The sequence below is a fragment of the Faecalicoccus sp. LCP19S3_E2 genome (assembly GCF_052121255.1).
Lineage (GTDB): Bacteria > Bacillota_I > Bacilli_A > Erysipelotrichales > Erysipelotrichaceae > Faecalicoccus.
Window position 1 is genome coordinate 115,344 of record NZ_JBQKEP010000002.1, and the last position, 175,535, is coordinate 290,878.

Annotated in this window: 216 protein-coding genes, 1 tRNA gene and 1 pseudogene (1 of these 218 only partly in view); 185 read left to right on the forward strand and 33 right to left on the reverse strand. The window is 36.6% G+C overall.

Features of this window, described 5'->3' with window-relative positions; genetic code table 11:
- Positions 1-175, reverse strand: partial view of a hypothetical protein gene (locus tag ACTQX6_RS02275; RefSeq protein WP_195222517.1) — the start only. 380 nt of this gene lie to the left of the window's left edge; the window shows 175 of its 555 coding nt (coding positions 1-175); its start codon is at positions 173-175; the stop codon falls past the left edge of the window.
- A 79-nt stretch (positions 176-254) separates the two neighbouring features.
- On the opposite strand from ACTQX6_RS02275, the gene ACTQX6_RS02280 reads away from it, so the two are divergent.
- The 9 genes from ACTQX6_RS02280 to ACTQX6_RS02320 are packed head-to-tail and all read left to right on the forward strand — an operon-like array spanning position 255 to position 9,468.
- Positions 255-1,247: an FHA domain-containing protein gene (locus tag ACTQX6_RS02280; protein ID WP_441657294.1), complete on the forward strand. Its 993-nt coding sequence runs from the start codon at positions 255-257 to the stop codon at positions 1,245-1,247.
- A complete protein-coding gene (locus ACTQX6_RS02285) occupies positions 1,228-2,604 on the forward strand; it encodes a protein kinase domain-containing protein (protein ID WP_441657702.1) in 1,377 nt (458 codons plus the stop codon). The genes ACTQX6_RS02280 and ACTQX6_RS02285 overlap by 20 nt, the downstream gene beginning before the upstream one ends.
- Before the next feature lie 13 nt (positions 2,605-2,617).
- The gene (locus tag ACTQX6_RS02290) at positions 2,618-4,297 is read left to right on the forward strand and encodes a hypothetical protein (RefSeq protein WP_320863285.1); all 1,680 of its coding nucleotides are present in this window, start codon (positions 2,618-2,620) and stop codon (positions 4,295-4,297) included.
- Positions 4,275-7,703 carry an FHA domain-containing protein gene (locus ACTQX6_RS02295; RefSeq protein WP_294687330.1) on the forward strand — a complete coding sequence of 1,143 codons (3,429 nt, stop codon included), beginning with the start codon at positions 4,275-4,277 and terminating at the stop codon, positions 7,701-7,703. The genes ACTQX6_RS02290 and ACTQX6_RS02295 overlap by 23 nt, the downstream gene beginning before the upstream one ends.
- 4 nt (positions 7,704-7,707) lie before the next feature.
- The gene (locus ACTQX6_RS02300; protein ID WP_294687331.1) at positions 7,708-7,944 is read left to right on the forward strand and encodes a hypothetical protein; all 237 of its coding nucleotides are present in this window, start codon (positions 7,708-7,710) and stop codon (positions 7,942-7,944) included.
- A gap of 12 nt (positions 7,945-7,956) precedes the next feature.
- Positions 7,957-8,250 (forward strand): WXG100 family type VII secretion target, encoded by a 294-nt coding sequence (locus ACTQX6_RS02305; RefSeq protein ID WP_022789849.1) that lies wholly within the window; start codon positions 7,957-7,959, stop codon positions 8,248-8,250.
- Between the two features lie 12 nt (positions 8,251-8,262).
- On the forward strand, positions 8,263-8,553 hold the full coding sequence (locus tag ACTQX6_RS02310; protein ID WP_117446805.1) for a WXG100 family type VII secretion target: 291 nt from the start codon (positions 8,263-8,265) through the stop codon (positions 8,551-8,553).
- Positions 8,550-8,723, forward strand: a complete 174-nt coding sequence (locus ACTQX6_RS02315) for a hypothetical protein (RefSeq protein ID WP_168965489.1) — start codon at positions 8,550-8,552, stop codon at positions 8,721-8,723. The genes ACTQX6_RS02310 and ACTQX6_RS02315 overlap by 4 nt, the downstream gene beginning before the upstream one ends.
- Positions 8,713-9,468, forward strand: coding sequence for a hypothetical protein (locus tag ACTQX6_RS02320; protein ID WP_117446804.1), 756 nt, complete (start codon positions 8,713-8,715; stop codon positions 9,466-9,468). Before ACTQX6_RS02315 ends, ACTQX6_RS02320 begins: the two co-directional genes overlap by 11 nt.
- A 19-nt stretch (positions 9,469-9,487) precedes the next feature.
- On the opposite strand, the gene ACTQX6_RS02325 is transcribed toward ACTQX6_RS02320, so the two are convergent.
- The 3 genes from ACTQX6_RS02325 to ACTQX6_RS02335 form a co-directional block, all read right to left on the reverse strand.
- On the reverse strand, positions 9,488-11,023 hold the full coding sequence (locus ACTQX6_RS02325) for a recombinase family protein (RefSeq protein WP_117446803.1): 1,536 nt from the start codon (positions 11,021-11,023) through the stop codon (positions 9,488-9,490).
- Positions 11,024-11,144: 121 nt separating this feature from the next.
- Positions 11,145-12,050 carry a hypothetical protein gene (locus ACTQX6_RS02330; RefSeq protein ID WP_320870164.1) on the reverse strand — a complete coding sequence of 302 codons (906 nt, stop codon included), beginning with the start codon at positions 12,048-12,050 and terminating at the stop codon, positions 11,145-11,147.
- 10 nt (positions 12,051-12,060) lie between these two features.
- A complete protein-coding gene (locus ACTQX6_RS02335) occupies positions 12,061-12,684 on the reverse strand; it encodes a LexA family protein (RefSeq protein WP_117446801.1) in 624 nt (207 codons plus the stop codon).
- A 143-nt stretch (positions 12,685-12,827) separates the two neighbouring features.
- Between ACTQX6_RS02335 and ACTQX6_RS02340 the strand changes: the two genes are divergently transcribed.
- The 35 genes from ACTQX6_RS02340 to ACTQX6_RS02510 all read left to right on the forward strand — a co-directional run bounded on the left by ACTQX6_RS02340 (position 12,828) and on the right by ACTQX6_RS02510 (position 25,387).
- On the forward strand, positions 12,828-13,037 hold the full coding sequence (locus ACTQX6_RS02340; protein WP_117446800.1) for a helix-turn-helix domain-containing protein: 210 nt from the start codon (positions 12,828-12,830) through the stop codon (positions 13,035-13,037).
- 39 nt (positions 13,038-13,076) lie between these two features.
- On the forward strand, positions 13,077-13,226 hold the full coding sequence (locus tag ACTQX6_RS02345) for a hypothetical protein (RefSeq protein WP_181965641.1): 150 nt from the start codon (positions 13,077-13,079) through the stop codon (positions 13,224-13,226).
- A gap of 50 nt (positions 13,227-13,276) precedes the next feature.
- Positions 13,277-13,624, forward strand: coding sequence for a hypothetical protein (locus ACTQX6_RS02350; RefSeq protein ID WP_117446799.1), 348 nt, complete (start codon positions 13,277-13,279; stop codon positions 13,622-13,624).
- Entirely contained in the window at positions 13,624-13,845 is a 222-nt protein-coding gene (locus ACTQX6_RS02355; protein WP_117446798.1) for a hypothetical protein, read from the forward strand. The genes ACTQX6_RS02350 and ACTQX6_RS02355 overlap by 1 nt, the downstream gene beginning before the upstream one ends.
- On the forward strand, positions 13,842-14,060 hold the full coding sequence (locus tag ACTQX6_RS02360; protein ID WP_117446797.1) for a helix-turn-helix domain-containing protein: 219 nt from the start codon (positions 13,842-13,844) through the stop codon (positions 14,058-14,060). Before ACTQX6_RS02355 ends, ACTQX6_RS02360 begins: the two co-directional genes overlap by 4 nt.
- Positions 14,057-14,707 (forward strand): hypothetical protein, encoded by a 651-nt coding sequence (locus ACTQX6_RS02365; protein WP_441657293.1) that lies wholly within the window; start codon positions 14,057-14,059, stop codon positions 14,705-14,707. The genes ACTQX6_RS02360 and ACTQX6_RS02365 overlap by 4 nt, the downstream gene beginning before the upstream one ends.
- A 52-nt stretch (positions 14,708-14,759) precedes the next feature.
- Positions 14,760-15,005 carry a hypothetical protein gene (locus ACTQX6_RS02370; RefSeq protein WP_441657703.1) on the forward strand — a complete coding sequence of 82 codons (246 nt, stop codon included), beginning with the start codon at positions 14,760-14,762 and terminating at the stop codon, positions 15,003-15,005.
- Positions 15,006-15,015: 10 nt separating this feature from the next.
- Positions 15,016-15,534: a hypothetical protein gene (locus ACTQX6_RS02375; protein ID WP_441657291.1), complete on the forward strand. Its 519-nt coding sequence runs from the start codon at positions 15,016-15,018 to the stop codon at positions 15,532-15,534.
- A complete protein-coding gene (locus ACTQX6_RS02380) occupies positions 15,531-15,938 on the forward strand; it encodes a RusA family crossover junction endodeoxyribonuclease (protein ID WP_441657290.1) in 408 nt (135 codons plus the stop codon). The genes ACTQX6_RS02375 and ACTQX6_RS02380 overlap by 4 nt, the downstream gene beginning before the upstream one ends.
- Positions 15,939-15,951: 13 nt before the next feature.
- Entirely contained in the window at positions 15,952-16,755 is an 804-nt protein-coding gene (locus ACTQX6_RS02385; protein WP_441657289.1) for a hypothetical protein, read from the forward strand.
- A gap of 2 nt (positions 16,756-16,757) precedes the next feature.
- Positions 16,758-17,042: a hypothetical protein gene (locus ACTQX6_RS02390; RefSeq protein WP_441657288.1), complete on the forward strand. Its 285-nt coding sequence runs from the start codon at positions 16,758-16,760 to the stop codon at positions 17,040-17,042.
- Positions 17,023-17,214, forward strand: coding sequence for a hypothetical protein (locus tag ACTQX6_RS02395; protein WP_441657287.1), 192 nt, complete (start codon positions 17,023-17,025; stop codon positions 17,212-17,214). The genes ACTQX6_RS02390 and ACTQX6_RS02395 overlap by 20 nt, the downstream gene beginning before the upstream one ends.
- Positions 17,211-17,477 (forward strand): hypothetical protein, encoded by a 267-nt coding sequence (locus ACTQX6_RS02400; RefSeq protein WP_441657286.1) that lies wholly within the window; start codon positions 17,211-17,213, stop codon positions 17,475-17,477. The genes ACTQX6_RS02395 and ACTQX6_RS02400 overlap by 4 nt, the downstream gene beginning before the upstream one ends.
- Positions 17,478-17,486: 9 nt before the next feature.
- Positions 17,487-18,254 carry a DNA-methyltransferase gene (locus ACTQX6_RS02405; RefSeq protein WP_441657285.1) on the forward strand — a complete coding sequence of 256 codons (768 nt, stop codon included), beginning with the start codon at positions 17,487-17,489 and terminating at the stop codon, positions 18,252-18,254.
- Positions 18,255-18,262: 8 nt separating this feature from the next.
- Positions 18,263-18,595, forward strand: a complete 333-nt coding sequence (locus ACTQX6_RS02410) for a hypothetical protein (protein ID WP_441657284.1) — start codon at positions 18,263-18,265, stop codon at positions 18,593-18,595.
- Complete coding sequence (locus tag ACTQX6_RS02415) at positions 18,585-18,779, forward strand: hypothetical protein (RefSeq protein ID WP_441657283.1); 195 nt, start codon at positions 18,585-18,587, stop codon at positions 18,777-18,779. The genes ACTQX6_RS02410 and ACTQX6_RS02415 overlap by 11 nt, the downstream gene beginning before the upstream one ends.
- Positions 18,780-18,784: 5 nt before the next feature.
- Positions 18,785-19,138, forward strand: coding sequence for a hypothetical protein (locus ACTQX6_RS02420; RefSeq protein WP_441657282.1), 354 nt, complete (start codon positions 18,785-18,787; stop codon positions 19,136-19,138).
- Positions 19,129-19,491 (forward strand): hypothetical protein, encoded by a 363-nt coding sequence (locus tag ACTQX6_RS02425; protein WP_441657281.1) that lies wholly within the window; start codon positions 19,129-19,131, stop codon positions 19,489-19,491. Before ACTQX6_RS02420 ends, ACTQX6_RS02425 begins: the two co-directional genes overlap by 10 nt.
- Positions 19,481-20,155 carry a WDGH domain-containing protein gene (locus ACTQX6_RS02430; protein WP_441657280.1) on the forward strand — a complete coding sequence of 225 codons (675 nt, stop codon included), beginning with the start codon at positions 19,481-19,483 and terminating at the stop codon, positions 20,153-20,155. The genes ACTQX6_RS02425 and ACTQX6_RS02430 overlap by 11 nt, the downstream gene beginning before the upstream one ends.
- Positions 20,148-20,288, forward strand: a complete 141-nt coding sequence (locus tag ACTQX6_RS02435) for a hypothetical protein (protein WP_441657279.1) — start codon at positions 20,148-20,150, stop codon at positions 20,286-20,288. The genes ACTQX6_RS02430 and ACTQX6_RS02435 overlap by 8 nt, the downstream gene beginning before the upstream one ends.
- Complete coding sequence (locus tag ACTQX6_RS02440; protein WP_441657278.1) at positions 20,285-20,422, forward strand: hypothetical protein; 138 nt, start codon at positions 20,285-20,287, stop codon at positions 20,420-20,422. The genes ACTQX6_RS02435 and ACTQX6_RS02440 overlap by 4 nt, the downstream gene beginning before the upstream one ends.
- Before the next feature lie 11 nt (positions 20,423-20,433).
- Entirely contained in the window at positions 20,434-20,640 is a 207-nt protein-coding gene (locus ACTQX6_RS02445) for a DUF3310 domain-containing protein (RefSeq protein ID WP_441657277.1), read from the forward strand.
- On the forward strand, positions 20,637-20,927 hold the full coding sequence (locus ACTQX6_RS02450; protein ID WP_441657276.1) for a hypothetical protein: 291 nt from the start codon (positions 20,637-20,639) through the stop codon (positions 20,925-20,927). The genes ACTQX6_RS02445 and ACTQX6_RS02450 overlap by 4 nt, the downstream gene beginning before the upstream one ends.
- An 11-nt stretch (positions 20,928-20,938) precedes the next feature.
- Positions 20,939-21,130, forward strand: coding sequence for a hypothetical protein (locus ACTQX6_RS02455; protein ID WP_441657275.1), 192 nt, complete (start codon positions 20,939-20,941; stop codon positions 21,128-21,130).
- Entirely contained in the window at positions 21,123-21,491 is a 369-nt protein-coding gene (locus ACTQX6_RS02460) for a hypothetical protein (RefSeq protein ID WP_441657274.1), read from the forward strand. The genes ACTQX6_RS02455 and ACTQX6_RS02460 overlap by 8 nt, the downstream gene beginning before the upstream one ends.
- Positions 21,484-21,828: a DUF551 domain-containing protein gene (locus ACTQX6_RS02465; RefSeq protein ID WP_441657273.1), complete on the forward strand. Its 345-nt coding sequence runs from the start codon at positions 21,484-21,486 to the stop codon at positions 21,826-21,828. Before ACTQX6_RS02460 ends, ACTQX6_RS02465 begins: the two co-directional genes overlap by 8 nt.
- Before the next feature lie 81 nt (positions 21,829-21,909).
- Positions 21,910-22,272, forward strand: coding sequence for a hypothetical protein (locus tag ACTQX6_RS02470; RefSeq protein WP_441657272.1), 363 nt, complete (start codon positions 21,910-21,912; stop codon positions 22,270-22,272).
- A gap of 102 nt (positions 22,273-22,374) precedes the next feature.
- Positions 22,375-22,560, forward strand: coding sequence for a hypothetical protein (locus ACTQX6_RS02475; RefSeq protein ID WP_117446769.1), 186 nt, complete (start codon positions 22,375-22,377; stop codon positions 22,558-22,560).
- Positions 22,560-23,006: a single-stranded DNA-binding protein gene (locus ACTQX6_RS02480; protein WP_441657271.1), complete on the forward strand. Its 447-nt coding sequence runs from the start codon at positions 22,560-22,562 to the stop codon at positions 23,004-23,006. The genes ACTQX6_RS02475 and ACTQX6_RS02480 overlap by 1 nt, the downstream gene beginning before the upstream one ends.
- 9 nt (positions 23,007-23,015) lie before the next feature.
- Positions 23,016-23,237, forward strand: a complete 222-nt coding sequence (locus ACTQX6_RS02485; RefSeq protein WP_441657270.1) for a hypothetical protein — start codon at positions 23,016-23,018, stop codon at positions 23,235-23,237.
- A 269-nt stretch (positions 23,238-23,506) separates the two neighbouring features.
- Positions 23,507-23,830: a hypothetical protein gene (locus ACTQX6_RS02490; RefSeq protein WP_441657269.1), complete on the forward strand. Its 324-nt coding sequence runs from the start codon at positions 23,507-23,509 to the stop codon at positions 23,828-23,830.
- Entirely contained in the window at positions 23,827-24,291 is a 465-nt protein-coding gene (locus ACTQX6_RS02495; protein WP_441657268.1) for a hypothetical protein, read from the forward strand. Before ACTQX6_RS02490 ends, ACTQX6_RS02495 begins: the two co-directional genes overlap by 4 nt.
- Entirely contained in the window at positions 24,288-24,482 is a 195-nt protein-coding gene (locus tag ACTQX6_RS02500; RefSeq protein ID WP_441657267.1) for a hypothetical protein, read from the forward strand. The genes ACTQX6_RS02495 and ACTQX6_RS02500 overlap by 4 nt, the downstream gene beginning before the upstream one ends.
- Positions 24,483-24,594: 112 nt before the next feature.
- On the forward strand, positions 24,595-24,909 hold the full coding sequence (locus ACTQX6_RS02505) for a hypothetical protein (RefSeq protein WP_441657266.1): 315 nt from the start codon (positions 24,595-24,597) through the stop codon (positions 24,907-24,909).
- Positions 24,910-24,973: 64 nt separating this feature from the next.
- Positions 24,974-25,387 carry a hypothetical protein gene (locus ACTQX6_RS02510; protein WP_441657704.1) on the forward strand — a complete coding sequence of 138 codons (414 nt, stop codon included), beginning with the start codon at positions 24,974-24,976 and terminating at the stop codon, positions 25,385-25,387.
- A 149-nt stretch (positions 25,388-25,536) separates the two neighbouring features.
- Here the strand turns inward: ACTQX6_RS02510 and ACTQX6_RS02515 are convergent, their stop codons facing one another.
- The 6 genes from ACTQX6_RS02515 to ACTQX6_RS02540 all read right to left on the reverse strand — a co-directional run bounded on the left by ACTQX6_RS02515 (position 25,537) and on the right by ACTQX6_RS02540 (position 27,282).
- Positions 25,537-25,956 (reverse strand): hypothetical protein, encoded by a 420-nt coding sequence (locus ACTQX6_RS02515; protein ID WP_441657264.1) that lies wholly within the window; start codon positions 25,954-25,956, stop codon positions 25,537-25,539.
- A 43-nt stretch (positions 25,957-25,999) separates the two neighbouring features.
- Positions 26,000-26,215 carry a winged helix-turn-helix domain-containing protein gene (locus tag ACTQX6_RS02520; RefSeq protein WP_441657263.1) on the reverse strand — a complete coding sequence of 72 codons (216 nt, stop codon included), beginning with the start codon at positions 26,213-26,215 and terminating at the stop codon, positions 26,000-26,002.
- Positions 26,212-26,493 (reverse strand): hypothetical protein, encoded by a 282-nt coding sequence (locus ACTQX6_RS02525; protein ID WP_441657262.1) that lies wholly within the window; start codon positions 26,491-26,493, stop codon positions 26,212-26,214. Before ACTQX6_RS02525 ends, ACTQX6_RS02520 begins: the two co-directional genes overlap by 4 nt.
- A 121-nt stretch (positions 26,494-26,614) precedes the next feature.
- Positions 26,615-26,773, reverse strand: a complete 159-nt coding sequence (locus ACTQX6_RS02530; RefSeq protein WP_441657261.1) for a hypothetical protein — start codon at positions 26,771-26,773, stop codon at positions 26,615-26,617.
- A 106-nt stretch (positions 26,774-26,879) separates the two neighbouring features.
- The gene (locus ACTQX6_RS02535; RefSeq protein ID WP_441657260.1) at positions 26,880-27,050 is read right to left on the reverse strand and encodes a hypothetical protein; all 171 of its coding nucleotides are present in this window, start codon (positions 27,048-27,050) and stop codon (positions 26,880-26,882) included.
- 13 nt (positions 27,051-27,063) lie between these two features.
- Complete coding sequence (locus ACTQX6_RS02540; RefSeq protein WP_441657259.1) at positions 27,064-27,282, reverse strand: hypothetical protein; 219 nt, start codon at positions 27,280-27,282, stop codon at positions 27,064-27,066.
- Positions 27,283-27,909: 627 nt separating this feature from the next.
- Between ACTQX6_RS02540 and ACTQX6_RS02545 the strand changes: the two genes are divergently transcribed.
- The 24 genes from ACTQX6_RS02545 (at position 27,910) to ACTQX6_RS02660 (ending at position 45,943) form a co-directional block, all read left to right on the forward strand.
- On the forward strand, positions 27,910-28,233 hold the full coding sequence (locus tag ACTQX6_RS02545) for an HNH endonuclease signature motif containing protein (protein ID WP_441657258.1): 324 nt from the start codon (positions 27,910-27,912) through the stop codon (positions 28,231-28,233).
- Positions 28,230-28,583, forward strand: a complete 354-nt coding sequence (locus ACTQX6_RS02550; protein ID WP_117446755.1) for a P27 family phage terminase small subunit — start codon at positions 28,230-28,232, stop codon at positions 28,581-28,583. The genes ACTQX6_RS02545 and ACTQX6_RS02550 overlap by 4 nt, the downstream gene beginning before the upstream one ends.
- 49 nt (positions 28,584-28,632) lie before the next feature.
- The gene (locus tag ACTQX6_RS02555) at positions 28,633-30,216 is read left to right on the forward strand and encodes a terminase large subunit (RefSeq protein ID WP_441657572.1); all 1,584 of its coding nucleotides are present in this window, start codon (positions 28,633-28,635) and stop codon (positions 30,214-30,216) included.
- Positions 30,217-30,221: 5 nt separating this feature from the next.
- Complete coding sequence (locus ACTQX6_RS02560; RefSeq protein ID WP_441657256.1) at positions 30,222-31,436, forward strand: phage portal protein; 1,215 nt, start codon at positions 30,222-30,224, stop codon at positions 31,434-31,436.
- Positions 31,375-31,953, forward strand: a complete 579-nt coding sequence (locus ACTQX6_RS02565; RefSeq protein ID WP_147321517.1) for an HK97 family phage prohead protease — start codon at positions 31,375-31,377, stop codon at positions 31,951-31,953. Before ACTQX6_RS02560 ends, ACTQX6_RS02565 begins: the two co-directional genes overlap by 62 nt.
- A gap of 2 nt (positions 31,954-31,955) precedes the next feature.
- Positions 31,956-33,188: a phage major capsid protein gene (locus ACTQX6_RS02570; protein ID WP_441657255.1), complete on the forward strand. Its 1,233-nt coding sequence runs from the start codon at positions 31,956-31,958 to the stop codon at positions 33,186-33,188.
- 119 nt (positions 33,189-33,307) lie between these two features.
- The gene (locus ACTQX6_RS02575; protein ID WP_441657254.1) at positions 33,308-33,589 is read left to right on the forward strand and encodes a hypothetical protein; all 282 of its coding nucleotides are present in this window, start codon (positions 33,308-33,310) and stop codon (positions 33,587-33,589) included.
- A 10-nt stretch (positions 33,590-33,599) separates the two neighbouring features.
- Positions 33,600-33,878: a phage head-tail connector protein gene (locus ACTQX6_RS02580; RefSeq protein ID WP_441657253.1), complete on the forward strand. Its 279-nt coding sequence runs from the start codon at positions 33,600-33,602 to the stop codon at positions 33,876-33,878.
- 6 nt (positions 33,879-33,884) lie between these two features.
- Complete coding sequence (locus ACTQX6_RS02585; protein ID WP_117446748.1) at positions 33,885-34,220, forward strand: phage head-tail adapter protein; 336 nt, start codon at positions 33,885-33,887, stop codon at positions 34,218-34,220.
- Positions 34,211-34,540 (forward strand): hypothetical protein, encoded by a 330-nt coding sequence (locus tag ACTQX6_RS02590; RefSeq protein ID WP_441657252.1) that lies wholly within the window; start codon positions 34,211-34,213, stop codon positions 34,538-34,540. The genes ACTQX6_RS02585 and ACTQX6_RS02590 overlap by 10 nt, the downstream gene beginning before the upstream one ends.
- On the forward strand, positions 34,531-34,938 hold the full coding sequence (locus ACTQX6_RS02595) for a hypothetical protein (protein WP_441657251.1): 408 nt from the start codon (positions 34,531-34,533) through the stop codon (positions 34,936-34,938). The genes ACTQX6_RS02590 and ACTQX6_RS02595 overlap by 10 nt, the downstream gene beginning before the upstream one ends.
- A 2-nt stretch (positions 34,939-34,940) precedes the next feature.
- Positions 34,941-35,519, forward strand: a complete 579-nt coding sequence (locus ACTQX6_RS02600; RefSeq protein ID WP_441657250.1) for a major tail protein — start codon at positions 34,941-34,943, stop codon at positions 35,517-35,519.
- Between the two features lie 40 nt (positions 35,520-35,559).
- Positions 35,560-36,015 (forward strand): hypothetical protein, encoded by a 456-nt coding sequence (locus tag ACTQX6_RS02605; protein ID WP_441657249.1) that lies wholly within the window; start codon positions 35,560-35,562, stop codon positions 36,013-36,015.
- 181 nt (positions 36,016-36,196) lie between these two features.
- Complete coding sequence (locus ACTQX6_RS02610; protein ID WP_441657247.1) at positions 36,197-39,862, forward strand: phage tail tape measure protein; 3,666 nt, start codon at positions 36,197-36,199, stop codon at positions 39,860-39,862.
- Positions 39,862-40,662 carry a hypothetical protein gene (locus ACTQX6_RS02615; RefSeq protein WP_441657246.1) on the forward strand — a complete coding sequence of 267 codons (801 nt, stop codon included), beginning with the start codon at positions 39,862-39,864 and terminating at the stop codon, positions 40,660-40,662. The genes ACTQX6_RS02610 and ACTQX6_RS02615 overlap by 1 nt, the downstream gene beginning before the upstream one ends.
- A complete protein-coding gene (locus ACTQX6_RS02620; protein WP_441657245.1) occupies positions 40,659-41,777 on the forward strand; it encodes a phage tail spike protein in 1,119 nt (372 codons plus the stop codon). Before ACTQX6_RS02615 ends, ACTQX6_RS02620 begins: the two co-directional genes overlap by 4 nt.
- A gap of 4 nt (positions 41,778-41,781) precedes the next feature.
- The gene (locus ACTQX6_RS02625; RefSeq protein WP_441657244.1) at positions 41,782-42,387 is read left to right on the forward strand and encodes a hypothetical protein; all 606 of its coding nucleotides are present in this window, start codon (positions 41,782-41,784) and stop codon (positions 42,385-42,387) included.
- Positions 42,387-43,100 carry a hypothetical protein gene (locus ACTQX6_RS02630; RefSeq protein ID WP_441657243.1) on the forward strand — a complete coding sequence of 238 codons (714 nt, stop codon included), beginning with the start codon at positions 42,387-42,389 and terminating at the stop codon, positions 43,098-43,100. Before ACTQX6_RS02625 ends, ACTQX6_RS02630 begins: the two co-directional genes overlap by 1 nt.
- A gap of 9 nt (positions 43,101-43,109) precedes the next feature.
- Complete coding sequence (locus ACTQX6_RS02635) at positions 43,110-43,424, forward strand: hypothetical protein (RefSeq protein ID WP_441657242.1); 315 nt, start codon at positions 43,110-43,112, stop codon at positions 43,422-43,424.
- A complete protein-coding gene (locus tag ACTQX6_RS02640) occupies positions 43,421-43,993 on the forward strand; it encodes a hypothetical protein (protein WP_441657241.1) in 573 nt (190 codons plus the stop codon). Before ACTQX6_RS02635 ends, ACTQX6_RS02640 begins: the two co-directional genes overlap by 4 nt.
- A 10-nt stretch (positions 43,994-44,003) precedes the next feature.
- Positions 44,004-44,591, forward strand: a complete 588-nt coding sequence (locus tag ACTQX6_RS02645) for a hypothetical protein (RefSeq protein ID WP_441657240.1) — start codon at positions 44,004-44,006, stop codon at positions 44,589-44,591.
- An 11-nt stretch (positions 44,592-44,602) separates the two neighbouring features.
- Positions 44,603-45,295: a hypothetical protein gene (locus ACTQX6_RS02650; protein ID WP_441657239.1), complete on the forward strand. Its 693-nt coding sequence runs from the start codon at positions 44,603-44,605 to the stop codon at positions 45,293-45,295.
- Positions 45,296-45,303: 8 nt separating this feature from the next.
- Positions 45,304-45,693, forward strand: coding sequence for a phage baseplate protein (locus ACTQX6_RS02655; protein ID WP_441657238.1), 390 nt, complete (start codon positions 45,304-45,306; stop codon positions 45,691-45,693).
- A gap of 7 nt (positions 45,694-45,700) precedes the next feature.
- A complete protein-coding gene (locus tag ACTQX6_RS02660) occupies positions 45,701-45,943 on the forward strand; it encodes a hypothetical protein (protein WP_441657237.1) in 243 nt (80 codons plus the stop codon).
- 37 nt (positions 45,944-45,980) lie between these two features.
- Here the strand turns inward: ACTQX6_RS02660 and ACTQX6_RS02665 are convergent, their stop codons facing one another.
- Entirely contained in the window at positions 45,981-46,109 is a 129-nt protein-coding gene (locus ACTQX6_RS02665) for a hypothetical protein (protein WP_441657236.1), read from the reverse strand.
- Between the two features lie 46 nt (positions 46,110-46,155).
- Here ACTQX6_RS02665 and ACTQX6_RS02670 point away from each other — a divergent pair, with 46 nt between their 5' ends.
- The gene (locus ACTQX6_RS02670; RefSeq protein ID WP_441657235.1) at positions 46,156-46,389 is read left to right on the forward strand and encodes a hypothetical protein; all 234 of its coding nucleotides are present in this window, start codon (positions 46,156-46,158) and stop codon (positions 46,387-46,389) included.
- Positions 46,390-46,668: 279 nt separating this feature from the next.
- Here the strand turns inward: ACTQX6_RS02670 and ACTQX6_RS02675 are convergent, their stop codons facing one another.
- Positions 46,669-47,565 carry a tyrosine-type recombinase/integrase gene (locus ACTQX6_RS02675; RefSeq protein WP_441657234.1) on the reverse strand — a complete coding sequence of 299 codons (897 nt, stop codon included), beginning with the start codon at positions 47,563-47,565 and terminating at the stop codon, positions 46,669-46,671.
- Between the two features lie 44 nt (positions 47,566-47,609).
- Here ACTQX6_RS02675 and ACTQX6_RS02680 point away from each other — a divergent pair, with 44 nt between their 5' ends.
- The 7 genes from ACTQX6_RS02680 (at position 47,610) to ACTQX6_RS02710 (ending at position 52,217) form a co-directional block, all read left to right on the forward strand.
- Positions 47,610-48,353: a hypothetical protein gene (locus tag ACTQX6_RS02680; protein ID WP_441657233.1), complete on the forward strand. Its 744-nt coding sequence runs from the start codon at positions 47,610-47,612 to the stop codon at positions 48,351-48,353.
- A gap of 3 nt (positions 48,354-48,356) precedes the next feature.
- Positions 48,357-48,623 carry a phage holin family protein gene (locus tag ACTQX6_RS02685; protein WP_117447152.1) on the forward strand — a complete coding sequence of 89 codons (267 nt, stop codon included), beginning with the start codon at positions 48,357-48,359 and terminating at the stop codon, positions 48,621-48,623.
- The gene (locus tag ACTQX6_RS02690; protein WP_117446990.1) at positions 48,624-48,950 is read left to right on the forward strand and encodes a hypothetical protein; all 327 of its coding nucleotides are present in this window, start codon (positions 48,624-48,626) and stop codon (positions 48,948-48,950) included.
- Between the two features lie 108 nt (positions 48,951-49,058).
- Positions 49,059-50,123 carry a peptidoglycan recognition protein family protein gene (locus tag ACTQX6_RS02695; RefSeq protein WP_441657232.1) on the forward strand — a complete coding sequence of 355 codons (1,065 nt, stop codon included), beginning with the start codon at positions 49,059-49,061 and terminating at the stop codon, positions 50,121-50,123.
- On the forward strand, positions 50,120-50,782 hold the full coding sequence (locus ACTQX6_RS02700) for a CHAP domain-containing protein (RefSeq protein WP_441657231.1): 663 nt from the start codon (positions 50,120-50,122) through the stop codon (positions 50,780-50,782). The genes ACTQX6_RS02695 and ACTQX6_RS02700 overlap by 4 nt, the downstream gene beginning before the upstream one ends.
- A gap of 757 nt (positions 50,783-51,539) precedes the next feature.
- The gene (locus ACTQX6_RS02705; protein ID WP_441657230.1) at positions 51,540-51,806 is read left to right on the forward strand and encodes a hypothetical protein; all 267 of its coding nucleotides are present in this window, start codon (positions 51,540-51,542) and stop codon (positions 51,804-51,806) included.
- 132 nt (positions 51,807-51,938) lie between these two features.
- On the forward strand, positions 51,939-52,217 hold the full coding sequence (locus ACTQX6_RS02710; protein WP_022789845.1) for a DUF4176 domain-containing protein: 279 nt from the start codon (positions 51,939-51,941) through the stop codon (positions 52,215-52,217).
- On the opposite strand, the gene ACTQX6_RS02715 is transcribed toward ACTQX6_RS02710, so the two are convergent.
- Both ACTQX6_RS02715 and ACTQX6_RS02720 read right to left on the reverse strand, forming a co-directional pair.
- Entirely contained in the window at positions 52,211-53,131 is a 921-nt protein-coding gene (locus ACTQX6_RS02715; RefSeq protein ID WP_117447146.1) for a hypothetical protein, read from the reverse strand. The genes ACTQX6_RS02710 and ACTQX6_RS02715 overlap by 7 nt on opposite strands.
- The gene (locus ACTQX6_RS02720) at positions 53,121-54,158 is read right to left on the reverse strand and encodes a peptidylprolyl isomerase (RefSeq protein WP_117447145.1); all 1,038 of its coding nucleotides are present in this window, start codon (positions 54,156-54,158) and stop codon (positions 53,121-53,123) included. Before ACTQX6_RS02720 ends, ACTQX6_RS02715 begins: the two co-directional genes overlap by 11 nt.
- A gap of 131 nt (positions 54,159-54,289) precedes the next feature.
- Here ACTQX6_RS02720 and sufC point away from each other — a divergent pair, with 131 nt between their 5' ends.
- From sufC to ACTQX6_RS02760, 8 genes are read left to right on the forward strand one after another with little or no spacing between them, the layout of a single operon-like run.
- Entirely contained in the window at positions 54,290-55,105 is an 816-nt protein-coding gene (sufC, locus tag ACTQX6_RS02725) for a Fe-S cluster assembly ATPase SufC (protein ID WP_117447144.1), read from the forward strand.
- Between the two features lie 2 nt (positions 55,106-55,107).
- Positions 55,108-55,908 carry a SufD family Fe-S cluster assembly protein gene (locus tag ACTQX6_RS02730; RefSeq protein ID WP_117447143.1) on the forward strand — a complete coding sequence of 267 codons (801 nt, stop codon included), beginning with the start codon at positions 55,108-55,110 and terminating at the stop codon, positions 55,906-55,908.
- On the forward strand, positions 55,886-57,127 hold the full coding sequence (locus tag ACTQX6_RS02735; RefSeq protein ID WP_117447142.1) for an aminotransferase class V-fold PLP-dependent enzyme: 1,242 nt from the start codon (positions 55,886-55,888) through the stop codon (positions 57,125-57,127). The genes ACTQX6_RS02730 and ACTQX6_RS02735 overlap by 23 nt, the downstream gene beginning before the upstream one ends.
- A gap of 13 nt (positions 57,128-57,140) precedes the next feature.
- Entirely contained in the window at positions 57,141-57,578 is a 438-nt protein-coding gene (gene sufU, locus ACTQX6_RS02740) for a Fe-S cluster assembly sulfur transfer protein SufU (RefSeq protein WP_117447141.1), read from the forward strand.
- Positions 57,578-58,981, forward strand: a complete 1,404-nt coding sequence (gene sufB, locus ACTQX6_RS02745; RefSeq protein WP_117447140.1) for a Fe-S cluster assembly protein SufB — start codon at positions 57,578-57,580, stop codon at positions 58,979-58,981. Before sufU ends, sufB begins: the two co-directional genes overlap by 1 nt.
- Positions 58,974-59,477, forward strand: coding sequence for a 5-formyltetrahydrofolate cyclo-ligase (locus ACTQX6_RS02750; protein WP_168965475.1), 504 nt, complete (start codon positions 58,974-58,976; stop codon positions 59,475-59,477). Before sufB ends, ACTQX6_RS02750 begins: the two co-directional genes overlap by 8 nt.
- A complete protein-coding gene (locus ACTQX6_RS02755; protein WP_117447138.1) occupies positions 59,474-60,109 on the forward strand; it encodes a GDSL-type esterase/lipase family protein in 636 nt (211 codons plus the stop codon). The genes ACTQX6_RS02750 and ACTQX6_RS02755 overlap by 4 nt, the downstream gene beginning before the upstream one ends.
- Positions 60,106-61,155 (forward strand): hypothetical protein, encoded by a 1,050-nt coding sequence (locus ACTQX6_RS02760; RefSeq protein WP_272001249.1) that lies wholly within the window; start codon positions 60,106-60,108, stop codon positions 61,153-61,155. Before ACTQX6_RS02755 ends, ACTQX6_RS02760 begins: the two co-directional genes overlap by 4 nt.
- Here ACTQX6_RS02760 and ACTQX6_RS02765 read toward each other — a convergent pair.
- Together ACTQX6_RS02765 and ACTQX6_RS02770 are read right to left on the reverse strand one after the other, a co-directional pair.
- Complete coding sequence (locus tag ACTQX6_RS02765; RefSeq protein ID WP_022789834.1) at positions 61,152-61,622, reverse strand: HD domain-containing protein; 471 nt, start codon at positions 61,620-61,622, stop codon at positions 61,152-61,154. The genes ACTQX6_RS02760 and ACTQX6_RS02765 overlap by 4 nt on opposite strands.
- 63 nt (positions 61,623-61,685) lie before the next feature.
- Entirely contained in the window at positions 61,686-61,901 is a 216-nt protein-coding gene (locus ACTQX6_RS02770) for a cold-shock protein (protein WP_022789833.1), read from the reverse strand.
- A gap of 278 nt (positions 61,902-62,179) precedes the next feature.
- Here ACTQX6_RS02770 and ACTQX6_RS02775 point away from each other — a divergent pair, with 278 nt between their 5' ends.
- The 7 genes from ACTQX6_RS02775 (at position 62,180) to ACTQX6_RS02805 (ending at position 69,595) form a co-directional block, all read left to right on the forward strand.
- Complete coding sequence (locus ACTQX6_RS02775) at positions 62,180-63,622, forward strand: leucine-rich repeat domain-containing protein (protein WP_117447136.1); 1,443 nt, start codon at positions 62,180-62,182, stop codon at positions 63,620-63,622.
- A 162-nt stretch (positions 63,623-63,784) separates the two neighbouring features.
- The gene (locus ACTQX6_RS02780) at positions 63,785-63,964 is read left to right on the forward strand and encodes a hypothetical protein (RefSeq protein ID WP_117447135.1); all 180 of its coding nucleotides are present in this window, start codon (positions 63,785-63,787) and stop codon (positions 63,962-63,964) included.
- Positions 63,948-65,543 carry an ABC1 kinase family protein gene (locus ACTQX6_RS02785; RefSeq protein ID WP_117447134.1) on the forward strand — a complete coding sequence of 532 codons (1,596 nt, stop codon included), beginning with the start codon at positions 63,948-63,950 and terminating at the stop codon, positions 65,541-65,543. Before ACTQX6_RS02780 ends, ACTQX6_RS02785 begins: the two co-directional genes overlap by 17 nt.
- A 12-nt stretch (positions 65,544-65,555) precedes the next feature.
- Positions 65,556-66,047, forward strand: coding sequence for a signal peptidase II (lspA, locus tag ACTQX6_RS02790; protein WP_117447133.1), 492 nt, complete (start codon positions 65,556-65,558; stop codon positions 66,045-66,047).
- Positions 66,035-66,952, forward strand: coding sequence for an RluA family pseudouridine synthase (locus ACTQX6_RS02795; protein WP_117447132.1), 918 nt, complete (start codon positions 66,035-66,037; stop codon positions 66,950-66,952). The genes lspA and ACTQX6_RS02795 overlap by 13 nt, the downstream gene beginning before the upstream one ends.
- The gene (locus tag ACTQX6_RS02800; RefSeq protein ID WP_022789827.1) at positions 66,949-67,458 is read left to right on the forward strand and encodes a deoxycytidylate deaminase; all 510 of its coding nucleotides are present in this window, start codon (positions 66,949-66,951) and stop codon (positions 67,456-67,458) included. Before ACTQX6_RS02795 ends, ACTQX6_RS02800 begins: the two co-directional genes overlap by 4 nt.
- A gap of 313 nt (positions 67,459-67,771) precedes the next feature.
- The gene (locus ACTQX6_RS02805) at positions 67,772-69,595 is read left to right on the forward strand and encodes a vWA domain-containing protein (RefSeq protein WP_441657229.1); all 1,824 of its coding nucleotides are present in this window, start codon (positions 67,772-67,774) and stop codon (positions 69,593-69,595) included.
- Positions 69,596-69,714: 119 nt separating this feature from the next.
- Here the strand turns inward: ACTQX6_RS02805 and ACTQX6_RS02810 are convergent, their stop codons facing one another.
- Together ACTQX6_RS02810 and rnhC are read right to left on the reverse strand one after the other, a co-directional pair.
- Entirely contained in the window at positions 69,715-70,287 is a 573-nt protein-coding gene (locus tag ACTQX6_RS02810; protein WP_117447130.1) for a hypothetical protein, read from the reverse strand.
- A gap of 83 nt (positions 70,288-70,370) precedes the next feature.
- Positions 70,371-71,222 (reverse strand): ribonuclease HIII, encoded by an 852-nt coding sequence (gene rnhC / locus ACTQX6_RS02815; RefSeq protein WP_117447129.1) that lies wholly within the window; start codon positions 71,220-71,222, stop codon positions 70,371-70,373.
- Positions 71,223-71,386: 164 nt separating this feature from the next.
- Here rnhC and ACTQX6_RS02820 point away from each other — a divergent pair, with 164 nt between their 5' ends.
- The 16 genes from ACTQX6_RS02820 (at position 71,387) to ACTQX6_RS02895 (ending at position 84,924) form a co-directional block, all read left to right on the forward strand.
- On the forward strand, positions 71,387-71,815 hold the full coding sequence (locus ACTQX6_RS02820; RefSeq protein ID WP_441657228.1) for a hypothetical protein: 429 nt from the start codon (positions 71,387-71,389) through the stop codon (positions 71,813-71,815).
- A 318-nt stretch (positions 71,816-72,133) separates the two neighbouring features.
- Positions 72,134-72,310 carry a hypothetical protein gene (locus ACTQX6_RS02825; RefSeq protein WP_181965685.1) on the forward strand — a complete coding sequence of 59 codons (177 nt, stop codon included), beginning with the start codon at positions 72,134-72,136 and terminating at the stop codon, positions 72,308-72,310.
- Positions 72,311-72,502: 192 nt separating this feature from the next.
- Complete coding sequence (locus ACTQX6_RS02830) at positions 72,503-73,027, forward strand: CvpA family protein (protein WP_117447229.1); 525 nt, start codon at positions 72,503-72,505, stop codon at positions 73,025-73,027.
- A 4-nt stretch (positions 73,028-73,031) separates the two neighbouring features.
- Entirely contained in the window at positions 73,032-75,350 is a 2,319-nt protein-coding gene (locus ACTQX6_RS02835; protein ID WP_117447228.1) for an endonuclease MutS2, read from the forward strand.
- Positions 75,351-75,367: 17 nt separating this feature from the next.
- Entirely contained in the window at positions 75,368-77,134 is a 1,767-nt protein-coding gene (gene uvrC / locus ACTQX6_RS02840; protein ID WP_117447227.1) for an excinuclease ABC subunit UvrC, read from the forward strand.
- A 25-nt stretch (positions 77,135-77,159) separates the two neighbouring features.
- Complete coding sequence (locus ACTQX6_RS02845; protein ID WP_294687477.1) at positions 77,160-78,194, forward strand: M15 family metallopeptidase; 1,035 nt, start codon at positions 77,160-77,162, stop codon at positions 78,192-78,194.
- Positions 78,195-78,199: 5 nt separating this feature from the next.
- Positions 78,200-78,673, forward strand: coding sequence for a metallophosphoesterase (locus tag ACTQX6_RS02850; RefSeq protein WP_022789818.1), 474 nt, complete (start codon positions 78,200-78,202; stop codon positions 78,671-78,673).
- 67 nt (positions 78,674-78,740) lie between these two features.
- On the forward strand, positions 78,741-79,265 hold the full coding sequence (locus ACTQX6_RS02855) for a hypothetical protein (protein ID WP_117447225.1): 525 nt from the start codon (positions 78,741-78,743) through the stop codon (positions 79,263-79,265).
- 2 nt (positions 79,266-79,267) lie between these two features.
- Complete coding sequence (locus tag ACTQX6_RS02860) at positions 79,268-79,609, forward strand: hypothetical protein (RefSeq protein ID WP_117447224.1); 342 nt, start codon at positions 79,268-79,270, stop codon at positions 79,607-79,609.
- A gap of 55 nt (positions 79,610-79,664) precedes the next feature.
- Positions 79,665-80,600 carry a type I phosphomannose isomerase catalytic subunit gene (locus tag ACTQX6_RS02865; protein ID WP_117447223.1) on the forward strand — a complete coding sequence of 312 codons (936 nt, stop codon included), beginning with the start codon at positions 79,665-79,667 and terminating at the stop codon, positions 80,598-80,600.
- A gap of 146 nt (positions 80,601-80,746) precedes the next feature.
- Entirely contained in the window at positions 80,747-81,172 is a 426-nt protein-coding gene (locus tag ACTQX6_RS02870; protein ID WP_117447222.1) for a PTS sugar transporter subunit IIA, read from the forward strand.
- A gap of 33 nt (positions 81,173-81,205) precedes the next feature.
- Entirely contained in the window at positions 81,206-81,697 is a 492-nt protein-coding gene (locus ACTQX6_RS02875) for a PTS sugar transporter subunit IIB (RefSeq protein WP_022789813.1), read from the forward strand.
- Positions 81,698-81,740: 43 nt separating this feature from the next.
- A complete protein-coding gene (locus tag ACTQX6_RS02880; protein ID WP_117447221.1) occupies positions 81,741-82,580 on the forward strand; it encodes a PTS sugar transporter subunit IIC in 840 nt (279 codons plus the stop codon).
- Between the two features lie 2 nt (positions 82,581-82,582).
- Complete coding sequence (locus ACTQX6_RS02885) at positions 82,583-83,425, forward strand: PTS system mannose/fructose/sorbose family transporter subunit IID (protein WP_117447220.1); 843 nt, start codon at positions 82,583-82,585, stop codon at positions 83,423-83,425.
- A 79-nt stretch (positions 83,426-83,504) separates the two neighbouring features.
- Entirely contained in the window at positions 83,505-83,813 is a 309-nt protein-coding gene (locus ACTQX6_RS02890; protein ID WP_117447219.1) for a hypothetical protein, read from the forward strand.
- Positions 83,814-83,934: 121 nt separating this feature from the next.
- Positions 83,935-84,924, forward strand: a complete 990-nt coding sequence (locus ACTQX6_RS02895) for an IS30 family transposase (protein WP_117446916.1) — start codon at positions 83,935-83,937, stop codon at positions 84,922-84,924.
- 35 nt (positions 84,925-84,959) lie between these two features.
- On the opposite strand, the gene ACTQX6_RS02900 is transcribed toward ACTQX6_RS02895, so the two are convergent.
- Positions 84,960-85,919, reverse strand: a complete 960-nt coding sequence (locus tag ACTQX6_RS02900) for a beta-1,6-N-acetylglucosaminyltransferase (protein WP_117447218.1) — start codon at positions 85,917-85,919, stop codon at positions 84,960-84,962.
- A gap of 110 nt (positions 85,920-86,029) precedes the next feature.
- Between ACTQX6_RS02900 and ACTQX6_RS02905 the strand changes: the two genes are divergently transcribed.
- The 3 genes from ACTQX6_RS02905 to ACTQX6_RS02915 are packed head-to-tail and all read left to right on the forward strand — an operon-like array spanning position 86,030 to position 89,064.
- Positions 86,030-86,584, forward strand: coding sequence for a glucose-6-phosphate isomerase family protein (locus ACTQX6_RS02905; protein WP_117447217.1), 555 nt, complete (start codon positions 86,030-86,032; stop codon positions 86,582-86,584).
- Position 86,585: 1 nt separating this feature from the next.
- Positions 86,586-88,325, forward strand: a complete 1,740-nt coding sequence (locus tag ACTQX6_RS02910) for a class I mannose-6-phosphate isomerase (protein ID WP_117447216.1) — start codon at positions 86,586-86,588, stop codon at positions 88,323-88,325.
- Positions 88,326-88,335: 10 nt separating this feature from the next.
- Positions 88,336-89,064 (forward strand): GntR family transcriptional regulator, encoded by a 729-nt coding sequence (locus ACTQX6_RS02915; protein ID WP_117447215.1) that lies wholly within the window; start codon positions 88,336-88,338, stop codon positions 89,062-89,064.
- A 15-nt stretch (positions 89,065-89,079) separates the two neighbouring features.
- On the opposite strand, the gene ACTQX6_RS02920 is transcribed toward ACTQX6_RS02915, so the two are convergent.
- Positions 89,080-89,520, reverse strand: coding sequence for a DUF3284 domain-containing protein (locus tag ACTQX6_RS02920; protein ID WP_181965684.1), 441 nt, complete (start codon positions 89,518-89,520; stop codon positions 89,080-89,082).
- 210 nt (positions 89,521-89,730) lie between these two features.
- On the opposite strand from ACTQX6_RS02920, the gene ACTQX6_RS02925 reads away from it, so the two are divergent.
- Positions 89,731-90,717, forward strand: coding sequence for a nucleoside hydrolase (locus tag ACTQX6_RS02925; protein WP_259295370.1), 987 nt, complete (start codon positions 89,731-89,733; stop codon positions 90,715-90,717).
- Positions 90,714-91,283 (forward strand): ECF transporter S component, encoded by a 570-nt coding sequence (locus ACTQX6_RS02930; RefSeq protein ID WP_117447212.1) that lies wholly within the window; start codon positions 90,714-90,716, stop codon positions 91,281-91,283. Before ACTQX6_RS02925 ends, ACTQX6_RS02930 begins: the two co-directional genes overlap by 4 nt.
- Positions 91,284-91,434: 151 nt before the next feature.
- Here the strand turns inward: ACTQX6_RS02930 and ACTQX6_RS02935 are convergent, their stop codons facing one another.
- On the reverse strand, positions 91,435-91,944 hold the full coding sequence (locus tag ACTQX6_RS02935) for an ISL3 family transposase (RefSeq protein WP_434313047.1): 510 nt from the start codon (positions 91,942-91,944) through the stop codon (positions 91,435-91,437).
- Between ACTQX6_RS02935 and ACTQX6_RS02940 the strand changes: the two genes are divergently transcribed.
- The 6 genes from ACTQX6_RS02940 (at position 91,844) to ACTQX6_RS02965 (ending at position 94,158) form a co-directional block, all read left to right on the forward strand.
- On the forward strand, positions 91,844-92,152 hold the full coding sequence (locus tag ACTQX6_RS02940) for a hypothetical protein (protein ID WP_147321527.1): 309 nt from the start codon (positions 91,844-91,846) through the stop codon (positions 92,150-92,152). The genes ACTQX6_RS02935 and ACTQX6_RS02940 overlap by 101 nt on opposite strands.
- Positions 92,153-92,218: 66 nt before the next feature.
- Positions 92,219-92,491 carry a type II toxin-antitoxin system RelB/DinJ family antitoxin gene (locus ACTQX6_RS02945; protein ID WP_259295366.1) on the forward strand — a complete coding sequence of 91 codons (273 nt, stop codon included), beginning with the start codon at positions 92,219-92,221 and terminating at the stop codon, positions 92,489-92,491.
- Positions 92,492-92,817: 326 nt separating this feature from the next.
- Positions 92,818-93,030, forward strand: a complete 213-nt coding sequence (locus ACTQX6_RS02950) for a hypothetical protein (RefSeq protein WP_117447194.1) — start codon at positions 92,818-92,820, stop codon at positions 93,028-93,030.
- Between the two features lie 15 nt (positions 93,031-93,045).
- Positions 93,046-93,255, forward strand: coding sequence for a hypothetical protein (locus ACTQX6_RS02955; protein WP_117447193.1), 210 nt, complete (start codon positions 93,046-93,048; stop codon positions 93,253-93,255).
- Between the two features lie 63 nt (positions 93,256-93,318).
- Positions 93,319-93,654, forward strand: coding sequence for a hypothetical protein (locus tag ACTQX6_RS02960; protein WP_117447192.1), 336 nt, complete (start codon positions 93,319-93,321; stop codon positions 93,652-93,654).
- Positions 93,655-93,675: 21 nt separating this feature from the next.
- Complete coding sequence (locus ACTQX6_RS02965; protein WP_117447191.1) at positions 93,676-94,158, forward strand: hypothetical protein; 483 nt, start codon at positions 93,676-93,678, stop codon at positions 94,156-94,158.
- 55 nt (positions 94,159-94,213) lie between these two features.
- Here ACTQX6_RS02965 and ACTQX6_RS02970 read toward each other — a convergent pair whose 3' ends face one another.
- Positions 94,214-94,582: a hypothetical protein gene (locus tag ACTQX6_RS02970; RefSeq protein ID WP_272003358.1), complete on the reverse strand. Its 369-nt coding sequence runs from the start codon at positions 94,580-94,582 to the stop codon at positions 94,214-94,216.
- 2 nt (positions 94,583-94,584) lie between these two features.
- On the opposite strand from ACTQX6_RS02970, the gene ACTQX6_RS02975 reads away from it, so the two are divergent.
- Positions 94,585-94,746, forward strand: coding sequence for a hypothetical protein (locus ACTQX6_RS02975; protein ID WP_368859618.1), 162 nt, complete (start codon positions 94,585-94,587; stop codon positions 94,744-94,746).
- A gap of 41 nt (positions 94,747-94,787) precedes the next feature.
- On the opposite strand, the gene ACTQX6_RS02980 is transcribed toward ACTQX6_RS02975, so the two are convergent.
- A tRNA-Arg gene (locus ACTQX6_RS02980) sits at positions 94,788-94,864 on the reverse strand.
- A gap of 56 nt (positions 94,865-94,920) precedes the next feature.
- On the opposite strand from ACTQX6_RS02980, the gene ACTQX6_RS02985 reads away from it, so the two are divergent.
- Positions 94,921-95,709: an InlB B-repeat-containing protein gene (locus tag ACTQX6_RS02985; protein ID WP_117447188.1), complete on the forward strand. Its 789-nt coding sequence runs from the start codon at positions 94,921-94,923 to the stop codon at positions 95,707-95,709.
- 111 nt (positions 95,710-95,820) lie between these two features.
- On the opposite strand, the gene ACTQX6_RS02990 is transcribed toward ACTQX6_RS02985, so the two are convergent.
- Entirely contained in the window at positions 95,821-96,396 is a 576-nt protein-coding gene (locus tag ACTQX6_RS02990; protein ID WP_117447187.1) for a TetR/AcrR family transcriptional regulator, read from the reverse strand.
- Between the two features lie 182 nt (positions 96,397-96,578).
- Here ACTQX6_RS02990 and ACTQX6_RS02995 point away from each other — a divergent pair, with 182 nt between their 5' ends.
- The 9 genes from ACTQX6_RS02995 (at position 96,579) to ACTQX6_RS03035 (ending at position 113,348) form a co-directional block, all read left to right on the forward strand.
- On the forward strand, positions 96,579-98,498 hold the full coding sequence (locus tag ACTQX6_RS02995; RefSeq protein ID WP_117447186.1) for an oxidoreductase: 1,920 nt from the start codon (positions 96,579-96,581) through the stop codon (positions 98,496-98,498).
- A gap of 12 nt (positions 98,499-98,510) precedes the next feature.
- Positions 98,511-100,418: a beta-glucoside-specific PTS transporter subunit IIABC gene (locus ACTQX6_RS03000; protein WP_117447185.1), complete on the forward strand. Its 1,908-nt coding sequence runs from the start codon at positions 98,511-98,513 to the stop codon at positions 100,416-100,418.
- Between the two features lie 25 nt (positions 100,419-100,443).
- Complete coding sequence (locus ACTQX6_RS03005; RefSeq protein WP_117447184.1) at positions 100,444-101,901, forward strand: glycoside hydrolase family 1 protein; 1,458 nt, start codon at positions 100,444-100,446, stop codon at positions 101,899-101,901.
- Positions 101,902-102,148: 247 nt separating this feature from the next.
- The gene (locus ACTQX6_RS03010; protein ID WP_441657227.1) at positions 102,149-108,802 is read left to right on the forward strand and encodes a Spy0128 family protein; all 6,654 of its coding nucleotides are present in this window, start codon (positions 102,149-102,151) and stop codon (positions 108,800-108,802) included.
- 167 nt (positions 108,803-108,969) lie between these two features.
- The gene (locus ACTQX6_RS03015; RefSeq protein WP_320863019.1) at positions 108,970-110,451 is read left to right on the forward strand and encodes an LCP family protein; all 1,482 of its coding nucleotides are present in this window, start codon (positions 108,970-108,972) and stop codon (positions 110,449-110,451) included.
- 19 nt (positions 110,452-110,470) lie between these two features.
- Complete coding sequence (locus tag ACTQX6_RS03020; RefSeq protein ID WP_168965025.1) at positions 110,471-111,163, forward strand: YveK family protein; 693 nt, start codon at positions 110,471-110,473, stop codon at positions 111,161-111,163.
- A gap of 6 nt (positions 111,164-111,169) precedes the next feature.
- Positions 111,170-111,958, forward strand: coding sequence for a tyrosine-protein phosphatase (locus ACTQX6_RS03025; protein ID WP_117447179.1), 789 nt, complete (start codon positions 111,170-111,172; stop codon positions 111,956-111,958).
- Complete coding sequence (locus ACTQX6_RS03030; protein ID WP_259295365.1) at positions 111,955-112,626, forward strand: CpsD/CapB family tyrosine-protein kinase; 672 nt, start codon at positions 111,955-111,957, stop codon at positions 112,624-112,626. Before ACTQX6_RS03025 ends, ACTQX6_RS03030 begins: the two co-directional genes overlap by 4 nt.
- Before the next feature lie 17 nt (positions 112,627-112,643).
- The gene (locus tag ACTQX6_RS03035; RefSeq protein WP_147321526.1) at positions 112,644-113,348 is read left to right on the forward strand and encodes an immunoglobulin-like domain-containing protein; all 705 of its coding nucleotides are present in this window, start codon (positions 112,644-112,646) and stop codon (positions 113,346-113,348) included.
- Positions 113,349-113,697: 349 nt separating this feature from the next.
- On the opposite strand, the gene ACTQX6_RS03040 is transcribed toward ACTQX6_RS03035, so the two are convergent.
- On the reverse strand, positions 113,698-114,165 hold the full coding sequence (locus tag ACTQX6_RS03040; protein ID WP_117447176.1) for a PTS sugar transporter subunit IIA: 468 nt from the start codon (positions 114,163-114,165) through the stop codon (positions 113,698-113,700).
- Between the two features lie 216 nt (positions 114,166-114,381).
- Here ACTQX6_RS03040 and ACTQX6_RS03045 point away from each other — a divergent pair, with 216 nt between their 5' ends.
- The 26 genes from ACTQX6_RS03045 (at position 114,382) to ACTQX6_RS03170 (ending at position 140,900) form a co-directional block, all read left to right on the forward strand.
- On the forward strand, positions 114,382-115,098 hold the full coding sequence (locus tag ACTQX6_RS03045; RefSeq protein ID WP_117447175.1) for a ribulose-phosphate 3-epimerase: 717 nt from the start codon (positions 114,382-114,384) through the stop codon (positions 115,096-115,098).
- Between the two features lie 7 nt (positions 115,099-115,105).
- Positions 115,106-115,741 (forward strand): YitT family protein, encoded by a 636-nt coding sequence (locus ACTQX6_RS03050; RefSeq protein ID WP_168965023.1) that lies wholly within the window; start codon positions 115,106-115,108, stop codon positions 115,739-115,741.
- Between the two features lie 39 nt (positions 115,742-115,780).
- Positions 115,781-117,172: a Sapep family Mn(2+)-dependent dipeptidase gene (locus ACTQX6_RS03055; protein ID WP_117446075.1), complete on the forward strand. Its 1,392-nt coding sequence runs from the start codon at positions 115,781-115,783 to the stop codon at positions 117,170-117,172.
- Between the two features lie 70 nt (positions 117,173-117,242).
- Positions 117,243-118,850, forward strand: a complete 1,608-nt coding sequence (locus tag ACTQX6_RS03060; RefSeq protein WP_117446076.1) for a PTS transporter subunit EIIC — start codon at positions 117,243-117,245, stop codon at positions 118,848-118,850.
- A gap of 58 nt (positions 118,851-118,908) precedes the next feature.
- Positions 118,909-119,427: a hypothetical protein gene (locus tag ACTQX6_RS03065; protein WP_117446077.1), complete on the forward strand. Its 519-nt coding sequence runs from the start codon at positions 118,909-118,911 to the stop codon at positions 119,425-119,427.
- Between the two features lie 2 nt (positions 119,428-119,429).
- The gene (locus ACTQX6_RS03070; protein WP_168965020.1) at positions 119,430-119,876 is read left to right on the forward strand and encodes a heme-binding protein; all 447 of its coding nucleotides are present in this window, start codon (positions 119,430-119,432) and stop codon (positions 119,874-119,876) included.
- Positions 119,877-119,879: 3 nt separating this feature from the next.
- A complete protein-coding gene (locus tag ACTQX6_RS03075) occupies positions 119,880-121,025 on the forward strand; it encodes an iron-containing alcohol dehydrogenase (protein ID WP_117446079.1) in 1,146 nt (381 codons plus the stop codon).
- Positions 121,018-121,791: a Cof-type HAD-IIB family hydrolase gene (locus ACTQX6_RS03080; RefSeq protein WP_117446080.1), complete on the forward strand. Its 774-nt coding sequence runs from the start codon at positions 121,018-121,020 to the stop codon at positions 121,789-121,791. The genes ACTQX6_RS03075 and ACTQX6_RS03080 overlap by 8 nt, the downstream gene beginning before the upstream one ends.
- A gap of 94 nt (positions 121,792-121,885) precedes the next feature.
- A complete protein-coding gene (locus ACTQX6_RS03085; RefSeq protein WP_304002486.1) occupies positions 121,886-123,427 on the forward strand; it encodes a BglG family transcription antiterminator in 1,542 nt (513 codons plus the stop codon).
- Between the two features lie 418 nt (positions 123,428-123,845).
- Positions 123,846-124,367, forward strand: coding sequence for a transcription termination/antitermination NusG family protein (locus ACTQX6_RS03090; protein ID WP_168965016.1), 522 nt, complete (start codon positions 123,846-123,848; stop codon positions 124,365-124,367).
- A gap of 112 nt (positions 124,368-124,479) precedes the next feature.
- Positions 124,480-125,847, forward strand: coding sequence for a sugar transferase (locus tag ACTQX6_RS03095; RefSeq protein WP_304002489.1), 1,368 nt, complete (start codon positions 124,480-124,482; stop codon positions 125,845-125,847).
- A 24-nt stretch (positions 125,848-125,871) separates the two neighbouring features.
- Entirely contained in the window at positions 125,872-126,339 is a 468-nt protein-coding gene (pssD, locus tag ACTQX6_RS03100) for a PssD/Cps14F family polysaccharide biosynthesis glycosyltransferase (RefSeq protein WP_304002492.1), read from the forward strand.
- A gap of 12 nt (positions 126,340-126,351) precedes the next feature.
- Positions 126,352-126,858 (forward strand): glycosyltransferase, encoded by a 507-nt coding sequence (locus tag ACTQX6_RS03105; RefSeq protein ID WP_272002702.1) that lies wholly within the window; start codon positions 126,352-126,354, stop codon positions 126,856-126,858.
- A gap of 3 nt (positions 126,859-126,861) precedes the next feature.
- On the forward strand, positions 126,862-127,596 hold the full coding sequence (locus ACTQX6_RS03110) for a glycosyltransferase family 32 protein (RefSeq protein WP_168965013.1): 735 nt from the start codon (positions 126,862-126,864) through the stop codon (positions 127,594-127,596).
- Positions 127,593-128,543: a glycosyltransferase family 2 protein gene (locus ACTQX6_RS03115; protein WP_168965012.1), complete on the forward strand. Its 951-nt coding sequence runs from the start codon at positions 127,593-127,595 to the stop codon at positions 128,541-128,543. The genes ACTQX6_RS03110 and ACTQX6_RS03115 overlap by 4 nt, the downstream gene beginning before the upstream one ends.
- Positions 128,540-129,835, forward strand: a complete 1,296-nt coding sequence (locus ACTQX6_RS03120) for a hypothetical protein (protein WP_304002495.1) — start codon at positions 128,540-128,542, stop codon at positions 129,833-129,835. The genes ACTQX6_RS03115 and ACTQX6_RS03120 overlap by 4 nt, the downstream gene beginning before the upstream one ends.
- Complete coding sequence (locus ACTQX6_RS03125; protein ID WP_272002709.1) at positions 129,825-130,628, forward strand: glycosyltransferase family 32 protein; 804 nt, start codon at positions 129,825-129,827, stop codon at positions 130,626-130,628. The genes ACTQX6_RS03120 and ACTQX6_RS03125 overlap by 11 nt, the downstream gene beginning before the upstream one ends.
- Positions 130,629-130,716: 88 nt before the next feature.
- The gene (locus ACTQX6_RS03130) at positions 130,717-131,370 is read left to right on the forward strand and encodes a DUF1919 domain-containing protein (protein WP_272002712.1); all 654 of its coding nucleotides are present in this window, start codon (positions 130,717-130,719) and stop codon (positions 131,368-131,370) included.
- A gap of 316 nt (positions 131,371-131,686) precedes the next feature.
- The gene (locus ACTQX6_RS03135) at positions 131,687-133,105 is read left to right on the forward strand and encodes a lipopolysaccharide biosynthesis protein (RefSeq protein ID WP_168965008.1); all 1,419 of its coding nucleotides are present in this window, start codon (positions 131,687-131,689) and stop codon (positions 133,103-133,105) included.
- 7 nt (positions 133,106-133,112) lie between these two features.
- Complete coding sequence (locus ACTQX6_RS03140) at positions 133,113-134,228, forward strand: polysaccharide pyruvyl transferase family protein (RefSeq protein WP_304002499.1); 1,116 nt, start codon at positions 133,113-133,115, stop codon at positions 134,226-134,228.
- Between the two features lie 40 nt (positions 134,229-134,268).
- Positions 134,269-136,020 (forward strand): thiamine pyrophosphate-binding protein, encoded by a 1,752-nt coding sequence (locus ACTQX6_RS03145; RefSeq protein ID WP_272002719.1) that lies wholly within the window; start codon positions 134,269-134,271, stop codon positions 136,018-136,020.
- A gap of 7 nt (positions 136,021-136,027) precedes the next feature.
- Positions 136,028-137,146, forward strand: coding sequence for an NAD-dependent epimerase/dehydratase family protein (locus ACTQX6_RS03150; protein WP_304002502.1), 1,119 nt, complete (start codon positions 136,028-136,030; stop codon positions 137,144-137,146).
- Between the two features lie 726 nt (positions 137,147-137,872).
- Positions 137,873-138,760, forward strand: coding sequence for an IS1595 family transposase (locus tag ACTQX6_RS03155; protein ID WP_304002505.1), 888 nt, complete (start codon positions 137,873-137,875; stop codon positions 138,758-138,760).
- A 265-nt stretch (positions 138,761-139,025) separates the two neighbouring features.
- Positions 139,026-139,355, forward strand: a complete 330-nt coding sequence (locus ACTQX6_RS03160) for a hypothetical protein (protein WP_168965003.1) — start codon at positions 139,026-139,028, stop codon at positions 139,353-139,355.
- A 16-nt stretch (positions 139,356-139,371) separates the two neighbouring features.
- Entirely contained in the window at positions 139,372-139,845 is a 474-nt protein-coding gene (locus ACTQX6_RS03165) for a winged helix-turn-helix domain-containing protein (protein ID WP_168965002.1), read from the forward strand.
- Positions 139,846-139,937: 92 nt separating this feature from the next.
- Positions 139,938-140,900 (forward strand): sugar phosphate nucleotidyltransferase, encoded by a 963-nt coding sequence (locus ACTQX6_RS03170; RefSeq protein ID WP_304002509.1) that lies wholly within the window; start codon positions 139,938-139,940, stop codon positions 140,898-140,900.
- Between the two features lie 61 nt (positions 140,901-140,961).
- Here ACTQX6_RS03170 and ACTQX6_RS03175 read toward each other — a convergent pair whose 3' ends face one another.
- On the reverse strand, positions 140,962-141,717 hold the full coding sequence (locus ACTQX6_RS03175; RefSeq protein WP_168965000.1) for a MurR/RpiR family transcriptional regulator: 756 nt from the start codon (positions 141,715-141,717) through the stop codon (positions 140,962-140,964).
- 257 nt (positions 141,718-141,974) lie between these two features.
- Here ACTQX6_RS03175 and ACTQX6_RS03180 point away from each other — a divergent pair, with 257 nt between their 5' ends.
- The 12 genes from ACTQX6_RS03180 (at position 141,975) to ACTQX6_RS03235 (ending at position 152,115) form a co-directional block, all read left to right on the forward strand.
- The gene (locus ACTQX6_RS03180; protein ID WP_272002736.1) at positions 141,975-142,775 is read left to right on the forward strand and encodes a sorbitol-6-phosphate dehydrogenase subunit; all 801 of its coding nucleotides are present in this window, start codon (positions 141,975-141,977) and stop codon (positions 142,773-142,775) included.
- 4 nt (positions 142,776-142,779) lie between these two features.
- Positions 142,780-143,187, forward strand: coding sequence for a PTS sugar transporter subunit IIA (locus tag ACTQX6_RS03185; protein WP_304002514.1), 408 nt, complete (start codon positions 142,780-142,782; stop codon positions 143,185-143,187).
- 2 nt (positions 143,188-143,189) lie between these two features.
- Complete coding sequence (locus ACTQX6_RS03190; RefSeq protein ID WP_168964998.1) at positions 143,190-143,684, forward strand: PTS system mannose/fructose/N-acetylgalactosamine-transporter subunit IIB; 495 nt, start codon at positions 143,190-143,192, stop codon at positions 143,682-143,684.
- 4 nt (positions 143,685-143,688) lie between these two features.
- A complete protein-coding gene (locus ACTQX6_RS03195; protein ID WP_168964997.1) occupies positions 143,689-144,444 on the forward strand; it encodes a PTS mannose/fructose/sorbose/N-acetylgalactosamine transporter subunit IIC in 756 nt (251 codons plus the stop codon).
- Between the two features lie 2 nt (positions 144,445-144,446).
- On the forward strand, positions 144,447-145,280 hold the full coding sequence (locus tag ACTQX6_RS03200) for a PTS system mannose/fructose/sorbose family transporter subunit IID (protein WP_168964996.1): 834 nt from the start codon (positions 144,447-144,449) through the stop codon (positions 145,278-145,280).
- Positions 145,267-146,445 (forward strand): mannitol dehydrogenase, encoded by a 1,179-nt coding sequence (locus ACTQX6_RS03205; protein WP_168964995.1) that lies wholly within the window; start codon positions 145,267-145,269, stop codon positions 146,443-146,445. Before ACTQX6_RS03200 ends, ACTQX6_RS03205 begins: the two co-directional genes overlap by 14 nt.
- Before the next feature lie 10 nt (positions 146,446-146,455).
- Positions 146,456-147,451 carry a dihydroxyacetone kinase subunit DhaK gene (locus ACTQX6_RS03210; RefSeq protein WP_294687895.1) on the forward strand — a complete coding sequence of 332 codons (996 nt, stop codon included), beginning with the start codon at positions 146,456-146,458 and terminating at the stop codon, positions 147,449-147,451.
- Between the two features lie 14 nt (positions 147,452-147,465).
- Positions 147,466-148,098, forward strand: coding sequence for a 3-hexulose-6-phosphate synthase (hxlA, locus tag ACTQX6_RS03215; protein ID WP_168964993.1), 633 nt, complete (start codon positions 147,466-147,468; stop codon positions 148,096-148,098).
- Entirely contained in the window at positions 148,098-148,664 is a 567-nt protein-coding gene (gene hxlB / locus ACTQX6_RS03220) for a 6-phospho-3-hexuloisomerase (RefSeq protein ID WP_168964992.1), read from the forward strand. The genes hxlA and hxlB overlap by 1 nt, the downstream gene beginning before the upstream one ends.
- A gap of 66 nt (positions 148,665-148,730) precedes the next feature.
- Positions 148,731-149,375, forward strand: coding sequence for a dihydroxyacetone kinase subunit DhaL (dhaL, locus tag ACTQX6_RS03225; protein ID WP_272002749.1), 645 nt, complete (start codon positions 148,731-148,733; stop codon positions 149,373-149,375).
- A 28-nt stretch (positions 149,376-149,403) separates the two neighbouring features.
- A complete protein-coding gene (locus tag ACTQX6_RS03230; RefSeq protein ID WP_272002752.1) occupies positions 149,404-150,078 on the forward strand; it encodes a hypothetical protein in 675 nt (224 codons plus the stop codon).
- A gap of 276 nt (positions 150,079-150,354) precedes the next feature.
- A complete protein-coding gene (locus tag ACTQX6_RS03235; protein WP_294687902.1) occupies positions 150,355-152,115 on the forward strand; it encodes a DUF885 domain-containing protein in 1,761 nt (586 codons plus the stop codon).
- Positions 152,116-152,199: 84 nt separating this feature from the next.
- Here ACTQX6_RS03235 and ACTQX6_RS03240 read toward each other — a convergent pair whose 3' ends face one another.
- Both ACTQX6_RS03240 and ACTQX6_RS03245 read right to left on the reverse strand, forming a co-directional pair.
- Complete coding sequence (locus ACTQX6_RS03240) at positions 152,200-152,823, reverse strand: LemA family protein (RefSeq protein ID WP_117446101.1); 624 nt, start codon at positions 152,821-152,823, stop codon at positions 152,200-152,202.
- Positions 152,824-152,843: 20 nt separating this feature from the next.
- Entirely contained in the window at positions 152,844-153,863 is a 1,020-nt protein-coding gene (locus ACTQX6_RS03245; RefSeq protein ID WP_294687906.1) for a TPM domain-containing protein, read from the reverse strand.
- 135 nt (positions 153,864-153,998) lie between these two features.
- Between ACTQX6_RS03245 and ACTQX6_RS03250 the strand changes: the two genes are divergently transcribed.
- The 6 genes from ACTQX6_RS03250 (at position 153,999) to ACTQX6_RS03275 (ending at position 161,069) form a co-directional block, all read left to right on the forward strand.
- A complete protein-coding gene (locus ACTQX6_RS03250; protein WP_278909108.1) occupies positions 153,999-154,724 on the forward strand; it encodes a hypothetical protein in 726 nt (241 codons plus the stop codon).
- Positions 154,721-155,998, forward strand: coding sequence for a trigger factor (tig, locus tag ACTQX6_RS03255; protein ID WP_294687910.1), 1,278 nt, complete (start codon positions 154,721-154,723; stop codon positions 155,996-155,998). The genes ACTQX6_RS03250 and tig overlap by 4 nt, the downstream gene beginning before the upstream one ends.
- A gap of 65 nt (positions 155,999-156,063) precedes the next feature.
- Entirely contained in the window at positions 156,064-158,367 is a 2,304-nt protein-coding gene (gene lon / locus ACTQX6_RS03260) for an endopeptidase La (RefSeq protein WP_117446105.1), read from the forward strand.
- Position 158,368: 1 nt separating this feature from the next.
- Positions 158,369-158,941: a ribosome biogenesis GTP-binding protein YihA/YsxC gene (yihA, locus tag ACTQX6_RS03265; protein ID WP_117446106.1), complete on the forward strand. Its 573-nt coding sequence runs from the start codon at positions 158,369-158,371 to the stop codon at positions 158,939-158,941.
- A gap of 221 nt (positions 158,942-159,162) precedes the next feature.
- A complete protein-coding gene (locus ACTQX6_RS03270) occupies positions 159,163-160,572 on the forward strand; it encodes an amidophosphoribosyltransferase (RefSeq protein ID WP_441657226.1) in 1,410 nt (469 codons plus the stop codon).
- Between the two features lie 2 nt (positions 160,573-160,574).
- Positions 160,575-161,069 (forward strand): nitroreductase family protein, encoded by a 495-nt coding sequence (locus ACTQX6_RS03275; protein ID WP_272002771.1) that lies wholly within the window; start codon positions 160,575-160,577, stop codon positions 161,067-161,069.
- Between the two features lie 57 nt (positions 161,070-161,126).
- On the opposite strand, the gene ACTQX6_RS03280 is transcribed toward ACTQX6_RS03275, so the two are convergent.
- Positions 161,127-161,639 carry a DUF1836 domain-containing protein gene (locus ACTQX6_RS03280; protein ID WP_294687915.1) on the reverse strand — a complete coding sequence of 171 codons (513 nt, stop codon included), beginning with the start codon at positions 161,637-161,639 and terminating at the stop codon, positions 161,127-161,129.
- Positions 161,640-161,757: 118 nt separating this feature from the next.
- On the opposite strand from ACTQX6_RS03280, the gene ACTQX6_RS03285 reads away from it, so the two are divergent.
- The gene (locus ACTQX6_RS03285; protein WP_117446110.1) at positions 161,758-162,603 is read left to right on the forward strand and encodes a DegV family protein; all 846 of its coding nucleotides are present in this window, start codon (positions 161,758-161,760) and stop codon (positions 162,601-162,603) included.
- A 23-nt stretch (positions 162,604-162,626) separates the two neighbouring features.
- Here ACTQX6_RS03285 and ACTQX6_RS03290 read toward each other — a convergent pair whose 3' ends face one another.
- Together ACTQX6_RS03290 and ACTQX6_RS03295 are read right to left on the reverse strand one after the other, a co-directional pair.
- Complete coding sequence (locus ACTQX6_RS03290; protein ID WP_294687918.1) at positions 162,627-164,561, reverse strand: NAD(+) synthase; 1,935 nt, start codon at positions 164,559-164,561, stop codon at positions 162,627-162,629.
- A gap of 60 nt (positions 164,562-164,621) precedes the next feature.
- Positions 164,622-165,215, reverse strand: coding sequence for a LexA family protein (locus tag ACTQX6_RS03295; RefSeq protein WP_195222131.1), 594 nt, complete (start codon positions 165,213-165,215; stop codon positions 164,622-164,624).
- A gap of 132 nt (positions 165,216-165,347) precedes the next feature.
- Here ACTQX6_RS03295 and ACTQX6_RS03300 point away from each other — a divergent pair, with 132 nt between their 5' ends.
- The 8 genes from ACTQX6_RS03300 to ACTQX6_RS03335 all read left to right on the forward strand — a co-directional run bounded on the left by ACTQX6_RS03300 (position 165,348) and on the right by ACTQX6_RS03335 (position 170,354).
- Positions 165,348-166,610 carry a Y-family DNA polymerase gene (locus ACTQX6_RS03300; protein ID WP_294687923.1) on the forward strand — a complete coding sequence of 421 codons (1,263 nt, stop codon included), beginning with the start codon at positions 165,348-165,350 and terminating at the stop codon, positions 166,608-166,610.
- A complete protein-coding gene (locus tag ACTQX6_RS03305; RefSeq protein WP_294687926.1) occupies positions 166,607-166,918 on the forward strand; it encodes a YolD-like family protein in 312 nt (103 codons plus the stop codon). The genes ACTQX6_RS03300 and ACTQX6_RS03305 overlap by 4 nt, the downstream gene beginning before the upstream one ends.
- A gap of 106 nt (positions 166,919-167,024) precedes the next feature.
- Positions 167,025-168,146, forward strand: coding sequence for a cation diffusion facilitator family transporter (locus ACTQX6_RS03310; RefSeq protein ID WP_294687929.1), 1,122 nt, complete (start codon positions 167,025-167,027; stop codon positions 168,144-168,146).
- On the forward strand, positions 168,143-168,574 hold the full coding sequence (locus ACTQX6_RS03315) for a MarR family winged helix-turn-helix transcriptional regulator (RefSeq protein ID WP_294687931.1): 432 nt from the start codon (positions 168,143-168,145) through the stop codon (positions 168,572-168,574). The genes ACTQX6_RS03310 and ACTQX6_RS03315 overlap by 4 nt, the downstream gene beginning before the upstream one ends.
- Before the next feature lie 18 nt (positions 168,575-168,592).
- The gene (locus ACTQX6_RS03320; RefSeq protein ID WP_303970816.1) at positions 168,593-169,135 is read left to right on the forward strand and encodes a glutathione peroxidase; all 543 of its coding nucleotides are present in this window, start codon (positions 168,593-168,595) and stop codon (positions 169,133-169,135) included.
- Positions 169,132-169,500 carry a hypothetical protein gene (locus ACTQX6_RS03325; protein ID WP_303970817.1) on the forward strand — a complete coding sequence of 123 codons (369 nt, stop codon included), beginning with the start codon at positions 169,132-169,134 and terminating at the stop codon, positions 169,498-169,500. Before ACTQX6_RS03320 ends, ACTQX6_RS03325 begins: the two co-directional genes overlap by 4 nt.
- 39 nt (positions 169,501-169,539) lie before the next feature.
- Positions 169,540-170,034, forward strand: a complete 495-nt coding sequence (locus tag ACTQX6_RS03330) for a GNAT family N-acetyltransferase (protein ID WP_303970819.1) — start codon at positions 169,540-169,542, stop codon at positions 170,032-170,034.
- A gap of 2 nt (positions 170,035-170,036) precedes the next feature.
- On the forward strand, positions 170,037-170,354 hold the full coding sequence (locus ACTQX6_RS03335) for a rhodanese-like domain-containing protein (protein ID WP_117446119.1): 318 nt from the start codon (positions 170,037-170,039) through the stop codon (positions 170,352-170,354).
- 5 nt (positions 170,355-170,359) lie between these two features.
- On the opposite strand, the pseudogene ACTQX6_RS03340 reads toward ACTQX6_RS03335, so the two are convergent.
- Positions 170,360-170,991 (reverse strand): annotated as a pseudogene (locus tag ACTQX6_RS03340) (YczE/YyaS/YitT family protein).
- Between the two features lie 111 nt (positions 170,992-171,102).
- Between ACTQX6_RS03340 and ACTQX6_RS03345 the strand changes: the two are divergent.
- Positions 171,103-171,432, forward strand: coding sequence for a hypothetical protein (locus ACTQX6_RS03345; protein WP_117446122.1), 330 nt, complete (start codon positions 171,103-171,105; stop codon positions 171,430-171,432).
- A 301-nt stretch (positions 171,433-171,733) separates the two neighbouring features.
- On the forward strand, positions 171,734-172,291 hold the full coding sequence (locus ACTQX6_RS03350) for an ECF transporter S component (RefSeq protein ID WP_320863078.1): 558 nt from the start codon (positions 171,734-171,736) through the stop codon (positions 172,289-172,291).
- Between the two features lie 70 nt (positions 172,292-172,361).
- Here the strand turns inward: ACTQX6_RS03350 and typA are convergent, their stop codons facing one another.
- The gene (typA, locus tag ACTQX6_RS03355) at positions 172,362-174,191 is read right to left on the reverse strand and encodes a translational GTPase TypA (protein ID WP_195222135.1); all 1,830 of its coding nucleotides are present in this window, start codon (positions 174,189-174,191) and stop codon (positions 172,362-172,364) included.
- Between the two features lie 102 nt (positions 174,192-174,293).
- On the opposite strand from typA, the gene ACTQX6_RS03360 reads away from it, so the two are divergent.
- A complete protein-coding gene (locus ACTQX6_RS03360; RefSeq protein WP_195222136.1) occupies positions 174,294-175,034 on the forward strand; it encodes an esterase family protein in 741 nt (246 codons plus the stop codon).
- Positions 175,035-175,535: the final 501 nt, after the last annotated feature.

Genomic DNA, 175,535 nt, shown 5'->3' on the forward strand with positions numbered 1-175,535 from the left:
AAAATCCCCAGGCACTGCTGATCGCCCATAAAAAAAGATAGAGTGGATGATGCATCGCATTTCCAATATGACTTTGATTGTCATAAAAGACATCGATCCAAAACCAGGGAAGGATGTTCAAAATAGGATTTAGAACCCAAATATGGATAAAAAACAGGTATTTTTTAAATTTCATAAAAAAATTTTAACTTTTTTTAATAGTTTTATCAAAATTTATCGTATCTAATAGTGAGGTTTTCAAAAAAGGAGGTTTTATGAACCAATGGATTCAAGTTTTATCTCAGGACTCCTCCATTTTAAAGGTTGCCTTAAAAGACCCTTCTAAAATGGATTTGACAGTCTTTGAAAAAATGGCTGGTGATGATTATTGTCTTCGCTGTGTTTTGGATGATCGACAAAAAGGTGTGATTGCGTATTCGGTAGAAAATTTGATCAACTTAAAAGATTTTCTGGAACGAGTGACTTTTGAGAAAAAAGAGGGATATTTCTTTTTAAAGAAGTTATTCGAATGTGCGATCAGTGTCAATCGCAACAAACCTGTCTTATTCGATCCTTCTTTTGTGTTTGTTTCCCCTTATGGAGATACCTTCTATTTTCTTGTCGTTCCTTTAGTTCTGGATGAATGGATGTTTCAAAAAACGCAGGTCGTATCATGGGTCCAGTATTTGATAGAGCACTTTAAAACAACAACGGCTTATGAAATCTTAGGATTTATGATTCGATTTTGTCAAAGTGAAGAATTTTCCTTACCAAATTTGATTTCCGGTCTGGAGAATGTGAAACGAAATTATTATCCGTTAAAGCGTTGGACATTCTTCAAAGAAAGAGAAAGCTTTCGCTTAAAGGAGCCGGTCTCTACTTTGTATTATGCAAAGATGCGCTTTGTACCAGATACACAGACTTTACCTCTTGAAAACAAGACACAGTTGATTGGTCAAGTCAATATGACAAAAGCGTATTTAGAAGAAAAAGAGACGGGAAGAAAATACGATCTTCAAACAGAAAGTGTACTGATTGGACGTTTAGTATCCTGCGACATACGATTACCCGATGAATCAATTTCCTTAAAACATGCCCTGATACTTTGCGAAAATGAACGTTACTACATCAAAGATCTAAAAAGCTTAAACAAGACCTTTCTCAATGATAAACAAGTGGTTCGCAAGATGCGTCTGCATGACGGAATGAAGCTTACATTGGGAAGCGTAGATTTTATTTTTAGACAAGATGAAGATGGAAAGATATAAGATCATAAGGACTTTATCCTCCTCTTTCTGTACGACCTGTGCTTTGGTAGAAGACCAATGGACAGGCAAACGCTATTTCACCAAAACGTTGTTTCTTTCAAACGCAACGAAAATTCATATTCATCAGTTTCGAACGGAAATCCATGTTTTATCTTTGATGGATGATCCCTATATACCGCATCTGATCGATGTGATAGAAGAGGCAGATCAAATCATGATCATTGAAACGTGGATCCCGGGAAAAACATGGATGAAGATGACGGAAGAGAAAAGACAGTTTCGATTGAAAAAACGATGGATCTTAGAACTCATGCACCTTTTAGAAAACCTCCATGCTCATGGGTTTCTTTATATGGATCTCAAGCTCGAAAACGTGATGGTGTATCAAGATCATGTATTTCTCATTGATTTTAATGCCTGCTTACCAATCGGTTCTGTGCAAGTGTATATGTCTTCGCCATCGAATCAGACACCCGAGTCGCTTACACAAAAAAGAAAGGAGGTTTCTACGGATATCTATGCACTTGGAGTCATGCTCAAACCTTTTTACAAGCTTCCCTTGTATCGGTTGTGGTGTCTTAAATGCACTAGAAAGGATGCGAAAAAGCGATTTCGGACGATGCGATTGGCAAGATTTTACTTTTTACTGGCGGGTCATATTCGAAAAGGTGTGTGTTTATTACTTTTTATTCTGTCTGTTTTCTTTTATAACATACTCTTTTTTCAAAGTGTTCCACCAGATTTGATCCACGATTATCAGCTTCAACAACATCAAATACAAGGAGGAATTCAGGAAAAGACACAGAGGCTTTTATCCGAATGGATCGTGCAGAATCGATTGCGTAAAGAGGTATTATCGAACGAAGAGAACGCTAGCTTTTTTCTGGAACAGTCTATCTTTTCCAGAAGTCAGTCGATCGTATCGTATTTGTTAGAGAACATACCAGAGTCCATACAAAAGAAAATGCCATTACAAATACAATTGGCGCATTGGATCACGCAACAAGAGCCTGGTTATGATGCTTCTTTATTGATTAGAAGTTTACAGGCGATCCAGGAAGAAAAGGATATCTTCAACAAGGGATTACACATGTTGGTCGTGGAGCAGCTTTTATTGGAAAAGGAAATCATTTTAGACAAAGAAGGACGTGTGCTTTTAGAAAACATTCATAGAAGCTGGACAATCAACGAAATACAGGAAAACAAAGAACTATTTAAAGAAGTCGCATGCATTCATGCCGAGTATTTGTTGTTTTTGCGATCCAGAGAAATTCAGACGAGTAGTCTTCCGCAGACTTTTATAGAAAGCTTTCAGGAGGAAGAAACATTTATGAAGCTATTTGAACTTTTCAATTAGAAGGGATGTGAGTATGAAGCGATGGTTTTTATGGATTAATATCGTATGGTTGTTTTTGCCGATGACGGTATATGCGTGGGAGCATCCACCGGATGCGATACAAGTTTATTATCAGAAGAAACCGGTTTTAGAACATGTAGAGTATGATGAAGCTGATTCATTTGAAATCATAAGCGATGATTCAAAAATACAAGTTCTTATAGATGAGCATGATGTGCCAATCGTGTGGGAAGAACATAAGGGAAGTGTTCCTTTCTCAAAACAAGCGCATCATGTCCAGATTGTAAGGGAGAAAACGATCGTAAAGGAGTTTTGGATTCAGGAACCAAAGCCTATTTATGCCCATGCACAATTCGTTTCGACAACAGAAGGGCAATGGAGCTTACAGGTTACTTTTAATGCACCAATTGTCGATGAAATTTATATGCTGGTACAAAAAGAGGAGCAGGTAATTGATGAAATCACCTGTCAGAATCAAAAGGAGATCTCGTATAAGCTGCAGAATGGAGTATTCAAGGTGTACTTATATGATCGTCAAAATCCAAATCATGCTTTAAAGATCAATGATCAGGATACGTTTACTTTTCATTTCTCAGAGACAGAGCCGGAAATTCAAGCGGAAGTCAAAGAGATTCCCGATTCAAGAGATAAGGAGCTTTTGATTCACTGGCCGGAGTTTGTCAAAGAAAAAAGTGTGATCGTAGATCACATGGTTGTAGAAGCAGATGATCGATTGATTTTAAAGGCAACAGAAGGACAGCAAAAGACAGTATCGGTTGTGTTAAAGGCGACAGATCTCTTTGGTCGAACAGCGCTTAAACCAGTCGATGTATTACTGGATGCCAAGCCGCCTGTTTTGACATTATTTCATGGCCAGCAGCCTATGATGGCCAATCAGTTGTATATCCTTCATGAGAAAAAAGAATTTACCTTTTTTTGGGATGAGCCGATTGAACAACAATTAGATATTTATGTGAATGATCAAAAAATCCCATTGGGGCAATTGAATACGATCTGGCAGTCTTTAAAAAACCAGGATCGTTTAAAGTTGGTTTGTCAGGGAAAAGATCTGCAGGGAAATATTTCTTCGTATTTGTATGAACTTCAATATCAAACCCAAATCGAAAGCTTGCTTTTACAAGCTTCTACTGTGCCAAAAAAGCCGGAAAAAGTTGTCCAGGTACAGACAAAGGATCCTTATTTTGGATCGTATCTGGATTCACGAAGTATTTGGAGAACTTGGAAAAAGAACGAGGATCAAAAAATTATTCTGGAGAAAAAAGAAATTCGTTTGCAGGATCGAACAAAACCCATGATGCGCTTTATGGCAGAAAATGGAGGATCACTGACTCATTTACAAAAAGGAGATGTTCTTCGTTTAACATTATTGAATACAGAATCGTATTCAGACGATCATTTTACCGATATTCAGATCAATGGCAAAAAAATGGATGCAGATCAGATACACAAAGATGCCTTGCACAATGAATACGTTTTGATCACTTTAAAGGACAAAGAAACAAAAATTGTAGCCAGTGCAGAAGATAAAAGTGGCAATACCGCAGAGATCCAACAAACTTTTACGCTTGAAAAGACAAAGTTTTATGGGTATTGGCTGCTTGTGATTCCTGGACTTTTAGGCATCTTTGGCTTGTTTTGGAAAGTGAAGCATGGAAAAACTAAAGGTTCTTAAGGAAGAACAGCTTTTCATTTATACATTGCAGGAGGGCTTAAAAGTTGAAGGAGTTGTTTTTCCAAAGAGAAAAGGACAATGGTATTTGGTTGCGAATCAACAACGAATGTTGTTGAAAGAAGAAGGTATCGTATGGAACCAGATTACCTTTGCCCTATATCGTTTACCAAGTTGCTGGTCAGTAAAAAAGTTACAGAAGCACAATGTCATAGGACGAGATCCAACTTGTTCGATCGTTATAGAAGATGAGACAATTTCATCCTTTCACTTTCAAATAACCAACGATTACCTGGAAGATTTACAGAGTACAAACGGCACGTATTGTAACGGTAAAAGAATCCGGAAACAAAAACTAAACGCTTTAGATCATTTATGGTTTGGAACCAAAGAAGCCTATTACTTACCGGGTTATTTGGTTTTAGGGGTTTTACAGGAACAGAAAAATGTCGTGTTTGACAAGATTCCTGAACTTCCCAAGGTTCAAGCCATTTCACAAACCGTCAAAACAGTACAACAAGTATCTTTTTTGTTACAGTCACCGCAGCCGTTAATGCCCATTCCCAAAGGGCACTGGTTTCAATCGATGGGCTCCTCTTTGTTGATATTGATTTCCGGTTTGGTCAGTGCCGGCGTTGTATGGATCAGTTCACCGCAACAAAGCTTTTCGGTGGTATCGCTAATGATCAATGCGGTATCTATGGGATTGGCCTTTGGTGCCTTTGGCTTGTGGAATCGAAAGATGACAGTTCGTGAAAAGAAAAAGGAAAATCAAGCTTTGATTGATCAATATTCGCTGTATTGTAAACGCAGTCAAAACGAGATGGAAAGGATGCAAAAGGAATATCAGAACGCTGTTTTACAATGGGTAGAGCAGTATCAGTTGCAGCTTTTAAACTTTCAAAGAGAGGCAAAAAGGGATTATCGCTTGTGGATTGGTTATCAGAAATGTGAATGGATCCAACTTCAGTTTAGAAAACCAAATTATCTGCAGGAGCAGGACCGTTTGTTTCAACAACAAGAAACCTTAATACACTCTATCAAAACCTATGAAGATACGCCGGTGTTTTTAGAACAGGGACAACAGATTCATCTTCCCAAAGTAGCTTTTTCATGGATCGAGTCTTTATTTCTGGAATGGTTACTGGTTGCTTATCAAGCTCATCGAAAATGGGTGTGGGTCGATGCATCTATGTCTAAAGAGCATCCTTTTTTCAATCATGAAGCTTGTATTAAGGATACAAAAAAACTTTTGATTCAAACGAAGGAAGAATGGCTTAGCTTCATACAGGATTTAGATCATAGCTATGAATATACCTTTATGATCAATGAAGCGTTTGCTTTGGAATCTCTTCCTTCAGAAGAAACCTGCATTTGTTTTGATGCGGCTGGCCCTATGCTGCAAATGGCGGATTTTTGCCAGCCTGGTGACCTATTTAGAAAACTCATGTTTCTTCATCAGGAAAAACGATGGGATCAAGATCAGGAATGTAAAGCTCTTTTTGGTCAGGATATCTGGCATTTCTCTTTAGATTCGTGTCGTCAAAATCGTGTGAACTTAAAAGTATGTCTGGGTTTTGAAGAAAAAGGGACATTCCTGTACTTAGATTTGCAGGAATCTAAACAAGGGCCACATGGATTTCTGGCTGGTAAAACCGGCAGTGGAAAAAGTGAAATGTTACGAAATATTCTTTTACAGCTGGTCATACAGAATTCCCCTAAATTATTTCAATATATTCTGATTGATTTTAAAGGTGGAGCCTTTGGACAGTATTTTATGCACTTTCCTCATTGTCAGGGTATGTTGACTAATCTTGAAAAGGATCAAATGGAACGCTTTGATCAAAGTCTTCAGGCTTTTTTGGAAAAAAGACAAAAGATCCTTCAGCAATTTAGCCAGGAACATCCAGACCAAACAGCACATATCGATGCTTATAACGCTTATCACATCAAAGATCCTTTGGCGCATGTATTTTTGATTGTCGATGAATTGGCACAGCTCAAACAAAGCTTTCCGGATTTCTTGATGAAAATCAAAGAAATCGCCCGTATCGGAAGGTCTTTGGGTGTGCATTGTATTCTTTCTACACAAAAGCCATTAGGTGTAATGGATGATCAAATTTGGGCTAATGTGGACTTTAAGATCTGTATGAGTGTCGCAACCACTGCCGATTCTTATGAAGTTTTGCACTCCGATCATGCTTATGCCTTAAAACGACCGGGAGATTTCATTCTTCAAGATCAACAGGCTCATCAACGTATGGGTAAAGCATGGTATCTGCAAAAAGAAATCTATTTACATCCCAATGGATATTGTGAAGTTGATGAGAATGGAAAGATCGTGCAAAGCTATCACCAGGAAAAGACAACTTTGTTTCATTTTTTATCGCAACAAATAAACAAAGATGAAAGTGCAAAGGAATGGATCATACATCCGTTTGATCAAAGTGTTTTCAAATCGCAACAATTGGCATTGATCGATGAGCCGTCTATACAACAAGTCAGGGATTGGACGCCTCAACCGGGACAATGTTCGTGTATCTATTGTACTTCCTATCAAAAAAGAAAAGAACTGATTCAAAGCATTGTCGGCTGGACGACCTTGCCGGTCTATGGTTTGGAAATCGAAGAAGATGGCTTGGATGCCTGCTTGTCTGAAAAAGAATTTGGAAGAATAAAATCGATACGAAAACCATGTGTGTGGTTAGTAGATTACACAAACCTGAAACAGAAAGATTTGGATGTACTTAAAAGTGATAACGTCATTTTATTTCTATTTATAAGAACATGGGATAGACGATTAAAAGAATGGTTTTTGATTCAGTCGAACCGCATTTGTTACGACTTTAGTGATATCGAAGACTTGCGAGAATTCTTTGGATGTTTTATTCGAGCAGATCTGAGCATGCGCTCACATAAAGGATATATCTTTAGAAAGCAGAGCTTATATCCAATCTTATTTCAAAAAAGGGAAGGAGTACTAAAACCGAAACGAAAGGAAAAGGCTTATATACTTCATCATCAAAATCATGTCTTGCGTTTGGGGTGGAATTCAAAATCTCATCAGGAAGTTTTCTGGAAGCAAAAGCATCCTTTATTGATTTGTTATGTACAACGATCAATGGCCCAAACGATTGCCGATATGCTGGAAAGATGGCAAACACAAAAAGCTTTGCATGTCAGAGAAGACTTTTTAGAGGAAGCAGATATTTATGTTTTACATGCCATTTACAATGCGGATCAGTTTCAAACACCGGAATATCTTTCGAAGATCTATGATCTAGATGTGTGCTGGATCGGACAGGGAATACAAGATTATTTGTATGTTCTAAAACGTTCGTTGCCACAAGATCATTCATCCTATGGCGTGTATTGGACAGAACAGGAGGTGTATTCATTTAATCGATAACAGTATGCAGGATATATTCATTCATATCAAGATTTTTACACAATCAAAATTTCATCATGTCTGGATTCGTGATACGTATGTCATTGAGGACTTTATTCAAGATATAGAAAAGTCGTGGCCTTTGGAAAGAACGACATTTTCTCATTTTTTCTATCATACCGAATCAGGACGTATTTTAAATTCCGGAAAAACATTTAGAGAAAATGCCGTGATCTCCGGCGATCATTTTATCTTATTTTAAGCAGGAGGATTTATGCAAATAACAGTTAATTATCAGGAATTGGCACAGGGTGCCCATTATCTGGAACAAAAATCAAATGATTATCAACAAGTAATCAATCAGATCTATGCTCGTATGCAACAGATGCAAAGTGTATGGCAGGGGCAGGATCATCAGGCGTTTATTGCGCAGCTGGAGCAGTTTCGACCACAGCTGCAGAAGATTGTCGCCATCATTGAAACTTATGCGCATTTTTTGTTGTATTGCGCCAATGAATATCAAAAGCTTCAACAGGAGCGTATCGCAAGAGCCAGAAATTTAGTGTAAAAGGAGGAAACTATGGCAAATATTCAAATATCTTCACAGGAGGTTTTTCAATATTCCGCACAATTAAAAGGAATGAACACGCAGGTGCAACAAATCTTTGAGGAAATCAAAAACAAAGTTCAACAATTAGAGTCTATATGGCAGTCACCCACCTCTAACAAGCTGATGGAGCAGTTTCATTCCTTAGATCCGGTATTTCGCTCCTATGTGCAATCCTTGGATCAGTATGCCCAATATCTGCAACAGACAGCACAGGCGTATCAGGAAAATGAACAAATGCTGTCGCAAGGCGTACAAGTATGATGGAGATGGTAGCCTATTATCAGGAATTATCATCCTATATCACTACGATCTGCAGTGAGGTCGCAAGCTGCTGCCAGGCAGAGGAAGCTATTCATCTTCAAAACGGACTGCAGGCATTGCAGGCACAGATTCAAAGACAGCTGATGGAAGTGAAGCTGCATGCCCATTGATACAGCTGTTTATCGAAGAATCGCAAATGGTTTGGCATCCAGAAGAAAATATGCATCCTTTCCGGGAAAACTTCCTTTAAAAAAGGAGCACGATCGTATTCAAAATACACTGGATAGCTATATTGATTATTTTCGAAAAAGTGCAAACGCCTATGAGAATACCGAGAATCATTTAATGTATAAAAGTGGACAGAGCTTTTCTTACTTAAAGGATGGAACATTTCGCTTCTATCACCAGGAGGATTGGAATGCGTTAGCACAGCTGACCAAGAAAGAAAAAAATACGCATCTATCGATAGGTGCCGAATATAGCTTTAAAGAGGTCGGAGCTGTTTATCGCGATGAGCTTTTAGATGCCGGTATTCAGGCACATTTAGGAAATATTCAGGCTAAAGGATCGTGTGAGCTGGTATTGTGGAAGGAGGAAGAATTTGATCCCAGACTGGAACTGAGTCTGCAGGCACAGGCTTCTCTTTTATCCTTGCAGGGACAGGCTAAAATCGGTACGAATAATATGTACTTGCAGGCAAGAGGCAATGTGGATGTTGGAAGTGTCTATGCACAGGCTACCTGCATATTTAATAAAGAAGAACAAAATTTGGAAGCTTCCATCGGAGCAGCTGCCGTACAAGGAGAGGGAAGTATCGCTTTTCATCTTTTTGGTGCGAAAGTAACCGTAAGTGCGCAGGGATCCTTAGGCAGTGCCGAAGCCAACCTAACGTATCGTCACGTAAATAAAGAATGATTGTTCCAATGCTCATATACTACTTTAAAATAATCTCAATATTCACATTTTTAGAGTGTGTAACAGCACCATGTCTAGGAGCACTAGAATCTCTTTCATGTTTTTCATAATAGATTACTTTGATAAACTTTTTAAGAAATGTATTCTTTGATTTTGCAGAAATATTAGGATTTTGTAACATATCTATTGCCTCATTCAGAGTAGCATATTTTTCTTTCCACTCGTTCCTATTTGGCATAGTACTTCCTATTTTATTTATAGATGTTTCAATACCTTTTTTCTCAATTTCTAATTTATTAATCCTTTCAATGAATTTTTCTTTTGTATATGTTCCGTCTTCCAAAAATTCGTAAATTCTTTCTTTTTTCTGATCTATTTTATCAAGGCTTTTCTTTAAGTCTGATATCATGTTTTTTTTAGTTTGTATTTGTTCCTCATCGGTTTTGTTAAGCTTAATTTTAAAATCTTCTAAATTGCTTTTTAATGCTTCAATAATAGCATTATCAACTACAGTAGCATTTGTTGACATATTTCTACAATGTCTAATACCACTGCAATCATAACGAGGAACATTTCTGCCTTTTTCTCCTTGATATCTCATCATACGTCCACAAAGTTTGCATCTTAATAGTCCGGCATAAGGACTTTTAAGTTCCTTACTCATATTCACTTTTACAGATTTTGATACCATTAACTTTTTAACAGAATCAAACATTTCTTTTGATATGATAGGTTCGTGTGTATCGTGAACAATAAGTGGTTTTTCTTGACGAACACGTACTTTTTTTAATTTTCCATCAACAATACGCTTTTCAACTTTATGTCTATTCCATACAGTACAACCAATATATACCTCATTTGAAAGTATTCGCTTAATAGTTCGTTCATGCCAGTATTTAGCCATAAATGGTTTAACACCCAAATCATCTAACATTAATCCGATTGCATGAGCGGAGTAACCTTCTAATATCTTCTCATAAATGAATTTTACATAAGGTGCTGTTTCAGGATCAGGAACAAGATACTGCCTTCTTTTGCCTTCTTTTACTTTTTTATATCCAAAAGGAGTACGAGTAGGGAGATAATTGCCTTCTAATACAGATTGTAATGTGCCACGCTGCATAATTGTTTTCATGTAGTCTAAATAGTCTGATCCTGCCATCAGTTCAGACTTTACCGATTTATAATCATACTCATTAGATAAATCAAAAGTCTTTTTTGGTGTGACGATTAGAGTATTAGTATATTTAAAGTTCTGTAGAATGGTTCCACAGTCAATCAAGTCACCACGAGATAAACGTTGACAGTCTACTACTAATACACCTTTTATAGTATTTGATTGCATGAGTTCAAATAAACGTTTTATTTCAGGTCTGTCTTCAATCGTTTCTCCTGATACTACTTCTCGATATATACATTCTTCCGGTATCTTTTGATCTAGCATGGCCGATGCATAGTTCTGTAGAATTCGTTCATGTTTAGCCAAGACCTGTTCCACTGTTTCATTTGGATCATCAGAACGTGACTTTCTAAGATACATTAAATATTTATCCATAAGTACCCATCCTTTCTATTTTATGGTAAAATGGGTACAGAAAAAGAGTGCGAAACTTTTTCTGTATCGGTGTATTGCGAGTACACCATATCCGACACTTTGCGAGGGTGTCGGTTTTTTATTATTCTAAAGAAATATAACAACGTTTTAGAGTTAAATACTGTCCATCTTTTACAGTAATATACATATTGTTTTCAAATACATTATTTAGAATTCTAGAATTTCCTGTTGAATCAGAAGATAAATCAAGATAAGCTGATTCTCCTTTTTCTGCTATTACGTTATATTCGCCTGCCGGAATATCTACACCAACTTTATACATTCCTTCTCCCCAATATGTTCTTGGTTGTTGTGTTGGTTGAGAACTTTGTTCTTCTTCTGAAATTTCTTCTTCGTTTTCTTCTGTTATAGATGTACAGTAAGCTCCGTAAGTTGTTGAATAATCTGTTGATGCTAAATAATCTTCATTGTTTTCAAATTCAGAAGGCCGTATCCAAATCGAAAAGTTACAATATTCTCCGGTTTCTATGTAATCAACAGACATCATATAATGATCTTGAACCGCAGAACCATACGCTTCTGTTTGATCTATTCTTGTGCAGTTATCATACATATTAAATGCATTGTCAGATAAAGTATCATGGTCGAACTCGTCATCAGACATACCAATTATGGTTCCAGCAACATTTGCAACACGCTCACCTATAACGGTGTCTGCTTCGCCAAATCCATGAACACGTATATATTCAACAACATTATTATCATCAAAAAAAGCTTCAACTACTGTGGTATCATCAACACGCAATTCGCTATATTCATCTGTAGCTACACTAGAAAAGCTTTTTTCACTATATCCATCTATAAGCTCTGATAGGTAAGCATTTAATAAAGTTTCAAACTCGTCTAAAGTTACACTAAAATTTGTATAGTCATCATTCACTTTAAAACTTATCTTTTCATCATTGTTTGAAGTAGAACAACCAACAAATAGAATTAAAGTTAAAAGACAGGCTATAATTTTCTTCATAATCTATCTCCTAATATTTCTTAAAAGTTGCTATCAACTTTCCTATAATTCTAAAGCACTGTGATTCATCGGCTAAATCTATCTCGATTGGTTCATATTTATCATTTGCACTTTCTAATATAATTAGACCATTATTTAATTGTCTATATATTTTGCATACATATTCATCACCAATGCAAAAAGAACCGATATCACCATTTGAAAGAACATTTGTCTTTTCAAAAACCAATACATCACCATCATTGATTGATTTACCAATCATGGAATCTCCACTAGCTACATTTGCGAAATATTCACGACCTTTCTTTATATATCTATCTGGAATGGCTATGTAATCTTCGATGTAATCATCTATGAATAAACCATTCCCACAACAAATTTGAGAGTAGGTAGCTATCTGATGTATATTTCCTAAAGAATGAAATTTAGATTCAGTTTCTTCCCAATCCATCAAATAAGCAACACTCACATTTAAAGCGGTAGCTAATCTATATATAATCTTTTGAGATATTGGTCTTCCCATTTCTATCTTATTTATAGAAACTCTTGAACTATATCCCATTTTTTTAGCTAGCTCTTCTTGGGTTAAACCTAATTCTAATCTTCTTTGTTTAACTTTATCACCAAGTTTCATTAGATGTATTCCTCCTAATCTAAGTATATTCTTTTTGTAATCATAAGTAAACAAAAATATTAAATTTATGTTGACAAATAAGATTACACAAATTATACTTAAGCTGTAATCAAAAATGATTACAATGAGAAAGGGGCGAATAAATGACAAATGTTGAAATGTTAGATTCCAAAATTAAGGAAAGTGGTCTTACAATTACATTCATTGCTGCTAAATTAGGTATCTCTCGCCAAACATTCTATAAAAAGAAAAATGGTGATTGGCCATTTAATCAGTATGAAATAGAAAAACTGTGTAATGTATTGAATATCACTTCTTTAAAAGACAAAGAATCTATTTTTTTTAGCCATTAAGTAATCAAAAATGATTACAAAACTAGAAAGGAGTTGAAGATGCCAGTAACAGTAATACCTAGCAAAGATCCTCCTGAAGTATTCAGGAAAAGACTACAAGATGCGGTTAGAGAATTCTATATCGCAATAGAAAAGGAAAAAGCAGAAAAAGAAAAAGCGCCTCCTGCCGACCAAAGCGATAGCGCTTAATAGTGGATAACCTAAAATATCCACTCCTATTTTAACACAAAGGAGAAGAAATGATAAACGAAAAAGCAAAAGAACAAATTGAAAAACAGTTAGAAAGTTACGACAGAATGTTTGACCAAGTTCAAGATTGCGAAGAAGAGTTTGAACTTGAAGATAAACCTAGTCGAGAACATAAATATTTTCCGCAATTCAAAATCTCATATTGTTTATCACTTGGATCTTTATACAGCATTCAACGTGATGAAGGAGAAAACAAAGCCATGCAGCACGCAGAGGAAAATTTAGAAGATGTAATGCATGACTTAAAAGAAGGACTAAACGCTAAGAATTATAAATATTACTTTGATTGTCTAGGCTTTGCGTGGGCCTGTAAGGATTACAAGGAAGGGGAAGACTGATGGCAACAAGGAAAAAAGAAATAGAGCTAGATGTTCCTAACTTCCAAATTATACCATCAGGAAGATTGCAGAGAATCAATAGAAAAGAAAAGGAACTTAAAGCCTTAGAAGAAAAGCTAAATACAAGAAGAAAATATACAAACGCTTTCTTATTGATGAGTGTCGCATTGATAGCTTTCTTGATTGGGATTTCGGTCAGATTGGTGGTGTCGGCTCTATGACTCAGGCAACGAAATTGCTTGAATACTTAAAAGAACACGGAGCTATCACTGAAAAACAAGCTCTAAGCTATCTAAAGATCAAAAGATTATCTGCAAGAATTCATGATTTAAGAGAATTGGGTTATGAAATCGAAACAGTTTATAAGACAGGTGAGAACGAATACGGAAAACATAGATATGTAGATAAATACAGATTGAAGGGAGAATACAAATGAATGATTACATCTTGATTGCACAGGCAAACAAGGGAATCAAGACAATGAACGTTAAGGGGAATGAATATGCCACTGTAGATGAAAGAGTAAATGCCTACAGAAAAGTCTATCCAAAAGGAACTATAGTAACGGACATTGTTTCTTTAGAAAATGGTGTTGTTGTCATGAAATCCACAGTATATGACGAAGAAAAAAATATATTGGCAACTGGATATGCATCTGAACGAGAAGGATCAAGTTTAGTCAATAAAACAAACTATATCGAAAATTGTGAAACTTCTTCGGTTGGTAGAGCTTTAGGAATGTGCGGATTTGGAATTGATACAGGAATAAGAAGTGCAGAAGAAATTGAAAATGCACTTTTGAAACAAGAACAAGATAACGAAGAATTGAAAGAACTGTCAATTAAATATGTTAATTTGAGAACACGTTTAACAGATTTAGGATGTGATTTCAGAAATCCAAGTACAAATAAATGGATTATTAAAAATGCAAAAGTTCCTACACAAGACAACAGATATCTCAATGCAGCACAGATGCAAAAGCTATTAGATTGCTATTCACAAATGATTGAAAAGAAGGAGAAAGAAATTGTACAAGACCAAGAGGGCGAAAGCAACGGACATACCGAAGAAAGTCAAGGATAAGGTATGGGAACGTGACCATGAAAGATGCATCTATTGTGGCTCACGTTGTGCCATGCCAAACGCACACGCTTTATTATCTCGTGAACAAGGTGGCCTTGGAGTAGAAAAGAATGTTGTCACTTTGTGTATGCACTGTCATAGAATGTACGATCAAGGATCAAATGAGCAGAAGAAAGCATACGCTTTGAAATTAGGAAGACCATTTATTGACGACTTTATTAAAGCCTATTTAGAGAGTATCTACGGAGAAATTTCAATAGATGAAATAAAGTATCGCCCTCTATGGCAAACACGCTAGGAGACGTTCTATGAAGGTTATAGGAACGCTAGCTAGTAATAAAACAGACACACAAGGTTCTATTTCATTCTATTTTGATCCATATACTTCAGGACAAAGAAATTTAATTAAATTACAAAAATTGGAAGAAGGAGAAGAATATCTCATTACGATTGAGAGCAAAAAAGCGGTACGAACACATCGTCAGAATTCATATTTGTGGGCCTTGATTGGTGAAATGTGCAGAAACCCTAATGCACCACGTCATGACGAGTGGGAGCTTTATTGTTGGTTGTTACATGAAGCTAATGTAAGTTCTAATGTTTTGTTAATTCGTGAAGATGCATTGGATTTCGCAAAGCGTAATTTTAGAGCAGTGGATACATTGCAATATCGTCACGAGAAAAAAGGAACTTATATTGTGGCTAGATGCTTTGATGGTACTTCTAAATTTACCACAAAAGAAATGTCAGCTTTAATTGATAAGACTTTAGAAATTGCAGAAGAACTAGGAATAGATACCACGTTATACAAGGAGGTTTTACAGTGAATGTTTATTTTGAAATACCCGGAGAACCGGCAGGAAAAGGAAGACCGCGTTTCACAAGAAATGGTCATACCTATACACCGAAAGAAACAGTCAGTTATGAAAATTTAGTGAAGATTTTATTTAGACAAAACTTTCCTCAAGTAATACCTTCTGAGAATCGTTTAAAAGTGGTTATAGATGCGTATTTTACCATTCCTAAGTCCTACTCTAAGAAAAAGAAAGAGCTTGCCTATGATGCTTTAATAAGTCCTACAAAGAAGCCTGATTGTGACAATATAGCCAAGATCATACTGGATGCTTTAAACGGAATTGCATACAAGGATGATAAACAAGTAGTGAAATTACAAGTCAATAAATACTACTCAGAACAGCCTTGTGTGATTGTACAAATTAAGGATTTTTAGAGGTGGTAAAGAAGTGGGAGGTTATGTAAAGCTATACAGAAAAATAAAGAATACGTCTGTTTGGTGTGACAGCGACAAGCTAAAATTATGGATTTATTGCATAACAGAAGCAACGCATGAAAGCCGAACTATATTAGTTGGAAACCAAAAAATAGAGTTAAAAAGAGGTCAATTTACAACAGGCAGATACAAGTTAGAAGACGATTTTAACAAGGGTGTGAAGCCAAAAAAAAGGGTGGATGGTTCTACTTTATTTCGTTGGTTAAAATTGTTTGAAGAATGTGGAATGTTGCACATCAAAAGTACTAATAAATATTCGATTGTTACTGTTGTTAATTGGGATAAGTACCAAATAGATGAACAACAGACGAACAACAAATGCACATCAGTTGAACAACAGTTGAACAACAGTTGCACACAATACAAGAATGTAAAGAATGTAAAGAATATAAAAAAAGAAATATATAAAGAAAAAAAAGAAACTTACGTTTCTATTGTTGAGAGTTATACCAAAAGTGAAGAACTAAGAAATGCTTTATTAGAATTTGTAGAAATGCGTAAGAAGATGAAAGGATTTACACCTAGAGCTTTACATCTAGCATTAAAGAATTTAGACAAACTTGCACTAGATGATTTAACAAAGATTGATATTGTGAATCAAACTATTGAGCATGGCTGGAAAACATTTTATCCGTTAAAAGACAATAAGCGAGTGGAAGATGTGCCAAGTTGGTATGCAGATACCGCAAAGACAGAAGCAGATGAAGATTTAAAAGAAAGAATAGCTAATTTGCAAGAAAAACTTGGAAAGGATTGAACATGATTAAGTTAGAACATAATTTTTACATTGAATCTGATGGAACACAATTTATTCTTAGAAGAAATTGTGAAGCCGAAAAGAAAGACACAAAAGAAAAGTATATCCGTGTAGACTCAATCGGTTATTACAGTGATTTGAGTTTAGCTTTGCAAGGATATGTAAGACAAATCCTGTTAGAAGACGTGCAGAAAGAAACTTTGACGCTCAACGAAGTTAAAGACAAGTTAGACCAAATTTACACATACATTAGAGGTGTTTATAAACGTGAAATTAGACAGGGATAGTTACGAAAAAGCGATTCAAACCATTGAATCAGAACTACCTTTTGCAAGTAACGACATAGAGATTATTAAATCCTATGTCACAAAACTTGAAAGGGAAAATAAAGGCTTAAAAACAAGTCTTGATAACAAGACATACGATTTAGCACATTACAAAGGATTTTTGACTAAATGAAAGCAATTAATTTATCAAGCGGTAAAGAATACGAAGTATATTTACCCGATCAATACATAAATCAAGTTATGACTGCCGACTATTGGACGGAGATTGACGGAAAGACATTACTTTTAGTCGAACTAAATGAACCTGTGCAGGAAGGTCATGAATACAGACATTACAAAATTGGTGAAAAGATTTATCAAGGTATTTGGACAAACAGTCATGACGAATTAGTACAGATGTACAGGGAAACAGTGGAACAAATTAGATTGTTTTAGGAGGAACAAATGGAGCATGAAAAGAAAATAAAAATCGAGTTATATAACGACCATTTTGAAAATGCTAAAAGATATCAAATTCCAAGAGCACAGTTGATTATTGCAGATATCCCGTACAACATTGGAAAAAACGCATATGGTAGCCGTTCCGATTGGTACATTGATGGTGATAACAAAAATGGAGAATCTGATAAAGCAGGAAAAGAGTTCTTTGATACGGATAAAGATTTCAAGATTTATAACTTCTTTCAATTTTGCACAAGACTATTGAAGAAGGAGCCAAAAGAACGAGGAAAAGCGCCATGTATGATTATGTTCTGCTCATGGCAACAATTAAATGAAATTACAGAGTATGCAAAGCAATTTGGATTTAATCATACAATGCCTTTATTTTTTATCAAAAGTAGTTCAAGCCAAGTATTGAAAGCCAATATGAGAATATGTGGAGCCACAGAAACGGCATTAGTTATTTATCGAGATAAACTACCAAAATTTAATAATAACGGTCATATGATTCTTGATTGGTTTAAATGGGATAGAGGGGGCAATTATCCAAAGATACATCCCACACAGAAGCCAGTACCAGTATTGAAAGAGTTAATAGAAATATTTACAGACCCTTATGATGTGGTTATTGATCCGGTAGCAGGAAGTGCAAGCACATTAAGAGCTTGTGCAGAATTAAATCGTAATTGCTACGGATTTGAAATTAAGAAGAATTTTTATAATTTAGCAAAGCAAAAAATGTTAAAAGAGGTACAACCTCAATTATTCTAGGAGGACTTATGAAACACCTAAAGAAGACCCGTGGGGTGATGAACTTGTTGACTAAAGAAGAATGTAATGAAGCTTTAGAAAATATATCTAACCTCGAATTACAAGAGTATGAAGGTTTGTTTGGAAGAATAAAGTATGTTGGCGATATTAGATTTTGTGATTATAGGGTTTTGAGACGACTAATCAGAGAGCACTTTGAAAAAGAAACACCGTTAAAAGTTGATACTGGAATGTTTGCTTCTATTCTTTGTCATAAATGCGGTGCGAAAGTTAATAAACTTGATAATTATTGTTCTAATTGCGGTCAAAAATTAGATTGGAGCGATTTTGATGTTAACTAAAGAACAGTGCTCAGAAGCATTATGCGATTTGTATAACAGAATTTATGGAGAAACATATTCTTACGAAAAAGAATTTGATATTTTATCTGAATTGATTGAAGAACATTTCAAGGACAAAAAGACATTAGAGGAAAGATTTAAAGATTACAAAGGAGAAACGATCAAAGACGATCCGTGGGAGTGATGAACTTGTTGACTAGAAAAGATTATGAAAAAGCATTAAATGGTTTACGTGAATTAGAGAAAGAAGACAATTCGAAAAAGTTGAGTATAAAAAACGTTCCGCAATTAAAAGCAGATACGCTTAATGAACTAATCGAAGAACACTTTGACAATCCACCTCTTACGCTAGATGAATTGTATGAATTTGTAAAACAAGATACGGATTATCATTATTTGCCTGTATGGGACAATAAATTTGGCGGTCAATGGTTTGTTTTAGAGAATATAAATGGTAATAAACTTAAATTCAAAGGATATGATCACCCAATCGAATTTGAAGAGGGCAGGTATTACCGAAAGGAAGTGCAAGAATGCAATTAACAGAAAACGAATGTTCAGAAGCACTAACAAGATTATTAAGACCGTATTTTGCGAAAGTTGATGTACAGAATGTATATCACAGTATTAATAAAGGTCATTCGATTGAAAAGGATTCAAATTTACTTACTTTGTTGATTCAGGAATATTTTGATAATCCACCTTTGGAGTTTGAAGAACTGAAAGAGGGAATGCTTGTTTACGATAAGAACATAAAATCGTGGATTGAAATTGATAAAACATTTGAAGATATCGAGAAATATGTATCTTGTTGGTCTATTGGTTGGCCTTACGAAAAAAGGTTTCCATATGAACCAAACCGCTTTTACAGAAAGGAAGTTAAAGATGTTGACTAAAGAACAATGTAAAAAAGCATTAAATGATTACGAATTAATTAAAGAATTTATGGAAGATTTGCCTTCTGGTTTAGATGGAATTGAATTGAGTTGTGATTCAGATGAATTGTATGACATCCTAAATTCACTAATCGAAGAACATTTTGAAATACTTGATAAATTAAAAACAGGCGATTTATCAGATGGATACCATACATATAACGAGTTATATCATCATAGAGCAGTGTTATTCAGTGTGATTGTCAATCAAAATAAAGACATTGCATGGAAGTCTAAAAAGCACCATGACGGAACAATGTATGACGGTATGTTTATTGTTGGAATAGATACACCGCAAGGACAATATAGCTATCACTATGACATCGAGCCATATTGGAATATGTTTGACTGTAAAGAACTTGATAATGCGCCTGTATGGGATGGTCATGAACCAAAAGATATTGATAGATTGAGAAGTATTGACAACAATCCACCTTTGGGATTTGAAGAACTAAAAAAAGGCATGTGGATTTGGGATAACACAAGAAAAGAATGGATGAAGGTTGAAACCACAAGAGAAACGTACACAAAATTTATTGAATGTTGGGCTATTGGTTGGGACTTATTAAAGAACTTTGAATACCATGAAGAACGATTTTACAGAAAGGAAGTACAAAATGACTAAAGATTTTGTCATGAAAACTTTAGCAAGATGGATAAATGCAAAATATGAACTTTGGAATTATGAAGTTGTATATTTGGAAAACGAAAAAAAAGAAATAACTATTCGATTTAAAGAAAAGGAAGTACAGGAATGAGTAAGAAAAAGAAAGTATATGAATGTGAAAAGTGTGGAGAAACTATTTCCAAAGCTGATTATTACGAGAATGATGGTTTGTGTTGGTACTGTTATGAAGAAGAACATATGGAAGAATTTATTGAAGATTGGTAGGAGGTACAGGAATGACAGACAACATAAATCATCCTAATCACTACACACAAGGAAAATACGAACCAATCGAAGTAATAGCAGATTGGAAACTGAACTTTAACTTAGGAAACGTCATTAAATACATAGCACGTTGCGAATACAAAGGAAACAAGCTACAGGATTTGAAGAAAGCACAGATATATTTGAATCATGAGATTGAGAGGTTGAAGAAACTATGAAAGCAGAAGAAATGTTTAGATGTTTAGGATATGAAAAGACAAGCAAAAAAGACAGTGAAAGCATCATCTATGAAAAAGTTGAAACTTATTTTTCAGATTTTGATGATAAAGACACAATAAAAAAATCAACATATATACATTACATATCGTTTGATTTAAATTACAACACTGTGAATTCAAGCGTACAAAATCGTGATAGTTTTGATGGTGAACTTGCAACCCCAATAAATGCGATGGAAATGTTGGCAGTAGTGAAACAGTGTAAAGAAATCGGGTGGTTAGAATAGCGGCAGAACAGATGTTTAAAAAACTAGGATTTACGAAAATAGAAAATCGCTATTTCATCCGCTACAGGAATAAGAGTAAAGAAAGCGGTTTTGCTTTTATGAAAATGGAGAAATCGGTGATTATGTCAAAAAAAGGAATTTATAGCGATGAGATAAAGCCGTTTGTTCAGCAATTAAAAGATTTGGGGTGGTTAGATGATTGATAAAGAAACAAAAGAGAAAATGCTCAAGTATGCAGATAGATTGTATGAATTGGAACAGTTAGACGTTGTTAAAGAGTTTACCGATATTCTACATAAAGTGGTTGGTTTTCAAAATGAAAAGCCTAAAAAGGAGTATTACAAATCATCTAGTAAGTACGATTACTTCATTGTATATCCATATGAAGAATTCACATTGATTAGTAATAAGTATGGCTTTCGACAACGTGGGTACGATATTTTCTATAAAGTAATCGACAAAAAATATGAAGGATTCTTTTGTCTTTCGTTATGCAACAAAAGCAAAGAAGAAATTATAGAAACGATAGAGCAAGCAATTATAGAGGATAACAAAGATGATTGATGAGAAGAAATTGATTGAATCCGTTAAAGCGTATAAAGAACTTGGATTAGGCAGAAATCTACATTCGATTGCAGATACGATTATTGAAATAATAGAAAGTCAACCAAAAGCAAACGAATGGATTCCAGTTAAAGATAGATTGCCAGAAAATGATGAATGCGTATTAGTTTCTTACCGAAGCATAATGAAATGGGATAAAAAAATTTATGTAGACCAAATTGCCATCAGAAGAGAAGACGGATGGAACTGGTGGGATGGGTTTGAAACAGAAGTAAAAAACGAGATAGTTGCATGGCAACCATTACCCGAAACATATGAGGCAAAAGAAAATGAATGATATTTGCGTAACAGTAATGGTGGTCGTATTTATATTGGCTATGGCTTATATGGTTACACACACGAAATAAGGAGAAACAGAATGACGAATTTAGAATATTATAAAGATTATATATATGAAATACAGAAAGATTTATTTGATAAGGGACTATGTATATCGGACAGTATTGGCGTAGCAATTTGTAATGTGTGTAAAAAGCAAACAGGATTAAGTGCGTTCATGCCTATGGTACTAGATTGGCTTTTAGAAGAACACAAAGAACCTATCAAATTAAAGAAATGGGAATATGATTTATTGAAATGCTATCAAGAAACAAAAGATGATGGCGAATTTGTGGACCATTATACTTTGAAAGAAATGCAGTATAAAGGGCATTTCCAAGATGTTGGTTACAATTTGACAATTGAAGAAATCTTAAATAATTGTGAGGTTATTGAAAAGTAAATGCGAGGTGCAAGATGAATAAATGGATAGAAACATTGTCTGTGATGAAAGAATTAAGAAGTATTTTTTCAATCAATATTGAGAGGAGCGTGGGATTAATATATGGCATTAACAGTTAGTGAATCAAAATTAAAACAAGCATTAGAACAACAAAAAAAAGCGTATGAACTAGGAAAGTTCTGTTTGAAGTACAACATAGATAAAGTTGTGCTTCATGCACTGGCGCACGATGAGCACATGAAAGAAGAAAAAAGACGTGAAGCTATTGTAGCAGGGAGGTATGAGTAGTGAACTCAGTAAATCTAGTAGGAAGACTTTGTAGGGAAGTAGAATTAAGAAAAACACAGAACGGAAATAGCGTTGTGCAGTTTACTTTAGCAGTCAATCGTATTGCAAAAACGCAAGGACAACCGGATGCAGATTTTATAAATTGTGTTGCTTGGAATAAAGCTGCGGACAATATGGCACAGTATTTGCATAAAGGATCTTTGATTGGAATCACAGGAAACTTGCAAACAAGAAGCTATGAAAACAATCAAGGACAGAGAGTCTATTTAACGGAAGTGATCTGTAATAACGTACAGTTTCTAGAGCCTAAGAGTGATACAGTAAGCCAAAATTCATATGGGCAACCAAACGTCTATGGAACGCAACAAAAGTCAGCTATGGCACCGAAATATGACTATATGCAAGGCGATACTTTAGACATAAATGATTCAGACTTACCATTTTAGGAGATTTACATGACAGATGAAAAATTTTATGAAGCAAAAAAACTTAAAGAACAATTAAGTGAGTTGCATAGTATGTTAATGGATTTAAAAGGTGCAAACTCAGGGAAGATTGAGTTGAGTCATCAATATGAAAGGTCAAATTTAGATTTATCAGAGGTAACTATTGCAGCTTTTATCAATGGAGTTGAAAAAGCTATTGAAGAAAAGAAAGAAGAATTTGAAAGAATATGATCTATAAAAAAAGATTAAAAAGAAAAGTATATTTCGTAGATGATTCAGAATACGAAGATTTATATCTTGATAATGAATTACACAGAATATGCACAAAGAAGCGATATAAGAAAGTTAGCATAAAGAAATATGAAAAACAAGATTTTAAAAGTTTTTATAGCATTCATGATATACATTATTTATTTCTTTATCATGTATAGCATTGCAGAAGTTTTTGATATAAAAACGGCAATGATAGGATGTTAATCAGATTATTGAAGGGAGTTTAAATGAGTACAAAAGAAGAATGTGAGAAAGCATTAGATCATTTCGAAAAATGTTATTGGGATCAAGATAATTCATATGGTGCTATGAATGGAGTTAGAAAAGATTTAGACATTTTAAACAAACTTATTCATGAACACTTTTACAATCCACCTTTGAAGTTTGAGGAACTCAAAGAAGGTATGTTTGTTTGGGATAAAAAACAAAATACATGGATTGAAATATCTGAAATTAGTGAATATCAAAATATTAAATTTTACATGATTGGATGGGAATGTAAGGAAACTATATTATATGAACCTAATCGATTTTACTGGAGAAAGATATGAGATACAGACATAAAAAAATGGGTGTCATTTTTGAAAATTTAGGATGGGTTAAATTTATTGATAAAAAACAATACGTTCTAAAAGTTATTAAACATCCAGACAATCCTAACAAGTCTTTAAATGCATTGTTACAATCGGCATTTTTGATCGGAAGCATTATTTTTGTTGAAGAGAATTCACTCAGAAAATATTATACAAGATTGAGGATATCGGAGTACAAGAAAGGAGACATTTTATTTAAAAAATACGGAGATGTATATGTTTATTGGGGGATGGAAACTCAATTATTTAGAAATGAAATTAAAAGAAAATACGTGTTAAAAGTTAGTTGTTCCGAAAATGGAATTCCAGGAGAACTAAAATATTTTGAACCGGAAGATATAGATTCTTGTGATATTGATCAAATTGAAGAACCTTATGGAAGGGTAAAAATCACAAAAAGTTTTGGAGGTATAAAATGAAATATAGAGTAGTATCAATAAGACCTGTTGGAGATATCGTAGTAGATGAAATAGAAGCTGAATCTGTCGAAGATGCAAGATATAAGTTTTACATGGATAATCCAAACTCAGACATCTCTAAAATTGAAGAAAAAGTTTTAGATCCTGGTAATCCTGAAAGTGAAAGAAAAGTTTTTGAAGAAAAACGATGATAGAAGTTTTATTTAAATTATTTTTATTACTGGTATTTGTGGTACTGTTCATCGCTTTAGGAGTTTTACTTCTAACGGTGACAGTTATCACAATCTACGAAAAGGAGAAAAAATGATTGAAGAATTAGAAAAAGTTTTAAAGGAAGAATTGAAAGGGAAATCAAGAGATTACGTTTTAAAAGTTTTTGCAAATGTTATAGCTCAAACGATTTCAATTCAAAGAGGCTACGAAAGTTTTCACATGGATCAAGAAAAGTTTACTCAAACTTTAGTTATGATTCAGGGAGAAAGTTTTTTAGGTGATAACAAAAGAAGTTTAAAGAAACAAGAAAGTTTAAACGAAGCTTCTCGCATAATTTCAATCTGTGGAAAAATTTTTGCAGATAAAGCGGTTATAGAAAAAGTTTTAAAAGAGAACATGAACTAAAATAAGTTTTTCAAAAAAAGTTTTTCGCACTAGAAAGGAAGATATGAATTTATACACAGAAACTATGGTTGATGAGTTATGGCATAAACTGGAATCTTATAAAATTTTGGAGAAGAAAAGAAAAGTTTTCCAAGAAAAAATAAGTTTTTACCAAGATCAAATAAAAAGTTTTTATACCGCAAAGGGAGTAAGCTTTGATGGAATTCACATAGAGAACCCAACCGGACAAGATAAGATTTTAAATGATATTATTTCTAAGCAACAGTCATATGAGGCTCAATATATGTTAAATGAGTGTCATATTAAGGCTTTAGAAACTATTAGGGATCTATGCAGTGGAGAAGTAAAAGAAATGATACAGAAAAAGTTTTTCGAGGGAAAGACATGGGATTGGATGCAATATGAAGGGTTTTATAAAAGTTCCCATGCGATACGCTATCAGATTAGAAAAGAGCTTGCTAAACTAGTTGAGCATTAAAAAAGAGCCTGTGAAGGCTCAAAAGAAAGGAGAGGGTCTGCATAAACCCTAATTTGATTATAAAAGTTTTCTTGTCTGAAAAGTTTTCAAACTCAAAAAATGGTAAAATATAAATGTAAAAAAAGAGCCGTCATGGCTCTTTAACTGGTTTAGAATGGTAACAAATCCAAACATTCTGTTTTAGTAACTTTTCCGTTTTTATAGTAATGAATTACTGATAAGTTTTCATCAGCTACAGCAATTTTTGATTTCGATGCAGCGCTTTTATAAATTACAAATAAATCATTTTCATATCTGATAAAACCTGTATAAATTTGATTTGAAACTAAACTTTTTAGAATCGCTTGTTTTGTATCAGATTGGATATATTTATTCAATTCACGCTCTATTTTTACATCCATAACCGGTACAAAATCACGATCCAAAGTTTTTAACTTCATGCGATTTTCTAACGTGTCATAAAAGGAAAAGCCTTTTTTTGAAACTTGGAATCCTTCAAGAACTTTTTCAAAAGTTTTTAAAGTTTCTTCTGATGGTGTATTGCCATCTAAAAATAAAGTTTTGTTCATGCACCTATTCGATGCATGAACTGTAAAGTTTTTGAATTTAATGTTATAACACATAAGTTCCACCTCCGTTGCCTTTTTTTCTAAAAACTAAGCCTTCAAACTTTAACAAGTTATAAGCCTGTCTAACTGTAATTCTTGAAACGTTGTACATTTCACAAGCTTCACGATCAGATGGCAATTGATCACCGCTAACAAGTTCTTTATTCATGATTTTATCTTTTATTGATTTGTAAAATTGCATATAAAGTGATGTGTTCATAGTGCGCCTCCAAAGCAGTCAACAAAGTCTTTGTAATCGTATAAAGAATCTAAGCTATCTGAACTAAAAGATTCTAAAGTGTATGAATCAGGATTATAAGCTATAAATTCATCATCTATAGCATAGTGTTCTGATTCAAAGGCAAGTTCTAAAATCTCTTGCATTTCAAAGTTTTTTAAGCATTCTTTAATGCCTTCATGATCGTTTTTATAAATGCTATATTCAGTCATTTTTGATACTTTAAGCCATTCATTCCATTTATTTACAAGTTCGTTCATTTTTGTTCACCTCGATAATATTTGATAATTTGATACATTCCTAAAATTCCAAGCAAAGGGAGAAGAAAGTTCATCCCTTTGCAAAATTCTAAAATTATAAGATCAATCATGTTACTTCCTCCTATTCGTAATCTGAAAAGCTTCTTTCACCAGTAAACGCATATAATACATCTAATAATGTGTTATCGTTATAACCGTTGATATCGGTTACGATTTGCAACGTTTGTTCACTAACTCCTAAGCTTTCTAAAATATCCCAATGTCTATTAATTTGTTCCATCTTGTTATCCTCCTAAGTTCCTGTGCTCACCATTTACAAGGACTTGCAACCTTTAATCGGATCTAGAATTGATTAGTTGGTTTACAGGTAAGGGCTTGCGCCCTTGTTAGCAGTCAACGAATACATCTCTACAGTATTCATCAGCACCACAAGCTACATCTAACTGATAATTGATTTCTTCAATCACTTCATTAGATTCAACTTGTTCGCTTTGACCGGCTTTAAAACCAATAAATCCAGTAAGTATTAATGCTACAATGATTAATGTTTTTTTCATTTCTTTGTACCTCCTAAAGTCCTAAGTAATCGATCAAGTCTTTGATATAAGACCAATCGCTAAAGCTTTCTTCTTTTAGTAAATCTTTTGAGATGTAAACTATCTTTGATTCACCAAGATAAGCGCTTATGCAATCAATGCGCCAACTCTTATTTGTGTGATCGTAGATGATGTACTTTGTTCTATGTTCTACATCTACTTTTCCTTTATGGCTTTCATAAATCTTTTTCATCTTTGTACCTCCTGAAATGTTATGTCATTAGATCAGCATACAAACAAGGTAAACAAACAGGCCAACAGATCATCCTTTTTCAAATGTTATAACCTTAGATGTTATATCATCTAATAATACATAGATAAGCTATATAAAAACATAGCGAGCCATGATATAAATTTAAGATAGTTTGCAAAGGCTAACCTTGATGGATCAAGCGACAGATCAGACCCCCCATCGAAAATTTTTTCTTTTCCCGTGGGGAACGGCGTGGGGAGTTTTTTTAAACCCGAAATGGTTTTCTAAAAAGGGGTATATACTCGCTTTAAAAACTAGTCAAAAACGATATTAAATGGGCATAAAAATAGCTTATAATTCTGTGGCTTATTTGACCTATTTCAAATAATAATTAAATAAAATAATTTAAAATTTAATTTATTTTGGAAATTTTTCACAAATAATCTGTGATATGTTGTATATGCGAAGATAGGAAATCTTCGTGGTTGCTCATGGCTCATCTTGGGAAATGGAGGGAAAACCTCCATTTTTTATATGTGCATACATCAGTTAATTTCATCAGTCACATAAGGTCATTCAGTTTACGGCATCAATATTCTTATCCTCCTCACTGATGTATGCAGATATATGAAATATTATGGAAATCAAGGTGCAAGAAACTACGCTAGGAAATTCTATAGTTCCAAAGCATGGACAACAAAATCAAAAGCTTACAGAAAGTCGCATCCACTATGTGAAAGATGTTTAAAACGTGGTATATACACAAAATCAACGTGCGTACACCATAAAGAACATATTTCTAAGGATAACTACAATGATATGTCTATATTGTTAGGCGATGACAACTTGGAAGCGTTATGTGATGACTGTCATGCTAAAGAACATTCTAAGCGTACATATTATGAGTTCAACGAAGATGGATCAATGGTGTTAGGAGATGATGATGAGTGAAAAAGGATGAGTATAAAAAAACAATAATTGAAGATATGAAAGCTTTGTGTATTTATCAACCGCAATATGATATATTGATCGATACTTTAGCACAAACTTGCGAATTCAGAGATAAGAACATGGAAGAATGGAAAAAGGCCGGAGGGCAAATGGTTATACCATATACAAACAAAGGCGGCGCTACCAATCCATTAAAGACACCATATTACATGAACAACTTACAGTTTAATGAGCAAATCCTAAAATACTGTAAGGAATTATGTATCAGTCCTTCAGGGATGAACAAGCTAGGTCATCCTAATGATGAAGGCAAAGACGATTTCGAGGAATTCATGGATGAAATATCTTGATCTTTACAAGAGAGAGATAGCAGAAGGACACGCAGTCATAGGAAAATGGATGAAGCTTAATATTGAATTCATTGAAAATGGATTAAATGAAAAGAAGTTCTTCTATGACGAAAAGAAAGCAGATAAAGCGATATTGTTTATTGAGAGGTTTTGCCACCATGTGGAAGGTAAGACCTCTTTAATTGTATTAGAACCATGGCAAAAGTACTTCTTGGCCTGTGTCTTTGGTATTGTAAACGATAAAGGCAAAAGACAGTTTCGAGAAGTTGTATTAGTTATGGGAAGAAAGCAAGGTAAGTCTATATTAGCAGCAGCCATACAGGTTAAATTTGCTTTTACGGAAAAGGATGCCGGTATGCAGATTTACAACCTTGCTCCTAAGTTGGAACAAGCAAACATTATCTTTAACGTGGCAACCAACATGATTGAATCGGTCAAAAGCTTGTACAAGCGTACACGCAAACGAAGAACAGATATGTACTTCCCTTTATGGAACGCTAAAATGAAGCCTATTGCCTTCAACTCTAAAAAATCAGATGGATTTAACCCTAGTATGGTTACATTCGATGAGTTTGCAGCATGGGAAGGTGATAAGGGAATCGCCATGTATGATGTTATGCTTTCCGCAGAAGGAGCAAGAGATGAGCCTTTGAACTTAGCCTGTAGTACTGCAAACTACATTGACGATGGTTTGTATGATGAACTTATGGCTCGCTCAACTTCTGTTTTGTTGGGAACATCCAATGAAACAAAGTTACTTCCATTTATCTATATGATTGATGATGAAAAGAAATGGAACGACTTAACGGAACTTCAAAAAGCCATGCCAAATCTAGGTGTGAGCGTGTCATACGACTTCATACAAGAGGAAATTCGCAAAGCGGAATCTTCTCATTCCTACAAGCTAGAATTCCTTACAAAATACTGTAATTTAAAGCAGAACACTATTTCCGCATGGCTTAGTCAATCAGAAATCAAGCGTACTTTGTGCGATAAATTAAATCCTGAAGATTTTAGAAGAACCTTTGGAGTTGGCGGCATTGACTTGTCACAGACAACCGACTTGACCGCTGCATCAATAGTAGTAAAACGTGATGGAATCGATTATGTATTCTGTCATTTTTTTATGCCTGCTAACAAGGTAGATGAGTTGGCACAACGTGACAATATCCGATATAGAAACTTCATTGAATTAGGTTACTTGAGTTTAAGTGGTCAGAACTTTGTTGATTATCACGATGTCATGAACTGGTTCTTAATGATGAAGAAAGAGTATCAGATTTACTGTTGCGTGATTGGATATGACCGTTATTCTTCACAGTATTTAGTGGACGAGATGGAGAAGAAAGGATTCTTAATGGATGATGTCATTCAGGGAACGAACCTTACTCCTATCATTGATGAGTTTGGTGGACTACTGAGAGATGGTTTAGTAAAGACTGGTACAAACGGATTGCTACAAAGCCATTTTGCTTCTGTTGCTTTGAAAAAAGCCTATAACGATAATCGAGTAAGACCTGAGAAAGTAGATCCTAAAAAACACATTGACGGTTTCGTTTCGGTGATTGATGCGTTTACAGTACGTCAGAAATATTATGAAAAGTTCAAGTATCGTTTAGAAAATAGGAGGTGATGCAGATGGGATTGTTTGATTTTTTATTCGGAAAGAAAAGACCAAAAGCGGATATGAAGCCAATCTTTTTCCCTCTAAGTGGTTATTCTCCTGTTTATACATCGACAGATGGAGCAATATATGAACTTGCATTATGCAAGGCAGTTATCCATAGGATAGCTTCTGAGAGTTCTAAGGGAAAGCCGGCTTTAACAAAGCAAAATAAAAAGATTGAATTTATCGTTTCTAAAGATCCAAACGAATTCATGACAACAAGCCAATTCTTTTATAGGTTAGCTACGATATACGAAATAGAAAACAATGCATTTATTGTGCCAATTGAAAATGAGTTTGGACATATTACAGGTATATATCCTGTATGTCCTAGCCAAGCAGTCATGAAAGAATTAAATGGTGTTGTTTATATCGTATATACATTTGCAGATGGTCATGAAAAAGCCATTGAATATAACCGATGCGGTCATTTAAAGAAAATGCAATATAAAAATGACTTCTTCGGTGATTCAAACCGTGCGTTTAATCCTACAGCAGATTTGGTAAAAGCGCAGGAAACAGGAACGCAACAAGCTATCCAAAATGGCTCGAATCTACGATTTATCGGTAAGTTAAACTCTGAAATCGTGGATGAAGAAGACATGAAAGAGCAACAACAAGCTATATCAACAATGAACCTCAGTGGAAATAACACTGGGGTTTTCTTGTATGACAACCGTTTTGAAAGCATGGAACAAATCAAAGCGCAAGCGGTTTTGTTGGATGCCGATCAAAAGAAAGCGATTGAGAACTCAGTATTCAACTATTGGGGAGTAAATGAACACATTCTACAGAACAATTACAACGAAGACGAATGGAACGCATTTTACGAATCGAAAATTGAAGCGTTTTTCATTCAATGTGGAGAAGTTCTAACAAGAATGTTTTACTCACGTGATCAACGAGAAAGAGGAAACGAGATTCTTTTAACTTCTGATCGATTACAGTACGCATCGAACACAACAAAAATACAAGTTGCCAAAGAAGGTTTTGATCGTGGATGGTTTGGAATAAATCAAGCTTTGGAAATTTTAAATATGCCACCAGTCGAGGATGGAGATAAACGCTACATCCGTGCAGAATATCTGAACATTACCGACAACGTGGGAAAGGGGGTGACGGACGGTGCCACAGGAAATGCAAACAAGAATGATGACAATGGAAGTGGAGAAGACGGAGGACAGTAATTATACAGTCCGAGGCTATGCCACAACGTTTAATCCTTATGTGTTGTTTGAAGATGAAAACGGAAAAGTCTATGAGCAAATCCATAGAGAAGCTTTCAAAAACGCAAAGATGAACGATGTCATCATGCAGTATGACCATAACGGAACGATTTTCGCTAGGCAGTCTAACGGTACTTTAGAATTAAGTATTGATGAACATGGTTTGTTTATTAAAGCGGATTTATCAAAAACAGAATCATCTAGACAGTTATATGAGCAAATAAAGACCGGTATGATCACAAAAATGTCATGGGCCTTTTTCATTGCCCCTGAAGGTCGAACCTATGACCGAAATACAAGAACAATCCATATCAACAATGTCCGTGAGGTGTTGGACGTAAGTGCAGTATCTAGACCGGCTAACGATTCCACAGAGATTTCCGCACGGTCTTTTTTGAATGGATTGAAAGAACAAGACCAAGAAGCCAAAGAGCTAAAGAGAAAGAAATTAAATCTGTTATTAAAATTAGGAGGTTAGTTATGAACATCGAAGAAATGACTTTAGAACAGATTGCTACACGTAAAGCAGAAATCAAAGAACTTTCCAAGAGAGATGATGCAGATATTGATGCATTGTCCGAGGAAGTTGATAAACTGAACGAACGTGAAGCACAATTGAAAGCCGATAAGAAAAAGGCAGAAAAACGAGCAAACTTGCAAAACATGGTTATTGAAGGGGCCGGTAATGACGTTAAACCTAACGAAACAAATTTAGATTCAATGGAATACCGTACTGCTTTCATGAATTATGTTGTAAAAGGTACTCGTTCTGATTTATTGCAGTATGTACAGCGTGATGATGCGGCAGGACAGTCCAGTGATCTAGGAGTAATGATTCCTCAGACTGTTGTACAGAAAATCATCAAAGACTTAGAAAAGGTATATGGTCAGTTATATTCTCGTGTACGCAAAACAAACATTCAGGGTGGTGTGAAGTACCCTATTGGTTCTTTCTCAGCTACGTTTAAACGTATCACTGAAACAACGAAATCAGATCGTCAGAAAGGCGGTTCTATCACAGGTTCCGTTACTTTTGAATACAAGATTGGTGAAATTCGTCTAGCACGTACAATCTTACAGTCTGTATTGAGCGTACCGGCATTTGAGGCAGAATTGGCTAAGGTTATCGTTCAGGCTTATGTCAAAGCTATGGATCATGAAATCATGTTAGGTAACGAAGAAAGTAATGAAATGCAAGGTATCTTAACAGAAGCTAATAAATCCGGTGGCCGAATCCCTAAAGCAAACATCATTGAATTCACTGCGGAAGAAGTTGCCGATTGGAAACAATGGCAGAAAAAATTGTTTGCTGAGATTCCTTTGAGCATGAGAGGTTTAAGACCTGAATTTGTTATGACACCGGGCACTTGGGAAGCAAACATCAAGACATTGGCAGATGATAACAACCGTCCTGTTTATATGGAAACCTTCAACCCTGTTGACGGTGCTGAAATTGCACGATTCAAAGGACGTGATGTTGTATTCGTTGAAGAAGATATTTTGAAAAACTTTGATGATGCTACTAACGGTGAATACTTTGCTATGTTGTGGGTACCGGAAGAAGCTTATGCAATCAATACAAACATGGAATTTAGCGTGGCACGTTATATGGATCATGAAGCAAATCAGATGGTAACTAAGGCATTGGTTATCAATGATGGTAAACCGTTAGATACGAAGTATATCTATTTGTTAAAAAAAAAAGTAGTGTAAGCGAAGGAGCTATCGAAGATAACGCAAACATCGCAAGTAATCTATCGTCTGTAGAACCTACAACCGATTGTTATGGTAAACAATCTAGTGAACTTGGAACAGTATCATTTGAAAACGGTATGTTGACAGGTACGTTAAAAAAGGTAACTGGATATACCGGCTTCAATGGTAGCGAAACATCGGAACAAAGCGGATACTATTTGCCATTCATTTATAATGGCGGACAGGAAGCTAAGATGTATGTGAAGAGTTCTTCTAAGCAAGTTGTTATTGATAAAGCACCAACAGTAAATGTTGTTTTCTTAGGAGCTACAAAAGCCACTGCACAGAAAGCCATTTTAAGCATTGTTGTTGGCGATCAGACAACCAAAGTCAATATGAACGGAATCACGTTTGAGTAGGCAATTTTCTATGGATAAAATCTTAGAAAAAGTAAAGATAGCCTTACGAATCAAAAACTCTACTGCTTACGATGATGAAATTGAAACCTATATCAGAGCCTGTTTATATGATTTAGACAGGCTCAATATTGCTTATGAACCGGATGATCCTGAGGATGAGATTATGACGTGCATTATTTGTTACGTAAAATCGAAATTTGGTTCAGGCAATGAATCGTATAAGGAATCAATGAAAGCAGCGTACAGGGATTTAAGAATGGCTATTTTCTTAGATAAAAGTCATAGGTGATAAATTATGGCATATGAATACACAAGAGAAAATGACCTGTACGAAAGTACGTGTTTTTTGATTGGAAAAGAAACTGAGATTGATGAAAACGGTGTTGTACAAGATGGAAAAGAAACAGAAACCGAAGTGTTTTGTAAGGTTGGCGGTGTATATGAAAAAGAATTTTTCGATGCTTACCAATCCGGTATCAAAGCACAGTTTAAACTAGTCATATTTAAAGATGATTATCATGGTGAGTTGTTAGTCCGTTTTGAAGATACGATATACAGTGTTTATCGAAAGTATCCATCGGGAGATGATATTGAACTGTATCTAAGAGAGGATGTCGGAGAATGGGATTAAGACAAGAAATTGTAAATCAAATGACATCTATATTAGGTGCAAAGAAGTTCATTTACGGCGGTTATAAGTCGAAACCGACCATACCTTATGGGAACTACGCAAGACAGGAATCAACTAACTTATTTGCAGACAATAAAACCTATCAAAAAATCAATGTTTATATCCTTAGAGTTGTTACCGATTCTAAGGATTTTTCATTAGAGGAAAAAGTCGAAAATATGTTTGATTCTTTGGAAATTCCGTATGAAGTTATAACGGATGAAGATATCAAGTCTGAGAAAGCATACTGCGTTGAATGGATGTTTTCACTATGCGAATAGGAAATACAGATAACGTTGTAGTCAGTATGGAAGAACTACCGGAAGCGATACAAGCCATACTAGAAGAATTCTCCACAGAAACACGTATGAACGTGTCTGAGGCTGTATCGGAAGTCGGTAAAGAATCACGAAAGATTATTTCTCAAGAAGCTCCTCAAGGGCGAAGAAAGAAATATTACAAATCCATACGAACACGAACCGAAGAAGAAGCTTTTGGACGAACGGTGACAATCTTTGCGGCAAACCATGAATATTCCTTAACCCACCTATTAGAAAAAGGTCACAAGTTATGGAATAGACCAAGCAGACCTACAAGAGCGTTCAAGCACTGGAAAACCGGTGAACAACACGCTATTGATGAGCTACCAAAACGAATTATGAATAAAATAGGAGGCTAAACATGGCAGATACTAACAAGGTACGTTATGGCTTTAAAAACGTATATTACTCTGTTTTGACCGAAACAGAAGGAGAAGTAACATTTGCTACACCTAAAGCTTGGAAAGGTGCTAAATCTTTAACTTTAGACCCTGAAGGCGATACACAGACTTTCTATGCTGATGATATGGCATATTTCACACAGTCAACAAACAACGGATATTCAGGAACATTGGAAATGGCTTATTTACCTGATGATGTTTTAAAAGATATCTTTGGATACATTGAAACACAAGATGGAATGTTGGCCGAAGATGCTAACGTAGCGCCTAAGTCCGTAGCTTTATTATGTGAATTCAACGGAGACCAAAAAGCAGTACGTCACGTATTTTACAAAATTGTATTTGGTCGTCCAGGAACAGAAGCTAACACTCAAGAAGATACGATTGAACCTGACACACAATCTATCGATATTACTTGTGTGCCTATTGCAGATGGTGAACATAACTGGATCAAAGCTAAATGTCCATCTACATCTGCGAAGTATGCGGCATTCTTTGAAACCACACCAACTTTACCTGTACAACAGGCAGAAGAATAAGAGAGGATTTTCCTCTCTTATCTTTTTTTAGGAGGATTAAATGATTTCACAAATTACCATAGATGGAAAAGAGTACAAAACAACTTTGAAAGGTGTTTCTGCTCGATTATACCGTGAGCAGTTTAGATCCGATTTATTAGTTGACATGAACAATGCGCAAAAGAATCTAGTGCAAGCGATTGCGGAAAACATGGAATCAAAAAAGTTCGCACAAGGTGAAATTGGAGATTTGATGTTAAGCGCAATTGGTGAAACGTTTCTAACACAGTTAGCATGGGCCTGTATTGCAGGCGAACTATTATTAACTAATAAACCGGTTCCGACATACGTAGCACTTACAGACAATATTGAAGATTACGTTGGATTTATTCAACAATGTTGTTTGCTTTATGATTCTGCTATTTTCTCATCTCAACCAACTGTTGAATCGGAAGATACAGAAGAACCGAAAAAAAAAGTGAAACGAACTACGCAAAAATCGTTATCGCAGGCATAAATTGTGGATTAACAATGGACGAAATTGACCGAAGCGATATCGGTTTTTTATTTGATCTAATCACAACGAAAAACAATATATATCTAGAACAGATAAAGAAAAAAGAAAGCGACAAAAAACCAAAAGTAAAAGTAAGATGGGCCACGCAAGATGATTTTGACAGATTGTAAGGAGGTGTCAAATGTCCTATAACATAAAAGGTATCACAGTAAAGATTAACGGTGATGCTTCAAACCTCCAAAGAGAAATCAACAAAATTAAAGCAGAAACATCCGGCTTAGATAAGCAGATGTCAACGCTTAAAAAGTCCATGAAAGGACTTGATGGAAAAGACTTTAAGTCAATGGCACAGTATCAACAACTTGTGTCAACAAAGATGCAAAGTCTAACCAAACAGGCAAACCAATATCAAAAGACATTGGATGCCATGCCTAAATCTTATGGCGCATGGAACAAACAAATCTCTACTTTGACTGCTCGAAATAAAGAACTTGAAACCAATATCAAAAATGGTACAGGTTCTATTATTGGTCAAACGCAAGAATTAAAGTCCAATCAGGCGGTATTAAAGAGTTTAGGTACGGATTGGGATGCTTACGATCAAAAGTTACAAGCAACTAGAACAAGCTTATTAACTACACAAAACAATCTCAAAGCATTAGGTAATGAATTTCTAACGACTAATTCCAATGTATTACAAGCTGTTACTAGTTTAGATAATGCATCGGTAGCGTTAGATAAATTTTCTAATTCTACAAAGTATATTTCATTGGGAAGTGCGGCCGCTATTGCCGGTGCAACAATGGCTGCTATTTCCTTTGAAGATGCATGGACAGGTGTATTGAAGACTACCGAAGGTACACCGGCACAATTAGAAGCTATCAACAACGGTATTAAAGAGTTAGCTACATCAACTTCCAGTTCATATGAGAGTATCGCTCACTATGCAGAATTAGCAGGACAATTAGGTGTCGCTACAGATGCCATCGTAGGATTTACCGAAACTGTAACCATGTTAGGAGATACAACAAACTTAGTTGGTGATGCAGCAGCGCAACAAATTGCTAAATTTGCCAATATCATGATCGGTACAGAAGGACAAACAAACGAGTATTTCTCACGATTAGGTTCTTCTGTCGTTGATTTAGGTAACAACTTTGCTACAACCGAAGCAGACATTATGAATATGTCAATGCGTTTAGCTACCGCAGGACGTCAAGTTGGATTTACTTCTCAAGACGTATTGGGTTTAGCGACTGCATTAAGTTCTGTTGGTATCGAGGCGGCCGCCGGTGGTGGTTCTATGTCCAAAATGTTAAAGAACGTAGAATACGCAGTGGCTACAAACTCTGAAGCTTTACAGGCATTTGCCGATGTATCGGGAATGAGCGCAGAGCAATTCATCCAATTATGGGGCGAAGATGCTCCTACTGCATTTGGTAAATTGTTAGAAGGTATCGGAAAATCAGAAAACATAACCAAGACATTGGATGACTTAGGAATTACAGAAGTTCGTATGTCTAATGCGATGGGGGCATTGGCACAGAATACTGATTTGTACTGGAACGCAATTAGTAAAGCTAACAGTGCTTTTGAGCAAAACCATGCTATGGCGGCAGAAGCCGAGAAACGATATGGAACATTAAAATCTACTTTAGTTCAGACATGGGAAGCTATTAAACAGGCGGCTGATGAGTTAGGACAGTCCTTTGCTCCTAAATTAGAAGCAGTTGCTAATGTCATTAAAGATGTAGTTGAGTGGTTTACGAACTTAGACGATTCTGCAAAAGACATGATAGCTAACTTATTGCTTGTCGGTGCTGCACTTAGTCCAACTAGTAAAGCTTTAAGCAAATTATCAAAAGGCGGTAGTGGACTAATTCAATTCTTTACAAAAGGTAGAGTTAGTATAGCTGATTTTGCAAAGAGCGCCGGATTATTAAGTAAAGAATCTGATGTAGCCTCCATGAGCATAACAGGCTTAGCTAAATCGGCTGCAAAGTCAGGTGCTCCTATGGCTACACTGTCAAAAGGCGCAAGTTCATTATTGGCATCAATAGGGCCATTAGCGGTAGGTTTAGGTGGTACATCCGTAGCATTAGGTGCTGTATCTGTTGCCTTGTACACTGCAATTTCAAGGTCTGAACAAGCCAAAGATGCGTTTGATGAACAACTAGCATCAGAAGATGCAATGTATGCCACTACATTGAAATTGATTGAGGGAATGGACGAATATAATCAATCCATTCAAAACCATTTAGACACTGCGGATGACTATTTAAGTTCATTCAAAGAACAGTCAAAAGAAGCAGATATGTTGGTTGATCGAATAGGTCAGTTGACTTCTCAAGAACAGCTGAACGGAATTCAGAAAGAATTACTGTTAGAATCAATCGACAAATTGAATCAAATTTACCCTGAACTTGGACTTTACTACGATGAAAATTCAGGTAAGTTACGAGATAACACAGGAAATATATATGACAATAATGATGCTTTAAAGAAACGAATCTCTACACTTCAAGAAGAAGCAAAAGCGGAAGCCTATGCAAATGCTATCAAGGAAACTACACAAGCTTTAATCGAACAACAACTTCAATATGAACAAACTTCTGCAAGTATTGAAGATACTCGAAAAAAGATGAAAGAATTGTGGGATCAATCTAACAATGGCGAAAACTTAGACTTCTCACAATGGGATGCATTACAAGAAAAAATCCAAGAACTCATGCCTGAATACGAAGGCATGTTAGAGAAGATCAAAGAAACTCAAACCGAGTTGATGAACTCTGCCAATAAATTTGAAACGGGCGGATTAGAAGTAATTGGTGAATCTTTAAAAAATACATTCCAAACAACCGCAGATTCTTTCACGCAGTTAGGTATTCAAATCCCACAGAATATTAAAGATGGAATCATGGCCGGTTCTTATAGTTATAGAGAAGCAAGTCAATTTACTGCTAGTATGTTGACCTTCCAAGAGGCTATGAACAATGGTATGTGGGCCGGTCAAGCTATACCGACTAATTTAGTAAATGGATTGATTGCCGGTGCACCTAGTATTCAAGCTGCAACAATGTATATTGATAACTTAATGAAGTTCAGTAATGTGTTAGTTAATGCCGGATATACAGGTGGTCAAATTCCGCAAGAAATCGCACAAGCGGTAGCAAGTGGTAAGATGTCTGTTAGTGATGCTACTAATGTCATGATGTCAGGTAGTGATGAGAAGATACAGGAAGCAATCACTAAATTAAAACAAGATGCTAGTAAAGGAAGTAAAGAAACTGGAGATGCAATGGGCGATGGTAAATCCAATGCAGCAACCGCCGCAGGTGGATTAGGGAAATCCGGACGTGATGCATTTACTCCTTATATGAGCGATATGAAAAAATCCGCATCGGATATGAAGTCTAGCGTTATGGCTGATATAGATGCGGCCACAAAATATGCTAAAGAACATCCGATTGTTGTAGAAAGAAAAACAGTCAATACAGAGGAAAGTGGAGAAAGAAGCGCATCGGCTGTATTGAAAATGGCAAGTTTCAATCCGTTCAATAGTTTCAATATGAGAGATGATATGTTCATCCCTAGTATTCAAGATCCATCTACATATCAAAGCGTATTAAGCCAAGCTATGCAAAGAACAAGGATTATATCAAATGAATCAGGAATAATAAGCCAATTATCTTCTAAGTTAGATAGTTTCATAAGCGCTTTTAAAAACGCTCAATTTGTTGTAACGATGAACCCTATTGAGTTAGATGGTGATGTTTTAACCGATAAGGTTACACAAATCATGACAATTAGAGAAATGCTAGATAATTTTGGAAAGGGTGGTGGATAATGTTTGCTTTTAAATTCAACAAGACAAATAGTAATCCAGTGCTTGTAAAAGAATTATTTAGATTGTTCAAGGTATCTACTAGGCCGGCTATTCCTCCGGCCGAAGAAATTGTAAATGAAATATCACTAGGAAATGGTACTAAATTGTATGAACATACAGGCATCTATTCAGACAGAAAAATAGAATTGAACTGCAATTTTGTATCTGAGAATAAAAACAATTGGATTGATTATCTAAGTGAAATTCAAAGAGCACTTTTAGGAGATACCGGAACATTAGAATTGACGGATGATGAATCGCATTATTGGAATGTCAAAAGTGTAACGATAGACAGTATCGATAGAATTATCGGTAAATGTGGTGAGTTTGATATCACTTTTGTGTGTGAGCCATACAGATATCTAAAGGCTTATACTACTCCTTTGCAATTCGATATTTCAACATCAGGAAAGACCGTTGAAATATATAACGATAAGGAAGGAACAAAACCAATGTTTAGATTTTTCAAGAATACGGATGAAGATGTAACAATATCGATTGTAAAGGAAGATAAGTTGTTTGAAATCAGTCATGCATTCCAAGATTGGATAACAAGCAAAGATGTAACTTACATTGATTTAGACGTAGAGAATATGCAACTTGTTAAACATTTTGAAGATGGAACGTATGATTATTTTGACGATGACGTAAGTGGTGCTTATGCAGATGTCCAAATTGAGCAAGGAGTAAACCAATATAGAATTACAACATCAAGCGACACAATAAAAACATATTTATATAGAAGGATGAGAGAGCTATGAAACAGATTGGAGTATTTCTTCATCCTGAAAGATCCACTAACGACTATATGCTATCAAGCAATGGTACGGTCATCTTTCATCCTTTGTCGGCTTATGTTGAATTCAAAAGGAACTCTATTTGGTATTTAAAGATTGAATTTCCTATAGCGGATTTGCACGGAAAGGAACTACCAAATGAAGCTATATTTAAAGTCGATTTGACGTATGCCAAAGATCAATTTTTTAGAATGATTTATAAAGAAATTGATAAGAAAAAGAACACATATACTTGTTATTGTAATCATGTTTTCTTTGATTCCCAAAAGGAAGTTATTGTATTTGACAAGCGTTCCATAAATACAAATTGGAGTGGCGCTATCAATACGGCAAACACGATAATAAGCGAGTGTTCTCCTAGAAATCCATATCATGTGTATGGAGAAATAAACGGACAAACAACAACCGCTTATTGGGAAGATTACAATCTTATTCAATGTTTGTTTGGTACAGAAGATAATACCTTGATCAATAGATGGGAAGATGATGTTAAACAATATCATCCAACCGCTATGTTTGATAATTTTAATTGCTATTTTGGAGATGGGGAAAAATATCCTGATGCAATGAAGCCTAAAAATATTTACTTTTCCACATCATCAGAAATTGAAGATGATTCCTTGACGGAAACAATGGAAAACACAGTTACAGGGATTATTCCTAAAGCGTACAATGGATATATGTTACCTAATCACGAAATAGTAAAAAGCTCTAAATATGACCAATACAAAATACATCGTATTGAGTTTAGAAAATATGATGATATCAAGCTAAAGGAAGATGCATCGGAAGATGAAAAAGATACTGCATATGACACATTAGAGCAAGTCTATACGGCTTTGAGAGAAGCAGCAAACAAAGACCTTGCATTAGAAGATGTACCGGAAAAGACATATAAATTAAAACCTGTTGATTTGCCACAATATAAAAACCAAAGAAAAATCATTAAACCTAATGATTACATTGTATTAGTGGACGAAAAAACAGGTGTGTCTGAAACAAAATTTTATATTGAATCATACAAATTTGACTTGATAAAAGAAACAACTGATTCCATTGAGGTATCTGAATTGAGGTGATGATATGGCTACTATTTTTTCAAGATTGAATATAAGCTTAACAGACCAACCTATTACACCTGAGTTATCAATGGTTCAATATGACAGTGGCCGAGGCTTAGACATCATGTTGACAAACGATGTAATACCGGATGATCCAGGAGAAGAAAGCCAAACATTGAGTGCTAACTTATATGCAGTTAAGCCTAGTGGTATGGAATTAGTGATTCCTTCTTTGTCTGTCATTCATTACGCTACGTCAGGATCATACGAAGTTAAATTTGCAAGCCAAGAACATTTCTTGAGTTTGCTAAATGAAGTTGGAACGGTGGAATGCCAAGTTGCCTTGAGAGATTCCGCAGATATCGTTACAACTTTTTCTTTTTACATTCATGTAATGAAGAACTTATCAAGAGAGATTGCAGAAGAAGCACAAATGATAGGCCGAGTATCAGCTTTAGAATTGCAAGCTAAATCACTGATTAGCGGTGATGCAGATGCAATGGCAGAAGTTCCAACAACAGAGTTAAGCACTGATGGAAAGACACTAGAAGAAAGAATAACGGATTTAGAAACTGAAATAAGAACTTATTTGTCCGGTGATACGGAAATTATGATTGAGGTGAGCTGATGAGAACTGTATATGTATCGTTAGAAAAAACAAATAGTTTTAATATCGGGCACCAATATGAACACAAAGCTACATTGGTTCAGTTCATGAATTTAGAATATCAAGGGAGCTTATATATTCGATTGGAAATAAATGATTATAAAAACATGGTTCCATTGACTGCCGATTCTTTTCTAGTTGGTAAGCCTTTAACATTTCATTCAGGTGTTGTAAAAGGGCAGTTATATTCAATGACTGCTGATGGCGATTATGAACAATTGTCTAAGGTATTCAATATGATTATCGATGAATCTATTGGATATCAAGATCCTTCTGATTATCCTGTTGATCCAAACGTTGAATTGATATATGAAGAGCTCAAAACATTGAAAACAGAGTGTACAACTGCACGTGATCAATGCAATACTGCATATCAACAATGTGATCAAGTTACCAATGCCTGTGTTAGTGCTACTCAATTATGTAATGAAGCAGTGAATAACATTGGAGATTCTATTTCTAATGCTAATGCTGCCACGCAATCTTGTAATCAGGCTACAAATACAGCCAATCAAAAGATACAGGAAATGAATGATATTTTAGACAGTTTCAGTGGATTAGATATAGATAATTTATCGCAACAAATTAATAGTTTCCAAGAAACAGTTAATCAGTTAAAAGCGGATTTAGAATCTATCTCCAATGGCACTGAAGATGTGATGGTTGAGCAATAGGAGGGGCATATGTTATATAATTTAGAATTTGAAGTGAATGGTCAGGCTTTAAAATGGTTGAACTCTGATTCCAAACTTGTTAAGGGGTCACGTAAATTCATAAAGTGTGTATTCACAGCCTCTGATGAGTTAAATGAATACAGAAAAATAGCACGATTTAAAGCGAGAAATAAAGAAGAATATATGCCAATCCTAGATGGAGAATGTATTGTACCTGACAATATCGCAAATTACAGAACATTTAACGTGTCTGTAATTAGTATGAAAGGGGAACAATACATACCAACCAATGAAGTTACTATCCGACAGGAGGTGACATCGTGAATTTAGAAGATGCTATTAGAGCTACCGAGTTATCGGAAGAAACAGTCTATTGCGAGATTGATCCTGAAACTCGTGAAATAAGTGTGCCGGAAACGTATAAAATCATCGGCGTTGAATCAGATGAGGATGTAGAAAGAGTGTGGTTTAAGTGCCCTAAAGTTGTAGGTGACAACATAGACTTATCCACGCTTTTTATTTATGTCAATTTTGAAAGTGCATCCGGCGAAAAGGATCGTTACTATTGTAATGATATGTCTGTGGATGGCGATTATATCACGTTTAGTTGGCTAATAAGTCGCAAATGCGCAAAGGCCAAAGGAATGGTGAGATTTATTGTCTGTGCGAAAAAATCACAGGAGGATGATGTTACAAACGAATGGAATACTACAGTAGCAGAAGCAGAAGTGTTAGAAGGTCTAGAACCGGATGAATCATTTGAGGAAACTTATCCGGATATAATTAATCAAATTTTGGAAGAAATAGAGAAAATCAAAGCTATGGGCGGTGCAGGTGCATCGTCTTTTTATTTAAGAGAAGACGGCCATTTGATACAGGTCATTGAGGACTAAGGAGGTAAACATGGCAAGAGAAGTTGACTTAGGATGCATTGTTCCATCGATCGGAGCAAATGGTAACTGGTACATGGGAGATGTCGATTTGGGTAAACCTAGTCAAGGCGTACAAGGCCCTGCCGGTGCCAAAGGAGATACAGGAGAACAAGGACCACAAGGACCTAAAGGCGATGATGGAACAGGTGTGAATATCAAAGGATCTGTCACATCAGAAACAGAATTACCAGGAACAGGCGTAGCCGGTGATGCCTATTTGGATGGCAACGGAAACTTATGGGTTTATGTCGGTTCAGGTGGCGACAGTACAAATGGATTATTCAAAAATGCTGGAAATATCAAAGGCCCTAAAGGAGATAAAGGTGATCAAGGCGAACAAGGGCCTCAAGGAGAAAAAGGCGAGAAAGGTGATCAAGGACTTCAGGGGCCTAAAGGTGAAACTGGATCTACAGGTGCTCCAGGTCAGCAAGGTCCTAAAGGAGATCAGGGTGAGCAAGGTCCACAAGGTCCACAGGGGCCAGCTGGCAAGGATGGAATTACTCCAGAATTTAGCCTTGAAGAAGGTCATTTGTACGTCACATATCCTGAATCTGAGTAGGAGGTGTGCACATGGCTGATAGACGTGTAGACCTCGGAAGTGTAATTGGCCCACAGGGACCAAAGGGTGATAAAGGCGATAAAGGTGATACCGGCGCACAGGGACCTCAAGGCGCTACAGGTGCAAAAGGCTCAGATGGCGTATCGGTTACATCTGTCAAGCAAACAACTACGTCCAGTGCAGATGGTGGATCTAATGTCATGACGGTTACTTTATCAGATGGCTCAAGTTCTACTTTTACAGTCAAAAACGGTTCTAAAGGATCTACGGGATCACAAGGTCCACAAGGAGAAAAAGGCGCAACTGGATCTCAAGGACCTCAAGGAGAACAAGGCATTCAGGGACCGCAAGGACCACAGGGCGAAAAAGGAGACAAGGGAGCCACCGGTGCTAAAGGTGCAACCGGGCCTGCCGGTACTACGCCAACGATTGGAAGTAATGGAAATTGGTATTTGGGAAGTGTAGATACCGGAAAGCCTAGTCGTGGAGCTACAGGGCCACAAGGTCCTAAGGGTGACACTGGAGAAAGAGGGCCACAAGGAATTCAGGGTGAAAGAGGCCCTACAGGACCTCAACCTTCTCTTTCAAACAGTCTTACTTCTACGAGCACTACTACGGCTTTAACTGCTGCACAAGGTAAGGCTTTGAATGACAAAATCAACAATATATTAAATGGTTCCGAGGGAGCCATGATTCAACAATAGGAGGTATTATGGCTTTATTTAGTTTTAAATCAAAAGGATCAGTTAAAAGGTTAGTCGACCTGGTATATCCGGTCGGCTCTATTTATATGAGCACAAATAGTACAAATCCAAGTACTTTATTTGGGGGTACTTGGCAACCATACGCTCAGGGTCGTTGTTTGATTGGCGCAGGTGAGGGAGATGACGGTACTACAAGTATGTCATTTGCGCCTGATTCAAAAGGTGGATCTTACATTCATAAAATTAGAACAATAAGTAATAGTTATGGCCTTGATGCTGGTCCAATAGGTTATAGTGGAAAGATTCTGTTTTCTGATATTGCTTCTAATTTAGAGAATCATAACATCAATTTACTAAGCCCCTACATAACCGTGTCTGTGTGGCAAAGAATAGCATAGATTATGTATGTCTTTTACTGCTAATTCATCCGGAGGAAAATATAAAACATCTATTACAGAGCAAAATTTGAGCGGAAACGTAACTATATCACGTCAAACTAATGCGTATGGTTCTCACGCAAAATGGGAGCAGTTCACCCCTAGTGGATGGGCAGTCGATGCATTAAGAGATACTGGAGATCCTGTTAATCAACCATTTAATAACTTACAACCCTACATAGTAACAAATGTATGGAGAAGAACAGCCTAAGCTGTACGTCTCCATATGTTAACCCCAATCACAGGATTTAAAATACTAAAGCTCTTAAATCCTGTATGTGAATGTACCCCATAATGTGTACCTGCATAATTGCCAATAGTGCCGGCACTTGTATCACCAATCTCACTTTGATCGAGCGTTTTATTGTATTTTCCATACTCACCTCCGGCCGTAAAAGACATACTTACACTTTTGATAAATGTATGTCTTTTACTGCCGGATCTGAACTTGGAAAATATAATCTTCCAGGTGTACCAAAGCATAAGCATCAGCAAGATTGGCCTAACTTTATTGCAGCTTATCCGGGAACAGGAAGTTCTAAAGGCTTTGTATATGACGGAAATTATAAAAAAACAGACACTACAGAAACTGGAGAAGATAAAGTCTCAATTATTCAACCTTCTATAGTTACTTATATTTGGATGCGTGTATCTTAAACGGTGCGTCTCCAAATATATACAGTTGTATATGGAGTTATAAGGCTAATTTCATTCAATGCATCAGATGTACCAAAATGTTTTGTGGATGACATAGCGCTAGTTCCCCCTGAAAAGGAATATCCATTTGCACTGCTTGGGTCATCATAGTCGAACGAATTATCCCTTAGTCGTCCCATATAAAAATGATTGTTATCGTATCCTACCGGTGAATGATGATAGTGAGTTAAATCAACTTTATATTTTCCTCCAGTAGAATCAGGCGCAAAAGACATACATTTAGTGTTGGTAGTAATCAGCTAAAAGCTCAACACATTTACGCTTTAATTCCATTTGTGGATGGACATATAAGTTCATAGTAATTGATACATTACTATGCCCAAGTATTTGCGATAGGCTCTTATAATCGCATCCACATTCTATGCATCGTGTGGCAAATGTATGGCGCAACGAATGGAATTTATGATGTGGTAATTCCAAATCTTTCAAGATGTTGTTGTAGAAGGTACGGTATTTGTTTGGTTCAATGTGTTGCGTTCGTCCGGTAATGATATATTCATCCGGTTCACCTTTTAAAAGGACTGCATATTGCATGATCCATTTATTTAAAGGTATGGACCGTGTGCTTGCTCTTGATTTAGGCGGTGTGATTCTTAAACGTGATCCTTCTTCTTTGGTGTACAGTCTTACCATTGTTTTATCAATATGGAGTATTTGTGTATCGAAGTTGATGTCAGACCATTTGAGAGCACACAACTCACCGATGCGGATGCCTGTGTGGATGGCTAATAATATTCCGAAATGTTTGTTATTGATCTCTGATTGGAGGTAGTTTATCAATGTTATCTGATCCGATTTATCGTAAATCTCAACCTCCGTAGGAGGACAGTAAGGTAACTGGATCTCAATCTTTTGATCCAATGATAATTTAAGGACTGTAATTATATCCTTAACATAGCTTTGAGCGATTCCACCTTTGCCGTCAACTCGTCCATGATCTAGTTGATCTAACACAAATTCTTGTAGGATATCGTTATTAAGATGTTCTACTTCAATATTTCCGATATTAGGAACTATCTGATTATAGACGATGTTGTAATAAACGGTATATGTGGATTCTTTTTTGTAGATTTTTTGATCTACTAACCAATTTTTTAAATGATGTTCATAAAGCATGAGAGCACTTCCTTTCATGCTTTTTATTTTAGGAGGAAAAACTCATGAGTGAAGAAATTAAAAAAGAAACAGAAGTGATGGAAGAGCCAATTGAATTAGAAGAGCCAGTGAAGGAAATGAAGATTGGGGAAGTTGACATCACTTTATGTAATGAATTATTACAATTGATCAATGATGAATTGAATTTGACTTTTACAACTGATTCCGGAATGGATGCCATTAAAACTGCATTTGAATCATGTGTATCTATCGAGTATGCAAAAAAGACATATGAAGGATATCAAATTGTTAAAGAACTACAGTACAAGTTAGATAACAAAAAACAAGATATTTATCATATCGTACTTGTCAAAGCGGAAGAAGAAGCAGAACTAACAGAAGATCAGAATTTTGCTTTGAATTTGGCCGTAATGAATATGAGTGATACCAATGCTTTAAAGTGTATCTCTATTTTCCCAACGTGGGAATCTTATATTGGTAAAAAGTTATCTGAAGGAATTCGCGTGCAGCATAAAGGTGAACTTTGGAAAGTCCGTCAGGACATTGCCACTGTACTAGAAAATCAGGCACCATCCATTGAAACTGCTGCACTCTATGAACGCATCGATGAAGAACACGAAGGAACTTTAGAAGATCCAATTCCATATGCTAAAACAATGACAGTACATAACGGTAAATACTACGTTGAAGATGGAATTATTTACAAGTGCGTTAGAGATAGCGGACAGCCATTGTATGCAACCTGTGCTTCTTTAGTTGGAAATTATTTTGAAAAAGTGGAGGGATAACGTATGGATTTTTCAACATTGACTGAATATTTTGTTTTGGTAGTTATGGTAGCTTGCCTGATTATTGGATACATCCTAAAGACAAGTTTTGATTTTGTACCGAATAAATACATCCCAACAATTTTGGCGATTGTAGGCGCTGTATTGAATGGTGTTGTTAGCGGTCCGTCCGTTGAATCGATCGTATACGGGGCACTGATGGGATTAGCTAGTACAGGACTTCACCAAGCGTTTACACGCTTTGTCGAGGGTACTAAAGAGGCAGAGTAAATGGATCAGATGTATAGCGATGTAGTCATTGCGATAGTAACCGCTTTATGTGGCTACATCGTTTGGCTTTTAAAAGATATAAGAAAAACCGCAAGAGCTAAAGATGAACGAGAGGAAAAAGAAAAACAAGCAAACCGTAAAGGTACTAGATGTTTACTCAGACAACAAATTATCGATTATCACGATAAATATATTGAACGAGGTGAAATAAGCCCTCACGGTTATGAAAATTTGCTTGAGATGGCAGAAGCATATGAGGCGCTTGGCGGTAATGGAAAAGTAAAGAAGATGGCGCTTGAACTAAAAGAGTTGCCAATTCGAGAATAGGAGGAAAAGTCATGAAAGAAGTAGAAGTTGTAACCGGAATCGTAGAAGAACCGGAACTTACACCGGAAATGGAAGAAGAGCTTTCTAACGGAAAAGGAGATGACGAAGATGCATAGTCCTTTAACAAATAAAATCATGTTAGCTAGTCCATACAACTATACAGTTGGCAGACAGGGATATAAGGTTTGTAAAATCACCCCTCATCATATGGCTGGGGTATTAACCGCTGAACAGTGTGCAGCAACTTTCCAAAATCCGAATCGTGGTGCTAGTGCCAATTATTGTATTGGTTATGATGGCGGTATCGTGTGCAACGTAGATGAAGTTAACCGTGCATGGACATCATCTAATGGTGTAAACGATTGTCAAGCTATCACGATTGAGGTATCAAACAGTCAAACCGGTGGTAATTGGCCAATCAGTGAAGCAAGTTGGAACAGCTTAGTCAATCTGTGTGTAGATATCTGCAAACGTTATGGATTTAGACTGACTTTCGATGGTACTCCTAATGGATCTTTGACGATGCATAAGATGTTTTGGGCAACGTCTTGTCCTGGACCATACTTAGAGAGCAAAATGCCTGAATTGGCGGCTACAGTCAATGCTAGATTGGATGGCGGTAGTGCTCCAAGTCCTACACCTACTCCAAGTACAGAAAAGTATGGTGTTGGAACGCAGTGCTGCACGAACACTTTGGCTACATCCAGCGCAGGCGGAAAAGTCTATAAAGGTGACTGGGAAGGTACTATTACTAAAGTGGTATCCGGTGCTCCATACCCTTATTTATTAAATAATGGTACAGGTTGGACAAATGATACGGGTATTGATACTGATCCTCATGTACCAGGTCAGACTGGAGCAGACCAAATCTTGACTGTTGGCTCTGTAGTAACATCAGTGGCTATGTCTTTATTAGCTAACGGTGGTACTCGTACTATCAACGGTGATGAGTGTGTAAACGTACCGGCATTAGGAGGATGGTTCCCGACTAAATTCCTTAGCGAATACGATGCATCCGATGGAGCAAAAGATAACTACTTAGCTAATGACAAAGCGAAAGTCTATGTGGATCAATGCACGGTGGAAGCAATTAATATCCCTTATAACTTAGCGCAGATTCACGGTATTTGGGTGTCTGCTACGCCATTAACGGAGCTTGTCAACGGTAAGTGATAACCGAGCGAAGAAATGAAGAAAATCTAGGGGATTGGTACTCTGTTTCCAATCCCTATTTTCAAAGGGGATATGGTTTACCTAATTGTACTTGCTACGCATGGGGTAGATTGTCAGAGATTTGTAACGCTCCTGTTACATTCTACGGAGGCAATGCCATCATGTGGGCGAATCGTCCTGAGATGAAACAGATACCATCTCCTAAAATAGGAAGCTGTATCATTTATTCAGGCGGTATCACCGATTCATTAGGTCGCTTGTGCGGTCATATAGGCGTAGTCGAACATTGTTATGATGATGGTTCGATTGACGTATCCATGAGCTCGTTTGGCGGTTATATGTGGCGATTATACAGGTTAAACCCTAGTGATAGTTACCACATTCCCGATTCCTACGGATTAACATTTGTAGGATTTTTTATGTATGATGGTGTACAGGCAATCTATGATCAGGAAGCACGTATCCAACAGGAGAAAAAAGAAAAGGCAGAACAAGAATTGCAAAAGTCCGTGGAACTTAGATCCATCCAACCTGTTGATGATTTATTGATACCTAAAGAAATAGAACAAAATAAGGTATATATAAATAGTATAGATGCGCTGCCAATGATGATATGTATTGGTCTGTTGCTTTTTAAGAAGCTGCTTAATTTTTGTTAGTTGAATTATAAAACTATTTTTGTTAGCTGTAGGGAGAGCAAAAGCTCTCCCATTTTTTTATTTTTAGGTCTTGATTTTTTTTTGGATTACGTAATAATTACGATGTAACAACCATGTGAAGAAGGGTGTCAACCTGCATGGAGCGTGGCTAAGAAAGGCTTTTGTCTAATGAATGATAGTTTATTAGGTAGGATGTTGTGTATGCGGTAACGTATATACAGGATGAGGAAACCTCAAACCTTAACCATGCGTGCATGATCTGAAATATGCAAAGGAACTGTCCTTGTCGTGTCTGCAATAGAAAGTCGTGAAAACACGTCCTCTCCTAAAAGTTATGCATAGGGATATGTTATAACCGCTTTAGGAAACATCCAACAAAGACATTGCGTGTGATGTTCAGAAATGAACTATAAGACAAGTAACAGGTACAAGTAGCCCATAGCGCATTTAGAGAAACAACGATTAATTTCTATTTGGAAAGCTTAATGAAATTATACATTCTGAAAGACGGGTGAAAGTTGGGAGTATTATTCTCCTCGTTGGTTCAAAGGGTAAGAAGCTTACAAGTCGCTCTTGTAAGCTCAGACTTATCTGCAACGTGTCTGAATATGCACGATCAGAAATCATGTATGAGGAAACTCAGTTATATTATTTATAGATGTTGGTTTTCATCTATCCCTCTTTTACGTAGCCGCTAAAAAGCGGTTTTTTTATTATGTATAAGTGCTATAATCCTATATGAAAGGTAGGATAAAAAATGAAAAATAAATATTTTGTAGATCGAATGACCTACACACTGCACGATAGTCCAATCGAAGGACAAAAAGAATATTGGGAAAATGATATTGATCCAATAGTTATGCAGACGGACGATTTAAAAGAAGCTATAAAAGCGTATGATGAAGAAATAGAAAACTACAAAAATAATATTGTAGAAGTTCTCCTTTGCATGAATTATGAAGGGAATATAATCCCTTTAGAAACTTATAGCAATTTAGATGAAAATATCATGATTAGAGTTTAAGAGTCGAAAAAGCGGCTCTTTTTATATACCTGAGCAATGACATAACCGTGAATGGGAGTTTGGAAGCAAGTTGGGCTTTATTGCAGGGTTAGGCTTTAAAATCAAGGTGAGCTACTAGAAAGGAGGAAAGGTTTGAAAGAGTTATTACCTATCGGAACGGTTGTTACGTTACATCAGGGAACAAAAAAGCTCATGATCATAGGACGAATCCAAAGAGAAAAAACAACCGGAAAAATCTATGATTATGCGGCTTGTCTCTGGCCGGAAGGCAGTATTGATACTCAGCATTTTTATTTATTCAATACGGAAGATGTACATATTTTATATCATATTGGTTTACAAAGCGTTGAAGAATTTCGCTTTCGAAGCATATTGGATGAACAAATAAAAAAATTAGAGGAAGATCATTGATCTTCCTCTGCCAATTCTGGGTGATTGATCAGATATTCCGGATTGCTGGTGCGCAAGGCATCAAAAATATCTTGATCATGGATTTCTAAATTGTGCTTTTTCATATAGTAAACATTACATTCCTTGGCAATATCACTGCTGGCTTTTGATACAAGAGCTTCCTGTATTTTTGCCCGGTTTTCATCGTAATCATTGCTTGTAAGGATCGCAACATAATAGGCATCGCTGGAATCGTTATCATCGCTCATAACTTCATCGATCACACCGGTTTCCTTGGCGGAATATAAAGTATTGATGACATAAGTTGGAATGGAATCTTTTAAAAGGGTAGAAACTACGATCTCTTCATTTCCGTAAGTGGCACTTTCACTGGCGTATTGATCAAATACTGTTTGTGCATCTGTTCCATCCTTGAGTGCCTGTAAAGCGTTATTGGCATCATCCTTATTGTCACACATCAAAATCTTGGCGACGCTTGGCTTGTATTCTTTTTTAATGGCTTTGGCATTGTCTTCAAAATACTTATCCAATAGTTTTTCCTGCTGGATCGTTGGGATGATGACTTTTTCAATATAGTCATCTTTATCCTTATAGCCGGCATCGATCAAGCTTTGTTCAAATTCTTTGCTTCCGGATGTATTTGTTTCATACTGCTCTTCTGCCTGTTTTTTAATATCATCTCCACGGCCGATTTCTTCATCCATGATTGCCTGTTCAATCAAAGTGACCGCCATGGTGGAACCATTTGATTTTTTGATCAGTTCATATTCTGTCCCACGTGTAACCGATACATCACCGACCTGGAATAGTACATCACCGGCATTGCTGATCTGAGCCGTTGCACCGGAGCAGGCTGTCAACATCAACAAAGAACAGCCGGCAAATACAGCCGCTTTTTTTAAATTACTCTTCATTGCTGCTTCCTCCTGTCTGATCGTTGATATAGTCTTCAATGCGTTTTTGTACATCTTCATCTTTGAACTCGATATCCAGATCTTTTGCGTTTTCCTCTACGATCTTAACACTTAATCCCTGGTTGGCTGTTAAGAAAGCCGATAAGATGTTATTGGAAACAGTCTCGTTTTTAGAATCCCAGATGTTTTGAATATCCGTTTCATCTACATGTACCTTATATAAATATTTCAGCCCAGAGCTTGAATCTGTGACTTCGATCCAGTCACTTGTCTGATCTTTTTCCAGATTTAAAGCAGCCTGAATGACTTGTGCATTCAATGTGCTGTATTGGCTGTTGACAGAATTTGCATCGACATAGCCATAAAAGCCATCATCCGAAGCCGTAGCTGTGTCTTCTGAATAAGCGGTTGCCGCATCCGCAAAAGAACCGCTGGATAAAGCTGAGTCGATATTGTCTTTTTTCTTTTGTTCATCTTCAGTTAAGGCTGTCAGATCCTGTACCTGCATCGAGATGATCGAAATCGTTCGTGGCTTTTTCTCCTGCAGGGCCGGTGTCACTTCATCGAAATGATCTTCAATGTAATCGCGCTGCATCTTGGCTTCCTTTACGGTCATCAAACAATAATCATATAGCTGATCTATACCATTATAGCCAAAAGAAGCCAGTTCAGTTTCAATCTGTGATTCGCTATTTTGAGAAGAGCTGGAAGAAGCGTTTTGTTCGATCGTTTTTTCCAGATCTTTTGCCTTTTCATCTAAATCATCTGTGGTTTTTACACTTTGATCCACTACCTGGTTATGATACAAGTTATAAAGCAGCGCTGTATCAAACGGAGCCGACTGATCATAGATGTCATTGGCGGTGATATCTTTTTTATCGATACTGGCAACGACCTGGTTGCCATCACTACCGGATTTTGCACTGACATTGTACTTATTTTCATCATATATAAAATAGGAAACAAAAGCAATGATGATCACTGCAATCACAACTACAAACCAGTTGTTTCTAAGGAATTCAGACATTGTAATCCTCCTTTAAAAATCTTTCTCAATTATAGCCAATATCGATTGAAAAAGCAATGAATCTTCATAATCGTCTGAATTGAGATTTATAACCTTTTTTGTTACTATAGTACCGGAAAAGAGGAATAGATATGACAGAACTCGTTATTAAAGACTTACATGTATCTGTAGAAGATAAAGAAATATTAAAAGGACTGAATCTGACGATTCGCTCCGGGGAGCGTCATGCTCTGATGGGACCAAACGGAAATGGTAAAAGTACACTGTTGGCTGCTATCATGGGAAATCCAAAATATACAGTAACCCAAGGTTCTATTGAACTTGATGGGCAGGATGTTTTGGCGATGGAAGTGGATGAAAGAAGCAAAGCCGGTTTGTTTTTAGGGATGCAGTATCCCAGTGAAATCAGCGGTGTGACCAATTCAGATTTCCTGCGCTCCTGTATCAATGCTCGTCAGGAAAAGCCAATCAGTTTATTTAAGTTCATCAAGGAGATGGATAAAGCCATTCAGCAGCTGGAAATGAAACCGGATCTGGCACATCGTTTCTTAAACGATGGTTTTTCCGGTGGGGAAAAGAAACGAAATGAGATCGTACAGATGATGATGTTAAAGCCATCCATTGCCATGCTGGATGAAATCGATTCTGGTTTGGATGTGGATGCGTTAAAGATCGTAAGTGAAGCCATCAATCAATGCCAGAAAGAAACAGATATGGGGCTTTTGGTCGTATCTCACTATGCTCGCTTTTACGAATATCTGCATCCGACTCATGCGCATGTCTTAGTCGATGGACAAATCGTTGTATCGGGTGATCAAGAGCTGATTGATAAGATTGACAAAGAAGGATATGAATGGCTGGAAACCGAATACCATGTATCCGCCAGAAAGGAAGAAACAAAAAAACGACCTACCAGTATCGGACTTTGCGGAGCTAAAAGAGGATAATTATGGAAAAGGTTTACGAAAAGGAATTTAACGAAACGATTTATTTTGATCAGGATGAAAAGGCCACGATCACGATTCAGAAAACCGGTTCGTTACTAATGGTCCTTCGCAAAGGAATTTCCAGTTTAAAGCTGCATCTAAAGCTGGAAGCCGACAGTCAATCTAAGATCCTTTTATATAATCAGAGTGCCTCGACACTTTCTGTTGATCTGGAAGTAGAGGTCAAAAAAGATGCCAAGAGTGAAATTGGCTTTCTGGATATGGAAGAAAGTGACGTAACGTTTAAACAAAAGGCGTTTTTAAAAGAATCTGGCGCTGATATTAAGTTGATGAGTGCTCAATTGGGACAGGCGGACACTACAAAATTAAACGATATTGAAATTCTTCATGAAGCGTCACATACATTTGGTTATATGGAAAATTTCTCTGTACTTTTCGATCGTGCGCATTATGAAATGGTGGCCAATGGTAATATTCAAAAGGGATGTTACGGATCACAATCGCATCAGACAACACGTGTCTTGACATTGGGAAAAGATCATAAAGCGCAGGTCATACCGTTGTTGTTGATCGATGAAAACGACGTCAAGGCATCTCATGCTCAAACGATCGGACAACCGGATGAAGAACAGTTATACTATCTAAAATCACGCGGACTTTCGCAGCGTCAGGCAATGGGCCTTTTAAGCGTTGGATATCTGCTGCCGATTCTGGAGCTGGTCAGTGATGAAGCAACCAAAGAAAAGATGCGTGAAGAAATGGAAAGCAAGGTGGGATTATATGGACACGGAAAGAATTCGTAAAGATTTTCCCATTCTGTCCAGGACGATGTCGGGTAAACCATTAGTCTATCTGGATAATGGAGCAACGACATTAAAGCCGCAGCCGGTGATTGATGCGGTTGTCAATTATTATACGTATTTAGGAGCCAATGCTCATCGTGGCGATTATGAGATGAGTGCTCAGGTCGATGCGGCCTATGAAGGTTGTCGAAAGAAGGTTGCGGATTATTTACACGCTGCTTCTTCCAAAGAGATCATCTTTAATTCCGGCAGTTCTGAAGGGTTAAACCAGGTAGCCCTGATGGTTTGTCAGCAGCTGTTGAAGCCTGGTGATGTGATCTTAAGTGATGAAAGTGAGCATGCCAGCAGTATTCTGCCGTGGATGCAGGCTGCAAAACAAAAGGGATGTAAGATCGAATATATTCCTTTAGATGAAGAAGGCAAGATCACGGTTGAAAACTTTAAAAAGGCCGTTCATGAAAATGTAAAAGTTGTTTGTCTGGCACAAGTATCGAACGTTTTGGGCTTTGAAGCACCCGTCAGGGAAATTGCGAAAATTGCTCATCAAAATGATATGCTTGTTGTAGTCGATGGTGCCCAGAGCACACCGCATATTGATATCGATGTACAAGATTTGGATGTCGATTTCTTTGTGTTCAGTGCGCATAAAATGTGTGGACCGACCGGTGTCGGGGTACTCTATGGCAAAAAAGCTTTGTTGGATAAACTGGAGCCTATTTATTATGGTGGTGAAAGCAATGCCCGCTTTAACAGCTGTGGTGATTTGATTTTAAAGGAAACACCTTTAAAATATGAAAGCGGAACACAGCCCATTGAAGGGGTACTAGGCTTAGGGGCTGCCATTGATTATATTCAGGCTATCGGCAAAGAAGTGATCCATGCTTACGAACTGGAATTAAAATCGTATTTTGTGCAGAAGGTTAAAGAACTGAAAACGATTCATCTTTATAACGAAAACGCACAAAGTGGAATCTGTACCTTTAACGTTTTTGATCAGGGACAGATGATTCCGGCTCAGGATGTGGCCAGCTTTTTGAACACCAAAGGAATTGCGGTACGCTCCGGTACACATTGTGCCAAGATGTTAGTGGATGTATTAAAGGTCAGCGGTACTTGCCGTGCCAGCTTTTACTTTTATAACACAAAAGAAGAAATCGATCAGTTGGTTGCCGCTTTACAGGAAGCGACATTAGAAAACTGTATCAATATATTTTTTTAGAGGAGGATGAAACATGAGTGAGATCGATCCGAATTTGTTAAGAGATATTATCATGGATCATTACCAATATCCCAGAAATCATGAACTGACAAAAGAAGAAGGATATCATTCTCGTCATATGGCCAGTGATTCTTGTATCGATGATATTACCGTACAAGCAAAATTTGATGGCGATCGCATTGAAGATGTGCGTTTTGATGGGGAAGCCTGCACGATTTCTACAGCCAGCACAAGCATTATGAGTGAACTGGTCAAAGGAAAGACAAAAGAAGAAGCCATGGAGATCATTCAGAATTATTTTGCCATGGTTGATCAGAAAGAGTATGATGAAGATCTTTTGGAAGAAGCCGTTGCGTTTCAAAATGTAGGTAAGCAGGCCAATCGTATCAATTGTGCAACGATTGGCTGGAAAGCATTGCGTGATATGATCAAAGAAAGTGAAGGTCAATAATGCCAGAAGAAAAAGAGTTAAATTTATCCAATGAATATGAATATGGCTTTCATGATGAAGATACCAGTGTATTCAAGACACAAAAAGGATTAAGTGAAGAGGTCGTTCGTACGATCTCCAAAATCAAGAAGGAACCTGAATGGATGTTGGAACTTCGCTTGAAGGCATACCATTCTTTCGTGGAACAAAAGAATCCAAAATGGGGACCGGATTTAAGCCAAATTGATTTTAATGACTATACGTACTACATCAAACCCAGTGAAAAACAGGAACAATCCTGGGATGAAGTACCGGATACGATTCGTAATACCTTTGATAAACTGGGGATTCCGGAAGCGGAACAAAAGTTTTTGGCCGGTGTCAGCACCCAGTATGAAAGTGAAGTCGTATATCACAATATGTTGGAAGAGGTAGAGGAAAAAGGTGTATTGTTCTTTGATACCGATACCGCATTGCGTGAATGTCCGGAGCTTTTCAAAAAGTACTTTGGAAAGATCGTTCCTTATACTGACAATAAATATGCGGCTTTAAATACAGCTGTATGGTCTGGTGGTTCTTTCATCTATGTGCCAAAGGGAGTATCCTTAGATAAGCCGCTACAGTCTTATTTCCGAATCAACTCGATGAGTATGGGACAGTTTGAACGCACCTTGATTATCGTGGATGAAGGTGCGGATGTTCATTATGTGGAAGGTTGTACAGCACCGATCTATTCGAAAGATTCTTTACATGCCGCTGTTGTTGAGATCTTTGTACATAAAAATGCCAAGTGTCGATACAGCACGGTACAAAACTGGTCCAACAATATCATCAACCTTGTGACCAAACGTGCCAAGGTATTTGAAAACGGACATATGGAATGGATCGATGGAAATATCGGTTCGCATATCAATATGAAGTATCCGGCTTGTATTTTGGCAGAACCTTATGCCAAAGGTACGACAGTTTCAATTGCCGTTGGCAGCAAAGGACAGAAGCAGGATGCCGGCAGCAAGATGATTCATCTGGCTCCACATACGACCAGTACGATCATTTCAAAATCTGTGGCTCGCCAGGGTGGAGAAGTGAATTATCGCGGCTGGGTCAAACATTCCAAAAACGCGCAGTATGCCAAAAGCAAAGTGGAATGTGACACCCTTATTTTAGATAAACTGTCGCGCAGTGATACGATTCCTTTAAACTTTTCTCAAAATGATACTTCACAGATCGAGCATGAGGCTACAGTCTCTAATATTTCGGAAGAACAGCTTTTCTATTTGATGAGTCGTGGACTTTCCCGGGCGCAGGCTACGGAAATGATCGTCATGGGATTCTTAGAACCATTCACCCGAGAATTACCGATGGAATATGCGGTCGAACTCAATCAGATGTTAAAGCTGGATATGAGTGATTCCATTGGGTAGAAAAGAATGTATTGAAAGACGAAAAAGTCTTTCCTGGAAACAAAGAGAAAAGAAAGAAAAGGCAATAGTCGAAAAGCTCTTGCCTTTTTTAAAAGGAAATATTGCCGCTTATGTACCGATCAAGGGAGAAGTAAACATATTTGATATCTGCTTAGAAAGTGGTACTGTCTATTTACCGAAAATGATTGAAAATTATGAATTGGAATTTATACCATATACAGGAGATCTGGTACAAGGTTCTTTTCAGACCCAAGAGCCTGTAGGAAAAGCCTGTGATCCCAATGATCTAGATGTGATCATCGTACCTATGGTCAGCTTTTGCGGATTGCATCGAAAAGGGTATGGAAAAGGGTATTATGATCGCTATCTGCAAAAGACAAACGCATTGAAGATCGGGGTAGCCTTTGATGTACAGGAAGAAGAATTTGAATCGCAGCCACATGATATAGATATGGATATTTTGATTACAGAATCAAAGCTTTGGAGGAAAGAATGATGCGAATCTTATTTTATGGAGACAGCAATACATGGGGATATAATGCGCAGACAGGGATGCGCTATGCGAATCGTTTTACCAAACAGATTCAAAAAGCATTTCCGGAAGATGAAATTCTGGAAGAAGGACTCTGCGGCCGCACACTTTGTCACAGTGATCCTTACAGTCTGGAAGAAAGAAACGGATCTAAAACCATTTCCATGGTCTTAAAAACACATGAACCTTTAGATCTGGTCGTCATTCTTTTGGGAACCAACGATGCCAAAAGAGTCTATGGAACCAATGCCTTAACTTCTCTGGAAAAGGGAATGGATCTCTTTATGCATGAAGCTATGGACCCGGATAACTTTAAACGTTCTATTCAAACACCTCGTTTCTTAATGGTAACGCCACCGAAGCTGCATAAAGAATATGCTTCCTGTATGCGTACAAGAATTCATTTTGGACAGGAGGGGTATGAAATGTTAGAACAGTCTGCCATGCCTTTAAAAAAGATGGCCGATAAATGGCAATGTGATTTTTTAGACTTGGAGGACATACGAGCCGGTAAACTGGATGCCATTCATTTGGATGAAGAAGGGCATTGTCAGGTTGCCGAAAAGCTGATCAAAAAGTTAGGAGAATATCGATGAGTGCACGAAAAAACGCAATAGAGTTCTGGAAAGAATTTGAAAAAGTGGAACATTCCATTCGAGATTTATTAAATCGTGAAAACTATGAAGAATGTATGAAACTGGTGGAGCCACTCGATAGCTATGCCTATGAAAGCTTTGGCTGCCATTTCTTTGTGGATAATGCGTATGGTGATTATGAGCTGACATGGGATACCGGCCCCAACAAGACGACACAGTATCTGGCGGCCATGGTTTGTCAAATGGCTCCGAAAGCCATCAAAAAATCGTGGATCTTAAATGCCTGTTTGCCGCCTTTATCACAAAAAGCCATCCAGGCACAGGTGCAGATCAAAGATCAAATTTATACTTTAACCGATTTCATGTTGTTTTATACGGCAGATGAAACACAACAGTCCTGGCATTGCGAAGTGTATTGCCCTGGTTTTTCTTTGATCACGAATACCGAAAATAAAAAAGAGATGTCCATGTATTTGTTGGAACTGGCTTTAGGTCAGTGTGCTTATGAAGCCTATATCGGCAGCGTTGACTTTTTGGATGCCCCTAAAATGGATGAATCGTTTTGTAACTTGGTGGATGCTTATGAGAAATTGATGGATCATGTCGAAACAAAGGGTTGGAAGACATACCAGTCACCGTTAGAGATTTACAGTGTTTTTCAACCGATACAAGATTTTGCCCATGATGCATTGCGCAAGGATATGAAATTTATTTTTACGACCCATCCTTTACTGATCGAAGAAACGTTGGAGGAGCAAACTGATGTGCTCAAAGATCTGGAGGTCAAGCAGGGCGAATTTGATTATATCTACTATAACAATCTTTTCAATACTCGTGAGGATGCATTATTTCGTCAGGAGCTTTCAAAACAGTTTGATCAGGCCTTCCAAAAGAGCGAGTGTGCCCGCGTGATCGGAGGCGCTATCGGTAAAAGCTATTCGTATATCGATTGCATCGTTTTTGATGTTCATCGTTTTCAAAGCACTCTAGACCAAATAAAAAAGCAGCTGGATTCAAAAGTAAAGCTGCATGTTCAAAAGTTTTAGTTATTGATATCGGCCAGTGCATCAATCAGTCGCTGGCGTGCGATGCCGGTCAATGGTTTGTTGGGATCTTCCAGAAAACGAGCCAGAATATCGGCATCTTTTAATAATTCGCATAAAGGAGAGTCAAAAATCTCCTTTTTGGAATGTTGGGCAATCGCAAAACAAATATCATCAACCTCATACACCTTAAACTCCTTGGCTTGGGTTAAATATTGGTGGGCGTGCAGACTGGAAAGTCTTGCGTGTTCACTATGAGCACAATTGTCGATATATTGTGCATAATCATGAAATAAAGCGGCAATTTTAGCCTTTTCCAAAGCACTGCTTCTGGAGATTGCCAATAAGGTGATACAAGAATCTACCATGGCGGTATGAGTCAAAGCTGCAATCCGTAAAGGTTCGTTGTTGATCTTGGCAAACTGTTCATATACATAGGCTTTTGCCTTTTCATATCGTTGTAGTTCCATGTTTCTATTATACACTATTGAAAACATAAAAAAAACGCACCGTGTGCGCTTTTTTAGACAAGACTATTCAGCGTTGTCTTCTGCAACAGTTACATTACTGGCTTGTTTTCCACGGTCGCTTTCGATGATGTCGTAAGTAACTGTCTGACCCTCGTCAAGAGTTTTAAATCCTTCAGCGTTGATTGATGAGTAATGAACGAAAACGTCTTTTCCATCTTCACCGGTGATGAATCCATACCCTTTTTCGGCATTAAACCATTTTACTTTACCTGTGTTCATGAATACCTCCTGAATCACTATCTTCTGTTGTTAACTGGGGTATGCCGTATTCATACTCGCAATCACTCAAGACGATATTGTGATTAACCGGTTCCATTGTAACACTCTTAGACCAATTTGTCCATTTTTAAAGGGGACAACGGCTTTTGTACAAGGCTGGATACAATGGATTTATGAATGTAAAAATTCGGTAAGGAAAGTGGATTTTCTTTGTTTTTGATAGCACATCTTCTTTGTTTTGTTGTATTATTAAAGTGACAGATTGAGAGGGTTTTAGTATGTTGATCAAGGATGATGTATTACGACAAGTAACCGCACGTACTTTGCGTGTAAAAGAAGAAGATTTAACACCGGAAGTTATGTTAGAGCTGACCCATCTGGAAGCGCCGGATTATGAAATAAAAAGCCTGGAAGGACTGGAATATGCCGAAAATCTCGTTGTACTCAATGTTTCTAATAACCTGCTGGAAGAGTTGGATCCGATCCGTGACTTGAGAAACCTGGAGGTTTTGGATGTATCTCGAAATCAGCTTCGTGATCTGCAGGCTCTGCACGGTTTTCGACAGTTAAAGCGATTAAATTTGAGTCGAAATAAATTATATACCATGGATATAAGCAGTATTGCGGCCATGATCGATCTGGAATACTTGAATTTGGAACGAGCCAAAGTAGATAGTCTGGAGTATTTGGAACGCTGTAAGAAGCTGGAAGAAGTATATATCAATACCGAAAACGGGCCGTTTAGTTTTGCGATCTTAGGTTCTTTGAAAAAGTTGAAAAAACTGCATATGGCCGGTATGCGTCTATTCAATATTCAGGATCTTTCCTACTTGGAAAATATTGAAGAATTGGATCTATCTACAAATTTGATGAGCGATATTTCACCATTGATGCTGATGAAAAATTTAAAGCGATTGAACTTGTCCAATTGTCCATATATTCATAATTACGATGTTTTAAAGGAATTCCCGAATTTGACATCGATCAATATTGCGTTTAATAAAGCCGATGATTTTGGTTTCTTAAAAGATTTGATTCATTGTGAATCTTTACATCTGCAGCAGACAGGTTTTACAGATCTGACACTTTTAAATAAAATGAAAGGTTTAAAACGCCTGAATGTTTCTAAAAACGAGATCAGGAACATGGATCGCTTTAAAGCCGTAGAAGAGTTGGAAATCTTTAAAGCACAATTCTGTCAGCTGGAAAACATCAAATTTTTAAGAAAAGCTACTAAGCTTGTTTATCTGGATCTTTATACAAATCGAATCAAGGATATCTCCATATTGAAAAATATGAAGAACATGGTCAACTTAAATGTGGGACGAAATGAGATCAAAGACATCACATGTCTAAAAGACATGAAGCAGCTGCAGATCTTATCGCTTGAAAATAACGATGTCAAAGATTTGACACCATTAAAGGATCTTGAGGATTTGTGTAATGTCGATCTCTACAACAATGTGATTTCCAATCTAAAACCATTAGAGCATTTAGGCTTCATCTCCTATTTGCGACTGGATCACAATGCGATTACGGATCTTACACCACTTGCTCATTTGAAGTTCTTGCGATCTTTGACGCTAAAGGCCAATTACATCACAGATGTCACACCACTAAAAGATTTACAGTTATTAGAGGCCTTGCGTTTGGATGATAATCCAATCGAAGATACCAGCGTTCTGGAAAGTATGGAATTTTATAATAAGTTTACGGACTAGGGAAATCCCCTGGTCTTTTTTTGTCAATATTACGAAAAAGAAAGGTTTTGTTTAAAAAAAGTTAAGAAATATAAGGTATTCTATAAATGTCTTAGTCATGGATTCTTATACATTTGTAAAAACGAATATAAAATATGTTAAAATAAAAATGAGGTATTAATAATGAAGATACAGGATCCAAACTGGGAAAAATTACTTATTGAAAATTTTGATTTCAGCAGTAAATGTTTAAAAAATGCGATTGGTCAATCTGTAAAGTGGATGTGCTCATGGCTGCATACGGAAACCGTAACCAATATGCCGTTACATCGAAAGAAGGATACGCATGAAAAGCACGAGTAAGATTTCAACACGCGCACGTTTCATGCAGATTTTGCGTATCTTACGAAAGTATCAGATTCGCAAGGGAATGGATCCTGTTAAATTTCGAAGGATATTGGAAGATTTAGGACCCACATTTGTCAAGATTGGGCAGATCATGTCCACCAGGCAGGACATGTTTTCGGAGCGCTACTGCAAAGAGTTGATGAAGCTGCGTTCTCGGGTTACGCCGATGTCCTTTGATACGGTCAAGGAACAAATCGAGAAGTCGTATCATAAACCTATGTCGGAAGTGTTTTCCTCGTTTGAACCGATTCCGTTAGGTTCTGCCTCGATAGCTCAGGTTCATGAGGCTACCTTACGCGATGGTACACGTGTTGTGGCTAAGGTACAACGTCCATACATTTATGAATGGATGGAACGTGATGTCGGCTTGTTAAGAAAGGCAATTCGTGTCTTAAATTTAAGCGATATCGTCAGCAGTGTTGTGGATCTAAATATAGTGATCGATGAATTCTGGACGGCAGCTAAACAGGAAATGGATTTTACCAATGAAGCTGCCTTTGCCAAACGATTTCGCAAGACATACGAGGATTGTAACTTTATTGATGCACCGCAGATCATCGATGCGTTTACGACAAAAGAAGTCCTGGTCATGGAGTACATCGACGGGTATGAGATCAACGATGTGCATACTTTAGAAAAAGAAGGGTATGATGTTAAGGAAATTGCAGATAAATTAGCGTATAATTATATTTCGCAGATCATCGAGCATGGTTTTTTTCATGCCGATCCGCACTCTGGAAATATTCGAATCCGTCAGGATAAGATTGTCTGGATCGATTTTGGCATGATGGGAATCTTGGAAAATCGGGATCGTCAGATTATGAAACAAGCTATTCGTGCTTTAGCTTTAGGTGATGTTGCCAATGTAGTGGATTCCATTCTTGCGATCGGTATTGTACAAAAGGAAATTGATTACATTGCGTTTACCAATGCGATCGAATCGTTCATGGCGCAATATATGAGTGAGTCTTTTGCGGATATGGATCTGGCAAAAATGGTGCAGGATATCTTTACCATCTGTCATCAGTTTCGTATTGGACTACCCAAAGGAATCTCCATGCTTGCCCGCAGTATGATGACGATGAATGGAACTTTGATCGATCTGGATCCAACTACCAGTATGGCAAAGATCGTCAGTCAGCATAAGGCGACGTTAACGCAGATCGATCCTTCAAAAGAGATTCAGAAAACGATCAAGCGTAGCATAGAAGGACTTAGCCGGAGTCTGGATCTTCCTGTGCAGACCAGTGATGTGCTCAAGTTGATTCAGCATGGTCAGATCAAAGTGAATTTGAATTTGATGGGCAGTGATGCACCGATTGCCAAAATTGATCGTATGGTCAATCGACTGATTGTCTGTATCTTGATTGCGGCTTTATTAGTGGGATCCTGCCTGATCTGTACCACGGATATGGAACCGCATATCATGGGTATTCCGGCTATTGGATTTTTTATGTTACTGATTGCTTTGGTCATGAGCATTTGGCTGTTTATCAAAATGTTTTTCTTACACCGAAAGAATAAAGCGTTTTAAAGGAAGGAAATCATGAAAAATAAAATTATTTCAATCTGTGTTTCACTGGTGATCGTCTTTTTGACATTAGGATTGGATCAGTGGACAAAATGGGCAATTACTAAAACATTTGCGCTGCATGAACGAATGGAGATCATTTCTCATTTCTTTTCGTTGACTTATGTACAAAATACCGGAGCCGGCTTCAGTCTTTTCGAAGATTTTGGTATTCTGTTTTTTGCCCTGTTGACGATTGCGGCTCTTGTGATAATCATCTACATGTTTATTCGCAGTAGTGATGTTCGCGCTCAGTTATGCCTGGCTCTTGTGTTTTCCGGTGCTTTAGGGAATTTTATCGATCGCCTGCGGTTTGGCTATGTGCGTGACTTTTTGAGTTTTCGTATATTCGGCTGGGATTTCCCCGTTTTCAATATTGCGGATATATGTATTACTGTAGGCTTTGGTTGTTTGATCGCATGCATGATTTATGATGAAGTACAGGAGAGAAAACGATGGAGAACATAGTTTATACAATTGATGAAAAGAATCAGGGATGTCGTCTTGATAAATTTGTTTCCACCACGATGGAATTGTCAAGGAAACGTGTCAGGGACCTTTTAGATCAAAACTATATTCAAGTGAATGGAAAAGTCGAGAAGGCAAGCTATTCTCTTCAAATACAAGATCAGGTATCCATCACTTTACCACCGTTACAGGAAGTGACAATAGAGCCGGAAGCGATGAATCTGGATATTCTTTATGAGGATTCGGATCTTTTGGTGATCAATAAGCCCAAAGGATTGGTCGTACATCCGGCTCCCGGACATACATCCAATACTTTGGTCAACGGCTTACTCTATCATTGCAAGGATCTTAGCGGAATCAACGGAGAAATGCGCCCTGGTATCGTGCATCGAATCGATAAGGATACCAGTGGCCTTTTGATCGTTTGTAAAAACGATAAAGCTCATCAGGCTATTTCTCAACAGCTATCCGATAAGACGTGTCACAGAGATTATCTTGCGATCGTACATCATCCTTTTTCGCATTCTCATGGTACGATCAATGCACCGATCGGACGGGATGAAAAGGACAGACAGAAAATGGCGGTGACAGCCAAAAACTCCAAAGATGCTGTTACGCATTTTACGGTATTGAAAAACTTTAAGGATTTTGCGTATATTCGCTGTTCTTTAGAGACAGGAAGGACACACCAGATTCGTGTACATATGCAGTATATTGGACATCCGATTGCCGGTGATCCAAAATATAGTTATAAAAAGACATTGGATACCAACGGACAGCTCTTGCATGCCTGCCATATCGAATTTATACATCCGACTACAAAGGAAAAGATGGCCTTTGATGCACCGTTAGATCCAACATTCAAAGAAATTTTAGGACGTTTAGAAAGGGAAGAATCTGTATGAAACGATCAAATGTATTAAGCTGGGATCAATATTTTATGGCCATGGCACATTTGAGTGCCAAACGAAGCAAAGATCCTAACACACAAGTGGGAGCTTGTATTGTCAATGCACAAAAACGAGTTGTTGGCTTAGGCTACAACGGCTTTCCCAAAGGCTGTGACGACGATGAATTTCCATGGGAAAGAGATGGCGAATTTTTAAAGACAAAATATCCGTATGTAGTGCATGCCGAACTGAATGCGATCTTAAACAGCATTCAAGATTTAAATGGCTGTACGATCTATGTTTCGTTATTTCCATGTAATGAATGTGCCAAAGCCATCATTCAATCCGGTATTCGTTGTGTTGTCTATGAGAGTGATAAATACAATGGAACGGATGAAAACATTGCGAGTAAAAGGATGTTTCGTGATGCCGGTGTAGAACTGGTACAGTTAACCTATGAAACAAGTGTAGATGTTCAAGTTAATCGATCGATGACAGAAGCAAAAGATGCCGCAGACTAGTTTGCGGTATTTTTTTTTGGATTCCAAAATTAGATGGAAGTTGCATCAATTAAACATTCATATAACGTGAGAAGAATCCTTTCTCATGTTTTTATTTAGGCTTCTCCAGGTCGATCTTTCTTCTCTGATTTGACAAATAAATGATTAAAGTTACATAAATCTATATACAAATATCAATGCAAAGGAAGGGCTCGACTTTTTATGTGGCAATAAGTGTTGTAAATTAGTTTAAACTTTGATAGAAAAAAGTTATTGACTTATAATGAAGGGGAGGGTTATGATTCAGTTATGTACGGAGAAAGAGGTTAGAAATATGAAAAAGTACGTTAAATTATTTTTCACTCTGATGGTTTGTTTTACATTGAGTTTCTCTTTGTATTCCGCCGTATCGGCTCAGGAAAAGCCGACTGTTACGGATGATTCCGAAACCGTTGTCGAGGAAATCCCGGAAGATCCGACATTAACGGATGAACCAGAAGAAACTACAGAAATCACAACACCAGAGGAAACAGAACCTTCTACAGAAGAGACAACTGCCCTTTCTGAAGAAGAAAACAATAACGAGGAGGAAGCGACGACTGAAGAGGAAGAGTCTTCTGATCCCAAAACGAACACAGGAACACCGGTTCCAGGTATTGGAAATGTAAAGTATGCGATTTCTAAATCAAAAACCGCAATACAGCTGGACGAAAACTTTGAAACAAAAGTAACTTTGTCTTTACCTGCTGGTGAAGAAAAACTTGCCACGGATATTGTGTTTGTGTTAGACAAATCTACCAGTGCTGAAATAGAAGCACAGGCTTTAAATATGCTAACCGATTTACAAAACACAGCACAAACTACAGGTGCGGATATTAATGTCGGTGTAGTGATTTTTAATCAACAAGCCAATACAACCGGGTTCCATGATTTAGCTACCGATTATTCTGTGATTGAATCCGAAATCAAACAAGATATTTCTTCAGGAACGAATACACATGCTGGTTTGTTGGCGGCAGAACAGATGTTAAGTGGTGATACTGCTGTTGCCGATAGTCGTAAATATATGATTTTTGTCAGTGACGGAATTACTTATATGTACAACGAAACACCTACTGCCATTGGATTAGAAAATGCAGATAAAACGAATGTTTTCGCAGGGCCGGATAACTGGGCCACAAAATATGGTTCAAATGCAGCACCTTCAGAAGGCTGGAACCAGTATTTAGGCAATGTGGCAGCGCAGTATGAAGCAGATGGCGGTGCCTATGAACATGCTTATGGGGTTGCGTATGATACGACTACATACATTTCCTATGATGAAAAAGTAAATCATGCGATGTCTGTGGATGTGGCTCTTTTGAAAACCTATCAGACATACCAAGCTTTGGCAAGCAAATATCATTGTTATGCGATGACTGCCGGTACTTCTTCCGGCGGGGAATATACATGGGGACCAAGCTTTATGAATTTCTTAGCCAACGGCGAAACGTATAGCTTTGATTCTATTAAAAATGATATTTATTATCTAGTTGATGCCGGTTCTACTGTAACGGATTATATTGGCTATACAGAAGATTATAACTTTGACTTTATCAATGACGCGGAAGCTCTATCATTAAAAGTGGGTGACCAAACTTATCAAGCGGTTGAAACGGCAGAAAATACGTATTCTTTTGCCGAGGGTAATTATGTTGTAGCTTATGAACCAGGCGATATGGCCAATGGTGAGATGTTTACATTGACCACAAATGTTCCAATTTCTCAATTTGAACCTGTTCAGTTGACTTATACATTAAAATTGACAAATCCAAAAACAGAACCAGGAACATATGGACAATACGATGCCAATGGAAGCTTGGGATATGAAGGCTTATATACAAATAATTCTGCCATTTTGTATCCGGTAGATACGAATGGACAGAAAGGAGAACCTGAAGAATTCCAGAAACCAACCGTTTCTTATACAGTGGAAGCGGAACCGGAAAAACCAACAACAGATGAAGAAACTCCAACCAAACCAGATAAAAAAGATCCAGAAAAGAATAAGGGAGCTGATACAGCTGCCCAAACTAATATCGGATTGATGTTATCACTGGCAAGCATGGCTGTTACGGGGGCTTTCATACTCGTCATTCTCAATAAGAAAAGAGCATAGATTATAGATTATCGATTTGAAATATCTAAATGAATCTCAAAAAGAAGGAAATCAAGGTGTGATTTCCTTCTTTTATTATCTATCACGTATAAGAAACGAATAATATATCTATGCTTCTATTAGGATATATTTTCTATGGAAACTACGAAATCAGTGAATAGATAATACTTTAATTGAATCGTTTCCCCTGGTAAAGTGAGTTGTCCTTTTTGAAGTGGAAAATTTCTTAATAGGGCAGCCGTCAGTTTGTAACTTTGAGGGTTTTGATGTTGGTCCTGTCCCTGGATCTCAAAGCGTGAAAAATCATTATTATGGGATAATTGTGCATTATAGAGAACTACAGTTTGCGGAGCGTTCAAGTAGAAAAGATCAAGAGCTGGCAAGACTCCTTTCGTGAAACCAACCCAAGTTCCTACTAGGATCACGCATATACATAAGGAAGAATGAAATACTTTTTTAACTTTTGTATAGGCGATATCTTTTTGAATTTGGATGATCTTAACAAAGGTGCTGACAATAAACAGTATGGCAACAGGTAGTGCCGCTCCTATTGCTAAAAAGTGAAATAGAATCTCTGTATCAATTTCCTGCGGTAGCGATTTTCTCAAAAAGAAACCAAATATGCAGAATATCACATAATAAACACAAATGAAGGTAGCTGTTCTTTTTAATAGGGATGGTTTAGGCTTCATAATTTTCTCCATTTTTTTATGCTTTAATTGTATCAAAACAAAAATGAAGCCAGGTTAAAACTCTGTTAAATGATAAGCAGGTATTAAAGGGTTAAAGCTTTTTCGGTATTCTTAAAGTGTAATTTCGCAACTTTATAGAGTTGGTCTTTACCAAATCTGTTTACAAATTCTCTGGCGCATTGATCTACCTTGGTACCGGCACCTTTTTCAAATCGAAAATCATATTTTGTTTCCATCGCATCCCATGTTTCTAAAAAGGCATTACGGGCCAATATACTGGCACAGGCTACAGAAAGATATTTATTTTCAGCTTTGGTTTCAAAATGAATGTTTGAAATGACCTCTTTTTCGTTTTTTAAATAACGATAGTAACTGTTTTTTTGTACGAACTGATCAATGATTATAAAATCTGGTAGAGTATATCCTTTATGCACTAGATTGACATAGGCTTGATTATGCAGGCGACACTTGAGATCAACCATATTATGAATTTGATGCACTTCGTTGTACTTTGCGTTTTGTACGATCAATATCGAATGTGGGCAAACAGCTTTGATTTCGGGGGCCAGCCTACGAATTTGGTCATCCTTGATTTGTTTGGAATCTTGTATTTTTAAAGAAGATAGTTTTTGTGCTGCTTCTTTTGAAACGATACAGGCAGCTACCACAACCGGGCCAAAATAGTCACCGGTTCCTACTTCATCGCTTCCTGCCTGGGGATACGTATTTTTCTCAGATTCTGTTTCTTCCATCCAGGAGAGGTCCTGTCCCTGAAACACAACTTTACCGCTGGTATAAGCTGTAATGGTCATAGAATCGGTTTTAATTTGATAATAGGTATAATCTGGTTTCGTTTCTTTTACGATATGAGAGGATAGCTTTTGTCTTAAATCCAGTATTTCCTGTTTTGTCATTTTTTTTGTAAGAGATGCCATAAAATCACCATCATGAGTATATCATAGATTTCTTTATTTATAAAAAGATTCCTATTTAGAAAAAAATTCAACTTTTTTTCATAGTTTTTTGAATTTTTATCGTAACTAATAATAGGAAGGTTTCTAAATTCTATCTATGTGTAACGAAAGAGAGGTGAAAAACGATGGAAGAAAGAAAAGCTTGGGAAGCTTTGTTGAAGGATCCTCAACGATCCTATGATGCCCAGTGCAAGAAGATCCTGTCTTTAAAAAAGACCTTAGCTTATCTCTATAAAGAGTGCTTATCCGAATACAGGGATCTTTCCTTAAAAGAGATTTATGACCGGCTGGATACGGATCCAACATCGAATAAAGTGGTCAGCCAAAATGTAGAGGATCTCAAGATGCCTGACAGTAAGGTTTGCTATGACCTGCTGTTTAAGCTTGCCCATCCAAAGGATCCAAAAAGAAGACTCTGGATCGATATGGAACCGCAGGGAATCGACCCGGGAAAAGATGTCCTGTATCATCGAGGGTTCTACTATGTCTGCCGACTGATCGACGGACAAAGAAACGATTTACAGGGGATGCATATGCGGATATGCACAAAGTGATTTCTTTTTGGATCTGTTTGAGGCATCCTAGGTACAAAGATAACAAACTCTACCGATATTATGTAGAGGAGAATCGAATAACGGGAAAGGGCAAAACAAAACGAAGAGGTAAGGATACGATGGAAGTATTGATCCTGTATCCCCGGAGACGATATCGATACGATTTCTACTGAAGAGATCCTAAAGCGCCCCAGGGATGTGATGGAGTTCATATAGCTGATCTTTCTGTCAAACAGGAAGGCGGAGCAGATCCTGGAAATCCTAGAGAAGAAATATGATACACTATTAGAAAAAGAGGAAGAGAAGGAGGTCAGAAAGATGTGTACGTTTAGTGAGGCGTTGATCGAGAAAAGCGAACTGAGAGGAAAGGCAAATAGTGTTCTACAATTGGTCAAAAATCATATTGCATCCAATATTGAGCAGGCAATGGATATGTTGTCAGTGGAACCATCTTCAAGAGAAGATATCATGAAGATTTTAGAACAGAAGCTGTAATGTGACTTTTTATAGATGCTGTTTCATCTAACTAAACCACACTTAACAAAGATAAAATTGTGTTTATCTATTGAATAGAACAAAGCTTAGGGAATCTATATGGGTAAACCCATAAATTCTTTGATGCATTTAGACTTGCAGGATGCAAGTCTTTTTATGTTAGGGATTTGTCAAATGTGATAGAATGATTCTATGGTTTTAGATACAAGTTATTTTGATATTTACAATGTTGTTTTGATAGGGCTTGCCTTATTGATTTTGTTCTTTGCGTATCGCAAAGGCTTTGTTCGTCAATTATTGGATGTCCTGACTTATTTTGGAAGCTTTATACTTGCGATATTGTTGAGTCCGATCATGGCACAGAGATTTCCTTTGTTGGGGCATATTTCTCATTCGGAGATCTTGGCGGCCTTAGATGCTTTGACGATGCATATCGCAAATATTGGCGTATGGTTTTTGTTGTTGTTTTTGGGTCTGCGCATTGTATATCGGATTTTGGTGATCTTATTTCACAAAAAGAAAAAGACGAAGCTTTCGCTCATCAATCATATGCTGGGGTTGGGCTTAGGCATCATCAAAGTCTTGTTGTTGGCGATGACACTATCTCTGGTTTTACGGTTTCCGTTGATTCAATATGGCGATGTATTTGTAGAACATTCTGTTTTATCGTTTACGCAACCGATGATGGAGCGTTTATTCACGTATTGGGAAGGATGAGAACATGCGAAAGGATTTAAGAGCTTATAGAAATGAATTGAATCAGGCAATTGATTTTGATCGTGTATTGGATCAATTTGCGGCTCATACCTCTTTTTCTTTGAGCCGATTACAAATTCAAAACGCCTTGCCGCTACAGGATCGGTATCAGATACAGGAACAGTTAGATTTGGTGCGTGAATCCATCGGATTGTTTCAATCGGGAAGTACACTATCCTTACACGGCTGTCATGATATAGAGCCTGCTGTCAAAAAAGCGGTACGGCAGATGGTCCTGACTCCTCAGGAACTGTTGGAAATTGCTTCTTTTTTAATGGCCTGTCAAAGAGTACAGAATACGCTTCGTGATGAATCGTATGAAAAGCTTGTCGCTTACAGTGAGACCATGCAGACTTGTAAGCCATTGATGACCAAGATTCAGGATTGTATTGATATGTCCGGCTCTGTCAAAGACGATGCTTCTGCTTTGTTGGTACAAAAGCATCAGCAATTAGTGCATGCCAGACAAGCATTGATTAGTCGTTCGCGCGATTTTGTTAAGAAAAACGCATCCAAACTGATGGAAGCTTTGACGACAACCATTGCCGGACGAACCTGTGTCCTTGTGAAGGCTGGTGAAAAGAATGCCTTTGGCGGTATGATCCACGGTCAGTCACAAAGTGGCCTTGCGTTCTATGTAGAGCCATCTTCTTTCGTTTCTTTGAATAATGAAGTGCAGCTGGCTTTATCGCAGATCGAAGAAGAAAAACATCGTATCTGTAAGGAACTCAGTCGGTTGACTGCTTCTTTTGAAGTGGCACTGTTATCGAACTTGGAGACTATGACGATTTTAGACTGCGCTTTTGCCAAAGCGCATTGGGCGATTGAAAAAGATGGCTGTGTTCCTTTGATCCAGACACAGGATCGTTCCATGACTTTAGAATATGCCAGACATCCATTGATCGATGTAAACAAGGTAGTTGCCAATACATACAAGCTTTCAAAAGATCAGCGCGTTTTGATGATCACCGGACCAAATATGGGTGGAAAGACAGTCACCTTAAAGACAATGGGGCTTTGTGTGGCGCTCAGTCATGCCGGCTTTCCGGTTTGTTGTCATCGTGCGGTTTTACCTTATTATCGTTCTGTCTGGTTTGATATCGGTGATCAACAGTCTATTGAAAACAATCTATCGACTTTTTCCAGTCATGTATCTTCTTTGGCGATGATCTGTTCAAAATGTGATCCGTTTTCCTTTATTCTATTGGATGAGATTGGCAATGGTACCGATCCGGCCGAAGGAAGTGCTTTGGCCATTGCGATTTTGGAATATCTGATTCAAAAAAAGGCAACGATCATTACAAGTACGCACTATAATGCCGTAAAATCGTATGGTAAGACGCATGAAAACATTCTTGTCTCCAGCATGCAGTTTGACAAAGAAAGCTTGATGCCGACTTATAAATACTTACCGGGTGTTTCCGGTGCCAGCTATGCGTTTTTCATTGCCCGGCAGTATCATCTGGATCCCTGGATCCTTGATCAGGCCAGGCAGATCAAAGAAAAGACTGAAGATTCTCGAAACAAGGAATTAGAAAAGCTGGAAAAGCTGCAAAACGAAGTGGTTTTAGAAAAAGAGCGTTTCGAAAAGTTGATTCGTGATGCTCATCAGCTACAAAAAGAAGCACAGGAAACCAAAGAGAAATTAGCGCATCGAAAAGAAGTGTTCGAAAAAGAGTATCAGCAGCGACTGGAAGAGCTTCTTATCAAAAAGGAACAAGAAGCGGATGCGTTAATTGAAAAGTTAAATAAAACTACCATGGTACGTCCTCATGAAAAAACACAGTTAATGCACGATCTGGAAGCTTTGCAGCCGGAAGTCAAAGAAAAAGAGGAAAATGATGCCTTTGTTGTCGGTGATTATGTGCAGATTCAGGATTTGAATTCGCATGGAGAAATCATAGAACTTCGTAAAAAAGAAGCGGTTGTTTTGACAAATGGCATGAAAATGAAAGTCAAAACCAATCGTTTAAAGAAGATGAAACGTCCAAGGTTTGAAAAGCCACAGCCAAAGGCGCACAGCGATAAGACTTTTATGCGCGTACCTTTGGAATTGAATATTATCGGGTGTCGCGTAGAAGAAGGGTTACGCAGCATGGATCATTATTTGGATCAATGTGTGGCCCATCACATCAAACAGGTTCGTATCATTCATGGAATGGGAACAGGAAAGCTTAGAAATGCCGTTTGGCAGGATTTGAAAAAACATCCAATGGTCAAAGAATATACCAGTGCCGGCCCCAGTGATGGAGGACTTGGCGCAACAATCATAACATTGAAATAACAGAAGGGAGGAATCTGATGGCTATATCCGAGCTTTTAAAAAATAAACTGGCTTTGTTGCCGGACAAACCTGGCTGTTACATCATGAAGGATAAAAAAGGGCGCATTCTGTATGTCGGTAAGGCAAAAGTATTGAAAAACAGAGTACGAAGCTATTTTCATGGTGTCCATGATAATAAGACAACACGGCTTGTATCCAAAATTTATGATTTTGAATTTATCGTAACCGGAAGTGAAAAGGAAGCTTTACTGTTGGAAATCAATTTGATCAAAAAGAATCATCCGCCGTTTAATATCATGTTCATGGATGATAAAAGTTATCCTTATATCGTTATGACCAGAGAAAAGTATTTTAGCGTTCGCATGACAAGGCAAGTCAAAAATAAGAAAGATGAATACTTTGGTCCATACCCCAGCGCTCAGTCTTGTTTTGATATCGTAAAACTGATCAACCGCTTGTTTCCGGTACGAAAATGTAAGACACTGCCAAAGACACCTTGCCTGTATTATCATATGCATCAATGTCTGGGACCTTGTTTTCAGGAAATTGATCTTGAGGAAAATGAAAGATATCGCAAACAGATTCGTAAGTTTCTTCAGGGAGATGCCAAGGAGATCATTGATAAAGTCAAAGCGGACATGGAAAAGGCTTCTTTAAATCTGGAGTTTGAAAAAGCACAGGAATATTATGAGATTCTGCAGTCCATTGATCATGTAATGGAAAAACAAACGATTGATTTTAAGGATCAGAAAGTACGGGATGTGTTTGGATTTTATGCCGATAAAGGATATATTTCTCTACAAGGCTTCTTTATTCGCAATGGAAAGCTTTTAGAAAGAACCCTGGCAATTCAGGAATTATATGAAGATGAAATGGATGCGTTTATCAGTTTTATCGTGCAATACTATCAAGATAATATGGTGCCATCGGAAATCTTGGTGCCGCAAGGTGTTCCAGTCGATCTTTTAGAGGATCTTTTACAAACACATGTGCGCATCCCAATTCGCGGAAATAAAAAAGCATTAGTGGACATGGTACAAAAAAATGCGAAAGAGGCACATGATCAAAAATTTGAACTGGCTTTGCGACGGGAACAGGAGCTGGAGCAGGCCAATCAGCGTTTGAGTGATTTGTTTCATAAAGACATCCACACGGTTGAGATCTTTGATAACTCGCATATTCAAGGGGCCTTCAATGTCAGTGCTCTAGTCGTTTATGAGGATGGTAAACCAGATAAAAGCCAGTATCGCCATTATAAACTGGATACGTATCGAAGTGATGTTGACAGCATGAAAGAAGTATTATATCGCCGCTATTTTCGGTTGTTGAGTGAAGATAAAGAATTTCCTGATTTATTGCTTGTGGATGGTGGTCGCCAACAAATTGAAGCGGCCAAAGAAATCAAGGAAGCCTTAGACTTGCCTTTAACGATTGCCGGTCTTGTCAAAGATGATAAGCATACGACAAGGGCTTTGATGGATGAATCGTTTCAGGAAATGGCACTGGATAAAAAAGAACCACTGTTTTTTCTTTTGACACGTATGCAGGATGAAGTGCATCGATATGTCATTACCTATCATAGAAAGCTTCGTGGGCAGGCCATGACGCGCTCGGCCCTGGATACGATCGAGGGGGTTGGTCCTAAACGTAAGAAGGAATTATTAAAGCACTTTAAAAGCATGAAGCAGATTCGTCAGGCATCTGTCGAACAATTGGAAGAGGTTTTGCCCAAAGCGGTGGCAAAGAGCGTATATGAGGCGTTTCATTCCGTAAATGATTCATGATATAATAGCCGAAGAGGTAAAGCTTGTGCAAAATAAAAAAACGAACATAGAAGCAAGAGTGATTCTGATCTTGATTTGTTTAGGCGTATTTTGCGGTTGTTTCTGGGTTATGAACCAAACCTATGATCCTTTGGCGCGCTATCCTTATGCGACCGATGAAAACCGCGATATACTTCTACAATATTTAGATAGTGAAGATATCGATTACATTATCTCCAATCAGATTCGACCGGAGGAATTTATTGAATTTATTGATGAAGAAGGCTTTAATATCCGCTATTGTCGTCTGTATTACACGGCAGCCAAGACGCAGGCACAATCCAATGCCTACATCGTCAATTTTGTGAACCGCTTCCGTCAACATTTTTCGGCAAATACGCTGAAAACCTTGTTGGAGCATTATTCGTATGTGGATCTGACGACCTTTTATGAAAACGAGGGGATTCGGCAGCAGCCTTTAAAGCTGGTAGCCGATCCCAGCCAGATGTTTGTGATTCTGAATGCGGATACCTCTGTTTATAAATATGCTCCGTTAAATCTGGTACAGACAGGCTCGCTGTCACTGCATGAAAATGTGGCCCAGGCCTGGGAACGGATGGAAAATGCGTATCAGTCGATGTTAGGGAGTGATGCATTTTTAGGACTGATCAAAGGTTATACGCCATATGATCAAGTCTTTACCGAATATACGACATTGAGTCAAACCAATCCGGAGCGTGTGGATCAGGTGTATCTACCGGCCGGGCAAAACGAGTTTCAACTGGGCTTTACCACTGGTTTACAGGGATACCAGGAATGGATCAATGGACTACTGGCACAGGAAACGGTCGATTATGCTGCATTAAAGGAAGGGCTGGAGGAAAGCCTGAAGGTCAAGATCAGCTGGTTGGAAGAGAATGCTTACCGATATGGCTTTGTGATTCGTTATCCGCAGGATAAGGAGTCTGTAACAGGGCATTTATATAATCCGTTTTTATTGCGCTATGTCGGCACAGAGAATGCCAGAGCCATGCAGGAAAACAATAAGGTCATGGAAGAGATGAAATTGAGTGAGGAATAAGACAGATGCAGATCGTAATAGTGAGTGATACGCATTCGCAAAATGAAATTTTGGAATGTCTGGAGAAAAAATATAAGGATGCCTATGCCTATATCCATTGTGGGGACTTGGAAGACGATCCGCGCTTTTATCCCAATTGGCTGATTGTCAAAGGCAATAACGATTACTATGGAAAATTTAGAGAAGATTTTCGAATTCGTGTAGGAAGTCATCGGATTTATGTGACACATTCTCATCGTTGTTCTTACTTGTATCGCGAACAAAATTTGGTTCGGCTGGCTAAGGAATACGGCTGCGATATCGTGTGCTATGGACATACGCATGTCTCCAAGATCAAACAGGTAGAAGATGTTCTTTTGATCAATCCAGGTTCAGCCAGACTACCTAGGGATGGAAAATCCCCAAGCTATGCCCTGTTAGAGATTGATGGCGATAAGGTTGAAGCTAAGATCATTTATCAGGAAGATTGGGATTTTTAAATAAAGGGGTAGGTTCACTTATACTTTCGTTGTATAATACGAACAAGTTGTTTAGGAGAGAAAAGATATGGATAGTGGAGTACTTTCGGTCGTTGTGACCTTGGTCCTGATCGGTTTTGGGATCTATGAGCTGTATAACGGAATCAAACAGTTGGTGATTCATCACAAAAATAAACAGGAATATATGGAAAACCATGCGAAGAAATATGAGTTTTTTGAGGAGTACAAGCTTTGGTTTGCCATCTATGTTTTAGTGGCTGTCGCAAGCTTTGCGGCTGCCTGTTATCAGATGTTTGCCAGAAATGACGGGATGTATGCGATTGGTTTCTGGGTGCTTTGTGCCTGCTGTATCAGCTTTGCACTGGATTGCCTTGTCAAAAGAAGAGCATGGTTTTATGAAGATGGTTTCTTCTATGAGAAAAAATATTATCGTTATCGCAGTGTCATCAATGTTTCAAAGACAAATAAACTGCGTCCGGGCTTCAATGTGAGCTTTTCGAAAGATCCTTCAATGGTCGTCACCCGCAAGATGGCTTTAAAGATCAAAGAAAAGATGCAGGAAGCAAAAGAAAATAAGAAGAAGAGGAAGTAAGTATGGCAAAACGAGACAATAATGTACGTAAAACGGCAGCACGAATCATCATGGATACGTTTATCAAACGAAAGGCGACATCACCGGAAAAAGCCATTCCGATCGAAGAATTTAAAGATGTAAAGTTATCAACTTCGGTCATTTCTTATACGATTGCCAATTTCATGGAAGATGAAGTCGTGTATAAAACCGGTGATGATCGGTATTACTTCTCACAGGAAAACTGGAAAAAGTTGGAAAAGAAAGTAACACGTGGCTATTGGGTCATGGTAGCTATTCCGGTTGTTTGTTTAGTGGCCGTTTTATTGTTGCGACACATCAATGATTTAATGGGACTATTTTGATTCATTGACACAAACATTATAATGTTATAATGTATCTGTGAAAGAGGTGAATAGGATGTATCCAATACAATTAAAACCCATCTATGATAAAACAATCTGGGCCAATGACAAATTAACAAGTCTTCGTCATATTGAGGAAGAAGGCTATGGTACATGCTGGGAGATCAGTGCCCATTCATATTGTACCAATGAAGTGATCAATGGAATCTATAAAGGAAAGACATTGATGGAGCTGATTCAGGAAAAACCAAAAGAAATGTTGGGAGAGGTGCCTTTTGAAAAGATGCTTCGACTGGCTTATCTGGATGCCAAAGAGGATCTTTCCATTCAGGTTCATCCATATAACAGCTATGCTCTGGAACATGAAAACGATTTAGGGAAAACAGAATCCTGGTATGTTTTGGATGCCAAACCGGGTGCAACCTTAGTGGCAGGTACGACAACCAGGGATAAAAGCATTATTCAAAAAGCCGTGGAGGAAGAAAATTTAGAGCCTTGTCTTCGTAAGGTAGATATCGAAGCCGGTGATTTTATCTTGATTCCTGCCGGGATGTTACATGCGTTAGGCGCCGGTATCTTTGCGATTGAGATCGGTACCAACTCCAATACAACGTATCGTTTTTATGATTATAACCGCGTAGATGCCAAAGGGAACAAAAGAGAATTACATTTAAAGAAAAGCTTTGATGTAGCTGATTTTTCGCTTCAATCACAAAAAATCAGTAATCCGTATATGGAAGGACAACACAAGATATTGGTGGATTGTGATGAATTCGTAGTGGAACTGTATGATGTCAAAGACACTTTGACTTTAGATACAGAGGGGAAAAAGTTTCATACCCTGACATTTGTACAAGGGGATGCAAAGATTCTTTATGGACAGAACAGCTTGTCGGTTAAGTACACAGAAAACGTGTTTATTCCCGCCAGCCTAGGGTCTTATACGATCCAGGGTCATGGAAGAGTTTTGGTGGCTTATTCAAAGATATAAATAAATACAATCATCATCATTAAATGCTTTGTAGTGGCTCTTTAAAATGAATTGAAAAATGTGATTTTATGTGATAATATTAGTTCGTTAAATAGAGCTGTGTAAGGGCTTTAAAAAGATGCCGATTCAGGCAGAAGGAGAAAATCATGAAATATGTAGTTATGGTTAGTCATGGTGAATTTGCACCGGGTCTTCATAGTGCCGTAAAGATGATGACAGGTGACAGAGACGACGTATTAAGCACTTCTTTAAAGGATGGAATGAGTGCTGATCAGTTTGCCGAAAACTTCCGTGAACTGGTATCCGGTTTCACCAGTGATGATGAAGTAATCTTGTTGGCTGATATCCTAAGTGGATCTCCATTTACAAATGCGTTAAGCGTATTGGATGAAAAAGGCTTATTGGCAAATACATTGGTAATTGCCGGTATGAATATGCCTTGTGCCATTTCTGCCGTATTGATGAAAGACAATATGGATAGAGATGCCTTGAAAGAAACCTTACTAAGCGAAGGTCGTGCCGGACTTTGTGAGTTCGTAACAGAGTCAAATGACGATGATGATGATCTATAAGAGGTCATATCATAAATTAAAGGAGGAATTATAATGATTAGTTTTGTTCGAGTGGATGATCGTATCATTCATGGTCAGATCGTTACACGCTGGTCTAAAGAGTACCCATGTGACGGAATCATTGCGGTTAATGACAAAGCCGCTACTACACCTGTTTTGAAACAGTCTTTCAAAGCAAGTACAGACAAAAAAGTATTTGTTTGGACAATGGAACACTTCCTGGAAAAAGCAGATGATGTTCTGAAGAGTTCTAAGAAGTATTTCCTGATCACAAAGAACCCTGTTGACATGAAGAAGATCCTTGTAGACCACGGATTTGTTCCAAGTGATGTAAAACAGGTTGTAATCGGTCCTTGTAATGACCGTCCAGGCGCTATCAAATTAGGATCAAACCAGTCTTTGATTCCAGAAGAAGCAGAAGCCTGTGAAGCTATGACAAATGCTGGATACGATGTATATTTCGCATTGTTAAGAGAAACAGCTATCGGATCATGGCCAAAATTCAGATCTAAATTCGGTTACTAATTGGGAGTAGTACTGAGTTAGATAAATAAAAAGGAGAGAAAGTATGACATTTTTTCAAGCAGCTTTAATTGGTATTATGAGCTGTACTGCAGCCAGTACCATTGCTTGTTTGGGAACAACCGTTGGTAACTATACATTGAACCGTCCATTGGTTGCATCCCTTATCGTTGGAATCATCCTTGGTGACGTTCAGGGATGTATTCTGGTTGGTATCCCAATGCAGATTATGTGGATCGCGCTGGTAACTCCAGGTGGAACTGTTGCATCTGACTTACGTGCCGTTTCTTACATTGGTATTCCATTGGCTTATGTTGGTGCCAAAGCAGCTGGAATGGAATTCGGCGGTGCAGACGCTCAAGGTCTTGCCGGTACGATTTCTGCCATGACGGGTGTTATCGGTATCACATTGTTCTACGGAACAGCTATGATGAACTTGATCTGGCAGCACATTGGTTGGGCACAGCTGGACAAAGGAAACATGGAAATCGTTGGTAAAGTAGACTGCTTATTCCCATTGATTTCTCACTTTGTATTGTCTTTCTTGCCATGTACATTATTGTGCTACTATGGTTCAGGTGCCGTTCAAGAATTGTTCTCATATCTGGATACAAGTGTATGGTACGTTAAGGCCTTATTAACAGTAGGTTCTGTATTGCCGGCTGTAGGTATCGCCATTTTGTTAAAATCAGTTATTTCCAAACCAACAGATCTGATTTTCTTCGTATTTGGTTTTGCATTGGCTGCTTCAATGGGTCTGACATTGTTAGCCGCTACAGCTGTTGGTGCTGTATTCGCATTGATCAACTACCAGTTAATGATGATGAAAGCCGGAGGCGTTGCAACTGCAGCTGCTTCTGATGACGATGATGAGGAGGATATTTAGTTATGAAAAAGATTTCAAAACAAACATTAAATAAATCCTTCTGGCGTTGGTGGTATGGAAACCTGACAGGTTTCTCTCAAGAACACATGCAGACATTTGGTTATATGTGGGCTATGCTTCCTATCATCAAAGAACTGTATGAAACTCGTGAAGAACAACAGGAAAAATTAACAACTTACTACCCATTCTTCAACACAGAACCTCAGATTGGTGCCATGGTTGTTGGTATCACTGCTGGTTTGGAAGAAGCTCGTGCTAATGGTGCCGAAGCTATCGATGATGAAATGATCAACGGTATCCGTGCCGGTCTGATGGGACCTTTGGCAGGTATCGGTGACTCACTGATCGTTGGTACTTATATTCCTATCTTATTAGGTATTGCTGTTGGTTTGGCAGAAGGTGGATCTGCTATTGGTCCTCTGTTCTATATCGTTGTATGGAACATCACTTCTACCTGGTTCCAGAAATTTGTTTATGACAAAGGTTATGAATTAGGTGGATCTGCTGTTGAACTTATCGTTGGTCAGCAAGCTACTGCATTCCGTGAATCTGTAATCGTTATGGGTCAGGTTATCGTTGGTGCTATGGCTGCCAGCTGGGTTAATGTATCATCAAGTGTACAGATTGCTACGAACTCTGAAGGTAAACCAGTTATGCTGATTGACCAGTTAAACGGTGCTTTCCCTAAGATTTTAACAATGGCCTTTGTTTTGTTGGCCTGGTTCTTAATGGCTAAGAAGAACATGTCTCCAATCAAAGTATTATTACTGTTCGTTGTTATCGCCATTGTTGGTAACATCATCGGTAGTGATATCTTGTTCGGATTCGGTTCTTTGATCGGATAAGCTATTCGAAAAGGACACTTTCAAGATCATCCCTTTCTCCCAAGAGGGATGATTTTGTTTATTGGTAAAGGAGCGCAGAATGAGAAAAAAAGAGCGAGAAGATTTAAAAAATGAGATTGCTTATAGAAATATGATGACAAAGAAATTAGGACGCTCAATGAAAATGTTCTTTTTTATCTTTCTATTATTTGCCGCTATTGCGATTTGGGGATTTTCAGGATTGCATGATAACTTTTTAACTGTCAGTGCTTCGGTACGCGATGTGTTAAAATGGATCGGCTTAGTTTTAGGAATTGTTTTCGGTGCATTGACACTGATGTATTTTTTAAGCTTTCAAAATTCAAAAAAATATACATTATCTTTGATCGATAAGCTCCAGAAAAAATAACTGGTGCTTTTTTTTATGTCTTGAATTTACAATTTAAGTGCAACACTAAAAAAAGTGGAACATAGATGCCTCATGATACACTAATGGTGACCAAACCAAGTGAATCAGGAGGATTATATCTATGAACCACTATCATCATCTTACTATAGAAGAAAGAGAAATGATACTGAGTTATTCCGCAAAAGGAATTTCAATTTGTAAAATCAGTAAAATACTTAATCGAAACAAATCTACTGTATCTAGAGAACTGAAAAGAAATGCTTTCGATGAACAATACAGTCCTTCAAAAGCTCAGGCAGCTTATTTTAAAAGACGGAACCATTGCGGAAGAAAGAAAATTTTAGATAATCCAATCTATTATGAGTGGGTTCACAATCGATTTTTAGACCATCAATGGTCTCCTGAAGAGATTGCTGGAAGACTGGAATATGAAAAAACTGATTGGTCAATTAGTTACAATACCATTTATCGAGCTATTTATTCCGGTATGTTTGACGAAAAGAATCTATCACATGGTAATCGTGGGTCAATCCGAAAACTGAGACATAGAGGTAAATCGCGGCATACAAAAACATATGTTGAAAAGCGTGGGAAGATCCAGATTACTAATGAACTGAAGGATCGCCCAGAAGAAGCTAATAATCGTTTGCGCCTTGGAGATTGGGAGGGTGATACGGTTGCAGGCATAAATGGGAAAGCTTGTCTGGTAACATACGTGGATAGAAGGAGTCGATTTCTAAAGTGTACAAAAATAAAAAAGAAAAAAAGTTGCCACGTAAAAGAAGCAACAATCAAGCTTCTTAAAAATGAACCCTTGTGCACAATAACACCAGACCGTGGAAAAGAATTCTCTTCGCATGCAGAAATAACCGAAGAGTTAAATCAAGTCCAATTTTATTTCCCGTATCCCCAACACCCATGGGATAGAGGAACAAATGAAAATACAAATGGATTATTAAGGGAGTATTTTCCTAAAGGAATGGACATAACAGACATTCCAGAAGAGTATATTCAAGAAAAAGTAGATGAACTGAATAAACGTCCCAGAAAATGTTTAGGATATAAAACACCATATGAAGTGTATTATTCGGAAACGTTGCACTTAATTTGACAATTCAAGGTTTAAAAAAGAAGACAGCCGTCTTCTTAGTCTTGTCTATTCTCTTTTGCCTTTTTCAATGAATCTAATAATAGAGATGGATCGATAAAAGTCTTTTCTTTTTCTTCTTCTATCTCATTGATTGAAGAATTATAAATATCGAAATAATCCTGATAAAGATCCAGGTTATCTTCAGCTGTGATCTTAGCACCGAATAATGCTTCCGGATGACTCGCAATCAATTCCGCGTTAATTGGCTTTGCCCCGGAGCTTGCCTGCCAGTCTCCCTCTGGTCCTACTAATCGATAGTCATTATTGATGTGATCATCGGCACGATCAGTATAGATGAATTTTTCCATCATCATAGGAATATACATTTCTTCCGGATACCAGGCCATCTTAAAGGTATTGGATACATACTCAAAGTGGACAACAAGTTTTTTTACCGTTTCATTGGACAACATAAACCATGGACTTCCAATCTGATAGGCATCTTCCACTTTTCTCTTTAAACCCAGTTTAGAAAATAAGACCGCATTTCCTCTTGTCAGTCCCCGAATAAATTTGCTGGTGGGGAAGGCTAAAAGGTTTGTGAACATGTAATAACGATCTGCCTTCTTTTTTAATTCCGGCGTTTCTTTTGATGCCACATAATAATAATCTTTACCGGGGTTCTTCTCTAAAAATTCAACAATTTCTTTTCGGCTCTTTAATGGCATCATACCATCGGTCAAATTGATAAAATAATCGAATTGATCGTATTCCAGAGCTTCCTTCATTTGTATGATCGTACCCCTTGCCAGTGATAAATCACCTTCCTGTGCAAATTCCTGTGTATGGGAAATATGAACTCTTGGATGATCAGCAAATACAAAAGCGACTTTATCTCTTAAATCATTGTCATTAATCATGATAAAGGCATGATCGTTTTGTTTGACAAGCTGGTTCAATGTCTCAATAACTTCATCATAGTCTCTTTCCGAATGAATCAAATAGGCTATTTTCATACTGTTTACCACCTTTTACAAAGGGTATTATATCATAAAATGAAAAGGTTCAAAGACAAACTCATTGACTTAAACATTATAATGTTATAATCTTTGTATAGGAGGAGTTTATGAAGATCACAGAAGCAAAATGGATAGAAGATTTCAAAGAGGGAAAGATTAACGGAGAAACGGTTGAAGTTTCCTATAAGACGTATGAACAGGCAAAATCATTTTATGCCAAAGAAGGTGCGTCTTTACCAGATAATACTTTGATGTACACGGTCTATACTTGTCATACAAGAAATGATCATACGCAAAATCTAAACTGGGGATTAACAGTTATGGAACCGGTTTGTGTAGCACAAGAATGTAATGTGACAAGAGGTCATTTTCATGAAGATGAGCAGTGTGATGAAATCTATGTTTGTCAAAAAGGAGAAGGACTTCTACTATTGATGGATGAAAAGGGACAATGTCATGCCGAAAAGATGAGGGAAGGAAGTATTCATCATATTGATGGTGCTTTTGCGCATCGACTTGTCAATACATCCGATTCCAAGCTGGAAGTCATGTGTTGTTGGCCAATCAATGCCGGACACGATTATAAACGTGTGGAAAATATGCCTTTTTCTGTTCGTGTATTTAAGGAAGATGGCAAAATAACGATAAAGGAGAATAATTAAGATGAGCTATTTAAATTTTGAATCAAAATATGACAAGTTTCCAAAAACGAAAATAAAAAATCATAAGGCCATTCGCGGCTACGATGCGATCTATGAGGAATTGTCTTCCAAGATCAAAGAGAATGATACATTGGTATTTGATTATTACCCAGGTGTTGATGAAGAAGAAGTGATGCAGCTGATTCATCGTTTTGATGCTTCTTGTTTGATTGCCAGCTATGATTTATTTAAGGAAGAAGCCGTCATTACAGAACAGATGAAATACCATCTAACAGAGGATCGTGTGTTCGGAAAGATGTATTACGGCGATTTTATAGATTTTATCGATGAAGATAAATTGAAGGAAGCTCAGGAAAAGGTTCAACAAGCCAACGGTTTGACCATCGTATATGGTGTAGGGGCCTCTTTAGTGACGACTGGTGATATTCTGGTGTATTTTGATATGGCTAGATGGGAAATCCAGCTGCGTTATCGAAAAGGGATGACCAATTATAAAACCAACAATCCGGATGAAGATATTTTACGTAAGTATAAAAGAGCTTATTTTATTGAATGGCGTATTGCGGATAAACATAAGGCAAGACTTTTTGAAAAATTCGATTATGTCATAGATACGAATAAACAGAATGATCCAAAGATGATTACCGGACAAGCATTCTGTGACAGTCTGGCACAATTGGCTACGAGACCGTTTAGAACCGTTCCTTATTTTGATCCAGGTGTATGGGGCGGACAATGGATGAAAGAAGTTTGTCATCTGGATAAGAAACAAAAGAATTTCGCATGGAGTTTTGATGGTGTACCGGAAGAAAACAGCATTCTTTTTGATTATGATGGTGTTGTCGTAGAACTGCCGTGTATGGATTTGGTGTTGTATCAGCCAAAGGCACTGTTAGGGGAACAGATTTATGCTCGGTTTGGGGCAGAATTCCCAATTCGTTTTGACTTTTTGGATACGATGGGTGGTCAAAATCTTTCTTTACAGGTACATCCGGTCACAGAATATATCAAAAAGAATTTTGGGATGACTTATACACAGGATGAAAGCTACTATATCTTAGATGCCGGTGAAGGCGCCTGCGTTTATCTGGGGTTAAAAGAAAACATCGATAAAGAACAGATGATCAAAGATCTGCGTAAAGCGCAAAAGGGAGAGATCGTATTCGATACCGAAAAATACATCAATAAATTTCCGGCAAAAAAACATGATCATTTCTTAATTCCGGCCGGTACTTGTCATTGTTCCGGAAACAATGCGATGGTCCTGGAAATCAGTGCTACACCTTATATCTTTACTTTCAAGCTTTGGGATTGGGAGCGTTTAGGATTGGATGGAAAACCACGCCCGGTTCATGTAGAGCATGGTAAAGAAGTTATTCAATGGTATCGTACAACTCCTTGGGTCAAAGAGAATCTGGTCAATGCGGTTTATGAAGTCAAAGAAGAAGCAAACGATTGTAAGGTGGAGCATACCGGCCTTCATGCCCTGGAATTTATTGAAACCAGACGTTATACAACGGATCATATTACAAATCATGATACACAGGGAACGGTTCATGTGTTAAACTTAATTGACGGTAAAGAGGCAATCGTGGAAAGTCCGGATCATGCCTTTGAACCATTTGTCGTGCATTATGCCGAAACCTTCATCATTCCGGCTCAGGTAGGAGCCTACACGATTCGACCTTATGGCGAAAGTGAGAATGAGGAAATCAAACTGATTAAAGCCTACGTACGTTAGGAGGAATCTTATGAATATTGACAGAGAGTCGCTTCCTCTCTATCTGCAAGTCAAGATGACACTAAAGGAAGAGATAGAAAATGGTAAATATCCTCGGGGCAGCTTAATTCCCGCCGAGCCTCAGCTGGAAAAGATCTTTCATGTCAGTCGAATTACGATTCGACAGGCTATTACCGAATTGGAAGCGGAAGGTTATGTCAAAAAAGCACGGGGAAGAGGGACTACCGTCACTTACAGCTCACGTATCAATGAAAGTGCCAATGCGATTCGCAGCTTCACAACTGAAATTTTGGAACGTAAGATGAAACCGGGGACATCATATGTCACGCTAAAAAAGATGAAACCATCTAAGAGCATTCAAGATATGTTGGAGTTGGAAGCTAAAGAAGATGTTTATCAGTTGATTCGTATTCGTACGGCCAACGATAAACCGATCGTTCTTTTTGAAACTTATATTCCAGGACATCTTGAATTATCGATGGATCCAAAAGCTTTTGAGGATTCAATGTATGATCAATTTGAAAAAGCGAATATTGGAAAACCGAGCGTGATCAAAGAAACATTTTCCAGTATGTTGGCCGATATGGCATTGTCCAAAGCTCTTCATATCAGCAAAGGAAGCCCGATTTTAAAGCGTATTCGTCTGTCGTTAAACGATCGTAACGAACCCATCGAATATACGATTTCTTATTACGATGGCCAAACATACGAGTATTCGATTGAATTACATCAAAGATAAAAAGGAAAAGAGAAATCAACTTTCTTCCGGTTGATTTCTCTTTTTAATGAGATAGGCTTCCACATCATGAAGTCTTTTCTTTAACTTTCTTTCCAGGATCATTTTCTTGAGTCCCTGAAATTCTAATTCTTTGTGGTTGGCATCAAAGTTAGATTCTATATAAGTCACTTCACATTTTTGATCATCGATCGGCTTCAACTTGTATTCGGTAGCACTGGAAACCGATGCCGATGAGTAGGTCGTTCGAATATGTTCCGGTTCTTTTAAATGTGTTACTTTGACCTTTGTCTTTTCCTGCTGCTTGCCTGTTGTCTTCATGTTTGTTTTATAGGATGTGCCTTCTTTGACTTCTTTGCCGGAGGCACTATCGGCCAACTCTAAATTGGCCTGAATGCTGGAAACGACAAAGTCATAGAATTCCTGAGCACTAACCTTTAGCGTTACTTGAATCTGCATAATAAACACTCCATTCCTAGTCAATATCATATCATGGTTCGACTTAGATTTCAGTATGTCATTTGATTTCAATGCGGGAATATGGTATAAATGAAGAAACTGGTTTTTATGTTCCTCCCAGTATAATAATAGGCGACAGACAGAAAATTTCTTTTTTTGTGTGGTTTTGTCTAGGGAGGCAAAACTTTTTTTATGCAAAGGAGAGATAGCTTGAAACGAAAAGTTATATTGGATTGTGATCCGGGAATTGATGATAGTTTGGCGATCATGTTGGCTTTATCCAGTTCAGAAATCGAAGTGATCGGCATTACGGTTGTTGCAGGAAATGCTCCGGTAGTGATGGGATATCAAAACGCCAAAAAAGTGCTTAAACATATGGGGCGTCTAGATATTCCTGTATATATAGGGGAAGAAAAGCCTTTGATCAAAGACTTTGTGAATGCTTTGGATACGCATGGCAGTGATGGTCTGGGAGAAAGCTTTTTACAACAGGTCATTGATCAACCACCTTTAAAAAGTGCTGTTGATTTTTTCCGGGAAAGCTTACACGAGCAGTCGGTTTCTGTGATCGCATTAGGGCCTTTGACCAATCTGGCTAAGCTGATTGAAGCTGATGTTTCTGCTTTTGCCAAGATCGAACAGCTTGTGTCGATGGGCGGCAGTTATAAAGCGCATGGTAACTGTTCGCCGGTTGCCGAATATAATTACTGGGAGGATCCGGAAGCAGCACACATCGTTTTTCAACAAATGAAGAAACTGCATAAGAAAATTCATATGGTTGGGCTGGATGTAACCAGAAAGATCGTTTTGACACCGACTTTGTTAGAGTATATTAAGAGGTTGGATGAAAAACAGGGTGAATTTATTTCCAAGATCACCAAGTTTTATTTTGATTTTCATTGGCATTGGGAACACATTATTGGCTGTGTGATCAATGATCCTTTAGCGGTAGCTTATTTCTTAAAGCCTGATCTTTGCCAAGGCTTTGAAGCTTATACAGATATTGAAACGCAGGGGATTGCCCGAGGACAAAGTATAGTCGATGCCTATGATTTCTACAAAGAAGAAAAGAATGTATATATTTTGACTAGTGTAGAGGTGAAAGAATTCTTTTATTTCTTTCTTGAGCGCATACTACATTTAAAACGAGAAGAGCTTTCGTATTTGGAAGAAATCTTTAAGGGAGAAACCGCATGAAAAAAACAAATTCAGTCTATAAAATTTGTTTGATTGCATTAGCGGTCGTGATCAATATCATAGGAGGAAATATCGCCCTTTGGCTTCACCTTCCTATTTATTTAGACAGCATGGGTACCATCTTGATAGCAATTTTATTAGGGCCGTTTTATGGAATGCTTCCTAACGTATTAAGCGGTTTTATCTTTGGTCTGACAACGGACATCTATTCTCTGTATTATGCACCGGTAGGGATCATGCTTGGATTTATGACCGGTATGATCGTAAAAGATCAAAAGAAGAGATCTATAGGTTCTCTTGCCCTGCAGGCTTTGTGGATCAGTATTCCGGTTTCTTTGTTAAGTGCCTGTATTACAGCGGCTTTGTTTGGCGGAATTACTTCATCCGGCTCTACAGTCCTTGTGCAACTATTGGCCAAAACACCATTAGGGTTGATGGGAAGCTGTTTTGTGGTACAGTTTGTAACAGATTATATAGATCGTTTGGTTAGTTTATGGCTTATGATGATGGTAATTCAAAAGCTTCCATTATCAATTCTTATGCGATTTCAGCAAAATAGGGTATAGCGAGCTTGAAAGGCTCGTTTTTATTAGATTTTATACAAATTTAAGGTTGTACTTTAAATTCGTATAAAATTGAGAGAAAGAATGATTGAGCGTATTTCTATGAGAATATGCAAAAAGATTTAGAAGCATCTGCACTAAGTGTGGGTAGAAATCATCTAAGCTCATAAGATAGTTTGATTTCATAGTATAACCGGGAACATACGATCATGATCATACCGATAAGATTCTGTATATTCCTGAATCCATATGACTTTCGTATCAACACTTTGATCTTGTTATTGATGGATTCTATACGCGCATTCGATAATCCATGTCTTACGGTCGCAATGATCGCGTCCTTATGTCGCCGTATCTTTTTGCTTAATTCTACAAATGGTTTCAGCTTGCTTCGACATGCCCATGACAACCAGGCTTTTAATTCTTTCTCTATTGTATCCTTCCTGCACTGAAACACTTTTCTTAGTCCTTCTTTTAACTGATATCCTCGAAACATCTTCGGATATAGTTCTTTGATCTCATCTAAACAGGATTGTTGATGCTCTGTTAGATTCTCAGGATTCTTGCCAAGTGCAACTCTTGAAGCCCGACAACTCACACCGCAAGGCAATGATGATATTCTCAGCCAATCCTCATCCCTCTTCCATAACAAAGAACAATGCATCCACTACCTCAGAACACTCTGGGATGATCCGGCGATGTGCCCAGCCCTCAACTACATCGAAAGAGCCTATCCATCCATCTATCACACGCCAGAAGAAAGACAACCATCACTGAAAGAAACGGCAAGAGATACATATTATGCTGCCTTTGCCCTCGACAATGCAGAAAAAACCAATCCATCTCATATATACAAAGAAAAGCAAAAGTAATGTAAATGTATTGTGTAATACAATACATGAGCATTATAATTATGGTGAAAGAAAGAGGTGATCCCTGTGTCAGCATCAGAAAACATGGTCAATATCAGTTTCAGAGCCAGTAAAGAAGACAAACAGGCAGCAGAAAAAGTATGCAAGCAACTGGGACTCTCTATGTCCACAGCCCTTAATATCTTTATCAAAGCAGTGGGAAGAGAACAGCGGATACCATTTGATCTTACACTTGACCCTTTCTACGCTCCAGAAAATATGGCCTATATTAAGAAACAAATTGAGGATGTGCACAACGGAACAATAACCTTGGAAGAACACGATCTCATTGAGGACTAGATATGCGCAAATTATTATGGACATCCGATGCATGATGGCAAAACGATAATTACACAAAAAGAGAAAAGCCCGGTGACTCGGGCTTTTCTTCTATGATGAGAATATGAATGAAAAACATGTCTATATCCTCCTTACCATCATCATGTATACAAGTGCCATCGTTGCTTATGTGACCACAAACAATGTTGCACTACTCATTACCTTTGCTAGTATGTCCCTTCTTGCATACTTCACACTGCTTCATTTTCAACAAACCACTTGCACAAAACCTAGTAACCAAGTAGACTAGATACCAAGAAACCAAGATAGCTAGGAGAGTGTGACTCATGAAGAGGCAAAAACCAGAAACCATCGGAATCGTCAAAGAAATCTTGTGGTTTCTTCTCGGGCTATGCCTACCACTGATCGGCTTCGTTATTGCTATCCACCACGGCTACCCCGAAGGAAGCCAAGCCTACTGGGCATCAGGAAAACTCGCATTCTTTGGCACCGTCACATTCCTGATTATCCTGGGAATCAAAGCGCTTCTTGGCATCTGAAAGGAGAAATAGACGATGGCACGTCAACAAACAAAACGTATCGGACGAGCAGGAAAGATAGGCTGGTTTTTAGCCGGATGGCTTCTACCACTCATCACCCTGTTCATTCTCTTCAAAATCTACCCTGATGGCAGTCAAGCACAAACTCAAGCTGCCAGAGCTAACCTCCTGGGATTTCTTGTAGTCATCATTCTCAACATCATCTACCGCGTGATACTCAACTAGATAACCATAAGGATACGTACAAAACACAAAAACACAAGCAGCGCTAGAAAGGAAGGAAGTATTATGATGCACCCACTTAACCCTCGTAAATGGTACTTCACCGTCTACTTCGATGAAGAAAAATGCAAACGCAATCACTACAACCCACAAACCCTCTATGACTATATAGAAAAGTGCGCCGATGTCCTTGAGATAGAACGAGTAGACAACGCCACATGGCAACCGCGTTCCGACCTCAGCGGAGCACGAATCTCACTTGCTATGTCCCTTCTTGTCGATCAAGAATGGTTCATCAACAATGTTGAAAAGGTCATCTATCACGAAGGTGGGGATCAGGGATACAATCTCATTGACGACCTTAAAGATATTGCCCCATATCGTCTGCGTGGAAACTTCTAATCATATAGAAGGGAGATTGCAGTGTATGATGATGCAACTACTCGTAAAGCCATCAACTTTGACCTGGATACACGCAAGCTCAAAGAACTCTATCCTTCCACCTCACCAAACGGATGGAGACAAGCCTGGGCACAGATAGCATCTTTTCTCAAAGAGCATGGATTTATCCATGTCCAATACTCCGGCTATCAAAGTATCGAACCTATCCGCACCAATAAAGTCATATTTATCATGGAAGAACTTCAAAAAGAGTACACATGGTTTCGTGACTGTGCTACCAGCGCCGATGTCACACTCGTCACCGACCGCTATAACATTCTTGAGCACCTTCAAAATCAGGGAACAAAAAAGCCTGTATTTGGCGACTTCATAGACCCAACCAAAACTGAAACACATGAAGTAGAAACCATAACCCTGGATGTGGTTTCTCGGGAATCCCGCGATGCAGCAGCAAACCTCAACAGCCCATCCAGACAACAACCGAATGATAGAGACGAACGATAAAATGAGGGTGAACACCAAACAGTGCTCACCCTCATCATTATTTATGCCCACAAGACTACAGAATAAAAGTCGAAAGCCACACAACCAGCAGCGAACTCGCAACACTTGCTGCACCAACTTTCATCATCATGCCAAGCACCGATATCTTCGAGAACCGCTGCAATCGCTCCACACGAGTCATCGCCTCTTTTGAAGACACCTTTACCAACTTGGCAAACGAATCCGTCAAGGTCTTCATACTCTCTTCCGCTGCTTTCGTCGCTGTATTATGTGCTTTACCAACACCCTGTTTCACAGCCTGCGTAGAACGACGATCCACATCTTCCAAGCTCTTCTGAAGCGCATTCATTCTACTCGTCAGCTCCGACAACTCATCAATCAAACTACGAACATTTTCACCTGCTACGTCACAGTCATGCTTCAAATTTGATTTGCAGCGGTTGCAATATTGTTGCAGTTAGCAAACGACTGGGACACGAAAATGTTGAAATCACATTAGAAACCTACACTCATTTGATTCCTAAAAAAGAAGACGAAGCCATGTGTATTGTGGAGCGATTTTCTCAAAATCTTCTCAAACAATTGTAAAAAATAAAAAAACTCCTTTATATAAAGGAGAATTGTTCAAGTGGCGTCCTCGGAGGGATTCGAACCCCCGACCGTGCGCTTAGAAGGCGCATGCTCTATCCAGCTGAGCTACGAGGACAGCAACGATATATTACCATATTTGTGGTATAATTACAATTGTGAGGGAAGAAAAAAATGGAGAAAGAACAAGAACATAGAAAGGGCTATCTGTTTGGCGGCTGGTATATTGATGAAGAGTGTACAAAACGCTTAAATCCAGGCGGGATTTTGCCTACAACAATGACATTATATGATAAATGGATTCCGATATGGTATAAAATACATTATGATTTGGATGGAGGAATGAACTCTCGTTTAAATCCACAATTTTTAAATATTGAGTCTGGTGTTTTACGTTTATATCCTGCCAAAAAAACAGGGATGGTATTTGATTATTGGAGCTTGAATGGTCAAAAGATCCATGTGATTCCGGAAGGACAAAGTGAAGAAATTACTTTGAAGGCGCATTATCGTTCCAGAAGCAAAGTTTCTTTTGAATCCAATGGCGGAGGGAATATTGAACCTAAACTGGTGGATTCTAATGGATATCTTAAACCATTTCGACATCCGTTAAAACTGGGACATGAGTTTTGCGGATGGTATTATGATTCTAAGTTTAAAAAGCCATTCTCCTTTGATCAAGTGATCAAAGAATCCTGCACTTTATATGCAAAGTGGGAAGTAGCGATATACCACATACGTTATAATGCCAATGGTGGTTTATCATCGCGTAAAAATCCACACGTCTATACATATTTCAATTCTGATATAGAACTTTTGCCAGCATATAAAAAAGGGTATGTTTTTGATGGATGGTTTGATCAAAGAGGAAATCCGTTAAAGAAAATCTATGCACATAGTATTGGAGATAAGTTTCTAATTGCACATTTTCACAGAGAAGATCAAGAAGTAGGAACAGGATAGGATGTTAAAAATTTGACATCCTATCTTTTTTTTTGAAAAGTTGGCAACGTTCATAAAGATAAATTGAGAAAATATCAAAATAAAGATCATTATCTGGTATTTCAGTGTTTTTTATAAACTATGTTGATAATTCAGAGTCGTGATAAAAACACGTTTAAATTCGCTAACTAAATCATATGAACCATTTTCAAAAGCCCAAGTGATAGATACACTTCTAAGACCGTGATAGAGGGAAAAGGCTATGTCTTCCGGTTTACTGGTGTTTTGTATTTCTTTTTGACTCTGTGCATTTTTTATTAATTGGACTGCAATTGGATATAAATACATATCGTTGGGAAAATGAGTTGATGAATCTTCTAAAGATTGTATATATAACTGTTTGATGAGATGAAAACCATAAGATTGGCTGTTTTCACAATATACACGCATAAGAGTCCATAAAGTTTCTATGTTATTGTTTTGTGTTACCACAGTTGATAAAAGGTTTTCCGCGTGCATTCCAAGATAATCATTTAAACCAGTTAAAAGAGCACCTTTTGATGAAAAATGATAATAAAAGGTGCGTTTTGTTATTTGGCAAGCTTTGCAAATCTGTTGAATCGTCACTTTTTCATAACCATATTTTTTAAATAATTCTATAGCTGTATCTCTTATCAATTCTTTTGTTTTTGATTCCTGATGGCTCATTATATCCTCCTATTTTATATATGTAAAGAAATTTTTTAGAACATTTTCATTCATAAATATAACATTAAAAAATTTTTTGAACAAACTTTTTAAAAAGGCATTGACAGAAAGCGTTTACAAAAGTATTATGTATTTGTTACCGCGGTATAATAAATATGTATCAATAGTATAAAGGAGGAGTCATGCAACTTTTTGAATCTGTTCAAATTGGAACAATGCGATTAAAGAACCGCATTGTATTGGCCCCTATGGGAACGACGACCGATCAATCTTGTGCGTTCAATGCGTATGATTTAGCTTATTATGAAGAAAGAGCTAAAGGTGGGGCTGGACTGATCATGACAGGAGCAGTCAGTGTATCCGATGAATTTGAACCTCCGGCATGTCAATTACTAAACAGTAACAAACACGTTTATATGCTACATCGAATAGCTGAAAGTGTACATGCCTATGGGGCTAAATTTGCGATACAGTTATCTCCAGGAATCGGTAGGATGAATTGGATAGATCCACATACGGCCCCTTATTCTGCCAGCCCATGTCCAAATTATTACAATCCGGAGTTGATTTGTAAAGAATTACCGATTGAAGGTATTCATAAATTAGTAAAGGCAATGGGTGAATCAGCCAAGTTAGCTAAAGATGCTGGTGTGGATATGATTGAAATTCATGGGTACGGTGGTTATCTGATTGATCAGTTTATATCTTCAAAATGGAATCATCGAACTGATGAATATGGTGGTAGTTTTGAAAATCGACAGCGTTTTCTTTTTGAGATTATAGATGAAATCCGAAAAACTTGTGGAAAGAATTATCCGATAGCTGTAAAAGTTACGTTGGATAGTATGGATGACGATGAAAAACCGTTAGAAGAAGGTTTATCAATTATAAAACGATTGTCGCAGAGTGGTATAGATCTAATTCATTATGGACGAGGTTCCTATTCTTGTCGATGGCGTATGGTCAGCAGCGTTTATCAACATCCAGGATTTGATTTAGAAGCTGCAAGACTGGTTCGTGAAGTAAGTGGAAAGGTGCCGGTTATGGCACATGGCAAGTTGAATCATCCTGATGTTGCCAATAAAGCTATATCTGACGGATTAGTTGATTTAATAGCTATTGGGCATGGTTTAATTGCTGACCCACATTGGCCAAATAAAGTCAAAGAAAATCGATTAGATGAGATTGTACCTTGTATAGGGTGTGGAGAGTGTCATTTTAATGCGATGAAAGGGCATCCTCGTCCTTGTGCAGTCAATCCGTTATGCATGCATGAAAAAGAGTATCAATTATATCCTGCTAAAACAAAAAAAAGGATACTTGTTTTAGGAGGCGGACCTGCCGGACTAAAAGCGGCGGCCATTGCAGCACAGCGCGGCTTTGATGTTACTTTATGGGAAAAAAATCAATATTTAGGTGGTGCTCTGGCAGCTGCAGCAGCCATGAAATTTAAAAAGGATGTTAAAGATCAATTGGAATATCTAATTCGCCAGGTAAAAAAATATAAAGTAGATATTGTGCTTGAAAAAGAAGCAATCTTGGAAGATGTACTCAGTTTTCATCCAGATCGTGTTATTGTGGCAATTGGAGCCAATCCGGTAGTGATTCCAATCAAGGGCCATGACCTTCCACATGTAACTACTGCTATACCTGCTTTACTTCATCCGGAAACGGTCAAACAAAATGTAGTGATTATTGGTGGCGGTGAAGTTGGATGTGAAATGGGAGTTGAATTCGCATCAAAAGGAAAAAAAGTAACGATTGTCGAAATTGCCGAGGATATATTGATGGCTCCTTCTTTTGTTGCCAACAAACAGAATATACGCTATATGGTAGAGCATAGCTTACTACATGTTCTGACATCTTGTGCCACAAAGGAAATCAAAGAAAAAGAAGTAATTGTCGAAGTAAATGGAAATCAAGAAGTGCTTAAAGCAGATACAGTGATTTTTTCAACCGGTTTTCGAAGTGAACACAGTTTATTTGAACAATTAATTGATAAAAATATCGATGTTGTTGAGATTGGTGATTCTCAAAAGCCGGGAAAGGTTATTGATGCGATTCATCAGGGGTATCACTGTATGCGCGTTTATGAAGGATAAAAGGAGAAAAAGATGGGAAAATATACTAATTTTGCCACTTCTATATTAAATGAAGTAGGCGGAAAAGATAATATTGTAACTGTTACACATTGTCTGACAAGACTTCGTTTTAAGTTAAAAGATGAAAGTGCAGCCAATGAAGAAGCTTTAAAAGCATTGGATGGTGTAATCACTATTGTGAAATCTGGAGGACAATTTCAGGTTGTCATAGGAAATCATGTCAATCTGGTCTATGCCGATTTATGTGAAATATTAGGGATTACAGATCAAAACAACAATGAAAATGTAGAAGAGGAAAAGCCAAAAGGAATTATAAATCGTTTAATTGATATCATCTCTTCTTGTTTTGCGCCAATCTTAGGCCCAATGGTTGCTTGTGGTTTATTTAAAGGTATAAATGCACTGTTAGTTTGGGCTTTAGGTGCAACATATAGTGCCAGTGGTGTTTATTTAGTTTTTAATGCCATTGGAGATTCGATTTTCTATTTTATGCCGATCATGTTGGGATATTCTTCCGCCAAGAAATTTAATGTTAATATCGTTGTAGGTATGTTGATCGGTGCTACTTTGTGTTATCCAAGCATCCAGGCAGCAACTCTATCTGCAGGAGAAGCGTTGGGAACAATCGGCTTATTTGGGGATTATTATACGACATTTGCTGGAATTCCTATGATAGCGGCGAATTATACAACTTCGGTTATCCCGGTAGTTGTCGTAGTTGCATTTGCTTCCTGGATTCAAAAATGGGCAAAGAAATTTGTTCCCGATATGATTCAGAGCTATTTTGTCCCATTCTTAGTTTTGTTGGTTTCGTTACCGATTGGTTTGCTATTGATTGGACCGTTAGTACAGCTGTTCACAAACCTGCTATCGATGGGATTTACAAATTTGTTTAACTTTTCACCGGTGTTGACAGGAATCGTACTTGGATTCTTCTGGCAAGTTTTGATTATTTTCGGTTTACATTGGTCTGCTGTTCCGGTTGCCATGATCAACTTAGGAAATTTAGGATATGATACTTTATTACTTGTTACACATCCAGCTGCTTTTGCGCAAACTGCCGCTTTAATTGGAATGTGTGTAAAATTAAAGAATAAAAAGAAGAAAATGATGGCTGTTCCGGCAGTTATTTCTGGTTTATTTGGAATCACCGAGCCTTCAATTTATGGTTATACTCTTCCGGCTAGAATTCCTTTTGTAGCTTCTATGATCGGAGCTATGGTGGGAAATGGAATGATGTGTGCTTTTGGTGTGAAACGTTATATTATGGGAGCTGGTGGTATTCCAGGAATGGTGAACTATATCTCACCAGAAGGGGATGTATCTGGCGTTGTATTGGCGGCAGTTTCTATTTTAGTTGCTATGGTGATCTCTTTTGTATTAACCATTGTATTATGGAAAGATAAAGAGGAAGAACAAAAGGTAATGAATGTGAAAAGTTCAACTATTCCAAGCATTGATGTCAATGAGGCGGAAGTAGTTTCTCCGTTGCAGGGAGATGTTATCTCTTTAAGTGCTGTTAAGGATCCTGTGTTTGCCGGTGGTGCTATGGGAAATGGTGTAGGAATTATTCCAACCGATGGTAAAGTAACAGCACCTGTTAGCGGAATTGTCTCTACCTTATTTCCTACAAAACATGCAATTGGAATAACAGGAGATAATGGAGTGGAAGTTTTGATTCATGTTGGAATGGATACAGTAAACTTAGAAGGACGCGGTTTTACCACATATATTCAACAAGGCGATCATGTAAATAAAGGACAACTTTTAATGGATGTAGATCTAAATGTTATCAAAGAAGCCGGATATGAGATACAAACACCAGTCATTATTACGAATACAAATGATTTTAAAACTATTGAAATCACAAAGACAAGCTCTGTTAAAAACGGAATGCCATTATTTGAAGTAGTTCGTTGAATAAAATGTTAGAAAGGATATTTCTATGGGATTTGGTAAAGATTTTTTATGGGGTGGCGCATTAGCTGCCAATCAATGTGAAGGTGCTTATTTGGAAGATGGAAAAGGATTATCGATTGCTGATATGATGTTGGGAGGAAATGTTGATACACCACGTATGTTTTGTCCTCAGCTGCAAAAAGATGCCTTTTATCCTTCTCATGACGCAATAGATTTTTATCATCATTATAAAGAAGATATTAAATTATTTGCCGATATGGGTTTTAAAAGCCTTCGTACTTCCATCAACTGGGCGCGCATTTTTCCTAATGGAGATGACAAGCAGCCAAATGAAGCAGGCCTCCAGTTTTATGATAATGTCTTTGATGAATGCTTAAAATATGGAATCGAACCAGTTATTACCCTTTGTCATTACGAGATTCCGTGGGAAATTACCAAACGCTACCAGGGGTTTTATGAGCGAAAAACCATTGACTTGTTTGTTCGTTATGCGATAACTTGTTTTGAGCGCTATAAGGATAAAGTAAAATATTGGATCACATTTAATGAGATCAATGGGGCTACATTGCCGGTTGGGCGATATAACGGTGTTGGATTAGTAGAAAAGGAAGATTTAAAAAGTAAGGTTCCAATTCCAAAATCACAGTTAAAGGATGTACCACAAAAAAGATGGCAGGCTTTACATCATGAATTTGTTGCCAGTGCCAAAGCGGTAATAGAGGGACATAAAATCAATCCGGAATTCAAGATAGGCTGCATGATTTGTCATATTCCCTGGTATCCTTTAACACCTTCTCCAGAAGATGAATTAATAGCACAGGAAAAAAATTTAATGTTCAATGATTTATGCGGTGATGTTCAGGTCAAAGGAATTTATAATCCGATTGCGCTTGCAAAATTGAAAGAAGACGGTATTGACTTATCTTTTATTACAGAGGAAGATCAACGAATATTGAGGGATGGTTGTGTGGACATGTACACTTTCTCCTATTATATGAGTAATTGTATCTCGGCAGATCCAAACGCAACAAAAATTAAAGGGAATCTTTCCGGCGGCATCAAAAATCCGTATTTGGAAGTAACGGATTGGGGTTGGCAAACGGATCCGCTTGGACTCAAATGGACATTAAAAAAATTAGCTTCTCGCTATCCTGGAACACCTTTAATGATTGTAGAAAATGGACTAGGGGCTAAAGATATTGTAGAGGCAGATGGTAGTGTTCATGATGATTATCGTATAGAGTATTTAAAAATGCATATTGAAGCTATGAAAGAAGCGGTTGAAGAGGGTGTTCCTTTAATTGGTTACTTACCATGGGGACCTATTGACATTGTTTCTATGGGAACAGGTGAGTTTTATAAACGCTATGGATTTATTTATGTAGATCGACATGATGATGGATCTGGAAATTTCTCTCGCCATAAAAAAGATTCATTCGAATGGTATAAAACAGTCATAGAATCCAATGGTGAAATTCTTTAATAAGATAATAATAGGAAATGCAATTCTCGGTTATACCGGGAATTTTTTTGTAGAATGCAAAAACCTAACATTAATTTAGACCTAGATATTATAAGCATGAAATCTCCACTTTCAGTTATAAAACGGATATATATCCCCACCTTTTACCTTTATTTGGTTATAAAATAGCTATTCATTGACACTTTTATAAGGGGGGAGGTAAGATTTTCTTGACTTAGATTAGATTCGTACAGAAAGGGAGATTTATATGCTATTAAAAAGACGAAGAAAGGTAAGAAAATCCTTATTAGCTGTTTTTGCGTTTATAACGTGTATGGCAATGGGAATGACGCTGTTTTGGTCACAATCTAACATTGTATACGCAAGTGAAAATACAGCAGATCCATCAACTGCGATGAATTATCAAGAAACGTATAATCAGGGATCTACACAATATGCAGGCCGCATATGGACTGATAAAAGTGTAAGCACATCAGTACAGTATGGCAATACTGAATTGAAGGTGGACAAAGAAAAAGAAGATTTTTTAGTGACTTTCTCAGCTTTATCAAGTGCTCAAACAATCAAATCACAAACAGCATCTCCAATTGATGTCGTTTTTGTATTGGATTTTTCTGCAAGTATGACATGGGGTGTTGATAGCCAAAAAGTTTCGAATCCGGATGGCTCAGACTCTCGAATTAAATATTTAGTGGATTCTTTAAACAATACAATTGATACCTTAGTGAATGCGAATGAAAATAACCGTATAGGCATAGTGACATTTAATCGTGTTGGTCAGGTTTTTATGGATTTGACATCTGCAAAAGAGATTAAAGCTAAGAATATCAAGAATAAGAACTATTTAGAATTGGTTAATTTTTCTGGAACAAATGGTCAAGATGATGGACAATCAACAGTTGAAAATCATATAAACAATGATAGTAGAAAAACAGATTCTAAGACAAATATTCATTATGGCTTGAACGAAGCTATGCAGATGTTAATGGGTGTAGAAGATACAACAGTGATTATTGAAGGAAAAAACGTTCAAAGAATTCCGAATGTAGTATTGATGTCTGATGGTGCACCAACGACTATATTCAGTGACCAAGGATTGAAAGATTGGTGGGAAGACTTAAGTACCACCCAAAATGAATCTATTGGTTGGGGTGATAATTCTAATGCGTGGTCTGCCAATGGAATGTTGCCTATGATGACAGCATCTTATATGAAAAATGTTGTGACTGAACATTATTTTAATGATCAGATGAATATCTATACGATTGGTTTTAGTACAAATCAACAGACTGCTGAAATGGTTGAATTAGCTAACTTGGTTTTAAATCCTTTGGATAATTTTGATGGCCAGTCTAAAATTGAGGAAATTAATAGAATTTTTGAAGCTTGGGATAATTATGAAAACAATAGAGAAGCCACTGTTCATTATGTTACAAAAAGTGACAAGGTGGAAGATAGAGTTATTTATAACTATATCTTAAATCATCCATCAAAAAATGATATCACTACTTTAAAGTACAATACGGCATATTATCCAGCAAACAATTCTAGTGAACTAGATCAAGCTTTTGAATCAATTACTAATTCCATGGTTGATCAGGGGAAGGCACCTACAGAAGTTACAGGTGCTTTGACAAATAGTGGTTATATTACATATACCGATACTATCGGGGATTACATGGAATTAAAAGATGTAAAAGGATTGGTGATTGGAGATAAATTATTTGAAGGAAATTACGATAAAAATACAAATTCTATTACTTTAGATACTGCAAATGACATATTTGTAAACAATGTTTATGGGGAACAAGATTTACGCAATCTTCAAATTACTATATCTGAAACTGAAGAAAACGAAAGACAAGTCTTGACGATGAAGATCCCGGCTTCTTTGATTCCTATTGTACATGATATTGTTGAATTAGATGCTTCTGATTCTGTCACGGGGCAAAAAGAAGAAAAGATGTATCCAATGCGGTTAGTCTATAGTGTTGGTTTAAAAGAAGATGTACTTCAATCAGATGGTAATATAAACTATTCTGTCGTTTCAAACGATTATATTCAAAATCATATGGATGGAGAAGGAAATGTTCTATTCTTCAGTAACTATTATGATGGAACAAATTCCAGTTTAACCAGTAAAACAGCAGGAAATGCGTTTGTAGAATATGAACCGGCCCATGACAATAGCTATTATTTCATACAGGAAGATACACCGATTTACTTAGACAATATGGGTACAAGACATGCAACAAGTATTGATCCAGATACTACATACTATGTTCCATTTACCTATTATGAGAATCAACAGAAAGTCACGACTTATGAAGCTCGGCTTGGATCAATCATGAGTGGATATACAAAAAGTATAGAAAACTATGCTTATTTAGAGGCTGGTGCTCCACGTTTAGGAAATATTGCAGATTTCACAAAAGATAAGAGTCCAAATGAAACAAATACAGCTGTAACTTCATATGCACCTACTTTTCAATATCGCACGGAAGGGGATGCACAAAGTGGTACATTCCGAGTATATTTAGGAAACAATGGGGAATTAAAAGTTCCGACAGCTTCTTTAACAATTCAAAAAAATGTGACAGCTGATGAAGGTTTGACTGCACCGGATGCAACATTTACTTTCGAAATTACTTCTCAGGCAAAGAAGAGCACAACTGTAAAAGCTTATGTTACAGAAGAATCTAAAGAACCAGTAAGTATGGATGTAAGATTTGATGAAGATGGTAAAGCACGAGTTACATTACAGGAAAGCCAATCTATTGAATTCATGGGAATGGAAAAGGCTGACTATCAGATTCAAGAAATAAATATACCTGACGGATTTACACTAAAAGATGTATCCGGTGCTGATAATCTTACAGACGAAAATATTGCAAGTGGAACTGTAGGTGCAGGTGAGACTGTAGTATTCACAAACAATTATTCGGTAGATCCAGTTACATCGACAGATTTAAAATTACCATTAAGTGGTACAAAGACGATGGAGGGGCGTGATTTCCAATATGGAGACAGCTTTACTTTTACGATTGCAGCTGCACAAGCAACTCCAGATGCACCATTACCAAAGGATGAAAATGGTAAAGATGTAACTTCTGTAACCATTAACCCTGAATCAGAAAATGCGACAAATTTTAAATTTGATGGAGTTATAACATTCGATAAGCCTGGAGAATACCGATATATTATTCGAGAAAGTATTCCAACAGGGGATGAAAAATTACCTGGTGTGGACTATGATTCGGCAGTTTATCGATTGAATATTGTGATTAAAGATAATGGAGATGGAACGCTCGCATTAGCTGATATTAACGAGATTTCTGGAACAGTGGGAGGTTTAAGCTATCCATCCAATCCATTTATACAGAAATATGTAAATGGTGCGTTTGAAGCAAATCCAGTCAATACGATTGGTTTTGTAAATGATTATAATGCGGAAGAAGCAACTATTTCCATTCAAGGAACGAAAATATTAGATGTCATCCATAGTTATCGAAAATTAGTGGATGGTGAATTTACCTTTAAGATCGAAGGTTTAGGATCTAACAAAGATGGTGGTGATGTCTTTGATGATGATTCTACACAACCAATGCCACTCACAGAGGATGGAAATGTTAATACGACTGCACAAAATATTGCCAATGGTGATGTAAATTTTGGTGAGATGACATTCACACAGGATATGGTTGGTAAGACGTTTGGATACAAAATTACAGAAGTTTTATCACAGGATGTAACCTCTGAGCATCCAACATGGAATGGTTTGACATATGATACAAGTGAAAAGATTGTAAAAGTTACAGTTACTGATGATGGACAGGGAAATGTTGTTGCTACTGTTACGCCGAATGATGGTGAAGATGGAGTAGTAAATAATTTTACATTTACCAATACTTATGAACCTACATCTATCGTTATAGGTGATGAAACAAATGCCGGTATTCAGGTACAGAAGACATTATCAGGACGAGATTGGGAAAATGATGAAAGCTTTACATTTACTTTAACGCCGGTTGATAATGCACCGATGCCAGAGGGTGAAGACAATGATATCTTGACTTTGACAAAGCCGGCGAGTGGAAATGTGCAAAAGGGATCTTTTGGAAAAATTACTTTTGATGAAATCGGTGTGTATAAATATCAGATCTCTGAAGAGCTGCCGGATGGAGTAGATAAGGATCATCCATCCAAGAATGGTATTACATATGATACGCATGTAACAACTGCGACTGTTACGGTTACAGGAGAAAATGGTCAGTTAAAGGCTGACATTGCTTATACGGATGGAAATGTTGCCGCATTTACCAACACATATAGCACAACAGCCTTTACGGGAGTGCCGACAAGCTTTAATTTCACAAAAGAGTTAGTAGGACGTGACTGGACGAAAGAGGATGTATTCACCTTTACATTAACAGGTTTGGAAGGTGCACCAATGCCGGAAGGATCAAATGAGCAGACTAAGACGATTGAAGTTACAAAAGATACTGCCCAAGACTTTGACTTTGGTACGATTACCTATACACAACCAGGAAATTATCAGTATCAAGTAGTAGAAAATATTCCTGCAGAAACAAATGGTATCCTATATGATGATCATACAGCGAATGTAACTGTAGTCGTAGAAGATACGGGAGATGGAACATTGAGTGCTGTAGCGCAAGCACAACAAAATACGACATTTACCAATACGTATAGTACGACTTCGCTAGATTATGATGCAGTGGGAGCTTTACGTATTCAGAAGAACATGATCGGTAAATCTATTGATCAAGATGAGTTTACATTTACTGTTACGGCACAAGATAAAGAATCCAGTGAAAAAAATGGTCAGGAAATCACAAAAGTTACCGTGCCGGCACAAGAACAGATCAATAGTGATGGCAGCTATACTTCCATAATAAGTGTATTTGATTCGATGAAATTTGATCAAAAGGATATCGGAAAAACATTTACGTATTTAATCAAAGAAGTTATTCCGGATAACAAGCCTGGTTATACGTATGATCAAGCTGAACATACAGTGACAATCCGCGTATCGGATAATGGAAATGGTACACTTAGTGTTCAAACCACAGTGGATGACCAAGTCTTTGATCAAAACGCTGTTGTTGTGTTTAATAACCGTTATGATGCCAGTGGCACATTAGGCGGACAGGGTGCTACAAAAATTCAGGCTACAAAAACGCTAAATGGCCGTGACATGCTTGCTTCTGAATTTAACTTTGTCATAACGAACACAAAAGATGCCACTAAAACATCAGTATCGAGCGGTACAAACCAGTCTGCAGCGAATGGACAAGCAGCAAACATTGAATTTACACCGATAACTTATACAACCCAGCAGTTGAATGCAGATGTTGCCAATGGTTTAGCTATCAAAGAACAAAATACCTATATTTATAACTATACTGTGGAAGAAATGACACCAGTTACTGGTGTTCAAAGTGTACGATCCAGCTTTACATTTCAGGTGCAAGTAACGGATCAAGGTGATGGCACATTAGCTATAGAAGTCATCTATCCGGAAGGTACGACAGCCTTAGACTTTGTCAATGTTTATGGACAAAATGCCAAAGCATCCATTGATATGAAGGGAACCAAAGTCTTGCAGGCCAATAGCGGAGCGAATATACCGGATATCACAGGTAAATATCAATTTACGATTACCGGATCTGAGGGGGCACCGATGCCTTCGATCACAACCGTAACTAATGATGTTTCTGGAAATGTTGATTTTGGTTTGATTGAATATACGATGGAAAATGTATTCGGCAATGTCGAAGAGACAACAGAAGATACACAAGAAGTGGACGTATCTACACGCTCTAAGACATTTATCTATACCATTAGTGAATCGGGTGCTGTGGCTGGTGTAACCAATGATACAACTGTGAAGACCGTTAGTGTCACAGTGACAGATAATGGAGATGGTACATTAAGTGTTGTTTCCACTCCGACAGAAGGACCTAAATTCACATTTGTGAATGTATATCAAACTACGACTGTGACAAGTTCACCAACGGATGGCACAGTATCTATTCAAAAAGAATTGAAAGGTCAGAACTTAGAAGCTGGTCAATTTACATTCCAGATGAAGGATACAGCGGGAAATGTAGTCTCCGAAGCTACAAATGATGCCGATGGCAACGTTGCCTTTGCCCCAATCACCTTTGATAAAGCAGGTACATATCAATATTCCATCTCTGAGTTTAATACAGGAGTCTTGGGTATGAACTACGATACTTCTGTATATAATGCCGTGGCTACTGTTACGGATCAGGGTGATGGTACTTTAAAGGTAGAATGGACGGTTACTAAAGATCAAAAAGCAGTAGATTCTATCGTATTTAAAAATACGTATGCCCCAATCAGCAGTGCCAATGTACAGCTTGGTGCTATCAAGAAGTTAGAGGGTAAAGAGCTAAGCGATGGACAGTTTACTTTTGAGTTAAAAGATGAAGAAGGAAATGTCGTATCCAAAGCAACAAACAACGAAAAAGGAATGATCAACTTTGAACCAATTGACTTTGACAAAGCTGGTAACTACAGTTACACAATATCCGAAGTCAATGATGGGCAAGAAGGTATTCAATACGATGAAAGTATCTATGATATTGTAATCCATGTAGAAGATGATCACAAAGGACATATAGTTGTCACAACTTGTGACATCACGAAAGATGGAGAAGCACAAGAAGCTATCATCTTTACCAATGCATACCAGGAAAATGAGCAGCCAGGAAACGGAGGTCAAGAAGATCCAGGTCAGAATACAGATGGATCTGATACTGCTGCTAAGACAGGAGCGGGATTATTCATTAGCTTAATCGGCAGTGCCGTTTCTTTAATGGGACTCTTATTGGTATGGCGTAAACGAGCTTAATAAACACAAACAAAGGGACTTCGGTCCCTTTTGTCATATATTCATTGTTATAAAAATGTTATATGAATGAAATTTCCAATTATACATCATATGGCTATTGTATTTGAATTTAAATACGTTAAAATAATGATTAGGTTATTAGAGGGTGAGATACAAGGAGGATTCCAATGAAAAAGGTGGAACGTATTTTGTATGTCACACTTTCTGTACTTTTAGTATTGTGTACAGGTTTTTTATTCTATGAATTGATCACATTTAAGGCAATACCTAATCAATTTTTGTTCTTAGCTATTGCCGTTTTTTGCGTGTTGGATGTTTTGTTGATCTTATTAGTTAATTTCTATTTTAAAAAGAAGGTTGGACGAATCATCAGTGCTATTTTTATGGTCTTGATCATGGTTGTCAGTGGAACTGTTGGTTATTATGTGCAGGCCACCAATTCTATGTTGGAAAAGATATCAACACCATCAAGAGGCGCAAATATGGTATCGGTCATTGTCAAGGAGAGCAGTGATTATGAAACCATACAAGATTTGAAGGAAAAGACGATTGGTATGCTTTCGACGATTTCCAAAGATCGAACACAAGCCTGTGTCAAAGATATTGAATCACATCATGTCGATTTTGAAAGTCAGAAGTATGATTCTTTATCCGGTATGGTGAATGCGTTTTATAAGGATGAGGTAGAAGCCATTATCTTACTGGAGTCCAGTCGCTCGGCAATTACGGATATGGAAGACTTTGCTAACTTTAATCAAAATACGCGTGTGATCTTTCAAACAGAGATTGAAGTGAATAATAATACGGAAGCAAAATCTGTCGATGACATCACGAGTCATTCGTTTAATGTACTGATAACGGGTAGTGATTCTCGTGTCGATATTGAAGAAAATGCCCGCTCGGATGTGAATATGGTTGTAACAGTCAATCCGAATACGCAGACCATTTTATTGACAAGCATTCCTCGTGACTATTATGTGACAACCGTTTGTGATGCGGACGATGGCTGCCAAAACGGAGCTATGGATAAACTGACACATACAGGAATGAATGGTGTTAATACGACCAAGATGACAATTGAAAATCTTTTAGGGATCGAAATCAATTACACGTTTAAGGTAGGCTTTGACAGTGTAACCGAAGTGGTCAATGCTTTAGGTGGCATTGATGTTAATGTACCGGAAGAAGCCGCCGTTGCCAGTTCTACACAAACTAAAGGATTTAGTATTGCGGCAGGACAACAGCATATCGATGGAAAAACAGCTTTAAATTTCTCAAGAGAACGTTATGCCTATGTGGATGGTGACAGACAGCGAACCAGAAACCAGCAGATTGTTCTGATGGGAATCATTGATGACGTGACTTCACCATCGGTTTTGATGAATTATACATCACTGTTGGAAGCCTTGGGCAATACCTTTGAAACCAATCTCTCCAGTGATGAAATTGCCAGCCTGGTGCAGTTTCAATTGGATAAAAATCCGTCCTGGAAGATCGAACAATATATGCTGGATGGAACCGGTGATAGCTTGATGTGTGCGGAATTAGGAACAACAGCGTATGTCATGATTCCCGATCAGGCAACCGTCAAAGCAGCAAAACAGAAGATTTCCGATGTATTGCATGCCGATACATCGACAAGCGAATAAAGAGAAGGAGTATTACGGAATGAATGAAAAAATGGAAATGAACCAGGATGAAATGGAGATCGATCTAAAAGATCTCTTTAATGCCCTGAAGAAAAAAATCGTACCAATTGCCTTTACGTCCATTGTCTTTGCGATGATTGGATTGGTGCTTGCCACATTTATCATCCCGAAACAATACAGCAGTGAGGCTACGATTTATATCACACCACGAATCAGTGAACAAGGATCGATCGACTACAACAGTATTCAGACAAACTCTCGTATGGTCAATAACTATATGCAGATCTTGCAGGGAGAAACCATCACAGCACAGGTGGCAGAGAAAGTAGGATTGGAAGACTATAAGGAAGTATTAGATACTTTGACGATCAGTAATGCCACAGATACCGAATTGATCGATATTCAATCGACAACAACAGATCCACAATTAGCGTATGAAATTGTGGAAAACACCATTTCTGTTTTTAATGAAGAGATGTTGGATGTACTTCGTATTGATAACTTAGCTGTGATCAATGAACCTAAAGTCAATGAAAATCCGGTATCACCCAGTCGTTCGAAATTTACCCTGATTGGTTTTGCGGTTGGTTTGATCGTATCTGCCGGTATCGTAACGGTTTATTACTTGTTTGATAATCGTCTTCGTACACGAGAAGCCGCCGAAAATTATTTGGGAATTCCAGTATTGGCTACTGTGCCTTATAAAAGGTAAGGTTGTATGTCTTTTATAGATACACATAACCATTGTACCTGGGGGATTGATGATGGCATACAAACGCTTGAAGAATGCAAAGCTTTGTTTCAGATGGCGAAAGAAGATGGCATTGATACCATTATTGCCACCCCACATTTTATACCCGGAAGACAACAGTGGAACGAAGTGAGTCAAATGGCCAATCGAATGGTGGAAACAAGAGATTTGGCTCATACCTTCGGCATTGACTATTACTCTGGCTGTGAGCTTTTCTTAAATGAAGATTATTTAGAAATGATAGAAAACGAATGGTTTTATCCATTGGCTAATTCAAATTATGTCCTTTGTGAGTTTAATGTGCGAGAAAAGCTGCAAGATAGCACACAGGTAGAAGACAGATTGTATGAATTGATCATTCGCGGTTATACCCCGATCGTAGCTCATGTAGAACGTTATTTTCATACAAAAATCGATTTATCGCGTGTACAAGACTGGATCGATATGGGGTGTAAGATTCAGGTCAATCGTACCAGCCTTTTAGGCGACCATGGAAGAACGATCCAGAAAAATGCCTATCAGTTGTTTAAAAATGCCATGGTGCATATTGTGGCCAGCGATGCCCATCGGGCAAGTGGTCATCGAATCTGTCAACTTTCTGATGCATATCAATGGATTCAAAAGAATGTAGGACAAGAAGCAGCGGATGTAGTGCTTCATGCCAATCCTGAGCATATTTTAAAAAGCGAACCACTTGAAAATATAACAAAATCAGGATCTACGCGTAGATTCTGGAGAGGAAAGGAATCGATATGAAAAAAAATACACCAAAGAAATCCAAACAGTTTGATGAATTGGAAGTGTATCGACATTTACGAACTAATATCGAATATTCATCGGTCGATACCAAAGTACAGGTTGTCAACATCACCAGTTCCAATCCCGGAGAAGGAAAGACAACGACATCTTCTAACTTGGCCATTGTCAGTGCCAATCAGTTTAGTAAGGTGTTACTCGTTGATTGCGATATGCGTAAGCCGCAAATTCATAAAAAGTTTAATATCTCCAATCGTTTTGGTTTAAGCAATGTATTGGCACAGGAAGATCTAAACATTCCTGATACTTTCTTCCAAAAATTTAAAGATAAAAAAGGAGAAGGTGTACTTTACGTATTACCTGCCGGTATCAAAGTACCAAACCCTCTGGAACTATTATCCAGCGATAAGTTTAAAGAATTTTTGGCTTATATGCGCCAACGCTTTGATTTTATCATTTTAGACTGTCCGCCTGTTCTTTCTGTATCCGATGCGATTCCGGTTTCCTGTGTAAGTGATGGCACGATTTTTGTCGTATCGGCTCAGGATACTGATAAAAAAATGGCACGTACCGCTTTAACGCAGATACAAAGAAATGGGGCACATGTGATTGGTACTGTTTTAAGTAAGGCGGATCGTACTACCGAATCTTATTATAACTATTACTAATGAAAGGGGAACAAGATATGGAACGACAAACCCCAAAGAACGAAAATACCGAATTCAAAGATCTTCCGGATGTTAAGATCGATCCGGAGAAAGAAGTGCCTTCACAAAAGCATTTTTCGAAGAAAACAGGAATCATCATTGGATTATTCCTTGTTCTGATCGTATTGTTTGGGGCCGGGTATTTTATGCTTCAATCAAGACAGCAGCCTGCCAAACCACAGGAAAAAGAAACACAGGAAGAAACAAAAAAAGAACCAGAGGATACGACACCACCGACGTTTGTAGGTATGCAGGATCGTATTGTTGTAGAATTAAACGCTTTAGATGTAGATTTAACCAAATACTTCCTGGCCATTGATGAAAATAAACAAGTCAAAGTACAAGTAACAGGTGATGTCAATCTGGCAGCCGAAGGTGAATATCCGATTGTTGTCAGTGCGACAGATGAAGCCGGCAACAAAGCAGAACATAATGTAACGGTACAAGTTGTTAGTGAAAATACGATGAGTACCGGTATTGAATTTTCTTGTTACATCGATGGAAGTATTCCACTAGAGGCCGGAACCAAACAGCGTTTGATGGCCAACGTCATCTATTTCTATTATCAGGATCAAAATCCGGAGATCCAACAAAAGATCAATGAGCTACAGATTGATGTCAGTCAATATCCAACACAAACTACTTGGCATCCTTCTATGCAACAGACAACACCAACCGTATAAAGTGAGAGCAGGACACTCTCACTTTTTTCAGATATATTGGAATACAATCAAAATTCATAATTATTTCAAGTATAGCTGAAATAAAAGTCAAATTTGAAATTATTTCAACTATAACTGAAATAATTAAAAAATTCTAAGTTGTTTCGGTTATACTTGAATTCATTATTAAATCGCGTTAACTTTCAGTGAAAAAGCTTTAATAATGAGAGTGGTTGTATTAAAAGAGTTGTTTTTGGAGTCTAAATGAGGATGACCATAGGAACAAAATAGGCAATTCTGCTATAGAATTGCCTAAAGTTAGATGTATATGAAAGAATTGGAATATGGAATTAAATATTTTGACTTTAAATTATTTCAGCGTAAGAATTGTATCAGAGTGTGTAACGTTTTGATCAATATTTTTCTTAATAATTGTTTTATTGTTTAAGTTGGTAATCACGACCATAGTTGTCATATCATAAGTTTGTTTTAGATTGTCAAGATCGACAGTAATGATTAAATCACCTTTTTCTATACGATCTCCCTGTTTTTTGGTACTTGTAAAACCATTGCCATTGGCATTTACTGTATCAATCCCTAAATGAACCAAGATTTCAACACCATTATCGCATGTGATACCATATGCATGCATTGTAGGAAAAAAGGCAGATAATACTCCTGATTCTACGGCATAAAATTTTCCTTCGGAAGGAGAAATAGCGATACCATCACCCATCATTTTTTGTGAAAACATTGGATCGTTTACACTTTCAATATTCTGTGTTCTTCCAGCAACAGGTGAACAAATCTGAATTTCTTTTTTAAACAAGTTTAACATGATAGAATCTCCTTTAAATACATTTGTATATTAACAGGAAATTTAATTTGTAACAAGAAACGTGGTTGGCTATTTCTTACCATATTATTGTGGAAACATTAAAAAATATAGAGTTCCAATTTACCACAAAGTTATGGTAATAAATAAAATTCCTATATTATTCTCATATACTAGTTAATTAGCTATAATTCAGTGTGAAAAGAGGAGGAGACAATAATGAAACATATTAAAATTGCAGCTGGATTGGCTCATGTAGATTATGGTCATATAGCTGATATTGTGAAAGAAGCTAGTGATGCCGGTGCTGATTATATTCATTCGGATGCGGCTGATATGCATGATTTACGAAATATGAAGTTAATGGGTGGATGGCAAGTTATTCAAGGCATGCGCCCATTTACAGAAAAACCGATTGAATGCCATATTTATACAGAGTCTATGGATATAATGTTCATAGATCAAATTCATCAGGCAGGAGCAAATATGCTAATTATTCCTGCAGAACATTTTATCGGTGCACAATTGGCTTACATTATTAACTGGTGTAGAGAACGTAACTTAAAAGTAGGATTAACATTAGGATGCTACACACCTTTATGCTTTGTAGAAGAATCCATTTATGACATTGATCGTTTGCATATTGTAACACATGGTGTTGATGAAACAGATGGTCATGACAACTGGGGTTGGAGAAGAAGTGCCGTTGATTTAGTTAAACGTGCTCGTAAAATGATTGATGAGAAAAACCCAAAATGTGAACTGGCTATCGATGGTGGATTAAGATCCGATAACTTAGAACCATTGATTGAATGCAATCCAGATGTAGTAGTATTATCAAGTGCTATTTTTAAAGACCCAGAAGGAATTACAGCAGGAGTAAAACGTTGTCGTCAGTCAATTGATGCTGCAGCAGAAAAGTTCAACCTTGAGTAATCTTAGAATGAATAAGCAACAAGATATCCAAAACTTTATAATCGATTTAGTATGGCTTGTTGCTTCTAGTATATTCAGTGCACTTGCGGTTAATTGGATATTTATTTTTACCGGTTTAGCACCGGGTGGCATCACTGGTATGTCAATTATACTTTCCACTGTTACCCATATACCTGTTTCAGTGATGACTTTGTGTATATCTGTACCTTTATTGTTATTGTCTTTTTTTGTTCTTGGAACTTCTTTTGGCTTTAAGACTGTTTTTGTTATTATCATGAATCCTCTGATGATGGCCATTGTTCCAGAAATTGATATAACTGGTATTTTTGCAAATATTAATCCTATTATTCAACAAGTCATTGCTGCATTACTTGGCGGTGTTTTGGTGGGATTAGCAGTTGGTTTAGCATTAAATCATGAAGGTGCTACCGGAGGAACAGATGTTATCGCATTGTTGATTCATCACTATTTAAAAAAAGTGCAAGTGCAAACAATTTTATTCTTGTTAGATGGTATTGTTGTGATTTTATCAGGGATAATTAGTAAAGACTTTATGGTTGCTGTTTTTAGCCTTATTAGCCTGGTTGTTATTAATCGAGTCATCACATGGTTTACGAATCATGGATATACAAAGAGGAAGTAAACCACTTTTACTTCTTCTTTTTTTCATTAGGAGGATTTTATGAGTCAATATACAGAAAAAATTCATGAATATTTTGATATGTATTTACAAGATTTACAGACCTTGATTGCAATTCAAAGTATTAGTAAAGAAGATACTGCGTTTAAACCCTTTGGAAAAGAAGTTGCGGATTGTTTTAATGTATTTTCAAAAATTGCGAAACGATTAGGTTTTCAGATAGAAGAAGATGATGGTTATGCAATTTCTGCAAATGTGCAAGTAAACAATGATACAAGTTACATAGGAATATTGGGACATTTAGATGTAGTTTCGGAAGGAAACATTGGAAAATGGAATTATCCTCCATTTATGTTATCTATAGACAATGGGATTTTGTATGGAAGAGGAGTGAATGATGATAAAGGACCTTTATTGGCTCAATTATATTGTATAAAGATATTAAAAGACTTAGGTTATCCTTTTTTGCAGAATGTGAAAGTTATTGCAGGTGGAGCTGAAGAAACTACTTGGCACTGTATGGAGCATTATTTTAAAACACATAAGCAGCCAATTGTAGGCTATTCACCAGATGGCAACTTTCCTATTGTTAATGGAGAAAAGGGTATTGTAACATTTCAAATTGAGGAAACGATAAAATCAGATGGATTGATACAAGTAAACTCAATCAAATCTTCTCCAATAGGATATGCAATACCTGATTATGTAGAAATCGTATGTAAATGTAATTCTATAGAATTGCTGGATGCTGATTTAGCTAGTTATTTTACCAATCAAGAAGCAACATTCGTTTTTACAGGAAAAAGTGCTTTAACAAGAAATCCGCAAAAGGCGGATAATGCATTATTTAAAATGACAGATTTTATACTATCTAAAGAAAGATTTTTTGATGATGCTTTCGTGAAATGTTGTAAAGAAATATCTAACTATTTTATGGATCCCTATGGTAGAGATTGTCATTTTTATCATGAAGATCCAGATATGGGAAAATCTACAATTGCCGTGTTTGATTTTGTGAAGTATCAAGATTCATATTCTTATAAAATTGATCTTCGATTTGACCAAAATCATGATGTAAATCATATTCAACAACAGATAGAGCTAGTATTGAATAAACATTTAAAAGTGTGTAGAACTAAAAGAGCTTTATTTGTAGATAGAAAAGATCCATTAATTCAAATTTTGTCAAGAGCTTATGAAAAGATTTGTCATGAGAAAGCAGAGTGTATATGTAAAGGTGGAGCTAGCTATGCGCGTGTATTGGATAAAGGAATTGCTTTTGGTGCGACCTTTGATGGATATGATACTAGACCGCATAAAGAGAATGAGAATATGCGTATTTCTGATTTAATAAAGGCTATGGAAATTTATTGTGAAGCTATTAGGTTATTAGCTTGTGAGCCCGTTAATTTTTCCACATCGATACGGAAATAAATAGACAACCACTCACATTGTTTGTAAGCGCTTTAATTGCTAAGATTTGGATAAAGGAGTGAGAAATAATATGTTAAAAAAGATTCAAGGTAAATTACAAACATTTGCTGGTGCCATGATGGTTCCAATTATTTTGCTTGTAATGGTCGGCTTTTTTGTCGGAATTGGTAGTGCATTTACCAATTACATTTTAAGCCCTGGAGGAATCCTGTATAATATTTTTTCAATGTTATCATCTTGTGGATTCTTCTTCATGAATTCATTACAAATGTGGTTTGCGGTGGCCATTGCCTTTACTTTAGCAAAAAAAGAGAAAGGTTGGGCAGCCTTTGCTGGATTAGTACTATTCTTTACTTATACGAGTGGAATTGGAAATTGGGCTAGTTTAAACGGAGTAACTGCTGATACGGTTGCTGTGGATGCATTGGTACAAAGCGGAATGGCAATGGAAGAAGCCATGAATTATAATGCTTTATTCACAGAATTCATGGGTATGTTCACATATAATATGGGAATGTTTTCTGGATTAATTGTTGGTGTTATTGCAGCTTTCATTCACAATAAATTTGTTGACACAACATTACCAGAAATGTTCGGATTCTTTGCCGGAACAAAGATGGTTATCATAATGGTTACACTCGTATCTGTTCCTTTATCTATCCTTACTTATTATGTATGGCCTTTTATAGGAGGATGCCTGCAAGCACTTACAACCTTTATTGGTAGCTCAGGATTATTAGGAACATTTGTTTTCGGTACTTTAGATAAAGCGTTACTTCCATTTGGTTTACATCATTTAATTGCTTTCCCAATTGAATATTCTAGTGTTGGAGGAACCATGGAAATAGATGGTGTTGTATATGAAGGTGTAAAAAATATTATTAATGGACAAGCTGCTAGTAGTACGGCTACCGGATATATTACTCGTAACTTCACAAATGGACGCTTGTTGTTCCAATTAGGTGGTATTCCAGGTGCTGCATTAGCAATGTATCATTGTGCAAATAAAGAAAATAGAAAAGCTGTTGCTTCTATTATGATACCAGCTGTATTTACATTGATGATGGTTGGTATTTCAGAACCATTTGAATATACTTTCTTATTTGCTGCTCCTGCACTCTACTGGTTAGTATATGCACCACTTTGCGGACTTTGTTATGTACTTGCAGAGATTTTCCAAATTTCAATTAATGGAACAGCTTTATTCTTTATGATTCCAAACCTGTTTCAACCACAAAAGGTACATGCAATGCACGCATTATGGTTGATCCCATTAACGTTTGCTGCTTATTATTTTATCTTTAAATTCATTATTGTTAAATTTAATTTGCAAACTCCAGGACGAGGAGAAGCTAAAGTTCATTTGTTCTCTAAGAAAGAATACCGTGACTCAAAATCGGATGATAGTTCACAAAATTCAACTTCTGATACTGAAAGTTTAGAATATCGTATTGTAGAAGCTTTAGGTGGAGCTGAAAACATTGTTAGCGTTACCAACTGTGCTACTCGTTTACGTGTATCTGTTAAAGATGAGTCTTTGGTTGCCAGTGATGATGATTGGAAAGCATATCTGGAAGCTAGAGGTGTTGTTCATGGAGATCACTCATATCAAATTATTTATGGTGTACAGGTACAAAACATTGCAACAAAAGTAAAAGATATATTAGGTATCGATTAATTAAAATAGTGGCAGGAGGTAATCTTCAGCCACTGTTTTATAAAGAAAGGATTTCCCTATGAAAAAACATGAGTATATTGTTAACAAGAATAAATGTAAGAATCCAAATGCTGTAAAGTTTATTCGCTATATTCAAATTGCTTCCATTATTGTTGTGCTTTTGGTATTACTCTACACAGCATTAATGAGTTTAATTACACATGTAGATTTTGCCACCATTATTTCAGAAAATGCTTCAATCACTTGTGGATTTATATTGGCAATGCAAGCTATTGTTACTTTTTATGTTGCAAAAAACATGCGAAAAGAAGTGAGTGATTTAGAAAACTTTGAAACGAATCGATTTAGATTGCTTATGATTGCTATTTCGAGTTTTGCGACGGTGAATTATATTATTGGAATATTGAGTGTAATAGCGTTGGTTAAATTTTACAAATGGAAAGGATCTTTCTCTCTTTCAGATATGTTTACAGAAATTAAAAAGGAATCGCATTTGAATGACAGTATTCTCTTGTTTATCGTTTACCTTTTACTTTGTACATTACAATGGATTATAGGAAGTATGGTGATTCGTTAATTATGAAAACAGTCATTTTATTAAGTAAAGTAAATTGCGAATTGATGTATCAGTATGGTTGCAAATTACATGATTTCATTAATTCAAAAGGAAAAAACAAATATTGTATACAAATTCGTCTATTTGACAAAATCATTTATCAGTATGTTAATGATGCATGTTCTATGGATAATGAACGGTGGCTAAATAGAAAAGCAAATTCTACATTGTATTTTGGAATGTCAACCAATGATTTATACATTAAAAATAAGGGGAGTGATGAAAATCTCATTCAGAAATATGGATTAGAACGATCAAAATATACTTTTACACCGGGAAGTATTCCTATAGTACTTTATGAGCAAGGCATTGTTGGATGTATTAGTGTAAGTGGTATGTTGCCAGAAGAAGATCATGGAATGATTGTAGATTTTTTTCAATCCTTAAATATTCAAACAGAAATGGAGTAATCTATGCAAAAATATTATCAACCTACTAAAATTCATTTTGGATTAGAATCTTTAAATCTTTTACCGGAAATTGTATCAAGATATGGAAAGAAGATATTTTTGGTTACAACGCCAGATGAGCCACTACAACCAATTTATACCAAAGTTAAGGATCTGTTAAAAGAAAATGATATTAGTTGTATTCATTTTGATAAAGTAGTTCCTAACCCAACTTCTGAAATGATTGAAGATGGATTTTCATTACTCAACGAGGCACAATGTGATGTTATTGTAGCTCTAGGAGGTGGATCTAGTATTGATACAGCTAAGATCCTATCATTAACTTATGGAAAAGATAATATTGAATGGGATTATCTTTTTACAAATTTTGACTCTCCGTATGTAGATTATCCGACCTACAATACTCAAATGTTACCATTGATTACCATCCCAACAACATCAGGTACAGGATCACAAGTTACACAAGCGGCTGTTGTTTCCAGAGGAAAAGATAAATTGACGGTATATCATCCAGATTGTTTTGCAAAAGAATGCATTTTAGATCCTGATTTGGTCAAAACCCTTCCACTGCGGATGAGTATGGCAACGGGATTTGATGCTTTTACACATGCTTTTGAAAGTTATTTAAATGTACATCACAGTGTATATTCTCGTTTTGATAGCATAAATGCATTAAAGCTAATTGTAGAACATTTGCCAAAATTGCATGATGATCTTTCAGATTTAGAACATAGAAAGGCAATGAGTTTGGCGGATACATTAGCGGGTAAAGCTTTGGCAAACTCAGGAGCTGATGTACCGCATCCTTTAAGTGAAATTATTGGGGGAATTACACATATGACTCATGGATGTGCATTAGCTTGTGTATTTGTACCTTTTTTAGAAGTAATGGGCGAGAAACATAAAAAAGATTTTGATGAATTAGCACATATTTTGGATCCAAACTTAGAAGAAACAGCAGATGGTTCAAAACAATTAGCACAAATTGTTAGACAGTTTATGGCATCTATTGAAATGGATATTACACTTTCTAGCATGGGAGTGACGAAAGAAGATTTTGATTTAATTTGTCAAAGTCCAGTTTTACATCATTTACCATTTGCCACCTATGAAGAATGTTTGGCCATTTTAAATAAAGCATATGCATGATATCAAAGCTATTTTTCTTGACTTGGATGGAACGCTTCTAACTTCAGATAAGCAAATTGATGATAAAGATAAAAATACGTTAATACGTTGCTTAAATAAGGGAATCAAGATTATCTTGGTTTCAGGGCGACCTATTTTTTATGTAGAGTCAATCGCAAAACAAATTGATCCTAGAGTGATGTGCATGGGCTACAATGGAGCTTATTTTAGAGATTCGTGTTTAGAAATCAATCAATGTATATCTGCAAAACATTTACAACAAATAAGAGAGTTATTGGATGCGTATTCTATTCAAAAGTATTATCTAAAAGGATTACACGCGATTTATTCTTCCGATATGGATCAACGGTTTATATACAAAGAAGTGCCTACATATTTATATACTAAAGAAGAGAAGATCGATGCTGATATTTATAAAATATTAATGGTTGATTCTCGCTTAGATGTATTAGAGGATTTTAAAAAACAAGTACAAGATTTTGTATCTGTAACCTCTAGCCATATAAGCAGTCTTGATATAATGGATAAAAGCGTTAATAAAGGAAATGCTATCAATGCTTTGATGCAAACCTATAAATGGAATCAGGATAATTTAATGGCTTTTGGAGATTCTTTAAATGATATTGACATGTTTGAACATGTCAAATATTCTATTGCAATGGGAAATGGAATGGATGTTATTAAAGAGAAGGCATGGGATATAACAACATCGAATGATGAAAATGGTATAACGCTAGCCATCAAAAAATATGTAGAGGGTATCTAATTTGCTAGATATCCTTTTTTAAAAAGAGAAAAAAAACTATAATTAACATGCTGGAATAGATATGAATTAGTAATATATATGAAGGTGATTGATGATGAATAAACGAATTTACAATATATTACAACTGTTGTTGGAACAAAGCGAACCATTAACTGTAGATCAAATTGCAAGTAAGCTTAAAGTTTCAAACAAGACGATTCGAAATGACTTAAAACAGGCTCAAGAGTTATGTACCCCATATCATGTAGTAATTTCAAAGAAAACAGGAACAGGCGTAGAATTATTGGGAAATATAAATGATCAACTTAGTTTAAAGCGTTTGGTAGAACAAAAATTAGGTGCGTATATGGAGTATTCTTTGGCAGCTAGAAGGATTTTTTTATCTTTGCGATTATTAAACGCAGATGAACCATGTGTAGCTAGTCAATTATCAAAGGAACTATATACATCAAAGGCAACGATTCATAAAGATATACGATCGATACGCCCTGCATTCCAGACCAATAAATTAGATATAGTTTCGTGTGAACAGGGATTTTATGTCAAAGGGAAAGAGAGACATATACGTGATACTATTTTTGATTTTATGCATAGAGACAATGCATATTATAAACTTAGCTCTTTATTACTGAATCCGAATAGAGACACTCTAGACAATGAATTTATTTTTCCTTCAATGGATTATCGAGGTATCGACTTTAAAACGGTATTTCAAATTGCTCGAAGACATGGGAAAAATGTTTTTTCAGATTTATCTTTTCAGAGAACACAAGCACTCCTATTAAGAATATTTATTAATGTCATTCGAGTTATGGAAGGACATTCTATAGAGCTTAGTAAAGAATTTATTTCACAAATGGAGGGTTTAGAATATTACGAAGATGCGAAGCGTATCTACGATGCATTGGCAGAAGAATATGGGATTACTTTTGATGAATTAGAAATTCAGTACCTTCGTACTCATATTAATTCTACATTGGTCGCTCCATTGAAAGAAAAACAAGATATATTTCAAACTTATGCTAAAGAATTTACATATTGTCTCATTCAATCTTGGAAGCAAAAGCTTAAATATCCTTTTGACAAGGATAAGAAGTTATTTGACAATTTGTTAGCACACTGCAGACCAGCTATGATTCGTTTTCAACATGCCATCCCCATTGAAAATCCTTTACTTCAAACAATCAAATTTCAATTTAAAAATACATTTAATATCACAAAACAATGTTGCAAGGAATTGTCTATACAATTTAATGTGGAGATTTCAGAGGATGAAATAGGTTTTTTAGCCTTACATTTGGCGAATGCATTAGATAGAAATAAACGTACTTTAAATACTTTGTTAGTTTCAGATAACGGGCTAGGAATAAATGAATTATTAATTGAAAGAATCAATACCTTGGTTCCATATATAACAGTAAATAACTGTGTAGATATTTTAGAAGTAGCCGATGTTACACTTAACGAGTATGATTTAATTCTATGTACAAGTGATACTCTTTACATAGATAATATCCCAACAGTATTTATTGGATCTATTTTGAATGAAAGTGATATTATTCGATTAAATCGAATCGGTTATAAATATTATAAAGAAATAAATAATCCTATTATAAAAATTCAGAATTCAAACTAAACCATTCCATAAAATAAACGAGAGTACGTAAACTATATTCTAGTTGGTTCTCTCTTTTTATTATGTGGCAATCAATGATGTTAGAAAGTTGTTTGTAAAAGTTTATAAAATCCTCGTAAAAATAGGACTTTCTCTATAGAGGAAAGTTGACAAACGGATACGGGGGGGGGGTAAAATGGACAATGAACAGAAATATAAGTAGTCTGTTCGGCTCAAGAAGTAAATTTCCTTTTAGGATTGTGGGAAGGCTTCCCACAATCCAGAGGAGAGTTTATCCCTTTTTGATCTTTTTTTGTTTTCCCATCTGTGTCATAGAAAGGAGGATGGTTATGGACAATCTAGAACTCCTTTCCCCCACCTTCTTTTATGTAAGTAACAGGGCTATCGTGTTGGATGAAAACACACCCTCTAAAACCTAATGATTTGTACAAATAACCTAAATAAAAATAACTGGTATGTCCTGTTTGTACTGACACCGTATGAAGACAGCTTCTGTGCCTATCTTAAAAGGTACGGAGTCGATGCCTTCAGCGTCAAGATGGAAAACTATCGAAAAGATAAAAAGTGTATAGAGATTAAATCCGCCTTTCCGGGATATGTCTTTGTGTGTAGCCCCCTATCGCAGGATGATTTTAATGATTGGCTGTTTTCTCTGGAATTCAAAAAGGGATTGATCAAGCAGCTGTGTTATAAAGAGACAACTGCTCTTCGTGCGGAGGAGATACGAGTCTTTGAACAGTTTTTGGACAAGGATCATCTCTTTCGCATGTCGTATGGGCATTTGAAAAATGGTCGTCTTGTGATTGATCAGGGTCCTTTGAAAGGATTTGAGGATTATATCACTAAATACGACAAGAGAAATCGTTTAGCCACACTGGATCTTTTTTTTCTGGATCAGAAGTGGATGGCCGGCGTAACTTTGGTGGAAAGTGATAAATGATGGATCTGTAGCTGGTTTACCGCATGGATCAGTCATTTTGGTTATGGTTTACCTTGCCTGATTGTAAGATCGGGAGGGAGAACCATAACCTTTTTTTTGTGAAGGAAAGGGAATGGAAATGACGGGAATCGGATGGCTGAATCTGATAGCCAATCTAGCCGGTGCTGCAGGGATGATCTATCTTCTGCCGCTGGGTATCAATTATGAATTTCGAATTCTATTATTTTATGGAATCGTACAGCTGATGGTGGGCAGGTATAGAAACAATGTACTGCTCATATGGGATGAGATTCGGTTGATTATCATCAGTCACTGCTGGTTTTTTGTCGGTGTATTATTGTTTTTTAAGATTTGCTCTCTTTCCATCGTGCTTTGGTTACTAGTTTTAGCTCTAACGACAGCTTTGATGAGTATTGTCTTTGCCAGGTATTCCAGAATTTGGTTTCGTAATACCTTTAAGAAGAATGTATTGGTCATCGGTATTGGTCATACAGCAGAAAAGCTTTGGAATGTCTGTAGAGGAAATCGATTCAGTCTGATGGATGTTCGAGGCTTTATCTCCTGTAACGATACTAAACGATTGCCAACCATCTATCAGCAGGAAGAAGTAGTCAAAGAACATGTCTATTCGTTTGACGACATGGAAGAGGTCATCCGCAAGGAAAAGATCCAGTCGGTGATCATTGCGATACCGCAGATTCATAAAAAAGACCTGGAACGGATTGTGGCCAGCTTAAGAAACAGGGTAAAGGAAATTAAAGTTTTGCCAAGCTTTAATAATCTGGTGACTTTTGATTCCAGGGTCGATGATTTTGACGGACTGTTATTGATCTCTACAGCACAGACAGAGATCAATCTGTGGGTACGGATCGGAAAACGGATTCTGGATATATGCGGAGGCATTGCCGGTTGTCTTGTCTTATTGCCGCTTTACTTCTATGTAAGAAGAAAGAATCATCAGTCCGGAGACCATGATCCGGTATTCTTCAAGCAGAAACGGATCGGCAAAGGCGGCAAAGAATTTACGATCTATAAATTCCGGACCATGGTGTCCAACGCCGAACAGATCTTGGATGAGCTGATGGAAACAGATCCGACCATCAGAGAAGAATATACAAAAAACAAGAAATTAAAGAACGATCCAAGGATCACCAAAGCTGGCCATTTCTTACGAAAGACAAGCTTAGATGAGTTTCCACAATTCATCAATGTCTTGAAAGGAGACATGTCTTTGATAGGGCCAAGACCTTATCTGCCAAGAGAAAAGGAAGACATGGGGATCTATTATGACATCATCATCCAGATGAAACCGGGGCTGACCGGGATGTGGCAGACCCATGGAAGAAGCGATGTGGACTTTGAGGATCGACTGGCACTGGATGAATATTACTACAGAAACTACAACCTGTGGCTTGATGTGACACTGTTGGCGAAAACAGTAAAAACAATGTTAGGTGGCAGCCATGAAGGGGCGAGATAAAAATAGAAAGATTGGTGTGCAGGAATGAAAAATAATAAAAAAATAAAAGTGTGCTTAGTAGGTTCTTCAGGCGGGCATTTAACTCATTTGTATATGTTAAAACCATTTTGGCAAGATAAAGATCGATTATGGGTAACATTTGATAAAGAAGATGCAAGAAGTCTTCTTAAAGGAGAAAAAATGTACCCATGCTATTATCCAAGTAATAGAAGCATAAAGGCATTAATTATCAATACAATAAAAGCTTTAAAAATTATCCCTAGAGAAAGACCAAATCTTATTATTTCTTCGGGTGCTGCACCAGCTATTCCTTTTTTTTATATTGGGAAATTATTTGGCGCTAAAACTGTATATATAGAAGTCTTTGATCGTATTGATTCTCCAACTATTGTGGGCAAACTTTGTTATCCAGTCACTGACAAATTTATTGTACAGTGGGAGGAAATGAAAAAAGTTTATCCAAAAGCAATTAATTTAGGAAGTATTTTTTAAAGGTGATTAAGCATGATTTTTGTAACTGTGGGAACTCATGAACAACAATTTAATCGATTAATAGAGTGTGTAGATAATCTAAAAAAAAATTGTGTAATTCAAGAAGATGTTATTATACAGACAGGATATAGTACATATATACCAAATCATTGTATGTGGAAAAAGTTTTTTCCATATCAAGAAATGATCAAAATGGTTCAAGATGCTAGGATAGTAATTACACATGGAGGTCCAGCAAGTTTTATTATGCCTTTACAAATTGGAAAAATTCCTATTGTTGTACCTAGAAGACATGAATTTAATGAACATGTAAATAATCATCAGATAAATTTTATGAGAAATATGAATAATAGAATGAGAATGCTTGTTTTAGTAGAAGATATTAATACATTAGGAGATATAATAACAAGTTATAGTCAAATTGTGGATGACTTAAGAAGTGGTATAACCACGAATAATACAAAGTTTTGCGACGAATTTGGAAAATTAATTGTTGAGTTATTCAAAGAGGATAGATAAGTTATGATTCCTAAAATAATACATTATTGTTGGTTTGGGGGAAAAGAGTTAAGTAGAGATGTTCAAAAGTGTATAAATTCATGGCATACCTTATGTCCGGAGTACAAGATTATAGAATGGAATGAATCAAATTTTGATATTAATATTGTCCCATATGTAAGAGAGGCTTATGAACATAAAAAATGGGCATTTGTTTCAGATTATGTAAGATTGTATGCGTTAAAAAAATATGGAGGCATTTATCTAGATACAGATGTGGAAGTTTTAAAGTCTTTCGATTCTTTGCTATATAATAAAGCATTTATAGGTGCTGAAAGTAAGTATTCTATTTGCACAGCAGTGATTGGAGCTGAGAAGAATGCATTGTTTATTGATGAATTATTAAATCTTTATAACAATATTCATTTTATCAATCAACAGGGAATGGACTTGATACCAAATTCGCAACGAATTTTTAAATATTTAGAAACTGTTTATGGTTATAAGGATGCTGACGAGCTAATTTATTACGATAATTGTACAATTTATCCAAAAGATTATTTTTCCCCTATTAACTGTTACACATATAAGCAAGAAGTTACAGTTAATACATATTGTATACACCATTTTGCTGGAACTTGGAAAAATCAGAATGAAATGTACTTGAATAAATTAAAAGCCTTTATTACGAGAATCATTGGTGAAGATTGTAGAAATGAGTTAAAGAAAAAGTTTATATCAAAGGGGAAAAGCAAATGAGATTTTCAATTATTATTCCAATTTATAATACGGAAATGTATTTAGATAAATGTATCAACAGTATATTAAATCAGACATTTTCAGATTATGAGTTATTTCTTATTGATGATTGTTCAACAGATTCTTCATTGACAATTGCTTATAAATATAAATCAAACCGTGTGAAAATTTTAAAAAATTCATCTAATTTTGGATTATCTGAAACTAGAAATATAGGAATAAAAAAAGCAACAGGCGATTATATTGTTTTTCTTGATTCTGATGATTATTTTGAAAAAAATGCTTTATTTAATTTAAATAAGTTAATATGTGAACATGAATTTCCAGATATTATATATACTGGTTTTATAGAAGAAAGAGGCACTAACATGGTAAAAAAGTATGGATATGTAAGTGCACCAAATAAAATATACAGTAATTATGATTATTTTAGGAGCGAGCTCAGACAAAGAACACTTTATGCTGCTGCATGCTTTGGTATTTATAAAAGAAAGACAATTATAGATAATAAATTGTTTTTTAAGAAAGGAATATATCATGAAGATGAGTTATGGACTCCCCAGGTAATCAACAAAGCCAAAAAGATTTATTTGTCCGATTTAGCTTATTATCATTATGTTAGGAGAGATGGGTCAATAACTAAAGTAAAGGATAAGACTAAAAATGGTGTTGACTTGATCGATACTTGCTATGAACTTATCAAAATTTTCAGTAACATGGAAGATAAAAATCTAAAAAAAATGATAGACAACCATACAGCTATGTTATATATGAAAGCAATGTGTCGAGGAAGGTTGTATAGAAAAGAGTACATTAATTTAATTGATAAAAAATTTCCTATTCGTTATGCTTCTTTTTTTATAGATAGGGTTAAAGCATTATTATTTTTTATCTCTCCATATTATTACTATCTACTAGATAAAAAATATGGAGATAATGAACTATGAAGATAAGAATAAGGAACAGAACAAATTACGAAAAAATAATACTATGCATTTTTATAGTGATATTTGGAGAAGGGATTTTGAGCATATTTATCCCACAAATACATCCAGTTTATTATTTAACGGATTTATTAAATGTAGTTTTATTCATTAGTTTACTAAAAGAAAGAATGAAGAGTATACTTAATAACGTTTATTTACGTTTTTTTTATTTAATATTGTTTTTATATATTACTTTAGCTATCTTTGGAGTGATTTTTAATTTTTCAAATATTGTGTTGCATTTGTGGTCATTTAGAAGCTATTTTACTACTATTATATTCTTTATAGAATGTGTATCGTTTGAGCATTCAGATAGTATTGATTTTTTAGATAAATTGATGTGGATAAACTTTATAGTTTGTATAATTGAAATGGTTTTAGGCTATAGACAAGATTGGATTGGTGGAGTGTATGGTGTGTCAAGGGGGCAAGTAAATGGACCATTAAATATTTTACTCATTATTATATTTAGTAGGTCGCTTGTGGAATATATTAATAAAGAAATTTCTATACGAACCATTTTAATTGTTGGAATTTCTTCTTTAATAATTGCAATTTTTGCTGAACTAAAAATATTTTATGTTGAAATGGTTGTTATTTTTGTAATTGCTACCTTAATGACCAAGTTTTCTTTTAAAAAACTTGTATTGATTGTTTTAGGCATCCTTGGAATTTTAATAGCAATAAGAGTTACATTGTTTATCTTTCCAGATATGAGTAGAGATATGTTTACTCCGTCTTCTATGTGGAATTATTTAACGAATCCAGGTGGATATGTAGGCCAATTTGCAAATAATGCGGGAGATGTGAATAGACTTAATTTTTGGGATAAATGTGTTGCTTTATTCAATAATAAGTTTGAATTATTATTTGGTTTAGGGATTGGCAATTGTGATCAGATTGAGGTACTAGGTTTAAAATCACAGATGTTTATGCAGTATGAAACAATGCATTATTACATGCTTCCTTTGCCAATGATATTGTTACAACAGGGGATACTAGGAATGATTCTTTATATCATGCTTTTTATTTCTCTTTTTTTTGCAATACTTAAAAAATATAGATTGAAAGATTTTGCTTCAAAATCACAAATCCAGATGACATTAATATTGTGCATGATGGCCTTTATCATAACCATTTATGACACTTCTTTACTTGGTAAAGGAGGATATCTATTTTTTTATATTTTATCTTTGCCATTTATCAAATGTAAATCGCATAGAAGAAAAGGGAGAATATGCTGTGATTCCTAAAATAATACATTACTGTTGGTTTGGAGAAAAGGAAATTCCAAATGAGTATAAAAACTATATAAAAACATGGAAAAAATATTGTCCAGACTACCAAATTAAAGAGTGGAATGAAAAAAATTTTAACATTGACCAACCTGATTATATTAAAGAAGCATATGAACAAAAAAAGTGGGCATTTGTATCTGATTTTGCAAGATTAAAGATAGTATATGAAGAAGGTGGAATATATCTAGATACAGATGTTGAACTAGTTAAATCATTGGATGATTTATTGAAATTAAAGTGCTTTTTGGCATCTGAAAAAACAGGTTATGTTAATACTGGGCTTGGGTTCGGAGCAGAAAAGAAAAATCATATTATATATTCACTTCTTGAAGAATATACTAATCGACATTTTATAGGAAAGAATGGTGTATATGATTCTGAAGCATGCCCTAAAAAAAATACTAGACCACTTCGAAAATATGGTTATAAATTTAGTCCGGATAGAATAGTTACAATCCGAGATGCTACAATATTTCCACCAGTATATTTTGATTCAATGAATTTTGCTACAGGAGAAATACATATTACTGAGAATACATATTCAATTCATCATTATGCATCGTCTTGGGTTTCAGATGAGGATTATGTACAAAATAAAAAAATAAATGAGATAATAAAAAATAATAATTTCATTTTAGGGCATTTAAAAAAACAATGGTTTTTGTATAAAAATCAAAAAGAAAAAGGAAAGGCAAAAGGTTTTGTCAACTATTTGATAAGTAAAATACGGCTTAAAATAAATCTCTAAATTTTAAAAAGTAGATTTAATATTAAGAGAAATATTGATTGAACTGTTAATAATACTATCTAAATAACTTACTAATGAGGTCAATTAAATGGAAAAGGAAAAACTTAAAAAGACATATAGACATTTTTTGCGAACAATCTATCTTTTTCATAATAAAGAATTTAAAAAGGTTACAAATAGGGATTGTTCTATCATATCCATAAATTGTATAGGAGGAGTAGTTTGTCATGAACTACATCTAAGGTTTAATTCGCCTACTATAAATTTATGGTTTAGGACAAAAGACTTTTTGACATTTTTAACCAATCTGGACTATTATCTTTACAATTGTGAGTTAGTACAGGATATGAAATTGTCCAATCAATATATGTATCCAGTTGGTATTTTAGGAGAAATAAGAATTTTCTTTCAGCATTATAAATCATTTGAAGAAGCAAAAACAAAATGGATTGAACGTACAAAAAGATTACATATGGATAATCTATATATTGTTATGGTACAAGGAGATGATTGTACAGAAAATGATCTTGTTTATTTTGAAAAATTAGACTTTAAGCATAAGGTTTGTTTTACAGCTAAAGTATATCCAGAATATCCTAGCACATTTTTTATTAAAGGGAGTCAAAAGAATGCAAGTAGTGTTCGTAATTTATGTAATCATAAAGGAAGATTAACTGGGAAATTTTGGCTTGATGAATTTGATTGGGTTTCATTTTTAAATAACAAAAACGAGCTACTATGAATTCTATCAGAATGGAGTTTGTATAAAGTTGCACTTCTTAAAATCTTTGTGACATAAGAAATTCAGAATAATATCCTATTATATTAACTTATATTAATAGTACAGAACTTGCTATAACTGTGAATAATTAGTATTTTTGGTGATTTATAATTAATTAATCTACAATAAATAGCATTGATAACTTGTATATTATAAAGTTGATAAAATTAATAAGACATTTATCTATGTTACATTAAATTTTAGCATGAGAGATTATTTGATTTATTAAACTTTTTAGTATTAGAAAAACTAGGATAAAGGTTAATGAAGGGAAATGATGAATAAATATAAATATCTTTTTAAAAATATAGGACTTTTAGCATTAAGTAATTTTGCCACAAAACTCATAAGTTTTTTTTTGGTTCCTTTATACACAAATATTTTAACAACAACAGAATATGGAACATATGATTTGTTTTACACGACCATTAATGTACTTATACCGATATTGACTCTTAATATCAATGACGCTGTTTTACGATTTTCTATAGAAAAAAATGTTAATAAAAATGCAGTTGCTACAATTTCTATTAGATATTTTATATTTGGTTCGATATTTATACTTTTCGGTTTAGTTATTAATGCTATTTTTAATATAAGCGAAGTCATAAAAATATATGCGTGTTTCTTTTTTATGATGTTTTTTTCACAATCTTTATCAGGAATTGTCAGTTCATTTGCTCGCGGTATTGATAAGATTAGAGAACTTTCGATATCAAGCGTTATAGCTTCTGTCATAATTATAGGGTGTAATGTCTTGTTTCTTGTAATTTTTCGTTGGGGGTTAAAAGGGTATTTTCTTGCTAATATTATTGGGCCATTGGTTCAATGTTTGTATTTGATGATTTGTACTCGCATGACAAAATATATTAAGCCTCAAGAGAGATATATACAAGAAAAAAAAGGAATGCTTGCTTATAGCAAGCCTCTTATCGCTAATTCAGTAGCATGGTGGATTAATAATGCATCAGATCGCTATATTGTTATATTTTTTTGTGGAATTGCAGCCAATGGCATTTATTCTATTGCATCTAAAATACCATCCATTCTTAATATTTTTCAAACAATATTTAATCAAGCTTGGACAATGTCAGCTGTGAAAGAATATGATCCAGAGGATAAAAGTGGTTTTTTTGCAAATACATATAAAGCATATAATTGCTTAATGGTCATTTTATGCTCTCTTATTATAGCTACTGACAAGTTCCTTGCCAGTTTTCTTTATGTGAAAGATTTCTATACAGCTTGGAAATATGTTCCTTGGCTAACAATAGCAATCATTTTTGGCGCTTTATCAGGATATATAGGTGGCTTTTTTTCTGCAGTGAAGGAATCAAAGATATTTGCTCAGACTACCATAATTGGTGCTGTCTTGAATATTGTTATGAATATTTTTTTAATTCCATTGCTTGGCCCTCTTGGTGCAGCTATAGCTACAGGAATCAGTTACTTCATTGTATGGTTGATTAGATATATACGATCTCAAAGTTTGATTAAACTTAGAATAAGATTGAGTAGAGATTTACTGACTTATGCTATTTTGGTGATTCAATCTGTAGTTTTGTTACTTGTTAGTAATAATGTTTTATTATATGTAATACAGTATACATTCGTATTATTGATTATGATTCTATACATAGATGACATTATGCTATTTTTTAATAAGTGCCAAAATAAATTGAGTCAACGGAGGTAGTTTCTTAATGAAGATAGGAATAATTACATGGTTTAGATACGAGAATTATGGAACAAAGCTACAAGCAATCGCCTTGCAAAACTATTTGAGAAGATACGGACACAATGTACAAATGATTGATTTTCCGGTTCCATCTTCTCAAAGACCACATAAAAAGAAAAAGATTTTAACAAGAGTTTATGGTCGTATTAGTTATGAGATACTAAAATATGCTCATAAACGCTATAATAGCCAATTGGCTAGGAAAACTTTAAAGATGGAACAGGTTATTAATGAACAGTGTATCGTGACTGATCCCATTAAGACGGATGAGGATTATGTAAACATCTGTAATCAGTTTAATTTACTGATATGTGGGAGTGATCAAATATGGAATCCGAATTGGTATCACCCATATTATTATGCGGACTTTCCAGAAATTAAAGCTAAAAAGATTTCTTATGCTCCCAGTATAGGAATACGTGAAATTCCAGAGGAAAAAAAAGAGTTAATAGGAAAAAGCCTTAAAAGTTTCTCATTGATAACAGTTAGAGAAAATAAGGCATCGGCTTTGCTTGAAACGATTATAGGATATAAGCCTCAAAAAGTTCTTGACCCTACCATGCTTCTTACAAAAGAGCAGTGGATAAATTTATTTAGCCTAAAAATTAAAAAAAAGCAAAGATATCTTCTCTGTTATTTTTTATCGGATAATAGAAATCATTGGACTGTCGTTAGAAAATTAGCTAAAGAAAAAAATATGTCTATTAGAATTATAGCACAAACTGGTTTTTCTTATTTTTATAAAGGGAGAAAATATATGGATGCTGGTGTAAAAGAATTCCTTGATCTCATTTTAAATGCAGATTATATATTAACAGATTCTTTCCATGGGACAGTATTTTCTTTGCTTTTTGAAAAAGAAGTTTATACATTTGAGCGTTTTCAAGATGATCAGTTTTTTTCACAAAACGATCGAGTTAGAGAGTTGATGGATGAATTTGAGATTAGTGACCACTTGTTAAAGTACAATACTCGAAGAATTACTTGTGTTCCTCCTATTAACTACATAACTGTTGATCACAGGCTCAGCCAATTGAGAGAAAAGTCAGCAACTATATTAAATAATGGAATTTTAAAATGAAAGGGGATTATGCAGAATTATCAATTTTGCAAGAAATAATATGGCAAACTTTACTGATGAAAAAAATACATTAATGTTAATCAGTCTCATGAAGAAACATGGGATTAAAAAAGTCATTGCAAGTCCGGGCACTACAAATGTTGCATTTGTGGCCACAGTTCAGCAAGATGAATATTTTGAAGTCTTTTCAGCATATGATGAAAGATCTGCTGCTTATATGGCTTGTGGAATGGCTGTAGAAAGTGGAGAACCAGTTGCACTGTCTTGTACACAAGCAACTGCTTCTCGAAATTATCTTTCTGGTTTAACAGAAGCGTATTATCGCAAAATTCCTATTTTGGCAATCACTTCCACTCAGCATTTGGGGAGAATTGGACAGAACTTTCAACAGGCAATTGATCGAAGTATTCAACCTGTTGATTCTGTTAAGTTGAGTGTTCAGGTTCCCGTAATTCATAGTGAAGATGATGAATGGTATTGTAATGTGCTATTGAATCGAGCGTTGCTTGAGCTGCGTAGGAATGGTAATGGTCCTGTACATATCAATTTGACAACAGCGTATAGTATGGAGTTTCCAGTTCGAGAAATTCCTAAAGTTCGTGTTATTAGACGTATTGGTTTTTTAGATTCTTTTCCGGCAGTATATCCTAAAATTGATATCTCAAAAAAAATAGCAATCTTTGTAGGTGCTCATAAAAAATGGTCTAATGAGCTAGAGGAAGCAGTAGATGAATTTTGTCAACATTACAATGCCGTAGTTTTGTGCGATGCTGTAAGCAACTATAAGGGGAAATATAGGGTTATGTACAGTCTTGTTGCATCACAGCGGCAGTATCATTCTCCAGTGTGTGATATTGACCTTGTTATCCATCTTGGTGATGTTTCTGGTGCCTTTATATTAAGTAGTGTCAAAGAAACTTGGCGAGTAAATCCAGATGGTGAAATTCGTGATACTTTTAAAAAACAGACTTATGTGTTTGCAATGGAAGAGGAAGTATTTTTCCAAAGATATAATCAACTCGGAAAGGATTATGTCGGAGATGATAGTTATCTGAGAGCGTGGCGAATTGAGTGCGATAAGTTTAATCAGAAGATTCCAGAGTTACCATTTTCAAATGGATGGATTGCACAGCATACTGCAGAAGCTTTGCCTAAAAAATCTATTCTACATCTCGGTATATATAATTCTTTAAGACATTGGAGTTTCTTTGATGTAGATGAATCTATAATGGAATATAGTAATACAGGTGGCTTTGGAATAGATGGTTGTGTTTCAGCAGCTTTAGGTGCATCTCTTGTTACTGACAAACTTGTATTTTTGGTAATAGGAGATTTGGCATTTTTCTATGATTTAAATTCTATGGCTAACCGTGATGTAAAAAACAATCTAAGGATATTATTGATAAATAATGGTATAGGTACAGAATTTAAAAATCCGGATAATAGAGCTTATAAGCTTGGTTCTTTAGCTAATCCTTATATTGCAGCTGAAGGTCACAATGGTAAGAAATCGAAAAATCTAGTCAAACATTATGCAGAAGATTTAGGATTTCTATATATATCTGCATCTACAAAAGAAGAATTCCTTAAAAAAATACCAAATTTTGTAAGTAATACACCTAAGGAACATCCTGTCATATTTGAGGTTTTTATCAATACTGAAGATGAAACTGAGACACTACATATCCTTTATAATTTAGAAACTTCAGTGACTGTATCAGCTAAGAACTTGGCTAAATCATTCCTTGGTGATTCAAATATTAAGAAGTTAAAAAAAATTTTAAGGAAATAATATTGGAATGAAAATACTTGTATTGGGAGGAACAGGTGCGATGGGACGTGAACTTGTTCCTATGCTTATATCAAATGAATCAAATACAGTTACTGTTACGTCTAGGAATAAAATTCATTCATCATCACGAATTAAATATATACAAGGCAATGCCAAGGATTTATCCTTTATTCGACAAATCATTAATAATAATCAATATGATGTGATTGTGGACTTTATGCTATATACAATTAAAGAATTTAAAGAACGATATGAATTTTATCTTCGTTCATGCAATCAATACTTATTTTTCAGTTCTGCACGAGTTTATGCTGCTTCAGAAGAACCAATAAAGGAAGATTCTCCAAGATTATTGGATGTATCTACTGATCAGAATTATCTTTCTCAAGGAGAATATTCCTTGACTAAAGCTGTACAAGAGGATGTGCTTAGAAATTCTCTGTATAATAATTGGGTAATCATAAGGCCTTATAAAACCTATAGTAATAACCGATTGCAATTAGGAGTGTTTGAATTGGAGCAATGGCTATATAGAGCTATTGTTGGTAAAACAGTCGTAGTACCTGGAAATATAAAAAATTTGCATACATCTTTGACCAGTTCAAAAGATACAGCAAGGATACTACTTCATGTGATTGGTAATAGCGCTGTAAATAGAAGGATAATTCAAATTGCAAATCCAGATAAGATAACTTGGGGAGAAATCATCAACATATATTCGCGTTGCATGGAAGATAAATATGGCAGAAAGATGAAAGTTTATTATGCTGATGACACGACAGATATAGAGCTCCTTTTTAACAACAAATATAGAATAAAATATGACGGGATGATTGATAGGGTATTTGATGGAAGCAGTATAAATGCCTTGGTAGGAGGAAAATTCAATTGGACTCCAGCTTATATAGGATTAGCTGAATGTACCCATCAGGCTCTTAAAATGAAAGGTGCAAAACTTAATGATTATGGAGTTGAAGGAATGTTTGATAGACTTACACGAGAATATATTAGCTTATCAGATATTTCTAAATTAAAAAATATGCCGAAATATCTGCTTCATAGGTATTTTTCTGAGAAAATGATAGACCATGTTAAAATGATCGTGCATAGAAAGCGTAGAAAATGAAAGATTTTATTAATTATGATTTATTTAAATTCTATGGTCAGTGTTTTTAACGAATATTATATTAAACAGATTCTCTATAAAGAGTGCTCCACCAGCTTTACTGATGGATTAGAAAATAATAGTTAATTACTGTCTCAACATAAGATGAATAATTATTTAGAGATTAGTATAAAAGAACTTTTTGTATAAAAGTAGGTAAATTCATTGCTGTGACCCCAAGTATTATGGATTTGGATGTATTTATGTAAGGTTCATCTTTGTATTAATTTAGGATATTGTAGTCCAATTTTTTTAAGTAGAAGGTATTTCAATTATGAACATAAGTGTGAATTTTATTTTCAAAATAATAAGATATGTGGAATAAATATACTTAATACGATAATATTTAAGATCTATCAAATAGTATGATTTTAAAAATAAAGGCTCGTCCTTTGCACATAAAGGATGAATAAATATTAAAAATGAAATCTTGGTGGTATAATTTAGACGCTTGTAGAAAGGCAAGCTCTTGAGGAGCTTCATGAGGTGAATAACCATCAAGAGAACTTGGCGGTTCTGGTTGTTCATCTCGTGAAACTCTGAACCGCCAAAACAATGAAATCTAAGAAACGTAAAAAATACACACCTTTACGTTCTTTTTCGTGGTCTAAATCTGAAGCCAAAACAACGGATCAGCTTTTAGTCGAATCTACAGTTTCTGAATGGTATGATGCCAAACATCGTACGATGTCAAAGGAAGAAATAATATTTATAAACTCTTTACCTATAGAAAATTGTAGGCTATGCAATTCTTCAGAATTCACTAAAAATGGGCATAGAAAAGATGGAATTCAGATTTATTTTTGTAAGACACGTCATCATCAATTTAATCCATTAACAAATACAATCTTTGATTCAAAGAAAATACCTATTTCGGAATGGATCGAATATCTTCTGCATTTGTTTGAATTTCATTCACTCCATTCCACAGCTTATGACAACAGGAATTCAGAGACAACCGTTAAATACTGGCTTATTAAAGTATTTGAAGTATTAAAAGGGATCCAAGATGATATAGTGTTGGATGGTACTGTATATTTAGACGAAACGTATTTTTCAAAAGCCAAACAGAACAAGATCAAAAAAGACGGAAAAGAACAGCGAGGAATATCCAGGAACAAAAAAGGAGTAGGGGTTGCCTGCAATGATAAGGCATCCATCTACATAGTGACAGGAACATCAAAACCATCCAGGACCTCGACAATGAGAACCTATGGAAAACATATAGCCGAAGGTTCGACAATCGTTCATGATGAAGAAAAATCTCATAACATACTTGTTGAAGAACTGGGATTAAAAAATGAAGTATATTTATCTAATGAAATAAAACAGCTGAACGATAAAGAGAATCCATCATATCCAGTCAATCATCTCCATATGTTACTTAAAAAATTTATGAGAGCACATGGAGGTTATGACAGAGAAAATCTGCAAGACTGGATGAATTTATTTTGGTTCATTATGAATGAGCCTAAAGACCGATATGATAAAGTTCTAAAGTTCATCAAAATGGCGATAATGTCACCAAAAAGGGTGAAATATCGAGATGCTTTATCAAAAAGACACGATAAATAAAGGATTGTTACCCTTTATGTGCAAAGGACGAGCCAAAATAAATATTGGTTATTTTATAATTTATCAACATTATAAAATTTATGCAAATCTTATTTAAGTGGTAAAGTATCGAAATATACTAGATAATTAATAGATAGAGATCTTAAGTTAGCATAATTTAAGGGATAATAAAAGAATTTTCCAATAAGACTAATTTATTTTCCGAAGTTCAATCTGAACTTCTTTTTATATTGTCCATTTGTAAGTAGTTGAAGGGAGTAGTGATATGAAGTTATATTCCAATGATTTAAAAAAAATTGTTTGTCATCGTACTTGTGAGGATAAGGAAAGAATAAGTGATGTATCTAAAGAATTGAATCTGCCAGTCAAGACTATTGAAAAATGGGTGGCTTTATATCGTAAAGACCCTACTTCCTTTGACGGGATTGAAAACTATGAATTCGCAAAACGAAAGATCCATGCGGCAAGATACAACGATTTGGATAAGAAAAGTTTGATAGCAGAATTAAAACGAAAAGATAGTCGAATTGAATACTTAGAATCCGTGATTGTATCCAAGGACTATCAAATCAAGACAATGGAAAAGGAATCATAATAGGAGATGGTATCGTATGAGTAAGACAATGGAGAATAAGATCAATTTGCTTGGGAATTTCTGCATAGAAAATCATATCAGTATGACCGAACTGCAAAAACTGGTGAAAGCCAGAGAAGAACAAAGAACCAGTTCGAATGAAGATCATTTTGAAAACTTTAAAGCGTTTGAAAATAGGACGATACGATCTGGTGATATCAAGATCGATTTTGAAAAGAAACTGGCTTATAAAGATAAGAAATTATTAAATGTACATGAACATGAATTCTTGATCTTACAGATGTTGGTATCCAATCAAAAAGAGATCATTTCGGATATGGAGCTATTAAATTTATTACGGATGTATCATCATGAAGTGACACGAGAATCACTGATCGTTTATGCGTCTCGTATTTCCAAGATGGTGGGTAAATCACCGATTGAAGAAAAATATATCAAGCGCATGCAGAAGCGTGGCTATTACTGGAGTTTTAGCTTGACCAAAAAATAACCTTTTCAAGTCATGAATATTTGGTTATACTCTTTATGAGATCGAACAATATTCTTTTTTTATGCTTGTTTGGTATGGAAAGGAAACAAATTATGAGAAACACAACATTATTGATTATGGCAGCCGGTATAGGAAGTCGATTTGGCGGCGGTATCAAACAATTAGAGCCGGTGGGACTGCACGATGAGATCATCATGGATTATTCCATTCATGATGCGATAGAAGCCAGTTTTAATAAAATTGTCTTTGTGATTCGAAAAGATATTGAAGAAGACTTTAAAGAACGCATCGGCAATCGTGTTGAAGCTATTGCGCAAAAGATGCATGTAGAGATCGACTATGTTTTCCAGGATATTCACGATATTCCGAAAGGTTGTACATTCCCGGAAGGGAGAACGAAACCATGGGGCACCGGACAGGCTATCCTGGCAGCCAAGGAACTGATCCACGAACCCTTTGCGGTCATTAATGCCGATGACTATTATGGCAAAGAAGCTTTCCAGAAACTCCATGACTGGTTAATAGTTGATCATGAGGATACAGCCTATGCGATGGCAGGATTTATCTTAAAGAATACGCTGTCCGATAATGGTGGGGTCACACGTGGTGTCTGTAAAGTAGAAGATGGACATACTCATGTGGCGGATGTAGTAGAAACATCCAATATTATCAAAGTGGAAGAAAATGGTGTTCTAAAGGCCAAAACAAAGGATGCAGAACTTGATATTAATTCCTATGTCTCGATGAACTTCTGGGGCTTCCCGGCTAAAGAGGGACAATATCCTGCTTTTCTGGATGTCTTAGAAAAACACTTTGTCACTTTCTTTGAAGAAGATGTCGAAAACAATCCATTAAAAGCGGAGTATTTATTACCAACATTGATTGGTGGCTTGTTACGAAAGAACGAATGTACGGTAAAAGTCTTAGAAACCCATGATAGATGGTTTGGCGTAACGTATAAAGAAGATAAAGAAGAAGTGGTACAAAGCTTTAAAAGATTGATTGAAGACGGAGTGTATCAAGAAGAATTATATTCTGATCTTACATCTAAATAGTATTTATTATAGCCTGATAAAACGAATGGTTTTATCAGGCTTTTTTACTATCATGTCAAAACTATTGCATATATTCAGCTATTATTCTGGTAAGTATCATTAATGGAAGTCTGGAGTTATTATCCATGCTTCTATAATTAGTGATTTTTTCATAATGCCCAAATAAAATAATATCGGAATAAAATTTTAATTTTGAATCTTCATTACAGGTTAATGTTACAACGGGAATTGAATTCTTATTGGACTTTAAAGCAGCTTGTACTAAAGATTCATTATCTCCGGTAACAGTAAGAATGATGATTAAATCATTTTTAGTGGCCATATTTTCTATATGTTTTAGCCATAGTGAATCAGTTGCTAAAATAGCATCAATACCCATCCATAAAAGATATTTTAAAAACTCTTCTGCTATTAATCCAGTAGCACCACGTGCACAGAGAAACACTCTACGTGATGTTCTAATTAAATCTACTGTTTTTAAAATATCTGTGATAATGAGATTGTTTAAAGTATCATTGCATTCTTTATATATCTTATAAATGACTTTGTTGACATTATATTCTTTGTTATCAACGCGGTTAGGACCAGAGTTCATATTATTTTCAGTCATAATTTTATATCTTAGTTCAGATATACCATTATAACCACATTTTTGAATGGTTCTAGATACAGTAGGGGCTGAAACATTTGTTTTTTTAGCAATATTGGTGATTGACATATTGAGTATATTTTTTTGATTTTCAAAAATAAAATCAATAATAGTTTTTTCAGTACTTGAAAGATTTGCATATATTTTTTTATCAATAGCGATAGACATAACAAAGACCTCACTTTTCGCTTGTAGTAATTTAAAAATAAGATTAATAAGTCCCACAAATATAAATATTATAACTACAAAAAATAAAAATTGAAAGCTGGATTGATATCTGCGTGTAAATCTTTACATGATTTAATAATTATCATATAAAAGATGAAAGCGTTTACTATTTTGCGATATTTAAAACAGATTTGGGCTTTGTTAGAATTTCAGTGTAAATAAAGCTTGCAAGTTTATTAAAAAAAGGGAGGTATATGATGGATCAATGGATCAAGATGGATGGAAAAGTTGTAGTTGTAACTGGTGGTTGCTCAGGCATAGGAACACATATTGTTAATGATTTACTTGTGAACGGCGCTAAAGTTGTAATTTATGATTTGAATCCAAATAGTCTATATGAAGACAATGAGAATGTGTTGGTGGTTCAAGGTAATGTTTTAGAGCCAACTGAGATTCAAAATATGATAGATAAGACATTAGAAAAATTTGGCCGTATAGATGCATTAGTCAATGATGCAGCTGTGACTCGAGTTAAGTTGTTGGTTGATTATTACAATGGGGATCCTGTACATGAATATAATGCTGATGATTTTGACTTTATATTAGGTGTTAATGCAAAAGGAGTGTTTTTAACGACTCAAGCAGTAGCCAAAGTAATGGTGAAACAAAAGAGTGGAGTTATCGTAAATATTACTTCTGAAGCTGGTATGGAAGGATCAAAAGGACAAAGTATATATGCAGCAAGTAAAGGAGCATTAAATTCATTTACATTATCTTGGGCTAAAGAATTAGGGCAATATAACATTCGTGTAGTTGGAGTTTCACCAGGAATTAATGAGCCAACACCTATGGGAGCTGGGACGCACATGGATGAATTAGCATACACAAGAGGAATAAAAAAAGAACAAATTGGAACAGATTATGCCAAAGTTATTCCTTTAGGAAGAAAAGGTAAATTAGATGAAATTGCGGACTTGGTTACATATCTAGTTTCTGACCATGCATCCTATATTACAGGAACTACTGTAAACGTAACAGGCGGAAAGTCTAGAGGATAGAAATATGATGGATTGTAAGCCTTGGTTTGTACTGGTAACTCATGGCCGTTTTGGAGAAGAATTGAAAAATAGTGCTGAAATGATTATGGGACCATTGGAGGACACTTATTGCATATCTTTGATAGAAGGTATGGATCCATTAGAATTGAAAGATAAATTGGCAGAGTTATTGAAAGATGCTCCGACTAATACAATTATAATGACGGATTTATTTGGAGGAACACCATCGAATACTGCTGCAATGTTTGCATTTGAAAAGGAATATTCAATTATATGTGGCTTGAATTTACCAATGTTGATTGAAGCAGAAATGACTAGAATGCAAGGAAACTATAATCTGAACCAAAAAATAATACAAACTGGAAAAGAGAGTGTTATTGATATTAAAAAACTAATGATGGAAAGGAGATAATAATGTTAGAAGGTATTAAATTTTGTAGAATTGACTATCGATTAATACATGGACAAGTCATCACAAAGTGGAGCCACATCGTCTCAATTAACCAAATTGTTATCGTAAATGATGCATTGGCGAATGATGAATTTATGGCTGGTATTTATGCAATGGCTGCTCCATCCAATATGGAAGTAAAAACAGTTACCAAGGAAACCTTTGTTCAAAATGCTAAGGCTGGAGAATATGATGAAGTAGCAACATTCTTATTATTTAAGAGTATAGAAGATTGTTCTGAAGTTGTGTCAAAAGGGATTAATTTCAAACAAGTCCAAATTGGTGGTTTAGGCAGTGGGAATGGACGAACATCTGTTGTTAAGGGAATTTCTGTAGATTTAAAGGATATAGCAAAACTAGAAGAGATTGCTTCTAAAGGTGCGGAAGTTACATTCCAGGTTACTCCGGAGGAAAAGAAAGTCACATTAAGTCAGGCTAAAAAGAAAGTAGAAGGTTAAAAATATGATGGGTGTAGCGATTTTTACTGGTATTTATTATTGGATCATGAAGACTGATATTGGTTATGGATGGACACATGCAATACGTCAACCTTTATTTGCTTCTCTGCTAATTGGAATTATTATGGGGAATGTAACAGAAGCCGTTACAATTGGAGCCGCTGTTCAGATCATGTATATTGGTTTAGTAGCTGCGGGATCAAATTTACCTGCAGATGACTGTTTAGCAGGTTTGGTAAGTATTCCAATTGCACTGCAAACAGGAATGGACGTAACAACTGCTATTTCCTTAATTGCTGTTCCTGTTGGTATTATGGGAGTTTTTATTGATCAGCTACGTAAAACTGTAAATATTGTTTTTGTACATATGGCCGATAAATACGCAGCAGATGGAAATTATAGACAAGTCAATTTATGTAATTTCTTGTATCCTCTGTTGTTAAGTTTTGTGATGCGTTTTCCAATCCCATTTTTAGCTAATATGTATGGAGCTGATGCTGTTACAGCATTTATGAATAGTATTCCACAATGGATTATTAATGGATTTAATGTTGCTGGTGGGTTGTTACCAGCACTTGGATTTGCATTAACTATGTTTGTCATTGGTAAAAAAGAATTGCTTCCTTGGTTCTTTATCGGATACTTCTTGATTCAATTTAGTGGTATTCCAGTTATTGGAGCAGCAGTTTTTGGTGTATGTGCTATTTTGCTAATTAATGGATATCGTTCAGGAAAAATCTTTGGAAAGGTAGGTCAGTAATTATGGCTGAAACAGTAAACAGTGTATCTAAAATTACAGAAAAGGATGTTCGAAATTCTTGGATTCAGTATTATTTATTCGCGGAAACAGGTATTTCATGGGAACGTTTACAAGCTTTGGGTTTTACAAATTCACTGATTCCTATTTTTAAAAAACTGTATCCAAAGAAAGAAGAAATGGCGGCTGCCTTAGAACGACATCTACTTTTCTATAATACTGAAGCTGTGTTTGGATCAGTTATTAATGGTATCGTGATTGCATTAGAAGAACAAAGGGCAAATGGAGCACCGATTGAAGAAGATACAATTACAGCGGTTAAGTCAGGTTTAATGGGACCTATGGCTGGAATTGGTGATTCTTTAGATTGGGCTACATTTAAACCCATTATCTTCTCGTTAGCTGCTTCATTATCAGCTACAGGAAGTCCAATTGGATGTTTCGTATTATTGTTGCTTCCAATTATTCAGATGATTATTGGATGCAAATTATCGGTTACAGGATATAAGGAGGGGCGTAAATCAGTTACTAATCTTTTAAGCTCTGGAAAAATTAATGATTTGCTAATTTCGGCCAGCACACTTGGTTTATTCATGATGGGTGCACTTTCTTCAACTTATGTAAAATTGTCAACACCTCTAGAATTTCATTTTGGAGCTGGGGATAATGCTCCATTTGTATTGCAGAGTATTTTCGATGGTATTATTCCAGGTTTATTACCACTGCTTGCAGTGTTAGGAATTTATTGGTGGTTGACGCATAAGAACCAAAACATGATTCAAATTGTAATTTTAATTTTAGTGATTTCAATTGGAGGGGCTTTCATTGGATTATTGTAATAAAAAGGCTGTTCATTTTGGAGCCGGAAATATTGGCTTAGGTTTTATTGGTGATTTACTCCATGATACAGGCTATCATGTTGTATTTATAGACGTCGATACAAAAATCATTGATCAAATTAATGAGTCAAATGGTTACTGCTTAAATATCGTCGAGAAAGATTATGAAAAGAAAGTGATTGATAATTGCAGTGCTGTTTCTTCAGTTAATGATTTTGATAAGGCAATAGAAGAAATTGACGATGCATATATTATTACAACATCAGTTTTGACAAATAACCTTATTAAAATTGCTCCGGTTTTACTAGCCGGATTAAAAAGAAGATATAGTAACAAACGAAATCGAATAAATGTATTAGCCTGTGAAAATGCAGTGGGGAATACACATATTCTAAAGAAAGCATTAGAAGATATTGATCCGGATTTTGCATGCCATCTTGATGAAGTAGCTGCATTTGCAGATACAGAAGTAGATCGTTTGGTTTTACCAAGATTTGAAGATGGTAAAAAATCAGTAGACATTGGTGTTGATTTTGAATTAGCTGTTGATAAAACACAATTAGTTGATCCAAATGAAAGCCCTATTAAAGGGGCAGATTTTACCGATACATTGATTAAATATATTGAGCGAAAACTATACATTATCAATGGAGGACATGTATTTGCAGGGTTTCTAGGATATCTTAAAGGCTATGAAATTATTCAAAATGTATTCTATAATTCTAACCTTAAACAAATTGTAAGGGAACAAATGAAGGAAAGTGGAATGTATGTTTGTAGCAAATATGATTTTACAGAACAGCAAATAGACAATTATATTGAATTTGCGTTGAACCGCTTTTCTTTACCGGGGATTGAGGATCCTATATCAAGAGTTTGCCGATCTCCAATGAGAAAAATGCAGGCTGGAGAAAGATTGATGGCACCAGCAGTTGGATGTGAAAAGGCCGGATTGGACAATCATCGGATATTACAAGGGTTAGCGGCTGGTTTTGCCTTTGATATTAAAACAGATGCCGAGAGTGTTAAAATTCAAGAGCTTATTAACTCTAAAGGAATTGAAGAAACTATATCTATAGTTACTGGAATTCAAAGTGGAACAAAAATGTTTAATGACATTCTTGGGTATTATAACAGAATTAAACAAGGAGAATGGATTTTTTAGGAGGTAACATATGCAACGATTTATAAATGATCCGAATCAAGTTGTAGATGATATGCTTCAAGGATATGTAAAGACTCATAAAACAGTTAAACTTTCAGATGAGAATCATCGCGTTATTTCACTTAAGGAAAAAGTGCCAGGGAAGGTAGGCGTTGTTAGTGGTGGCGGTAGCGGACACGAACCAGCTTTTCTTGGCTATGTTGGAAAGAACATGCTGGATGCTGTAGCTGTTGGGGAAGTCTTCTCTTCTCCTACGGTTTCGCAATTTCATCAAGCTATTAAAGAAGCAGATAATGGTGCTGGAGTAGCTGTGCTATTTGGTAACTATGCCGGGGATACCATGAATGTAAAGATGGCTATTGAGGAAGCAGAAGACGATGATATTGAAGTGAAGTATGTTCTTGCAAAAGATGATATTGCTTCCAGCCCAAAAGAAAATAAAGAAAAAAGACATGGTTTGGCAGGCGGATTCTTTATGTGGAAAGTAGGTGGAGCCAAAGCTGCTAGTGGTGGTTCGTTGGACGATGTTATTTATTCGGCTCAGAATGTTGCTGACAAGACAAGAAGTATCTGTGTGGGATTAGAACCATTGATTATTCCTGCAGTGGGCAAACCAAATTTCATTATAGAGGATGGTAAAATGGAGTTTGGAATAGGTCATCATGGAGAAGCCGGAATTCGAAAAGAAAAGATTAAGAGTGCAAATGAAATAGCAGTAGAGATGACAAAAGCTATCTTGGAAGACTTTGATTTTGGTGAATCTAAAGAGTTGGCTGTTATGATTTCTGGCTTTGGTGCTACACCAAAAATGGAAAGTTATATTATTTATAATCAAGTTGAGAAAACTTTGATTGAAGAAGGTCACAGTATTTGGAAAACATTTATTGGAGATTTCGCTACATCTCTAAATATGAATGGAGTTTCATTAACGATAGTGGAATTAGATGACGAAATTAAAGAACTTATGGAACTGGAAGCAGAGCCTTCCGGATTGGAAACGTATTAACAGAGGAGATTTTTATGAAACTACAATTAGCATTAGATGAATTTCAGATGGATGAAGCATTAGTGTTGGCGCACAAAGTAGAAAAATATGTTGATATTATCGAAATTGGCACACCATTTGTGATTGGCTATGGTATGCAAGCCGTGCGTCGTTTTAAAGAAGAATTCCCAGACAAAGAAATACTATCTGATGAAAAAATCATGGATGGTGGATATTTGGAATCCAAACTGGCTTATGATGCAGGTGCAGAATATGTTACAGTTTTAGCCGCAACAGAGAATTTAACTATTAAGAGTTGTTTAAAAGCGCGAGACGAATATAAAAAACAAGTTGTAGTGGATTTTGTAGATATTACGAATCTTGCAGAACGTGTTAAAGAATGTGAAGAATTAGGGGTAGATGTATTGGCGGTTCATACAGGTGCCGATCAACAAGCGGCAGGAAGAACACCTTTGGAAGATTTAAAGGTAATGACTAGTGTTGCCAAACATACAAAGATTGCAGTTGCTGGAGGAATTAATAGTAAAACAATTGATCAATATGTGGCACTTAATCCAGATATTATTATTGTAGGTAGTGCCATTGGACATGCAGAAGATCCTGTGGAAGAAGCTCGTTTAATTAAAACGGCTATGGAGAAAGCATAATGGAACCTTGTAAAAATTTAAAAGCAATTGTAGATGAATTAGCTCAAGATGCCGCACAAGTGAGTCAACAACATGTCGAAGATGTTGAGAATTTAATTATAAATGCAAAAAGAGTATTTATTGCTGGAGCAGGAAGATCTGGATTTGCCGCTAGAGCATTTTCAAATCGATTAATGCATTTAGGATTAGATGTTCACTTTGTTGGAGAGCCAACTTGTCCATCTATTAGAGAAGGTGATTTACTAGTTATTGGTTCTGGATCAGGCAAAACAGAAAGTCTTGTTACAAATGCAAAAAAGGCAAAACGAGAAGGAGCTAAGCTTGCAACGATTACTATTCATCCTGACAGTGAGATTGGCTCTATAGCTGATGCATATATTCAGATACCTGGTATTTCTTCACGAGTAGAGGGAACCGGAGTACAAAAAGCACCATCTATACAACCACATGGTTCATCTTTTGAGCAGTTATCATGGTTGATCTATGACAGTATGGTTGTTGATTTAAAAGAAAAACTAAATCAAACACAGGACCAAATGGATTATAGACACGCAAATATGGAATGATTTAAAGAGTTGAGCTATTCATTGCTCAACTCTTTTGACAAATGATAAAGAGAAAGAGGTCATAGTATGGAGTATTTAGTAAATGAAAAAAATGCAGGTATTATTTTAGAAATCTCAGATAACATTCATCAAAATGAAAAGTATTTAAGTGAGTTGGATGGCGCTGCCGGGGATGGCGATCATGGTGTAAATATGAATAAGGGATTTTCTTTAGCTAAAGAGAGAATACAGACAAATATGTCATTTTCGGAAGGTTTAAATATTTTACGAAAAGTATTAATGGAAGAAATTGGCGGTAGTATGGGCCCTATTTATGGAACCTTGTTTACAAAAATATATCGGACAATTAAAAGAGAAAATATTATCACGGCGGAATTATTTTTATCGGCGTTACATAACGCAGTAACAGGCTTAATGGATTTGGGCGGGGCAAAAGTTGGAGACAAAACTCTTTTAGATACATTATGTCCGGCAACAGAAGCATTTAAAAAAGCATTGGAAAATGGTAATAGTTTTACTGAATGTTTAACTGCTATGAGTGTAGCTGCTATAAAAGGAAAAGAGAGTACTAAACTTATGGTTGCAAAAGTTGGTAGAGCTTCTAGATTAGGAGAGCGTAGTAGAGGGCATATTGATGCAGGGGCTGCATCCTGTTGTGTTATTCTGACATCTATGGCAGATGCAATTCAGGAAGTTATGGTTTTAGACTGACCAATGCATTTATAGAAAGGAATTTTGTATGAGCACACCTATTATAGTTTTAATTGCTATTACTCTATTTTTAAGTTTTATATTGCCTTTTGTTTTAAGAAGAATTTATTATCAAAAGTTGTTTTTAAATCTTGAACAGAAGAAAATAGACGAACTGAATCTATTACTTGATTCTATTTTATGTAAATTACTCTTTAGACCTTTTAATAGAGAATTTTTAAGATTAAATGGTTATTTAATAAATGATGATTCAAAACATATTGATCAACAATTTCATCTTTTAATAAATGAGATGCAATTAAACCAAAAGCAATCTTTGTCAGTTTTAAATAAAGCATTTAATTACTATTTGTCTAAAAAAGATAGAAAGCATACTCGAGAAGTATTGGATGAACTGAAGAAAAACCAAATTTCGAAAAACGAACTTAAAAATAAGGAAATGCTATATGACATTATTGTAGAGAAAAAAGCTACTTATGTTAATGAAATTTTAAAAATGATAGAAGAACAGTTGAAATCTAGTGCTAATTTATCAAATGGAGCAATAAAATATCGTATAAGTGTCTTACAATATCTACTTGGGCTTCAATACAGCTATTTACATGATACTAAGAATATGGATAGGTATTTTAATTTGGCACTTGAAGAATTAAAAGGTACTGCATTTGAAAAGGAGATACAAAGCATAATATCAGAGATATAAAATAGTGCTATCTTATGTCTTGCTGAAATACATAAATTATTAGAAAACATACTATTCAATTAACTTTTTTTTGAATAAGGAAGTTAAATCAGTATAGAGTGCATAGTTATTCATACAAAAACCTAGTAAAAATTTTGAATTTATTTCATACTAAAATTGAAATACATGTAAACTAAAGCCTGGCTGAATTGTTGTGATTTGGCCAGGCTTTTCTTATACATTGTAGAGAAGTCATAGGATTTCTGATACACTTGAATCAGAAAGGATAATAAAAATATGCCAAAAAAGATTGGAGTTTTATTACTTTGTTTTGTCGTGTTGTTGAGTGGTTGTTCATCATCAAATAAGACAGCTTATAAAGAAGAACCGGAAGAAGAATTGACGGAATACCAGGAAGAATTTAATGACTTCCTAAAAGATCAGTTGGTGGAAACACTGGAATCGGATTATTATACACTTCATTCATATTTAAAAGATCCTGAGACCTATGATATTGATAGTGCAAGCGTAGAAAAGACATTTGGTCGTATGGATGCGGAAAGTATGGAGGAAAATCGAAAAGAGATTCAGGAAACGCTTGATCAGCTGCAGGCATTTGATTATGAACAGTTAACCGATCAACAACAAGATACCTATGATATCTTTACTTATAATATGGAATGTTCAAAAGAACTTAGTGATCCTAAATTTGACTATATTGCTTCGGCATTTTCACCGATGACCGGAATTCATGTATCATTTCCTACTATCTTTGCGGACTGGACTTTTGATAGTGAGCAGGAGTTAAAAGATTTGATTTTGATGATCCAGGATGTGGATGATTATACACAAAGTGCTATAGATTATACATACATTCAAAATGAAAAGGGATATCTGTGTTTAGATTTTGATTCGATCTTATCATATTGTGAAAAGATTTTGGATAAGGGCGTAGAGAGTTCGGTTTTAAAAGGATTACAGGATCAAGTTGATGCATTGGATTTGAATAGTGATCAAACAAAAGCTTATAAACAAGAGCTGGAACAGGCATTTTCCGATTCTTATTTAAAGGCTTATGAGTTAATCAAAGCTGCAATGCTGGATCTCAAACAAAACGGTAATAATCATCCAAATGGTCTTGCTTCCTTTGATGTTGGAAAAGAATATTATTCACTGTTGATGAAGAATAACACAGGCTCTGATATGGAAGTGATCGAAGTGGAAGATTTGATGGATACGGCTTGTAAAGAGCATTTACAGACATTTATTGAAAATGCCGATTCAGACATGAGCTTTCTTTTTACATCTACGAATTATACAGGCTATGAGCAGATGTTAGATGATATTCAAGATCAGATGTTTGATGATTTTCCAAAGGTGGAATCATTAGAGTATGAAATCAAAGATATGGAAGAAGATGTTGCCAGCGATAATGGAGTGGCTGCTTATTTTCAAATTCCGGAGATCGATGGGGATCTAAAAGGACAGCTGCGTGTCAATCCCAATAACAACAATATGAAAGCCATTGATACGTATATGACGGTTGCTCATGAAGGTATGCCGGGACATATGTATCAATATAACTACGCACAGGAACATATCAGTGAACCACTTCGTTGGTCTATTCTGGCCAGCAGCGCTTATCAGGAAGGCTATGCGACGTATGCACAGCACTACAGCCTGCGCTATTTAAAAGGCATCAAGCCAAAACAATTAAAAGCCTATAGTGAATATATGTTGGTGATTTATGATGCATTGGTCTTGGCTGATATCGGAATTCATTATTACAATTGGGATCAGGAAAAATGTCAGAAAGAGATCGAAGAAAACTATGGCATTACGATTGATGAGAAACAATACAACCAGCTGTTATATACACCTTGTGCCTTTGAACCATATTATACGGGCTATGAACAAATCATGGATTTAAAAGAAAGAGCTAAAAATACGTTAAAGTCCGATTATAATGAAAAAGAGTTTCATACAATCTTGTTGAATTGTGGACCGGCTCCTTTCTTTATAGTTGAAGAGAATATGGCAAAAGCATGGAAAGCATAAAAAGAAGACTGTGTTTGCATATAATTAAATTCAAGATTTTAGAGTGAAGAAAAGACTGCTTGTGCAAGATAAGCAGTCTTTTCTTTAATCAAAATTGACTTCCGGTGCGCTTTGTGCCTCTTGGGATGCCTGATATTTATCCATCGTATGAAAGCCCATCATGCCGGAAATGATATTATTTGGGAATTTTCGAATTGTTGTATTGTACTCTTGAACCGCTTCGTTGTATTCTTCACGAGCTACACTTAATCGATTTTCAATACCTTCTACACTGGTCATAAAATCGGACATGAGTTGTGTACTTCCAAGTTCTGGATAGGCTTCCATGGCAATGTGAATGTCACGAATGATTTGTGAACTGGCGGCATCTGCACTTTCCAGATCGGATGTCGAAGCACTGGAATCGATGGTCATATTTCCGTCTTTATCTACGGAAATACCCTTTGTTCCGCTGCGCAGTGCGGCAATCTCCTGATAGACTTCGCTTTCATGATCCATGGCACCTTGTACACTTGGCATCAGCTCGTTGATCTTATCCAAACGAGATTGTAGGGAGCTTTGAATATTTGCCTGTCTGGTTGTCACATTTTCTTCTAGTGTCACCATATTATTGTAAGGACCGATCAATAAAGCACCAGCCAGTACGACAACCACACCAATTACGATTAGTACGATGCCCCATCCGGGGATTTTTTTCTTTGTATTCATGATAACCTCATTTCTATATTTTACCAGCTTCCGCCGGCTCCACCACCACGGCTTGAACCACCGCCGCCTCCGGAGAATCCGCCAAAACCACCGGATCCCAAGCCGTTACCAAAGCCGCCTCCATAATGTCTTCGTCTGGAACCGGATAAGATACTGCCCCAAAGCAGGGCTTCTAAAAGCTCATCTTCATTGTTTCGAGAAGAATGATCTTTACGGGAAACAATGATCAACACATAATCTTTTTGTAGAGAACCGGTCTTTTGAAGAAAGATCTTTGTTTTTCCGGTTTTATGGGCTTGAATTTCACCGTTAGGTTGTACGCTGACAACGCTGGGATCCTGACTGGAAACCAGAATGCTTTCGGATTCAAAATCATAACCTTTGATGTTTAAGGTCGTTTTCTGCCCGGGAACCATATATAAGGTAGCACCGGATCTTGTCTTTCTTTGTGTAGATAAATAGATGGCACCTAGTAAGATTGCAAAGATCGGCAGCAGCATGATCCATTCGATACCATCTTCCTCTTCGGTTTCTTCAACCGGTGTTCCGGTTTGATGATCCTCGATGACTTGAACGGTTTGCGTATAAAGCTCTTTAATGCCGGTCGAATAGTCTTCCTTTTGAAAGTAAGGAACCAGATAATCCGTTTGCAGATGCTGACTTTTGATATCGGTGATCACATCTTCCAAGCCACGGCCTACTTCCATATAGCGAAGCTTATCTTCGATGCTTACGATAAACAAAATACCATTATCTTTATCCTTATCACCCAGCTGATACTTTTTAAATGTTTGATAGGCAACCTGCCGTATATCTTGATCATGCAGGGTATCTTCTGTGATAAAGACAACCTGTGCACCGGTTTCTTGTTCCAGCCGGTATCCAAGCTTATTTAAATCTTCTTCCGTATTTTCATCTACGATATTGGCATGATCGTTGATATAATCATCAATGACCAAGGTATCATCGGCATAGATTTGCAGGGGGCAAAGACAGGCCAGGATACCAAGAAGTAAGGGAATACCGTATCTGTATTTCATAACTCTCCTTTCCTTTTTAACAGTATAGCATGGATCGGCTATAAAAACCTTGAAAATCCTTGCTTTCGCAAAGGGGCATTCATTGATTCTTGTTTACAGTTATGGTAAACTTTATATGTTTCGCTAGGAGGTACGATGAATTCCTATTATCAGTCTTTGATTGCCGAAATACAAAAGAAGATCGATGGAAAAGCGTATCAGGAAGCGTACGATTTAATTCATCAGGAGATATCACTTCCGTATGTGCCGCAGGATTGTCTGGCCATCCTGGAATCGTATCAGCAGGAGTGCTTACCGCATATCCGAAAAGAACATACTTTAGGGATGGATACGATCCTTTCATGGATCTATGAAGATCCTTCCAAACAGGAGCAGGTCATTCCTTTTATGAAGGATCTAAACTTACGGCAATATACCAGGGAAGTGCAAGATCTATTGAATGCTGAACTTCTCGATGAAAGCAAAGGTGAATTGATTGAATATTTGATGGAACAAAAAATTGATACACCTTTCAAAATAGAAAAAAATGGATTGGACATTACCTTTATTCCCAGTTCGATTCTTTCAGAAGAAATTGATCCGGTTGTATTAGAGGTACGGGCAATATTGGATGCCTGGTTTTCAGATGACGATCCCGCTTTTCTAAATTTCTGTATGACCTTGCTTCATCAGGAGATCCTTATCAGGCGGCCTTTTGATCTAAGTGAAGAAGAAGCTTTGCCGATTGCCAAAGCCATTGTTCGTTTAGTTTATGCGGCTTTGATGCGTGATGATGAATTGGAAGATTTTACAGAAAAGAAAGATTTGACAAAAGTTCAAGACACGATCTTATGGATTGAAAGAAGAGGAGAATTCAAATGATTACAAAATGGACATTGAACGAACATGCAAATGGTGTGCTGGAAGTAGAAGTGGATGGTGACATCTGGACAAAAGCACAGAAGAAAGTTTTCAACAACCTGAAAAAACAAGTGAACTTAAAAGGATTCCGTAAAGGACATGTTCCGGAAGCTTTGATTCGTAAACAGATTCCATCACAGATGGTTTATGAATATGCTGCAGAAGAAGTCGCAAACGAAGCTTTGGCTAAAGGAATCGAAGAAAATAAATTGGAATTGGTTGCCCGCCCAACTTTAGAAGTGAAAGAAGCCAATGATGAAAAAGTAACTTTGGTATTTAACTGTATCGTTATGCCGGAAGTCACTTTAAAAGAATACAAAGGTTTAGACATCCACAAAGAAGAAGTAAGTGTAACGGATGAAGATATCGAAGAAGAAGTAAAACGTATTCAGAATCGTTATGCGGACTGGGTACTTCGTGAAGAAGATCAGGCTGCCGAAAACGGGGACCAGGTAACGATCGATTATGCCGGAAGCATCGATGGTGTTCCATTTGATGGCGGTTCTGCCGAAAACTATCCTTTGGAATTGGGTTCAGGAGCATTCATTCCAGGTTTTGAAGAACAGTTAGTTGGCGTAAAAAGCGGAGAAGAAAAAGATGTTGTCGTAACTTTCCCGGAAGAATATGGTGCCAAAGATCTAGCCGGAAAAGAAGCGGTATTTAAATGTACTGTACATGACATCAAATATAAAGAATTGCCGGAAGCTAACGATGAACTGATCCAGAAGTTAAAACGTGAAGGTGTGGATACACTGGAAAAATACAAAGAAGTCACAAAAGAAGATCTGACAAAACGTAAAGAACAGCAGGCTGAAAATCAGTTTACCGATGCCTTGGTTTCCAAAGTCACAGAAGATGCTGAAGTAGAAATTCCGGAAGTGATGATTGCCAATGAGATCGATCGTATGTATCGTAACTTCGAAAACCAGATGGTTCAATCTGGATTTACGGCTAAACAGTATTTGGAAGCCAGTGGTCAAAGCGAAGAAGACATTCGCAGTATGATGAAACCGGAAGCTGAAAAGAGCGTTAAGACAAGCCTGGTATTGGAAGCGATCGTAAAAGCAGAAGCTATTGAAGCCAGTGATGAAGAAGTTGAAGCTGAATACAAAAAGCTAGCTGAAAACTATGGTATGGAAATCGATCGTATCAAACAGTTGATTTCGGTTGACAATATCAAATATGATCTTGCGCAACAAAAAGCAATTGAGTTGCTAAAGAATTCTGTAAAGTAGTAAAATAGAATCGTAAAAAAAAGGCGCCTGGCGTCTTTTTTAAAAGGGAAAAGGAGGTTGTACATATGTCTCAAACATATCCTTTAGTATGTACACGGGGCGTGATTTTGTTCCCGGAACAGGAAATCGTAATCGATGTAGGGCGTCAGCCGTCCTTAAAAGCAATTGAAAATGCACAGGAAAACTATGAAGATAAAGTTGTCTTGTTTTCACAGATCGAACTTCAAAAAGATGATCCGACCATGGATGATATCTATAAAGTCGGAACACTTTGTGAAATTCGTCATGTACGACGTTTTGAAAACTTTTTACGAATCAAGTTTAAAGGCTTGGATCGTGTGCAGTTAAACGCATGGGAGCAGGGCAGCCTGAGTGACATAGCCCAGGTTGATATCTTACACAGCTATCGTCAGGATGAAATGGAAGAGGTAGCTCTGGTTCGTATGATCGCCAATGAATTTGATACGATGGGCAATGCGGAAAAGTTCTTGTCAAAAGAATTGATCATTGAACTGTCCAAAGGAATTGGTGCCGATCTTTTAAGTGATCGTGCGGTACAGGCTTTTCCTTTAAGTACGGAAAGAAAACAGAAATATCTGGAAACATTGGGAATCAATGATCGTTTAGAGATGTTGTTGGCCGACATGGAAAAAGAAAAGAAAATGTCGGAAGTTGAACAGAAGATCAATGAAACGGTCAAAGAGCGCATTGATCAGGGACAAAAAGATTATTATCTGCGTGAGAAGATGAATGCCATTCGTGAAGAATTAGGTGACATCGGATCACAGGATCAGGATGCGGAAAAAATTCGTAAACGTTTAGAGGAAAATCCATATCCGGATTATATCAAGAAGAAGGTTACAGAAGAATTGCAGCGTTATGAAATGCTGCCTATGGCATCCGGAGAAACCGGTGTCATCAAAAACTATATTGACTGGCTGATGGACCTTCCCTGGTGGCAGGAAACACATGATAACGAAGACCTAAATGAGGCACAGAGAATTTTAGATGAAGATCATTATGGCCTGGAAAAGGTCAAAGAACGTATCATGGAATATTTGGCCGTTAAGCAGATGACCAATTCACTAAAAGCGCCAATCTTATGTCTGGTTGGTCCGCCGGGTGTTGGTAAAACATCTTTGGCTCGCAGTGTAGCCCGCGCCTTAGATCGTCACTTTGTGAAAATCTCATTAGGTGGTGTTCGTGATGAAGCGGAAATTCGTGGACATCGACGCACTTATTTAGGCGCTTTGCCGGGACGCATCATTCAGGGAATGAAAAAGGCACAGGTCACAAATCCGGTATTCTTAATTGATGAAATTGATAAAATGGCTTCCGATTATAAAGGGGATCCAAGCTCTGCCATGTTGGAAGTATTGGATCCGGAACAGAACTCTATGTTCTCTGATCATTATATTGAAGAAAGCTATGATCTTTCCAAGGTTTTATTTATCGCAACCGCCAACTATCTGGAAAATATTCCACCGGCTTTGCGTGATCGTTTAGAAATCATCGAGCTTTCCAGCTATACAGATATTGAAAAGACCAATATTGCCAAAGAGCATTTGCTTCCAAAACAGCTGGAAGAAAATGGTTTGAAGCCAAATCAGTTAAAAGTCAGCGATAAGATGCTTTTATATCTGATTCGCTATTACACAAGAGAGGCCGGCGTTCGTCAGCTGGAAAGAACGATTGCGACGATTTGTCGTAAGACAGTGCTTGCGATCTTAAAGGATGGAAAACGCTCGATTACTTTAAATAAAAAGCTGATTCACGAATGGTTAGGCAATGAAAAAGTGGATTACGGTAAAAAAGAGAAAAAGGATCAGGTTGGAACCGTAACCGGACTTGCTTATACCAGCTTTGGCGGCGATATCTTACAGATTGAAGCCAATAAGTTTGATGGCCATGGCAAACTGATCCTGACAGGACAGTTAGGCGATGTCATGAAAGAAAGCGCCAGTATTGCCTTAGACTATATTCGTGCACATGCCAAGGAATATCATATCGATTCCAGTGATTTTGAAAAGCTGGACGTTCATGTGCATGTTCCAGAAGGTGCGGTTCCTAAGGATGGGCCTAGTGCCGGTGTTACGATGACAACCGCTTTAGTTTCCTGCTTCAGTAATATTCCTGTAAAGGCAAACATTGCGATGACAGGAGAAGTAACACTTCGTGGAAATGTACTTCCAATTGGCGGTTTAAAAGAAAAATCGCTGGCTGCACATCGAAGCGGAATCGATACGATCTTGATTCCTCGTGGTAATGTCAAAGATTTGGACGAGCTTCCACAGGAAGTAAAAGATGCGGTGACATTTATTCCAGTTTCCAATGTGAAACAAGTCCTGTCACACGCACTGGTTCAGTAATATGCAGGCGACATTTGTCATCAGTGCCGTTGAAAAGGAACAATGGCCAGATTCCAACCTTCCGGAAGTTGTAGTCGTAGGCCGAAGTAACGTTGGGAAAAGCTCCTTTATCAATGCACTGACCAATCGCAAGCGCCTCGCCTATGTAGGAAATACACCCGGAAAAACACGCTTGATCAATTTCTTTGATATTGATGGTACTTGGATGTTAGTGGATGTACCAGGCTACGGTTATGCTCGTATGTCCAAGGAAATGTTGAAGAAGATGGGAAAGATGATGGAAGATTATTTTTCCCAGAGAGAGCAGCTAAAGCTTGCGATTCAACTTGTCGATGCCAGACATGATCCGACCAATGACGATCTGGATATGATCGAATATTTTAAATCGTTACAGATTCCGATCTTGTTGGTGGCAACTAAGATCGATAAGATTCCTAAGACAAAGCGAATCAAAGCATTAAAAAATATTTCACAGAAGCTGCAATTGCCATTAAAGAACATCTATGGTATCAGCAGTACTGAAAAGATTGGCTTTGATGAAGTTTATCAGGCGATATTAAACCAAATTCAATAGATTCTCTGGCTGCGTTTATGATACCTGTGTTCTGAAAAACCATCAATTAAACGACGTAAAAAAATGAACTACCAAGACTACAAAAAGAATGGATTGTAAAACATACTTTTGATTGATTGTTGTACCCTTTAAATAGATATGTTGTACTTTTTAAACTTCAATTGTCTGAAATATAAAAATTGTGTTACACTGATAATACATTTTTAAAAAAGGAGAACGTTATGAGTGGATTTTTTGGGGTAGCTTCAAAAAAAAGTTGTGTTTTAGATTTGTTTTTTGGTACAGATTACCATTCACACTTAGGGACACGTCGTGCTGGTATGGCTGTATATGGAAAGAATGGTTTTAACAGAGCCATTCACAATATAGAAAACAGCCCGTTTCGTACTAAATTTGATAAAGATTTAGATCAGTTTGAAGGTGGTCTGGGCATCGGTTGTATTTCAGACTTTGAATCACAGCCCTTACTGGTTCATTCTCATTTAGGAAGCTTTGCGATTACTACCGTAGGTCGTATCAACAATCTGGACGAATTGAAGGAAAGTTGTTTTCAAAACGGAATGACACATTTCTTTGAAATGAGTACAGGTGGCATCAATCCAACAGAATTAGTGGCAGCCTTGATCAATCAAAAGGCCAGTTTAGTGGAAGGTTTACGTTATGTGCAGGATGTTGTAGAAGGCAGTATGAGCATATTGATCCTGACAAAATCGGGTATTTACTGTGCTCGTGATAAGGTTGGTCGTACACCCATTATCATAGGTGAAAAAGATACAGGATATTGTGCAACATTCGAAAGCAGCGCCTTTTTAAACTTAGGATATCATCACTACAAAGATATGGGTCCTGGTGAAATTTTGTATATGACTCCTAATGGTGTGGAAGTGAAACAAGAAGCCGGGGAAGAAATGAAGATTTGTTCGTTCTTATGGGTATATTATGGTTATCCAACCAGTACTTATGAGGGCGTCAATGTAGAATGTATGCGCAATCGTTGCGGGGAAATTTTATCAACAAGAGATACAAATGTCGAAGTCGATAGCGTAGCCGGTGTTCCGGATAGTGGAATCGCCCATGCGGTAGGTTATTCAAATGTGACAAAAATACCATTCTCCAGACCGTTTATCAAATATACACCAACCTGGCCTCGAAGTTTTATGCCAACCAGCCAGTCACAAAGAAATATGATTGCCAAAATGAAGCTGATTCCGGTTCAGGAGCTAATCAAAGATAAAAAATTGTTGTTGATTGATGATTCGATCGTTCGTGGAACCCAACTGGGAGAAACAACAGATTTTCTTTATCAGTCAGGTGCTAAAGAAGTTCATGTACGTCCTGCCTGTCCACCAATCATGTATGGATGTAAATATTTAAATTTTTCACGCTCCAGTTCGGAAATGGATCTGATCACAAGACGTGTCATCAAGGATCTGGAAGGTGAAAATGTCAGTGATGAAGTATTAAAAGAATATGCAGATCCAGATAGTGAACGTTATCAAAATATGTGCGAAGAGATTCGCAAACGCTCTAAGTTTACTTCGCTTCGTTACCATCGTTTAGATGATATGATTGAATCTATCGGTTTGCCAAAATGTAAGCTTTGTACGTATTGTTGGGACGGAGAGGAATAGCCATGAATGCGATATACGAGCGCACGAGTGTTCGTCAGTTCACTGATCAAACATTGACACAGGAACAAGTCAATGCCATCTTAAAAGCTGGATTTTTTGCACCATCGGCACGAAACCTACAGCCTTGGTATTTTGTGGTGATCGAAAAGGAAAGTCTGATTCGTCAATTGCAGGAGTTTTCGCCTTATGCTTCTCCTTTACAAACCGCCACACTTGCGATTGTGGTTTGTGCGGATTTATCAATCAATCCCAGTACGGATTATTGTCAACAAGATTGTGCAGCAGCTACCCAAAATATGCTGGTTCAGGCCAAAGAATTAAGTATCGGTTCTTGTTGGATGGGTGGATATCCTAACCAGGACAGAATCGAAAAAATAAAAGAAGTCATTGATTTACCAGAGCATATTCTTCCTTTATGGATTCTTGCCTTTGGTATCCCAAATCAAAACCCACCAGTAAAAGATAAATGGAATGAGGAAAAGATACTCAGACTTTGAGTGTCTTTTTTTCTGCGATCTTACAAAAAAGAACCAGTAACTTCTAATCTTATAGCGTTATTGGTCCAACAAATAATATTCTGTATAGATTTTTAAAACAATAGAAGATACTACATTACATAAGAGTTCTTCTTCTTTAGAATGATATTTAGAATGAATGGAATCTAAATTTCCTTTTTTCATCACTTCATGCAGATAAATCTCAAAATATACAGAAAACTTATCATAAGCCGCTTTATAGTTCGATCCCGGAATTTTTGCCTGAATATCGATCAGACTGGCAATTCCCGATAATGTATAACAGCGTTTTAAAATACAGACAACCATTAAATATGCCAGATGCTTCGATGTATAGTGTTTTTTTACAGGTGGATCGACAATACTGTTTTTAACATAATTGTTGACCATGCTGTTGGTTAAGATTTTTTCCTGATTAAAATATAAGGGTTCCAGCTTTTGTGTGATCCACAAAACAACCTGATCCATGTATAAATCAAAGTCCGGAAGATCTTTCCATCGGGGACATCGAAACGCAATAAGTTTTTTTTGAATGTTTCCTTTTTGCTCCATGGAAGAAGTGTAACACAATTATAATAACTAATCAAACTAGTTTTAAAGACTAGATATATTGACTTTAAAAACTATTAATGATACTTTAATGATAGAGTTGTCCAAGGAGGATTTTTAAATGTTTCATATTGTTACAGATTCATCGACACTATATTCCATTCAGGAAGGACAAAAGAAGGGAATACGTGTTTGTCCGCTTCATGTTAACATTGATGGAGAAAGCTATAGAGATTTTGAAGATATTACCAGTACTCGTCTTTTAACGCTTATCAAACAAAAGAAAGTTCCCAGTACGTCGCAGCCTTCTATCGGAGATAAGATCGATACCTATAATGAACTGACTAAAGATGGAGAAGTATTGGATATTACCATGGCCGATGGTTTAAGTGGTACTTACGAAAATGCGATGCTGGCAAAAGAGCAATGTGAGCATCCGGAAAGAATTCATATTTTTAATTCCATGACACTTTGTGGACCTCATCGCCTGTTGGTGGATGAAGCTGTAAAAATGAAGGCAGAAGGTGCTTCTTTGGAACAAGTATTGTCTATGTTGGAGAAATCCAGAGAAAGTGATTTATCGTTTTTAATTCCTTTTGATTTCCAATTTTTGCTTCGGGGAGGACGTGTTCGTCAAATCGAAGCCGGACTTGGTGGTTTGTTGAAACTTATACCCGTGATGCAGAAACAAGATGACGGAAAAGCTTTAGTCAAATTTACAGTAACACGAACATATACGAAAGCTTTAAAATCGATTTTGGAAGAATGTGATAAGAAACATGTTGATGAGAATTATACTTTCTTTATTACGCATGCTTTTAATGATGAGTTGGCTTTTGAAACACAAAAGAAGCTAAAAGCAAAATACCCAGAGGCAAAAATCATCATTTCTCCGTTATCACCGACGTTTATTACGCAAGGTGGACCAGGTTGTATTGCGGTACAGATGTTAAAGATTGAAAGGTGAATATAAAAGAAAACGACCCAGATTTAATCATTCTGGATCGCTTTTACTTGTGAAAGCCATAGATTGCGACTGGCATCGCTTGGCATACGCCAGTCACCTCTAGGTGAAAAACAAATAGAACCGACTTTGACACCATCCGGCATACAGTTTCGTTTGAACTGCTGTGCAAAGAAACGAGAATAGAAAGTTTGTAGAGCTTTCTGGATCGTTTCTTTTTTTATGGATGGAAAAGCTTTAAGACATAGAGCATAGATCTTTTGCGGTTCTTCATGAAAACGCAACATATGATATAAGAAGAAATCATGCAGATCATAGGAACCTAATACTTCTTCTGTTTTTTGTTGGATGTTTCCTTTCTCATCCGGTGGTAATAGCTCAGGTGATACCGGTGTATCGCAGATATCCATCAGTACATCACAAAGTGGTTGGTTGCCTTCTTTTTTTGCTTTAAGGGCAAAGCTTTCTACAATGTAGCGAACTAAGGTCTTGGGAACGCTGGCATTGACGGCATACATGCTCATATGATCACCATTATAAGTACACCAGCCAAGAGCCAGTTCACTTAGATCACCGGTTCCTACTACAAACCCGTTGTATTTATTGGCTAGATCCATAAGAATTTGTGTTCGTTCTCTGGCCTGTGAGTTTTCGTAGGTAATATCATGCTGATTTATATCGTGGCCAATATCTTTAAAATGTTGATAAACTGCATCGGCAATGGAAATTTCTTCACGAGAAACCTGCAACAACTGCATCAGTGTATGAGAGTTGTTTTTTGTGCGGTCTGTCGTACCAAAGCCAGGCATAGTAATCGCATGGATTCCGGCAGGATCTAAATGACAGATTTTAAAGGCTTCATGACATACCAATAAAGCCAGAGTGGAGTCCAATCCACCACTGATACCGATGACAACACTGTTTCCATGGATTTTCTTTAAACGGGTTGCCAGCCCTTGTGCCTGAATGCGTAAAATATCCTGACAGCGTTCCATGCGTTTTTCCATCTGTTTAGGAACAAAAGGATAGGCATCCATATTTCGTTTTAATTCAATGGTATCTATAGGCTTGCTGGCAAAAGAGATGACCAGTGTATTTTCTTCTTTTTCTTCCATGCTCGTTTTAAAATGCATACGATCGTGTAAAAGATGCTGAAGATCGATTTCACTAACGATATATTCATTGGTATCCTGCATTGTCTTTTCAGCTAAAAGACTGCCGTTTTCCGCAATCAGATTGTGTCCGCTAAAGACCAGATCGCTGCTGCTTTCATCCGGGCCGGCACTGGCATAGACATAGCCGCTGTAACATGCAGCACTTTGATGTAAGACCAGATCTTTTCGATAGCTTTGTTTGGAGATAATTTCGTTGGAAGCGCTGCAGTTACAAAGAATGTTGGCACCGGCTAAGGCAAGGCGGGAACTAACGGGAATCGTTACCCATAGATCTTCACAGATTTCCACACCGATGCAGGCAGAAGTTGTCTTATCTTTAAACACAATTTGATTGGATACCGGTACTTCTTTTCCAAAAAGAGAAATGGTCGCATTTTTCTTGAGATCCTTGGCACTGGAAAACCATCGCTTTTCATAGTATTCGTTATACATCGGCACATATGTTTTTACATAGATGCCTAATACTTCCTGGTTAAAGCATACTGCAGCACAGTTATACAATTTGTCATCAATGGCAAGGGGAAGTCCTACAATGACGACCTGATTGTCAGGAATGTTTTGTACCAGCTCTTCCAGGGCACTTTTACTTTCTCTTAATAACAAATCTTCATAAAAAAGATCCTGACATGTATAACCGCTGATACAAAGCTCCGGAAATACGGCACACTGGGTATCTGCAGGCAGTTGCTTTAAAACCGCAAGGATCGATCGTACATTGGCTTGCGGATCACCAATGGCTACCGATGGGGAACAGGCAGCTACTTTATAATATTGAAATCGTTTCATAATCACACTCTTTTCATTATTTCTAGTATAGTCAATAACACGATCAAAAAAAAGGTTTTGTTATTCAAAGTCTGTTCGTACAAAGCGCACCCGCCCTAAAATACGAACAGGAATTTCTTCGATTTCCTGAGGGGTAAAGTATTTAGGCTCATATTTAGGATTGGAAGCTTCTAAAATCATGAGATTCTTTTTATAGCGCACTTTTTTGACTGTGGCTTCTTCACCAATCAGCACGACTGCGATTTTTCCATCTTCTACTACATCACATTTTTGTACATAGACAAGATCGCCATCGTAAATGTGCGACCCTTCCATGGAATCGCCTTGAATGCGTAAAAAATAATCGCCTTTTTTGGCATCACTGGCGTTGACTTCAACATATCCTTCGATCTGCTGCTCGGCAAATAAATCATAGCCAGCCTTGGCAAAGCCTAAAATAGGTTTGACACACTCACCGTCATCATTGAGAACTTTTTCGATGTCACAATCTAAGACATGAGCAATTTTTTTAAGCGTTGTTTTCTTTAATTCGGTGCTTTCTTCATTGATCCATCGATAATAGGTGGAAGTAGAAACGCCGATTTTTTGAGCCATGGCGGCATGATTCAAATTATTCTGTAGTTCGTATTGAATCAAAAGTTCTTTTAAACGCATAGTATTCCTCCGTGCTTATATCATAACAGAAAAATCTATATTTTGCGAAATAAAAGGATAAAAAAGTTAAAAATTTCCCAAATCTATCTTGAATTTAGGAAATTAAATCGTTACTATGACAATGGTGATTCGATGAAGAATAAACAGAAACAATATTTGTGCATTGATTTTAAATCGTTTTATGCCTCCGTGGAATGTGTAGAAAGAGGTCTGGATCCTTTTCAAGTCAATTTAGTGGTGGCCGATCCCGATCGGGGCGGTGGAGCCATTACTTTAGCCGCAACACCGGCTATTAAAAAATTAGGCGTACCAAGTCGTGGGCGGATCTTTCAGATTCCTAAGAATATTTCTTATAAAATAGCACCGCCACGCATGCACTTATATATGGAGTATGCCGCAAAGATCTATGGAATTTTTCTAAAATATATTTCACCGGATGATATTGTCGTATATTCGATCGATGAATCCTTTTTTGATGTGACCTCCTATCTAGAGTTGTATCAGACAACAGCGCCTAAACTGGCTAAAAAAATCATTGCGGATGTATATGAGCAGACAGGTATAACATCGGCAGCCGGTATTGGAAACAATTTGTTTTTGGCAAAGGTGGCCCTGGATATTACGGCGAAGCATGCACCGGATAATATAGGTATTCTGGATGAAGATACCTTTTATAAAACATTGTGGCATCATCAGCCATTAACTGATTTTTGGATGATAGGACAGGGAATTTCTAAGCGATTGTATCGATTGGGAATTCGTGATTTGTGGCAGGTGACTAAATGCCCACCAGAGATTTTATACAAGGAGTTTGGTGTTAATGCCGAGATTTTGATCGATCATGCCTGGGGGAAAGAATGTGTGGAAATTCAAGATATCAAAGCATACCAGCCGCGCTCGAATTCCATATCTAACAGTCAGATTCTTTTTAAAGACTATAATTATGAGGACGCTTTGATTATCTTAAAAGAGATGGTGGATGCCAATGTTCTTGTTTTGACACAACGACATCTGGTTACTGACCATATCGGTTTGTTCGTCGGTTATTCAAAGGATGTGCGCAAGGCCAGTCGCGGCTCTTGTGCTATCACCAATCGAACGAATTCCTATTCTTTATTGATGAAAGAGTTTGTCTTGTTGTATGAAAGAATTACCGATCGAACAGCGCCGATTCGTCAAATTGCTATTACATTAGGCCATGTGCGAGATGAAAAATATGAACAATACGATTTGTTTACCGATACAGAAAAAGTTTTGCAGGAAAGAAAACTTCAGCAGACATTGGTACAGATTCGCGAGCGGTTTGGTAAAAATGCTGTACTAAAAGGCATCAGTGGACTAAATCAGGCAACGGCAAAATACAGGAATCAGACGATTGGTGGTCATAAGGCATGATGTCCCGGCAACAAAGAGCGTATATCTTTCAGGCCTTTGATGCCTTGAAGGGCTTTCGAGAGCTTTTAAGAGAGAAAGAACGAATCGTTGTCGAAAAACGAGAATTGTCGGAGGATGATCTGGAAATACTGAATAGAAAGATTCATCAGATTCAAAAAGGAGATATGCTGCAAATAGTTTATTATGATGAAAAAGAATATGTTCAAAAAACAGGAATCATCAGTAAAATTGATTTCGATCAAAAAAATATTCAAATGGTAAAGGAAAAGATAGCATTGGATTGTATTGTTGAAATAAGATTACTGTAATCTCGTTGACTTTGGTCATTGGAAATTCACATCGATAAAGCATAATACTTGTCTATTTATATTTTGCACAATATAATTTTACAAAATATAATTACCAGGAGGTACTATGGAATCGTTGCGACAAAAAGTGATTATGCGTACAAGCTGGATCGGTATTGGAACAAATCTTCTGCTATCGATCATGAAGGTCGTTTTAGGGGTTTTATCGAATTCGGTGGCAATCTTAATGGATGCTGTCAATAATATTTCCGATGCGGCCTCTTCATTGATTACGATTATAGGAACTTGGCTGGCTGCCAAAAAACAAGATCAAAAACATCCATTTGGTTATGGGCGTATTGAGTATTTCAGTACTTTATTGATTGCTATGTTGATATTTTATGCGGGAGTGACCTCACTAAAAAAATCAATAGAGGCTTTGCTGGTTCCACCCGTCCCTGATTATCAGAATATAACGTTGTTTTTTCTTGCGATTGGTGTCTTTGTGAAATTCTTGTTAGGAAGCTATTTTCGTAAAGTCGGCAAAGATGTACATTCTGATTCTTTATGGAATTCGGGAACAGAAGCACTGTTTGATGCAGTTGTATCGATAAGTACTTTGATTGCTGCATTAATCTATTTGTTGACTAAGATCTCAATAGAGGCATGGCTCGGTCTTTTGATTTCTGTGTGGATCATAAAATCCGGATTTTTCATGTTGAAAGAAATTATTTCAAAATTACTGGGAGAAAGGATCAATGTCAAATTGGCACAAGATATTTTAGAATGTATTGAAAAAGAAGAAGGGGTATATGGAGCCTATGATCTGGTATTGAATGATTATGGACCTGATACCTATACAGGCTCTGTGCATGTAGAAGTATTAGATACGTGGAATGCGGATCAAATAGACCAATTGTTACGAAAATTACAGAAAAAGGTGTATCAGCAATGCCATGTTTTTTTAACGGCTATTGGTATTTATGCACGGAATACGACAAGAAAAAAAGATCGGATTCTTCAAAATCGAATACAAGAGATCGTCATGTCACATCCGTATGTATTAGAGGTTCATGGTTTTTATATTGAGCAAAGAATACGTCAAATTCGCTTTGATACTGTGATAAGTTTTGAGTCTCATGACCGACAGAAGGAGGTTGAAACAATTCAAAAAGAATTGGAAGATAAATATCCGGATTATGATTTTTACATTACCCTGGATACCGATTTTGGACAAGGGAGCAGATGAAAAATATGCATTATGAACAGCTTCTACTAAAAAATCAGTTGTGTTTTCCATTGTATGCGGCAAGTCGCAAGGTCATTAATCTTTATACACCTTACTTTAAAAAACTAGACATTACATATACACAATATATTGTGTTCATGGTTCTAATGGAAGAGGATAGTATTTGTATTCGAGATTTGGGAAAACGCTTGTACCTGGATACAGGTACATTAACACCTTTATTAAAAAAAATGGAGTCAAAGGGTTGGATTCTGCGACAAAGAAGTCAACAAGATGAACGTTCTGTATTTGTATACCTGCAAGAACCGGGAAAGAAAATGATTGAAAAGTTGAGTAAGATCCCTTCTTGTATGCATTTATCTCTTACTTTAGATGAAAAAGAGATAAACGAACTATACCGTCTTTTGTACAAAATTATAGAAAACTAAGAGAAAAGAGGACATGCTATGAGTATTTATGAATATGTTTTGGAAACGGGAGAAAATAAAAAGCTTCAACTGGAAGAATGGAAAGGGAAAGTAATTTTGATTGTTAACACCGCAACAGGTTGTGGCTTTACACCACAATATAAAGATCTTGAGTCGATGTATGAGGAATTTCATGAGAAAGGTTTGGAAATTTTAGATATACCTTGTAACCAGTTTGCCAATCAGACACCTGAAAGTGATGAAGAAATTCACCAATTCTGCACATTAAAATACAATACACAGTTTCCACAGATGAAAAAATCGGATGTGAATGGGCCTGATCAATTGCCTTTGTATGCCTACTTAAAATCACAACAAGACTTTAAGGGGTTTGGAAAAGGCGTTAAGGCCATGGCCATGAATGCGATGTTAAAGAAAATAGATAAAGACTACAAAAAGAATCCGGATATTAAATGGAATTTCACAAAGTTTTTGGTCGATCGTCAGGGACATGTCGTTGCCCGCTTTGAACCAACAGAAAAAATGGATCTCATCAAAGAAGCGATACAGAAATTATTATGAAGCAAAAAACACTGCAGTGGATAGAAACATTCTTGTTTCTGGTTTTAAATTTATCGATCTTTTATGCCGGTGCTGATCATCCGGTACCCAAAGGATTTATTTGGCTTGTACTGTGGATTGTTCTGATAAGCCTTTTGCAGCATATATATTTAGGATGGTTTTTAAAAGAAGTTCGTAAAAAGGATTTTTTATGTCTTCATTTATTCGTTTATATAGGTATGGGAATCATATCTCTTTTCTATCTAATACATGGAAGAATTTATAGAGAATATTTGTTATTTGTATTTTTTGTTCTGGGGATATTTGTCCTGTACGGCTTTGTCTTTTATGTGATCAATCGATGGTTAGCTCGTAAGTTTTTATGATAGGTATCTCTAATCAAAAATATTTGTTATACTAAAATCATGTTGAAACAGGAAAATGTTAAGATCCGAAAAATACGGCCGCAAGATGATTTGACTTTAGCCAAAATTATCCGAAATAGTCTGAAAAGTGTACATTTAGATCAGTCGGGTACAGCATATTTTGATGAAAATCTGGATCATTTAAGCCAGTATTATCAGAAAGAAAACCGGTGGTATTGGGTTTTGGAGGCAAATCAAAAAGTGATGGGTGGTATAGGTCTGGAGCGCTTTGTGTATTTTCCCAGCTGCTTAGAAGTTCAAAAGTGTTATTTATGCCCGGAAGCCAGAAATAAAGGATGGGGATATCGATTGTTGGAAATAGTAGAACAGGAAGCAATTCAAAAAGGGTATGAGATGTTGTATCTGGAAACACATTCGATATTAAAACCGGCTATAGCCTTATACAGAAAACAAGGCTTTCAGGAAATAGAGCGTCCTGCCTGTATAGTTCATAGTAAAATGGATCGTTTTTTTATCAAGAGATTGGAGGCATAACCATGCGATTAAAAAGCTTATTTCAAATTGATATTGATGCCGGAATTGAAGTCTATAAAATGGCAAAGAATGGAATTCTTTTAGATGTAAGAACAAATCAGGAATATGCACAAGGACATATCCCTGAAAGTATAAATATCGATTTAGCTTCTTTAGATCAGGTTTTAGAAAAGATACCGGATAAAAAAACACCGGTCTTTGTTTATTGTCGAAGTGGAGCCAGGAGCAGCCGTGCTGTTCGACAAATGAAAAAAGCCGGTTATTTTGATGTAACAAACATCGGTGGTATTGAAAACTATCATGGTAAGCTGGAAAAATAAGCGAATCAGGAAAACTTTTGTTCTAAGTGAAGAATATTTCGTACACCATTGACAAATAAACCGACAATCAATGCGGAAATAATGGTTCCAATGCTTAAACCGTTTAGATGTCCAAAGAATAGAAAAGATAGTAAGAGTGCGATACCCATTAGTGTGGTATCAAATGCGACCTTTGTTTTACCGAAATTCGTGTGAAATGTATCGGAAATGGCTTGTATGGCACCTTCGCCGGGTACAAACATAATTTTAGGTGCAACTTCAAAATTAATACCTATAGCTAGAACCAGACAGCCAAGAATCAAAGTGAGCATCTGTATCCAAATGCTGAAAAGCTCTAAAAAGGAAAGCAGGCTCATACTAAAATCAATGGAACTGCTAAAGAGAATATTGACACCAAATTGCAAGCATTGCAGGGCTTAAAATCTTTCTTGAGCAAGATGATTTGCACAAGGATAAAAAGTGAATTGACCCAAAAAGTGGTCATTCCAAAAGAAAACGAAGGGAATTGTAAGGATAGCACATAAGGAATACTGGAAATAGGAGATGTTCCTAAAGCGCCCTTTGTGATCAAAGCGATACCGAAAGAGTTGATCAAAACACCAATGATAAAATATAACCATTTTTTGATAAAATCCATAAGGCCCCTCCCCCTGTGTATTTCAGCACAAAATTGTTAGTTAAGAATTAACCGGTTTTTAACTTGTTTTTGAGACCGAAACAGTCTATCCTGTTAGGAGGAGGGATGAAAATGATTAAAAATTTTCCAAAAAATGAGGCGGTTCAGCTGCGGAATATGCTGATGTACAGCCCTAGTCAGTCTTTGACGAAGACATTTGTTGATTCACCTGATTTTTCCATGATCATGCATTCATTATGGCATGATGGAGAAATGATCTTACCGGCAGATGATCGCGACATCTTTATTACTTGTATGGAAGGAGCCTTAATAGTTTCCTTACAGAATAAAGAGCTGTATATCGTTCGTCAGGGGGAATCGTTGTTGATCGAAACAGATCAAGAGTATCGAATCATCGCAAAACAGAACTGTAAATTTTTGATTATCAATACCAGAGATTAATGTTCAGAAGAGTCCGGATGGGCTTTTTTTTATGGTAACTTTTTTATCTTAAACATGAAAAGAAGTATAGTTGAAGATTGTTTCTAATATTGTCTTTATATATAAGTATTCCTTTTAGGCATAGTTTTTTAATGGTTATAGGTATTTTGAATCCATCAATAATTGTGGTAAGGTAATCTTGTAAAGATATTTGATTCTATGATGAGATGGATGATTTTTATGCGATAAATATCATTCATATGACTCTGAAATAGCACAAAATTAAATTTTGAATGTTACTAAAGAAAGGGAAAAGAACAAAATGAAAACGATACACAAATTAACGTTATCTGCTTTATTTTTGGCGATAGGATTTGTGTTTCCTTTTTTTACCGGACAGATTCCGCAAATTGGAAGCATGTTATTACCAATGCATATACCGGTATTTTTATGCGGATTGTTATGTGGATGGGAGTATGGACTAGGTGTTGGCCTGATCTTACCGATAGTAAGAAGCTTGGTTTTTGGAATGCCGCCATTATTTCCAACGGCCATCGCAATGGCATTTGAACTAGCTACTTACGGTGGTGTGATTGGTTATGTGTATAACCATGCGAAATGGCAATGCATCAAACAACTTTACATTGCCTTATTTATCTCCATGATTGCCGGAAGAGTGGTATGGGCCATTGCTACCTGTCTATTAGTAGGAGTATCAAATGTCAGTGCTATGATGTTGATCAATGGAGCTGTCTTGACCGCAATATCAGGCATTGTCGTTCAATTGATCTTGATTCCAATGATCATGGCTACGTTGGATAAAACAAAAGTAGTTCCATTCAAAAAGCTGCCTGAAGTATCTAAAACACAAACGATGTAAACCAGTCAATGCGACTGGTTTTTAATATGCTATAAAAAAAGAACCGGTATGTTTTACCGATTCCGTGTTATTACTTTTGTGCCATTTTTTCACGATATAAGGCTCTACGATCTTGTGCTGTAAGTCCTTTTTTGCGGATGCGGATCGCATCGGGTGTCACTTCTACCAATTCATCATCATTGATCCATTCCAAAGCTTCTTCGAGAGAAAATACTCTTGGCGGTGTCAACAACATGGCTTCATCACGTCCGCTGGAACGAATGGCGGTCAGCTTCTTATTCTTCAAAGGATTGACATCCATATCGATATTCTTGGCAGATTCGCCAATGATCATACCTTCATAGACTTCTGTCTGCGGACCAATAAATAACTGTCCTCTTTCCTGCAGATTCCATAGTGCATACGTCATTGCGGTTCCTGTTTCCGTAGAGATCATAGCCCCTTGCATACGCTGGGAAATCTCACCTTTAAATGGTTCATAACCGCAGATTCGCCGTACTAAAGTTCCTTCTCCGTGAGTATCGTTGATGAATTCATTTCTAAATCCCAACAATCCGCGTGTCGGTACCTGATAGGTGATCTTGACATAGCCGTTTTCTTCTTCCATGTTTTCCATCACACCTTTTCGAAGATTCAGTTTGTTGATGATAGTTCCTGAATATTCTTCCGGTGCCAGACAAACAACTTCTTCGACTGGTTCTACTTTTACACCGTTTTCATCTCGATGTAAGATAACTTCCGGCTTACTGATGGCTAATTCATAACCCTCACGGCGCATATTTTCAATCAGAATGGAGATATGCAGTTCACCACGTCCGGAAACTTTAAAACAATCTGCACTGTCAGTTGGTTCTACTTTAAGACCTACGTTGACTTCCAACTCTCTTTCCAGGCGTTCCTTGATGTTTCGACTGGTTACATATTTTCCACTACGTCCGGCAAAAGGACTGGAATTGACATGGAAGTTCATAGATAGTGTCGGTTCTTCAATGGGAATATGATCCATTGGTTCTACATGATCGATATCACAAATCGTATCACCGATACTGATATCCGGCATACCGGCAATGACAACGATATCACCACTTCTGGCTTCTTTTACGCTTGTTCGAGAGAGTCCCTTATATACGAATAAGTTGGAGATGGTTTCTTTTTTCTCAAGGCCGTCCTGATTACAACGAATATAAGGAGCTCCTTGTTTTAAGACGCCGGAATAAATACGTCCGATTCCTAAACGACCGATGTATTCATCATAAGCCAGAGCTGAAACCTGCATACGACAAGGTTCATCATCTAAATCCGGATATACATCACAATGTTTTAAAATGGTATCAAACAAAGGTTCGATATTTTCGCTTGGTGTATTTAAATCGTATTGTACGATTCCTTCGCGGGCAATTCCATAAAGGATAGGGAAGTCCAATTGTTCATCATTGGCATTTAAGTCTAAGAATAATTCATAAACTTCATCGACAACTTCTTCGGCACGTTGATCATTTTTATCAATTTTATTGATCAATAAAATCGGCTTTAATCCGATTTCCAGAGCCTTACTTAACACAAAACGAGTTTGCGGCATTGGACCTTCACTGGCATCAACCAATAGGATAACAGTATCTACCGTACGAATGATTCGCTCTACTTCACTGGAGAAATCGGCATGGCCTGGAGTATCGACGATGTTGATCTTAACTCCATTATGGATCACAGAGCAGTTCTTGGAATAGATCGTGATACCACGTTCTCTTTCCAGGTCGTTGGAGTCCATGATACAGTCCACCACTTCTTCATTATCTCTAAAAACATCACTTTGTCTTAAAAAGGCATCTACTAATGTACTTTTGCCGGCATCGACATGGGCAATGACGGCTATATTTAAAATCTTTTCTTTTTCTGCCATAAGTTCACTCACTTTCCGTAAAAAACAGAACAATTATAATGCAGAGTTGATAAAAAGACAATTGATTATGCTATAATGAGGCCGGAATAGAGAGGTTTTATTATGCAGATTCGTTATTTCCGAGAGTATTCTCATTATCTGGATCGATTTATGGAGTTTAAAATGTATGGACATGCCGGCAAGCTTTGTTTTGTTTTCCCATGTCAGGATGGACGTTTTTTTGAATGGGAAGATCGTGGTATGTTTGAACTTGTCAAAGATTTGGTTGAAGAAGGATGTATTCAGTTTTGTACGGTCGATTCCATTGATAAAGAAACTTGGAGTTCTTTTGGAGATACACATCATCGTATGTGGCTGCAGGAGTGCTGGGTACAATATATCATGGAAGAGCTTGTGCCAAGTGCTTTATGGAAGGCCGGACTTCCACAGGATGAAAAATGCATGACATTAGGTGCCAGCATGGGTGGTACGCATGCGGCTAACTTATTTTTTAGATTTCCGGATCGCTTTGATAAGGTGCTGGGAATTAGTGGTGTTTATGATATGAACGAGTATTTCCATGGCGTTTATGATGATAATTGCTACAACAATGATCCATGTGCTTATCTGGCCGGTATGGACCCATCGCATCCGTATGTTCAAAAATACAATGAATCGCAGATTATCTTTACGGTTGGACAGGGAGCATGGGAAGATGTTTGTAAGAACTCATTACAGAAATTATCTAAGATCTTATATGAAAAGGGAATTCATGCCTGGATCGATTTCTGGGGATATGATGTGAATCATGATTGGCCTTGGTGGGAAGTCATGTTACGATATTTTCTGCCAAAGATGGTATAGATCTTATTTAGATTTTCATTTACGAATCACTGATATTGAATTAAATGGCACAACCTACAAAATATATAAGTTGTGTCTTTTTTATATTTTTGCTTGTGACAAGCGACTAAAAAAGAAAAATTTTATATTCTCCAGGGCAATGTCGTTTCAAAAAGATTTTGGAATTGATATTAAAAAACATGACAATATCGCCATATGGCAGGAATAAAAATAGATTAAAATCTTGGTGAGTATATTTGTTTATTCACAGATTTCTTTAATTGTTGTTTCGTGTAGCCTAATCATCGCATTTTTTCCTTGATTCTCTTTGAATTTTTTAAGTACAGTTCTGTCTGGTATTCCATAAAGCTATATATAGGCAAAAGGGTATAAAAAAAGATGCCATATAATTGATCTGGTCCCTGTCAAGTGGACACATTAAATAAGTAAAAATTCTTGCCCAATTGGTATTATGCTGATTGGGCTTTGTTTTTAAGTGATTCCTTATATTTTGATATTCTA

What these genes read in the sequence shown, in the direction of transcription:
- ACTQX6_RS02795 (WP_117447132.1), top strand. Translation starts at nt 66,035, where the DNA reads ATGGAGAACATAGTTTATACAATTGATGAAAAGAATCAGGGATGTCGT.
- ACTQX6_RS03285 (WP_117446110.1), top strand. Translation starts at nt 161,758, where the DNA reads ATGTTTCATATTGTTACAGATTCATCGACACTATATTCCATTCAGGAA.
- ACTQX6_RS02810 (WP_117447130.1), bottom strand. Translation starts at nt 70,287, where the DNA reads ATGAAGCCTAAACCATCCCTATTAAAAAGAACAGCTACCTTCATTTGT.
- ACTQX6_RS02635 (WP_441657242.1), top strand. Translation starts at nt 43,110, where the DNA reads ATGTTATATAATTTAGAATTTGAAGTGAATGGTCAGGCTTTAAAATGG.
- ACTQX6_RS02570 (WP_441657255.1), top strand. Translation starts at nt 31,956, where the DNA reads ATGAACATCGAAGAAATGACTTTAGAACAGATTGCTACACGTAAAGCA.
- ACTQX6_RS02675 (WP_441657234.1), bottom strand. Translation starts at nt 47,565, where the DNA reads ATGCTTTATGAACATCATTTAAAAAATTGGTTAGTAGATCAAAAAATC.
- ACTQX6_RS03075 (WP_117446079.1), top strand. Translation starts at nt 119,880, where the DNA reads ATGCAAAAATATTATCAACCTACTAAAATTCATTTTGGATTAGAATCT.
- ACTQX6_RS03105 (WP_272002702.1), top strand. Translation starts at nt 126,352, where the DNA reads ATGATTTTTGTAACTGTGGGAACTCATGAACAACAATTTAATCGATTA.
- ACTQX6_RS03335 (WP_117446119.1), top strand. Translation starts at nt 170,037, where the DNA reads ATGCGATTAAAAAGCTTATTTCAAATTGATATTGATGCCGGAATTGAA.
- ACTQX6_RS02785 (WP_117447134.1), top strand. Translation starts at nt 63,948, where the DNA reads ATGAAAAGCACGAGTAAGATTTCAACACGCGCACGTTTCATGCAGATT.
- ACTQX6_RS02670 (WP_441657235.1), top strand. Translation starts at nt 46,156, where the DNA reads ATGTCTTTTACTGCCGGATCTGAACTTGGAAAATATAATCTTCCAGGT.
- ACTQX6_RS02775 (WP_117447136.1), top strand. Translation starts at nt 62,180, where the DNA reads ATGTTGATCAAGGATGATGTATTACGACAAGTAACCGCACGTACTTTG.
- ACTQX6_RS02495 (WP_441657268.1), top strand. Translation starts at nt 23,827, where the DNA reads ATGAGATACAGACATAAAAAAATGGGTGTCATTTTTGAAAATTTAGGA.
- ACTQX6_RS02665 (WP_441657236.1), bottom strand. Translation starts at nt 46,109, where the DNA reads ATGGAAAATACAATAAAACGCTCGATCAAAGTGAGATTGGTGATACAA.
- ACTQX6_RS02430 (WP_441657280.1), top strand. Translation starts at nt 19,481, where the DNA reads ATGTTGACTAAAGAACAATGTAAAAAAGCATTAAATGATTACGAATTA.
- ACTQX6_RS02290 (WP_320863285.1), top strand. Translation starts at nt 2,618, where the DNA reads ATGAAGCGATGGTTTTTATGGATTAATATCGTATGGTTGTTTTTGCCG.
- ACTQX6_RS03250 (WP_278909108.1), top strand. Translation starts at nt 153,999, where the DNA reads ATGAATTCCTATTATCAGTCTTTGATTGCCGAAATACAAAAGAAGATC.
- ACTQX6_RS02985 (WP_117447188.1), top strand. Translation starts at nt 94,921, where the DNA reads ATGGAGAAAGAACAAGAACATAGAAAGGGCTATCTGTTTGGCGGCTGG.
- ACTQX6_RS03325 (WP_303970817.1), top strand. Translation starts at nt 169,132, where the DNA reads ATGAAGCAAAAAACACTGCAGTGGATAGAAACATTCTTGTTTCTGGTT.
- dhaL (WP_272002749.1), top strand. Translation starts at nt 148,731, where the DNA reads ATGGAGTATTTAGTAAATGAAAAAAATGCAGGTATTATTTTAGAAATC.
- ACTQX6_RS02755 (WP_117447138.1), top strand. Translation starts at nt 59,474, where the DNA reads ATGATGCGAATCTTATTTTATGGAGACAGCAATACATGGGGATATAAT.
- ACTQX6_RS03170 (WP_304002509.1), top strand. Translation starts at nt 139,938, where the DNA reads ATGAGAAACACAACATTATTGATTATGGCAGCCGGTATAGGAAGTCGA.
- ACTQX6_RS02895 (WP_117446916.1), top strand. Translation starts at nt 83,935, where the DNA reads ATGAACCACTATCATCATCTTACTATAGAAGAAAGAGAAATGATACTG.
- ACTQX6_RS02660 (WP_441657237.1), top strand. Translation starts at nt 45,701, where the DNA reads ATGTCTTTTACTGCTAATTCATCCGGAGGAAAATATAAAACATCTATT.
- ACTQX6_RS03200 (WP_168964996.1), top strand. Translation starts at nt 144,447, where the DNA reads ATGGCTGAAACAGTAAACAGTGTATCTAAAATTACAGAAAAGGATGTT.
- ACTQX6_RS03330 (WP_303970819.1), top strand. Translation starts at nt 169,540, where the DNA reads ATGTTGAAACAGGAAAATGTTAAGATCCGAAAAATACGGCCGCAAGAT.
- sufU (WP_117447141.1), top strand. Translation starts at nt 57,141, where the DNA reads ATGAGTGAGATCGATCCGAATTTGTTAAGAGATATTATCATGGATCAT.
- ACTQX6_RS02595 (WP_441657251.1), top strand. Translation starts at nt 34,531, where the DNA reads ATGCGAATAGGAAATACAGATAACGTTGTAGTCAGTATGGAAGAACTA.
- ACTQX6_RS02690 (WP_117446990.1), top strand. Translation starts at nt 48,624, where the DNA reads ATGGATCAGATGTATAGCGATGTAGTCATTGCGATAGTAACCGCTTTA.
- ACTQX6_RS02645 (WP_441657240.1), top strand. Translation starts at nt 44,004, where the DNA reads ATGGCAAGAGAAGTTGACTTAGGATGCATTGTTCCATCGATCGGAGCA.
- ACTQX6_RS02355 (WP_117446798.1), top strand. Translation starts at nt 13,624, where the DNA reads ATGGCAACAAGGAAAAAAGAAATAGAGCTAGATGTTCCTAACTTCCAA.
- ACTQX6_RS02765 (WP_022789834.1), bottom strand. Translation starts at nt 61,622, where the DNA reads ATGGAACTACAACGATATGAAAAGGCAAAAGCCTATGTATATGAACAG.
- ACTQX6_RS02780 (WP_117447135.1), top strand. Translation starts at nt 63,785, where the DNA reads ATGAAGATACAGGATCCAAACTGGGAAAAATTACTTATTGAAAATTTT.
- ACTQX6_RS02465 (WP_441657273.1), top strand. Translation starts at nt 21,484, where the DNA reads ATGATTGATGAGAAGAAATTGATTGAATCCGTTAAAGCGTATAAAGAA.
- ACTQX6_RS02445 (WP_441657277.1), top strand. Translation starts at nt 20,434, where the DNA reads ATGACAGACAACATAAATCATCCTAATCACTACACACAAGGAAAATAC.
- ACTQX6_RS03230 (WP_272002752.1), top strand. Translation starts at nt 149,404, where the DNA reads ATGAGCACACCTATTATAGTTTTAATTGCTATTACTCTATTTTTAAGT.
- ACTQX6_RS03360 (WP_195222136.1), top strand. Translation starts at nt 174,294, where the DNA reads ATGCAGATTCGTTATTTCCGAGAGTATTCTCATTATCTGGATCGATTT.
- ACTQX6_RS02390 (WP_441657288.1), top strand. Translation starts at nt 16,758, where the DNA reads ATGATTAAGTTAGAACATAATTTTTACATTGAATCTGATGGAACACAA.
- ACTQX6_RS02610 (WP_441657247.1), top strand. Translation starts at nt 36,197, where the DNA reads ATGTCCTATAACATAAAAGGTATCACAGTAAAGATTAACGGTGATGCT.
- ACTQX6_RS02415 (WP_441657283.1), top strand. Translation starts at nt 18,585, where the DNA reads ATGTTAACTAAAGAACAGTGCTCAGAAGCATTATGCGATTTGTATAAC.
- ACTQX6_RS02580 (WP_441657253.1), top strand. Translation starts at nt 33,600, where the DNA reads ATGGATAAAATCTTAGAAAAAGTAAAGATAGCCTTACGAATCAAAAAC.
- ACTQX6_RS02520 (WP_441657263.1), bottom strand. Translation starts at nt 26,215, where the DNA reads ATGAACACATCACTTTATATGCAATTTTACAAATCAATAAAAGATAAA.
- ACTQX6_RS03175 (WP_168965000.1), bottom strand. Translation starts at nt 141,717, where the DNA reads ATGTCTATCGCTATTGATAAAAAAATATATGCAAATCTTTCAAGTACT.
- ACTQX6_RS03275 (WP_272002771.1), top strand. Translation starts at nt 160,575, where the DNA reads ATGAATGCGATATACGAGCGCACGAGTGTTCGTCAGTTCACTGATCAA.
- ACTQX6_RS02335 (WP_117446801.1), bottom strand. Translation starts at nt 12,684, where the DNA reads ATGAAACTTGGTGATAAAGTTAAACAAAGAAGATTAGAATTAGGTTTA.
- ACTQX6_RS03085 (WP_304002486.1), top strand. Translation starts at nt 121,886, where the DNA reads ATGAATAAACGAATTTACAATATATTACAACTGTTGTTGGAACAAAGC.
- hxlA (WP_168964993.1), top strand. Translation starts at nt 147,466, where the DNA reads ATGAAACTACAATTAGCATTAGATGAATTTCAGATGGATGAAGCATTA.
- yihA (WP_117446106.1), top strand. Translation starts at nt 158,369, where the DNA reads ATGCAGGCGACATTTGTCATCAGTGCCGTTGAAAAGGAACAATGGCCA.
- ACTQX6_RS02650 (WP_441657239.1), top strand. Translation starts at nt 44,603, where the DNA reads ATGGCTGATAGACGTGTAGACCTCGGAAGTGTAATTGGCCCACAGGGA.
- ACTQX6_RS02545 (WP_441657258.1), top strand. Translation starts at nt 27,910, where the DNA reads ATGAAATATTATGGAAATCAAGGTGCAAGAAACTACGCTAGGAAATTC.
- ACTQX6_RS02505 (WP_441657266.1), top strand. Translation starts at nt 24,595, where the DNA reads ATGATTGAAGAATTAGAAAAAGTTTTAAAGGAAGAATTGAAAGGGAAA.
- ACTQX6_RS02330 (WP_320870164.1), bottom strand. Translation starts at nt 12,050, where the DNA reads ATGAAGAAAATTATAGCCTGTCTTTTAACTTTAATTCTATTTGTTGGT.
- ACTQX6_RS02400 (WP_441657286.1), top strand. Translation starts at nt 17,211, where the DNA reads ATGAAAGCAATTAATTTATCAAGCGGTAAAGAATACGAAGTATATTTA.
- ACTQX6_RS03130 (WP_272002712.1), top strand. Translation starts at nt 130,717, where the DNA reads ATGGAAAAGGAAAAACTTAAAAAGACATATAGACATTTTTTGCGAACA.
- ACTQX6_RS02450 (WP_441657276.1), top strand. Translation starts at nt 20,637, where the DNA reads ATGAAAGCAGAAGAAATGTTTAGATGTTTAGGATATGAAAAGACAAGC.
- ACTQX6_RS02460 (WP_441657274.1), top strand. Translation starts at nt 21,123, where the DNA reads ATGATTGATAAAGAAACAAAAGAGAAAATGCTCAAGTATGCAGATAGA.
- ACTQX6_RS03295 (WP_195222131.1), bottom strand. Translation starts at nt 165,215, where the DNA reads ATGCGTTTAAAAGAACTTTTGATTCAATACGAACTACAGAATAATTTG.
- ACTQX6_RS02835 (WP_117447228.1), top strand. Translation starts at nt 73,032, where the DNA reads ATGCGAAAGGATTTAAGAGCTTATAGAAATGAATTGAATCAGGCAATT.
- ACTQX6_RS02865 (WP_117447223.1), top strand. Translation starts at nt 79,665, where the DNA reads ATGTATCCAATACAATTAAAACCCATCTATGATAAAACAATCTGGGCC.
- ACTQX6_RS02295 (WP_294687330.1), top strand. Translation starts at nt 4,275, where the DNA reads ATGGAAAAACTAAAGGTTCTTAAGGAAGAACAGCTTTTCATTTATACA.
- hxlB (WP_168964992.1), top strand. Translation starts at nt 148,098, where the DNA reads ATGGAACCTTGTAAAAATTTAAAAGCAATTGTAGATGAATTAGCTCAA.
- ACTQX6_RS02345 (WP_181965641.1), top strand. Translation starts at nt 13,077, where the DNA reads ATGCCAGTAACAGTAATACCTAGCAAAGATCCTCCTGAAGTATTCAGG.
- ACTQX6_RS03140 (WP_304002499.1), top strand. Translation starts at nt 133,113, where the DNA reads ATGAAGATAGGAATAATTACATGGTTTAGATACGAGAATTATGGAACA.
- ACTQX6_RS02615 (WP_441657246.1), top strand. Translation starts at nt 39,862, where the DNA reads ATGTTTGCTTTTAAATTCAACAAGACAAATAGTAATCCAGTGCTTGTA.
- ACTQX6_RS03240 (WP_117446101.1), bottom strand. Translation starts at nt 152,823, where the DNA reads ATGAATACAAAGAAAAAAATCCCCGGATGGGGCATCGTACTAATCGTA.
- ACTQX6_RS02600 (WP_441657250.1), top strand. Translation starts at nt 34,941, where the DNA reads ATGGCAGATACTAACAAGGTACGTTATGGCTTTAAAAACGTATATTAC.
- ACTQX6_RS02730 (WP_117447143.1), top strand. Translation starts at nt 55,108, where the DNA reads ATGGAAAAGGTTTACGAAAAGGAATTTAACGAAACGATTTATTTTGAT.
- ACTQX6_RS03000 (WP_117447185.1), top strand. Translation starts at nt 98,511, where the DNA reads ATGGGAAAATATACTAATTTTGCCACTTCTATATTAAATGAAGTAGGC.
- ACTQX6_RS02360 (WP_117446797.1), top strand. Translation starts at nt 13,842, where the DNA reads ATGACTCAGGCAACGAAATTGCTTGAATACTTAAAAGAACACGGAGCT.
- ACTQX6_RS02990 (WP_117447187.1), bottom strand. Translation starts at nt 96,396, where the DNA reads ATGAGCCATCAGGAATCAAAAACAAAAGAATTGATAAGAGATACAGCT.
- ACTQX6_RS02455 (WP_441657275.1), top strand. Translation starts at nt 20,939, where the DNA reads ATGTTTAAAAAACTAGGATTTACGAAAATAGAAAATCGCTATTTCATC.
- ACTQX6_RS02575 (WP_441657254.1), top strand. Translation starts at nt 33,308, where the DNA reads ATGTTGACAGGTACGTTAAAAAAGGTAACTGGATATACCGGCTTCAAT.
- ACTQX6_RS02715 (WP_117447146.1), bottom strand. Translation starts at nt 53,131, where the DNA reads ATGAAGAGTAATTTAAAAAAAGCGGCTGTATTTGCCGGCTGTTCTTTG.
- ACTQX6_RS03315 (WP_294687931.1), top strand. Translation starts at nt 168,143, where the DNA reads ATGAAAAATATGCATTATGAACAGCTTCTACTAAAAAATCAGTTGTGT.
- ACTQX6_RS03030 (WP_259295365.1), top strand. Translation starts at nt 111,955, where the DNA reads ATGAAAAAAAATACACCAAAGAAATCCAAACAGTTTGATGAATTGGAA.
- ACTQX6_RS03320 (WP_303970816.1), top strand. Translation starts at nt 168,593, where the DNA reads ATGAGTATTTATGAATATGTTTTGGAAACGGGAGAAAATAAAAAGCTT.
- ACTQX6_RS02555 (WP_441657572.1), top strand. Translation starts at nt 28,633, where the DNA reads ATGAAGCTTAATATTGAATTCATTGAAAATGGATTAAATGAAAAGAAG.
- ACTQX6_RS02405 (WP_441657285.1), top strand. Translation starts at nt 17,487, where the DNA reads ATGGAGCATGAAAAGAAAATAAAAATCGAGTTATATAACGACCATTTT.
- ACTQX6_RS02820 (WP_441657228.1), top strand. Translation starts at nt 71,387, where the DNA reads ATGGAAGAAAGAAAAGCTTGGGAAGCTTTGTTGAAGGATCCTCAACGA.
- ACTQX6_RS03060 (WP_117446076.1), top strand. Translation starts at nt 117,243, where the DNA reads ATGTTAAAAAAGATTCAAGGTAAATTACAAACATTTGCTGGTGCCATG.
- ACTQX6_RS02805 (WP_441657229.1), top strand. Translation starts at nt 67,772, where the DNA reads ATGAAAAAGTACGTTAAATTATTTTTCACTCTGATGGTTTGTTTTACA.
- sufC (WP_117447144.1), top strand. Translation starts at nt 54,290, where the DNA reads ATGACAGAACTCGTTATTAAAGACTTACATGTATCTGTAGAAGATAAA.
- ACTQX6_RS02685 (WP_117447152.1), top strand. Translation starts at nt 48,357, where the DNA reads ATGGATTTTTCAACATTGACTGAATATTTTGTTTTGGTAGTTATGGTA.
- ACTQX6_RS03045 (WP_117447175.1), top strand. Translation starts at nt 114,382, where the DNA reads ATGAAACATATTAAAATTGCAGCTGGATTGGCTCATGTAGATTATGGT.
- ACTQX6_RS02490 (WP_441657269.1), top strand. Translation starts at nt 23,507, where the DNA reads ATGAGTACAAAAGAAGAATGTGAGAAAGCATTAGATCATTTCGAAAAA.
- ACTQX6_RS03160 (WP_168965003.1), top strand. Translation starts at nt 139,026, where the DNA reads ATGAAGTTATATTCCAATGATTTAAAAAAAATTGTTTGTCATCGTACT.
- ACTQX6_RS02475 (WP_117446769.1), top strand. Translation starts at nt 22,375, where the DNA reads ATGGCATTAACAGTTAGTGAATCAAAATTAAAACAAGCATTAGAACAA.
- ACTQX6_RS03150 (WP_304002502.1), top strand. Translation starts at nt 136,028, where the DNA reads ATGAAAATACTTGTATTGGGAGGAACAGGTGCGATGGGACGTGAACTT.
- ACTQX6_RS02540 (WP_441657259.1), bottom strand. Translation starts at nt 27,282, where the DNA reads ATGAAAAAGATTTATGAAAGCCATAAAGGAAAAGTAGATGTAGAACAT.
- ACTQX6_RS02560 (WP_441657256.1), top strand. Translation starts at nt 30,222, where the DNA reads ATGGGATTGTTTGATTTTTTATTCGGAAAGAAAAGACCAAAAGCGGAT.
- ACTQX6_RS02960 (WP_117447192.1), top strand. Translation starts at nt 93,319, where the DNA reads ATGATGCACCCACTTAACCCTCGTAAATGGTACTTCACCGTCTACTTC.
- ACTQX6_RS03235 (WP_294687902.1), top strand. Translation starts at nt 150,355, where the DNA reads ATGCCAAAAAAGATTGGAGTTTTATTACTTTGTTTTGTCGTGTTGTTG.
- ACTQX6_RS03305 (WP_294687926.1), top strand. Translation starts at nt 166,607, where the DNA reads ATGATGTCCCGGCAACAAAGAGCGTATATCTTTCAGGCCTTTGATGCC.
- ACTQX6_RS03090 (WP_168965016.1), top strand. Translation starts at nt 123,846, where the DNA reads ATGATTTGTACAAATAACCTAAATAAAAATAACTGGTATGTCCTGTTT.
- ACTQX6_RS03025 (WP_117447179.1), top strand. Translation starts at nt 111,170, where the DNA reads ATGTCTTTTATAGATACACATAACCATTGTACCTGGGGGATTGATGAT.
- tig (WP_294687910.1), top strand. Translation starts at nt 154,721, where the DNA reads ATGATTACAAAATGGACATTGAACGAACATGCAAATGGTGTGCTGGAA.
- ACTQX6_RS03070 (WP_168965020.1), top strand. Translation starts at nt 119,430, where the DNA reads ATGAAAACAGTCATTTTATTAAGTAAAGTAAATTGCGAATTGATGTAT.
- ACTQX6_RS02625 (WP_441657244.1), top strand. Translation starts at nt 41,782, where the DNA reads ATGGCTACTATTTTTTCAAGATTGAATATAAGCTTAACAGACCAACCT.
- ACTQX6_RS02935 (WP_434313047.1), bottom strand. Translation starts at nt 91,944, where the DNA reads ATGCATTGTTCTTTGTTATGGAAGAGGGATGAGGATTGGCTGAGAATA.
- ACTQX6_RS02425 (WP_441657281.1), top strand. Translation starts at nt 19,129, where the DNA reads ATGCAATTAACAGAAAACGAATGTTCAGAAGCACTAACAAGATTATTA.
- ACTQX6_RS03190 (WP_168964998.1), top strand. Translation starts at nt 143,190, where the DNA reads ATGTTAGAAGGTATTAAATTTTGTAGAATTGACTATCGATTAATACAT.
- ACTQX6_RS02500 (WP_441657267.1), top strand. Translation starts at nt 24,288, where the DNA reads ATGAAATATAGAGTAGTATCAATAAGACCTGTTGGAGATATCGTAGTA.
- ACTQX6_RS03310 (WP_294687929.1), top strand. Translation starts at nt 167,025, where the DNA reads ATGGAATCGTTGCGACAAAAAGTGATTATGCGTACAAGCTGGATCGGT.
- ACTQX6_RS02350 (WP_117446799.1), top strand. Translation starts at nt 13,277, where the DNA reads ATGATAAACGAAAAAGCAAAAGAACAAATTGAAAAACAGTTAGAAAGT.
- ACTQX6_RS02340 (WP_117446800.1), top strand. Translation starts at nt 12,828, where the DNA reads ATGACAAATGTTGAAATGTTAGATTCCAAAATTAAGGAAAGTGGTCTT.
- ACTQX6_RS02585 (WP_117446748.1), top strand. Translation starts at nt 33,885, where the DNA reads ATGGCATATGAATACACAAGAGAAAATGACCTGTACGAAAGTACGTGT.
- ACTQX6_RS03245 (WP_294687906.1), bottom strand. Translation starts at nt 153,863, where the DNA reads ATGAAATACAGATACGGTATTCCCTTACTTCTTGGTATCCTGGCCTGT.
- ACTQX6_RS02910 (WP_117447216.1), top strand. Translation starts at nt 86,586, where the DNA reads ATGAGCTATTTAAATTTTGAATCAAAATATGACAAGTTTCCAAAAACG.
- ACTQX6_RS02760 (WP_272001249.1), top strand. Translation starts at nt 60,106, where the DNA reads ATGAGTGCACGAAAAAACGCAATAGAGTTCTGGAAAGAATTTGAAAAA.
- ACTQX6_RS02535 (WP_441657260.1), bottom strand. Translation starts at nt 27,050, where the DNA reads ATGAAAAAAACATTAATCATTGTAGCATTAATACTTACTGGATTTATT.
- ACTQX6_RS03110 (WP_168965013.1), top strand. Translation starts at nt 126,862, where the DNA reads ATGATTCCTAAAATAATACATTATTGTTGGTTTGGGGGAAAAGAGTTA.
- ACTQX6_RS02915 (WP_117447215.1), top strand. Translation starts at nt 88,336, where the DNA reads ATGAATATTGACAGAGAGTCGCTTCCTCTCTATCTGCAAGTCAAGATG.
- ACTQX6_RS02305 (WP_022789849.1), top strand. Translation starts at nt 7,957, where the DNA reads ATGCAAATAACAGTTAATTATCAGGAATTGGCACAGGGTGCCCATTAT.
- ACTQX6_RS02800 (WP_022789827.1), top strand. Translation starts at nt 66,949, where the DNA reads ATGAAACGATCAAATGTATTAAGCTGGGATCAATATTTTATGGCCATG.
- ACTQX6_RS03095 (WP_304002489.1), top strand. Translation starts at nt 124,480, where the DNA reads ATGGAAATGACGGGAATCGGATGGCTGAATCTGATAGCCAATCTAGCC.
- ACTQX6_RS03290 (WP_294687918.1), bottom strand. Translation starts at nt 164,561, where the DNA reads ATGAAACGATTTCAATATTATAAAGTAGCTGCCTGTTCCCCATCGGTA.
- ACTQX6_RS02280 (WP_441657294.1), top strand. Translation starts at nt 255, where the DNA reads ATGAACCAATGGATTCAAGTTTTATCTCAGGACTCCTCCATTTTAAAG.
- ACTQX6_RS02605 (WP_441657249.1), top strand. Translation starts at nt 35,560, where the DNA reads ATGATTTCACAAATTACCATAGATGGAAAAGAGTACAAAACAACTTTG.
- ACTQX6_RS02510 (WP_441657704.1), top strand. Translation starts at nt 24,974, where the DNA reads ATGGTTGATGAGTTATGGCATAAACTGGAATCTTATAAAATTTTGGAG.
- ACTQX6_RS02695 (WP_441657232.1), top strand. Translation starts at nt 49,059, where the DNA reads ATGCATAGTCCTTTAACAAATAAAATCATGTTAGCTAGTCCATACAAC.
- ACTQX6_RS02365 (WP_441657293.1), top strand. Translation starts at nt 14,057, where the DNA reads ATGAATGATTACATCTTGATTGCACAGGCAAACAAGGGAATCAAGACA.
- ACTQX6_RS02890 (WP_117447219.1), top strand. Translation starts at nt 83,505, where the DNA reads ATGAGAAAAAAAGAGCGAGAAGATTTAAAAAATGAGATTGCTTATAGA.
- ACTQX6_RS02680 (WP_441657233.1), top strand. Translation starts at nt 47,610, where the DNA reads ATGAGTGAAGAAATTAAAAAAGAAACAGAAGTGATGGAAGAGCCAATT.
- ACTQX6_RS02410 (WP_441657284.1), top strand. Translation starts at nt 18,263, where the DNA reads ATGAAACACCTAAAGAAGACCCGTGGGGTGATGAACTTGTTGACTAAA.
- ACTQX6_RS03020 (WP_168965025.1), top strand. Translation starts at nt 110,471, where the DNA reads ATGAATGAAAAAATGGAAATGAACCAGGATGAAATGGAGATCGATCTA.
- ACTQX6_RS03080 (WP_117446080.1), top strand. Translation starts at nt 121,018, where the DNA reads ATGCATGATATCAAAGCTATTTTTCTTGACTTGGATGGAACGCTTCTA.
- ACTQX6_RS02525 (WP_441657262.1), bottom strand. Translation starts at nt 26,493, where the DNA reads ATGAACGAACTTGTAAATAAATGGAATGAATGGCTTAAAGTATCAAAA.
- ACTQX6_RS03345 (WP_117446122.1), top strand. Translation starts at nt 171,103, where the DNA reads ATGATTAAAAATTTTCCAAAAAATGAGGCGGTTCAGCTGCGGAATATG.
- ACTQX6_RS02325 (WP_117446803.1), bottom strand. Translation starts at nt 11,023, where the DNA reads ATGGATAAATATTTAATGTATCTTAGAAAGTCACGTTCTGATGATCCA.
- ACTQX6_RS03050 (WP_168965023.1), top strand. Translation starts at nt 115,106, where the DNA reads ATGAATAAGCAACAAGATATCCAAAACTTTATAATCGATTTAGTATGG.
- ACTQX6_RS03035 (WP_147321526.1), top strand. Translation starts at nt 112,644, where the DNA reads ATGGAACGACAAACCCCAAAGAACGAAAATACCGAATTCAAAGATCTT.
- sufB (WP_117447140.1), top strand. Translation starts at nt 57,578, where the DNA reads ATGCCAGAAGAAAAAGAGTTAAATTTATCCAATGAATATGAATATGGC.
- ACTQX6_RS02950 (WP_117447194.1), top strand. Translation starts at nt 92,818, where the DNA reads ATGAAGAGGCAAAAACCAGAAACCATCGGAATCGTCAAAGAAATCTTG.
- ACTQX6_RS03165 (WP_168965002.1), top strand. Translation starts at nt 139,372, where the DNA reads ATGAGTAAGACAATGGAGAATAAGATCAATTTGCTTGGGAATTTCTGC.
- ACTQX6_RS03185 (WP_304002514.1), top strand. Translation starts at nt 142,780, where the DNA reads ATGATGGATTGTAAGCCTTGGTTTGTACTGGTAACTCATGGCCGTTTT.
- ACTQX6_RS03280 (WP_294687915.1), bottom strand. Translation starts at nt 161,639, where the DNA reads ATGGAGCAAAAAGGAAACATTCAAAAAAAACTTATTGCGTTTCGATGT.
- ACTQX6_RS03055 (WP_117446075.1), top strand. Translation starts at nt 115,781, where the DNA reads ATGAGTCAATATACAGAAAAAATTCATGAATATTTTGATATGTATTTA.
- ACTQX6_RS02310 (WP_117446805.1), top strand. Translation starts at nt 8,263, where the DNA reads ATGGCAAATATTCAAATATCTTCACAGGAGGTTTTTCAATATTCCGCA.
- ACTQX6_RS03195 (WP_168964997.1), top strand. Translation starts at nt 143,689, where the DNA reads ATGATGGGTGTAGCGATTTTTACTGGTATTTATTATTGGATCATGAAG.
- ACTQX6_RS02830 (WP_117447229.1), top strand. Translation starts at nt 72,503, where the DNA reads ATGGTTTTAGATACAAGTTATTTTGATATTTACAATGTTGTTTTGATA.
- ACTQX6_RS03015 (WP_320863019.1), top strand. Translation starts at nt 108,970, where the DNA reads ATGAAAAAGGTGGAACGTATTTTGTATGTCACACTTTCTGTACTTTTA.
- ACTQX6_RS02720 (WP_117447145.1), bottom strand. Translation starts at nt 54,158, where the DNA reads ATGTCTGAATTCCTTAGAAACAACTGGTTTGTAGTTGTGATTGCAGTG.
- ACTQX6_RS02470 (WP_441657272.1), top strand. Translation starts at nt 21,910, where the DNA reads ATGACGAATTTAGAATATTATAAAGATTATATATATGAAATACAGAAA.
- ACTQX6_RS02320 (WP_117446804.1), top strand. Translation starts at nt 8,713, where the DNA reads ATGCCCATTGATACAGCTGTTTATCGAAGAATCGCAAATGGTTTGGCA.
- pssD (WP_304002492.1), top strand. Translation starts at nt 125,872, where the DNA reads ATGAAAAATAATAAAAAAATAAAAGTGTGCTTAGTAGGTTCTTCAGGC.
- ACTQX6_RS02860 (WP_117447224.1), top strand. Translation starts at nt 79,268, where the DNA reads ATGGCAAAACGAGACAATAATGTACGTAAAACGGCAGCACGAATCATC.
- ACTQX6_RS02370 (WP_441657703.1), top strand. Translation starts at nt 14,760, where the DNA reads ATGCCAAACGCACACGCTTTATTATCTCGTGAACAAGGTGGCCTTGGA.
- ACTQX6_RS03065 (WP_117446077.1), top strand. Translation starts at nt 118,909, where the DNA reads ATGAAAAAACATGAGTATATTGTTAACAAGAATAAATGTAAGAATCCA.
- ACTQX6_RS03350 (WP_320863078.1), top strand. Translation starts at nt 171,734, where the DNA reads ATGAAAACGATACACAAATTAACGTTATCTGCTTTATTTTTGGCGATA.
- ACTQX6_RS02630 (WP_441657243.1), top strand. Translation starts at nt 42,387, where the DNA reads ATGAGAACTGTATATGTATCGTTAGAAAAAACAAATAGTTTTAATATC.
- ACTQX6_RS02905 (WP_117447217.1), top strand. Translation starts at nt 86,030, where the DNA reads ATGAAGATCACAGAAGCAAAATGGATAGAAGATTTCAAAGAGGGAAAG.
- ACTQX6_RS02920 (WP_181965684.1), bottom strand. Translation starts at nt 89,520, where the DNA reads ATGCAGATTCAAGTAACGCTAAAGGTTAGTGCTCAGGAATTCTATGAC.
- ACTQX6_RS02440 (WP_441657278.1), top strand. Translation starts at nt 20,285, where the DNA reads ATGAGTAAGAAAAAGAAAGTATATGAATGTGAAAAGTGTGGAGAAACT.
- ACTQX6_RS02870 (WP_117447222.1), top strand. Translation starts at nt 80,747, where the DNA reads ATGAAATATGTAGTTATGGTTAGTCATGGTGAATTTGCACCGGGTCTT.
- ACTQX6_RS03155 (WP_304002505.1), top strand. Translation starts at nt 137,873, where the DNA reads ATGTCAAAGGAAGAAATAATATTTATAAACTCTTTACCTATAGAAAAT.
- ACTQX6_RS03040 (WP_117447176.1), bottom strand. Translation starts at nt 114,165, where the DNA reads ATGTTAAACTTGTTTAAAAAAGAAATTCAGATTTGTTCACCTGTTGCT.
- ACTQX6_RS02315 (WP_168965489.1), top strand. Translation starts at nt 8,550, where the DNA reads ATGATGGAGATGGTAGCCTATTATCAGGAATTATCATCCTATATCACT.
- ACTQX6_RS03120 (WP_304002495.1), top strand. Translation starts at nt 128,540, where the DNA reads ATGAAGATAAGAATAAGGAACAGAACAAATTACGAAAAAATAATACTA.
- ACTQX6_RS02590 (WP_441657252.1), top strand. Translation starts at nt 34,211, where the DNA reads ATGGGATTAAGACAAGAAATTGTAAATCAAATGACATCTATATTAGGT.
- ACTQX6_RS03135 (WP_168965008.1), top strand. Translation starts at nt 131,687, where the DNA reads ATGAATAAATATAAATATCTTTTTAAAAATATAGGACTTTTAGCATTA.
- ACTQX6_RS03210 (WP_294687895.1), top strand. Translation starts at nt 146,456, where the DNA reads ATGCAACGATTTATAAATGATCCGAATCAAGTTGTAGATGATATGCTT.
- ACTQX6_RS02705 (WP_441657230.1), top strand. Translation starts at nt 51,540, where the DNA reads ATGAAAAATAAATATTTTGTAGATCGAATGACCTACACACTGCACGAT.
- typA (WP_195222135.1), bottom strand. Translation starts at nt 174,191, where the DNA reads ATGGCAGAAAAAGAAAAGATTTTAAATATAGCCGTCATTGCCCATGTC.
- ACTQX6_RS03115 (WP_168965012.1), top strand. Translation starts at nt 127,593, where the DNA reads ATGAGATTTTCAATTATTATTCCAATTTATAATACGGAAATGTATTTA.
- ACTQX6_RS02300 (WP_294687331.1), top strand. Translation starts at nt 7,708, where the DNA reads ATGCAGGATATATTCATTCATATCAAGATTTTTACACAATCAAAATTT.
- ACTQX6_RS02930 (WP_117447212.1), top strand. Translation starts at nt 90,714, where the DNA reads ATGAAAAAAACAAATTCAGTCTATAAAATTTGTTTGATTGCATTAGCG.
- ACTQX6_RS03010 (WP_441657227.1), top strand. Translation starts at nt 102,149, where the DNA reads ATGCTATTAAAAAGACGAAGAAAGGTAAGAAAATCCTTATTAGCTGTT.
- lon (WP_117446105.1), top strand. Translation starts at nt 156,064, where the DNA reads ATGTCTCAAACATATCCTTTAGTATGTACACGGGGCGTGATTTTGTTC.
- ACTQX6_RS02995 (WP_117447186.1), top strand. Translation starts at nt 96,579, where the DNA reads ATGCAACTTTTTGAATCTGTTCAAATTGGAACAATGCGATTAAAGAAC.
- uvrC (WP_117447227.1), top strand. Translation starts at nt 75,368, where the DNA reads ATGGCTATATCCGAGCTTTTAAAAAATAAACTGGCTTTGTTGCCGGAC.
- ACTQX6_RS02880 (WP_117447221.1), top strand. Translation starts at nt 81,741, where the DNA reads ATGACATTTTTTCAAGCAGCTTTAATTGGTATTATGAGCTGTACTGCA.
- ACTQX6_RS02885 (WP_117447220.1), top strand. Translation starts at nt 82,583, where the DNA reads ATGAAAAAGATTTCAAAACAAACATTAAATAAATCCTTCTGGCGTTGG.
- ACTQX6_RS02955 (WP_117447193.1), top strand. Translation starts at nt 93,046, where the DNA reads ATGGCACGTCAACAAACAAAACGTATCGGACGAGCAGGAAAGATAGGC.
- ACTQX6_RS02855 (WP_117447225.1), top strand. Translation starts at nt 78,741, where the DNA reads ATGGATAGTGGAGTACTTTCGGTCGTTGTGACCTTGGTCCTGATCGGT.
- ACTQX6_RS02875 (WP_022789813.1), top strand. Translation starts at nt 81,206, where the DNA reads ATGATTAGTTTTGTTCGAGTGGATGATCGTATCATTCATGGTCAGATC.
- ACTQX6_RS03145 (WP_272002719.1), top strand. Translation starts at nt 134,269, where the DNA reads ATGGCAAACTTTACTGATGAAAAAAATACATTAATGTTAATCAGTCTC.
- ACTQX6_RS02435 (WP_441657279.1), top strand. Translation starts at nt 20,148, where the DNA reads ATGACTAAAGATTTTGTCATGAAAACTTTAGCAAGATGGATAAATGCA.
- ACTQX6_RS02620 (WP_441657245.1), top strand. Translation starts at nt 40,659, where the DNA reads ATGAAACAGATTGGAGTATTTCTTCATCCTGAAAGATCCACTAACGAC.
- ACTQX6_RS02900 (WP_117447218.1), bottom strand. Translation starts at nt 85,919, where the DNA reads ATGAAAATAGCCTATTTGATTCATTCGGAAAGAGACTATGATGAAGTT.
- lspA (WP_117447133.1), top strand. Translation starts at nt 65,556, where the DNA reads ATGAAAAATAAAATTATTTCAATCTGTGTTTCACTGGTGATCGTCTTT.
- ACTQX6_RS02735 (WP_117447142.1), top strand. Translation starts at nt 55,886, where the DNA reads ATGGACACGGAAAGAATTCGTAAAGATTTTCCCATTCTGTCCAGGACG.
- ACTQX6_RS03270 (WP_441657226.1), top strand. Translation starts at nt 159,163, where the DNA reads ATGAGTGGATTTTTTGGGGTAGCTTCAAAAAAAAGTTGTGTTTTAGAT.
- ACTQX6_RS02850 (WP_022789818.1), top strand. Translation starts at nt 78,200, where the DNA reads ATGCAGATCGTAATAGTGAGTGATACGCATTCGCAAAATGAAATTTTG.
- ACTQX6_RS02655 (WP_441657238.1), top strand. Translation starts at nt 45,304, where the DNA reads ATGGCTTTATTTAGTTTTAAATCAAAAGGATCAGTTAAAAGGTTAGTC.
- ACTQX6_RS02485 (WP_441657270.1), top strand. Translation starts at nt 23,016, where the DNA reads ATGACAGATGAAAAATTTTATGAAGCAAAAAAACTTAAAGAACAATTA.
- ACTQX6_RS02530 (WP_441657261.1), bottom strand. Translation starts at nt 26,773, where the DNA reads ATGGAACAAATTAATAGACATTGGGATATTTTAGAAAGCTTAGGAGTT.
- rnhC (WP_117447129.1), bottom strand. Translation starts at nt 71,222, where the DNA reads ATGGCATCTCTTACAAAAAAAATGACAAAACAGGAAATACTGGATTTA.
- ACTQX6_RS02515 (WP_441657264.1), bottom strand. Translation starts at nt 25,956, where the DNA reads ATGAACAAAACTTTATTTTTAGATGGCAATACACCATCAGAAGAAACT.
- ACTQX6_RS02285 (WP_441657702.1), top strand. Translation starts at nt 1,228, where the DNA reads ATGAAGATGGAAAGATATAAGATCATAAGGACTTTATCCTCCTCTTTC.
- ACTQX6_RS03180 (WP_272002736.1), top strand. Translation starts at nt 141,975, where the DNA reads ATGGATCAATGGATCAAGATGGATGGAAAAGTTGTAGTTGTAACTGGT.
- ACTQX6_RS02770 (WP_022789833.1), bottom strand. Translation starts at nt 61,901, where the DNA reads ATGAACACAGGTAAAGTAAAATGGTTTAATGCCGAAAAAGGGTATGGA.
- ACTQX6_RS02375 (WP_441657291.1), top strand. Translation starts at nt 15,016, where the DNA reads ATGAAGGTTATAGGAACGCTAGCTAGTAATAAAACAGACACACAAGGT.
- ACTQX6_RS03005 (WP_117447184.1), top strand. Translation starts at nt 100,444, where the DNA reads ATGGGATTTGGTAAAGATTTTTTATGGGGTGGCGCATTAGCTGCCAAT.
- ACTQX6_RS02825 (WP_181965685.1), top strand. Translation starts at nt 72,134, where the DNA reads ATGTGTACGTTTAGTGAGGCGTTGATCGAGAAAAGCGAACTGAGAGGA.
- ACTQX6_RS03300 (WP_294687923.1), top strand. Translation starts at nt 165,348, where the DNA reads ATGAAGAATAAACAGAAACAATATTTGTGCATTGATTTTAAATCGTTT.